Below are 190,766 nucleotides of genomic sequence, written 5' to 3' on the forward strand. Positions count from 1 at the left end.
ACGAGGCGGTCGACGCTGCAAGTGGACAGCAACTGAGCGAGCACGTCGGCGGTGATCGCGTTCTTGCTCTTTCGTTGCCGTGTCCGCCCCGTGGCGCGAACGGCCAGCCGCAAGGCGCTTTTCAGAGACGGGGCGGTGAAGGCGCCGGCATGGCCGCGCCAGCGGGTGAGGATTGACCAGGAGGTCAGCCGCCGCCGCACCGTCGCCGGGGCATGCGGCCCGTGGGCGCGCAGGAGGTGCTGCGAGCGCAAGCCAGCTTCCACTTCGAACGGCATGCCATGGCTCGGATCTTCCGTGCGCTTGACCGGGTCCCACAGATGATGGGCGACGAACTTCAACAGCAGGCTCTCCGGCGCTGGCCAGGGGAGGAGGCTGCCCGTAGCGAGCTGGCACCAGGCCTTCAGATAACCGAGGTCGGACGCCAGCGCTCGCAGCGTGTTGTCGCCCATGCCCTCACTGGCGAGATGCTTGAGGGTGGCGACGTCGTCGTCGGTCAGCAGGGCGGCGAGCTGATCGCGCCGATCGAAGGGCAGGATTGCGTCGAGCGCGTCGAGTTCTTCGGCGCGGCCGGCAATGGATGGCGATGACACGACAGTCATCGCGGCAGCTCGCCTGTGGCGGTTAGCCCCGCATCAGTTAGTGTCTCTGCGAATTCGCTTGAGGGGGTATCATCGTTCACCCCCGAGAAGGAGGCGAGCTGAGCTACGGGCCGTTCGCCCCGGCACACATAGATTTCGACCTGCTGGGACGCCAAATCGATCAGCTCCTCCAGCCGTTCTGCCGCTTCCTCGACCTCGACCAATATCTTCATCGGCTTGCCTACCAAACCCGCTCATGCAGCACTGCATCGAAAGCGCCGTCGAGCGAAACAAACGTGCTATGTTCCAGCCGCGTCTGGGCGGCAAGAAGTCGGTCCCACGGGTCACGGTGGTCCCAGTCGAAGCTTGCGGCCAGCTCGGCATGCAGATCAGTGATGGCTAGGGTCTGCAAACCGCTGGCTGTGACTGCGGCGCGCAACTCCTGTGGCTTCAGATCAAGCTTTTTCAGCCGCATCTTGTTGTCGAGTTCGTAGAAGGAGACGGCGCTGACGAGGATGATGTTGGCCTTGTCCTCGATCAGCGATCGCGCTCTCAGGGAGAGGCGGTCGCTGCCGATCGTCCACCAGTAGACGGCGTGGCTATCGAGTAGAACCTTCATTTGGAGGTGTCGCGGTTGCTGGATTTGCCCTGCCAGATGCCGACATCGTCGTTCCACTCACCGGCGTCGATCGCGGCTTGTTCAGCGTCGACGTCGTCAAAAAGGTCGTCAGGCAGGCTACGCTGGCGTAAGAGGCCGAACGGGCGCTTGCCGCCGTCGGCCGGGCCGATACGGGCGTAGACTTCGTTGCCGCGCATGATGATGATTTCTTCGCCGTGGTTGGCGCGTTCGAGTACCTCGGCGAAATGCTTGCGGGCTTCGCTGATCTTGTACAGGGTCTGCGGCATCGCGATCTCCGGCTGATTTGAGCGCTGAGGGAGAATATCATTGAGACCGAATGCGTACAAGTTCATTGTACACATCTCTATCGATACTTGAAACCTATCGATAGTGATTGGGCGCGAAAATTAACGTCTGCGTGACGGAAGCATTCTGTTGATTAATTTCCGTTGGCGGAATTTAAAACGTTAATACAGATGGTCAATGACTGCCTACGATGCCGAGGAGCCGCGCCAAGGAGGGTAACCGGGGCAGATTTGGGGACAGACGGGTTGAGTCGCGGAAGCACGGTGGTTTTCGGTCATCGAGATCGGAGCAGTCTTGCGGCGTTGTGCACACATGTCCGTGGCATCGACGCTGACCCAAGGTAGTTCTCCTTGCCGGGGCTGTTTGCAAAGTGGAGAGCCGTGTTCAAGCCTTAGCCGCGACCAGAGTGGCCAGCGGCGGGATGGGCGGACCGTCGAGTTGCAGGCGGTCGCCGAGATAGTGCCAGAACGACAGCCCGAGCTTGCGGCAGGTTTTCATCAGCCCGAGCATGGTGTCGCGCGCCACACGACCATCGCGCTCATCGTGCCGCCGGAGATCTTGCGCTTGACGAGGCTGCGCAGGTCGTTCTCCGACGCATTGGTGTGGAGCGGCGTTCCCGGACAAGAATGGCTGGCCAAAGTCCACCCGCCACCAGGAGGCACGGCCATTTTCCGGTCCCGTCAGTCCGAATTGTGCGATTGTTTCAATCTTTGCCGATAGACCTCAGGAACCCTCCGACAGGTCTCCCAGCCTGCCTAAAAAAGTGGCCCTGTCGCTATTGGCCGGACTCGACCAGAGGCGTCGCGCAGAAGAAACAGCACGTCGAGGCCAAGGTGCTGGGCAAGCTCGATCCCGGACGTCGGACCTAGAACCATCAACGCGGTCGCCCAGGCGTCGGCTTCAGCGCAGGTTCGTGCGACGACTGTGACCGAAGCGGGCGACGACAGCAGCGGCGCACCGCGGCGCGGATCCATGGTGTGTGAGAGACGGCGACCGTTCACGACAGTCCAATGCCGGTAATCGCCAGAGGTAGCGACCGCAGCATCCTGCAAGGCGAGGATGGAATGCCGCGCTCGACGGGCCGTGTCGGGACTTTCAATGGCGATATTCCAAGGCTCACCGTCGGGACGCAAACCGATTGCCCTCATCTCGCCGTCAATTCCCACGAGGCCGGAAGTTATGCCGAAGCGCGCGAGGATCGCGGCCAGCCGGTCGACGCCATATCCCTTGGCAATGCCGTTGAGGTCGATGGTGATCGGCGCGCGCTTTCGCACCGTCGCGCGAACAGGATCGAGTTCGAGCGCGGCATGGGTGGGTTGGCGCGGTGTCGCGAGTGCCTTCTGGATCAGGGTCCGGTCGGCCGCGTGCGGGCCAAAACCCCAGGCGCCAACCGCATCGCCCACGCCGATATCGAAGGCCCCGCCGGACGCGCGGCCGATTTCGAGCGCAAGATGCAGCACGTCAGCCAGACGAGCCGGGACCTCGATCCAGTCGCCGACTGGGTCAGCGTTCAACCTCATCAGAGCGCTGTCGGGCTTCCAGGTGGACATCTGCTCGTCCACCTCGTCCATTTCCGCTTGAAGAGCGTGCCGAACCGGCTCTGGATCGAACCCTGCCGCGGTGTAGAACAGCGCCGACCAGCGCGTTCCCATGGTCGGTCCGTTAAGCGTGTGCCTCATCGGATCAGTAGACGTCTTCGACATAGCGTCCCTCCGCCTTGAGCAGTGCCGGCGTCAATCCGGCTGGCGCTAGAAGCTCGGCAAGCGCCGCCGAAACGCCGACAGCCATATCGCGCCCACCACAGACCATGACTCTCGCGCCCCCACGGATCAGGGTCGTCATCTGGGCGGCTTCCTCAAGGAGGGCGTGCTGGACATAGCGCGGCATCCGCCCGCGCGAGCACGCCCCGACGAGCCGGTGAAGGCGCCCTTCGCGGCGCCAGCACGTCAGTTCGTCCTTGTAGAGGAAATCGCTGGCAGGATGACGCATTCCGAAGAACAGGTGGATCGGACGGCGGCGCGCATTGGCACGCACGAAGCCCGCCAGCGGCCCTATCCCTGTTCCAGCTCCGATCAGGATCAGCGGTGTCCTGCTCCTGCCGGCATGGAAGCCCGGATTGCTGCGGATGAATGCGCGAACGGCACATCCTGGCTCCAGATTGAAGAGCTGCCCGGAACAAAGCCCCGCCGGATGCTTCTTCACGACGATCTCGATGAAGCCGTCGCACCGTCCCGAAGCCAGCGAGTAGAACCGGGGAACGGACGAGCCCTCGGGCAGCACGCCGAGAAGATCGCCTGCCGAAAACCGACCGAAGCCACGCCCGGCCAACCGATGCCAGAACGGGACTTTGGGTAGCGCGAACCGCAGGATCACGGTCGGAGCTTGCACCTCTGCGCCGTATTCGCGTCGCGAAACGAGGGTCAACGGGGAGGCCGCCGGCAAGGCTGGCCGATGGACAAGCTCCAACCCGATCCCCATCGCTTCACCCAGCGATCGTCCCCAACGGGCAAATTCCTGCGGTGACTGCCGGTCGACGGTGTCATATGGGATCAGCGTGCTCCACCCTCGCGCCTCGGCGGTCCTCGCGACGACCTGGGCAAAAGCGCAGTAGGCCGGGAAGCTGCGGTCACCGAAGCCGAGCACGGCCACTGGAATGGCTGGCTCTGCCGGCAGGGCTTGCAGGCGATCGAGGAACCCCCGCGCCGAAGTGGGCGCATCGCCATCGCCATAGGTTGCCGCAAGGATGAGAATGCGCCGGGCATGCCGGTAACGCTCAGGATCGAAAGACGACATCGGCGCGGTGTGAACCGCCTGCCCGAGCTTCGTCAGTGCGGCGTGCAGCGTCGCAGCGAAGCTCCATGTGTTTCCGCTCTCGCTGCCGACAAGCAGCATCGTTTCTGCACGTCCAGCCGTTACATTGCCGTGAATTCGGGGGCGCCCGCGCCGACCCGCCAGCCACAGGATGAGGCCGGTGCCCGCCATCGCCGGCAAGCCGAGCGCCATCATGCCGAGCACGAGGCCCAAGGCGGCCGCGCCTCGACCGGTATGCAGCATATAGATGGTCTCCGAGAGGCGCTGCCATCCGGTCAGGTCGCTCCAGGCCAGCAGCACGCCGGTGCCCTGATCCAGATAGCCCGTGCCGCGATCGGTCTTCAGCGTGAAGACATCCGTCGCATCGGCCGGGTCGGGAAACGCCAGGCTGCGCAGTTCGGTGACCGGTGTCCGTTTCAGCAGATTCATGTGCGATGCGGCCATGCCGGCCCGGCCGCTCGCCTCGATGTGGGCGACGGGAGATGTGGCCGTGTCGGGCAGGAGATCGAATGTCGACGCCGTCATCCACAATGCGGTGACCGAGGACAAGACGAGGCCCGCGACGGTCAAGCGCGCGATCTCGACATGCAATCGTCCAGCGAGCGGCCCGCGCATCGGCGCGAACCATCGCCGCCAGCCGCCGGCCCTGCGTGCGACGAGCATGGCGCCGGACACAGCCAGGACCAGCATGGCGGCAGCGCCCACTGCCCCTGCGATGCGCCCGCCGTCACCGAGAAAGAGCGACCGGTGCAGGCCGGTAAGCCACTGCAAGACAGCATTCGGATCGCTGGAGGCGACACCCAGCCCTGTTGCGGGATCGATGAGGGCGGCCTGAGGCACCCCATCCTCGAACCAGTAGGCGGTGATCTTGCCGGAGGGCGCGCGACGTATCTGTTCTATCTGAGGGTGGACGGTGAGGATGCGCCCGGCCAGCGTCGCGACGGAAAGCCCTGCCTCGGCTTGCGGGGCGGACAACCGTTCGGCGGCGGGAAACAGCGAGAGTGCTGCACCGCTAAGGCTCAAGACCAGCAGAAAAAGAGCGGCCAGAAGGCCTGGCCAGCGATGGATGACACGAATCATGTCCTTCACCGCCTAGAAGGAGTAGGCAACGGTCGAAACGTAGCGTCGACCGCGAACGGGCGTCTTCGCGCTCGCAACCGTCAGGGGAACGGCGACCTCGTTGGGGCTGTCACGCATGTCCTCCACGGCTGCGTCGACATGCAGCGTGTAACCTGCGTCGAAAAGCGCATCGGCAAGGTCGAGCGAGATCTCCAGGGTGCGCCCCGCACCGACGCTGGCCCCGGTAATGCCGTCGATACCGGCGCGGCCGCCAGTGGCGCGATACCAACCCGAAAGATGCTCGTAATATTTGGACTTTCCGCCAGCGACCCAGAGCGTGCCGGCATATTTGCCCTGGGGATCGGTGACATAGAGCGCGAGATACGCGCCGTCGCCGCCATAGTTGGTCAGCGTTGTGGTCAATGTCACCGGCCGGGCCATGGCGAGGCCGGGCAGCGTGAGGGCGGTTGTCATGGCGAGAACTGAGAGAAGCGATTTCATGTCGGCTTGCCTTTTGCGAGGAAACGGTGTCCGGGTCGTCACAGAGCGCCGACCCGTCCTCGTCACTGTGGCGAAGACGCCTGAGGGCTGCCTGACGGTCATCGGGATTTTCCGTCAGCACTTCGTCAGGAAGCATCGGAAACGGTCAGGTCCGCAGATGCAGGAGCGGCCGGCCTGTCGGCAGGCCAGCCGCGAAAGCTCCGGGGACTGAACAAGACGGCAGCCAGCCACGCTCCGTTCGGGCGCGTGTTTCTGCCACTGCGTCAGCGTGGGGACATCCGCTGCAGCGTCCCGTCGCGCAGGACGTACTGGTGCCAGACCGCCATCGCGGCATGCAGTCCGGCGAGGTAGAGGATGATCGTGCCGGCATTCTCATGAATGTCCGCGATCAGGCCCGGTGCGCCCTGCACCCGCTCGGTGATCGCCGGAAGCTGGAAGCCGAAGAAGGAAACGGGAACACCGAGGCGCGAGGCAGCGCACCAACCGCTCAACGGCAGGGCAATCAGGAAGAGATACAGCAGCGCATGTCCGGCTTTGGCGGCAAGGGCGAGACGGCCATTGGACTGGGGCGCGTCCGGGTTTCCGCCCACAAGGCGCAGGATCAAGCGCGGAAGCACCAGGACGAGCACGGCCAACCCGAACGAGAAATGCAGCAAGGGCGGGTTTTCGGCCATATGACGGCCTCCCGTCGAGGTCAGCCAGGCCCCGAGGATCAGCAGGGCCGTCAGCCAGTGGATGACGATCATGCTTCTGGAATAACGGGCCGGATCATGAGGCATGGCGGAATCTCCTTGCGACGGTCGCAGTGCTTGAGCGACAGCGAGATGGGACTGCTACTTGATGGTGGTTTTGGGCCGCACGGTCGCCCCGAGCAGGGTGTTGGAGGATGTCCCACCTACGGCGTCGTTCTCCGAGGCTGGCGGCCGCTGACGCCTCGATCCGTGACGGTCGTCATCGCGATCCCTGTGCCGGAACTTGACGATTTCGAGGGTTTCCGGATCGACCTTGGCCTTGAAAGCCAGGCCGTTCCGGTCTGTTCCCCGGATTTCGTAACAGCCGTCGTCGATCTTGATCCTGGCAACGGCCCAGCCTTGACCGGCGGCCATTGTCTCGACCGCTTCCCGCGGCTTCCATCGATCCATCGAGACATGGCAATCGTCGTCGTCAGCCTTAGCGATACCGGGACCGGAGAACGCCAGAACGAGAATCGCGGCCAGCAAATGTTTCATCGTTTCATTGTTCCTGATCAACGCGCTTTCGGGGGAACCATGGCACGCTTTCCTGACGAACGCCTGAAGCGGCGTTGGGCCGGTCTTCAACAAACCGACAGCATCGGACGCTAGGTAGGAGGATGGCGAGTCGGGGTGACCTTGGGATGAGAGTTCTACTGATCGAAGATGATGCAATCCTCGGAAAGGCCGTGCGCGAGCAGGTCGCGACCCTCCACTCGGTGGACTGGGTGACACGGCTCGATGCGGCGCGCGAACATCTCCAAAGCGCGGCATACGATCTCATCCTGCTCGACCTGATGCTCCCGGACGGATTGGGCATCGTCTTTCTCAAAAAGCTTCGAGCCGAGGGCAGCGTGACGCCGGTCATCATCCTGACGGCGCTCGACCAGATCTCCGACCGCATCGCGGGCCTCGATGCCGGCGCCGATGACTACATGATCAAGCCGTTCGATCTGTCGGAACTCTCTTCGCGGCTGAATGCCGTGGCGCGGCGATACAGCGGCAACCCGAATCCTCTCATCGAGATCGGCGATCTGCGCGTCGATCTCGCCGCCCGGACCGTGATGCACGGCGCGCGCCCTGTCGAGCTTACCGGTCGCGAATGGGCGCTGTTCGAAGCATTTCTGCAGCGGCCCGGCATCGCGATGACCAAGGCGCAGCTCGAAGACCGGCTCTATGCGTTCGGCGCAGAGGTCGAGAGCAATACGATCGAGGTTCACGTCAGCAGACTGCGAAAGAAGCTCGGCCACGGCGCGATCGATACGGTGCGGGGCATCGGGTATCGTCTTGGAACGGCAAGATGATGCGGCCCAGAAGCCTGCAATGGCGGCTGTCGCTATGGCTGGGGCTGGGGCTGACGGTGTTGTGGGCACTTGCCGCGGTCGTGACCGCGCAGATGCTGCGCCATGAAATGGACAAGGTGTTCGACAGCGCCCTCGAAGAGACGGCGCAACGCATCCTGCCGCTTGCGGCGATCGAGATCATCGGCCGCGATACCGACGACACCGAACAGCGCGTTGCCACGCTCCGACAGCACGACGAGTATTTCACCTACGTCGTGCGCGATGCGGCGGGCAAGGTTCTGCTGCGATCGCACAGCGCCGACCTCGCTGCATTCCCGCCGTTTTCCGGGATGGGCTTTGCCACGACGCCGACGCACCGCCTCTACTCCGACGCGACCCTCCAGCAGAACCTGACCATCACCATCGCTGAGCCCCTGTCGCATCGCCGGACGACCGCCGGACGATTGTTGCTCGGGCTGAGCCTGCCGCTCGCCGTCATTGTCCCGCTCGGCTTGATAGGCATCTGGGTCATTGTCCGGCTGTCCATGACCCCGGTTCGGACCTTCCGCTCGCAGATCGAAGCGCGCGGCAGCGGTGATCTGACACCCATCGACGCGGAGGACCTGCCTTCGGAGATCGGCCCCGTCGCCAAAGCGGTCAACCACCTCCTGGACCGATTGACGCGTACCTTGCAGGCCGAGCGCAGTCTCGCGGCCAAATCGGCCCATGAACTGCGGACACCGGTGGCTGCGGCACTGGCGCAGGCGCAGCGCATGATCGCGCAAGCGCCGGACGACGCCACGCGTGAGCGCGCCGAGGATATGCAGATCGCCTTGCGGCGCCTTTCCCGCCTCACCGAGAAACTCATGCAACTGGCGAGAGCCGAGGGCGGACGCCTTCTCGCCGAGGCGCCGGTCGCGATCGGCGCCATCCTGCGGATGGTTGTGAGCGAATTCGACGGGCAGGCCGAGACGGCAGGGCGCATCGACTTGGCACTGCCAGACGCGCCGGTGTTCGCAAGCATCGACGCCGACGCCTTCGCCATCCTGGCCCGGAACCTGATCGAAAACGCCCTCAAGCATGGCGTGCGGGACGAGCCAGTCGCCGTCACCTTGTCGGCAGACGGCTGTCTGCGCGTCACGAACGCCGGCCCGGTCGTGCCTTCCGCAGTGCTTGCGCGGCTGAGCGAGCCCTTCGAGCGCGGTCAGGCTCTGGTGCGAGGGGCCGGCCTCGGGCTCGCCATCGCCCGGACCATCGCTGCCGGAACAAATGGGCGGATAGAACTCCAATCCCCCGCGAGCGGCAGAATTGACGGGTTTGAGGCAAGGTTCTTCATAGACAAATGATCATCGACATCGACGCCAGATGCTGAAAGGCAACTCGGGAGACTATGGACACTGACGCCCTGCTCAGCCGCCTTGCGATATCGCTTTCGATCGGTCTGCTGATCGGCCTGGAGCATGGATGGCGTACCCGCAACGAGGAAGACCATCAGCGAGCGGCAGGTCTACGAACGTTCGCGCTGACCGGTCTCACCGGCGGCATTACCGGCGCCCTGGCCCGGCAGTTCGACTCAGGCCTCGTGATCGGTCTTGTCTTCCTGGGATTCACCGCGGCATTCACCTCCTATCACTGGCTCGAAGCGCGGGCCGAACGAAATTACAGCGCGACATCCGTCGTCGCCGGCATAGCCACGTTCCTGCTGGGAACGCTTGCCGTCGTCGGCGACCTTGCAGCCGGCATCGCGGGGGCTGTTGCCACGGCTGTGCTGCTTGCCCTGCGCGAGCCGTTGCATCGTTGGGTCGCATCGCTGAGCTGGAATGAGATCCGGTCGGGCCTGACGCTTCTGGCAATGACCTTTCTCATGCTGCCGATCCTGCCGAACAGGCCGGTCGATCCCTGGGGCACCGTGAATCCATATGAGATCTGGTTGCTGACCATCCTGATTGCCGCAGTCTCCTTCGCCGGCTACGTCGCTGTCCGCGTTATCGGGGACCGGCTTGGGGTCCTGATGACGGCGATTGCGGGCGGGCTCGCCTCTTCGACAGCGACGACCTTGACGCTGGCAAGGCTTGCCCGCCGACACCCCGAGTCCAGCACGCTGCTTTCCTGCGGCGTGCTTCTTTCCGGCTTGACCATGATCATCCGCGTCGCAGTCGTGGCGACGGCCTTGAACCAAAGCTTGCTTCCGCACCTCAAATGGCCGTTCCTCATCGGCGGTGGCGTGCTCGCCATCGGCGCCGGGCTCCTGCTGTTGCAGAGTCGCGGCTCCTCCGAACAGCCGGAACTTACGATCACCAACCCCCTGGAATTGGCGCCCGCCCTGAAAATGGGGACGCTCATCACCATGGTCATGGTGGTGTCGCATCTGCTTCAGCAGTCATTCGGGAATGCGGGCGTCCTGGTGACAGCCGCCGCTTCGGGGATCGCCGATGTGGATGCGATTTCGATCTCCATGGCCCGCCTGGCGTCGCATTCGATCGAGCCCGGTCTTGCGGCGGATGCGATCCTGATCGCCGTGGCCATGAATACACTTGTCAAAGCCGTGATGGCGGCATGGGTCGGAGGCTCAAGGATCGGCGGGCGCGTCGGCGCCCTTAGTGTGCTCGGCCTTGCGACCGGCACGGCAGCGTCTCTGTATATTGGCCGTCTGTGAACTGAGGCCCAGCAACCAACAACTTTGCCAGGGCCTGAACGCACTTCGGCGCATCACCCCGCAGACCACGGAACACTTTTCAACGATCAGGGAAACTGAATGAAAATTCTCGTCTTGAACGCCGGCAGCTCCAGTCTCAAATTCGGTGTATTCGATATCGCCTCGATGCGAAGGCGCATCTGCGACGGCCTTGCGTTCATGGGGGTGCAACTCGACTTCGACCGCAATGACGCGCCGGATCTATCCGACCATGCCGCTCCGCAAACTCAGTCCTACGGCTCGCGTGTTCGTGTCATCGTGACGGAAACGGCAGAGCAATTGATGATCGCTCGCGAGACGGCGCATGCGCTTGCCCGTAAAGCGCCGGCCACTGAAACGATCCCGGTGGCCGTTTCCGGTCGTCACGTCCATTTTCGGCCGCAGCCGTCGAAACTTTGTTCGGCAAGGACTACCTTGAGGCGGACAAAGCCGCTCCGCCAACCGGGGCATTGGGCAGCGCAAGAGCGGGTAACACTGGAAGGTCCGAAAGAAAGACTGGAGCGGGTTGCTATTCTCGGACCGTTGTGGGAGCGTCGGCAAGTGGAGGTCTCACGTACCGACAGCTTCGTGCTCGGCATCGACGTGCCGTTGCGCGAAAGCGGCCAGCTTGACGGTACACCTTCTGTGACATTGATCGGCCCGGCCGGCAAGCTCTTGAGTGACGGGCTGATCGTGGCGGCGCGCCACATCCATGCCACCCCGCAGGACGCGGCCAGGCTTGGCCTCGCGGACCGGGAATTGATCGATGTGCGCGTCGGTGCACGGCGCCCGCGGACTGACCTTTACGCAAGTTCTGGCACTCGTCGGCGAGAAGGCATTCACCGAAATGCACATCGAAACCGACGAGGCAAACGCTGCCGGTATCGCCGCCTTCGGTGAGGGGGAGATTGCGGCCGGGCATGCAGCCACACTCGGGCCTTGATGGTCGGTCTGGTCGGCTGTAGGCGATGGTTTCGGGGAAAGTGGTGTCACTGATCTCCCCGAAACCGGGTAATGCAAGCGGGGCAGCAAAACGCGGCCTCGCTGTCCCGTCACGCGTTGCGGAGCGATGCCACGATCTTGTCTTTTAGCATCAGCCGCTGGCGGCGCAGATCGGCCTCGGCTGCTTCAGAAATGGCGTCGAGACGTGTCTCGGACCGATGAATCTTGTCGTTCACCGCGTCATATTCCGTCAAAACATGCGCAAACTCGGGGCTTTTCGCCTTCAGGGCATGAATGGCGTCCATCTGGTCCGGGAATTCGTCGCCAAGAGTGTGAGGTGTATTCGACAAGGTTCTTTCTCCTTTTCTGCAATTTCGCCCCGGCGTCAGGGCTTTTCGACGCGCGCGACCTGATAGGTGACAAACGCGCCTTCCCGCCCGACCGAGATGTATTCGCCAAGTCGGAAGCATTCCTCGCCCAGGCGGAAACCGATCTCGTCGTCCCGATCACCCGGCTCGTAATCGAAATACCACTGCCCGCCGGGCTTGCGCCGCAACAGCCCGATGCGGGCCGTCTTACCGTCCCGGAAATATCGGACGCGACAGGCGTCGCGAGATTTCTTCCATTCGAGCGGATCAAGGAACCCTTCGTGGTTGAGCGGAACCAGAAGATCATAGCCTACTGCCCGATCTCCCTCCGGATGATCTTTGCCGCGAGTGAGAACCAACCGCACGTGGCGGAAACTTGAGGGTAGTTCTTCTGCCTTGACCACAATCCGATCCTTCATTTTCCCCCTGATACGCCATTGGCAAAGGACCTTTCTTGATCTGGCGCAAGTGAGACGAGGCATGTGTTATCCGATGCCGGCGACTATCCGGAATGGTCGAGATGAGCATGCGTCAGGATGACCGCGTCGATCGCCCCCGGATGAACCGGAAGCTTCTCCCAGTTCAGCTCGCGCAGGTTCTTGGGTCCCTCGAACAGTCCGTCGATAAGGATGCGGTGACCGTCGTGTGTAAGGAGATGTTTCGACCCGGTTACGGTTCCGGCCGCGCCGAGCCATGTCAAAGTCAGCATTTGTGTACCTTTGCGGTTTTTTAGGACAGGGAAGGTCTGGCTGCCGACCTATCAGCACTGGGGCCGATCATGGTGTGGTGGGCGAGGTCGCCCGCGATCCGGACGTGCTGCCTGCTCGATCCTGGAGCTCAGATTGACGAGAACGGTGGAAGTTCCCGTCGCCGGTGCGGATTCCGTCCGACAGGAGGCGTAGACCATTCAGCACGACCAGAACGGTACCGCCTTCGTGTCCGATCACCGCGAGCGGAAGCGGCAGGTCGAAGAACAGGCCGCCGGTCACGAGCAGCAGCATCGCGCCGATCGCGACGACGAGATTCTGTCGGATGATGACGCCGTCCGCCGTGCCAGCCGGTGCGCATCGGCCAGCTTCTTCATGTCTTCCGACAACAGGGCGACGTCGGCGGCCTGCAGTGCGACGTCCGACCCCGCCGCTCCCATCGCGATGCCGACATCGGCACGAGCCAATGCGGCGGCATCGTTGACGCCATCGCCAACGAAAGCGACCTTGCCACCACGCGCGAGGTCGCCGACCTGGAGCACCTTGTCCTGCGGCAGCATCTCGGCATGAACTCGTCGGGCGCAAGGCCAAGTTCCGCACCGATGCGCAAGGCCACCGGCCTGCGGTCGCCGGTCATCATGACGATGCGGTTGATACCACCGGCGCGAAGCGCGGCCAGCGCCGGGGCTGAGCTGGCTCTTGCTTCGTCCGCAACACTGACCGCCCCCAGAACGGTCGCACCGCGCCCGAGATAGACCACGGTTTGAGCGCTGTCGGCGAGTTCCCGGAACGCGACATGATCCACCGAGGCACCCATCTCTCCGACGAGGTGGGCATTGCCGGCCCATATCGGGCCGAAGGTATCGTAGCCGACGATACCGGCGCTCGGATGGGAGGTCACGTCCACGACCGCTGCCGGCTCAACGCCATGAACCAGAGCCTCACGACGGATGGCGGCAGCGATATGATGCTCGGAATGCGCTTCCAGCCCGGCAAAGAGCGAAAGGAAACGGCGATCCTCACCATCCAGGGCGACAATGCGCGTGACCTCCGCACGTCCATTGGTCAGGGTCCCGGTCTTGTCAAAGGCGAAGGTATCGACAGCGGCGAGCGTTTCAAGCGCACCGCCCCCCTTGAACAGCACGCCGCCTCGCGCCGCGGCGGAGAGCGCCGACAGGATCGCTGCCGGGACCGATATCACGATCGCGCAGGGACTGGCGGCGACCAGCAGGGTCGCGGCCTTGTAGAGGGGCTGCTCCCAGTCGCGGCCAAGCCAATAGAAGACCGCAAGGGCCAGAGCGGAGCCCAGCAGGACACCGACGGTATAACGCTGGCCGAACCACGCGCTGAAGCGCTCGGATGGCGCCTTCGCTTCCTGCGCCTCGGTGACGAGCTGGATCATGCGCGCGATCGTGCTGTCGCCGACCGTCCTGGTGACGGTCACGTCAAGGACCCCGTCAAGATTGACGGTCGCCTCGAAGACCTGGTCGCCGGTTCCTTGGAGACCGGCATCGACTCACCGGTGATATTGGCCTCGTCGATCCCGCCGTGGCCATACAGGATCACACCGTCTGTCGGCACGCGTCCGCCCGGACGCAGCACCACCACATCGCCGACGGCAAGCTCCGCAGCGGGAACCTCCACGACGGTGCCATCCTCCCTTTTGCGGAAAGCCGTCTCCGGCCGGAGCGCCATGAGCGCCTCAACAGCCCGGCGTGCGCGTCCCAAAGCCTGATGTTCGAGCGTGGTCGACACGCTGAAGAGCGTCAGCAGCACCGCGCCTTCGAACGGCGCCCCGACGATCGCCGCCGCCACGGCCGCGACGACCATCAGCAGATCGATGTCGAGGATATGATCGCGCCACAACGCCGTCAGGGCGCTCCAGGTGGCGGGAAGCCCGCCGGCTAAATAGACCATCGCCAGACCGGGCGACCTTAGAATGGAAAGCCCTTCCGCCGCCGGCCAGGTCCCGATGACGGCCAGCATCATCCCGAGGACCGCAATTGCCGACATGACGGTCTGGAAATCGAACGACACGCGTTTCATCGTCACACCGCCCGGCCGATCAGGGAGCCGATCAATGCGGTCGAGGCCATCGCGACGGCGCCCCAGAACACCACCCGGATGGTCGGTTTCGAGATGCTGGCGCCGCCCGCCCGTGCCCCGATTGCGCCGAGGATGGCAAGACCGATGAGGCAAGCAAGGGATACGGTCCATGCAGCCGTTCCGGCCGGCGCAAGCAGGGCGACGATCAACGGCAAAGCGGCGCCCGCCGCAAACGTGACCGCCGAGGTCAGCGCGGCTTGAACCGGTCTTGCCATCACATGGCTCGCCAATCCGAGTTCGTCCCGCCCATGGGCTTCGAAGGCATCCTTCGCCATCATCTGTTCGGCGACCTGCCGGGCCAGATCCGGGGCCACGCCGCGCTGCTCGTAGATCGCGGCTAGCTCGGCCAGTTCGGCCTCCGGCTGCGTCCCCAGTTCGTGACGCTCCCGCGCCATGTCGGCCTCCTCGGTATCGGCCTGCGAGCTGACGGACACATATTCGCCCGCGGCCATCGACATCGCCCCGGCCACCAGACCGGCCACGCCGGCAACAAGGATCTCATGTGAGGCGTTGGTCGCCGTCGCGACACCGACGATCAGGCTCGACGTCGAGATCAACCCGTCATTGGCGCCCAGTCCAGCCGCCCGAAGCCAGCCTATGCTTGTGAAGGGCGCGCATCATTGGTGCTCCGGGCAGTGATGTCTGTGCAGCGGGATGATGCTGCATCGACGCAACCTCATTCCGTGATGGAAAACGCAGCGAGATATTCAGTTTAGAATTATTCTAATTAAAGGATCGTTTCAAGATACATCCGGCCTTTGGAACCTCACTCGCCAACTACGCGGTCTACGGCCATTGAGCGATCACCAGATCCCGGCAGGTCTGCGATCAAGACCAAGATCGCTCGCCCGCCGGGCGGCCCGGTGTCACCCACAGATAGACAGCTTCGAGGCCAAGCCCACTCGCAACGCAACCATCGCTAGTCCAATTCCGTCTCCGGCGACGTACCGATGGTGCTGCCATCGCCGAAGCGCTTGACGCTGCCATCGACGACCTCGAGCGTTGCGGGATCGATCTTCACCTTGAGGACGTTTCCGCTGGTGTCAGTGACACGAAGTTCGTAGCAGCCATCGTCGATCTTCATCTTGTCGATGGTCCATCCGAAGTCGCCCGCAAGCTTCCCGAGCGCTTCGAAGGATTGCCTCTTCTGAGGCGGAACGTCGCACACTTCTCCAGCAAACGCGGACGTTGCCGGAAGCGCCGCGAGCAGTGCAAGCACTGCCAATGTCTTTCTCATGATTTATTCTCCTGGGCTGTGTGTTGTTGATGGAGGAAATCATGCACAGAGGGACTGACGGGCTACTGACGATCGGCAGGAATTGTCGTCAGCTTCCGGTCAGCAAACACCGCCACAGTTGCAGCGGCAAGATAATCGTTCTCACGGGCCTGTGTCGAAGCCGCGCCCTTCGCCTGCTTCTTCGTGGGTGAACCGTCGCGGATGTGGTAGATGCGCCTGAGGGTGGGGATGATCTTTTCGTCGTGCGTGACGACGATGATCGCCGTTCCGAATTTGATAGCCATGTCGTTGTGGATCCGGATCACGGCCGGCAAGCATGGGAAGCAGGGCGACATTGTCGGTCACGTCCAAAAAGGGAATGAGGTAAGGCGCCTGGAAGACAAAGCCGATTTTGTCGCGCCTCAACGCGCGCAGATCGCGGATCTTCCATCAATCGTCATAGATCAGCTCGTCGCCGAGAGTCATGCGTCCACCGCTCGGGTCGACAACCGGGGAAGGAGAACTGCCGGAACAGCGCCTTCAGCCCCGCCTCGTCCTCGCCGATCTCGGGATAGACCTGCGAATAGGTACCTTCCAGATAGGTATTGGCCACAATGCCCGGCCCGCCGTGGCCGGGGCCGCCGATATAGAGGACATCGGCATCGCGCATCCGGATGATGCGGTTGAGATGGGCATAGATGAAGTTGAGGCTCGGCGTCGTACCCCAGTGGCCGATAAGGCGCGGCTTCACATGCTCCGCCTTCAAAGGCTCGCGGAGCAACGGATGTCGTTTGGCATTTAACTGGGGTCTGCCTCACTTTGTGTGGAGATCGGCCGATTTGATTGGCATCATTCGCGCTCTTAGAAGTTCTGAACCCGCTCGGCCATACATTGCGCACTTGATCGTCTTCAGTCGGTTAATCTGACCCCCGCCTGACCATTGCTCCAGGAGATGGCGTTACAGACGGCGTCTATATCGCCGCGAGGAACCCGGGCAAAACGGGCCGGGAGAATGAGGCCAGAATGAATGGCATCATCGATCCATTCTTCGAGTTTCGCCGAAGTCCGGCCATGAAATATTCCGCGAAATCGCATGGAGAAGCTGCGCAAAACAGCAAACGTCTGTGATCCGTGTTTGAGGGCATCCACTTTCCGTGCTTGATTGGATGGTAAGCGCGCCGCGCGGCTTGATGCAAAGAGTAGCGGTGACAACCGGTGCGATCAAATGACCGCTTTGCGGATCACGCACAGGCGCATTGTCAAGTGTTCTGGCGGCGAGCCCAATCCGAGCCGGCGCCGCATCACCATTATCCACTTCCGGCCTCTCGACGCTGCGCCAGGTCGCCAGGAGGCGTTCAAGATTGGAAAAGCTGCCGGTGTATCCGCGGCTCTTGATGTCATGAAGCGGTGATGTCACGTTATTTGCGGCTTAACGGTTGATGGCTATCGGTCGGTGATGAATTCATCGATCGTCAGCTACAAGAACCACCGTTTCCCGCCGCAGATCATCGCCCGCGCGGTGTGGCTGTATTTCCGGTTCCCGTTGAGCCTGCGGCTGGTCGAGGAAATGCTGCTGGAGCGTGGCATTATCGTGTCCTATGAAACGATCCGGCGATGGGGCCGCAAGTTCGGGCCGGCCTATGCCAAACAACTGCGCAGAAAGAAGCCGTCACGAAAAGATGTCTGACATCTGGACGAAGTGGTCATCTCCATCGCGGGTCGAAAGCATTGGCTATGGCGAGCGGTCGACCAAGACGGGTACGTTCTCGACGAAATCGTTCAGGCTCGTCGTGATACGAAGGCGGCCAAGCGATTGCTGGTGAGGCTGCTGAAGAAGCAATGCCTCACGCCGGAGCGGATCATCACCGACAAACTGCGCTCGTATGGAGCGGCCAAGGGGAGGCGATGCCGAGCGTCGAACACCGATCGCACGAGGGCCTGAACAATCGGGCGGAAAATTCACACCTGCCGCTGCGAAAACGAGAGCGGGTGATACAGGGTTTCCGATCCGCGGGCGGCTTGCAGCGATTCATATCAGTGTTTTCGGCGGTCAGAAATCTTTTCGTCCCGCAATCACAGAAGCGTTCTGCCCTGTGCACCCAAATTCACCGGATGCGGGCAATGGCCCAGTGGAAGGCCATAACCGGCATCGCCGCCTGACTCGATGGAAAGTGTTTCATCAGGCTTCAGTCAAACAACGTGACATTACCGGCAGATGCCATCGCAAGTCTTAACTGTTACGTACTTCCCTTCCGCACGTAATAAGCAATGATGTTTGCCGGACGTCGCGCCACGCCATCGCGAGCAGTTGCGGGGCGCGATGGACGAACGCATCTGTGAGCTTTTCGAGGCCTACGCATTGGCATCGACGACACTCGACAAGCTCGAGCGAGAGATGACGAGGCGTGAGCACTTGATAGATGAGTATCGTCAGATCTGCCTGGATTTGCAGGCGGACGTGATGACGATGCTCGCGCTGAGAAAGGGTAAGTCGTATCGTCGCTGATGAGCGGTCGTTTGTGTAAGCGACAACTTCGTCGAGAGAGAAACCGAGGAACCGGACGAGCCCGTAAAGGGCTAACAGACGAATCCCTCATCTTCCAGCCTCGTGAGGTGGCGGGTGTAGCCATCTAAGCCGTCCATCCTGTGCAGAGAATCGTCGGATTGGACGGCGACGGCAACCAGCGCCGCGGCTCTTATGCGGTAGCGAGGTCCAAGGATAATGCGGGCGTCACGACCTTGCTAGGCTTGCTACCCAATCGGGGCCCATCGTCGCGGCGATGCGTCATCTTGTCTATTCGCCCATGCGACGGAGCGCCGTGAGGTTCAAGACTTTTACGCAACGCGTGCTCTCGAGCCGGATGATTCCCATAGCGCGCAGCTTCGAAAAGCTCCGTGAAACCGTTTCGATTGTCATACCGAGATAGTCGCCGATATCTGTTCGGGTCATTGGCAGGTCGATCGTGCCGTTTGCGCCTTGACGTTCGAAAAGGTCAACGAGGAAGACGGCCACTTTTTCAAGCGCGTTCTGTTTTCCGACGACCAGAAGATGTTCCTGCGCCCGCACCATGCTCTCCAGCGCCAGCGCCATCAATTCGGGAGTACCATGGCCTGTTTCTTCGATGGCGACGGTGGTCAAACCCGTGGGCACGATGCTTTCAGCAAAGAAGCTACGCATGGCCCTCGCTTCGAAGCCGAAGGTTTCTCCGGCAACGTGAAACGCCACGACCTGCCGGCGTCCGTCGGCGAGGAGACGGAAAATCCGAACCGCGCCGTACTCGATCCGATAGAGCGCACCCGCCAGTTCGCCTTGGGCATAGATTTCGGTTTCTGCGTCGTAGAATGCGACCGGGCGCGGCCGAGCAAACGACCGACCAACAAGGCTGGCAGCGGCATTAAAGCCGAAGGAGGAGGCGATGGAAGCGGTAGAAGCGTGCATGGAACCGACCCTTTGTTGATGGTCAGATCATGACGAAGCATGGCCGCGTGCGAAATTCGTTCGTTCCACTACGCATTACTACGTAGTGCGGCCAAGGCCGCGATGACATCGGGGCCGGAAAGAGGTTTGTGAAGGACAAGAATGTTCTGAGGCCTCGCCCGGTCGATGTCTTCATCTGCAAGCAACAGGACTCTCTTGCCGGCCGCCAGCGCCAAGCATGCTTCGATGTCCGTCACCGGAAGAGATCCGTCAAGCACGAGGATCTCGGCCGCAGAGCTTCGCTCTTTTGCTGCAAGCCATGACTGGAACTGCTCGACCTGGTATCCATGCGCCTGCATTGCGAAGACCAATGAGCGGAGCAAGGCTTCGTCTTTCGCAATGGTGACGACAGGTGGCGGGCTGGACACTGCAGTTCCGTGGGTTCGAGCGATAATTCCTCAAACTTCGCACAGACTGAAAGTCCAGGCTTTGTCCCAGATCAAGATGATGGCGCGATTAGTCTGCGGTTTCCGCTGCGAGAGACATTCTGACAAGTTCCGGGAGACTGCGGGCCTGCATCTTCGCCATGACGTTCGCCCGGTGAACTTCAACGGTGCGCGGGCTGATGTCGAGCGTAAAGGCGATCGCCTTGTTCGGTTGTCCAGCAACGACCGCGGTTAGAACCTGACGCTCGCGGTCGCTGAGGGTGCTGATGCGCGCCCGAATGTCTTCAGCACTCTCGATTGGCGACGATGCATCGCTCAAACGCTCAGAGGCGCGTCGGATCGCTTCAACAATGGTGTGGTCGTCAAAGGGCTTTTCAATGAAGTCTACGGCTCCCGCTTTCATCGCTTCGACCGCCATCGGCACATCCCCATGGCCAGTTATCATGATCGACGGGATGGTTGTCTTGAGGGCGACCAGTCGGCGAATGAGGTCCAATCCGCTAAGGTCCGGCATGCGCATGTCGGTAATGAGCACGGCTTGCCGCAGATTTGGAGCAACGGAGAGGAACGCAGTGGCGGACTCGTGCACTCGAACACCCAGTCCGTTCATCGTCAACAAAAATGCGAGCGATTTCCTGACCGCCTCTTCGTCATCGACAATATGCACGGTGAAATCGTCAATCGGCATTTTCTTCCTCGTTGTATTGCGGCAAGGTAAAGCTGAAGCGCGCGCCGACCAAACTCCCGCTGAAGACGGTTAGATCGCCACCATGCGCCTCGACGATGCGCTTGGAGATCGACAACCCAATGCCCATGCCACCAGCCTTGGTCGTTGTGAACGGCTTAAACAAGTTGGCGGCAATTTCCTCAGGTATGCCAGCGCCGGAGTCTTCGACCGCAATCATGACCTCTGTAGTGCCCAAGCGCCGAATGGTGACCAAAAGTTCCTTCTTGGGCGTATTTTTCATCGCCTCTACGGCGTTGCGCATAAGGTTTGTCAGCACCTGCTGTATCTGGATTCGGTCGACCAGGACCTGGTCTGCGCCTGATTCGAAATCGAAGACCGTTCGCACGCCTTTCTCACGCGACCCGACCAAAGCAAGCGCGCCGGCTTCTTCGACCAGTTGCCGCAGGTTGTGGGGAGACTTATCCGTCTCTCCCTTGGTGACGAATTCCCGCAAGTGTTTGATGATTTGTCCCGCACGCAGGCTCTGTTCGCCGGCTTCCTTCAGCGCATCCCGTATCTGGATGTCGCGCGGACTTTCGGCTTGCTGAAGCAGCCGCCCGCAACCGTGGACATAATTGGCTATAGCGGAGAGTGGCTGGTTCAATTCGTGGGCGAGCGTCGAGGCCATTTCGCCCATTTCGTTGAGACGGGCGAGGCGAGCCAACTCCGTCTGAACCTCTTGCAGACGAGCGGCCGATTCTTCGCGCTCAGTCAGGTCGCGTATAAAACCTGTGAAAAACCTTCGACCACCGGATCTCATCTCCCCGACGGCAAGTTTCATGGGAAAGGTCGACCCGTCCTTTCGTTGACCGACGACCACACGGTCGGTTCCGATAATACGTTTTTCACCGGTCGAGAGGTACCGCTCGAGATAGCCGTCGTGTTCCTTGCGATAGGGTTGCGGCATCAGCATCCGCAGATTTTGGCCGATCACCTCATCTTCGCGGTAGCCAAACTGTCTGATGGCCGCAGCGTTGAACGATACGATCGTGCCGTCCTGCTCGCTGACGATGGTGGCGTCGAGAACAGTGTCCAGGATCGACCGGAGATGCGCCTCTCTAGTACGCAAGGCTTCGTCAGCGGTTGTTAACTCATGTTGAGCGCGTCGGAGCATTTCTCCCAAGAAGGAAATTGCGACCCCCACGGTGGTGAACACGACCAATTCCGGTATCTGTACCCCGCCAGGAGTAAGTGACCGAAGATAGGCTGCCGAACCGATGGAAGCGATGACAGCAAGGATCCCGGGACCGATGCCCCCGATTGCGGCTGCAAGGAGGACGGGGGGCACGAAAAGAATGTAGATTGCCCGATCATCTAGAACACCCATTAGGAAATAGCGAAGGACAAAGGCAATCAAGACCGCGGTGGCGGCAAATCCGTACGCTTTGACGGGTGACGAATTTCTGTGGAGCACGCAATCCGAAATGGTGCGCATGAAGCCGGCCCGACCAGTGAGCATTATGTCTTCTTCCGCGATTCCCAGTTGCACTCGAACTGACGTTTATCATCCAGACAATGCTGCTGTCACATGGAAAGCCGAACCTCTGCCTTGCCGAAACGGCGATTGGAATGTTGTTTCAGTCCGGATGATGGACCTGATGACGGTCGGGTTGGGGAACCAGTCTTGCGCTTTCGTGACTCAAGTGCCGGTCGGCCAGGGTGTCAAGGTCGGCGGCGCCACGCCCTTAATAGGCGCGAGTAAAACCGCCATCGTGCAGGATGTTCAAGCCTGTCATGTGATCCGAAAACTGCGAAAGCAATCCCTCGACCACGATCGCAACCTCGGCTGGCTCGCCATATTTGCGGAGTGGAACATTGTCCGTCTCGATGGCGAGCTGCGCCTCAAAGGAAATGCCGTTCTTCTGCGCCTTCGTTTCGAGTTTGTCTCGGTACCACGGCGAAAGTGTACCGCCGAGGGACAGGGTGTTGACGTGAATACCTCGGCTTCCAAGCGCGAAGGCGAGCGTTTTGGCTTCGCCGATCCAAGCGGTTCTGATGACGTTGGCCGTTGCGTAGTGGCCCAGGACTTGCGCTGACGAGATGCCGGAGATGATGACGATCTTGGCTCGCCGGCCCCGGGCGGGGTCCGGGTTCATGCGTGCGATCGCGGCTTTCAGCAACCCCAGCGGGCCGATGAAGCTTACCTGAAACAAGTGTCGCCAGACGTCAGGGGCGGGCATTGGATCGTCATCAGCATGCGGTTGCGGTGGCATGAGTACCACCCCATCCAGATTGACATGCTCGCTTTCCATTCTCGCTGCGAAATCATCGATGGCGCGATCCTCACCTATGTCGGTCGCCCATGCCCGGTGCGTTCCACCAAGATCCCCAGCTAAGGCATCGAGTTTGGCCTGATTGCGCGCCACCAGCATCAAAGAATGATGCGGGGCCATTCGTCGGCAGATTGCTTCACCGATGCCACCGGTTGCTCCGGTTATCAGATAGGTTCCCATTTATCGCTCCCCGGACCGCGCGGAAGTCCCACCATATTGCGACCGGCGCTATGAAGCCGTAGCCTCTGTCGTGATTAACTCGACCCTCGTCGCGCAGCTTTGCGGCCACAGAAATTATTCCGCGCCGTGGTGTCGGGCAATCATGCAAACGGGTGAACACGCGGTCGCGGATGTTGCGGGTCCAGTCCCGGCGCTAGTGGAGAGTTTTGGGCCAGGTCACATCCACGAACCGTCCAATCGACCGAAGGTAAGTGATAATCTCAGACTTGAGGGATGCGCGGTTGCCGTACCGTTGGGCGATCCGTCTCAATTCCTCTTTGGCTTCTTGCTGCTCGTCGACGTCGCCAAGCACATACATGTCGTTGCCCACGGCGTTGATGTCGCAACCCGCCGCAATCACCTCGGCGACAAAACTCGGGATCTCATGGACATTCATGATACGCTTGCTGTCGGTCATGCAGCCTCGCTTGCTGAACGACAAACGAAGGCGAGGGCATCGGGTTCCGCGCCTCCGCGAGATTGATCTTTCCGAGCAAGGCGAGGTTACGTGTTTGATGTCATTTTAGCGCGCTCTCAATAACAACTGAATTGCCTACCGGAGATAGCCCACTGCGGGTTTCGCAGGTGTTTTCGCCATCCTGACTAGGCCTTCGTCCAGTGGCGGGAGTGTGGATTTCCACACCTTACCTTCTTCCGCACCTTCTTCCGCGTTGGCGAAAAGCTAAACCAATGCAGAAAGCACGAATTTCTAAAGGTTGCCGGATGCCTGCGCACGATGTTCCTTACGCAACCGAAGGAAAGGACTCAGCCGGGAAAACGCAGGCGCCCTTCATGCTCGGCAAGGTACTTTAAATCATCGCATCGCGAGCATCACTGTCGGCATCCTGCTTCTCGCGCTCGCCGTTGTCGCGTTGCGTGTTTGCCTAACCGTTGGACGTTGGGTAGCGTTTCCACAAGTCGTGATGAGTGGTGAAGAATTCCGATAGATTAGCGATCCTTGACCTTCATGTCTTCTTATCGTGTCTGAACGCTTCGGCAAATCGGGACATCAGCCGCACCAGATCTTCAACATCCTTCTCCTCCCATGTAGCGAAGATCGCTCGGCACATCCGCTCGCGCGCTGCATCGAGTTTGTCGGTCATATGCTTTCCCTCCTTCGTTATGTCCGCTTCTCGAATTCGTCGGTCGGCAACGCTTCCCTTGCGAGCGACGAGACCCAGGCTATCGAGCTTACCGACTTGCCGACTAACCGTCGTGTAATCCAACCCTATGCGCTCAGCCAGCTCAACAACGCCGATCGGCCCGAAACGCTCGATGGCTATCAGGAGGCGAAACAGCGCGCGATCCAGCGTAATCCCTGCTTCACGCACGAGTTCGTCGTCGCGCTGGGGGCGGTTCATCGCGCTGACGATCTCGATCAAGGCACCGTGAAGATCGCGCATCATCGCGGAGGTGCGTGTATTTTGCACATTGTTTGTTGACATCGGTCCCATCTCCATTTATGTGCATAATACACATATGGAGGCAGAGATGACAAATGATTTCGCTGCAGATGTACTCATCTGCGGAGCGGGTGCGGCTGGCCTGACGCTCGCCATTGAATTTGCGCGGCGCGGGGTTTCCTTCCGATTGATCGATCGGCTGAACGCGCCATTTCACGGGTCGCGCGGCAAGGGAATACAGCCCAGAACCCAGGAAATATTCGAAGACCTCGGCATTCTCGACAAGGCTGTGGCAGCAGGCGGACTTTATCCACGCCAACGGACCTATCGGGACGATGGAAGCTACAGCGATGCTGACATGGGCGAGATCATTCAGCCAACGCCGGCGGAGCCCTACCATTTGGCGCTCATGGTTCCTCAGTTCATAACCGAACAGATTCTACGCTCGCGCCTGGCCGAACTTGGTGGCCGGGTTGAATTCGGTCTGGAGTTGAAGGGGTTCGAGCAAGATGAGGACGGAGTTACTGCCTTTGTTGCGCATAATGAGCGCGAAGAAATCATTCGGGCACGCTGGCTGATCGGCGCTGACGGCGGCAAGAGCTTCGTGCGACGATCTCTTGGGATCGGTTTTCCCGGGAGCACGCTTGATGCGCGTGCTGTCGTTGCCGACGTCGAGCTTTCCGGGCTTTCCCGTGAGGTCGCTCACCGCTTCGCCAGGGGCGGCGACATGAGTTTGCAGATTTGGATCGGTCCGCTTGCCGGCACAGATCTGTTCCAGATCCAGGGACCTGTCGCGCAAGAAGCGCACGTGGATCTCACTCCCGCAGGGCTGACGAAGTTTGTCTCAGAGCGCACAGGTCAAAGCGACGTCGTCGTGCGCGCTGTCTACTGGGCCTCAGACTACGAAATGAACGCTCGCCTGGCTGACAGTTATCGGAGCGGCCGCGCATTCCTGGTCGGCGATGCTGCCCATGTCCATCCGCCGACTGGTGGCCAGGGCCTGAACACCAGTGTGCAGGACGCCTACAATCTGGGCTGGAAACTTTCTGCCGTGTTGCGCGGCGCGCCAGTTCGCTTGCTGGACAGCTACGAGGCAGAGAGGAGACCGGTCGCAGCCACCATGCTCGGCCTGGCAAGCCGCCTGCTTGACGCCCAGAAGCAAGGAGAGATGCGACGCGGCAGGGACGTCCGTCAGCTCGATATCGACTATCCGGTTTCCGGACTGTCGCTGAATTGCACGGCAACGCAGCCTTCTGTTCCTGCCGGCACGCGTGCTCCAGATGCACCCCTTCGCGGAGCCGGAGGACAGATCACCCGCGTCTTCGATCTGCTGAAGGGACCTCATTGGACCTTGCTGGCATACGAGTTCCCAAAGCAGACGGTCAAGTCACGTGCGGGATTGCACGTTCACCGGATCGGCTCCGATGGCGAGTTTTTCGACGCGTGGCAGCATTTCAAGGACGCCTACTCACTGATGCCGGGAGAGTGCGTCCTGGTCCGTCCGGACGGATACGTTGGCGCCGTCTTCGATGCCGAACGAGACGAGGACATAGAAAGCTATTTGGCTGGAGTGAACCTCACCTCTTTGCAGGAGGAACGCCGATGAAGGCGGCAATCGTCGCGGCGATGGGAAGGGAACCCGTTTTGGGTGAAGTCTCCCCGCCTGCCCCTCTCTTTGGAGAGAACTGGATCAAAGTCACCGCAGCCGCGATCAGCCATGTCGCCAAGGCGCGTGTTTCGGGTGCCCACTACAGCGCGAACGAGGTGTTTCCCTTCGTCGTCGGAATCGACGGCGTTGGCAAGCTCGATGACGGGCGTCGTGTCTACTTTGGTCTTCCCCGACCGCCGTTTGGAAGCATGGCTGAGTACGTGGTCGCAGCACCTCGCTTTTGTGTTCCCCTTCCAGACGACCTCGACGATTTTACTGCCGCTGCCGTTGCCAATCCGGGAGCTTCATCTTGGGCGGCGCTGACAGAACGGGCCCGTTTGCAGCCGGGTGAAACGGTATTGATCAACGGAGCGACCGGAACAGCCGGACGCCTTGCAGTGCGGATCGCGAAATGGCTTGGCGCCGGCAAGATTGTGGCAACCGGTAGAAATCCGATTGCGCTTGGCGAACTCAAGCAGAGTGGCGCCGTCACGACCATCCAGCTCGCGGCAGAACCGGAAGCCCTCGAACGCCGATTGGTGGACGAATTTGAACAAGGCATCGATATCGTTATCGACTATCTCTGGGGAAAGAGCGCGGTGTGCCTTTTGACCGCCGCTGCAAAGGCTGGCCGCGACCGGCCGCCGGTGCGTTTTGTGCAGGTGGGGTCCGCCGCTAGTTCTGAGATCTCTTTGCCGGGTGCTTTGTTAAGAGCGTCAGCGCTCGAGTTGATGGGCTGCGGAATTGGCAGCGTATCCGTGCAAAGGCTCGTTGAAATCACCGGCGAGGTGCTGCGTGCCACGATCCCCGGCAATCTGGACATCAATTTTAGAAAGGTCCCGTTCGCGGATTTCGACAAGGCATGGCCTAAGGACGACAGTACATCGCGTACTGTTTTCGACCTTACTCAGGGGGCGACGTGGGGATGAGCGACACCATGTATCCGAAAACCGCTTCCAAGATGCGCCGGAACTGGCAAACCTTGGCGCCACTCTTTCTGATCGTTTGCATCTATGCTGCTGGAATGGCGTCGGTCCTGCCTGTCTTGCCGTTCTACCTGCGGGACTTGGGGGCAGGCCCGTTCATCTTCGGCCTTGTCCTTGCGACGGAAGCATTCATCCAGTTTGTTGCCGCACCCACCCTCGGTCAGCTGTCAGACAGGTTCGGGAGGAAACGCATTCTGCTTGCGAGCCAACTTATGGCAGCCGCGAGTCTTCTTCTCCTCGCGATTGCGCCAAATGTGTTCGTCGTAATTGTAGCGCGCGCTCTCTTTGGACTGACAGGCGGCAATTTCTCCGCCGCCGCAGGTTACGTCGCTGACCACACGACACCTGAGGATCGGAGGCAGGCCCTTAGTATCCTGACCGGTGGCGTAGGTTTGGGCGGTATTAGCGGCGCCGGCTTGTCAGGGTTTCTCTCTAACACTTCGCTGACAATGCCAATCTTTGCAGCCCTTTTCCTCTCGATCGGCGCTGTTGGGCTGACAGTGTTTGCGCTCAAGCGAGATCAAGGAGCATCTCCTCAGACCACAAGATATCAACGCGAGAAAATCTCGTTTCGTGCCATCTTTTCCTCGCCGGTCGTTCGCATCCTGGTTCTTGTGATGTTATGCCATTTTCTTGCCTACGGCATCTATAGCTCGCAAATGCCAGTCTTCCTCGCGGAGACGTTCATCTGGAATGGGGAGCCTTTCGGCCCCCAGCACCTCAGCATCATCGTCGCGGCTGACGGAGTGATCAACATCTTGGTCCAGCTCGTTGTATTGGGTTGGCTCAGCCGGGGGCTCTCCGAACGCCACCTGATCCTTTTGATGTTCGGCCTGGTCTGCACAGGATTTTTGGTGGCCGGCCTGGCGACCACGGTGCCTTTTCTGGCATTGGCGGTCCTTTGCGTGAGCACAGGCGATGCCATGGCCAAGCCAACATATCTTGCGGCCTTGTCCGTTCATGTGCCGGGAAACCGTCAAGGGGTCGTCATGGGTTCCGCCCAATCGCTCGGAGCGTTCACGGACATTGCATCGCCTCTGATCGGCGGTCTGATTCTCGGTCAAAAACTCTACGGCGTGTGGATCGGTCTGGCGATGGGTGTGGCGGCCATAGGCGCCATGTTGGCGGCTGTAAAACTTCCCGCAACAGATCCGGAAACACCGAAGTCGTAGGCTGAGCTTGATCTGCCTCAGAAGATCCTTCCTCCGCGCCGCCGGCAAACGGTGGCTGCCCTCTCCGACGGAGTGACTGGATGAAGCTCTCAATTCGAGAGAATTATAGAATGCCCTTTCACGCCGCACTCGTCAGCGTGTCGATCCTCTTAACGGTTTTAAGCGGATGCACGACACCGGAACGTCCGATGTATAGTTCGTCCGAGGCGATTTGAGAACATCAGGGCTCACGTTGATGATCCGCGGCCAACGGCTTTAGAACATGACCCCTGGAGGCCGGTCGTCGTGAATGGAAGGCCTACTATGCTTGCCATCTCAGGCGGCGGTTCCGGGGGAGCCTTTGCAGTTGGAATCCTGTCCGCATGGAGCGAACTTGGAACCCGTCCAAATTTCGCAGTAATGACGGGCGTGAGCACCGGAGCCTTGATTGCGCCTCTTGCGTTCCTTGGACCTGAGTATGACGAGCAGCTCAGGCGCCTCTATCTGTCGGACAAAACGAGAGGTATCCTTGATATCGAATGGAAAGGCGTTGGTGTGTTCTCTCCCTGTCGTTTGGCATTTAACCGTAAGAATGCGCCCGTTCCGGCAGGTGATCGCACTTAATTTGAGATTTTTCCGTGCGAGTTTTGGCACTTGACGCCTTGCGGCCCGGCCATACCGTTTGTGATATTTGGCATTTTCTGATGAAGCTTGGCCGCAGGCAGCCATGTTTTCCTCGGCGGCCAATCTCACGTTAAGTGCCAACATCGAAGCCAGAATCTCAAATTAAATGCCCAATCTCAATTTAAGTGCCGCGCTATCTTGTTGAAATTATTGCATGCGGTGTCTCACGATTAAATGCAAAACGACAGCGTCTGAAAGAGTTGTCCGCGGAGATCGACGAGCGATTTCGTCAGTGTAACCTGGTAACTTATCGCCAGATCGCACTGGAAAAGGGATCCGTCTGGGATCTAATCGCCGAGCGCAACCTTCCTGAAATGATGTCAGCTTGGACCCTCTCTCCGGCAATTGCCAAAACATTCAAAGGTGGCGTGCCACCTGAAGGATGGCAGGGCGTCATCGTTGCGCTCAAACCGCCCGCCGGCAGCATCATCCTAAACCTCGACACCTTGTATCGGTCCGACGATTTTTTAATCGCCTTAGATCGCGAGAGGGGCTTCATCACGGGGTGTGCCGATGGAGCCGGGCGCTACGGCGGAACACAATCCGAGGTTGTATTGGAGATCGATAGTCTCAACAGCAGCGATATATACGCGCTTGGTGGCTACTCCGCTGACCGCGACACACTCATCCGTATCATGTTTCATTCGAACCCGACACCCGAGTTGATCGCGTGGTTTGACCATCACAGTAAGACAGCGGGCGTTGCTCCTGGACCTATGTGGCTTGAAGGCGATCCGTTGGTACGGGTCATGAAGCGAATGCAGCCGCATATCGAACGACTGAAGCCGATTAAGGCCGCCGAGATGGCGGCAGGCGGCATTGTCCCGATCAGGACGTAGGAATTTGCGCATCTTGGTTTTTGACTGCATCAGAAAATTATATAGCTACTACAATGCTGTATCTGCTCCCAATTTCATCCTGTTCGGTGCGCCAGTTTTATACAGGAATAACAAGCACTTGCATTTAACCATCTGCCAACGCTAGTGTTAGCGTCATCTGTTGTTTGCCGGCCGCGGAAGAGTAAAAAAGTCGGCCAACCGGAGAGTACAATGATCGGGGACTTTGGAGACCGCAACTCCAGTCCGTGACCTCTTTACACTCTGGCAGCAACTTTGCCGCGGGTGTCGGGAAAATCCAAACTCGCCGAAGCTCTCTGGTATGCCATATCGCGTCGCGACATATTCGAGCGCTTCCTGACCGACGGCCGTGTCGAGCTCGACTCCAACATTGTCGAGCGAGCTATCAGACCCCAGGCCATCACCTACGCCGCCTGAACGGCCCCGGCTTGTCGCTTACACTGCTCCTCATTTGGCGGGAAGAGATCAATCGGGCACTCCGACAATCCCGCACGTTGCAATATATGTCGTAATGCGACATAAATAAAGCGTCGGTTTACTCCCGCTTCTCCGGGTGACGAAGGCGGAATAGTTCAAAGCAGGAACTGGGCCGGGATGAGCAATTGCGCGCACGCAGTTGATAAAGGCTCTCAGAGTGGGCCTTTAATCTGGAGATCGTTAAGCAGCTCTATCAAGCGCGGGGCCATCTCCCGGATCTCGGTCAGATGAATGGCGCTCAATCGCGTAAGGATGTCTTCCGCCTTCGCAGTAAGCGCAAGCGTCTGGCGGCGCCTGTCATGCGGATCGAGCTCACGCGTGACATAGCCGGCCCCCACGAGCCGCTCGACGAGTTCGGAAGCGGTGTGCCGGGCAACGACCAGGCGCTCGGACAAGTCTCCGACCGTCATGGGAGCTTCGCCGCGATGGCCTTTGATGGCCAGCAGGGCCTGATGTTGCTGACTTGGGAGCCCCTCGTGCTGTGCTGCCGACGTCGAAAAATCCGTAAAACGCCGCAGGGCGTAGCGCAGGTTGGCAAGCGCCTCGTAGTCGGCATCGGTGAGTGCGTCTTGTTTCTTGGTCACAGACTTTGGCACCAGGAGTGTTTCACGGGCTATGTGCATAGCGCTCGCGGGACGAGCTGCCAACACCGACTTGATTTATATCGTATTGCGATATATGTGCGCTGCGGGCGATCGCACCCTCTGTTCAGCCGCCACACAGGTTTCCCGATGTCGTCAAAACCTTCCCGTCCGCACCAGCACGATTTCATGGGCGGCCTTGCTCGCCGCGAAGCTGGTGATTTCACCACCGACCGGCGCGTGCTCCTGTTGATCGGAATGGCGATAATCGTCGCAACCGGTGGCGCGTTCGCGGCCTGGTTCCTCGTCAATCCGATTGCTCTCGTCACCAACATCGTCTGGTTTGGTCGGGTGAGCATCGGGGAAGCGCGGATAGCCGACGTGATCTTCTCGCCCTGGATGGCCTTGATCCCGGTGGTTGGAGGGCTCGTCATTGGCCTGATGGCGCGTTTCGGATCGGAGAAGATCCGCGGGCATGGTATCCCCGAAGCGATAGAAGCCATCGTTATCGGCGGCAGTCGCATGTCAGCGAAGGTTGCCGTGTTGAAACCGCTGTCGTCGGCGCTTTCGATCGGCACGGGAGGCCCGTTCGGGGCCGAGGGGCCGATCATCATGACCGGTGGCGCGATTGGTTCGCTTTTTGCCCAGTTTTTCCATTTGAGTGCGGCAGAGCGAAAGACCTTGTTGGTCGCAGGGGCGGCGGCCGGCATGACGACAATCTTCGGCTCACCTGTCGCAGCCGTCATGCTTGCGGTCGAACTCCTCCTGTTTGAATGGAAGCCCCGCAGCTTCATTCCCGTGGCAGTCTCAGCCTGCGTTGCCATCTCCTGGCGACCGCTGCTGTTCGGCACGGGACCGCTTTTTCCAACGCACTTCCGGGCCGACCTTCCCTGGTGGGGGATTCTGCTTTGCGCCGGAGTGGGGATTGTTGCCGGCCTTCAATCGGGTCTGCTGACGACACTGCTCTACAAGATCGAGGATCTGTTCGAGCGCCTGCCGATCCACTGGATGTGGTGGCCGGCGCTCGGAGGTCTTGCCGTTGGGCTCGGTGGCCTAGTCGAGCCACATGCTCTCGGTGTCGGTTACGACGTGATCGAGGGGCTGCTCGAAAACAGCTGGCCAACATCGACGGTCATCGCCATTCTCTTGGTCAAGGCCACGATCTGGCTCATCGCTCTCTCGTCGGGCACATCGGGCGGTGTGCTGGCGCCGTTGCTGATCCTCGGAGGCGCACTAGGATGGCTGACGGGCTTGATGCTTCCCGGAGATCCGGGATTCTGGGCGCTTCTCGGCATGGCGGCGATGATGGGTGGCACGATGCGCGCGCCGTTGACCGGAACGTTTTTCGCGATCGAGATCACCGGCGATCTCAGCACGCTCATACCCTTGCTGGCCGCCACGATTGCCGCCTACGCCGTGACTGTGCTCCTGCTGAGGCGCTCGATCCTGACGGAGAAGATTGCGCGGAGAGGACAGCACATCAGCCGTGAATACGGTGTCGACCCTTTTGAGTTCGCCCGGGCTCGCGACATTATGGTCAGCACAGTCGACACCTTGCCGGCGACGATGTCGGTGGCGGAGGTGTGTGCGCATTTCGCCGCGGCGGATGAGGCACACCGGACCTATCCGGTCGTTGACGGGGCCGGCGCGCTTGTCGGTATGGTTTCGCGTTCAGATGCGCTTCGGTGGCAGCGAGGTCCGGACATTGGGGCCGACATGCTGGCAGACAAGGTATCGGACACCTCGATCCCGATCGGGCATCCCGACGACACTGTTGGTCACATCGCGGACATCATGATTGCGACCGATGCTGCGAGGATACCCATCACGGATCCGCTATCCGGCACCTTGGTCGGCCTTGTCACCCGCAAGGACCTTCTCCGACTCAGGCAATCCCAGAAATCCGCTGAATTGGAACGGCGGCCCTATCTTGGAAGGATGCGATAGAGGCGTTGATTAGAGTGGTCTGACGGGGCTATTGCACCCTGGTTGCTTGTGGCCAGTGGAAAGCCAGGAGGGCGCGGCGGCCACAGACAGACTCGGCAAACTGAACGGCCGGTGGCAGCCGAACGTGAGGCACCCCATCGAGTTCTGAAATAGTCGATACGCCGGTCGTCATTGTTCAGGTCTCGCGGCGGCAGGCAATGGAGGAAACTCGGCGACTGTTGATCGCCGGGCTTCAAAAGCAAGAGCGAGCCGGTGGGGCGGCGAAGCCAAGACGCCAATGCGGCCGATCGTGCGGGAGAAGCCGGCGAGCTTTGTGATCTCGTCGCCCGCCGGTTTTCTCTTGGAGCAAGCCTAGAGTTGCGAAAGCGCCTTGTCGACCCGTTCGCGGGCCTTCTTCGGGAGTTTCGCAGACTTGATCGAATCGAGGTTCGCCGGAGAGTCCCCAACCACGACGACGGCAACCATGCCCATCGAAAAATGCGGCGTGCACTTGATCACATAGGCTCCTGGCACCGTGAACGCCTGTTTCAAAGTGTCGTTGATCTTGCTCTTGAAGGCTTCGGCTCCTTCCGGGATCAAACCCTTCATCGTTTCAGCGTTGTGACCCTTGTCGGTGGGAAGGAAGGTGATCGTGTCACCTGGCTGCACCTTCGTCAGCGCAGGCTCGAATACCATCACCCCGTCAGGGCCCTTGTTCATCATATGAACCTCGAAGTCCGCAGCTGCGGCCGGAACTGCGATCATTGTGAGCAAAGTTGCCGCAGCCAGATTTTTCAGAAGGTGCATGGTCAAGTACTCCGTTGAGATTGGTGTGATTGCGCTATGGAAAATGCGAGCATCCGCGTTGTGCGTCCTCAGGCTCGTGTTTCGAAACGGCGATGGCCGCCGTCCGCCCGGACAAGATCAACCAGTACGCCTGATCTGCGGTCTAACGTGGATCGGATAATGGTCTCATCCATCAAGCTGAATGCCGTCGACAGAGCATCGGCGGTGGTCGCATCATCGGCGATGACGGTCACACGCCTGTACAATGCAGCTGCTCCTCCGGTGCGCGGATCAAGGATATGGCTGAAACGCTGGGCCTTGTCGAAGTGGAAACCCATGCCACTGGAGGTCGCGACAGCCTTGTCGATCACGTCGAGAACGACGTCGGGAAACGCGTCGTCCTGTCGCTCTGCTAGGCCGATCCGCCAGGGCGTTCCATCCAACCTCGAGCCTACAGCGCGATTTTCCCCCATGTTCACGAGACTGCTAGTTACCCCGGCGTCTCGCAGCAAGTCCACGATCCTGTCCGTGACGTAGCCTTGGGCGATGCCATTCAAGGTCAGTGCCATCTTCGGTCGAGTCAGGACGATGCGATCCCGATCGAACCTGATCCCTTCGAAGCCAACGGCGTCGAGCGTGTCCCTGATCTTTTCGGCTGAAGGGCCGGATGGGTCCGCCTCGGGCCGCGTGAAGTGGTCTCGGTATAGCGACCACAGCGGCTGTATAGTGGGATCGAACCCGCCGTCACTCATGTTCCAAAATTCTTGGCAGGAGCCAAGCAGCGCCACAAGGTCTTGCGGGGGAGCGACCAGAGCGCCGACGCGGTTCAACTCGGAAAGCGCGGTATCGTCACGATAGAGGCTGAACGCGCGTTCCAGTCTTGTGACCTCGGCGACGACTGTGTCGATCAATCGTTCGGCTCGCGCGCGGTCTTCATGATTGAGGATCAGTGTCGCTGGCGCGCCGAGAGCCTGTCCCTTCCAGGTGACGGTGCTTGATGCTGCCTTTGCGGCAGTCAGGAGGGGCAAACCGGCAGCTGCGGCGAAAATCGCGATTGCGCGGCGTCGAGTATATCCTTTAGCCATGGTTGTGCCCTTCCACACTTTCCTCGGCGTCGGGGCTGGTTGTCGTGGCGTCGACACCGCCTGCACCCAGCACGTAGTCCTGCGGGACCTCGCCGAACGGGACGACGCGCCCGCCGTTCTTGACGGAAAATTGTTGCGCCGCTTCCTCTGTGCCGAACGGCACAGCCTCTTCCGCGCCCATGCCGCCCCGCAAAGAGCTGCCGATGACGTAGAAAGCCTTGCGGGCGTCAATCCAGTTGTTTTCTCCGGGCTTCTCCCAGCTTGGCGCCTTGCTCATGTCGGAGACGTAGATCGCCGCGATGTCCTTCGGCTCCTCCGGCAGCATGGTGAACGCCAAGGCGTCGCGAGCGGACGAAAACCAGATGGGTTCGGGAACTTGCGCATCCAAAATGATCTGCCCCTTGGGTCCTGGGTGTTCGAGCACGTTCATTCCGCAGTATCTGCCTGTCGCTTCGGACGTCAGCGCGTACGGTGCGGGCGGAGGAGCCTTTTGCTCTTCCTTGCAGCTTGCGAGCAGAAAGGCCGACAGGAGTGCCGCGGCCACCAAAGCGCGTCTCATAGCTCCCTCCTCGAAAATACTGCCGCGGCGAGCGCTAGCGGCACGATGGTCCACGCAGCCAGTGCGCCGACCATCATCGCGGCATTAAGCCCGGAATGCTCGGCGACACCGCCCAGACCCGAAAAGGCGCTCGCCTCTCCCGAACCGAGGTTGAGCATCCGGTAAGCGTCGGTTGGATTGAATAGCAAAACCGCATCCAGCAGGCCTGACGGGATAGCATGCCCTCCCGCCGCGACCAGTGCGCCGAGCAACGCCATGTCGTAAATCAGGACAAAAAGCAGCCAGATGCCGATAGCTATCCCGCCCGCCGTGCTCCGCTCGCTGACGATCGCACTGGCGAGGTATCCGATCGCGACGAATACCGCCCCTAGGAGCACCGACGATCCGAGCATGTTGAGGAAGGCCCACCAACTGCCCGTGTCGATGTTGCCTCCCGTGATAGCGAGCGCCAGGGCGGCGGCACCATAGCCGCAGAGCGTCGCAAACGAGAGGATGGCAATGTGGCCGAGGAACTTGCCGAGAATGACCTGATTGCGTCCAATCGGATAGCTTAGAAGCAGCAGCATGGTGCCGCGCTCCATCTCGCCTACGATCGCGTCGTGCGAGAGCAGGAGCGCGATCAACGGCACGAGAAAGATGGTCAGGCTGGAAAGACTGACGATGACAACGTCGAGTTGGTTGACCCCGACATTCCCGGTCGGCGCGCTCCCCAGTGCGGTGAGGGTGAGCGCCAATGCTGCAAGGAGAAGGGTAGCTCCGAGCACCCATCGATTGCGCAAGCCTTCCCGGATCTCCTTGCGGGCCATAATAAGAATGTTCTTCATTCGGCCGCCTTCCGCCCGCCAAGAAAATGGGCATAGAGGTCGTCCAATGTCGGCTCGACGAGTTGCAGCCCGGCAACCTCCGCAGGGTTGGCTGTGACCTCCCGAAGGAGTGCGACTTTTTCGTCCATTGCCACCTCGGTCTCGACGGTATCGACGCCCGTGATCCTCCATCCACCTCCTGCATTCCAGTCAGCGGTCGATTTGCCGTTGGCAAGCCTGACACTCACGCGCGTGGGTAGCTGAGCCAAACCGCGCAATGTGTCCAGCGATCCATCAGCGACCTTGACGCCTTCGTTGACGATCACCACGCGATCGGCACGGCCTTCGAGTTCGGTCAATGCGTGTGACGAAAGAAGGATTGTGGTTCCAGCGGAGCGCAATCCGTCCAGGATGTCGTAGAATCGCCGACGAAGAGCCGGATCGAGACCGCTCGTAGGTTCGTCCAGAAGCAGGACCCGCGGGTGGCCAAGCAGTGCCTGCGCCAGTCCCAGTCTCTGCCGCATCCCCTTTGAATAGGTCCGAACCGGACGGTCGGCGGCAACCGGAGCCAGACCAACCTGCTCCAGAAGCTCAGGCACCGAGGAGACCTCGACGCGCTTGAGGCGGGCGTAGAAGGCCAGCGTTTCGCGCCCCGTCAGGGCCATGTGGAAGGAAACGCTTTCCGGCAGGTAGCCAAGCCGCCTGCGGACCTCGAAGTCGCCCTTGGCCGGATCCTCGCCGAGAACGAGCACGCTGCCCGTCGAGGGGCGAATGAGCCCAAGCATGAGTTTGATCAGTGTCGTCTTGCCAGCCCCGTTGTGGCCGACAAGCGCGACCGTTTCCCCTTCTGTGAGCTCGAACGTAACATCCCTGACGGCTTCGACGCTGCCATAGCGCTTGGCGACCCCGGATACTGCCACCGTCGTGACATTCATTGCGCCGGCCTCCCTTGGGTGGGGGGTGCCATCAGGGGATGGCTGTCTACGACGCCGCCCGGTAGAAGGGCCGGGAATTGAGCCTGAGCCCAGCGGATGACCTGGACTGCGGGGCTGGTGGCCAGCACCTTGGCCTGGGGAGCGGTCCACATCACCTTGTCCATGACATCGTTTGGACGATAGGCGTTGTCACCGAGCCCGTCGCCATCGAGATCAAACGCCGGATTGTCGCTCCAGTAATTGCCGTGGCCGTCCACCGACCAATCGAGATACCGAGTTCCCACGTATTTGACCTGATTGCGGTTGTTGATGAAGGCGTTTCCGCTTATCGAATTACCCTCCGAGCCGGCCGTAAAGTGAATGCCGATCGAACAGCCGTCAAACCTGTTGCCCTTCAGCCGGTTCTTGTTGGCGTTGTAGATGAAAACGCACTTCTCGGGACCCAAGCGCTCGCCCGAAAGGTTGGCGTTGGGGCTCGTTGGGCTGTCATCGGAAGGCATTTTGTCAGCGGGGTCGTGATTTCCGGCGGTTGTCCATCGGCTCTGGGGCTGCATCCGCCCAATGACGGTGTTCCCCTCTATTTGCGATCCGTTGGCGAAATTCAGCACGAGGCCATGATCGCGGTCGCCGTCAGACACGTTGCCGACGACTTTCAGCTTGTTGGAGAACATCAGCGCGTAGCCGACGGCGTTTCCTATAGACGTGTTGCCGCGGATCTCGCTGTTGTTGGTGTACATGTAATGGATCGCGAAACGCACGTCGTGGAATTTATTGCCACTGAACACATTGCGTTTGCTTGCGATCGTGAAGATGCCGTCGCGGCCGAAGCTGACGTCGTTATCGATGATCTTGGCGCCCGGCGCGTTCCAAACCGCGATCCCGTTGCCCAACTCGCTCATGTGGCCCTTCTTCAGGCCGATGACCGTGTTTTTACGGACCAAGGAATCGGCGGCCCCGTGGACGTAGATCCCGTAGAGGTTCCCGGTAACGCTGTTGCGTTCGATAAGCGCGCCTGTTGCGTTCTCGGTGGCAAACACGCCTGAGTCCATGCCTTCGAGGTTCGTGCCCGAACCGCTGATTTCAAGACCACGGAGTGTTACGCCGGCCGCGTCGATGGTGACGACGGTGCCTTTTCCGTCGCCCATGATCGCAGCGCCGGGTTCGCCTTCCAGCGTCACGGACTTGGTGATTTTCACGGGACCCTTGTACTTGCCCGGACGCAATATGATGCGGTCCCCCGGTGATGCCGCCTCGATGATCGATGCCAGGTCATCGACGGGCGTGACCGTCCGCTCCGCGGCCTCGGCGGGGGTGGCGATGGCGACCCAGAAGGCCACCATCGCTGTGATCATCACGCGCCTCATCATACCGACTTCGGTTCGACCATCATGCGTCCCTTCATTTCCATGTGCATCGCATGGCAGAACCATGTGCAATAGTACCAGTAGACCCCGGGCTTGGAGGCCTTGAAAGTCACTGACGCCGTCGCCTGCGGCCCGATCTCCATGTTGATACCGTAATTGACGATGCAGAAGCCGTGAGTCAGGTCCTCGACCTCGTCGATGTTGGTGACGTAAACGGTCACCTCGTCGCCCTCCTTGACGGTGAAGGACTCAAGCCCGAACGCGGGAGCCGCCGACGTCATATAGACGCGCACCTTGTCGCCATCGCGCTTCACCTCGGAGTCCACCATGAGGTCGATATTGTCTTTTTTGGCTTGAGCGACGGCGTCTGCGAAGAAGGGGTCCTCACGGTTCCACACGTGAACCGGGTTGATCTTGGACGCGTGCACGATTGTTGCGTCGTGGGGCTCGGCGAAGGTCGGGTTGTCGTGGACGAGCACCATTTCATCCCCTGAGATGTCGATCAGCTGATCGCTCTCCGGCTTCAGCGGGCCGGCGTTGAGGTAGCGATCTTTCGAGAACTTGTTAAGCGAGATGAGCCACTTGCCGTCGGCCTCCTTGGTCTGGCCCATCGAGGAGTGGTTGTGCCCGGGCTGATAATGGACATCCAGCTTCTGGCGGATCGGATTGACCTTCTCGCCCTTAAACGCCCGTATGGCATCCTCGATGTTCCACTTGCACACCTGGCTGTCGAGGAAGAGCGTCGTATAGGCGTTTCCCCTCCCGTCGTAGGCCGTGTGCAACGGACCAAGCCCAAGTTCTGTTTCGGCGACGACGGTGTCGCGCGGCTGGATCTTGTCGTCGAAGAGGTCGTCGAACTTGCGCACGTCGAATACCGTGACCGTCGGTGACAGCTTGCCATTGGCGACGAAGTGGATGCCATCCGGGGCCGTATTTATACCGTGAGGACTGTTGGGCACCGGAATGTAGCGGGTGTACTTCGAGCCGTGGGAGCCATCGATGACGGGAACGCCGCCGATCTCCTTGTAGTCGCCCTTGGTGACCGCTTCTTCGATGCGTTTGAGATTGAACACGACGACCCAGTCCATGTCCTTGCTCATCATCTCTTCGAGAGTTACTCCCTCCTCCGAGTTGTAGCAGGTCGAATAGCAGTACTTGCCCTGGTAGTCCGCGTCGACGTTGTCGAGGTTGCCGTCGACCATGACCTGCCATGCGACTTTCATTGTCTCGCCGTCGACCGCGGTGAAAATGGATTGGTACTGCTTTGGATCGTCCAGGACCTTGCCGTCATTGGGGATCGGCACACCGTCTTCGCCGTTGCAGAACACGTAGCCTGTCTTGGGGAACTTCTGGACGCGCAGCCCGTGCACGGTATGTTGGTTTGGAAGCTCGATGATCTTGTCGCACTTCATGACGTCGAGACGGATACGGCAGACGCGTGTGTTGGATTTGTCGTTGGCAAAGAGGTAACGGCCGTCGTAGGTGCCGTCCGTGAACGACGGGTGTGGGTGGTGAAGGTCGCCGTTCTGGTAGACGCCGCCGCGATCTTTGAGAAACTCGACCGTCTCCGGTCGCATGTTTTCCGTGAGGACCTTCAGGCTCTCATTCGTTTGCCCCCATCCCGTCGCGCTGCAGCGGTTGAACACCGGAATGCGCATGATTTCTCGCATCGAGGGAACGCCGACGATGCGGACTTCACCCGACTGGCCACTTGAGAAGAAGGTGTAGTATTCGTCGAGCTCGCCGGGGCGGACCTCCCACTTCGCCGGCTCCTGGGCCATGGCCGGAGACGCCCCGCCTGCAAGGCCCAGCGCACCGGTGGCCGTAGCCGCTCCTGCGGCCGCGGCCACGGCGGTGGTACCCAGTAGTTGGCGTCGGTTGAAAAGGGGCAGGTTTTTATCTTCATTCGACATGGTATTGCCTCCTGAGATGCGGCTCACATTTGCCGCGTGCCTATTTCGAGTTGGTGACGGGCTCTCCGTTATGCGTGACAAGCGTCTTCGGCGGTGTCTTTTCGCCTCTCGATCCGGGCGTTGACAGCGCCATGAATTTTTCGCGCTTGAGCCGCACCTGGATCATGTGCGGACAGCGCTGGTCGTCATGGTAGAGTTCCTGGCAGTGCATGCAGTAGATGCACTCGTTGACGTTGATCGGGCCTTCCGGATGAATTGCCTGTACCGGGCACTCTTTCGCGCAACGCTGGCAGGGAGAGCCGCATTCTGGCCATCGCTTCAACCACTCGAAGGTGCGGATGCGCCCAGGGATGGCAAGTGCCGCCCCCAGCGGGCAGAGGTAACGGCAGTAAAATCGCTCGATGAAGAGGCTAGCCGCAAGAAGCGCCAAGGCGAAGACCACGAACGGCCAGTCACGGATGAATTTGAGGATAATCGCGGTCTTGAACGGCTCGACCTCGGAGAGCATTTCCGCATAGGCCATCGAATAGAACGACATGCCGAAAAGCCCGAGGAAGACGATGTATTTGATAGGCCAAAGGCGCTCGTGCAGTCCCCAGGGGATGGTGACCTGCGGCACCTTCAGGCGCTTGGCGACGATGCTCAGCAGTTCCTGCAAAGCGCCGAACGGGCAGAGCCAGCCACAGAACGGGCCGCGCCCCCAAAACAGGAGGCCGGCTGCGACGGCGGCCCAAAGAATGAAAATCAACGGTGCAGCCAGGAAGAACTCCCAGCTGAAATTGGTGACCAGCGCGTTCGTGAACGTGAGGACGTTGACGACCGACAGCTGCGCATTGGCATACCAACCGAGCCAGACGAGCGTAAATACCAGATATCCGGTACGAAGCCAGCCGAAAAATTTCGGCCTTTTGACGAGCCAGTCTTGGAAGAAGAAGATGGCGGTCAGGACAAGGAGAGCTGCGACTGTGACTGCGATTGAGATGCTGTTCATCTCCCACATGCGTTGCCACAACGGTATTTCGTCAGGCGTCAACTTCGGATCGCTAGCCTGGGAGGGCGCCACCTGCGGTGTCTGGGCCGGCGTCGTCGGTACCTCGGCCTTGGTGACGGTGTAGTAACTGGGGGGAAGCGAGTATCCGATCGTAAACGGGATAACCGATTTGTCCCGAGCACCCGTGCTGCTACGCTGCACGAGCAGTTCCAGTTCCCACGGCTCAGTCGCGTCAAAGGCGAATTCCAGCGGCACTTCGAACAAAGCGATCTCCCGCAGGCGGGGAGCGTCCGACGGCACGAGCGCTGCGATCCTGGTATGGTCTCGATCGCGAAACCGCAGCCCTTGTCCGTCCTGCAGCAACTCGATGCGGTCGAAAATGCCGCCTCGGACGTAGCCGGAACCTTTGAAGGAGTATGCTCCGTCTCCCGCCACAAGGATTGCGGACTGTCCCGGCTTGAGTTTGCCGGCGAGGCGCTGATATGCGACGTCGCCCAGGAGCGTCTTGCCAATCGCGGGCACGCTCACCGGCGCGATGTACAGATCGATGAAACGGTTTTCGGGGTTTGCGGACTCCGGATGGGAAGCCGCTTCCGCATGCCCGGCCTCTTGAAAGGCCTTCGAAACCTCCCCAATCGTCAACCGAAGGCTCCGGACGGAGCCGTCGCCAAGGAGGGTTTGCCAGTCGCTCGCCTGATCCTTGGAAAGGTCGAGTTTTTTGACGGCAGTTGCCTGTTGAACGCCGACCGAGTGGCCGCCAGCCAAGCGGTTGCTCCTAATGAGGCTGACGGCCGAGCGGACGATACTGTCGCCCATGACGAGAACCGTCACGGTCGCTCCACTGACGATATCCACCTCCGGTGGGCGCTCAGCCCCGGCCGCGACCCGTCCAAGATCTTTGCCGATGATCGAATTCAACGCGGCGACGACTTTGGCTTCAGGGATCCCGATCAGGACGATCGGCTCGTGGTGTTCGAGGAGTTTGAAGCCCTTGATAATGCCGGATTGATCGATGCCAACCGCGATGCGGATAGGCTTGCCGGAATAGCCGACCGAACTGGTAAAATCGGAATTGAGATAAACGTACCCGAGCAGGTCATCACCCCGATAGACCGGCGCGATGGGTGGTTCACCCACGGTGTCTCCGAAGCGGTCGGCCCCTTCAAAAAGCTCACCCGGCTGGACTCTTTCAAGAAAAGTGGGAAGCTGTCCTGCCAATGCTGCGGTTCCGAACAAAAGTCCGACGAACGCCACTGCAAGCACGAGCATGTTTGCAAACAATGACAACCGAACTCTTTGTGAAAAGTTCATTGCGCTGACCGTAGGATTTCTTTGCGTCCCAAGATCAGAATGTATCCTAACCTTGATCAAAGACAACTCCTCGTTGGAAAAACTTACGATTCTCTGACAGTGGATATTCGGGCAAGGGGAAGACCTGACAGGAGTGAGCTGGTATGTCGTCAAACACCTCTGATCCTTGGAAACTGGCCTCATTGGACGAGCTGTTGGCGCTTGCTGGTGCGATGGAACAGGAAGCGATAGACGGATACGTCGCCCTCGGTCTCAGGATGAAGGCCATGGGACGTCCCGAGCTTGCGGCAGTGTTCGACGCGCTGGTCGCCGAGGAGCGGGCGCACTTGAGAAAAGTGGGCGAATGGGAGAACGCGCTTCGACACAAAACGCGCTCGGTCTCCACACATCCTCCCGAGCATTTGTTCGACGACGAGGGAGCGGGGAACGTGGCTCCCGAGATGCTGAGCGCCTACCGCGCGTTCTCGATTGCCGTTCGCAACGAGGAACGCGCGTTCGTGTTCTGGTCTTACGTCTCGGCCCATGCCCGGTCGCAAGACATTAGAGACGCGGCCGAACGAATGGCCCGGGAGGAACTCGGTCACGTTGCCACGTTGAGACGCGAGCGGCGGCGTGCATTTCATCAGGAACGAAGCCAGGTACTCTCGGTCGACAAAGGCGATTTGCCGCTCCTCGAGCGGAAGTTGTCGAACCTCCTTAAATCGATGGCAGAACTATCGACGGTGGGCGGGCGCGACGACCTACTGGCTCGTTCAAATGAAGCCGACCTGAGGTCAAAAACGATGCTGGAACACCCGTTTTTGACCACTTCGCGTCCGGAGAGGGCGACACAAAAGGCAGTCGAAAGTGCGCTGCCGCTCTGTGAATTCCTGGCAGAGTGCTACCTCGACATCGGAGATCGCGCGGCCAATGAGGAGGATGCTGATAGGGCCCGCGAGTTCGCCTCCCAGGTCATTCACTGTCTTCGGGCGCTTCGCCGCCTACCCTCGACATGATCGCAAGCCACCGTCCTAGTCCATCTCAGCATCTAGTCATGGCGGAGACGACGCGGTCAATTCCTTCGGGGCGCCGAGCTGCATCAGAATGAACGTCGAGCCGATCGTGCCCCAGATTACCGCATACGGTTTCGTGTTTGTTTCCGATTTGTGCGCCCAGGATCGCATAATGTATCATCTGGAACGCAAGTCGTCCCGGTCAGTCTTCGGTGAAATCCTGAAGGACAGCCGACGATGGAGGATCTGCATGCCGCGGCTGACACGCTTGCGTTGCTCTGCCTTAACAGAATTCCAGGCCTCGAAATCACGGCGCAGCATTTCCGGCGTCTCGTGTGCGCGACACGCTGGAGTTCCTGTATTTTGATTTTGCGCGCCCGGGCATCGACGACAGTCTCAAGCGAACCATTTGGGGCGAGAGCATAGACGAGCTTGCAGTCCAGTGCCTCTGCGGCAAGGCGCAGGGTATTGAGCTGGATTGTTCCAACTGCTTCCGATTTCTCGATTGATTCAATTGTCTGCGGCCGAACTCCAATACGCGCGCCGAGTTGTGCGCCTGTCATGCTGAGCGCATCGCGTAGCGCTCAGCAGCTTTGGATCAGTTACAGTCTAACAGAATGTCCTGAAATCAGGTTATGGTCTGATGATCAATGTCAGCCATGGCCTGATTCTGGCGTGGACATCGAATGTAGTTCCACAAGTGGGACTTCACTGGACACCTGCTTTGCGTTCCCTCTTTGGACACGCAACCGACGACGTTCAGTCTCGTAGACTCAGCGTGCTAATTCCCTTCGCCGAAGTCTCTGCGGGTCGTGCCTATTGCTGCCTGTGCGTCAGCCAGGCCACGGATCATTGCACGGAATACGCCCGGCAGAGGAACGTGACGGAGACGGGGCACCCGGTCCCAGGCGGGGTTCTTTGCCATCCAAGCCGCCATATTGCGCTCTGCCTCAAATTTTGAACAAGAGAGGATGGAACGCGACGAGGTAGGTGCCGCCCGTTGACCTGACAGAAGGATAAACCAGCCCGGACTGTCCTTTTGCTTGCGGAGCCACTTTGCAAGGGTCTGTCCTGCCAAGTAGGCCACTGCATGGTCTGCGCTCAGGAGCGGGGCAGCCACAAATTCCTCGCCTCGCAGATCATGGAATTCTCGGAGAGCGTGCTCAGCTTGGGTCGCCCTGCGTAGGAAGACAGCTCGACATCCGTCCGACGGTGCTGTTCCATCTGATATCGCGCTCGACCCGGTCTCTGTGCCCAGTCGAGCACAACGTGCATTGTTGGATCAGGTGAGATGGTGACCGAGGCGGCGAGAGGGATGACGGCCCCAGGCGGCGGCGCTGATCATGCCGATGAAAAGAACCGATCATCCGCGCCGTTCTCGGCTGGCGGTGCGAAGCCCCGATACGGCCTCTCTTTGGAGCTGGTCTGGCACCGGACCGGCCCTGGCCTGCAACGGCTCAGCCGACCTTCTTCCCCTGACCGCAAGCGGTCCTTCCTCGCGCGCCAACAAGCTCGGCTGCCGCCGTCCTCCGCTCACGCTGCGGTCCTTCAGATGCATTCCGTCCGATCCATTGCCTGTCGACCACCATCGAGGCCGCATCGGGCGGCTTCGAACAAACCTCAGGAGATACGACAATGGCTCAGATCGGCACCTTCACCCGCGAAGAAAACGGCGCCTACGCAGGCGCCATCAAGACCCTCACTCTCAGCGTCAAGGCGACCATCAAGCCCTGCGACCGCGACAATGACCGGGCCCCCGACTTCCGCGTCACCGCAGGGGGTGTCGAGTTTGGAGCAGGCTGGACTCGCACCGCCCGCGAAACGGGCGCCGAATACCTCTCGCTCAAGCTCGATGACCCATCCTTCACAGCTCCGGTGTACGCCTCTCTCATCCAGGGCGACAACGGCGAGCACAAGCTTATCTGGTCCCGCTGACCAGCCCGGGCGCTCCGCTCACAGCGGGGCGCCGCATTCCACTCCCTCGGGGGCATGCGGAGCAGAGCCCGCAACCATCGACAAATCCGGCGTTCAGCAAACGGCGCTCCGCAAAAGTCGAGCCTCGCGCCGCCTGCCAGAAGGCCTCCGAGCGGGACCGCGGTTACCTCTCGGTCAATGGCGACGACGGCCTCCAGCTGAAATGGACCCGCCGAACCGGGGTTAAGGCGCATCGGCCAAGGCGGCTAACCCTTTCCTGGAAGCCGGAAACAGGCATCGAGCCGGATTCTGGCCGTCTGTCGCCAAACGAGACGTAGAGGTCTGCTGCGCCCGAGTTATCTTCCGCGATAAAAGGGCAGCCGTCAGGGGCGGGCGATTGCCCATGTGTGGACGGCTGTGGAATGCGGCACATAAGTGTTGTCGGCGACATCATGTTCAGTCATGTTTCCGGCCTATGATCGCGGCTTCCGCGGATGGATCCGCGGCGCCGTGACGACGGCCTTGGGCCCAACATCTTTCGTACTTTTTTCGAGACTTCATCGAGCGTCGCCATCATCCGGGTAGGCTGTGAAAGCGACGAGGTGAGTGCCGGTACATATCTGATGACTTGATATTCTCTGCTGGAGGAGAGGGCTCTCAAGTGAGCCGCCGTACGTTTGCGCAGGACGAGCCCCGCACACATCGCTATCCGGGACTGCTCGCCAAGATCATGGTGCAGGCTGCGAACCGTCTGGTGATCGAGGCCTTTGGCAAGCAGGAGCGCATTCAGGAAAAGTTCGATTGAATGGAGCGCCAGAAGGCGCAGCGGAAGATGAACGGACTTTGGTGCGGCCTCACCAAGTTTGACGGCCGCGTCTTCATACTGCGCTGCCAGCGCCAGGGTTCCCCGAACGCTTGCGTTTTCACCTGGACAAATAGGCTCCATCGAGATGGCCCCCACGGCCGGCAAGAGTCCGGTCATGACGTGTTGCTGATTGTCGGCGGAAGCGGCTTGACGCTCAGCGCTCCGAGCTGTGTGCGCCGATCCGAATAAGATCCTTCAGCAGCCTCCGTAGCTCCGGCCACGGTGAACGTTCGAGCCTCAGCCCCGGATCTTCCATGATGATCAGGCAATGGAGCTTTGCTGTGACTTCGGTCAGGGAGGAGGGGGCCGTGATCTGCATGACGCGACCGGCTATCCCCGCCTGAAGCGCGAGCTGATGTTCCAGGGTGACGGCCGCAGTGTACCCCAGACGCTGGTCGGCTTCTTTCCATTGTTTCCGACGCCGGCGGAGTTCGGCCCTCGCCTGGGAAAGTTGGTCCAGGTTCAACAGAGGACGCAATCGATTGATGTCTGAGAACGAGCGGGCCGAGACCGGATGGTCTGTCCCGGCGATCCGCAATTCGACCATCGCAGCGCCGCCGGTCTCCTCCAGCAAGTCCGTCTCAAGCTGTTGTCTGAGGCGGGTCGCTCGCATTCGACGCTGATGAAACGCGTACCATCTTGGCCACATCTCTCTGACAGGCGTTGGCCCCTCAGCTCTGCGCTGGTCCCGTGTTTCTTCGACCCGCGCGCTCAGCCAGCGTGCCGTGACGGAAAGAAGATTTCGGCGGTCGATCAGCCGCGGCAGGATAACGGGGACGCCGTCCTGGGGATTGTCTTTTCCACGCGTGATTGCAGGCAAAGTTCTGCTAGTCTCAGAATCAGCCATGATCCGAGCTTTCTAAGGCTTGCGTTTGGTTAGCGCGGCTTTCGTGATTCTACGAATGCGGCGTCACTTCTAATTCGTAACAGGGATACGATATCCGCTAATGCTCATTTCTTCAAGAGTAAATCGTATCGGTGTTACGATATGAAGCCCATCCAATGTAAGATGGCTCGTGTGGCGCTCGGTTGGGGTATAAGAGATTTGGCAAAGCATGCCGACGTATCTCCCGATACCATCGCCAGACTGGAACGAGGCGAGCGGCTTCGGGATGCAACCATAAGAGACATCCAAAACGCCTTTGAAAAGGCTGGCTTAGAGTTCATCCCGGAAAATGGTGGTGGCGTCGGCGTGCGCTTTTCCAAACCGAAAGAGTTTGATTACCCGGGCAGTTGAGATGGTAGTCCGCTCGAAGCGGACGTGCGGGTCAGGCTTACCGTTCAATGCGAAGCTCCGTCCAACCGTCGGACTGCCGTCGGCTGAAACGCGCCCTGATTTTGACCGTTGGGTTTGCCGGAACCTGAGTAGAATGGCCTGCATTGCAGGCCTCCGCACTGTCACGCATGACAGGAGAAACCGCCAATATCCCGGTGCCGCTGGATGACCAGCTCTGTTACGCAATTTACACCGCGGGCATCGCTATCCAGCAGCTCTACAAGCCGCTTCTCGACGAACTGGGCCTGACCTATCCCCAGTATCTCGCGCTCAACGTCCTACGGCACGAGGATGGGTGCACGGTTGGCGCCATCGCCGAACGATTGTCGCTGGAGTCCAGCACGCTGACGCCGTTGCTCAAGCGGCTTGAAACGTCTGGCTTGGTACGCCGCACACGAAATCCGGAAAGCGAACGGCAGGTGGTGGTCTCCCTGACCGATCAGGGCAGGGCTCTTCGGCTCCGCGCCGGTTGCCTCGGAGATGCCCTCCTGGACGCATCCGGAAGCAACGCCGGCGATCTCGCGACACTGAACAAGGGGGTCAGAGCGCTGCGCACTCAGATCTACAAGCGCACCGGCGGCCGAGACACGTCAATGTAACTTCGAGTCCCGAGCGCCGTTCGGCAAAGCCTTTTCTTTCCGCCGGTTTGCGTCGTTCGCTCGATCTCCATCAAAACGAGAGCCGGGCGTTCTCCTTGACTTCCTTCATCACAAAGAAGGTCCGCGTCTGTCGCACGCCGGGCAATGCAATCAGCTTCTGGCCGTGCAACTTGTTGAAATCCGCCATGTCGCGGACCCTGATCTTCAGGAGATAGTCGAAGTCGCCGGCGACCAGATTGCAGTCTAGCACTTCCTTCATCGCCATAACCGCGCCCTCGAAGGCGGCGAAGCTCTCAGGCGTCGACCGGTCGAGCACGACGCCGACCATCACCAGGGCCCCGAGTCCGACGGCCGCGGGGGCGATTTCCGCCCTAACGCCAATGATGAAACCCTCCTCGAACAACCTTTGCGTCCGCCGGTGGCAGGTGGCGGCGCTGACATTGACGCGCTCGGCAAGGTCCGCGTTGGACAGCCGGCCCTCGGATTGCAGGGCCCGCAGGATCTTGAGGTCGATCTTGTCCAGATCCTGATCGGAAGAATCTTGCATTTTTGTGCCAATCTTTTTGAGGATAGTGAAGGAAAGCTCAGATTTTTAGATCATCGCCATCATTTTAGCTATCGCATTCGAGAGCACCTTTCGAGCGAGTTCATCTATCCTTCGCCTGCTGTTTTCACATGGAGACCTGGACGATGTCGCTGCTCGAAAAGTTTGAACGCTACCCGCTCACCTTCGGCCCCACGCCGATCGAGCATCTGCCGCGACTGACGGCAGCACTTGGCGGCAAGGTGGAGATCTATGCTAAGCGCGAGGACTGCAACTCCGGTCTGGCCATGGGCGGCAATAAGCTTCGCAAGCTTGAATACATCGTGCCGGATGCGATTGCGTCGGGCGCCGATACGCTGGTCTCGATCGGCGGCGTTCAGTCCAACCATACGCGCATGGTGGCGGCTACGGCTGCCAAGATCGGCATGAAATGCGTGGTCATCCAGGAGAAATGGGTGCCCCACAACGACGCCGTCTACGATCGCGTCGGCAACATCTTGATGACGCGGTTGATGGGCGCCGACAGCCGGTTGGTCGACGACGGATTCGACATTGGAATCCGCAAGAGCTGGGAGGATGCGATCCAGTCGGTGAAGGATGCCGGTGGCAAGCCCTACCCGATCCCGGCCGGGGCTTCGGTACACAAATACGGTGCACTCGGTTATGTCGGCTTTGCCGAGGAAGTGGCCGCACAGGAAAAGGAACTCGGCTTCACCTTCGACTACATCGTCGTCTGCGTCGTCACCGGTTCGACACAGGGTGGCATGATCGTCGGTTTTGCAGCGCAGGACCGCGCCGATCGGGTGATCGGCATCGATGCCTCAGGCACACTCGAACAGACCCGCTCTCAGGTTCGAAAGATCGTCGATTCCACCGCTGAACTGGTCCGCCTCGGCAGGTCGATCCGCGAAGACGAGATCGTCGTCAATCCCGACTACGCCTATCCCGCCTATGGCGTACCGTCGGAAGAGACCAACGCGGCAATCCGGCTGGCGGCCCGCACCGAGGCCATGATCATCGACCCGGTCTATGAGGGCAAATCGATGCAGGGGATGATCGATCTCGCCCGCAAGGGCTTCTTCCCCGAAGGCTCGCGCGTACTCTACGCCCATCTCGGCGGCGCACCAGCGCTGAACGGCTACAGCTACTACTACAAGGAAGGCTGAGCCGCTGCCCCTGTCAGCTCTCGTCCTTCAACTGGAATCTGGCGATGACCGAGACAATTCATCTCAAGACCATCGAAAAGCGGCTGCTGTGGCTCTCCCACTGGATGATCCATCACGCCAACCACATCCGACCCAAGGTCGACGGCATCAAGATCGGTGGGCACCAGGCGAGTTCGGCCTCCGTGGTATCGATCACGGCCGCGCTCTATTTCTCGGCGCTCCGGCCGGAGGACCGCGTCGCCGTCAAGCCGCATGCGGCACCGGTCTTCCACGCCGTGCAATATCTGATGGGGCGGCAGACCCGCGAGAAGCTCATGAACTTTCGCGGCTTCGGCGGGGTGCAGAGCTATCCGAGCCGGACAAAGGATGTCGACGACGTGGACTTCTCCACCGGCTCCGTCGGCCTCGGCGTCGGTATCACCGCGCTCGCCTCGACGGTCCAGGACTTCGTCCGCGCCAAGGAATGGGGCCAAGGCAAGCTCGGTCGCATGGTGGCACTCGTCGGCGATGCCGAGCTCGACGAGGGCAATGTCTACGAGACCTTGCAGGAAGGCTGGAAGAACGGTCTTCGGAACTGCTGGTGGATCATCGACTACAACAGGCAGTCGCTGGACGGAATTGTACGCGAGGGCCTGTTCGAACGCGTCGAGAAGATCTTCGACGCCTTCGGCTGGGACGTGGTGCGGGTGAAATATGGCGCCTTGCAGCGTACCGCCTTCGCCGAACCAGGTGGCGAAAAGCTTCGTGACTGGATCGACCGCTGTTCCAACCAGGAATACGCGGCGCTGACCTTCATGGGCGGCGCCGTCTGGCGCAAACGGCTCGCCGACGATCTCGGTGACCAGGGCGACGTTTCGGCGCTGATCGACCGGCGCAGCGACGCCGAGCTTTCGGCGCTGATGGAAAACCTTGGCGGCAACTGCGTCGAGACCATGGCCGAGACTTTCGCAGCGATCGACCACGACCGGCCGACCTGCTTCCTCGCCTATACGATCAAGGGCTGGAGTACGCCGATCGCCGGCCACAAGGACAATCACGGTGGCCTGATGACCACACAGCAGTTCGCCGACTGGCAGGCGCATATGGGAGTTGCGCCCGGCGAGGAATGGGAGCCGTTTGCGGGCGTGCCGGACGTCGCCGCACTCAAGGCATTTCTCGCCAAGGTCCCCTTCTTTGCCGAAGGCCCGCGTCGCTATTCCGACCATCGCCTGGCCGTGCCAGCCATCGCTCCCGACAGCCAGCGGGAAGTCTCGACGCAGATGGCGTTCGGCAAGATCCTCGACGAGCTCGCCAAAGGCGGCTCGGAGCTCGCCGCCCGTATCTTGACGACCTCGCCCGACGTCACCGGCACGACCAGCCTCGGCCCCTGGGTGAACCGTCGGAAGCTCTTCGCCCGCCAGAGCCAGACGGATGCCTTCATCGAACACCGCATCGCCTCGACAGCGAAATGGGAATTCACGCCCGAGGGCCAGCACGTCGAGCTCGGCATTGCCGAAATGAACCTCTTCCTGTTGCTCGGCGCCGCCGGCCTCAGCCATTCGCTGTTCGGCAAGCGGCTGATCCCGATCGGCACTGTCTATGATCCCTTTGTCTGCCGAGGCCTCGATGCGCTGAACTATGCCTGCTATCAGGATGCACGCTTCATGATCGTCGGCACGCCGTCGGGAGTGACGCTGGCGCCCGAGGGCGGTGCGCACCAGTCGATCGGCACACCGCTGATCGGCATGAGCCAGGATGGTCTGGCAGCCTTCGAACCAGCCTTTGCCGATGAGCTGGCCGTCATCATGGAGTGGGCCTTCGACTACCTGCAGCGCGACGGCGAGAATGATCCGGACGAACGCACCTGGCTTCGCGACGAAACCGGCGGTTCAGTCTATCTGCGGCTGACCACCAAGCCGCTCGAACAACCGCTGAAGCGGGTCGACGACGATTTTCGTCAGGGGGCGATCGACGGCGCCTATTGGCTGAGGAAACCGGGGCCCAACTGTGCAGTCGTCATTGCCTATCAGGGCGCTGTCGCCGACGAAGCAATTGCAGCAGCCGGCATGATCGGCGAAGTCCGCCGCGATATCGGCGTACTCGCCGTTACCTCGGCAGATCGCCTGAACGCCGGCTGGACGGCGGCGCAGCGCGAACGTGCCCGCGGCAATCCACGAGCCACGAGCCATATCGAACGGCTGCTCGATCCTCTGCCGGGCCATTGCGCCATCATCACCGTCATCGACGGTCATCCGGCTACGCTCTCGTGGCTCGGCGCCGTCGCCGGTCACCGGACGATTCCGCATGGCGTCGAGCATTTCGGACAGACTGGCACGATCGGCGATCTCTACCGGCATTTCCGGCTCGATCGCGATGCGCTTGTGGCGTCTGCCATGGCGTTGACGGCGGGCCGCAAGACAGCCGCGGGCCAGGAAGCGCTGCTCTTCCCGTAGCGACACGCGCCGGGCAGGCGCACACCTTGGGGAACGCGATGAAAAGGCAGATCGGTCAATCGGGACGTGACGGTCGAAGACGCGGCCTGCTGGTCAATGTCGCGCATGGTTGTCAATCGCGAAGGGAACCTTGGATGCCGCCTTCAGGATCACGGAATGCTCAGTCCCGGTTCCTGCCGTTCACCTCGGACCCGGTCGGACCCAGGATGTCTTCGAACAGCCTCCTGTCTCCGTCGCGCACGAGAAAACCGGGCAGCTCTCGCTGCACCCAATCTCTCAGCCGACGGGTAAGGTCCGGGTCGTCACAGTGCTCCAGGCGATGAAGCACCAGCGCGCCAAGCAGGATCTTGCGGCGTGTGTCTTGGGCGCGCTCCTGTTTTCCGAGCCGGGCCTTAAGCGCCTTCTTGCGCTCTTCGAGCTCAGCGAGGCGCTGTGAGATCGATTTGCGTGCCATGAGGTTCTCCAGATGCTTGTGGTCAGCAAGAGACTTCGCGACTGGGTGTTGCATGAGGAGAGTATTCGGCGTCGCGGAATGCACAACCCTAAACAGGCATGGGAATGTTGCATCCTGCATGATCCCGAACGGAGGGAGCGTAGCGAACGAAGTACCAAGGGCGCACTTACGAGTTGCGTTGCAACTCGCTGCCTGATATGGTTGTGCAGCTTCGAGGGTGTCGCTTGGCCATCTACCATTGCAGCATGAAGCCGATCGCCCGAAGCGGAGGCCGTAGCGCGGTCGCTGCGATCGCCTATCGCACCGCGACCAGGATGGTGAACGAGCGCGACGGCATCGTGCATGACTTCACAAACAAGCAAGGTGTCGAGCATTCCGAGATCGTTCTGCCGGATGCCGTCGATGCAACCTGGGCGTTGGATCGTTCGAGGTTGTGGAACGCGGTGGAGAAGGCCGAGAACCGCAAGGATGCGCGGATCGCGCGTGAGTTCGAAGTGGCGCTTCCGCATGAGATGAGTGCGAATGACCGTCTGACACTGACGCGCGACTTTGCGCGGGAGCTGGCGAACCGCTATGGCGCTGCGGTCGACTTCTCCGTTCACCGGCCGCAGGGCGAAACGGACATCCGGAACTTCCACGCACATGTGGTGATGACAACGCGTGTCGTGACGGAGCAGGGACTCGGCGACAAAACCTTGATCGAGCGCGAGAACAAATGGCTGCTGAACAATGATCACCCGACCTCACAGATGCAGTTGCGCGAGATCAGAGAGCTCTGGGAGCATCACGCCAACCGCCATCTGGCGCGACTGGGTCTGGATGTTCGGGTCGACCATCGCTCGCATCTGGAACGTGGTCTCGAGATCGAACCGACTGGGCATATGGGTGTGCACGCCTCGCAGATGGAGCGGCGGGGCCTCGGTGTGTCCCGAGGCCGGATCGATGACAAGGCGGCGCGGTCGAATGCTGAATTGATCCGCAGGAAACCCGATCAGGTGCTCTCGATCATCACCGGTGAGAAGAGCGTATTCGATCGTCATGACGTGGCGCGAGCACTGCACCGATACATCGACGACCCGCAGGGTTTTCGCAACGCCTTTGCAGCGGTCATGGCATCACCAGCGCTCGTAGAACTGAAACCGGAAACCGAAACCGAGCTTGCCCGCTATTCGACCCGCGAGATGGTCGAGATCGAGCATGCCATGGCGGCATGCGCGCAGCGTATGAGCCAATCGGCCAGGCACCTGGTCCAGCGCCGTCATGTCGAGCGCGCGCTGGCTGTACAAGACGCGGCCATCCGCACAAACGCCACTTCGCCCCGTCCCTCGGAGCCTGCGCAGCAGCGCAGAGCGGCAGATCGCGCCGGGGCGACAGTGCATATGGGGCTCAGCGATGAGCAGCGTCTTGCGGTGCATCACATCACCGGGTCGGAGCAGATTGCGGCTGTGATCGGCTTTGCCGGAGCGGGCAAGTCGACGATGCTCGCTGCCGCGCGCGAGGCCTGGGCCGCTCAGGGTTACCGGGTGCATGGTGCTGCCCTTGCCGGCAAGGCGGCCGAAGGACTGGAAGAATCGTCCGGCATTGTGGCACGCACGCTCGCCTCCTGGGAGTACGGCTGGCAGAACGGCAGGGGTCTTTTTACAAGCAACGATGTGCTCGTCATCGATGAGGCCGGCATGATCGGAAGCCGTCAGCTTGCGCGCTTTATCAGGCAGGCAGAGGTTTCGGGTGCAAAGCTTGTGCTTGTCGGCGACCACGAGCAGTTGCAGGCGATCGGCGCCGGGTCACCCTTCCGGGCCATCGTCGAGCAGATCGGCGCAGTCGAACTCTCCGAAATCCGTCGTCAGGGCACAGCCTGGCAGCGTGAAGCGTCTGTTGCCTTTGCCACGCATCGTACCGCCGAGGGACTGGCGATCTATGCTGAACGTGGCGCGGTTCAGTTTCTTGACAATCGTGACGAGGCTCGAGCCGCTTTGGTTCGCGACTATCTTACGGACATCGAGAACCGACCGGACGGCTCGCGCATCGCACTTGCACACCGTCGGGTCGATGTGAGAGCCATCAATGCCGACATCCGCCCATGCCTCCAGGAAAAGAAGCTCCTGGCGAGAGGTGATGGAAATGATGCGGCGCTCGGGTGTGAACGCGTCTATCTCACAAACGACGGCAAGCGGTCCTTCGCCCGCGGCGACCGCATCGTGCTGCTCGAAAACAACCGCGATCTCGGATTGAAAAATGGCATGCTTGGCACCGTTGAGACCGTCGAGCCCGATACACTTCAGATCCGACTCGATGGTGGTGCAAAGGGAAGCAGCCGCTCGGTCTCCATACCGGTCGACCGTTACCGCTCCTTCGACCATGGATACGCCACCACAATTCACAAGTCACAAGGGGCGACGGTCGACTGCGCCTTTGTCATGGCATCCGCCACGATGGACCGACATCTTGCCTATGTCGCGATGACGCGTCATCGCGACGAGGTGCGGCTTTATGCCGGCCGGGACGAGTTGAAGGATATCAAGGTCCTCGGCGCCAGCATGGGACGATCGGGGGCGAAGGAAACGACACTCGACTACACCGGCGCGTTTGCCGAGAGGAGGGGGCTGGCGGAGCGGTTCGGGATTGGCAGCGAGATAAAGATCGCGCCTTCCCGGGATCTTGTGTCGCATGTTGGTTCGCAAAAGACGACTGACGATCGCGAGCCTGCGCGTTCGATCCTTTCGACGCCGCCGGAAAGGTCAGGCGTCGATCACCAGACTGTCGCGCCGCTTGTCCCGGCCATTACCTCCTACGCGCGCAGCGTCGACGACATTGCCTACGAAAGAGCCTGGTCGGATTTCGACTGGCGCATGGCATTGCTGCGATCGTTTGGACAAGAGGTCTTTCTTGATCCGGATGTTGTCGCTGCCAAGATTGCCTCGGCCATCGTCGACAAGGGCGTGGACGGTCAGACGCTTGCGAAATCGGTTGCCGAGCGTCCGGAGCAATTCGGTGAATTGCGGGGCAGAGCAGGGGTGTTCGGCGAAAACAAGGAGCGCAGGGCCGCCCGCAGGTCTGCACACGCCCTTAGCAATCATGTTGCGGCCGCAGCCAGAACCTGGTCTCGGCGACTGAAGGCCGAGCGCGACGCCGAGATCTGGCAGCGGGAGAAGAGAGACATAGTGGAAGTTCCCGGGATCACACAAGACAGTGAGCGTATTCTGAAGCAGTTCGATGGGCTGTCCCACGCGCAGAAGCCACAGTTCCTGGAGGCGCTCGCCCGAGACCCGGAAGGAAGAAGGGCGCTGGACGAGGCAGGGCGGATCGCCCAAGCGCTTCAGCAGCGCTTCGGCAGTTCCGATCCGCGTTCGTTCAAGGAAAAGCTCGACCGGCTCGGTTTGGCCGACGTGGCCCAGATTGAACGGATCAACGACATCGCCCGCCTCGTCGATCGCGCCCAACATGTTGAACTGAGCCGGAGGTATGAGCTCACGCGCGCATTGACCAAGAGGGCGGGATTGAGGATGTAGCTCGCTCGCTGGGCCTGCCTGCGCTTTTACTCGCTGGAATTCCTGGGGCCACGAAGAAGCCGCCATACGCGCCCTGGTGGAGTTTTCTGAGGTATTGTGTTTGCCTGGTGGGGCAGAAGCCCCAGCGCCAGTGCCCCTTGCAGTGGGGAGTGAAACAGCGGCTGAGCGTCGCGTCTCGCTGCGATTTTCTCGGGGCGGGGAAGCCTCGCTTAAGCTTTGCCCGGCCGCTCCGGGCTCCATTGCCGGGAAGGGAACTCCATCCTGGTACCCTGCCGCGACGATAGTTCGCACCTATCGGAAATGGTGGTTTTATCTATTTCAATTATCGGGACAACATGTCTATGTTGCGCCGCGGAAGCGATCTATCGCTTTGCAGCAATTTCTGACAGGAGTTCCCATGGCCCTCATCAACACCCCCATCAAGCCGTTCAAGGCGCAGGCCTTCAAGCAAGGCAAATTCATCGAAGTGACCGAAGCCGACATTCAGGGCAAGTGGGCCGTCTTTTTCTTCTACCCCGCCGATTTCACCTTCGTCTGCCCCACCGAACTTGGTGACGTTGCCGACCACTATGCCGAGCTGCAGCGTCTGGGCGTGGAAGTCTTTTCGGTCTCCACCGATACGCACTTTACCCACAAGGCCTGGCACGACAGCTCCGAGACCATCGGCAAGATCCAGTATGCGATGATCGGGGACCCGACCGGCACCATCACCCGCAATTTCGACGTCATGCGCGAAGGCGAAGGCCTGGCCGATCGCGGCACGTTCATCGTCGATCCGGATGGCATCATCCAGGCGATGGAGATCACCGCCGAAGGCATCGGGCGCAATGCTGCCGACCTGCTGCGCAAGATCAAGGCTGCGCAGTATGTCCGCGCCCATCCCGGCGAAGTCTGCCCGGCCAAGTGGGAGGAAGGCGAAAAGACGCTCGCTCCGTCGCTGCACCTCGTCGGCAAGATCTGATTTCGACAATGTCCCACCCCGCCGACCCGTCGGCGGGGTGGCATTCGCCCACCGCGTTCCGTGAGGACCGCGGCTGCAGTCTATGAATTTTGGTGGAGTGCCCAATGCTCGACGAAAACTTGAAATCCCAGCTTAAGGCCTATCTCGAAAAGGTCGTTCGCCCGATCGAAATCGTGGCATCCGTCGACGACAGCGCGAAGTCGAAGGAGATGATGGAGCTCCTGAACGCACTCGTCGGGCTCTGCGACAAGATCACCGTCGGCGAGCGCCGCGACGACGGTGAACGGGCGCCGTCCTTTTCGCTCGACAGCCCCGGCCACGATATCAAGCTGCGCTTCGCCGGCATTCCGATGGGCCACGAGTTCACTTCGCTGGTGCTGGCGCTGCTGCAGGTCGGCGGCCATCCGCCGCGCATTGAGCAGGCCATCATCGACCAGATCCGCGACCTCGACGGCGAACTGACGTTCGAGACCTATTTCTCGCTCTCCTGCCAGAACTGCCCCGACGTGGTGCAGGCGCTGAACCTGATGGCGGTGCTGAACCCGCGCATCAGACATGTGGCCATTGACGGCGGCGTGTTTCCGTCCGAGGTCGAGCGCCGGCAGGTCATGTCGGTGCCGACCGTCTATTTGAATGGCGAACTGTTCGGGCAGGGCCGCATGGAGATCGAGGCGATCGTCGCCCGGCTCGACACCAATTCGGTCGCCCGCGCCGCCGAGAAGCTCAACGCGCGCGATGCCTACGACGTCCTGGTGGTCGGCGGCGGTCCGGCCGGCGCTGCAGCGGCAATCTACGCGGCCCGCAAGGGCATCCGCACCGGCATTGCCGCCGAGCGGTTCGGCGGCCAGGTGCTGGATACGATGGCGATCGAGAACTTCATTTCCGTCCGCCACACCGAGGGCCCGCAACTCGCAGCCTCGCTCGAAGAGCACGTGCGGGAATACGACGTCGACATAATGAACCTGCAGCGGGCGGAAAAGCTCGTGCCCGGCGAGGACATGATCGCCGTCGAGCTTGCCAACGGCGCGACCCTCCGCTCCAGGACGGTGGTCCTTTCCACCGGCGCGCGCTGGCGGCAGATGGGGGTTCCGGGCGAGGATCACTATCGCAACAGGGGAGTAGCCTATTGCCCGCATTGCGACGGCCCGCTGTTCAAGGGCAAGCGCGTGGCCGTGATCGGCGGCGGCAACTCGGGCGTGGAGGCGGCAATCGATCTCGCCAACATCGTCAGTCATGTGACGCTGATCGAGTTCGACAACAAGCTGCGCGCCGACGACGTGCTTCAACGCAAGCTCCGCAGCCTTCCCAATGTCGACGTTCTGCTTTCGGCCAAGACGACCGAGGTTCTCGGTGACGGCCAGAAGGTCACCGGTCTGGTCTATGAGAACCGCGTCGCCGGCCAGCGCCACACGCTGGCGCTCGAAGGCATCTTCGTCCAGATCGGCCTTTTGCCGAACACGGAATGGCTGAAGGGCACGGTGGCGCTCTCGCCGCGCGGCGAAATCATCGTCGATCACCATGGTCAGACGTCTGTCCCCGGCATCTTTGCCGCTGGCGATTGCACGACCGTCCCCTACAAGCAGATCGTCATCGCGGTCGGCGAGGGGGCCAAGGCGTCGCTTTCCGCCTTCGACCATCTGATGCGGACGTCGGCACCCGAGACCGGTTCCGCTCAGGCTGCCTGATGCCGTCGCGCGCCGCGTCCGCAAGACGCGGCGCAGCTGTCAGATGAGATGCGGCAAGCGGCGGGGATCGATTGCGACCTCCGCAAACCGTACACGGATCGAAGACGAATGACGCTGCGCGAGCTGGAATACCTGATCGCCCTCGCCGACCACCGCCATTTCGGCCGGGCCGCGGCCACCTGCCACGTCAGCCAGCCGACGCTGTCCATGCAGATCCGCAAGCTCGAGGAGGATCTCGGCGCGCCGCTGGTCGAGCGGTCGCCGAAGACCGTGATGCTGACGCCGTTCGGCCGCGACGTCGTTGCGCGGGCGCGGCGCATCATGACCGAGGTAGGCGAGATGCGCCGGTCGGCGATGAGCTTCCGCAATCCGGAGACCGGTTCGCTGCGGCTCGGCGTCTTCCCCACGCTCGGCCCCTATCTGTTGCCACATGTCGTGCCCCGCATCCGGGCACACTATCCGAAGCTGGAACTGCTGCTGTTCGAGGAAAAGAGCGAAAGCCTGATGGTGCGGCTGCGGGAGGGCCGGCTCGATGCCACTCTGCTTGCGCTTCCCGTCGACGATGACCGGCTGCAGACGGAATTTCTGTTCGAGGAACGCTTCCTCCTCGCCGTCCCGGCAACGCACGCCCTGGCAAAACGCCGCTGCCTGGCGCTCGACGAGCTCTCTGGCTACGACCTGATGCTGTTGGAGGAGGGGCACTGCCTGCGCGACCAGGCCCTCGATGTCTGCCGCGCGTCGGGTGCTGCCGAGCGCGCCTCGTTTCGCGCCACAAGCCTCGAGACGCTCCGGCAGATGGTCGGCGCCGACGTCGGCATGACGCTCTTGCCGGAACTGTCGACGCGGTCTGCGGCTTCGGAACACGTCCGGCTCCTGCGCTTCAACAATGTGGCTCCGAGCCGCCAGATCGCACTGTGCTGGCGCAAGAGCTCGGCCATGGGCGGGTTCCTGGCGGATGTTGCCCTGCTGTTGCGTGATGTCGCGCAGGCCCTTCTTGCCGAGGAACAGCTGGACAAGGCGAGCTGAAGGCTGTGGTCGGCTGCACCGGCAGGTGGTGCCCCTTCTTCTTCAGCTATCGAAATCAGGAAGAATTAATCCTCCCGCTTTACGGCGCGTTCTCACTTTTCGCCTACAGATGTCCCGGACGAAATTCAGGCAGGGCGATATCGTGGCATATGGACTGAAGGCAATCGTGGACGCGGCACCCGACCGAACCACACTCCTGGAGCGGCTGTCGGTTGCCCATGCCCGCATCGAAGCCTCGTTTCTCGAAGGCGGGGCAACCCTCGTCTCCGTCATGGAAATGGTCAACGGCCTGATCGAGACGCTGGACCGCTTTACCCGCACACTGGACGGGGAGACGGCCAACGCGACGATCGAGGGGCTGCAGCGCACGATAGGCGATCTCGCCAACCTGCCGCAACTGGCCGGTGCCCGCCAGGCGTCGTTCGACCGTATCGCCGACCTGTGCACGGCCGCCTTCGGACATGTCGAGGAGATGCGCGAGACTTTCCGTTATCTGAAGGTGTTCGCAACGACCGTAAAGATCACCGGCGCGGGCCTGGCGGAGTTTGCGGAGTTCGCCGACGAAATCCGCGAACGTATCCTGTTCGGTGCGAACGAAATCGACCGTTTCGCCATAGAGCTCGAGCGCATGCGCGGGGAACTGTCGAATGCGCGCCTGATTTCGGCAGGCATCCTCGGCGATTTTGAAGCGACGATTCCGGCCGTGGTCGCCAATCTTGCCGAAAACACCAAGCGGATGAAACTCCAGCACGAGAACATGGCCAAGCTCGCCGCAGACGTCAGGACCGTCGCCGGGGCTGTCCAGCGCAAGATTGCCACCGCCCTTTCGGCGCTGCAGATCGGCGACATCACGCGCCAGCGCATCGAGCATGTGCAGTCGAGCTTCGACCTGCTTGAGGCATTCCTGTCCTCCGGCGAGGCGGCCGGCCTTGCGCCGGCGGATCATGCCCGCGTGGAGGGAGCGGTCCTGCGTCTGGCGCACGCGCAGCTCGACGAGACGATGGCCGATTTCAGCGAGAAATGCGCGAGCATCTTCTCGACCATCTCTTCCTTCAGCGCGGATGCCTCGCGCATCCTGGCCCTGCGTGACGACCTTGCCCGGCCGCACAACGGTACGGATGACAGCATCCTTGCGATCATGGCCGGCGATCTCGGCCAGGCCTGCGCGCTCGTGGCGGGCGTCGAGGGCCGCAGCCAGGATTCGACGGCGCTGGCCGCCTCGGTGACCGAGGCGGTGCATGCGCTGATCGCGATGATCGAGACGATCCGCCTGATCAAGACCGACATCCACCACATGGCCCTCAATTCGAACCTGCGCTGCTCGCGGCTCGGCGACGAGGGCCGGTCGGTCAACGTCGTCAGCGGGGAGCTGCGCAATTTCGCCGGCAAGCTGGAAGCACCCGCCGACGCGGTCGTGGACGAGATGCGGCGCGTGGAGACCGCCGCCGCAGCCCTCAGTGCCGCGCAGGAGGGCGACGTCGCCTCCCTCAGCGCCCCGCTCGCCGACGCCCGCCAGGCGATCGCCACCGTGTCTGCCGAGATGGACCAGAGCATCGGAGCCCTGGCGGAGGAGGGCAATGCCGTGTTCGGCCGTATCGCAGCTGCCGTGCAGGCGCTCGATTTCCAAAGCAACCTGGGTGACGTGCTGGAAGGTTGCGTGACGATCGCGGCCGACATGGCAGAAGGTGTCGATGCCTCGTCGGCCGGCGCCGAAGCGCTCGGGCGTCAGATCTATGCGATCTATACGATGGCACAGGAGCGCGACATCCACCTGGCCCACTTTCCCGCAAGTGCGACGGATGTGCCGGTTCGGCAGCCGGCTGCGGCGTCGCAGAGCGATGAGGCGCTCTTCGAGGACGCGCTATTCTAGGCCCTGCCGGGGCTCAGGCTGCGGCTGCGACGGCGGGCCGCCGAATGGCGAACCGGTTCGTCACCAGCGCCTCGACCTCGTCGGCATATTGCATCGCATTGTGGATCGCCTTGTCGAGGTTGCTGACCCTGTCAGGCATAAGCCGGTGCAGGAAGGTCCTGTATTCGAACATGTCGCGATAGGCGGAGCGCTCGATGATCGGCGTGTCGAGCATGCGCACCTGGCGTGACGCCAAGAGCTGCTTGACGGCTTGCAGGGCGCGGGTGGTCACGAGCGAATTGACCCGGGACAGCAGCACGGCATGGGGAATGCGGATGCCGGCCTTGTCGTCCAGGTACTTCAGGAGTTCCAGCACCTGGGCGCCGCCCTGGGCATCCATCGAACTGCCCTGGATGGGAATGACGACGAAATCGGAAAGTCCGAGTGTGGTAGCCAGAAGCGGCGACTGGGCGCCCGGAAGGTCGACGATCACGTAGTCGCTCTTCGGCCGATACTCGGAAATGGTGCGCGACAGCGAGGCGAGCGAGACATAGGTGGCGACCGTGAGGTTGGCGACGGGTTCCGCACCTTCGAACCAGCGCGAGATCCAGCGCTGCGGGTCGGTGTCGATGATCGATATGCGATGGCCGCGGCGGACGAGTTCGGTGGCAAGGAGAAGGACGGCCGTCGTCTTGCCGGCCCCGCCCTTGGTGTTGGCGAAAGTGATGACGGACATCGCGAACCTCGCATTTCGGCAGGCATTTGCGCCCGATCCGCACCGACTCGTGGTGCCCGGTCATCTTCCGAAATTATGGTTAACCGCCGGTGAATCCGGCGTGCCAACAGCGCGCATCTAACGCCGGCGATCCTCGGCGAGGATCTCGCGCGCAATCTGGGCAAGCGGTACGACGCGGTTGACGCCGCCGCGGGCGATGGCTTCCTTCGGCATGCCGAAGACGACCGAGGTCGCTTCGTCCTGTGCAATCGTGTGGGCCCCGGCCTGGCGCATTTCCAGCATGCCGCGCGCGCCGTCATCGCCCATGCCGGTCATGATCACGCCCATGGCGTTCGAGCCGGCCGAACGGGCGGCGGAGCGAAACAGGACATCGACCGAGGGGCGGTGGCGGGAGACGAGCGGCCCGGCGCGTACCGAGACCTGGTAGCGCGCGCCATGCCGCTCGAGAAGCATGTGGTGGTCGCCAGGAGCGATCAGCACATGCCCGCGCAGAACCGGATCGCCATCCGCCGCTTCCTTGACCTCGACCTCGCACAGGCTGTTGAGGCGCCTGGCGAACGCGGCGGTGAATTTCTCCGGCATATGCTGGACGATGACCATGCCCGGAGCGTTCGCGGGCAGCATTTCCAGCATCTCGCGCAGCGCCTCCGTGCCGCCGGTGGAGGCGCCCACGCAGACGACCATTTCCGTCGTCCGCGCCATCGGCCTGCCGGACGGTGGCGGCAGCATGACGTCGGCAGTCAGCTTCTTCTGCGTCCCAGACTGTGAGGCCGAGCGGGCCGCCGTTGCAGGACGCTGGCGCAGACGCGCCTGGGCGGCACTCTTCACCGCTTCGCAGATGCGTGTCGCCTGCTCGGCCAGATGGTCGGCCGCACCGATGCGCGGCTTCAGGATCACGTCCACGGCTCCGGCCTCCAGGGCCTGCATCAGCGTCTCGGTGCCTTCCTCCGTCAGCGACGAGCACATGACCACGGGAATAGGGTGCTGCGACATCAGCTTGCGCAGGAAGGTAATCCCATCCATGCGCGGCATTTCGACATCCAGCGTGATGACGTCGGGAACCTCTTCCTGGATGCGCTTGGCGGCGATGAACGGGTCGGAGGCCGTTCCGACCACCTCGATATCGGGATCGGACTGCAGCACGGAAGCGAGCGTCTGGCGAACGCTGGCGGAGTCGTCGATGATCAGGACGCGGATCTTGCGGACGGCCAAGCGCTCACTCCTTGATGAAGACTGTGTTGGCGAGCTGGCGGACGGGGAGGTTCATCGCTGTAATGGACTCCGAATGCCCGATGAAGAGGTAGCCGCCGGGCCTGAGGCATTCGCAGAGCCGGGTCATCACGTGCAACTGCGTCTTCTTGTCGAAATAGATCAGTACGTTCCGGCAGAAGATCATGTGCATCGGCTCGCCGACGCGATAGGTGGCGTCCATCAGGTTCAGGCGCATGAACCCGACCTTGGCGCGCAGCTGCGGGGCAATGCGGACGACGCGGCGGGTCGAATCCTTGGCCTGCATGACGAAGCGCCGCGACATGTCCTCTGGCACCGGATCGACCATCTCGGCCGGATAGATGCCGCGCCGTGCCTTTTCCAGCACCTCGGTCGAAAGATCGGTCGCAAGGATCGAGTAGTCGGGGCCGCCGGCCTCCTTGCGGAAATCTTCCAGCACCATGGCCATGGTGTAGGGCTCTGCGCCGATGGAGCAGGCCGAGCTCCATGCCCGGATGCGGCGGACACCCTTCTCCTGAAGGGTCGGAAGCGCCACCTCGCGCATGTAGTCGAAATGGTTCGGCTCGCGGAAGAAATCCGTCTTGTTGGTGGTGACGACGTCGATCAGATAGATCGATTCGCGTGCCAGCCCGTCCTGGTCGAACAAGAAGTTGCAGTAGTCATCGAACGTCGGAAGTCCGGTGGCGCGCAAGCGCCGGCGCAGACGCCCCTCCAGCATGGTCAGCTTGGTCGGGGGCATCTTTATGCCGCTATAGTCGAAGATGTAGGCAGACAGCCGCTTGAAGTTACGAGAACTCAGACGGTCGCCGTGGGAGAGGGATGCAGCGACGGGCATCGGCTGTGCCTCTCAGGCAACCGCGGCGGCGGCCGCCGATGCGATCGCCGCCCCGCCATCGGAGAAGAGCCGGGCGAGATTGATGATGACGACGAAGTCACCCTCGCGGCGGACCACCCCCTCGATGTAGTCGGAGCGCCAGCGCACGCCGATATCCGGTGCGTTGTCGATCGCATCCCGGCGGAAGGGCGTGACCTCGAACACCTTGTCGGCCACGAGTCCCAGGGTGAGCGTGCGTTCGCCGATCGGAATGTCGAGCACGAGCACGCGCGTGTGTGGTGTTCTTGCCGTGGCCGACATTCCAAGCCGGAGCCGCAGATCGATGACCGGGACGCCCTGGCCGCGCACGTCGCGCAGCCCGAGCAGGTAGTCTGGCCCATGCGGGATCTTGAAGGCCTCCTCGTGATCCAGGATCTCCCGGACTACGGTGACCGGCACCGCAAAGACCTCGTCTCCGAGCGCGAAGGTGACGAACTGCAGTTCGGCGGCGTTGCTGGTCATGATCATGCACTCTTCTGGAAGTCGGCGTCCTCGTCGTCGGGGCCGCCCATGGACATGTCGAGGGCGAATCCCTTCACGCGGGCCTGCTGGGCCCCAACCGAGTGCTGTGCGGGCTTGACCGCTGGCGCGGGGGCTGCGGGACGGGCGGGGATTACAGGGCGCGCGGCCGGCCTTGCCGGGGCGGCCGCAACCTGCGCCCCAGTCTGGCGGGCCTGCGCAGTGTCGATCCGGAAGAAGGCGATCGATGCCTGTAGTTCCTCGGCCTGCGCGGCGAGCTCCTCGGAGGTCGCCGACATCTCTTCCGAGGCGCCTGCGTTCTGTTGCGTCACCTTGTCGAGCTGCTGGATCGCCTCGTTGATCTGGGAGGCGCCGATGTCCTGCTCACGGCAGGCGGCCGAGATCTCGGCCACCAGCTCCGCCGTCTTGCGGATGTCGGGCACCAGCCGGTTCAGCATGTCGCCGGCCTCGGTCGCAACCTGCACCGTCTCGCCGGACAGCGCGCTGATCTCGGCTGCGGCCGCCTGGGAGCGCTCGGCGAGCTTGCGTACCTCGGAAGCAACGACGGCAAAGCCCTTGCCGTGCTCGCCGGCACGCGCGGCCTCGACGGCCGCGTTGAGCGCCAGAAGGTCGGTCTGGCGGGCGATCTCCTGGACGATCGAGATCTTCTCGGCGATCGTGCGCATGGCGCCGACGGCCCGGCCCACGGCCTCGCCACTGGTCTCGGCGTCCTTGGCCGACTGGCGGGCGATCTTTTCGGTCTGGGCGGCGTTGTCGGCGTTCTGCTTGATGTTGGCTGCCATTTCCTCCATCGAGGCGGAGGCCTCCTCGGCGGACGAAGCCTGTTCAGTGGCGCCCTGGGAAAGCTGCTCGGAGCTCGACGACAGCTCCTGGCTGCCCGACGAGACGTTGTCGGAGGCGGCGAGCGCATCGGCAACCACACCGCGAAGCCGCTCGACCATGCTCTGGAGGGAGATGCCAAGCGTGTCCTTTTCCGACAGCGGCCTGGGCGTCACGGTCAGGTCGCCGTTGGCGATCTGGTCTGCGATGTTCGCCGTATTTCGCAGGTTGCCGGTCATGATGTTGATGGTATCGACGACATCCTTGATCTCGTCGTTGGTGCGGATCTGCACGGTCTGGTCGAGGTCACCGATTGCAACTGCCTGCGCGACCACCTTGATCTTGTTGAGACCCTGGTTGACACCGAGCGCTATCCACAAGGCGGCGGCGGCGGAAAGCACAAGCGCGACGATGGCGAGCGTGACAAGCACGTAGAATGCCGCGTTGTAGCTCGCATCCGCAACCGTATCGGACTCCTGGATCGCTGTTTCGGTCAGCGCTGCAAGGCCTTCCGTCAGCGCGTCGAGCTTGTCGGCCGCGATCGCGCCTTCCGTCTGGTTTAGTTCCAGAGCCAGGTCACGCTGGCCGGAGGTGACGAGAGAGAGAACCCTGTCGTTGATGGCAAGGTAGTCGTCCCAGAAGTCGCGGATTTCCTGCCAACTCGCCTTGAATTCGCCGGTCGCATCGTTCTGGCCGTCGTTCAGCGCCTTTTCAAATGCCTGCCGCTCATTCGCAATCGTAGCCCTGGCCTTGCTGTTGCGCTCGGCCGTGGTGGCCATCAAGAGGTCGCCTTCGGCAAGACCGAGCCCATCGAAGGCCGCAGCGATGTCGTTGGCGTAGTCATCCTGCTGGATCGGCCCTTCGATGAGCTCGTTGCGCATCGTGTTCATGTCGCCGAGGCTGCGAATACCGATGCCCGCCGACAGGCAGAGGAGGGCGATCAGGAAGCCGAACGCGAGGGCCAGCTTGAGTTTTATGGTGAGGCGCATGCGGTGCTCCTTGGTGCAGCCTTGTTCTGAATCGGGCGGCCCTTCAGCGGCGCCCACTATGCGAGAAGACCGAAACACTCACCCTTCCGCGGGCCGCCCAAACGGCCGATTTTGCCGGCGTGTACACCCGCCGGAGCGATGGGCGGGGCAGGTGCGCGCCCCGCGACCATCTTTCGGATCAGGCGCTCTGCCTGAAGTCGGCGTCCTCGTCGTCGGGACCACCCATGGACATGTCGAGGGCAAAGCCCTTCACGCGGGCCTGCTGGGCGGCAACCGACTGACCGGCGGGGGTGCGGGCGGGCGTTGCCGGGCGGCTGGGCGCCGCTGGTCGGCCGGCCGGCCGGGCCGGTGCGGGCCGCGGCTGTGCCTGGCGGGCCTGCGCGGCGTTGTCGACGCGGAAGAAGGCGATCGATGCCTGCAGTTCCTCGGCCTGAGCGGCGAGCTCCTCGGAGGTCGCCGACATCTCTTCCGAGGCACCGGCGTTCTGCTGCGTCACCTTGTCGAGCTGCTGGATCGCCTCGTTGATCTGGGAGGCGCCTATGTCCTGCTCACGGCAGGCGGCCGAGATCTCGGCTACCAGCTCCGCCGTCTTGCGGATGTCGGGCACCAGCCGGTTCAGCATGTCGCCGGCCTCGGTCGCAACCTGCACCGTCTCGCCGGACAGCGCGCTGATCTCGGCTGCGGCCGCCTGGGAGCGCTCGGCGAGCTTGCGTACCTCGGAAGCAACGACGGCAAAGCCCTTGCCGTGCTCGCCGGCACGCGCGGCCTCGACGGCCGCGTTGAGCGCCAGAAGGTCGGTCTGGCGGGCGATCTCCTGGACGATCGAGATCTTCTCGGCGATCGTGCGCATGGCGCCGACGGCCCGGCCCACGGCCTCGCCACTGGTCTCGGCGTCCTTGGCCGACTGGCGGGCGATCTTTTCGGTCTGGGCGGCGTTGTCGGCGTTCTGCTTGATGTTGGCTGCCATTTCCTCCATCGAGGCGGAGGCCTCCTCGGCGGACGAAGCCTGTTCAGTGGCGCCCTGGGAAAGCTGCTCGGAGCTCGACGACAGCTCCTGGCTGCCCGACGAGACGTTGTCGGAGGCGGCGAGCGCATCGGCAACCACACCGCGAAGCCGCTCGACCATTGCATTGACGTGGCCGAGCAGCTCGCCGATCTCGTCCTTCTGGGTGATCTCGGCGGTGCTGGTCAGGTCGCCTTCTGCAACGGTGCGCACGGCGGTCGTGGCGCGGAGTAGGCCGCGGCTGATCGTCAGCGAGATCCAGATGGCTGCGATAAGGGCGATTAAAGCTGCAACGGCCGAAACGGTCAGCATCACGTTGCGGGTGTTCTCGTAGGAGGCCTGTGCATGATTGGTCACGTCGACCAGTTGCTGCTTGGAAAGCGTGACCAGTTCCTCGACGGCGTCGTCGAGTGCGTTGGCAGCCTGGCGTCCCTCGGTGACCGACACGCGTTCGGCCTGGTCGAGCGCGCCGCTCTGCATCAGCGCGCGCACCCGATCGTCGGCGGCATTCGCGTCATCGGCGAGCGCCTGGATCTTCAGCCAGCGCGGACGTCCCTCCTCGGTGGAAATGACGAGCGCGGCGTCGAGCGCCTCTTTCAGCGCGGTGCGGGCTTCATCACCCTTGGCGCGGGCGGTCTGAAGGTCCGCCGGCGTGTCGGCCCCGAGCATGTTCTTCTGCTGGCGGATGCTCTGCAGCTGGGCGATGTTGATGTTCTGCACCAGTTCCAGGCGCGTTACCGGCCCCCTGGTCATGGCGACGACGGCGTTGTTGAGCTCCGCCAGACTGATGACCGCGTAGCCCGCGGTGCCCAGGAGGAGAGTGATGAGCAAGGCAAAGGCGATGCCCAGCTTGAGCTTGATCGTGAATTTCATGCTAGCCCCCAAAATCTAATTGTTCCCGGACGCAGATCCGGACCGTTCGCCCTGGGAAGCGAAGATGGCCCGCAGGTTCGGGAGGATAATGAATTCGCCACCCCGCTTGACGAGGCAGTCGATGTAGTCTGCACGCCAGCGCATCCCGACGCTGGGGGGCGGTTCGCTGGCGGCCTGCGGCAGCGTCGTCACCTCGTAGACGCGGTCCGTGCGGATGCCGACGAGTGTCGGTTCGTCGTCGAGATGGAGTTCGATGACGACGATGCGGCTGTCGATGGTCGGCTCCGTGGCCTCCATGCCGAAGGCGAGCCTGATGTCCGCGAGCGGGATGACCTTGCCGCGGAAGTTGATCACGCTGCCAACGAAGGCCTTGGACCCTGGCACCTGCGTTTCCGGCAGGAGGTCGAGGATCTCCTGCACCACGGTCGCCTCGATCGCGAAGGTCTCTCCGTTGAGATTGAAGGTCAGGACGGAGAGCTCTTCTGCGCCGTTCCACAACCCGTCGAATTCGTTCCTTGCCACCGCTATGGTCATCCTGCCGCCCGCAACTGCGCCTCCTGCTGTTGTCCGGCGCTGACGAGGTGGGCGACGTCGAGGATGAGCGCCACGCTGCCGTCGCCGAGGATCGTCGCGCCCGAGAAGGTGGCGACGTCATGGTGAAGCTTGGACATGGATTTGATCACGGTCTGGTGGTCGCCGATGATCTGGTCGACCACCAGCCCCACGCGCTCGTCGCCCGTGGAGATGACCACCACCTTCTGGAAGGGATCCGGCGAGGTACCGGTCCTAAACAGGTCGCGCAGCCTGAGGAACGGCACGAGGCTGTCCCGGAGCGAGATGAAGCTGCGCCCGCGCGAGCGCAGGTCGTCCTCCAACGACAGCTCCAGGCATTCCTCGACCGCCGAGAGCGGAATGACGTAGCGGCCGGTACCAACTCGGACCAGAAGCCCGTCAATGATTGCAAGCGTCAGCGGAATGCGCAGGGACACTTCCGAACCCTTGCCGGCCTCGCTGCGGATGTCGATGACGCCGCGCAACGCCTCTACGGTCTTCTTGACCACGTCCATGCCGACGCCGCGACCGGACAGATTGGTAACCTGGGCGGCGGTCGAAAAGCCCGGCTGGAAGATCAGCTGCAGCAGTTCCTGGTCCATCAGCTGCTGGCCCGGCTGGATGAGCCCCGAGGCCTCGGCCTTCGCCCGCACCCGATCCCGGTCGATGCCGCGGCCGTCATCCTTGATGGTGATGATGACCTCGCCGCCGGATTGCCGCGCCGACAGCAGGACCCGGCCGGCGCGCTCCTTGCCCGCGGCTGCGCGTTCGTCGGGAAGTTCCAGGCCGTGGTCGACCGAATTGCGCACGAGATGGACCAGCGGGTCGGCAAGCCGCTCCATCACCGTCTTGTCGACTTCGGTGGATTCGCCCTCGAATTCGAGTTCGATCATCTTGCCTGTCTCCCGCGCAAGATCGTGCACGAGGCGGCGGAAACGGCTGAACAGCTGGGTGACCGGCACCATGCGCAGGACCATCATCGTGTCGCGCAGCTCGCCCGACAGTCGCTCGACATCTTCGGAGACCGAGCGCAGCTGAATATCGGCGCTGGAGCTCGCCAACTGTGAAAGACGGGACTGGGCGATGACGAGTTCGCCGACCCTGTCCATCAGTTCGTCGAGTCGCTCGGCCGGCACGCGCAGGTTCTCCGCTGCCTTGGCGTGCCTGGCGTCGGAAGCGCCGGCCGGGTGCGCCTGGTCGGGGTGAGGGGGCTGCGCGGGCGGCGCGGCCGTGGGCGTTATGGCGGCCGGGGAGGGGGCCGCAGCCGGCTCGGGGACGGACGGCAGGGCGGCCGCCGCGGCGGCTTCCTCGATCGTAAGCTCCATGTCGTCCATGACGAAAATGAAGACGTCGTCTATCGCAGAGCGCGGCCGGTCGGTCGTGAGCGTCACGTTCCAGCCGACATGGAGCTCGGAGGGTACGATCGCGTCGAGGGCGGGGACGGTCGAAAGGTCCGCCGTGACGCGGCAATCGCCAAGCTCGCGCAACTCGTCAAGCAGGCCGAGCGGATTGGTGCCGTTGGCCATCGCGTTGGCCGGAAGGCGGAAACGGAGCCTGAAGGTGGCCAGATGGCCCGCGGCGACCGAAGACGCGGCTGCTGCGAGCGGCGGAGCCACGACCGTGCCGCCCCCGTGGCCGCCAACGGCTGCTTGCAGCTTGGCCAGCAGGCGGTCACCCGCCTCCTCGTGGCCGCCGTGCGGCTGGTCGACCAGAACCTTCATGTGGTCCTGCGCCTCGAGCACGCACGCCACCAGCTCGTCGGTGGCGGGAACCTCGCCCTTTCGCACCCGGTCGAAGGCCGTCTCGCAATGATGGGTGAAGGCCGCAAGCGCGTCGAAGCCGAACATGGCGCCCGAACCCTTGAGCGTATGCAGCCCGCGGAAGACGGCGTCGATCTGGTCCTGGTTGGACAGATTGTGCAGGAGATCGAGAAGCCCGGCTTCGATCTGCTCGAAGAGTTCGGCAGCTTCCGTCCTGAATACCTGGATCGGGTCCAGCGTGGTCATTTTCCGAGAACCTTCCGCGCGATCTTGACCAGCTGTTCGGGATCGAAGGGCTTGGTGATCCAGCCCGTCGCACCTGCTTCCTTGGCGCGGTTCTTCATCTCGGCATCGGACTCCGTGGTGAGAAAGATGATCGGAATGCCGGTATGGGCCGGCGAGCTGCGCAGGGCTTCGATCATGGCAAGTCCGTTCATGTTCGGCATGTTGAGATCGGTCACAATCATGTCGAAGCTGCCGGCCTTCGCCTTGTTGAGCCCGTCCAGCCCGTCGACCGCCTCCGTCACCTGGTAGCCGGCGCCGGTCAGCGCGATCTTGGTGGTAAGGCGGATGCTCGCCGAATCGTCGACGGTCAGGATATGCGCGGTCATTGAAGTTCCTTCCGATGAAGCCAGAATTCGCGGTCGCGCGGATCCGCATCGGTCAGGAAACCTGCGCGCTCGAGAGTGGAGAGAAGATTGCCGTCGGCCGGGCGGTCGAGGGCGAGGGTTCGCCCGTCCACCGCCGCCTGCAGCCGCGCCGCCTGGACGAGCTGGAGGAAGCTCAAATCCACCTCGGCGTCCTCGGCGATGCTCAAAAGCACGGCGTCTTTCCCGCCGAGTGCAGAGCGGATCGCCTCGTGCACGGCAGCAACCTGCCGGATTGTCAGCGGTCCCGAAAGATCCACTTTGCCGCTGGACAGAGCGGGCGCTGGAGACATGAGACACCTCTTCGGAAGTCGTGGATTGGCGCCTGCGCAACCGCATCCTCGGCCGAGACAGAGCCTTGAGCCGCGCGCCTTGGAGGCCCGGCAGACACAGTGCGTCACAGGCGGGCGAGCACTCTGGGCGGCCGGATATGGATGGGGGAATTTGCAGAGGAGCCCGATGGAATGCTCGCATCATGCGGGCGGGCACATTTCCTTCAAGCACACCTCATGCCGCTTGAATGGTCGAATTAACTATGCAGCTTAACAAGTTAAGCTTGTCTTAATTGCAAGCGATCTGACACGGCAGTTTTCGCTGTTGCCAACATTTCCGTGCGGTCACGACCCAACCATTTGATCCAGGCCGGAATCGTTTGATCCGGGCTTCCAGGGGCATCCGGAAGGCAATCGGAAGGACACGTCCGGAACCGCTAGCGTGCGGGCAGGACAGCTTCGACCGCATAGGGGGCAAGGACTATACTGCCCGTACTCCCCGCAAGTTCCAGCCCGCGCAAATCGACCACCTTGGGCGTTGGCGTCAGGTTGACGAGGTGCAGGGCCGCGTCGCCCGCACCGCCGGTCACGAAGGCCAGGACCTGCGACGGGTCGGAGGAGACGCAGGCCTGCCAGGACGCGCCGGCCAGGCCGGCCAAGGCGCTGACTGTCCGGAACAGTGGCCGCCTGCCGCCTTCCGGGGTCGGCTCGCCGCTGCCGGCGACAAGGCCGAAGGGTCCGGTGAGTGCTGCGAGCGTCAGGCATTCGAGATCCGCGTCGAGCACACGTATGGCATAGCCGATCGCGAAGGCCTCGGCGAAGCGGCCGTTGTGGCGGGGATCGCGGTTCGCCATCGGGATGCGGGCGAGCCCGGGATTGTCCATCGTCCGGCTGCCATAGGGGTTCTGCCGCATAGCGATGGTGGACGGGCCGATGCGGTAGGGCATGTCGCCATAGATCGCCCGCACGGAGCGGGTGATGAAGGGCAGCGCCTCCAGCGTCTGCATGACGCTGAGGTCGTCGGAGGCATGGACGATCGGGTTCGTGCAATGCGAGATGAGCGAAAGCTGTTCGGGCGGGACGCGCTTGCGGTTCAGTTCGGTGAAGTAGCTGAGCATGCCGCCGCCGATCCGGATGCCCGGGAAGGCCGCATGCGCCGCCGCATAGACCTCCGTAAGAGGGGGGCACTCCGGCCATTGACTGCCGGGCGGCGTCGACTGGCGATCGACGGACGGGGAGATGACGATCGTATCGGGCGCAAGGCCGGCGGAATGCAGCTGCCGAGCGATCTCCAGGGTCTCGTCCTGCGGCGCGGCGCGGCAGGGCAGGGCGATTTCCAGCGTCGTGCGGCCGGGATGTCGCGCCGCGATCTCCGCAAAATCCTTCAGGGCATCCAGGCCGTGGCCGGCAGCCGGATCGAAATGGAACAGGAGTTCCTGGGGAGCGATCTCGGCCATAAGCGCGTGCGCGGCAATCGAAGGCCTTGCCTCCTCCGGGGTGATGACGAGGCCGATTGCGGGCATCCGGCCCTGGCGCTGTCCCGGCTGGATCGTGATGGCTTCGCGGCTGTTCGCCGTCCCGGTCGACCTGCCGGCGCGGTCGTCGCGCACTGCGAGGACGATCTCTTGCCGGACGGGTTCGCCGGCGGGGATCCGGTAGGGCCAGGGCAGCGCCAGCGGACGCACATAGGTCTTGTAGGAGGCGTCGGACCAGTTGCGCTGGTCCTCCATCTCGAAGGTGTCGCCTTCCATCCGGCATTCGGCGGTGACACCGGCGACGACGGTGTGGGTGATCGCCCGCATGTCCTTGAACGGCTGCCACGGCTCGATCAGGTCGGGAAACAGGGTCTCGTGGCGTTGCCCGTCCACGTGCTCGACCATGACCGGCATGCCGGCGACGCCGACGATCGGATGAAGGATGCAGAAGCCGCAGCGGTTGGTTTCGAACCCGGTCGCCGACTGCGCCTTCGCTTCGAAGGTCAGGCGCCCTTCGGAGGCGGCGATGCGCACGTCGATCGAAAGCGCGGTTCCGGCGAGGCCGTCGCAATGGGCGCGATAGCTGACAATGAAGGCCTCGTCGAGCTGCTGTACCTTCAGGTTTTCGATCCTGGGGCTGTAGGTGCCCCAGTCGCGATCGCGAACGAGATAGGAGATGGCGCGCAGGACCTCGACGCCGTCATAGGTGATGGTCCTCAGATTGCCGTCCGCGAGATCCGCCGACAGCCGACCCGCCACCAGCCGCACCGGTGCTTCCTCGGCTTCGTGCGTGCCATAGAGCAGAAACGGCTCCGTACTCATTTCAACAGCGCCCCGATCTCGACCGGGTTGGCGGATGCCGCGCTCTCATAGGCGGCCTCGACCAGGGCGAAGGTCTTCAGGTTGTCCGCGCCCGAGGTCGAGGTTTCGCCGCCGTCCCTCAGCCGGTCCGCCCAGTGCTGCTGGATGGCGAAGACGCTTTCCTGGATGTTGTGCCAGGGGCGCGAGGCCCAGGAGAGGAGCTGCGGGGCGACGTCGGTGACGGACGTGCCGGACGCATTGGTGATCTCGAGGCGATAGCCCTGCGACAAGCGGATCGTGCCCTCCGTGCCGTCGAGCTCGATCAGGGTCTCCGGAAAGGGCTCGGTGCCGAGCTTCGTCGCGTAGCTCACGTCGACGATCGAGGTGGCGCCACCTTCGTGATCGAGCAGGATCGTCGCCACGTCCTCGCCCCTGATCTTCGGGTTGACCCGCCCGGTGCGCGCCGTGAGCTTCGTCACGTCGCCGAGAATGAAGCGGGCGATGTCGAGGGTATGGATGCCAAGGTCCTCGATGATGAAACGCTCGCCCTCGGCGAGATAGGGCTGGCCGGAGAAGACGTCGAAGCCGGAGCGGAAGGAGAAGCGGCCCCAGAAGGGTTCGCCGATCGCCCCTGCATCCAGCGCCTTGCGCACCGCCTGGATCGGCGTCTGCCAGCGGAAGTTCTCGTGCACCATCAGAGGAATGCCGGCCGCGCGGCAGGCCGCCACCATGGCCTTTGCGTCCGACAGCGTCCTGGCGAACGGCTTCTGGCAGATCGCCGGCACCTTGTGGGCCGCCGCCATCTCGACCAGCGCCCGGTGGCTCTGCACCGTGGTGGCGATGTCGACGAAGTCGAAGCCGCCATCGGCAAACATCTGCGCCGCATCGCTGTATCGGCGCGCGATGGCGAACTGGTCGCCGACGATCCTCAGCCGCTCGGCATCACGGTCGCAGATGGCGACGATCTCGGCGCCCTCGACATCGTTCCAGGCGTGCATCTGGTTCACGGCGAAGAAGCCGCATCCGATCAGGGCGCCACGAAGCTTCTGCATGCGGTCAGTCCTTTTTGGCGAGCTGCATCAGGGCGACCCGCTGCTGCAGGCGGCGCTGGGCCTGGTCCACCACCACGGCCACGATGATCACGATACCCTTGATGACCATCTGCCAGAAGGAGGAAACGCCCATCATGACGAGGCCGTCCGACAGGATGCCGATGACGAAGGCGCCGATGATGGTGCCGCCGATCGTGCCGCGGCCGCCCGACATCGAGGTGCCGCCGAGGACGGCCGCCGCAATCGCGTTGAGCTCGAAGGAGTTGCCGGTGGCCGGGTGCGAGGCCATCAGCTCGGAGGAGATGACGATGCCGACGATGGCGGCGCAGAAGCCGGAGAACATGTAGACGAACATCTTCACCCGGTCGACCTTGATGCCCGACATGCGGGCGGCGCGCTCGTTGCCGCCGACGGCGAAGATCTGGCGGCCGATCGGCGTGTATTTCGCGATATAGGCCGCAGCGAGCGCCACGATCACCAGGATCCAGACAGAGACGGGCAGGCCGAGGATGCGGCCGGAGCCGAGGAAGGCGAAGCCGGTCGTGCCGAGGTCGGGGTTGCCCTGCAGGTTCGGGAAGGTCTGGCCGTCGGAGGACAGGAGCGCCAGCCCCCGGGCGACATAGAGCGTTCCGAGCGTGGCGATGAACGGCGCCACGTTGAGCTTGGTGATCAGCAGGCCGTTGATCGCCCCGATCGCAATGCCGACCAGCAGCGTGATGACGGCGACCTCGACGACGTTGAAGTACACCGTGTAGCCGATCTGCAGGTCGATGCCGTACAGGATGAGGCCGCCGGCGACCATGCCGCAGAGGCCGACGATCGAGCCGACGGACAGGTCGATGCCGCCGGTGATGATGACGAAGGTCATGCCCATGGCGAGAAACGCGTTCAGCGCCACGTGCTTCGACATCAGGATGATGTTGGCGGTCGACAGGAAGTTCGGCGCGAACACCGAGAAGAAGGCGATCACGGCGAAGAGCGCGATGAACGTCCGAAGCTTCATCAGGGTCAGAAGCAGCGAGCCGCCGTCGCCTGCCTGAGCGTTCTCAGTCGAAGTTACCGTGGTCATCACGCGATTTCCCTTGTCGATTTGTGCCCCTCGGAGGCGGCCTGGACGATGAGTTCCTCGGTCGCTTCCGCCCGGTCGAAAATTCTGGTGATCCTGCCGTTGCTCATGACCGCGATCCGGTCGGACAGCGCCATGACCTCTTCGAGGTCGGAGGTCGAAAACAGGATGGCGAGGCCCTCGCCGGCGAGCCGGCGCATGGTGCGGAACACGTCGGCCTTGGCGCCGACGTCGATGCCGCGGCTCGGCTCGTCCATGAGCAGCACCTTCGGATTGGTCATCAGCGCCTTGCCGATCACCACCTTCTGCTGGTTGCCGCCCGACATCGACGTGACGTCGAAATCCGGGTTCGGCGCCTTGATCGAGAGGTCCCGGATCGCGTCCTTGATCGCGCCCTGCTCGCGCTCGCCGCGGATATGGAAGCCGAAGCGCGTCAGCTTCTCGAGGCTCGCAAGGGTCAGGTTGGCGGCGATCGACAGCACCTGGACGAGGCCCTCGCGCTGCCGGTCCTCCGGGATCAGCGCCAGTCCGCGCTTGATGCGCGTCGGCGTGTCGCGTTCGACGATCTCCTTGCCGGCGACGAAGACCTTGCCGGTCGAGTGCGGGTGCTGGCCGATGACGCATTCGAAGAACTCGCTACGGCCGGCGCCCATCAGCCCGTAGATGCCGAGCACCTCGCCGGCGCGGACGGAGATCGACAGGTGGTCGACCGCGAGCCCGCCGGTCTTGCGCGGCAGGCTGATCTCCTCGGCGCGGAAGGCCTCGGCGCCGAGCTTGTGGTCAACCGACTTGGCGAAGTCCTTGGCGTCGGAGCCGATCATCGAACGGACGATCCAGCGGGTGTCGATGTCCTTCACCATCGCCTGGCCGGTGATCTGGCCGTCGCGCAGCACGGTGATGTAGTCGCCGATGCGCATCAGCTCTTCCAGGCGATGCGAAATGTAGACGATCGCCACGCCTTGCGCCTTCAATTCGCCGATCACCTTGAACAGGATGTCGACCTCGGCTGCCGAAAGCGCCGAGGTCGGCTCGTCCAGGATCAGGATGCGGGTGTCGAGCGAGATCGCCTTGGCGATCTCGACCAGCTGCTGCTGGCCGATCGGCAGGTCCTCGACCATGGTCTCGGCACTGATGCCGGCGTCCAGCTTGTCGAGGAAATGGTTGGCCTTCTCTACCTGCGCCTTGTGGTCGATGCCGCGAATGCCGCGGATGATCTCGCGGGTGGCGAAGATGTTCTCGGCGACCGAGAGGTTGCCGAACAGGTTCAGCTCCTGGAACACCATGCCGATGCCGTGCTTCTGCGCGTCGGCCGGCGAGTTGAACTCGACTTCCCGGCCTTCGAGCAGGATGCGGCCGAGCGAGGGCTTCTCGACGCCCGCGATCATGCGCATCAGCGTCGATTTGCCGGCGCCGTTCTCGCCGACCAGCACGTTGACCGCGCCGCGCCGCAGCGCCAGGTTCGCATGCTTGACGGCGACGATGCCCGAATAGACCTTCGTCACGTCGTCCAGCTTGAGGATGATGTCGCCTTCGTCGATTGCGGCCATCTCAGCCACCGATCACGATCGTTGCGGGGGTCAACAGCGGCAGCTGGCCCTTGGAGGGAAGCGGATAGGCGCCGACGGCCTCGACCTTCTTGCCTTCCAGCGCCTCGCGCGGCAGCTTTTCCAGCGTCGCGGCGACGAGGTGGTTGTTGAAGGCCTTGCCGAATTCGGCCCACTGGATCTGGTTCTTGAATTCGTTGAAATTGACGAAGTCGAGGCTGTCGCGGATCGCCGTGCCCTTGATCACCGGGCCGATCTGGATGCGCACGTCCGCCTTGCCGTCGCCGTCGATGTCGGTGTCGAGATAGGCGGCGCGCGACTTGGTCTCGGCCTTCACGACGGTGCCGGAGACCTTGGCCGCAAAGGTCCAGGGGGCGCTGCCCTGTTCTTCCTTGTGGCCGTACTTGGCGCCCGCGGCATCGACGTCGCTGCCGGCGAGGGCTGCGACCTCCTGGATCGGTCCTGCGCGCTGGTCGAGATAGGGGATCACCTTCTCGCTCCAGAGCTCGGCCGCCTGCCGCTCCGGATTGAAGCCGCCGCTCGCCGCCTCGGCCGCCTCTTCCGCGGTCGGCGTCTCGATGATCTTGCAGCCGGACAAACCCAGCGAAAGCGCGAGCGCCGTCAGCGTCGCAATCCGGACAAATGCCATGGATACGCACTCCGTCATGAAGATATGCGACTTGCGAGGCGGATCGCTCCGCCTCGCAAGCCTGTCCTGGGAGGATTTAGTCCTTCAGCGCGAAGGTCTCGAGCTGGTCGGCATTGTCGGCATTGATCAGCACGCAGTCCATCAGCTGCTTTTCTTCGGCCGGACCCTTGCCGGTCTTGATGTAGGCGTCGGCCTGGTCGACGGCCATCTGCGCCTGCGCGTAGGCCGGCTGCAGCACCGTTGCCTTGATGCCGCCCGCCTTGATCGAGTCGCGGACGTCGTTGGAGCCGTCGAAGCCGACGACGATGACGTCCTTGCGGCCGGCGGCCTGGAGCGCGGCGATCGCGCCCATCGCCATCGTGTCGTTGCCGGCGATCACGCCCTGGATGTCCGGATTGGCCTGCAGGATGGTCTCCATCTTGGAGTAGCCTTCCGTCTGGCTCCAGTTGGCCGACTGCTGGGCGACCATCTTCATGTCCGGATATTCGTCGATGATGTCGTGGTAGCCCTTGGAGCGGATGCCGGCGTTGAGGTCGGCTTCGCGGCCGAGCAGTTCGACGTAGTTGCCCTTCTCGCCCATCAGGCGGACGAATTCTTCGGCGCCGAGCTGCGCGCCCTGGTAGTTGTTCGAGACGATCTGCGAGACGGCAATGCCGGTGGCGTTGATCTCGCGGTCGATCAGGAACGAGGGGACGCCCGCATCCTTGGCCTTCTGGACCGCGGCGATCGAGGCTTCGGAACCGGCGTTGTCGAGGATGATCGCCTTGGCGCCGCGGCCGATGGCGGTGTCGACCAGCTGCGACTGCTTGTTGGCGTCGTCGTCGTGGACGAGGATCAGCGTCTCGTAGCCGAGTTCCTTCGCACGCGCTTCGGCGCCGACGGCCTCGGCCTTGAAGAACGGGTTGTCGTGCGACGGGGTGATGATCGCGATCAGGTCGGCTGCAAAGGCCGGCATCGCGGTGCCGAGTGCTAGGGCGCCGGCGAAGGCCGCAAGCGTAAGTCTGCGTGTGAGTTTCATGTTTCTCCTCCCAAAGTGAAACGAAAGGCCCCGTCCTCAGCGGGGCGAAAAGGGAGGGGCTTCAGCCCCTCCCGAGGGCATCAGGTGATGCGCCGGATGCTTTCGGCGATCTCCTGAGGTTCGAAAACCTTCTTCCAGTCGTCGCGCATCAGCGCGGGAATTCCGAACTCGATCGCCTTGTTGCAGGCATCCGAGAACACGCCGGGCGTCTCCTCGAAGATGACCGCGCCGAGGACGTTCATGTGGCCGAGCAGGAAGTCGCGGGCCGCTTCCTTGTCGACGCCGCGGCGGACGCATTCGTCCATGGCCTGGCGCATGACCACCAGCAGCGAGGCGCACAGCGTCTCCGACAGGCCGGGCTCCAGCATCGCCATCTGCTCGACGGTGACGCGGTGCGAGCGCATGACCGGGGCCCAGATGACCTTGGCGATCTCTTCGCCGAGCGCATAGGCCTCTTCGGGACCCTGCATCAGCGCGGAGACGATGTGCTGCTTGGCGGCGATGCCGCCGAAGAAGTCGCGCTTGGCGGCCGGATCCGTCTCGTCGTTGAAGATCGGCGGATGGCAGGGGTGCGTGACGAAATAGGTGAGGTCCGGACGCTCGGGCAGATGGCCGGCAAACGGGGCCGCGGCGTCGAGGGCGACGACCATCGTGCCCGGCTTGAGCTTGTCGACGATGCCGGCTGCGACCTTGCCGATCGCGGTGTCCGGAACGGCGAGGATGACGACGTCGGCGCCGTTCAGGCCGTCATCGGCGGAAACGCAGGCGATGCCGAGATCGTCCTTCAGGCGCGCCTTGCCGACATCGCTGACTTCGATATGGCGCACGTCGAAGCGCGAGCCCTTCAGGTTCTTGGCGAGCCGGTAGCCCATTTTGCCACCGGCGCCGAAGAGAGCAATTGCTGTCATGTTTCCTCACCTCAGGGTTGGATTGGTATAATAACTGGTATGATGAGTCAATCACAATCCCATCATTATTGTGTCGGCGTTCAGGCTTTCTTGCCGGCGTCCAGCCGGTCGATCGCCTGGACGTTTCCAGCCGACGGACCGTCGGGATCGAAGCTGGAGGCCAGCCACTTGTCGACGACGGCCTTGGCGAGCTCCGGGCCGATGACCCGGGCGCCCATGGTGATGATCTGTGCGTTGTTCGACTTGGCGGCGCGCTCGGCCGAATAGGTGTCGTGCGTCAGCGCGGCGCGGATGCCGGGCACCTTGTTGGCCGAGATGCAGACGCCGATGCCGGTGCCGCAGAACAGGATGCCGCGCTCGTATTCGCCGTCGACGATCGCCTGGCCGAGCTTCTGCGACAGGTCGGCGTAGAAGCCGGACTGGCTGAGGTCGACAACCTCGAGACCGGCGTTTCCGGCAAGGTGGGCGGCAATGACGTCGAGCAGCGGCTTGCCGGCGCTGTCTGCTCCGATGGCAATCTTCATGATGCTTCCTTTCGATCGCTCTGATGGCGTGAACTGTGGTCCGGTCAGCAGCCCGTCAGGCTCGCCTGCCGTCGCGGATCTGCGCGAAATAGCCGTCGGTACCGATCTGGCCACCCTTCAGCGCGATCTGCAGGCCGTCGGTCGGGGCGTAGTTGCCGTGGGCGGTGCAAAGCGGGGAACCGGGCGTCTGCGGCAGCGGCAGAAGCGTGGTCAATGCGTCGACGCGCAGCTCCTTCAGGGCGTGGCTGGAGGTGTCGCCGCCGGCGATGACGGCGCGGCCCAACCCCTCGCTCTCGACGAGGCGGCGCAGGATCGTTCCGAGCGCCCGGCCGAGCCGGTGGCGGGCGCCGGGGACACGGTCGATCTCCGAGCCGCGGTCGGCGGAGGGGCCGAGGGCGGTGTGCAGGAGCACGCTGCTGCCTTCCTTCAGCGCGGCGATCCCGGAGGCGACGGCGGCCTCGATCGCCCGGTCGCCGCTTTCGCCTATGAGCGACAGCGGGTCGAGGTCGATGCCCTTGAAACCGTCTGCGAGGGCCGTGCGGATCTGCCGCTCGGTGGTGGGCGAGACGCTGCCGGAGACGACCGCGAGGCGGTCGACCTTGCCGGGCTCGGCGAAGTCGACGGTGCCGCCGACCAGGCCCTCGGCGCGCCATGCCGCCAGCAGCGCGTATTCCACGCCCGAGGAGCCGGCGACGAAGAGGCCGCCGTCCCGCCTGAGGCGCCAAAGCTGGCGTCCGGCCGCAGCCTGGCTCTCGGGCGAATCGACGTCCAGAAGCAGGATGCCGGCCTCGCCGCCTGCGATCGCATCGAGACGCGCATCCGCATCCGCTGCGGCAAGCGTGACGATATCCGCCAGCGCGACGGGAAGATCGGTCTGCCGGCCGAGATGGACGGCGAGGTCCGCCTCGGCCATCGGGGTCACCGGGTGGCGGCTCATCACCGGGTGGCGGTCGATGCGGTAGACCTGCCCCTGATAGGCGGCGAAGAGGTGGCCGAAGGCGGTATAGCGCTTCAGCTGCGGCGCGCCGACGATCACCGGCACCTGGCGCTGGCCGAACAGGTCCCTGCCGATCTCGATCGCCTTGCCGATGCTGCCGACCCCGGGCGCGGAATCGAAGGTTGAGCAGACCTTGTAGTGGCAGATCGCGGCGCCCAGATCCTGCAGCCAGCGGAGGGCCGGGGCGAGGTTCTGCTGCATCCATTCGGGCGTCTCGCTGCGGCTGGTGCCGGCGATGCCGACGGCGCGGCAATCGGCAAAGCGTTGCAGCATGTCCGGTTGCGGCACGCCGAGAAACAGCACGGTCGGGATGCCGCTGGAGGTGAGCGATTCCATGACGTCGGTCGAGCCGGTGAAATCGTCGCCGTAGTAGCTGACGAGAAGATCGGACATGAAGGCTTACTCCTTGCCGTCACCGAATTTCGCGAGCGAGGCCGCGAGTTCGGGATGGTCCTTGGCGTAGTCGCCAAGCGGGATGTCGGCGACCGCCGCCTGCCAGGCCTGCTGGACGGCGCGGACGCCGGCGGCCGGGCCGCCCGGATGGCTGACGATGCCGCCGCCACAGAGATAGAGGAGGTCGGTGGTGCGGCCCGTGCGCTGGTAGGTCTCCGGCGCCTGCCCGCCCCACTGGCCGGACCCGGCCACCGGCAGCGGCCGGTCGGAAGGGTCGAACATAGGCGTGCTGACGGCCTTGAAGGATTCGACGAAGCTGTCGTCCGGCTCCCAGTACTTGATCCGGATGCCGTTGATCTGGAACTGGTCGACGCCGAGCAGCCGCCAGAACTGCTGGTAGACCTTGAAGTCCATGCCGGCGCCGGGATCGCGGGTCAGGACGTCCCAGCCGTTGCGATGGGCATGCAGGACGAGGCCGGAGCGCTTGCGCAGGAAGCTCATGCCGCCGAAGCCGATGGAATTGATGTTGACGACGGCGCAGTTGCCGCCGGCCTCGAGCACGAGGTCGTGGTTGCGCATCATCTCGTCCGGGTCGGCATGCGAGATGCCGAAGGCGTACATCACCTTCTTGCCGGTCTTCTGCTCGTGATCGAGGATGCGCGGCATGATCGCCGCGACGCGGTCCTTCAGCGGCGAGTAGGCCGGGCTCATCAGCTTCTCGTCGTCCTTGATGAAGTCGACGCCGGATTCGATCAGTTCGCCCACGAGTTCCGCCGTCTCGTGCGGACGCAGGCCGAGCGCCGGCTTGACGATCGTGCCGATGATCGGCCGGCCCTCGACGCCGGTCAGGCGGCGGCTGCCGTCGATGCCGAACTGCGGGCCGGGGTGAGCGGCCCTGAAGGCCTCCGGCAGCTTCATGTCGACGATGCGGATGCCGGTCATGCCCTTGATGGAAAAGACGCCGCCGATCGCGATCGTCATCAGGGCGGCAAGGTCGGTGCCGATGGCGTCGAGCGGAAAGGCGATGTCGACGTCGGCCCGGTTCAGCCGCTTGCCGGGTTCGGCTTCCGGCCAGGTCGGGGAGAAGGAGGCTTCGAGCGGACGGATGGCGAGCACGCGCGCTGCGACCCGGGCCTTCAGCTCTTCGGTTTCGCCGGGGACCGCGACGAAGGTGCCGGTGGACTGGTCGCTGGCGATCTTGTTCGCCATCGCTTCGACGCTGCCGGGCGTCTCGATGCGGTAGGTCAGGGTAATCAGCAAGCCGTTGCTCCTCCTCGCCACTTCAGTTTGTCGTGGCGTCAACTCGTGATCTGGTATAATAAGTATTCCAATTTGTGCAACGGAAAAATTTCAGCAAAGGGATTCCCAGCGTCCCGCCTTGTCGCAAAATGCAGAAATGTTAAGGGAGGGAGAATGAGCCAGAGAGACGCCATGACCCAAACCATCGAGCCGATCGTCAGGCGCAAGCTGTCCGACGAAGTCTTCGACCGGCTGGAGCGGATGATCACGTCGGGGGAACTGAAGCCGGGCGACGAGATGCCGTCGGAACGCGTGCTGATGGAGCGCTTCGGCGTCGGCCGCCCCGCCATCCGCGAGGCGATGCAGTCGCTCGCCAACAAGGGATTGCTCAGCATTTCCCACGGCGAGCGGGCGAAGGTCCTCCAGCTCACCGCGCAGTCGATCTTCCGCCAGGTCGACCTGACCGCGAAGATCATGCTGTCGCAGTCGGAGGATTCCCTCGAGCATCTGAAGAGCGCGCGCATATTCTTCGAGCGCGGTATGGCGCGCGAGGCGGCGCAACGCGCCCGCGCCGGCGACATCGACGACCTCGGCGCCATCATCGAGCGCCAGCGTCGCTCGCTCGGCGATGCGGAGGCCTTCATCGCCGCCGACATGCAGTTCCATACCCGCATCGCCCAGGTTTCCGGCAATCCGATCTACGTCGCCGTCAGCGAGGCCATGCTGGCCTGGCTGAAGGAGTACCATACGGAAATGCTGATCTGGACCGGCAAGGAGAAGTTCACGCTGGTGGAGCACGAGGAAATCCTCGACCGGCTGAGGAACCAGGATGCCGAGGGCGCGGAAGCGGCGATGCTGAAGCATCTCGAACGGTCGCGATCGCTCTACAACAGGTGACCCCACCACGTCCGCCTCGTGCACTCGACCGGCGCGGGGCCTCTCTTCCAATCGGATCTTCGACAGTTGCGAATGCGACGGTCGCGCGGTGAACCGCGTTTCCGCGAGGGCGATCCTGCGGTCGTCCCGGGTCGACGCCGATCACTGCCTGGATATGTCATGTTATAAAATAACTTTCCGGTTGACGGATGTAATACTATTACACTAAGCAGGTCGGGTCAGCCTTCGGAAGGAAGATCGATGACCTGCTCCCCCCATTCCGGGCCAGCCCGGACACCGGCCGTGCGTACCGGTCCTCTGCCGCCGCTGGCGGTCGCAACCGCAGCGGCGAGAGCACGATATCGATCGCGTGCAGAACGTGCAGGCGCCGATCTCTCGCGCTTGACGATAGGGCCGGCAAGCGTCTATCTGGAGGACGACGGTTCCCCGCCCACGAAGCGGAGGGGATTAATAGGGAACACGGTGCGGACGACCCAAGTCGGGACCAAAACCGTGGCTGCCCCCGCAACTGTAAGCGGATTGCCGTTCATCCTCGTGGCGCCACGGCGCCATGCCACTGCGCGCGGCGCGGGAAGGCAGATGAACGTCACAGATCCGCGAGCCAGGAGACCTGCCGTCAAGCATCGATCCAACGTCACGGGCGGGGAAGCCCGGAACAGGAGCATTTCATGACGACCATTGGCGCCCTGCTGAGCGTCTTCACGCTGCCTTTCCCGAGACCTGCCGATCTTCGAGCAACCGGACGAATTGAAGACCTTTCGGTTCTTCACCGCCGTCATTTCTAACCTTTTCGGGAAAAATCCATGACGATTTCATTCAAGCAACCGCTTTACGCGGGCATTGTCGCTTTGTGGCTGGCCGCATCGTTCTTCCATGGCGAGGCCCGCGCGGCGGAGACGACATATCCGTTGACGCTGCAGAACTGCGGACGTCCCGTCACCTTCGAAAGAGCACCGTCGCGTACCGTCTCGATCGGCCAGAGCAGCACCGAGATCCTCTACCTGCTGGGCCTTGCCGACAAGGTGGCGGGCACCGCGCTCTGGGTCGGCCCGGTGCTGAAGGGCTACGAGGACGTCAACGCCCGGATCGACAGGCTGGCAGACAATGATCCGAGTTTCGAGAGCGTGCTGGCCAGGAAACCGGACATCGTCACCGTGCAGTTCCAGTGGCAGATCGGCCCCGAGGGCGTGGTCGCCCGGCCGGAGCAGTTCGAAGAGCTCGGCATTGCCGTCTACACCTCGCCGTCCGATTGCGTCGGCAAGGAAAACTCCGCCGCCAGCGACGGCGTCCGCCACCAGGTCTTCACCATGGACCTGGTCTACCAGGAGATCCGCGAGCTCGCGCAGATCTACAATGTCCAGGACAGGGGCGAGGCCGTCGTCGCCGATCTGAAGCGGCGCGAAGCAGCCGCGCGCGCCAAGGTGAAGCCGGCCGAAGGCAAGCTCAAGGCCGTCTTCTGGTTTTCCAGCGCGGCCGATGCCGATCCCTATGTTGCCGGAAAGAACGGCGCGCCCGGCTACATCATGTCGGCGCTCGGCATCGAGAACATCATCAAGACCGACGACGAATGGCCGACCGTCGGTTGGGAGACGATTGCCAAGGCCGATCCCACGATCGTCGTCGCCGGTTCGATGGAGCGCCGCCGCTATCCGCTCGACAGTCTCGAGGCCAAGCTCGACTTCCTGAAGACTGATCCGGTCGCGAGCCTGATGCCGGCGGTCAAGAGCGGCCACGTCTTCGCCATGGACGCGCAGGCGATGAACCCGACGATCCGGACGATCGAGGGCATCGAGGCCCTGGCGGACGCCATCGCCGCTGCCGGCCTCGCCCAGTGAGCCGGGCGCTGACATCGGGCACGCGGATGGGCGCGGCGTTTGCCGCGCTCGCCGTCCTGCTGCTGGCGCTCTGGATGGGGGCGGCGATCGGCGAGACGGCGATCCCGTTTCGGACGGTCGCCCATACGGTGGCGAACCGGCTGTGGAGTGCCGGCTATCCGCTGGCGCCGATCGACGAGGGCATCATCTGGAGCTACCGGCTGAGCCGGGCGGTCGTGGCGGCGTCCTGCGGGGCAGCACTGGCGCTCTCCGGCGCGGTGCTGCAGTCGCTGCTGCGCAATCCGCTCGCCGATCCCTACATCCTCGGCATTTCCGCCGGTGCCTCGACGGGCGCGGTCGGCGTGGCGATCCTGGGCGTCGGCGCGGGCATGCTGACCCTGTCGCTCGGCGCCTTCCTCGGCGCGATCATCGCCTTTGCGCTCGTCAGCGTACTGGCGGTCAAGGCGGGACGCGGCACGGCGGCGATCATCCTTGCCGGCGTCGCGGGCTCGCAGCTCTTCAACGCGCTCACCTCCTTCATCGTCACCAAGGCGGCGACGGCGGAGCAGGCGCGCGGCATCATGTTCTGGCTGCTCGGAAACCTGTCGGGCGTGCGCTGGCCGGATGCCTGGCTGGCCGTGCCGGCCGCGCTCGCCGGCCTCGTCGTGTGCCTCTGGCATGCGCGCGCGCTGGACGCCTTCACCTTCGGCTCGGAATCGGCCGCCTCGCTCGGCATTTCCGTGCGGCGCACCTATCTCGCGCTCGTCGGAGTCTCGGCGATGATGACCGCGGTGATGGTCTCGATCGTCGGTTCGATCGGCTTCGTCGGCCTCGTCATCCCGCATGCGGCGCGACTGCTGGTCGGCGTCCGGCACGGCGTGCTGCTGCCGGCGGCGGCGCTCGCCGGTGCCGTCTTCATGATCGTCGCCGACATCCTGTCGCGCACCATCATTGCCGGCCAGGTGCTGCCGATCGGCGTGATCACGGCGCTGATCGGGGCGCCGGCCTTCGCGGTGATCCTTGCAAGAGGGAGGGGCAGGGCATGAGGCTTTCCGCCAGGTGCGTTTCGTGGTCGGCCGGCAGCGCCGATATTTTGAAGGATGTCTCGCTGGCGGTCGAGACGGGCGAGTTCCTCGGCATCATCGGGCCGAACGGCTCGGGCAAGACGAGCCTGATGTCGGTGCTGTCCGGCATCCGGAAGCCGAAATCGGGCGACGTGCTGCTGGACGACGTTCCGATCGGCGCGCTGGGGCGGCGCAAGCTGGCGCAGCGGCTGGCGCTGGTCGAACAGCAGGCCGAGACCGGCGAGCGCATCACCGCGCGCCAGGCGGTCGAGCTCGGCCGCACTCCCTATCTCGGCCCGTTGTCGCCGTGGTCGGCCGAAGATGACCGCATCGTCGACGCGGCGCTGGCGAGCGTCGACATGGGCCATCTTGCGGGCAGGCTCTGGCATACGCTGTCGGGCGGCGAGCGGCAGCGGCTGCACATTGCCCGCGCACTCGCCCAGCAGCCGCGGATCCTGCTCCTGGACGAGCCGACCAACCACCTCGATATCGGTCACCAGATCGGCCTTCTCGACCTGGTCCGGCGCCAGGGGCTGACGGTGGTGGCGGCCCTGCACGACCTCAACCATGCCGCCATGTTCTGCGACCGGATCGCGGTGATGCAGGGCGGAAGGCTTATCGCCCTGGGACGGCCGCGGGAGGTGCTGACGGTCGGGCGCATCCGCGAGGTCTTCGGCGTCGAGGTCGAGATCGGGCACGATCCCGACGGGAGCTGCCACATTCGCTTCCGCGCGAAAGGGACGCCGGCGCGGCCGCGCCCCGCTCCCACAGCAAGCCTCTCGGTCCTGGGGGCCTGACGCCGATGGATGTTCGAAACCACCACCTGAAGGAAGACATCCGCGAATACTGGTCGAAGCGGTCGGAGACGTTCGACCTGGCCTTCGGCCATCGCATTCCGCCGGGAGCGGAGTTCGAGGCCTGGGCGGCCGCGATCCGCGACGCGTTGGGGGCGGCGCCGCGCAGGGTCCTGGAACTGGCCTGCGGCACCGGCGAGGTCACCAATGTCCTGCTCTCGCTCGGTCATCAGGTGGTGGCCCTCGATTTCTCCGAGGCGATGCTGCAGGTCGCGCAGCGCAAGCACGCGGGAAACGACAGGGTGCGCTTCATCCTGGCCGACGCCGAAAACACGATGGAGCCGGATGCGGGCTACGATGCCGTCGTCTGCCGGCATCTCGTCTGGACCCTGACCGCGCCGGAGCAGGCGCTCGCCGACTGGTTCCGGCTGTTGAAGCCGGGCGGCAGGCTGCTCGCCTTCGACGGCAACTGGGCGCGACCGACGGCGATCGGGCGGCTGGCGCAGCGCGCGGTCGGAGCCCTCGAGCGCATCATCGGCCACGATCCCCACTACGACGGGGCGATGAGCGAGCGCCACCAGGCCATCATGAGGCGCCTGCCGTTCGGCGACGGGCTGACGGCCGAACGGCTCGTGCCGCTGGTGGCGGCCGCGGGCTTCGGCGATATCCGCGTGCTGTCGCATCGGCCGATCGCGTCCGCCCAGCGCCGGACGGCCGATCTCCGCAACAGGCTGCGGACGCTGTTCTACCGCCGCTTCGTCCTGACCGCCGCGCGGCCGACCGTACCGGACGCGAGGAAGCAGAGAGTGGGCGGCGCAGGCGCGGATCCCGTTTCCGACACAGGGAACGAAAGACGACCTTGAGCATTTCCTTCCCAGCTTCGGGAGGGAATGACAATCCAGATGCAAGACGATGCCACGCGTGCCGACGAACTGAGCGCGGATTCTCTGTGGACGACGCAGGGCGGCGGCGCATCGCCGGTCGTCGGCACGGCCATTCATGACGGCCATGCGGTGCGCCCGGACCTCCTTCACCGGATGCGGATTTCCGAGGACGGCCGGCTGCGCGAGGAGGATCCCTTCACGGGCACGATGATCCGCGACCTGCAGAACCGCATCGTCTTTCACCGCTCCCGCTTCGAGATCGACCTGAACAGGGCGCGCGACGGCGCCGTCTACCTCAGGCCGGAGCAGGCCTGGGGGATCGAGGTCTGGCGCGAGCAGCCGTCACCGGCGATGGTGGCCGAAAGCCTTGCGATCCACGATGCCTACTATGCGATGCTCGAGACCTACCTGCGCGAGATCGAGGAGCGGCACGGGCGTTTCGTCGTGCTCGACATCCACAGCTACAACCACCGCCGCGCCGGTCCCGACAAGGATCCGACGGATCCCGAGGCGGCCCCCGACATCAATATCGGCACCCATTCGATGGATCGGGAGCGCTGGGCGCCCGTCGTCGACGCCTTCCTCGACGTCGCCCGCAATTTCGATTTTCCGGGCAGGCGGCTGGACGTGCGCGAGAACGTGGCGTTCGAGGGGCGCGGCGAGCAGACGCGCTTCATCCATGAACGGTTCGCCGAGAACGGCTGCGCGCTGGCGGTGGAGTTCAAGAAGGTCTTCATGGACGAGTGGACCGGAATGCCCGACCCGCGCGCGATCGCAGCCCTGCGGGCGCTGGTCAAGGCGTCGGTGCCGGCGCTGGAAAGGGCGCTTCGGGAGGTCTCATGAACGCAGCGAGGACGGACACCGGGAAACGGCCGCCAAAGCAGGCCCCTGCGGTCGAGGACGCGCTGGCTGCGCTTGCGGCGGGCAGGTCCGTGCGCCAGGAGTTTCCGGGCGGGCGACTGCACATCGACCGGCCCCTGCCGTTCCTGTGCGTCCATGTGGGCGATCCCGACCATCATGCGGTGGCCCGCGAGATTGCGGCGGCGCACGCATCCTATCTGCTTGTCGCCAAGGTCGAGGATGCCGTGGCGATCATTCCGCCACTTGCCGATGCGTTGCGGGAGCGCTTCGGTACCTTCGTCCTGCTCGATGTCGACGAGCTGCAGCGGGATCGGCTGCTGTCGGAGGATGCCCCGTTCCTGCAACCCTTCGAGGTCAAGCTGTCAGCGACGGACGGCACATCTGCCACCGCCGCGATGATGGCCTTTGCCGGCGCCGTAGAGGCCTTCAAGGCGCGGTTTCGCACGCCGCGGGTCGAATGCCGCAAGGCGGCGGACGATCCTTGCGTCCGCGCGCCGTTGCTGGCGCTGCAGCTGCCGCTCCTCACCCTGCGCTTCGCCCCCATCCATCGCTCTCCGGGGTCGGACGCGATCTATCCGGAATTGCGCGACCGCATCGTCGACAACTTCCTCGATGCCGGCCTGCAGGCCTTCACGACGTTCCTCGCAGAAGAGGGCTTGCCGAAGCCCGCCACCCATCGGGCCCTGGGGCGCAAGGCCTTCATCGATGCCGTGGAACGCGCCGACCGCGGCATGGACGAGGTCGCCTCCAGCTTCGACTTCCTGCTCGCCGTCACCCCCATCAATGCGAGTGCGGCGTGGCAGGAGTTCAAGGCCGACCGCTACGACCGCCCGCCGCGGTTTCTCTACCGGCCGCTGGCGCTCCTGGTGGAGCGCGAGAAGCGGCGGCTCTATTCGATCGCGCTCGACCGGCTGGAGGATCCCGTCCTGCACCAGCTGTACCGCGAGAAGCAGCAGGAACTCGACCTGCAACTGACCCTGATCGGGCACCGCGAGAAGACCCGGTTCGTCGAGTTCGGCCGCGCCCTCTATGGTCCGGTTGAGCCGTCGCTGCGTGCCGTCGCGCTCGACGTGCTCGATCGCACCCGCGGCGCACGGCGCATGCCCTCGCTGGCGCAGGACGACCGGGAAACGGTGGACTGCGCCTTCGTCGAGGATCGCGCCCGCGCGATGATGTCGGCCTATCACCGGCGCTATGACGGGTTCGACGCGAAGATCGAGCTGCGCGACGACGTGCCGGCCGGCCTGATGGTGTCGGGCAGGCGGCTTCTCATCTCGCGCCGCACGCGCATGATGCGCCACCGGGTCGATGCGCTTCTCAGCCATGAGGTGGGCGTCCATCTGCTCACCTATTTCAACGGCTCCGCGCAGGGCCTGCGCGTCTTCCGCACCGGACTTGCCGGATATGAGGGCATGCAGGAGGGGCTTGCCGTCTTTGCCGAGTTCCTGGCCGGAGGCTTCACCTCGGAGCGGCTGCGCCTGCTCGCCGCCCGGGTGATCGGCTGCGAGCTGATGCTTTCGGGCGCCTCCTTCGTCGAGGCGTTCCGGGCGATGACGGACGAGCACGGGCTCGACGCCGAAACGGCCTTCGGGCTCTTGCTGCGCGTCTACCGCGGCGGCGGGCTTGCGAAGGATGCGATCTATCTTCGCGGGCTGCTGACGCTTCTGAGCCACCTGAAGGCCGGGGCGGCGCTCGATCCGTTCTGGATGGGCAAGATCTCGGCGGCCCACTTCGGCGTCATGGAGGAACTGGGCGCGCGCGGGCTTCTGAAGCCGCCGATCCTGCGGCCGCTCTGCCTCGACACCGACCGCGGTCGCGAGCGCCTGGCCAGGGCGCGCGCCGGCCTTTCCCCCCTTGCCATGCTCGAACCTTGAGGAGAGCACCATGCGGATTGCCTTTTTCGTCAATTCCATCGAGGGCGAGTCCCCGAACTACACCACGACGGGGCTCGCGCTCGCCGCCCTCGGCCGCGGCCACGACATCTGCTACCTGACGCCCGACGACTTCGTGCTGCGCGCCGATGACAGCCTCTGCGTGCGCGGTCGCACCCTGCCGTCCCGCCGCTACAAGAAGGTCGAAAGCCTCCATGCGGCGCTGCAGGGGGACGAGGCGACCGTCGAGACGTTGGACATCCGCGACATCGACGTGCTGTTCCTGCGCAACGATCCCTCGCTCGATGCGGACGCCCGGCCCTGGGCGGCGCATGTGGGGGCCATGTTCGGCCGGCTCGCGGCAGCGCGCGGCGTCGTCGTCGTCAACGACCCCGACGGTCTGTCGCTCGCGCAGAACAAGCTCTATTTCCAGGGCTTTCCGCAGGCCGTCCGGCCGGAGACGCTGATATCGAAGAGCATCGACGAGATCCGGGGCTTCCTCGACGCCCATCCCAAAGGCGCGATCATGAAGCCGCTGCAGGGCTCCGGCGGCAAGAACGTGTTCAAGATCGGTTCGCCCGACGAGACCAACCTCAACCAGATCTTCGAGGCGGTGAGCGGCGAAGGATACCTGATCGCGCAGAACTATCTGCCCGCGGCCACGGAGGGCGATATCCGCCTGTTCCTGATGAACGGCCGGCCGCTGGAACGGGACGGCAAGTATGCGGCGATCCGCAGGGTGCCGGCGAAGGGCGAGGTGCGCTCCAACATCCATGCGAGCGGCAAGGCCGTGGCCGTCGAGATCACGCCGGAGATCCTCGCCATCGCGGAGATGGTGCGGCCCAAGCTCGTCGAGGACGGCATGTTCCTGGTGGGCCTCGACATCGTCGGCGACAAGATCCTCGAGATCAACGTGTTCACGCCGGGCGGGCTGAACATCATGCATGATCTCTACGAGGTCGACTTCGCCGAAACGGTCATCCAGGCGCTGGAAGGAAAGGTCGCCCAGCGCGACGCCTATGCCGGCGCGATCGCCAACCGGACGCTCGCCACGCTCTAGGGACGGGCCGTTGCGACCCGAACCCTTCGGAGCAGGCGAGGGGGCGCGCCTTGTCGCGGCATAGCCTGACCGCCGCGGCCATCCACCCGATGCGATACCCATGGATCACCACGCGCCGTTGACGTAAGATTCGGCGGAGCGGGCTTGCGCGCCTCGCGGCACGGGACGAAGTGCCTGCACGGGGGCAGGGGGCCAGGCATGGACGTCGCATGGCGCAGCCGGCCGGCGGCGGCCGCCCGGTTGGGGCGGAGGCAGGCGAGCGGACCTATGCCGCGACCACAGGGAGCATGGATGAGCAACAGCTTTGGCCTGCCCATCTTCAGGGGACTGTCGGGATACAGGGCGGCCTGGGTGCGTGGCGACATCTCGGCGGGGCTCTCGATTGCGGCCGTCGGCCTGCCGAGCGCCATCGCCTATCCCGCCATCGCCGGGCTGCCGCCGGAGACGGGCATCTATGCGAGCATCGCCGCACCTTTGGCCTATGCCGTCTTCGGTGATTCCAGGCGCCTGATCGTCGGCCCCGATGCAGCCACGATGACGGTCCTTGCGGCAGCAATCGTGGCGATTGCCGCAGGCGTGCCCGCCTCCGCGGGGATCGACCCGGCGGGGATCGCGGCTGCCCTTTCCATCGGCGTCGGCGTCCTCTGCCTCATCGCCAGGGTGATGCGGCTCGGCGTGCTTGCGACCTTTCTCTCCCGCCCGATTCTCGCCGGCTTCTTCGCCGGCATCTCGGTGTCGATCCTGATCGGCCAGATCGGCCGCTTTACCGGCGTCAGGATCGAGGCAGACGGGTTGCTCGCGCCGCTGGTCGAACTCCTGCAGAAGCGGGACCTGATCCATTGGCCGACGGTGGCGCTGGCGCTTGCCATGTTCGCGCTCCTGCAGGTGGTCAAGGCCCTGCGCTTCCCGGTGCCCGGCCCGGTCGTCGTCGTCGCGGCCGCCGTGGCGCTGTCGGCCCTGTTCGATTTCAAGGGAATGGGCATTGCCGTCGTCGGCGACATTCCCACCGGCTTTCCCACCCTCGCCCTGCCGCCGCTCGCCAGCCTGCCGATCGACGGCTTCCTTCTCGGGGCCGCCTCGGTGTTCCTCGTCAGCTTCGGATCGGGCATCGTCGCAGCGCGCAGCTTCGGCGCCCGGATCGGCGAGGACGTGGATGCCAATGGGGAGCTGTCCGGCCTCGGCAGCGCCAATATCGCGAGCGGGCTCTTCGGGGCCTTTCCCGTCAGCTTTTCGGATTCCAGGACGGCGATCAATCTCTCCGTCGGCGGCCGGTCGCAACTCGCCGGCGTGGTGTCGGCGCTGGCGCTGATCGCGACGCTGCTGTTTCTCAACGATGCCCTGCGCATCCTGCCGGTGGCAGCGCTCGCGGCGATCCTGGCCGCGGCCGCGATCGGCCTCATCGACATCGCCGAACTGAAGCAGGTCTGGCGGATCAGCCGCATGGAATTCGTCTTCGCGCTGATCACCATGTGGGGGGCCATCAGCCTCGGCGTCCTCAACGGCGTCGTCATCGCGATTGCCGCGACCCTCGTCTACCTGCTCAGAAACATGATGTACCCGCGCGATGCCTTCCTCGGGCGCATTCCCGGCCGGGACGGTTTCTACAAGTTGCATCGCCGCGCCGACGCGCAGCCGGTGCCGGGCCTCGTCCTCTGGATGCTGGAGGGCAGCCTGCTGTTCTTCAACACGGATTACGTGCACGATCGCCTGCGCGCCATCATCGCGGAACTTCCCAAGGACACGCGCTGGTTCATCCTGGACGCAAGCGCCATCACCCAGATGGACAGCACCGCGACTGCGATGATGGACGAAATCCGGGAGGAGATGGCGGCCTGCGGCATCGAGCTCGGCCTCGTGGAGGTTCACGCGGAGGCGCGGGTGCTTCTCGAGCGGGCCGGCGTGATCGACAGGATCGGCGCCGGTCGGGTGTTCGACGATCTCGATGATGCGCTGCAGGCATTCGGGGACCAGGACATCAAGGACGGCGCCGCCGGACGCTGACAGGGCCTGCCCGGAGCGGAGTGGGGGTGGTCGCTGTCCGTCAGGGTGCGGCGTGCGGTCCGCCGGGGCTCGCCCCGGGATCTTCGACCGGCGGCTGCGGCCCGTCCGCCTGTCGGACCCAGGCGACCAGCAGGTCATAGAACACGCTGAGCACGATCGGCCCGAGGAACAGGCCGATCAGGCCGTAGGCGATCGTGCCGCCGATCACGCCGGTGAGGATCACCAGCATCGGTGTCGACAGGCCGCGCGAGACGAGGATCGGCTTCAGGATGTTGTCGATCACCGCGATCGGCACGAGCAGCAGGGTCAGGACCAGCGCCGTCCCGGCCGGCATGGACAGCCAGCCCCAGATGACGACGGGCAGCAGCACGAGGCCGGGGCCGAGCTGGATGATGCAGAGAATGAGGATGACGAAGGTCAGGATGGCGGTGGCGGGCACCTGAAAGGCATAGAGCACCATCCCGGCGAGGAGTGTCTGCAGCAGGGCGACGCCGATGACGCCGCTTGCGACGTTGCGGATCGTCGAGGTGGCAAGCCGGATGAAGCCGACGCCGCGATCGCCGGCGATCCGGTAGGCGAAGCGATCGGTGTTCTCCGCCAGCCGCGGGCCGGGCACCAAGAGAAAGCCCGAGACGATCACCGAGGCCATGAAGGCCAGGAGACCCATGCCGATGCTGGCGATCTTGCCGAGCACCGCGCCGCCGGCCTTGATCAGCGTCGGCTGGAAGCGATCGATGGTGTCCGTGAGGTTGGTGGTCGCGAGCGACCAGGCCCGATGCAGCTCCTCGCCGAAGACGGGCCATTCGCGGAGGCTGGCGGGCGGGGTCGGAAGATGCAGCGTGCCCGCCTCGAGGTCGCGCGCCAGGCGTTCCGAAGCCTCGAGAAAGCCGAGGCTCAGCGCCGCGAGCGGTCCCAGGATGATGGCGATGTTGAGCGCCGTCAGCATGATGGCGGCGAGCCGCTTGCTGCCGCCGAGCGCGACCGTGAGAGCCCGGTATGCCGGATAGAGCGCCACCGCCAGGATCGCCGCCCAGATGACGATGACGAGGAACGGCGCCACCAGCTTCAGCGACCAGTAGGCGAAGAGGCCGACGATGCCGAACCGGACGACGTTGGTGACCGTCGCTTCCATTCCCGCGTTGTCTTTCCGTGCAGCGGGAGCTTGGGACACGTGTTCGTCCATGCGCCTCCTCCAGGTCTCTGCATGCTGTCGAAAAACGTGCTCGCCGTGTGTCTTGCGCAGAAGCGGCGATCTTCGGGCCGCGGCCGGTCGGTCGGGGGGTGGTGATGACCTTCGAGGGAAATCCGCTTGCGTGTGCGCCCTGCCGCCAACCCTGAAAAAAATGATACCAACTATCCCTGTCCGGAGCGAGCGGATTGAACGAAGGGCTTGCTGCCTGGTTCCGACCGCCCGTATCCTGCACGGGCCATGGGGGCGATGCCGGATGCAGGAACAGGATGCCGATGCGGCGGAAAACCACGAAAGGGCACGCGACTGGGTCGTCGCGGTGCCGGTCACAGCCGCCCTTGCCGTGCTCGGCGACCGGGATCTGCTCGACCGGGCGGAGCGCCGGCAGGCCGCGACCTTCGTCCGGCAGGAGGACCGGGATCGCTACAGGGCCGCACACCTTGTGATGCGCCAGGCGCTCGGCGCATCCATGGGCCGCCACCCCGCGGGGCTGGCGTTCCGGCGGGAGCCGAACGGCAAGCCGGTGCTCGTCGATGCGCCGGGCGTCGACGTCAATCTCTCCCACAGCGGCGCCTGGATCGCCGTCGGGCTGTCCCGGTCCGGCCGGCTCGGCGTCGATGTGGAAGAGGACAGGCCGGAGGCGTTCTGGCGCGAGATGGCCGCGTCCTTCCTGTCTCCTGGCGAGATTGCCGCCACGACGCCGCCCGGCAGCGTGCAGTTCCTGAAATTGTGGACGGCGAAAGAGGCGGCCTTGAAGGCGGAAGGCAGCGGCCTGTCGATCGCGCCCGACCGGATCACGGTGGTCCACCGGCCGGACGGCTTCCGCGTTTGTCTACCCGCGGGCACCTATGACGGCGGCTGGCTGCGCCTCGACGACGCCCACATGCTGGCCGCGGCAACGGACGGCGCGCCCTTGCGGCTCCTGCTGTGCAGCGATCAGGCGGCGTTGCGGCAGGCCCTGCAGGACATCGCCGATGGCGCCATCGGCTGACGGCCGATGTTCCCGCCGGGTGCCCGCCGGGAAGGGGTGATCAGGCGGCTTCGACGTCCTGCTGCCGCAGGGCGTCCGGCTTGCCGTAGAGCCCGATATTCGCGTCCCCCCAGGCCTTCAGGGCCAGCAGGACCGGCTCCATGCTTCGCCCCAGCGCCGAGAGACTGTATTCCACCTTCGGCGGCACCTGGGCATAGACCTTGCGATCGACCAGCCCGTCCTGCTCGAGTTCGCGCAGTTGATTGGTCAGCATGCGCTGGGTCACGCCGGGAACCTGCCGGCGGATCTCGTTGAAGCGGAGCGTGCCGCCCAAGAGGTGAAACAGGATCACCGACTTCCACTTGCCGTCGATCAGCGCGATCGCCGCCTCGACGGAACAGCCGGGACTGCAATCGAAGCGCGTGTGACGGACCTTGGCCATAACAGTATCCTTTTGTGCACTATAGGCTTTGTTTGTGCGTATTGCGCTTGAAGAAGCATAGACCCATCCTTATGCCATATCAACTCATGCAAGGAGAACGTCATGAAAGCCGTCGCCTACAAGGTCGCAGGAGAGCTCGATCGGCAGGATGCGCTGGTGGATGTGGAACTGGAGAGGCCGGCCGCGACGGGCCGGGACATCCTGGTGGAGGTTTCCGCCGTGTCCGTCAATCCGGTCGACTACAAGGTCCGCAAGGGGGTCTCCGCCGAACCCGGCCAGTGGAAGGTTCTCGGCTGGGATGCGGTCGGCCGTGTGGTCGAGGCCGGCGAGAACGTCCGCTCGTTCAAGCCCGGCGATCGCGTCTTCTATGCCGGCTCGCTCATCCGCCAGGGCGCCAACAGCCAGTATCACCTGGTCGACGAGCGGCTCGTCGGGCACGCGCCGAAATCGCTGTCCGATGCCGAGGCGGCCGCGCTGCCGCTGACGGCGATCACGGCCTGGGAAATGCTGTTCGATCGTCTCGACATCCGCAAGCCCGTTGCCGGCGGCGCCCGGTCGATCCTCATCATCGGCGGCGCCGGCGGTGTTGGCTCGATCGCGATCCAGCTGGTGCGTGCCCTGACGGACCTGACCGTGATCGCCACGGCGTCCCGGCCGGAGACGCAGGCCTGGGTGCGGGAGCTCGGCGCCCACCATGTGGTCGACCACGGCAGGCCGCTGGCCGAGCAGGTCGAGGCGCTCGGCATCGGCGCGCCGTCCTACGTGTTCTCCACGACCGAGACGCATCGCCACCTCGCCGAGATCATCAAGCTGATCGCGCCGCAGGGGCGCTTCGGCCTGATCGACGATCCGCAGAGCCTCGACGTCACCGGCTTCAAGCGCAAGGCGGTGTCCATCCACTGGGAACTGATGTTCACCCGCTCGCTCTTCGAGACCGCCGACATGGACGAGCAGGGCAAGCTCTTGAACGAGGTCGCGCGCCTCGTCGATGGCGGGCAGATCAGGACGACCGTGACCGAGGTGCTGAGGCCGATCAACGCGGCGAACCTCAGGCAGGCGCATGCCGTCCTGGAAAGCGGCAAGGCCCGGGGCAAGATCGTCCTGGAAAGGTTCTGACCCTTAAGGAGGAGGGGCGGCCCGGTTGCACCGGCGTCCGCCCCTCCGGCTATCCCGGCGCCGATGGGCCGCACAGATCTGTCGGGCGTTTCCCCGTCTGACGCTCGGCGAGTGACGATCGCGCCTACTAAGCGTCCGGGATATATGAATAACTTCGTATGTCTTACAGTTGAAACGAGCTGAATTAGCGGCTAGGCTTGGTACATAGTCGGAGCAAATGCACGTCCCGGATCTGTCGCGACCTTCGCGGCAAGAGTATTAGGCCAGCCGAACGGCTCTCCACGAGAAGAACGATCGGCATCAATATTGCATCGCAAAAGTCCACTCGAATGGGTGATTCTTCAGCCGCGGAGTGTCGATCTTGTCAGAAGCGAACAGCAGCCATTTCGATCTTGCAGCCCTCGAACGCGGTTTGGACAAGCGTTAACTGAGGCGGGGAGGCCCGTCGTTCCGACGGCGCCGCATCAACAATCGTTCTCAGGAGGAAACACACTCTCCACCCTGGCGGCTGGTGCCGCTCAAATCACCACCGAGCCCTCCGCGAACCATCGTTCCAGGATGAAGTTGGACGTCATGCGAATGGGAGTTCTGTCATGCGTGCAGACAATCGAGTGAGCATATCGTCAGCCTCTGAGACCGTCTTCAATCCCGCCCTCCTGCGTTCGCGCCGGCCGGAAGCCAGGGCCGTGCCGGTGCCGGAGCATGTCGCCGGCGGAGCGGCGTCCCCCGCGCTTTCCGCCTACACCTTCTCCACCGAGGAGGTTCCGGTCGCCGACCGCTTCGATGCCTGGCGCCGCAGCTTTGCGCCGATGGTCGACCTGACGCGGGATGCGAAGGGGGACTTCCGCGGCAGCCAGGTCCTCTGGGACCTCGGCGGGATCGGCTTTTCCCGCATCAGGACGCAAGCGCTGCGGTTCTCCAGCCGCCCCGCCCATCTCCAGTGCCATCCGCTCGACCACTGGGTGATGACGTTGCTGCTCAGCGGCCAGTGCACCACGACGACGGCGCGCACCACGTTCCAGGCGCGTCCGGGCATCGTGCAGATCCATGCGCTGGGCCGGCCGTTTCACGGCACGCTTTCGGACAGCGAGATGCTGATGCTCTGGGTGCCGCGGGATTTCTGCCGCGACCTGGCGCGCACGCTGGATGCCGCGGAGTTCACGACGCTGGACACCGCCATGGGGCGCATGTTCACGAGCTTCATGATCGGTCTCGCCCATCAGCTCGCCTGCATGCGGGTCGATGAGCTGCCGAGACTGATGTCGGCCACCCGCGACATGATCCTGGCCTGCGTGCCCCCGCCGCGCGATCGCGCCGAGGAGAGAGGCGATGCGATCTCGGGCGGCCTGCAGGAGCGGGCACGGCAGTTCGTCCAGATGAACCTGTTCAACCCACGCCTGAGCGCGAAACTTCTGATGCGCGAGCTGGCCGTTTCGCGCACCCGGCTCTACCGGCTGTTCGAACCGGTGGGCGGCGTCAACCGCTACATCCAGCACCGGCGCCTGCTCGACGCCCATTCCGCCTTGGCGAACCCGAACGAGCAGCGCCGCATCCTGGAGATCGCCGAACAGCGCTGCTTCGACAGCGCCGATTTCAGCCGGGCCTTCAAGCGCGAATTCGGCTACAGCCCCAGCGAGGTCCGCAAGGGCATGCGGATCGGCTCGCCGCGCTATGCCGAGACAGACCTGTCCAGCCTGCCGCCGGAAGACCGGCTCGGCGCGCTCCTGTGGAGGCTGCAGACCGGGGCGAAGCCCGATGTTGCCCCCTGCAGCATGACCTGAGAGGGCGGCCGCCGCCGGCTTTCCGCGCGCGGTCCGGATGGCGCCTGCGACCGGCGTGACAGGGGCGCCGGTCCATTCCAAGACGGCTGGATCGCCGAGGCGCCCGTCATGCCGGTGACGGCGCAGGCTCCTTTTCGCCGGCGGCGGCCGGTTGCGTCTTCGCCTCCGGAGGGACGCGGAACCAGACCACGTAGAGCGCCGGAAGGAAGATCAGCGTCAGCACGGCCGCCACGATCAGGCCGCCGATCACGGTGAAGGCGAGCGGCTTCCAGAAGGGATCGCGCACGATCGGCAGCATGCCGAGGATGGTTGAGCCGGCGGTCAGGAAGATCGGGCGGACGCGGTTTGCGGTCGCATCGATGACGCTCTCCCAGTTCTTGCCCTTCTCCGCGATCCGCTTGTCGATCTGGTCGATGAGCACGACCGAGTTGCGGATGATCATGCCGATCAGCGCGATCATGCCGAGGACGGCGATGAAGCCGACCGGCGTATTGGTGATCAGCATGATCGCCACCACGCCGATCAGCCCGAGCGGCACGACGCTGAGCACCAGCAGCAGGCGATTGACGCTCTGGAGCTGGAACATCAGGATGACGACCATGATGATCGCCATGATCGGCAGCATGGCGGTCACCGAGGCCATGCCGGTCTCCGCTCCCTCCACCGATCCGCCGATCTCGATCTTGTAGCTCGGATTGTCCAGGCGCAGCTGCGCGATCCGCGGTTCGGCCTCCTCGACCACCGAGGCTGCGAGCACGCCTTCGGTCATGTCGGCCTGGACGGTGATGGTGGTGACGCGATCGCGCCGCCAGATCAGCGGCTGGGTCGTGCGGTATTCGATCGTGGCGATGCTTGCCAGCGGCACGGTGCGGTTGGGGCCGATCGGGATCTGCAGCGACCGCAGCGTCTCGATGTTGGCGCGCTCCTCCGGCGCCGAGCGCGCCACGACGTTGACGAGGTAGATGGAGTCCCGCACCTGGGTGATCGGCAGGCCGGAGGTGGTGGCGAAGAGCGATTGCCCGATGGCAGCCGAGTTCAGCCCGACGAGACGGGCGCGATCCTGGTCGACATCGATCACGACCTTGCGGATCGGCTCGTTCCAGTCGAGGTTCGGGGTGATGACGCCGCGGACGTCGCCGATCACGTCGGCCACCTTCCAGGCGAGATCGCGCACGCCTGCGACATCGGGCCCGCTGATGCGATACTGTACCGGCCAGCCGACCGGCGGCCCCATCTCCAGCGGCGAGAGCCGCGCGACGACGTTGGGGAATTTCTCGTCCAGCTCCGTCTGCAGGCGGGCCTGCAGGGCATCGCGGCCCTCGACGCTGCTGGCGATGATGACGGCCTGCGCCCGGAACGGCGCCGGCGGCTGGATATCCATCGGCAGGTAGAAGCGGATCGCATCCGAGCCGACATAGAAGCTCCAGTCGACCACGTCCTCATCCGCGGCGAGGATCTCCTCGACCTCGCGCGCCGTCGCTTCGGTCGCATGGATGGAGGCGTTCTGCGGAAGCACCAGCTGCAGCATGAGTTCAGGGCGGTCGGACGGCGGGAAGAACTGCCGTTTCATCAGCCCGGAGGCCAGTAGCGAAACCACGAACAGGCCGACGGTCGCGGCGATCACGACGAAGCGCATCTGCACGCAAGTGTGCAACAGGCGGCGGAAGGTTGCGATCAGCGCGCTTTCCGGCTTGCGGTCCGCGGGCGTGCCCGACTTCAGGACTGCAAGCCCGATGATCGGCATCAGGAGCACCGCGATCAGCCACGAGATGATCAGCGCATAGGCGATGACGAGGAACAGCGAACGGGCATATTCGCCGGAGACGCTCTGGGCGAAGCCGACCGGAATGAAGCCGGCGATGGTCACGAGCGTGCCGGCGAGCATCGGAAAGGCCGTCGAGGTATAGGCGAAGGAGGCGGCCTGGACCCGTTCCATCCCTTCCTCGAGCTTGGCCAGCATGATCTCGACGGCGACCATGGCATCGTCGATCATCAGCGTCAGTGCGATGATCAGCGCGCCGAGCGAGACGCGCTGCAGGGCGATCCCGGTCATCTCCATCATCAGGAAGGTCATGGCCATCACCAGCGGGATGGAGACGGCGACCACGAGGCCGGCGCGCAGGCCGAGCGCGACGAGGCTGCAGCCGAGCACGATCAGGATCGCCTGCATCAAGGAGACGGTGAAGCCGCGGATCGCATTGGTGACGACCGCCGGCTGGCTTGCGACCTGCACCATCTCGATGCCGATCGGCAGGTCGTGCTGGAAACGCGCCATCACGGTGTCGATGTTGCGGCCGAGCGCGAGGATGTCGCCCCCGCTGGCCATCGACACGGCGATGCCGATCGCCGGCTTGCCCTTGACGCGGAACATCGGCTGCGGCGGGTCGACGGTGCCGCGCACCACGGTGGCGATGTCGCCGAGGCGGACGAAGCCGGACGAGGTCGGAATGTTCAGGTTGCGGATGTCGTTCTCGTCCTTCAGGTCGCCTGTGACCTCGAGCACCGTGCGGTCGGCATCCGTCGTCACCATGCCGGCGGGCAGGACGGCGTTCTGCGCCTGTATCGTCGCAATGATCGTGCTGCCGCTCAAGCCCAGGCTGGCCAGCCGTTGCGTCGAGAATTCGATGAAGATCGTCTCGTCCTGGGTGCCGAGCATCTCGACCTTGCCGATGTTTTCCACCTGCAGCAGGCGATTGCGCGCCTCGTAGGCCCAGTCGCGCAGCTCCCGGTCGCTGAAATCCTCCGACGTCAGCCCGTAGATGATGCCGAAGGTGTCGCCGAACTCGTCGTTGAAGAACGGGCCGACGACGCCGGCAGGCAGCGTATGGCGGATATCGCCGACCGTCTTGCGGACCTGGTACCAGACATCGGCGACCTCGGCCGGCGGGGTGGAATCCTCCAGCACCACATAGATGACCGACTGGCCGGCCGTCGTCAGGCTGCGCAAGGAATCGAAGAACGGCACCTGCTGCAGCGCGCGCTCCAGCCGGTCGGTCACCTGGTCGCTCTGCTGCTCGATCGTCGCCCCCGGCCAGGCCGCGGTGACGAGCATGGTCTTGACCGTGAAATCCGGATCCTCGCTGCGGCCGAGGTTCCAGAAGGACAGCGCGCCGGCGATCGCGCCGAGCAGCATCAGGAAGATGATCAGGCCCTGGCGCCGGATCGCCCATTCGGAGAGGTTGAAGCCGCCGCTCATTCGAGGCTTCCTTCGAGCAGGCGTACCGGCATGCCCGGCCGCAACTGCTGGGCGCCGGCGACGACGACGTGATCGCCGTCGGCGACGCCGGTCGTGACCAGGAAGTCCTGCGTCTCGAAACGAAGGACCGTCACCGGCACGAGCTTGGTCGTGCTGCTGCCCGGATCGACGATCCAGACCGCCGAGCCGCTGCCCTGGTTGAACAGCGCCGTCATCGGCAGGCGGGCCACGGGATCGCCCGCCTGGCGGACGCTGCCGCGCACGGCGCTGCCGAACCTGAAGTCCTCCGGCGGATTGTCGAGCGCGACGCGGATGGTGAAATTGCGGGTGATCGGATCGGCCACCGGCGAGATCTCGCGCACCCGCCCGCCCGCCGTGCTCTGCGGATTGCTGAGCAGGCGGACCTCGATCCGCATGTCGCGGCTCGCCGACTGGATCGCGCTCTCCGGCACCTGGAAGACGGCGTCCTTCTCCTCCATCCGTGCGACCCGCACCACCATCTGGCCGGCGCCGACGTTCTGGCCCGTCTCGGCGCCGACGGCGGTGACGACGCCGTCGGCGTTCGCCTTCACCGTGCGGTTGTCCAGGTTGTTGTTGGCGACGCGGAGCGCGGCATTGGCCGCGTCCACGCTCGCCTGCGCGGTCGTCGCCTGGGCGATCGCGGCGTCGAGCGCCTGCCGGGTTGCCGTTCGCGGGTAGAGCGATTGCAGCCGGTCGCGGTTCATGACCGCGTTGTCCAGGTTCGCCCGGGCGGCGAAGACGTTGGCCTCGGCCTTGCGGACGGCGTCCTGCTGGTCCTCGGAATCGAGCTGGGCCAGCACGTCGCCGGCCTTGACGAGATCGCCGACGTCGACGGTCCGCTCGCGCACCTCGCCGCCCTGGCGGAAGCTGAAGTTGGTCTCGAACCGCGGCTGGACCTCGCCGACGAGGGAGCCGAACGTATCATCCGGGTTGAAGGACACTGTGACCGTCTTGACGGGGCGCGGCGGCAGCTCCGCCTGCTCGTCCTCGCCCTGGCAGGCAGAGAGCAACAGCAGCGCTGCGGCGAGCGACAGGCCGCGCAGCAGGGCACTTCTCGATGCGGAAAGCTTCGGCGTCATCGGGGCCTCATCTGGACGGGAGGGGCTGCGCGCGGCGGCTGTCCGCGCGCAGGCTTGCGGGCGTCGTCAGTAGTCGACCGCGTCGCGGATGATCGGGCAGGTCATGCAGTGGCCGCCGCCGCGGCCGCGGCCCAGCTCGGCGCCGGTGATCGTGATCACCTCGATGCCTTCCTTGCGCAGCAGCGTGTTGGTGTAGGTGTTGCGGTCATAGGCATAGACGACGCCCGGCGCGGCGCAGACGAGGTTGGCGCCGCTGTCCCACTGGGTGCGCTCGCGCATGTAGTCGTTGCCGCCGGTCTCGACCACCCGCATCTTCTTCAGGCCGAGGGCGTCGCGCACCGTCTCGACGAAGGTGCCCTTGTCCTTGTGCAGCTCGACCCCGCCCTTGCCGTTCGGGCGGTAGGAGAAGGCCTCGATGCCGTTGACGATGTCGGGATAGAGCAGCACGCAGTCGCGGTCGGCGAAGGTGAAGACGGTGTCGAGATGCATGGCCGCGCGCAGCTTCGGCATGGCGGCGACGATGACGCGCTCGGCCGCACCCTTCTCGAACAGGGCGGCTGCGACCTGGCTGATCGCCTGGCGCGAGGTGCGCTCGCTCATGCCGATCAGGACGTTGCCCTTGCCGATCGGCATGACGTCGCCGCCCTCGAACGTCGCAAGGCCCCAGTCCTTCGTCGGGTCGCCCCACCAGACGTTGACCTTGCCGGCGAAGTCGGGATGGAACTTGTAGATCGAGGAGGTGAGGATCGTCTCCTCGTGCCGCGCCGGCCAGTAGAGCGAGTTCAGCGTCACCCCGCCATAGATCCAGCAGGTGGTGTCGCGCGTGTAGAGCGTGTTCGGCAGCGGCGGCAGCAGGTACTCGTTGACGCCCGCCGCATCGCGGATCAGCGCCAGCTGCTCGCCGCCGATCGCCTCGGGGAACTCGAAGGTCGACAGCCCGCCGATCAGCGTCTCGGCGAGCTCGCGGTTCGACAGGCCCTCCAGATAGGAGCGGACCTCGTCGAGAAGGCCGAGGCCGATCTGGTTGGGGGCGACCTGGTTGTCGAGGATCCATTTCTTGGCTTCGGGGATCGCCACCGTTTCGGCCAGCAGATTGTGCATCTCCACGACCTCGACGCCGCGGTCGCGCATCTTGGTCATGAAGTCGAAATGGTCGCGCTTGGCATTGTCGACCCAGAGCACGTCGTCGAACAGCAGCGCGTCGCAATTGCTGGGCGTGAGGCGCTGGTGCGCGCGCCCCGGGGCGCAGACCATGACCTTGCGCAACTGGCCGACTTCGGAATGGACGCCGAATGGAGTGTCTTGTGTCATGACGCTTCCGCCTTTCCGTTCAAGGTGTGATGGTGCCGGTGACCAGGCCGTAGAAGCCGATCAGGCCGGCGACGACCGTGACTGCGAACACGATGAGTTCTATCGGGGTGAACAGCTGCAGCTTCTGCTCGCGGCGCGCCCAGACGTAGAGAATGGTGCCGGGCACGAACAGCACCGCGACGAGCAGCACGTATTTGAGGCCCGCGGCAATGAACATGAAGATCGTGTAGACGACCGCGATCCAGGCGAAGACCTGGTCCCGGCCGCGCTCGTCGGGCGTGGTCTCGTAGCCGACGCCGCTGCGGGCGAGCAGCACACCGTAGCCGGCGACGAGCAGATAGGGCAGCAGCGAGGTGACGCTGGTCATGTCGAGCATGAAGTTGAACGCGTCCCGCGACCAGTAGGTGGAGATCACGAACAGCGACACGACGATGTTGGTCAGCCAGAGCGCGTTGGCCGGCACCCGGTTGTTGTTCTGTGCGGCGAAGAGCTTCGGCATGTCCTCGGACTTGGCCGCGGCAAAGAGGACTTCGGCGCAGATCAGCGACCAGGCGAGATAGGCGCCCAGGACCGACACCAGGACGCCGATGGAGATGAAGACGGCGCCCCAATGGCCGACCACCGCCTCGAGTACGGTGGCGAGCGACGGCTGCTGGACGGCCGCGATCGTCGACTGGGGCAGCGCCGCATAGGGCAGGAGCGTGACCGCGACCATCAGCCCGGTGACGCCGACGAAGCCCAGGATCGTCGCCGTGCCGACATCGGAACGCTTCTGGGCGAACCGCGAATAGACGCTCGCGCCTTCGATGCCGATGAACACGAACACGGTGATCAGCATGGTGTCGCGCACCTGCGCGATCAGCGGTTTTGCGGGCATGTCCGGGCCGCCGAAGAAGTTTTCGGCGAATTGCGCATAGTTGAAGACGAAGGCCAGTGCCAGGATGAACACGATGATCGGCACGATCTTGGCGATCGTGACGATCGTGTTGATGAACGCCGCCTGCTCGACGCCGCGCAGGATCATGAAGTGGAACGCCCAGATGCCGATCAGCGATACGATGATCGCAATGGTGCTGCTGCCGTCGCCGAAGATCTCGGGAAAGAACCGCCCGAGCGTCGAGCCGATCAGCACCCAGTAGAAGACGTTGCCGAGGCAGCTGCCGAGCCAGTATCCGAAGGCCGACAGAAAGCCCATGTAGTTGCCGAAGCCGGCCTTGGCGTAGGCGAACACGCCCGAATCGATGTCAGGCCGCTTTTCCGCAAGCGCCTGGAAGACGCGCGCCAGCATGTACATGCCGGTGCCGGCGATGGCCCAGGCGATCAGGGCGCCGAACGGGCCGGTGGCCGCCCCGAACCGCCCGGGCAGGTTGAAGATGCCGGCGCCGACCATGGAGCCCACGACCATGGCCGTGAGCGCGAAAAGCGAGAGTTTCTGCGTCGATTGCGATGCCATGATTCCCCCGATAAGTGCCTCAATTGTCCCGATGTTTCTGCTCAGGACCGGTGCGCTCGCTGAAATTAATAGGCGGAATAGCAATTCCTGTGATCAGCACAGAATCCCAAAACTATGCTGTGCGTTCAGAATTGGTGTTTCGCGCGAAGAAGCATCGGACAGTATGCAGACAAACAATGCATGTATCGCGTCGCGATCTACTGCCGCAGATTGTCATCTATGGATGCACCGACTGGCGTCGATGCTTCAGACGGCGGCGGCGCCCGTTGCGATCATGTAGATCCCTGCGCAGGCACCGAGCACGGCCAGGCTGAACAGGACGAGTTCGGCAAGGGTGAAGACGCGCGCACCCTGTTCGCGGCGCGCAAGGATGTAGAGGATCGTGCCGGGGCCGTAGATGACGGTGGTCAGCAGCAGGTGCTGGGCGCCGGCGGCGTAGATCAGGCCCGCGGTATAGATCGTGGCGATGCCCGCCTGCACCAGATTGGCGCGACGGTCCGACGGATCCCGGTCATAGGTCTCGCCGCGATAGGCGAGCTTGAGGCCGTAGGCGGCGACGAGGAAATAGGGGATCAGGATCATCGAGCTCGTCAGTTCGAGCGCCAGGCGGAAGGCGTATTGCGTGAACAGCGTCAGGATCAGGAAGAGCTGGACGACGATGTTCGTCAGCCAGAGCGCGTTGGAAGGGACGCCGCGCGCGTTCTCATGGCTGAGGAAGCGGGGCATCGTTTCGAACTTCGAGGCCGAGTAGAGGATCTCGGCTGCGAGCAGCACCCAGGAGATGTAGGCGCCGGCCACCGAGATCAGCAGGCCGATGCTGACGAAGACGGCACCCCACGGGCCGACGACCGCCTCCAGGACGCCCGCCATCGACGGATTGCGCAGGGCGGTGAGTTCCGGCCGCAAGAGGACGCCGTAGGACAGAAGCGTCACCAGGACCATGAGGCAGAGCACGCCCAGGAAGCCCATGAGTGTTGCAAGCCCGACGTCCGAGCGGCGCCGGGCATAGCGCGAATAGACGCTCGCACCCTCGATGCCGACGAAGACGAAGACGGTCACGAGCATCGTGGCCCGGACCTGGCCGGCGATGCCGGCGAGGCTGACGTCGTCGTCGCCCCAGAAGCTCTCCGCGAACGTGTCGGTATCGAGGTTCAGGCCGACGAGGATGATGAAGAGAACGATCGGGATGATCTTCGCCAGCGTGACGACGTTGTTCAGGGCGGCTGCTTCCTTGATGCCGCGCAGGATCAGCGCATGCATGAGCCAGAGGAGCGCAGACGAGACGACAACGGCGGTCACCGTGTTGCCGTCGCCGAACACGGGGAAGAACAGCCCGAGCGTGGAGTTGATCAGCACGAAGTAGGAGACGTTGCCGAGAAGGGCCGCGGACCAGTATCCGAGCGCGGAGAGGAAGCCGGGGTAGTTGCCGAACCCGGTCTTGGCGTAGGCGTAGATGCCGGCGTCGAGATCGGGCTTGCGGCGCGACAGCGTCTGGAAGACCAGCGCCAGCATCAGCATGCCGATGCCGGCGATCGCCCAGGCGACGAGGGCGCCGAACGGCCCGGTCGCCCGCCCGAACGCCTGCGGCAGGGAAAAGATACCGGCGCCGACCATCGAGCCGACCACCATCGCCGTCAGCGTCCACAACGAGAATTTCTGCGGCGTATCCTGCGCCATGCTCGTCCATCCTCGTTGCGCGCAAGCGGTTTTTCGAAACCGGCCACCGGCGATCCTGCAACATCGTTGCCGCGGTGTAATTGGCGCACCGTCCCGGGATTTGGCCTGCAGTCTCACAATGGGAATTATTTCCACTCTATCGAGGTCGATGATCATCCGGCTTCTGCGGTTGCCGAGCGGGCGGCGGGATGCTCTAAATCTCCGTCATGTGACTCGAACCCCGGCGCCGGATGATGCCAGCGAAGCGCGTGCTTGCATTCGTGATGATGGTTACAGCGCTCGTCGGCTGCGGCGGACCGCGCGCGGTGACCGGTCTTCCGGCCGACAGCACCGGTCCCGGCTCGAAGGCGGTGGTCCCGATCTTCCTTGCGACCTCGCGGGAGCGTTCGGACGATCCGGCCAAGCCCTATTCCGCCGGACGTTCGCAGGAGCTGAATTTCGCCGCGTTCGACATCGGCATCCCGGCCGGGCACCGGCCGGGCCGCGTCGAGACGAGCGGCCGCGCTCCGGATCCCGAGCGCCATTTCACGGCACTCTCCTACGCCCCGATTGCCGACCGCCGCGCCTTCGTCGCCGCGCTCGATGCCGCGCTGGAGCAGCGCAGGCCGGAGAGCCGCGAGATCTTCATCTTCGTCCACGGCTACAACAACAACATCGCCGAGAGCCTGTTCCGCAACGCGCAACTCACCCACGACTACGCCATGGGGTCGGTTTCCCTGCACTATGCCTGGCCGTCGGGCGCCTCCATCCCGCTCTATGTCTTCGATCGCGACAGCGCCATCGTCGGCCGCGGCGGGCTTGCCGAGACGATCGCGATCGCCGCCGAGACGAAGGCTGCGAGGATCGTGCTTCTCGGTCATTCCATGGGCGCCTATGTGGTGATGGAAGCCCTCCGGGACCTCGCGATGAGCGGCAGGGAACGCGTCCTGAAAAGGCTCGGCGGCGTGGTGCTGGCTGCACCCGACATCGACATCGACGCCTTCCAGAGCCAGGCCGACGACATCGGCACGCTGCCCCAGCCCTTCACCATCGTCGTATCGCGCCGCGATCGCGCGCTCGGCTTCTCCCGACGGATCGCGGGCGGTCATCCGCGCGTCGGCAGCGGCGCCGACATCGCCTTCCTGCAGTCGCGCGGCATCACCGTGCTGGACGTCTCGGATGTCGACGGCGGCAGCCACAGCGTCTTTGCAAGCTCGGAGACGCTGATGAAGCTGATCGACAACAGCCGCCTGATGCGGGCGACGCTGGAGGACGAGCAGGCGGCGACGTCGCCCACCGCCCTTGCGGCCGGTGCCGCGGCCGTCGGAGAGGCGACGTCGCTGACGGTCTTCCTGCCGGCGCGGCTGATCGGCCGGCTCGCCACCGTACCGCCGGCACAATAGGCGGACGCCCTCTTGGGGTGCTGCGGCCGGCGTCGAATGGGACGCTGTGCCATGTACAACCCTGTTGCCGCGTGCATCATGACCGCATCGTCGCAATCCGTGCGCCCTTTTCGGAGTGGATGGCCCGTGTCACCGGTGGAGGAAGAGAGCCAGCGTGCACCGAACGCCCTGCCGGGGGGACTTGCGGCCCTGTGGCTGCTGCTCCTGGTGCTCTGGATCGTCTTCAACGCCTCGGCGGCGCCCGCCATCCTTCTCGTCGGGGTCCTGGCGGCCGGCGTCATCGCATGGATCTTCACCACGCGAAGTGCGGTCTGGAGCGACGTGCGCCTGACGCCGCTGAGGCTCTACCATTTCCTTTGCTACGCGGGCGTCTTCCTGGTCGAAATGGTCAAGGCGAACCTCGGCATGCTGCGCTACGTCTACGCGCCGCGCATCGACATCCACCCCGGGATCGTCCGGATCGACCTGCGGCTCAGCTCGCCGATCGGGCGCCTGGCGCTCGCCAATTCGATCGCGCTGACGCCCGGATCGCTGGTGATGGACATCGACGACGATGCGCTCTTCATCCACTGGCTGGACGTCAGGACGACGGATGCCGAGCTGGCGACCGAAATGATCGCCGGCGCATTCGACAAGCATCTGGGGAAGGTCTTTGGCTGACGCGATCCTCATGCTGGCCGGACTCCTGATCTTCTTCAGCATCGTGTTTTCCGTGCTGCGGCTGATCCTCGGCCGGACGGTCGTGGACCGCGTCGTCGCGATCGATACGCTGACCGTGATCTCGCTGTCGCTCCTGGCGCTCTACGCCCATCTCTCCGGGCGCTTCGTCTACCTCGACGTGGCGCTGGTCTACGGGCTCCTGAGCTTCCTGGCCGTGCTCGCCCTGGCGCGCTTCCTGGAAAGGGGGCGGTAGCCATGCTGCAGGAATTGCTCGTCATCCTGATCTGCATCAGCATCATCGTCAGCGGGCTACTGGCCGTGACCCTGCGCGGGCTGACGGCGGCGATGGTCAGTTCGGGCCTGGCAAGCCTGTTTGCGGCCGTGTCCTATGTCCTGCTCGCCGCGCCCGACGTCGCGATGGCGGAAGCGGCGATCGGGGCGGGGCTTTCGACGCTGGTCTTCCTCCATGCGATCCGCCGGACGAGCGCGGGAAAGGAGGAGTAGGAGGTGACGGAAACGATCGGCAGCATCATCATCCTCGCCGGCGCATTCTTCCTCTTCTCCGCAGGCGTCGGCCTGCTGCGCATGCCCGACACCTATACGCGCATCCAGGCGGGCACCAAGGCCTCCACCCTCGGCAACATCCTGGTCCTGGCCGGCCTCGGTTTCCATCATCCCGACTGGGCGCTGAAGCTGCTGGTGATCGCGGCCTTCGTCCTCTTGACCAACCCGCTCTCGTCGCATGCCCTGTCCCGCGCCGCCCATGCCATCGGTGTTCCATTGGCTCCGTCGACCGTCGTGGATGCGCTGGCGGAGCGCAACCGCGCGCGCGCCGAAGAGAAGCGATCGTCATGAAGAGGATCCGGGCTGCAATCGTCGTCCTCCTCTTTGGCGCGGCCTTCGCCGGGCTCGCCGTCGGCTACAGCGAACGCACCGTGCCGTCCGCGCTGGCGATGCGGTATCTGCAGGAGGTTCCGGCAGAACTCGGCGCCGCCAATGTCGTCACCGGCATCCTCATCACCTATCGCGGCTTCGACACGCTGGGCGAGGTCGCCGTGCTGTTCATGGTCGCCGCCAGCGTCGGCATGCTGCTTTCCGCCGGGGCCGGCCGGCGTGCCGTTCCGGCAGGCGCCAGTGCCCCTCCGGCCCGGCCGCCGAGCGAGTTGGTGGTCAACGGTGCGGAAGTCGTCCTGCCCGTGGCCTTCCTGTTCGGCGCCTATGTCATCGTCAACGGCCATCTTTCGGCAGGCGGCGGTTTCCAGGGCGGGGCAGTCGTCGCCTCCGGGGTCGTCCTGCTCGTTCTCGCGCGGCCGTCGGTCGCGCTGCACCACGGTTTCCTGAGCGTGACGGAGTCGCTCGCCGGCGTCTTCTACGTCGCGCTCGGCATTCTCGGGCTGATCTTCGCCGGCGGCTTCCTCGACAGCCACATCCTGCCGCGCGGCGAATTCGGCGCGTTTATCAGCGCCGGCGCCATTCCGCTGATTTCGGCGCTCCTCGGCATCAAGGTCGCAGCCGAGCTCAGCGTCATCATCGATCGCTTCCGCAGTTGAGCGGGGCAGGAGGGGCGATGGGGCTGCCGATTTCACATCTGCTTCTGGTGACCGGCCTCGTGCTGATGCTGATCGGGATGTGGGGCGTCTTGGTGCATCGGAACATCCTGCGCATCATCATCGGCTTCTCGCTGTTCGGCACCGGCACGCATATCGTCATCGTCGCGACAGGTTATGTCACCGGCGGGACGGCGCCGATCATCGACGCCGCGCTTCCGGCAGGTGCTGCGGGTGCCCGGGCCGTGGATCCCATCCCCTCCGCCCTCGTGGTGACGGCGATCGTCATCGGCTTTTCGGTGACGGCGGTGATGCTGTCCTACGCGATCCGGCTCTACGCGGCGCGCAAGACACTCTCCATCGACGCGTTCACGGAGCAGAAATGGTAGAGGGGCTTCTCCAGCCTTTGAACATCTTCCTGCTCGGACTGGGCGGCGGCTTCCTGATCCCGCTGCTCCATCGGCTGTCGAAGCGTCTGCCCGCCACGGCGTTCTGGGTGAGCCTCGCCGGCATGACGCTCGTGTCCGGCGTTTGCCTCTGGCGCCTTCTCGGCGGCGCGGACGCCTTCGAAATCCGGACTGCCGGAACCGCGCCGCCGCTGGCGATCAGCCTGCGGCTGGGCCTGGCGGAGGGGTTCTTCGCCTTCTGCGTCAACCTCGCGGCCCTGCTCGGCGCCTGGCAGCTTTGGCCCCGCCTGCGCGACAGCTACACCTTCCTGCTGCTGTTTCTGATCCTCGTCATGGGCATCAACGGCATGATCATGACGCGCGACCTCTTCAACCTGTTCGTCTTTCTCGAGATCGTATCGATCGGCACCTATGGCCTGTTCGGCCTCGGGCAGACGCCGGCGGCCGTGGCGGGCGCGTTCAAGTACATCATGGCGACCGTGCTCGCCTCGTCGTTCTTCCTGCTCGGGGCGGCCTTGCTCTATCATGTGACGGGAACGCTCAGCATCGACGAGATGGTCATGCGGCGCGACCTGATCGCGGGCCCCGTCGGTTTGACCGCGCTCGTCCTGGTGCTTTCCTGCCTCATCGTCGAGCTGAAGCCTTTCCCGGCGAACGGCTGGGGGCTCGACGTCTACGAGACGGCGCCTGCCGGCGTGGCGGCGCTCGTCTCCGTGGGCGTCTCGGCCGGCGTGTTCTTCGCGCTCTTCAAGCTGATGCCGCTCTTTGCCGCGCATCTGACGCTGATCGCGTTCTCGGCCGCCGTGACCTTCCTCCTCTCCAATCTGGTGGGCCTCAGGCAGACGAACGTCCAGCGCATGCTCGGCTGTTCCTCGATCGCGCAGATGGCGCTGCTGGTGCTGGCGCTGGCACTGCTGTTGCGGCAGGGCGCCGACGACGCGCTGGCGCTCGTGGTCGGCGGGCTCTTCTTCAGCCACCTGTTCGCCAAGGCGGGGTTGTTCTGGCTTGCGGGCGCCGTGCGGCGTGAAAGGATCCGGGACTGGAACGTCCTGGCGGCGGGGCCTTCCTTCCTTCTGGTCTTCTGCTGCCTGCTCGTGGCGATCGCGGGCCTGCCGCCCTTTCCCGGCTTCTGGGCGAAGTGGGAACTGGTGCTGAGGCTTGCGCGGGAGGGCGGTTACGCGTGGATCGCGGTGGTCCTCATGGGCTCCCTGCTGGAGGCCGCCTACCTGTTCCGGTGGTTCGGCCGCGCCATCAAGGCCGGCCGCAGGGACACCGGCGGCCCGCTCTCACACGGGCGGCTGTTTCCGGCCGCAGCCTGCGTCGCGCTTCTGGTCATGGGCGGCGGCGTCGCCGCCTCGGCAGCCGGGATCACCTCCCTCTGGGTCTACACACCGTTAGCGGCAGGGGGGCTCCTGGTTGCGGCCGAGGGCCTGCCGGGACGGGCAAAATGCGGATTGATGCTGCTGGCGGTCGCCGTCCTCGGGGTCTGGATGGCGCAGGGCACCGGCGGCATCAACGGCCTGTTCGCGACGCTTCTGCTTTCCGGCGGGCTGGTGATCGCCGCGGCCGGTCTCTACCGCCGCGACGCACGGCCCGGTTACTATCCGCTGATGGCGGTGCTTCTGCTGTCGATCGTCGCGCTGCTGCGGGCCTCGACGAGCCTGGAGTTCTTCTTCGCCTGGGAACTGGTGACGCTGGCGTCGTTCTTCATGCTTGCGCTCGCGCCTGCCGCGCGCGGGGTCGTGCTGCAGTACCTGCTGTTCTCGCTGGCGTCCGCCTTCGTGCTTCTCGTGGGGCTTGCGGTCGCGGCGTCTGCGACGGGCACCACCAGCCTCTCTTCGTTCCTCGCCGCCGGTCCGGTCGCCGCGCCGGCATTCGTGCTGATCGCGCTCGGGTGCATGGTCAAGATCGGCGTCATCGGCGTTCATGTCTGGTTACCCGCAGCTTACGCAAGGGCGGACGACGATTTCTCCGCCATGCTGTCCGCCGTCGTCGGAAAGGTGGCCGTCTTCGGCCTGTTCATGGCCGCCTATCTGGCGACGCGCGCGGAAGCAGGGCTCGAGCTTGCGCGCATTGTCGGCTGGATCGGCATGCTGACGACGGTGGTTGCCGCCCTTCTCGCGCTCCAGCAGGCCGACATGAAACGGATGCTCGCCTATTCCAGCCTCAGCCAGACCGGCTACATCGTCACCGCCGTGGCGTTGATCAGCCATCTCGGCTGGGTGACGGCGCTCTACCTCGTCGCCAACCATCTGATGGTCAAGGGCATCCTGTTCCTCGCGGCGGCCGCGGTGATCGAGCGCACCGGCCTCAGGCGGCTGGAGGCGTGCGGCGGGCTGGCGAGGCGGATGCCGCTGACCTTTTCGGTGGCGGTCATTGCGCTGGTCTCCATGTCGGGCCTGCCGCCGCTCGCCGGCTTCGGCGGGAAGTGGCTGCTCCTGAGCGCGATGATGGAGCGGGGCTGGTACGGGCCGCTGGCTCTCGGGATCCTCGCGACCCTGGTCGGTCTGCTCTACATGGTTCGTTTCGGCCACGCGGTCTTTCTCGGCCCGCTGAAGCCGGAGCGTGGAGCGGTGCGCGAGGCGCCGGCAGCGCTGCTGGTCCCGCAGTTCGTGCTGGTTGCCGGCATCCTGCTGCTGTCGTTCTTCCCCAAGCTGTTCATGGATCCGGTTTCGGCCGCGATCGACCCGCAGTTCGCCTCGACCCTCGTCTGGCAGGGCATGTCGCTGGAGCTGATCTATGCCTACTGGAACCCGGCGAGGGCGATGGCGGGCGCCGTCGGCCTGGCACTGGTCGGCGCGGTGGTGCTGTGGCTCTCCTACAGGATCGGGCGCCGGCCGTCGCAGTCTGGCGGCCTTGCGCGGTTCTTCCGCTACTACCGGCCGCTGCTCGCGCCGGTGCTGGCATCGCATGCCGAGCGCTTCTGGGACGCGGTGTCGGTCGTATTCGGTGCGGCCGCCGGGGCGGCGCGACGGGTCTATGGCGGCAACGGCCAGACCTATGCGATCCAGGTGCTGGCCTATGTGCTGGTGCTCTATTTCTTCGTCGTGGCCTATCCGCTGCTGCAGTCCCGGTAGGGGGCGGGAAAGACCCCCTCGATTTTACAGGACCGCCTTTGCGGGCTAACGTTGGGGATCGTGGGCCGAAGATGAAGCATTCAACGAGCAGGAAAGGAAGAGAAATGCGCAAGTTATCCCTTTTACTCGTTCTGGCCGCGATTGCTGCCACCGGCTGCACGCCGACCGAAAGAGGCGCCGGCATCGGTGCGGCAACCGGTGCGGTCATCGGCGGTGCCGTCACCGGCAATGTCCGGGGCGCCGCAGTCGGCGCTGCCATCGGCGGCGTCTCGGGTGCGGTGATCGGCAATGTCGCCGGCCGGCCGGGCCAGTGCTACTACCGCGACCGATACGGCCGCCGCTACATCGCGGCCTGCCCGGGCTAGCCGCCCGAAGGGGTTCGCCTGTCGCCGGCGGCGCGTCATGCCGCCGGGGACAGGGCGGCCCCGCGCGGGTACCCTCGACCGAAAACGGGGACCTCGCGCCGATAGCCTCGGTCCGGCCAGTCGCCGATCGCAGATGCATCCGTCACGCAAGTCCGAGCTTCCAGGAGGCCGCATTGAGCCGGTTCATCGTCTCGTCACTCTTCGTCGCCCTTCTCGCCATGCCGCCGGTGTTGGCGCCTGCCCCCGCCGAGGCGGTGACGATCAACATCCATATCGGCAGCAATGTCAGCGGCGGGCGCTCCATCAGCTGCCGCGAGGGCCAGAGGCGGTTGCGAAACCGCGGATTCCGCGATGTGCGGAAGGTCGATTGCCGTGGCCGCTTCTTCGTCTACAGGGCCTGGCGGGGCGCGAGCCGCTACGAGATCGCCGTCAACCGCCACAACGGTCGCGTCGTTGACGTGCGCCGCCTGCGGCGGCGGTAGCAGGGGGTCGCCGCGCCAGTCCCGACAGGCCGGTTCCGGGCCGGGCGCCCTGCGTCATGGGTCGGCCGGCGCCGGGACGTCGGTTTTCGGCGGCTCGCCGGACAGCAGCGTGGCGATCCATCGGGTCGTCTCGATCCGCGAACCGTACTCGATCAGGCCGATCAGGATGGGCACGCCGATGAACGCACCGGGCAGCCCCCACATGAAGCTCCAGAAGAACACGGCGAAGATCACCGCAAAGGGCGAGATCGCCAGCGAGGCGCCGGTCAGGCGCGGCTCGAAATAGCTGCCGATCACGAACTGGATCACGTTCAGGCCGGCGAACACCACGACGGCTGATTGCCAGGTGTCGAACTGGGCGATGGCGAAGAGGGTGGGGAAGGCGGTTGCGATGAAGGGGCCGAGGAAGGGGATGTAGTTCAGGGCGAAGGCGATCGCCCCCCAGGCGGCGGCCAGTTCCAGCCCGACGACGCTGGCGAAGATCCAGACGACCAGCCCGGTCAGAACGCTTGCGAAGGTACGCACGGCCATGAAGCGCCTGAGCTTGGCGGCGATCCGCAGGTTGGCTTCCAGGATCGTCGCCCCGAGCGGCTGGATGCTCGGCAGCATCAGCCGGCGCTTGAAATCCTCGACTTCGAGCAGCCCCAGCAGAACCGAGATGAAGATCACGAGCGTGAAGCCGGCGAAGCTGTTCATCCGCCCTGCCACCCCCTGGAGCATGCCGACAAGCCAGCCGACGTTGAACCGCTCGGACAGCGGGCCGGCAATGGCGATGCCGTGTTCCTCTAGCCATTGCGACCAGTCGAGGTAGATCGCCTGGAACCGGCCGGCGTTGATGAACAGCCAATGTCCCAGCACGCTCAGCCCCCAGGCGATCGCCGAGCCGACCGCGACGACGGCGATGATGGTGACGGTGAGCGTGATCAGGAGCGCCAGCAGGCGCGGCATCACGCGCTGCAGTGCGGCCTGCATCGGCCAGATCAGCGCGATGGCGAGGATCGAGAAGGCCAGCGGTACGAAGACCGATTGCGCCACGTAGAGAAGCGCCAGGGTGAGCACGCCGGCCGTCACCAGCGCCGTGATGCGTCCTTCATCCAGTTTCATCATGCCGCGTCCCCTCCCGTGCCGGTGATCGGCAGCACCCGAAGGAGATTACGCAGCGTTCGGGGAGAACTGCAACGTGCCCGGGAAGCATTTCGTCGACCCGGTGTGGACCGCCGCAATATCCGGTCGTCTCTCATCCGCTCGACGCCCCGGTCCTGGCGCTGTTTGTCAACCGCGCGCGCCTTCCTTGGTCTGCAGCCAGGTACGGATGAGGTGGCGGTAGCGCTGCCCGTCGAAGCTCGGGAAATGGCCGCCGTGGACGATGCGCACCGGGTAGTCCAGCAGGCGCTTCATCGAGGCGAGGTAGTCGGCAGCATCGGAGTGGTAGGTGTCCTCGATCAACGGGCCGTCATAGAGGATGTCGCCGGAAAAGAGGATGCCGGTCGCCTTCTCGAACAGGGCGATCCCGCCGGGCGAGTGGCCGGGCGTGTGGATCACCTCGAAATGCCGGTCGCCGAGATCGATCACGTCGCCGTCCGCAAGGATCCGCGTCGCCGGTGCCGCCTTCACCGCATAGCATTTCGAGCAGTAGGGTTCCGGCGGAAGCGCGTCGAAGATCTCGTCGGTGACGTAGGGATCGGCGAGCGTGTTGGCGCGGGTGGGATGCGCGAGCAGATCGGCCTCGGCTGTGTGGACGGCGCGGCAGTCGAATTCGTGGTGGCAGCCGATGTGGTCGAAATGGGTGTGGCTGGCGACGGCGGTCAGCGGCCGCTCCGTCACCAGCGGCACCCATTGCCTGAGCGAGACGACGCCCATGCCGCTATCCACCAGCATGTCGGCATCGCGGCCGCGCACGTGCCAGATGTTGCAGCGGTAGAACTCCTTGATGTGCGGCTCGCAGATGAAGGTGACGTCGCCATCGAGACGCCGGACCGCATACCAGTCTTCGGGGGCCATGCGCTGCATGCTCACGCCTCCCTGGTCTCGGGCAGGGCGGTGACGCCCGCAGGGTCGAAGGAAAGCGCGATCCGATCGCACGGCGCGATCGTTGCGGTCGGCGGCAGGTGCGCCACGAACCTCTTCTCCGGCGAGGCGACCGGCACGAGATGGCAGCGGTAGTGGGTGCCGAAGAAGGAGACGTCGCTGACGACCGCCTCGCTGAGGCCGGCGACGGCGCGCTGGTCGACGGCGCGGAAATGTTCGGGACGGATGCAGATCGTCACCCGCGCGCCGGCCTGCGGCCGGGCAATCGTGAAGTTGGCGATCGGCAGCACGATCGGGCCGATCCCGGTCTCCACCTCGGCGGTATCGCAGTCGACGCGACCGACCCGGCCGTCCAGAAAATTGACCTCGCCCATGAAGCCGGCGGCGAAGATCGACTTCGGCCGCATGTAGATGTCCGACGGGGGACCGAAATCCTCCACCCGGCCACGGTTCATCACGACGATGCGGTCGGCGATCGCCATCGCCTCCTCCTGGTCGTGGGTGACGTGGACGAAGGTGGTGCCGACGCGCTTCTGCAGCGCCTTCAACTCATCCTGCATCTGCCGCCGAAGTTTGAGATCGAGCGCGCCGAGCGGTTCGTCGAGCAGCAGCACGTCCGGGTCGACCGCCAGCGCGCGGGCCAGCGCCACGCGCTGGCGCTGGCCGCCGGACAGCTCGTGCGGCTTCTTGCGGGCGGACGATTTCAGGCCGACCAAGTCGAGGAAACCGGCCGCCTTCGCCTCCCGGCTGGCCCTGTCCATCCCGCGCATGCGCAGGCCGAAGCCGACATTGTCGATCAGCCGCATGTGCGGAAAGAGGGCGTAGTCCTGGAACATCGTCGTCGTCGGCCGCCGTGCCGGCGGAACGCCCGCCATGTCGCGGTCGCCGATCTTCACCGTGCCGCTTGTCGGCGTGAGAAACCCGCCGAGGATGGACAGCAGCGTCGTCTTTCCGCAGCCGGACGGGCCGAGCAGTACGATGAACTCGCCGGCGGCGATATCGAGCCAGACGTCGTCGAGCGCCTTGAAGGTGGCGAAGGTCCGCGTGAGGTTCCTGATCGATACGGATGCGGTCATGTCTTGCGGCTCCTGCCGAAGAGAGCGAGTTCGAGGACGACCAGCACGACGATCGAGGCGAGGAACACGAGAGATCCGATGGCATTGGTCTTCGGGTTCAGGCCCGAGCGCAGCATGCTCCAGATCTCCACCGGCAGCGTCACCTCGAAGCGTGACAGCAGGAAGGCAATGATGAACTCGTCCCAGCTGAAGGTGATGGAGAGGAAGAAGGCGGCCATGATCGAGGGCATCAGCATCGGGGCCGTCACCAGCGCCATGACCTTGATGTCGCTGGCGCCGAGGTCGCGCGCGGCGCGCTCGATATTGACATGATGGTCGCCCATCGAGGCATAGATGATGGCAAAGCAGAGCGGCAGGTTGATCACGACATGGCCGATGCCGACCGTCCAGAGCGACAGCGGCACCTGCAGCGCGTTCAGCACCACCAGCAGCCCGAGCGCGATGATCAGGTAGCTCACCGTCATCGGGGCAATGAGCAGCCCGCGCATCAGCGCCGAGCCGGGCAACCGGTAGCGCGCCAGCGCATAGGCGGCGAGGAAGCCGAGCAGGCAGGCGACGAGCGAGGAGAGGATTGCGACCAGCAGCGAATTGCCGAGCGCGGCCATCAGCTTGCCGTCGGCGAAGACGGCCTCGTACCATTGCAGCGAGAAGCCGTTGAACGGCGGCACCGGCAGGCGGCCGTCCTGGAAGGAGAACAGCACCAGGACCGCGACCGGCAGGAAGATGAAGACGTAGAGGGCGGCGAGATAGAGCCAGCTTGCGAGCGATGCGAGCAGTCGCCGCACGCCGCCGGCGGGGAATGTGATATCGCTCGATCGTGTTTCGCCGGGCCGTGCCATGGTCTCAGGCCCTCTCGATCTTCAGCCAGCGGGCGCAGGCGATGTAGGCCACCGTCACCGCCAGCATCAGGATGATGGAGAGGGCTGCCGCCATCGGGAAGTCGGCGCGGCGGCCGATCTGCAGCATGATGATCTGCGGCAGCACCAGTTCGTTGTTGCCGCCGAGGATCTGCGGGGTGATGTAGTCGCCGATGCAGAGCACGAAGGTGAGGAAGGCGCCGGTCATGATGCCCGGCAGCGTCAGCGGCAGGATCACGTGCCGGAAGGTCTGGAAGCCGTTGGCGCCGAGATCGGCCGCCGCGCGGCGATAGTTCGGCGAGAGCTGGATCAGGTTGGAATAGATCGTCAGCGTCAGGAGCATGACGAAGAAATGCACGAAGCCGATGACGGTCGCCGTGCGGTTGCTGGCGAGTTCCAGCGGCTCGGAGATCAGCCCGATGCCGAGCAGAGCCTGGTTGATGACGCCGCCCTTGGAGAGCACCAGCAGCCAGGAATAGGAGCGCACCACGTAGCTCGTCCAGAACGGCAGGATCGCCAGGATCAGCGCCATGCGCTGCCAGCGTTTCGGCACGCGCTCGGCGATGATCCAAGCGAGCGGATAGGCGAGCAGGACGGAGAGCGCCGTCACCGTCAGCGTGATCTCCAGCGAATTCGTCAGGCCCTTCAGCAGCGCGCCTTCGGTGAGGAACCGGGCGTAGTTGTCGAGGTTCCAGGCCCGGACGATGTCGCGGCCCTGCCGCGACCACAGGCTCATCGCCACCATGTAGACGAACGGCACGACGAAGAACGCAAGGGTCCAGATGAAGGCCGGGGCGACGAAGCCCCAGGCCTTGCGGCGTTCCCTGTCTTCAAGCGTGGCGGTGGTCATGGCCGAGGGTATCACTGTTTGCAAGGCGCCGGCGCAACTCTTCCTCCGTTCAACGGTGCAAGGGTCGCGGCCCGGATTTGGCGATCAGGGGCGGGCAACGCCCCCGATCGGGCCGTTCGGTCCGGTTCGCGCCCCGCGGATGCGGCAGGCGTCACTGCTGCATCATGTTGGTCCAGGCGTCCTGCATCTTCTGGTCCAGTTCGGCGCTCGGAACCGGATAGAGCTGGGTGTTCTGCAGATAGCCCGCCTGGTCGTCCCATCGCAGCGCCTGCTTCTGCTCGGGCGCCAGATGCTCGCCGGCCTTCTGGTTGGTCGGCATGCCCCAGTAGCAGGACGAGGTGGCGAGCCGCGCCTGGCCCTCCGGGCTCATGATGTACTGGACGAATTTCAGGGCGAGGTCCGGCTTGGCCGAATCCTTCATGACGGCGATCGACTGCGCCCAGCGGACGGCTCCCTGCTTCGGCACGATCCAGTCGAGGTTGGGCTTGTCCTTGGCGAGCGAGGCGGTGATCCATTCGCCGCCGCCGACGAGGATGTCGACCTCGCCGGTCGCAAGTGCCGTCTGGGACGAGATGACGTCGCTGACCTGCTTGGAGACCGCCTTCATCGCCGACAGCTTCTCCTCGATCGCCGGCATGTCAGCCTCGGAGAGCTCGGCGGTCTTCTTGCCGAGGCCCAGCTGCACCAGGCCGATCATCGGCAGGTAGTAGTCGTAGAGCGCGATGCGGCCCTTGTACTTGTCCGACCAGATGACGGAAAGGTCCTCCATGTCCTTCGGGTCGACCTTCGTCTTGTCGTAGGAAATGGTGTTGTAGCCGAACTTTTCGGTCACGGCATAGGTCTTGCCGTCCTTGGTGTTGTTGGCCTCCATCCGCAGTTCGGGGAACAGGTCGGCGGACGGCAGGGCGTCGGCCGGCATTTCACCGAGGAGACCCATGTCTATGACGCGGTGAACGTCGACGGCGTCGATCACCATCACGTCCCAGTCCCCGGGGCGCGACTGCTCGAGGATCGAGATGCCGGCGCCGGTGCCCTCGTATTCCTTCAGGTTGACCTTGACGTCGTTGGCCTTCTCGAACGGCTCGATCAGGGCCGGATCGGTGTGGTCGCACCAGACAAGCGCGTTGAGTTCTTCCGCCGCAGCCGCCTGCCCGGCAAGAAGTGCAACGAAAGCAACGGCTGCAGTGGTGCTGAAAAGTCGGTGTGCGGTGGAGCCCGCGCTAGATCTGGTCATCTTCGTCCCTCTGGTTTTGGCGCTCGTTTTGGCGCCTTTACAAAAAGACTGAATGAATTCATTTTTTAAGTCAATCTGAAAACCGAGGCGGTTCAAGAAGGGGCGAGGCGTTTGACGGGACTGCGCGCAAGACAGAAGGCGGACAAGAACCGGCGGATCCTCGAGGCTGCCACGGGCCTCTTTCGCGAGGTGGGCTACGATGCCGCGCGCATCGAGGACATCGCGGAACGCGCCGCCGTTTCGGTCGGGACGTTCTACAACTACTACCAGAGCAAGGGCGACATGCTGCTCGCCACCGTCGCCATGGAGGTCGAGGAAGTGATCGATGCCGGCCGCTCGATCGTCAGTGATCCGCCGCGGGACGTGCTGTCGGCGGTGAGCCGGCTCATCGACCAGTACTACGACCATTCGCTGGTCTATCTCAGCAAGGAGATGTGGCGCACGGCGATGGCGATCTCGATCCAGCAGCCGGAGACACCGTTTTCCAGACGTTATACCGATCTCGACAGGGCCCTCTGTGCCCAGGTCTCGACGCTGGTGCGCAATCTGCAGGCCAGGGGCGCCGTTCGCGAGGGGATCGATACGGCCGCCGTCGGCGCGATGTTCTTCAACAATCTCAACATGATGTTCACCGACTTCGTGCGCGACGAAGCCATGACGCTCGAACGGCTGAAGCACGAGGTGGCCCGCCAGAACCGGCCGCTGGCGACGCTGATCAGCGTCGGGGCAGACTAGGGGCGTCGCGCTCGGGACATCTGCGACAGCCATCCTGCGAGCGCAGCCCTACCGGGCGAGCGCGCCGATGACCCGCGCTCCCCGATGGGGAGCCGGCCCTACTCGGTATAATACTTGGCGTAGTGCTTGCGGTATTTCTCCGAGCCGCCGCTGTCGCCATAGGTCGGCAGCTGCTCCATGTCGGTCTTGTTCAGCACCACGCCGAGGATCTTGGCGTTGATGTCGATCTCCGCCTCGAGGAGATCGCGAACGAGGCGCGCCGGCGTCTTTCCCCATTCCAGCACGAGGATGAAGCCGTCGGCATGCTGGGCGAAGGCCTTCGCGTCGACGACCGGGCCGAGCGGCGCAAGGTCGACGACGGTGTAGTCGAAGGTCTTGCGCGCATTCTCCATCAGCGTCCCCATCCCCGCCGAGGCAAAGATCTCGTTCGTGTAGTGGAACTGCTCGATGCCGCTATGGGGCACGTTCGGCAGGACGGCGAGCCTGGTCTGCTGGTCGACCTTGATCGCCGAAGCCCAGGGAGCGTCCCCGAGCACGGCCTCGACGAGGCCCGCCTTCGGCGCGGGCTTCAGCATCCGGCTGAGGCTCGGGTTGCGGATATCGGCATCGACCAGCAGCGTGCGCTTGCCGGCAGAGGCGAGCAGCAGCGCGAAGTTGGTGGCAAAGGTCGTCTTCCCCTCGCCGGGAACGGCGGAGATGATGCCGATCACCTTGTTCGGGCGGCGCTGCAGGAGCATCTCGCAGGAGAGCTTGGCATGGCGCAGCGTCTCGGCGAAGGTCGACTGCGGCGCGTCGCGGACGATCCGCGTCATCTGCTCCAGCGGCATCGGCGCTACCTCGACGTCCTCCTGCTCCTCCTCTTCGGGCTTCCTGCGGCCCTGCAGCGGCAGCCAGCCGAACCGGGAAGGCTTCTTTCGTCCGCCGCCGATCAGGGGGAGGTAGCCGAGGGAGCGCAGGCGCAGCTGGGTGCGAACGTCGCTTTCGAGCCGCAGGCCCCGTTCCTGCATTTCCTGCAGGAAGGCGAAGGCGCCGCCCGCCATCAGGCCGAGAACGGCCGAAAGCGCGAGCACCATCGTCTTCTTCGGGCTGGACGGGGAGACCGGCACGCCGGCTTCCGAGATCACCCGCGCCTTGGCGATCGGGAACGAGCGCTGCTGCGACGCCTCCTCGTAGCGGTTGAGGTAGGATTCGTAGACGGCCTTGAGGGCGGTGGCCTTCTGTTCCAGCTCGCGCAGCTTCACCTGCGCCTCGTTGGCGTCGGAGTTGCGGCCGGCGACCCGGTCGATGTTGTCGCGCAGCGACTGCTCGCGCGACTGGGCGACCTCGTATTCGTTCCGGTAGGTGGCCGTCATCTGCTGCAGTTCCTGGAAGATCTGCTGTGCGAGGTCGCCCTTTTCCGCGCGCAGCGCCACCGCCTGGGGATGATCGGCGCCGAAGTTCTTGGTGATGTCCTGCTCGCGCTTGGTGACGGCCGAGTAGCGCGTCCTCAGCTCCTGGATGACGGAATTGTCGATTTCCTTCGAGGCCACCGCCGCATTCTCGACGGCGCTCTCCGCACCCGATTTGACGATCGCGGCGAGCTGATTGTAGCGGGCGGACGCGCTGGCCGCATCGGCCTGGGCGATGATCAGCTGGCTGTTGAGATCGGCAAGCTGCTGATCCGACATCAGTGCGCCGCGGGTGGAGATCAGGTTGTTCTCGCGCTTGTAGGTCTCGACCTCCATGGCAGCGGCCTGGGCGCGCTGGCCGAGATCGCCCAGACGCTCCTGCAGCCAGCCGGAGGCGCGTTCGGAGGCTTCGAAATTCGCGCTCAGCTGGTCGGACAGGAAGGCGTCGGCATAGGTCTTGGCGACGAGCGCCGAGAGCTGCGGATCGGCGGAGGTGAACGCGATCGAGACAACCGAGCTGCGCGAGACGCGCTCGACGCGGAGCGACTGCTGCAGCATGGCCGCCGCCTTCTGGCGCCGGGCGTTCGCCAGGGCCTCGTCGGAGACGCGCCCCTGCTTGCCGAACATGCCGCCGAGCGACTTGAACCAGCCCTTGATCATTGCGACCGGCGATTGCGGCGGGTCCACCAGCAGCGGATTGGTCGAAAGGTCCGCCTGGTCGACCACGCGCAGCGCCAGCTTGCCCGATTTCAGGATCTCGACGGTGCTCGCAATTCGCGTGTCGAGCTGCTGGCCGTTCTGCGCGGTGTTCTGTTCCTCTTCCGCGTAGCGCGAAAGGCTGTCGTCGATGAGCACCTGCGTCATCGACGTATAGAGAGGTGTTGCCGTGGCCAGATAGGCTGCACCGCCGATGACGAAGACGACCGCGCAGATCGCCAGCGTCTTCCAGCGCCGCAACACTGCCGAGACAAGGCGATCGAGATCGATGAAGGCGTCGGAACTGTCCGCGGTGTGCGGCAGCGGCCTGTTCAGCGGTAGAGTTCTCTGGTTCATGAAAACCTCTCTGTTCCCGAAGAGGGAAACCTGTCCTGGCGTCTTGCCGGGACAGGTCGAAGATGGGATGCGCCCCGGGCGGGCCGGGCGCATGCTATGCAGCCTGAATGCGGCTCTCATGGGTCAGGACCATGTCCCTGACCGATTCGAACACCATTCCGCCGATGTCGGAACGCGACAGCGCCAGAGCGACGTTGGCCTCGATGAAGCCCTGCTTCGAGCCGCAGTCGAAGGTGCGGCCGTCATAGGGATGGGCATGGAAGCGCTGGGACTTCGACAGATGCAGCATGCTGTCGGTCAGCTGGATCTCGTTGCCGGCGCCGCGCTCCTGCCTGGCGAGAAGATCGAAGATCTCCGGCTGCAGGATATAGCGACCATTGAGGAAATAGTTCGACGGCGCCTCGCCGGCCTTCGGCTTCTCGACCATCGCGGTGACGACAAAACCGTGCGGCACGCTCTCGCCCTTGCCGACGATGCCGTATTTGTAGGCCTCTTCCGGCGGGCACTGTTCGACGCCAACGACATTGCCGCCGGCGAAGCGGTAGAGGTCCATCAGGCCGGCCATGCAGCCGCGCTCGCCGTGGCAGATCATGTCCGGCAGAAGCAGCGCGAACGGCTCGTCGCCGATCAGGTCGCGCGCGCACCACACGGCATGGCCGAGCCCGAGCGGCGCCTGCTGGCGGGTGAAGCTGACGGTGCCGGCGGCCGGCAGCATCGCCTCCAGTTCGCTGACCTGCGCGTCCTTGCCGGCGCGCGACAGCGAGGAGATCAGTTCGGGCGCATCGTCGAAATGATCCTGGATCGCCTGCTTGTTGCGGCCGGTGACGAACACGATGTGCTCGATGCCGGCCTCCCGCGCCTCGTCGAGCGCATATTGCACGACCGGTCGGTCGACGACGGTCAGCATCTCCTTGGGCATGGCCTTGGTGGCGGGCAGGAAGCGGGTTCCGTTGCCGGCGACAGGAATGACTGCCTTGCGTACGCGTCTGATAGTGTCCATCGCGCTATCCTTTGCTGGTGTGGGGGCCGCGGCCCGGGGAACTGTGGCCGGCCGCATTGCGGCCGGATCGTTTGTCTTTGCCTGCGAGCCGGCGAAGCCGCGCGGCGATCGGCATGCGAAGGTGCCGCACGGCGGCAGGGTCGCCGAAGGCGGTGCGCAGCGCCTGCACGAACGCGCGGTTCTTCAGGTGCTCGACGAGATCGAGGAAGGAGCGGGCCTCGGTCAGGCTGCGGGTGCGCAGCCGCTGGGCCCTGCGAGCGTCCGGATCCAGCTTGTGCCCGCCGACGAAGCGGTCGTCGGCCAGTAGCATCGCCTCCACGTGGTGCTTCTTCAGCACCCGCGAGATCGACCCTTCCCGGATGTGGTAGACATAGCCGGCGGTCGGCTCGACGACGCAGCGTCCGCCTCGAGCCAGCGCCGAGGCGAGCAGGATGTAGTCCTCGCCGATGCGCAGGCTCTCGTCGAAGCGCAACCCGTTGTCGTTCAGGAACCGGCGCAGGAACACCGGCTTCATGTAGCCGTAGTTGTGGGTCGAGCGGAAAAGGGCATTGGAGGTGATGAAGGCCGGCAGCGTCAGCTGGGTCTGCCGCGCCAGTTCCGCCTCGGGGAACATGCGCTCGCGCGAACCGTCCTGCGCGACCATGTCGAGATTGTCGACGGCGATCTGCGCGCCCGCCTTCTCGGCGCGCGCGAGCATGCGGGCGAGCCGGTCCGGCTCGACGGCGTCGTCGGAATCGAGGATCGCGATCCAGCGCCCGGATGCCGCATCGAGGCCGGCATTGCGCGCGCCGCCGGGGCCGCGGTTCTTTTCGAGCGCGATCAGCTTGACCCGCGGGTCGGCAATGCCGCGGACGACCTCGCAGGTGTCGTCCGAGGACGCATCGTCCACGACCAGCACTTCGAGCGTGACGCCGCTCTGGGCGAGCGCGCTGTCGATCGCACGCCCGATCGATGCGGACGTGTTGTAGGCGGCGATGACGAAGGAGACGTCGGGCGCTTCGCTCATGGGGTTCGGGTCTCCGGCATGCCGTATTGCTGGATCTCGCGCACGCCCGAAAGCCCGCTGACGACGCCGGCGTGGAGCACGGCCCTGAGGCCGTAGGCGTAGCGGCGGGCGGGCGAGAAGGCGGTCGCGACGCTGGCTGCGGCGCAGAACAGCATCTTGGCGCCGGCAAGGCCGAGCTGCGAAAGCCGGCGTGCGGGGCCATCGGCGCGTTCGGCCAGAAGACGGCCGTGCGTCTGGCCCATCCGGTAGCGGCGCCTGGCCAGCCAGCCGAGCGTGGCGCGGTTCTGCGTCACCGGCTCGTGCACCCAGGCCTCCGGTGCGAAATCGATCCGGGCGCCGGCGGCGGTGGCAAGGGTGAAGAACTCCGTGTCCTCGCCGCCGGTCTTGCCGAGCGCCAGGCTGAAGCGCCGGCCGGAAAGGGCAGGCGAGGTCAGCCGCATCAGCACGTTGCAGGTATAGCCGGTGCGGATCTTGCCGCCGACCCAGACGGGACGGGTCGAATGGAGATCGGCGCGGCGCATCCATTTCGGCGTCGGCGTGCCGTAGATGGCCTTGACCGGCCCGAGCACGACGTCGGCGCCGCTCTCGTCCATCTTCGCCACCAGGCTTGCCAGCCACTGCGGCGTCGCCGTCTCGTCGTCGTCGATGAAGACCAGAAGCTCGCCGCGGCTGTGTTCGAGGCAGGCGTTGCGCGCGATCGAGATGTTGGCGGCCGGGCAATGGACGTATTCGATCGGGAAGGGGATCTGCGAGCGCAGCCCGTCGACGAGACCGGCCGCACTGGGGATGGCGTCGTTGTCGGCGACGATGATGCGGACGGCATGGCCGTCCGGCACCGACAGCGATGCCAGCGAGCGCAGCGTCCGCTCCAGCTCCGGGCGCCGGTAGGTGCAGATCGCGATATCGACCAGCCTGAACGGCAAGGGTGCGAGGGAGGTGCCGTTCATGACGTCACCTGTGCCCGGGTGAAGGACGAGGCCTGCCGCCGGCGGGGTGCCAGCAGTTCGCGCCAGAAGCCGGCGGACCAGGCGAAATGCATGATCATCGCCGAGACGGCGGCGAGCGGTCCGTAGGGGTTGCGCTGGCCGATCGCCATCCAGACGCCGTAGCCGAGGCAGGCGGCCGCCCAGAAGCCGAACGGCAGCACCGCCGCCCAGTTGACGACGGCGAGCAGCGCGCCGGCCGCCACCGGCGCCACGCTGAGCGGGATCATCTGGCGCAGGCTCGGCATGGCGCGGTGCTTCAGGAGATTGCGGGCCCGGCCGCGGCCATAGGCGAAGTATTGCCGGAACAGCGGCCCGGCGCTCGAACGCGGATAGTAGATCATGTTCGTCCGGTCGGTCATCCAGATGCGGTAGCCGGCCTTGTTCAGGCGGAAGTCCAGCTCGGCATCCTCGTTGTGGCTGAATTCCTCATCGTATCCGCCGACGGCGCGGAAGGCGGCGATGCGCATCAGCGCGTGGTGGCCATGGTCGGCCCAGTGGCTCTTGGCGCCGACGCGGTGGCGGGCGCCGCCGTTGCCGAGCTTGGAGTTCTGCGCATAGGCCGTCGCCTTCTGGAAGGCGCCCACGCCGACGGTGTCCATGGCGACGACGACCGAATCCGCGCCCGTCGCCGTGGCCTCGTCGACGAGCACCTGGCAGTAGTCCTCGGGATAGTCGCCGTGGGCGTCGATGCGGATCAGGTAGTCGTACTGGTCGCCGAAGGTGGCGACGGCGAGGTTCACCGCCGCACTCTGGATGCGCTTCGGATTGTCGAGCAGGGCGATGTCGTCGCGCAGGGCGGCGATGTCGCGCACGATCTCGCGCGTGCCGTCGGTGCTGCCGCCGTCGGCCACGACCATCATCGCATCGAGCTCCTCGAGCGCGCCGCCCAGCCTCTGGATCAACGGCCCGATATGGCGGGCCTCGTTGAGGCAGGGGATGACGATCAGGCAGCGAACGGATTTGAGCGGTTCACCGGTCATGTTGCTTCATCTCCTAGATTGCGGCCGACCCCGGTCGGGTCTGTGCGCGGCCACGGAAAGCGGTTTCCCCTGAATGTGCGATCGCCGAGAGGCGCTGGACGAGGTCGAGGCAGTCGTCGCGGCGGAAGGTCCATTGCCGTGCACCCTGCGCGACGATGCTGCCGGCCGCCTCGACGTAGCGCTGGCGGTCGATCTGCGAGAACAGCGCGACCAACCCCTCCACCGAGGCATCCTTCAGCACGAAGCCGATGTCCCTGCCTGCAATGAAGCGGGCGGTCTCGGTGCCTTCGATGGCGATCGGCACGGTGCCGTAGCGGCATCCCTCGTAGATGCGGTTCGGCAGCAGCCAGGCGGAATTCTGGCCCTCCTCGAAGAAGTCGATCGCCCAGGTGAACTGGACCTCGCCGTAGATCTCCGACAGGTCCTCCGGGTTGCTATAGGCGCCGCGGAAGCTCATGAACGGCTCGGCCCGCATGAAGCTGTCGAAATCCTTCAGTTCGGCATAGGTCGGACGGCCGCGGACGACGATCTCGACCTTGCCTTCCATCGCCCGCGAGAAGCGCGAAAGCAGGTCCAGCGACTTGCGGCAGCGGAGCGCGCCGAACCAGCCAATCCGCCAGGGCTCGTCGTCGGCCGGCGGCCGCGGGTCGGGCACCAGCGCAATGTCGTCGTCGAGCTCGAGGACCTTGTTTTCCAAGAGCATCACCGGCGCTTCGATGCCCGATAGCGGCTGGAAATAGTTCTCGACGAAGGCCAGCGAACTCGTCACCAGCAGGCTGACGTCGCGGCCGAGCCTGGCCTCGGCGGCGCGCAGCATCCGCCCGCTGAAATCCTGGCGCAGCAGCAGCCGGTGGATGTCGAGGCATTCGTAGACGATGGGAACGTCGCCGCCGAACAGCGAGACCGCCCGCCGCGCGACGGCGAGCATCTCCAGATTGCGGGCGATCACGATGTCCGGCTTCACGACGCCCCGAAGGGCCGTGCCGAGGTTCAGGCAGGCGCGGGCGACGGCGCCGGCTCGCTGGATGAAGCGCGCATCCTCGGTGGTGCCGAGCTCGATCGTCGTCAGGCTGCCGATGGCAGCGCCGGCGCTCTCGCCCCGGCGGAAGCCGGCGAGCGTCACCTCGGCATTGCCGGTCTGAAGCGCAAGGACCCTGCGGCGGATCGCAGGGTCGGAGAGGTCATGCGCCAGATAGAGGATACGCAGCATGGGATGATCCCGTTTTCAGACCCGGCAACATCCCGGGCGTTGGCGAAGGCAATGGTGGAGGGGCATTCGCCCGCTCCTTCAGTTCAGGACGCAGGCGACGGATTCGGCGAACTGGCAGTCCTCGCCGGGGGCCGTGTAGGCGATCCGGTCGATCTGCATGGACGTCGGTTGGGTATAGTTGAAGGCGCCCATCCAGCCGCTGAGCGTGTCGGTGCCCCAGAGGCTGACGAAGATCTTCTGCGCATGCGTCGGCAGCTTCGCCGGGTCCGTCACCTCGTGCACCATCTGGCCGTTGACGTAGTAGCGCAGGCGGGACTGCTCCCAGACGAAGGCATAGTCGTTGAAGCCGTTGTTGGCGCCGCCCGGCACGTCGACCAGCTTCTCGTTGCCGCCCTTGGCGGCGATGTACTGGTTGAGCTGGACCTTGGCGGGGTTCTTGCCGAGCACCTCGAAGTCGATCTCGTCATGCGGCTTCTTGTCGGCCGGTCCGATATAGGTGAAGAAGGCCGAGTTCAGCCCGGAGCCATCGGCCGTCTTCATCCGCACCTCGTAGGTGCCGTAGCCGAAGCGCTTGCGCGTCTGGACCTCGCCGCAGGCGAATTCGCGCTCGCCGAGCTTGCGCTGCTCGAAGGTGAGGTTGAGCACGCCTTCTGCGATCTTCACCTGATCCTTCGACCAGGTGCAGTTCTGGTGCTTGCCGTTGTTCCAGCCGTCGGAGACGTACCAGACCTTCCGGTCCAGCGTGTCGAAATTCTCCACGAAGGAGGTGCCGGTGGCGCCTTCCTGGGCGCGGGCAGGGACGGCCGTGGCGGCTGCGGCAAGGGCTGCGGCCAGCGTGGCGAGGGCGGTTTTCTTCATCGTTTGTGTCGTCATGGGCGATCGCATCCTTTCACCGTTGCGGGGTCGAGTAGCGGACATCATGGGCGGCGTTGGCGAGGGGCTTCCGGCCGCCCGAACGGCTGCCGGTCAAGAGGGCGTGCAGGCCGGGGAGGCTCTTCTGGACGAGCGCGTGGGTGGCCACGAGGATGGCGATCGTCAAAAGCGGCGCTGCGAAATAGAAGGCGACGTAGCCGTCGATGCCTGCGCGGTTCCACACCATCCACAGGGCGATGAGCAGCGGATAGTGGGCGCAGAAGATCCAGAAGCTGAGGCCGCCGCCCTTCGAAAGCCGCGCGCCGAGGCGGGTGCGCAGCAGGAGGTCGGACAGCGCCCAGGCGCCGACGATGCCCGAGAGGGCGGTGACGGCGCGCAGCATGTCCAGCCAGACCGGGAATTCCGGGCCTATGGAAAAGAGCGCGACCGACAGGAGCAGGGCTGCGGCGATGACGGCGGCCGAAATCTGGCTCGCATAGCGGTCGATCGCGCCGACATCGACGCGGTGGAGGGCCACGGCAATGCCGGTGCTGAAGCCGAACAGGATCGATTTCTTCAGGAAGATCCCGTTCGGCACCGGCAGCACCGCATAGGCGAAGAACAGGAGCAGCGTCGCTCGCGGATAGCGCATCACGAGGACGGCCAGGACCGGCGAGAGCACCAGGCAGAGCAGGAGGTCGCGCAGGAAATAGAGCGGCAGGTTGATCGGCCAGCCTTCCAGCGCGAAGGCAAACGTCGCCATTTCGCGCGGTGTGGCGTGCAACACGTCCGGCAGGTAGCCGAGGCCGACGCCGACCTTCTGCGCCAGGAAGACGAAGGCCAGGAACGACAGGTTCCAGAGCAGGAAGGGCACCAGCACCGTCGTCGCCTTGGTGCGCAGCGTCTTGCCGTAGCTGAAACCGTCGAGGCCGCGACGGAACAGAAGGTAGCCGGAGATCGCGCTGAGGCAGGGGACGCCGATCCTGAACAGGCTGTCGCCCAAAAACACGCGCAGCCAGTCGACCAGGCCGTTGACGCCCAGGAACGGGCTGTTGGCCTGGTCATAGGGAACGTGCACGAAAACGATGCCCGAAATGAGCACGATGCGCATCAGGTTGATCCGCGAAGAAACGCCCGCGTTCATATCCACGATATCAGCTTCTCCTAATGGGCCCCATTTCCGGCAGCCGTTTCGGACAGAGCAGACTTGCGCCCGCGGTCAAAATGGTAGGGTGGTTCGGGCGGAAAAATATGGCGGTGCAGCAAATTTCTGCGGCGGTTTTGGTTGCGCTGCACAATAACCGCCGCGCCGGCGGCCGGCGAAACGTGTTCGAAAGGCTGCGGCCACCGCCGAAAAGGCCCGATAGCACCGGAAATTGCAGAAAGTGCTAATAGACTCAAATAGATGCACGTTCTGGCTGTGGCCGGGCCGCGGAATTTTCGGGATTTTTGCGTTTCGCCGCGGTTTCAGGTTCCAAAACTGGCGCCTGGGATGATCAAATATGGCGAAAAGGCGGCAAAACGATTCAAGCCTCCGTCACGGAAGGCCTGTCGTGCCGTGTCACTCGGCTGGGCTCGGCGCGGCCGCGGGCGAGCGCTTCCGGGCCAGATCGATCAGCTTTTTCAACAGCGGCCGCTCGGTCAGGACGACGAGAACGGCATAGATCACGCCACCGATCACGGCACCGAGCGCGACCTGCAGCGCTGCGTTCGGTACGAGATGACCGAACTGCTCCAGGAGAAGGCGGAGTGCGATCGCCATCGCCGCAGCGGTGAACATCGGACGGCAGCAGGTCAGGAAACCGCGCAGGAAGGGCGTGCCGTCGGCCCGGAAGACGACGAGCGAATAGCCGACGAGGACGAAGGCGTTGACGGCGCAGAGCCAGACCATCGCCGCGACCAGCGTGCCGTCATAGGCGCCGTAGGCGACGGCGGCGGTGGTGATCACTGCCCGCAGGATCGCCCACCAGAACAGCGTGCCGCCGTGGCCGGCGCCCTTCAGGTAGGGGATGAACGTGCTGCAGGGGGTGAGGATGCCCTTCGACAGCGCCAAGAGGCCGAGCACCGGCCAGGCATAGGCCCACTGGTGGCCGAACAGCGTCAGCATCGCCGGCTCCGCGAGCGCCCAGAGGCCGAACATCATCGGCGCCAGCAGCACGGTGGTGACCTGGGTGCTGAGCATCAGCGCGTTCGAGCGGCGGGCGCTGTCCTGCATCATGCTGCTGAAGGCGGGAAAGAGGACGCCCATGACGGCCGAGAGAACGACCTGGTTCGGGATGCTGGAGAACCGGTTGGCCGCCGAATAGGCGCCGGCGTCGGCGAGGCCGAGGAACCGCGAAATCACCACCATCGGCGACTGGAAGCTCACGAAATTGGCGATCTCCGAGCCCATCATGCTGAGGCTGAAGCGGGTCAGGCCGATGACGCGGCCGATCGACATCTGCAGCGCCGGGACGTAGCGCGAGACGGCGAAGAGCCCCACGAGCCGGATCGCCGCCGACAGGAACAGCTGGGCCATCAGGGCCCAGACGCCGAAGCCGGCAAGGGCGAGGAGGACCGCGGCGATCGCGCCGGCGGATTCCGACACCATGCTCCAGAAGGCGTCCTTGCCGAACTGCATCCGCCGCGCCAGCAGCGCATAGGCGACGTCGCCGGCCAGCTGCAGCGGGATCAGAAAGCTCATCAGCCGGACGAGATAGGCGGCCTCGGTCGCCCCCAGCAGCCCGGCGATCGGTTCGGCCCAGACGTAGAGGCCGAGCGCCATCAGGCAGGCGATCGCCAGATTGGCCCAGAAGACCGAGTGGATCGTGCGCATGTCCTCGTCGCGCTGGATGATCAGCGCCGAGGCCAGACCGGCGCCGCCGATCATCGCCAGGAACTGCACGACGGTGAGCGCGACGGCCACCGCGCCGAACTCTTCGGGGGTAAGGATTCTTGCCAAAATCGGTACGGTGACAAATTTCAGCCCGAATGTGCTTGTCTTGGATAAGACGCTCCAGCCGACGTTTCGCGTGATCGATTTCGCGTTGATGGCAGTGGGCATAGCCGCGTCCCGAATGCTGGAGGAGAGGGAAGTCGCTTATTTGTCAAGACTTTAGCGTATGCCTAGATCTTGGGAGGGAGCCGGGCACAGCTCTTTAGTAGGAAAACCGAGAAGGCGAAAAGATGGCGAAGCTGACAGTCGCGATTCCTTACTACCAGAAGGAACCAGGCATTTTGAGGCGAGCGCTCGCCTCCGTTTTCGAACAGACCTACAAGGATTTCCACATCCTCGTCGTGGACGATCAGTCGCCCTATTCGATCGACGAGGAACTGGCGCCGCTGAGCGACAACTGGCGGGCGCGCATCACCGTGATCCGCCAGCAGAACGCCGGGCCGGGCGGCGCCCGCAACACGGCGCTGGACAATGTGCCGGCCGATTGCGAGTTCGTCGCCTTCCTTGATTCCGACGACGTCTGGACTCCCGATCACCTGAAGAACGCCCATGAGGCGATGACGCGCTTCGGCGCCGATTGCTACTGGGCCTCGATCACCGGCGGCGACGCCTTCTACTACCATTTCGGCATTGCCGACCTGGAGGAGACCGAGCGGGTCGACCGGCTGCAGGAGAGCCCGCTCGTGGTTGAAATTCCGGAACTTTCCAGCGTCATGCTGAAGAACTGGAGCTTCCTCCATCTGTCCTGCATGGTGATCGGCCGCAGGCTGTTCGAGACGGTCCGCTTCGATGCCAGGCTGCGCCTTGCCGCCGAGGACGTGCTGTTCTTCTGCGACTGCGTCAAGGCTTCGACGCGGGTGGTCCTGTGCGACGCGCCGGGCGCGGTGCGCGGCGAGGGCATCAACATCTTCCACAGCATCGACAACGACTCGCCGAAGTTCCTCAAGCAGCAGTTCAACACCTGGGTGGCGCTCGACCTCCTGGAAGGACGGTTCGCGCAGCGCTCGAGCGAGGCCCGCTCGATTCGCTCCTACAAGACCACCGCGCGCCGGCAGGCGCTGTGGAGCCAGGCGCGGCGCGTCCGCCGCCGCAAGCTGCCGCAGTTCGACCTTCTGGCAAAGTGGGTCTGGCGCGATCCGGTGCTGCTGCGCAGCGTCTTCGAGCTGGCCGCAGGCAAGCTGGCGCGCTGACCTGCCGGCCCCATCCGGCACCCCTTATATTTTCTCTCAGGAGACCTCGATGAAGCCCTACTACTGGGAATCCGACCACGGCAATTTCGGCGACGACCTCAACCTCTGGCTCTGGGACTTCCTGCTGCCGGGCTTCCGCGACGTCCACCCGGACGTCCTGCTCGTCGGCGTCGGCACGGTGCTGAACGAGGTGCTGCTGCCGAAGACCGGCCGCAAGCTGGTGCTCGGCAGCGGCTTCGGCTATGGCGCGCTGCCGGACATGCGCGACCGCACGCTCTGGGACATCCGCTGCGTGCGCGGGCCGCTGACGGCGCAGAAGGTGGGGGTCGACGAGAGCCTCGGCATCATCGATCCGGCCGTCATGGTCGCGGACATGCCCGAGTTCGCCGGGCTGTCGAAGACGCACCGCAGGAGCTTCGTGCCGCACTGGGAATCGGCGATCGCCGGGCTCTGGCCCGAGGTCTGCGCCACGGTCGGCGTCAACTACATCGACCCGCGCGGCGAGGCCAAGGCGGTGATCGCCGAGATCGCGCGCTCCGAGCTGATCATTGCCGAATCGATGCACGGCGCGATCCTTGCCGACGCGTTCCGCGTTCCGTGGGTGGCGGTATCGACCTCGCGCAACATCAACAGCTTCAAGTGGAACGACTGGGCCGGAACGCTCGGGGTTTCCTACAGGCCGCGCCATGTCCCCGTCTCCAGCCGGGCGGAGGCGATCATCAAGGGCGCGCGCTTCTGGGGCGTGGATTTCGAGGCGCCGCGGCACAGCCCGGCCGAGCCCGCCGCCGGTCATGCCGGCGATGGCGAGGTCCTGGTGCGCGAGAAGGAGCCGCGGAGCACCGGCTTCCGGTCGGCGGCCAAGCAGGTCCTGGCCGCGCCCTCGGCACTGGCGCTCTGGCAGGCAAGCCGCGCCGAGCCGCAACTCAGCACCGATGCGGCCCTGTCCGCGCGCAAGGAACGTTTTCTGTCGGTATTGGAAGGGGTCCGGCGCGACTATTTCTAGCGCGCCGGCAGGTCCGGATCGCGGCGCGGCCGACGATACGGCATGGGGGTGTGGCGCGCCTACCGCAGCGAACCGGTCGGGGATGCCAGCAGGTAGCGGACCGCGCCCGTGCCACCGAGGGCTGCGGGGGCTGCGGCCGGGCGGCGGAAACGGTCGGTCTTGTCGAGCAGGATGCCGCCGACGATCGCGGGCAGGGCGCCCGGATGCGTCAGCGCATAGACGAGGGCGCGCCCCTTGCCGTCGTGGTTCTTCAGGTCGAGGAAGTGGCGCAGTTCGTAGCGGGCGCGGATGTGGCGCTCGTGCTTCTCGATCAGGGCGCGTTCTTCCGGCGACAGGCCCGGCCGGGCCAGGATCGCCCTGTCGGCCTCGTAGAGACGCCGCAGATCCTCGGTGCGGTGGCTGCTGCTCAAGGAATTGCCGCGGACGACGGCGCCATAGCCGCAGCTATGGATGATCTTGTATCGCGCACCGTGCGCGAGCGCCCTCGCATAGAGATCGTAGTCCTCGCCGAGCCGCAGCTGCTCGTGATAGCGCAGCCCGTGGCTGTCGAGGAACGTCCGCCGGATCAAGGGCTTGAGGAAGCCGACTTCGCCGCGCTGCACGCCGCGGCGGGAAATGTTGCCCTCGATGAAGCCCTTCAGGTCGAGAAGCCTGGGCTGCGGTGCGATATCGGCAATCTCGAGCTGCGCCTGCCCGGCGCGGGCCTCGTCGACGAAGACGATGTTGTCGGCGATGAAGTCCCAGTCGCTTTCGGCCAGCATGCGCGCGAACCGTCCCGGCAGCAGGAAGTCGTCGGCGTCGAGAACGCCCACGATCGGCGAACGAGAGGCCTCGATCGCCGCGTTGCGCGCGGCTGCGGGGCCACGGTTCTGGTCGAAGCGCAGGATGTGCAGGCGGCCGGTGACATCGTCGGCGGCGCGCGCCGCGCCGGCGGTGTCGTCGGACGAGCCGTCGTCGACGACGATCACCTCGTTCGCCTCCGGTTGCAGCAGCGCCGAGGAAACGGCACGCCCGATGGTCTGGGCGGCATTCTTGGCGGCGATGATGACGCAAACTTCCCTGCTCATCGTCCGATCGACCTCCATCTTTGGATTGCGTCCGACATGCGGATCATGGGCCCGCTTCGCGGCCCGGTTCATGCTGCGACGCAGCATGCGGCACCATGGAAGACGATCGTGTCCCAATCGGGGCGAAGCGCGCGGACGGCATGGCCAGCAGCGCGCCACAGTCAGCGCGCGCGTTTGCGGGGAGGGATGCGGAGACAGGCGCTGGCGCCGGATGCGCTCAGTAGTTCGAATGGCCCGGCTTGTTCAGAGGGGTGACCCGCAGGCCCGCGGCTGCGTTCTCGGCAAGCGAAGCGGCACGCATCGCGGCCTCCGTCTCGCGCCTTCGCTCGCGGGCTTCCTTCCACACCAGGAAGAGCACGCCGACGAAATAGCCGGCCTGCAGGAGGACGGCGCAGATCAGGGTCTGGATGAGCGTATCGGAGAGCGATCCGGTCAGGCCGTAGGTTGCGAGACCGAAGACCAGCAGGGCTCCGATCATGCTTATGAAGACGCGTGGACCATACATCGGGCTAGCCCGGATTCATGTGAAGGTTAAACGACATGGGCGACTTCCTCCCCGGTGCCCGGTTTGCCGGGCCTTGCGATTATATGCGGGCAATGCCGCGGGTTCAATCGCCGGCCGCGACGCCTCTTACCGATAGGGTTAAGCGCGCGGCAACTCAATTGGTTGTGGTCGGTGGTACTGCAACGTGGCGTGGGCAGGCCTCGATTCGACGCCGCCACCGTTCCGCCGCAATTCGGCCGCGATGCAGCGCAGACGCGAACATCGAAGCCACCGACGCAGCTTGAGGTAAGCTGCCCGGCTCCGCTCCGATCAACTTTTATTACATCGCAATCGCTTTGGTCACGCTTTTCCGTGTGCAGTGCAGCAGCATGCTGCGATGCGGAATTTCATTGTGAGACAAATCAAGTTTGCCGATTCGCGTGGCTTTCAGCGGCCGCTTGCGACGATTCCAAATCTATCTGAAGTACAGAATTGAGTCTGTCGACTTTTGAAATTGAAAAATATCGTGATTTCGGAGCAATATGGGAGAAAATAACAGAAAAGATACTATGAAATACATTGTCTCACCACGAGGGATTGTCTATTTCATATATTATAAGATCCTTAAATAGCCCTCTGATCCATTCGCGAAAAAAGATTCTGCTTCCAAGATCAAATTCTGACCATACCCTGCGTCTTGGATGTCCCGCGTCCCATACGGACGAGACCTATCGCCAAACCGGAACGGAGCCCACTCTATGAAGTCCGCGACACGATCGGCCAGTTCGACGTTCTTGAGCGCCGCAGCCACGGGCGCGCCTCCCCTCGGAGGGATCACCAAGCGCGGCTTCGACATTGCCGCCACATCGCTTGCGCTGTTGTTTCTGAGCCCGATCTTCCTGCTCATCGCCGCGCTCGTCAAAGCCTCGGATGGCGGCAACGTCTTCTACGGCCACCGCCGAATCGGCCACAACGGCCGCAGTTTCCATTGCCTGAAGTTCCGCACGATGCGGATGGACGGCGATCGCGTGCTGCAGGCCTACCTCAAGGCCAATCCCGAGGCCTACGAGGAATGGCGTACGACCCGCAAGCTGAAGGACGACCCGCGCGTCACCACCGTCGGCGCGGTGCTGCGCAAGCTGAGCCTCGACGAGTTGCCGCAGCTGGTGAACATCCTGCGCGGCGAAATGAGCATCGTCGGCCCGCGGCCGGTGGTCGAGGATGAGCTCGAGCTCTACGAGAGCGCCGCCAGCTACTACCTCCAGACCCGTCCCGGGCTCACCGGCCTGTGGCAGGTGAGCGGCCGCAACGATGTCTCCTATTCCGCGCGCGTCGCCTTCGACACCGAGTATGTCCGCACCTGGTCGCTGATCAGGGACATGCTCATCGTGGTCAAGACGATCCCCGCAGTCTGCGCTTCGCGCGGCAGCTATTGAGACCTGTCGACCGGCTCGCCTTCTTGCTTGTGCAATCGCGGGCCGCGACGGAGAAACGGATAGATCCATGAAAACCATGACGACGGCTTCCAGGCCGCGACGTCCCCGCTTTCGGAACCTCTGCACGGGCCTGGCTCTGACGGCAGGCCTGTTGCTGGTGCAGGGGACTTCCGTCCTTGCCGACGAATACCGGCTCGACGTGCTCGACAAGCTTCGCATCCGCGTCGTCGAATGGCAGACGGCCGAAGGTGCGGTGCGCGACTGGTCGGCGATCAGCGGCGACTATGCGGTCGGTGCCGCCGGGCAGATCTCGCTGCCGCTCGTCGGCGAGCTTCCCGTCTCCGGCAAGACCACGGCGGAAGTCGCCCAGGAAATCGGTGTCAGGATGCAGAAGCTCTTCGCCCTGCGCGACCTGCCGTCTGCCTCCGTCGAACTGGCGCAGTACCGGCCGATCTTCGTCGCCGGAGAGGTGCAGACCCCGGGCGAATATCCCTTCGCCCCGAACATGACGGTGCTGAAGGCGATCAGCCTCGGCGGCGGCCTTCGCCGCGGCGATACCGGGCAGCGCTTCGCGCGGGACTTCATCCGCGCCGACGGCGACGCTTCGGTGCTGATCGCCGAGCGCAACCGCCTTCTGGCGCGGCGGGCACGGCTGCAGGCGGAAATCGCCGGCCAGGACAGCATCACCATGCCGAAGGAACTGAACGAGGCACCGGAGGCGGCGATCCTGCTGGACAGCGAAACGCAGCTGATGAAGTCGCGCGACCGGCGGCAGAAGGTGCAGCTCAAGGCGTTGGCGGACCTCAAGACGCTGCTGCAGACCGAAATCGCCTCGCTCGACAAGAAGTCGGAGACACAGACCCGCCAGCTCGGGCTGGTGGCGGACGACCTCAAGAAGGTCGACAGCCTCGCCGAGCGCGGCCTGACGATCAGCTCGCGCAAGCTGACGCTCGAACAGCGCACTGCCGACCTGCAGGCGGCGCTGCTCGACATCGACACCGCCGCCCTCAAGGCCAAGCAGGACGCCACCAAGGCAGCCCAGGACGAGACCAACCTGATCAACGACTGGGACGCGACGCTGGCGCAGGAGATGCAGAACACCGAAAGCGAGCTCGAAGCGGTCACGCTGAAGCTCGAGACGAGCCAGAAGCTGATGTCGGAGGCGCTCATGCAGTCGGCGGACGCCGGTGCGATGAAGCGCGACGCCTCCGGGGCCGACGTCACCTACGTGATCCTGCGTGAGAAGGACGGCCGGCCCACGGAGATTCCGGCGACGGAAACGACGCAGATCCTGCCGGGAGACGTGATCAAGGTCGGCTACAACGTCGCCATGCGGTGAGCGGCCGATGCGGATCGCCAAGGCCAGCCTGGTGACGCCCGGCGACAACCAGCTCTACGGCATGGCCGCCGTGGCGCTGTCGCTGTTCGTGTTCGCCTATTCCGCCCGCTTCGGGCAGGTCTCCATCCTGGCCTACTACGGCCTGTGGCTGCCGCTCGTGCTGGTGGACTATCGCCACGTCCTCGGCAACTACACGCGGTATTTGTGGATCTTCGGTTTTGCCGTCTTCGCCTGCCTGACGATGTTCTGGTCGGCGGCGCCGGCGCAATCGGCGCGGACCGGGATCCAGTACTTCACCCACGTCGTCTGCGCGCTGATCGCCATGCGGGTGCTCGACATCCGCACGCTGTCCCGCGGGGCGATGCTGGGGGTCGGGCTCGTGCTCGCCTATTCCTTCGCCTTCGGCGTCTATCATGCCGACCCGCTCGACGGCACCGTCAGCTTCGTCGGCGCGTTCGCCTCGAAGAACCAGCTCGGCTTCTATGCCTCGCTCGGCGTCTATTTCGCCGTCACCGCCATCATCATCCTGCGCGAGCGCGGGCTGTGGTTCGCAGTCGGCGGCGGCGTCTTCCTGCTGTCGGCCTATGCGCTGGCCGCCTCGCAGTCGGCAACCTCGGTGCTGACGACGGCCGCGGCCGTCGGGTGCTGCCTGGGCTTGCGCGTGCTTCTGTGGCTGTCGCCGAAGAACCGGCGGACGCTGTTCATCGCCGGCCTCATCCTTCTCGTCATCGGCGGCGCCGGGTTCATTTCGGCCGGAGGCTACGGCATGGTGCTCGGCGCCTTCGGCAAGGACACCACGCTGACGGGGCGGACCTATCTCTGGCAGCAGGGGATCGAGGCGGCCAAGGCGACGCCATGGGTCGGCGTCGGCTACCAGGCCTACTGGGTGCAGGGTTTCTCCGAGGCCGAACGGCTGTGGGAGGAGTTCTATATCGGCAGCCGGGCCGGCTTCCACTTCCACAACACCCCGATCGAAGCGATGGTGGAGACCGGCTTCATCGGCCTGGTGCTGCTGTTCGGGGTGCTGATCGCCGCGATCGTCGGGCACCTGCGCCGCTTCCTCGCGGGCAGCGACAGTGCCGAGGCAGCCCTGCTGCTCGGCATCTGCATACTCCTGGCGATGCGCGCCTTCTTCGAGATCGACATCATGAACCCCTATCATGTGGGCTCGTTCCTGCTCTATTTCGCCGCCGGCAAGCTGACGCTGCGCGTGCCCCAACGGCATGCGGCGCCGGTGCCGGGGCGGGTGCTGCATCGCCTGCCGGTCATGTCGCTTGCGCGGGCGACGGGCCGATGAGGACGCTCTACGGGATCCAGTATCTGCGGGCGGCCGCGGCGATCGCGGTCGTGCTGTTCCACGCCGCGGAAAAGACGGGCGGACATTTCGCCATCGGTGCGGCCGGCGTCGACGTGTTCTTCGTCATCAGCGGCTTCATCATGTGGGTGATCACGGCGCGCCGGCCGGTCGCGCCGCTCCAGTTCCTGTCCGACCGGATCGTGCGGATCGTGCCCGTCTACTGGCTGGCGACGATGGTCATGGTCGCAGGCGCGCTGGCCGGCCTGTTTCCCAACCTGCAATTGTCCGTGGCCCATGTGGCGGCATCGCTGCTGTTCGTTCCGATGCACTCGCCGAGCAGCGGCGAGATCTGGCCGGTGCTGGTCCAGGGATGGACGCTCAATTTCGAGATGTTCTTCTACGGCATCTTCGCGCTGGCGCTGCTGATTCCGCGCGCACGGCAGCTGGCGGCAGTGGCCTTGGCGCTGGCAGCGCTTGCGGTCGCCGGCGCATATCTGCAGAGCGACAACGCGCTGCTTCTCACCTATACCCGCCCGATCATCCTCGAATTTGCGGTCGGCATGGCGCTGGGCCAGCTCTGGCTGGCCGGGCGCGTGCCGGGTGCTGCGGCCGGTCTCGTGCTGGTGCTGGCGGCGCTCGCCGGCTTCGCGCTGATCGGCATCTTCCGGCTGCCCTTCGACGAATGGACCTGCGGACCGCTTGCGGCGGCGCTGGTGCTCGGCGTGCTGGCGCTGGAAGCCGGCGGCCGTGTCCGGCGGTTCGCCCTGCCGACGGCGCTCGGCGACGCCTCCTATTCCATCTACCTCTGGCACACCTTTGCCATTTCGGTCGTGGCCAAGGTCGGGGAGCGCCTGCACATCGCCCCGTCGGCGACGCTGTTTGCTGCCGCCATCTGCGGCATCGCGGCCGGGCTGGTCGCCTACCGGCTGATCGAGCGGCCCCTGCTTTCTTTCCGGCGCGGCACGGCGCGCCCGCCGGTCGCCGCCACGGGCGCCGTGACCGAGGCGGGCCGCAGCGGCTGAAGCCACGGTCCGGATCGGCTTTCCCGTTTTCCTCCTTAAAGGTTCCAGTCGCCTCAGTCCGTCCGGCCGATCTCGTGCCGGCGGGCCCCGGTCCGCGCACCTGCCATCACCGCCGCAATAGTCCGGTCGTCATATGAGTTGATGACGCCGGCCGGAAATTTGTTATAAGATCAAGCGAACGATAAACTTGTCTGATGAGTTGATGCGCCGCCGGGTGGCCGGTGGTCGGTGTGCGAAGCGGGAGATGAGCATGACTTTCCAGGCAAGGACGGGGGCGAAAATCACCGGAGCGCCCGGCACGCTGACCACGCGCCTTGCGGACGATCTCAGGAAGGCGATCGCGAGCGGGCAGTATCCACCCGGAAGCCGGCTGCCGAGCGAAGCCCAGCTCACCGAGGCGCATGGCGTGAGCCGCACCGTGGTGCGCGAGGCGATCGCCGCACTGCGCGCGGACCGGCTGGTGGAGGCCCGCCAGGGGGCGGGCGTGTTCGTGCTCGAGGCGGACGCACCGGGGCCGACGCCGCTGTTTCTGAAAAGCATCGATCACGATCGCGTCTCCTCGATGATCGAGCTTCTGGAGCTGCGGACCGCCGTGGAAGTCGAGGCTGCCGGGCTCGCGGCGCTGCGGCGCTCGCCCGCGCAGGAGGAGGTGATCTTCGAGCGTCACTATGCGGTGCGCGCCTGCCTCGAAGCCTCCCTGCCGACCAGCGAGGCGGACTTTGCCCTTCATCTCGCCATTGCCGAGGCCACCAACAATCCGCGCTTTCGCGAGTTTCTGGCGATGATCGGCAAGAACGTCATTCCGCGCGCGGCCCTTCGCAACGACGACCCGGAGACGGACCAGGCCGCCTATATCAAGCTGCTGCTGCAGGAGCATCAGGACATCGTCACCGCCATTTCCAACGGCGACGAGGAGGGCGCGCGGGCGGCGATGCGGCGGCATCTGCGCGGCAGCCAGGGACGCTATCGCGCGTTGCTGCGCGAACAGCGGAAACCTGTATGATGACTTATTGACAGGAGTTCCTGTAAGACGTAATACAAATCGGCCGGAGGAGGCCGACAGAGGAACTTCACATGACGCCGCAAGAGATCAAGGCCGCGCTGGGCGCCGGCCTGCTTTCGTTTCCCGTGACGCATTTCGACGGCGAGGGTCGATTCCAGCCGGAGAGCTACCGCCGGCATATCGACTGGCTGTCCGGGTTCGATGCGCCGGTGCTATTTGCCGCCGGCGGCACCGGGGAGTTCTTCTCGCTCGCCCCGTCGGAGATCCCCGGCATCGTGCGCGCCGCCAAGGAGGCGGCCGGCAGGACGTCGATCGTCTCGGGCTGCGGCTTCGGCACCCATGTCGGGGTGGAGCTGGCGCGCGAGGTCGAGAAGGCCGGCGCGGACGGGATCCTGCTTCTGCCGCACTACCTGATCGATGCGCCGCAGGAAGGGCTCTACCAGCACGTCAAGCGCATCTGCCAGTCGGTCGGCATCGGCGTGATGGTCTACAACCGCGACAATTCGGTGCTTGCCGTCGATACGCTGAAGCGGCTCTGCGACGAATGCCCGAACCTCGTCGGCTTCAAGGACGGCACGGGCGACATCGGCCTTGTGCGCCAGGTGACGGCGACCATGGGCGACCGGCTCACCTATCTCGGCGGCATGCCGACGGCGGAACTCTTCGCCGAGGCCTATCTCGGTGCCGGCTTCACCACCTATTCCTCGGCGGTCTTCAATTTCGTGCCCCAGCTCGCCGTCGATTTCTACAAGGCGCTGCGCGGCGGCGACCGGGCGCGGTGCGAGAGGATCCTGAACGAATTCTTCTATCCGTTCATGGCGATCCGCAACCGGCGCAAGGGCTATGCGGTGGCCGCCATCAAGGCCGGCGTGCGCCTGCAGGGCTTCGATGCAGGCAAGGTCCGCCCACCGCTCGACGACCTCACCCGCGAGGAAGAGGGCATGCTCGAAGCCCTGATCGCCCCCTGGAAGCGCTGAGATGAAGATCGTCGCCGTCCGCACCCATCTGCTCGAACACCGGCTCGCCGTGCCGTTCGAGAGCGCGTCGATGCGCTTCGACCGGCGTGCGCACGTGCTGGTGGAGATCGAGTGCGACAACGGCCTGACCGGCTGGGGCGAATGCCTGGGCCCGGCGCGGGCGAATGCCGCCGTCGTCGCGGCCTATCGGCCGTGGCTCGTCGGCGCGGATCCGCTGGAGACGGAGAAGATCTGGGCGCGGCTCTACAACGCCCTGCGCGACCAGGGGCAGCGCGGCCTGTCCATCACGGCCCTGTCCGGCATCGACATCGCGCTCTGGGACATCAAGGGCAAGCATTTCGGCGTGCCGGTCTCGACGCTGCTCGGCGGACGGTTCCGCGACGAGGTCCGCGCCTATGCGACCGGCAGCTTCAAGCGCGAGGGCGTCGACAGGGTGGCGGACAATGCCGAGGACGCCGCGCGCTATCGCGCCGAGGGTTTCCACGCGACCAAGATCAAGATCGGCTTCGGCGTCGAGCAGGATCTCGCCGTCATCCGCGCCGTGCGCGAGGCGATCGGGCCGGACATGCGCCTGATGGTGGACGCCAACCATGGCTACGACGTGCTCGAGGCGGTCGAGCTCGGCCGTCGCGCAGCCGAGTACGGCATCGACTGGTTCGAGGAGCCGGTGGTGCCGGAACAGCTCGACGCCTACCGCGCGGTCCGCGCCGGCCAGCCGATCCCGGTTGCCGGGGGCGAGACCTGGCACACGCGCTGGGGCATGCGCGAGCCGGTGGAAACGCGCGCGGTCGACATCCTCCAGCCGGACCTCTGCGGCGTCGGCGGCTTCACCGAGGCCCGCCGGGTCGCCGATCTCGCAGCGCTTCACGGCGTGCGGGTCGTGCCGCATGTCTGGGGCACGGCCGTGCAGATCGCGGCCGCCCTGCAGTTCATGGCGGCGATGATCCCCAACCCGGTGCGCGTCAACCCGATCGAGCCGATCCTCGAGTTCGACCGCACCGAGAACCCGTTCCGCCAGGCCGTCGTGAAGACGCCGATCGAGCACGTGCGCGGGGTGGTCAAAATTCCGGACGGTCCCGGGCTCGGCATCGACATCGATCGCGATGCGCTGGCCGAGTTCCGGATGGGAGACGACTGAGATGATCGAAAGGCCGCTTTCCGGACGAGCGCCGGCAATACGGCTCCCCAAGGGAGCGGTCGATACGCAGATGCACATGTATCTGCCGGGATTTGCAGCCCAGCCGGGCGGCCCGCCGCTGCCGGGCGGGGCGCTTCCCGACGCCGGGCAATATCGCAGGGTCATGGCCTGGCTCGGGATCGACCGGGTCATCATCACCCAGGGCAATGCGCACCAGCGCGACAATTCCAATCTGCTCGCCTGCCTTGCGGAAATGGGGCCGATCGCCCGCGGTGTCGCAGCCGTCGGGCCGGAGGAGCCGGACAGCGCGCTCGACCAACTGGCGGAGGGCGGCGTCGTCGGCGCCCGCATCATGGACCTGCCGGGCGGCGCCGTCGGCCTCGACGCGCTCGAGGCGGTGGACGACCGCGCCGCCGCGAGGGGCTGGATGCTGGCCGTCCAGTTCGACGGCAGCCATATTCTCGAACACGAGGCGCGCCTGCGGAAACTCAAGTCGCGCTGGGTGCTGGATCACCACGGCAAGTTCTTCGCCGGCGCAACACCGGACAGTCCCCAGGTCGCGGCGGTCAAGCGCCTGATCGATCGCGGCAACTGCTGGTTCAAGTTCGCCGGCGTCTATGAATCGTCCAGGAGCGGCGGGCCGGACTACGAGGACGTCGCCGCCGTCGCCCGCGCGATCGCCGCGCATGCGCCCGACCGGATCGTGTGGGGAACCAACTGGCCGCACAACCTCGCCAGGACGACCGCGGACTATCCCGACGATGCGGCGCTGACCGACACGGTGCTCGGCTGGCTGCCGGACGAGGGGGCCCGTCGGCTGGCCCTGGTCGACAATCCCGAACGGCTCTTCGGCTTGCAGCCGTTCGCACGGGGGAACTGAAGCCGGCGGCCCGGAACAGGGAGGTTCCGGGACCATGTTCATCTTGAGGAGGAGAAAGACATGAATATTGCCAAATCGCTTTGCCTGGCGCTGGGGATCGCCCTTGCCGCAGGAACCGTGCATGCGCAGGAAATCACTTTAAGGTCGGCCGACATCCATCCGGACGGCTATCCGACCGTCGAGGCCGTGAAGTACATGGGCCAGCTGGTGTCGGAACGCACCAACGGCCGCATCAAGATCGAAGTGACCAACAACGCCGCGCTCGGATCCGAAAAGGATACGATCGAACAGACCCGTTTCGGCGTCATCGACATGAACCGCGTCAACGCCGCGCCGTTCAACAATCTTGTGCCGCAGACCGTCGTGCTCGGCCTGCCGTTCCTGTTCCGCTCGACCGAGCACATGCACAAGACGGTGGACGGTCCGATCGGCGACGAGATCCTCGCCGCTTTCGAGCCGCACGGCCTCGTCGGCCTGGCCTTCTACGATTCCGGCGCCCGGTCGTTCTATACGACGAAGAAGCCGATCGAGAAGCTGGAAGACCTGAAGGGCATGAAGATCCGCGTCCAGCAGTCCGATCTCTGGATCGCGATGATGGAAGCCTTCGGCGCGAACGCGACGCCGATGCCGTTCGGCGAGGTCTACTCGTCGCTCGAGACCGGTGTCGTCGACGGAGCTGAGAACAACTGGCCTTCCTACGAATCCTCGCGGCACTTCGAGGTCTCCAAGAACTACACGCTCACCGAGCATTCGCTGAACCCGGAAATCCTGGTCATGTCGAAGGTCACCTGGGACAAGCTCTCGCCGGATGATCAGAAGGTGGTCCGGCAGGCGGCAAAGGACTCCGTCGGCAAGATGCGCGAGCTGTGGCAGGCCCGCGAGAAGGCATCGGAAGAGAAGGTCCGCGCGGCCGGCGTGAACGTCATCACCGTCGACAAGGCGGAGTTCGCCGATGCCATGAAGCCGGTCTACGACAAGTTCGTCACCGACCCGCAGATGCAGGATCTGCTCGAGCGGATCCGCGCGATCAACTGATGGGAGAAGGCACGGCCGCGCCGTATCGTTACGGCGCGGCCCGCAGTTTCCGGTCGGGCGGAGAGGCGCCTGGCCGGAACCTTTGGAGGAAAAGGTCATGTCGCGTTTCATGCAGGCCAGCCGGCCTGTCCTAGGGTGGATCAGCCGCGTCTCACTCTATCTTTCCGGACTGGGGATCGTCGCCATGACGGCGATCGTCGGCTGGCAGGTCTTCGCCCGCTACGTGCTGAACGACACGCCGAGCTGGTCCGAGCCGCTGTCGCTGCACCTGATGTCCTGGTTCATCATGCTCGGTGCCGCCGTCGGCGTGCGCGAGAGCGTGCATCTCGGCCTCGACTTCGTCCGGCACGGCGCCTCGCCGGCGTCGCGGCGGACCATGGATCTGGTCAGCCTCGGGCTGATGGTCGTCTTCGGCCTCGCCATGACCTGGTATTCGACGCTTCTCGCCGCCGGCACCTGGGCGGCCAGCATCCCCGTGCTCGGCTGGCCGGGCGGGGTGGACTTCTTTCCGATGATCGTGGGCGGGGTGCTGATCGCGATCTTCTCCGCCGAGCGCTTCGTCGACGTCGCCGCCGGCGAACAGACGGCGGCCGACATCATCGCGCAGGAGGTGGCGTGATGGCCTATGGCGTGCTCTTCGGTGTCTTCACCGTGCTCATGATGATCGGCATGCCGATCGCCTTCTGCCTCGGGATCGCGTCGCTTGCGACCGTGCTCTATATCGGCCTGCCGCCGATCGTGATCTTCCAGCAGATGAACTCCGGGATGAACGTGTTTGCCATGATGGCCATTCCGTTCTTCATCTTCGCCGGCGACCTGATGGTGCGCGGCGGCATCGCCGACCGGCTGATCCGCTTCGCCGCCGGCATCGTCGGCCATCTGCGCGGCGGCCTGGGCCAGGTCAACATCGTCGCCTCGACCCTGTTCGGGGGGATTTCGGGCTCGGCGGTGGCCGACGCCTCGGCCGTCGGCGGGCTGATGATCCCGCAGATGGCGGCGCGGGGCTATGACCGCAGCTACGCGGTCAACGTCACCGTCAATGCGGCGATCATCGCGCTGATGATCCCGCCCTCGCACAACATGATCCTCTATTCCATCGCCGCGGGCGGCAACGTGTCGGTCGCCGACCTCTTCACGGCCGGGATCCTGCCGGGGCTGCTCTTGGCGGGCGCGCTGATGGTCACGGCCTACATCGTCGCGCGTCGCCGCGGCTATCCGGCCGAGCCGTTCCCGGGCTTCCGCAAGCTCGCCTACTATCTGCTCGCCTCTATCCCGGGCCTGCTTCTGATCGGCATCATCTTCGGCGGCGTTCGCTCCGGCGTCTTCACCGCGACCGAGAGCTCATGCATCGCCGTGTTCTATGCCCTGCTGGTCGCGCTGCTCGTCTATCGCGAGCTCGACTGGAACGGGTTCGTCGAGGCGGTCCTGCAGGCGGTGCGGACCACGGCCATGGTGCTGCTGGTGATCGGCACGGCTGCGTCCTTCGGCTGGCTGATGGCCTTCCTGCAGGTGCAGCAGCAGATGATCGCCGTCATCGGATCGATCTCCGAAAACCCGATCGTGGTGCTGCTGCTCATCAATCTGGCGCTGCTGGTGCTCGGCACCTTCATGGACATGGCGCCGCTGGTCATCATCACCACGCCGGTGCTGCTGCCGGTGGCCAAGGCCTTCGGCATCGATCCCGTGCATTTCGGCGTCGTGATGATCCTCAATGCCGGGATCGGGCTGAATACGCCGCCGGTCGGCACGGTGCTGTTCGTCGGCTGCGCCGTCGGCGGCATCTCGATCCGCGAAGCGATGCGGACGATCTGGCCGTTCTTCGGCGCGAGCATCGCCGTCCTCATGCTGGTCACCTACATTCCGGCATTGTCGCTCTGGCTGCCCAGCCTGTTCCGCTGACGCCAGGGCTTCATGACGACAACCACGACAGGTCCAGTGCTGGACAGGAAGGCATCCGAGGAGGTCCCATGCTGAAGACGCTATTGATGACGGGAGCCGCAGGCGGCGTGGGAACCGCGCTGCGCCCCATGCTGAACGAACTGGCCGAGACGGTGATCCTGTCGGACCTCGAGGAGATCGGCGACCTCAAGCCGCACGAGCGCTCCCGTCGCTGCGACCTCGCGGATGCCGGTGCCGTCGACGAGCTGGTGCGCGGCGTCGACGGGATCATCCATCTCGGCGGCGTCTCGATCGAGAAGCCGTTCGACCTCATCCTGCAGGGCAACATCGTCGGGCTCTACAATCTCTACGAGGCAGCCCGCAACAACGGCAGGCCGCGGATCGTCTTCGCAAGCTCGAACCACGTCGTCGGCTACTACCGGCGCGACCAGCGCATCGACAGCACGGCCGTGCCGCGGCCGGATTCGCTCTATGGCGTCTCCAAGGTCTTCGGCGAGGCGGTGGCGAGCCTCTATCACGACAAGTTCGGCGTCGAGACGCTGTCGGTGCGCATCGGGTCCTGCTTCGAGAAGCCGCGGAATCCGCGGATGCTGGCAAGCTGGCTGAGCAAGCGCGACCTTCTGTCGCTCTGCGCGCGCGCCTTCGCGGCCCCCCGCATCGGCCACACGGTGGTCTATGGCGCTTCCGACAACGACGAGCAATGGTGGGACAACCGCAACGCGGCCTTCCTCGGCTGGAGGCCGAAGGACAATGCCGAGGTGTGGCGGGCGGAGGTTCTGGCGCAGACGGGCCCGGAGGATCCGGCCGATCCGGCGACGCACTACCAGGGCGGCGCCTTCGTCACGGCCGGTCATCCGGCGGACTCCTGAGCCCGGTGGAGCATCGGCCGGTCGTCGCCGCAGGCGCGAAGAGGCGAGCACCATTGGTGGGCAGGCGCGTCGTTCGAGCTATTCGTTTCATGCATGGCTGGCGTGTGAAATCCTGCCTATGATTTAGGCGAGAGTGAGCTATAGTCGGATCTGTCGAAGCGATGTACCTCCTCCCACAGAGCTTCGAAATCGCGAAGGTTCCACTCCTCCTCCCAGGAACTTTCGCGGAGAACAACAGCACTCCTCCTCCCAGCTGTTGTTCGGTTCTTTTGGAAAGCCTGCCGCACCTCCTCCCGCGGCAGGCTTTTCGCTTTTGAGGGGGCTTTCACCGTTTCATGCCGGCTTCCGGCAGTCTTCCCGACATGGCTGGTTTCGTGCGCGGCGTTTGCCGCCGTCGCAACATGTCGCGCCGCCATGATTCCTGTCCGGACCGGATGCTGCGCAGACGCGGTCGTGGTCCGGCGCGCAGGGGTTTCGCCTATGATTTGCGGGGAAGTGGGGGCTTGGCGGGCGGGTCGCGGGGCGTGCGGCGTCGTCGGTCAGCGCGGCCGCCGTCATGAGGCGGCCTCTCTATGCCTGTCGTTGCAGGCAGGAAGGGCATGTCCATGGTGGCCAGGCGCGTCGTGCCTGCGTCGCGGCAGGTCAGATCGGCGCTAGCGGACGATCGTGAATTTCAGCGTCGGTGGGAGGCGTTCGGGTCCGGGCTTGCGGCCGGCCCTCGCGTTCCTGGCGTTCCAGGCGGCACTGCCGGCGCTTGCGGCGTGCCTTGATCGGCTGACCGGCAGGGGCCGGTCGCCGATGGCAGCTCGATGGCGCTTAGCGGCCGGCAACCGCGGAGCGGATCTGCGAGCGCGAAATGCCGATGTCGGCCAGGGTGTGGTCGTCGAGCATGTTGAGTTCGCGGATGGCCTTGCGACGAGCGGCAAAGTCCTTGATCTTCTGACGAATGTTCATCTCTTTTCTCCTTTCTTCGATGCCACTCATATGGGCAATTCGGCGCACACAATGAAGGCATAAGCCTGCAGAAGAGGCATGCAAATTTGTCTACCCTTGCTCACGGCCTCGGCAAGGATGATGCGTTGCACAAAAATGCTGCAGCGCCGTTCATCGGAAGGCGCAAAAAAGGGAGAGGCAGGGCCTCTCCCTTCAGGTGGCGGATGACGGGTGGCTGGAGGCCGCTTCAGCTCACCATTTCTTGCTGAGCTTGAAGGTGATCGTGCGGGCATCCCCGTATCCGCAAGTGAGCAGGCCGCCGCAACCGCTGACATATTCCTTGTCGAACAGGTTGGCGACGTTGAGCGCGGCGCCCCAGTCGTTCTTCTCGTAGCGGATGCCGGCATCGAAGACGGTGGCCGAGGGGACCTTCGCGGTGTTCTCGTTGTCGGCCCAGCTTTCGCCCTGGTAGCGCACGCCGGCGCCGACGCTCATGCCCTCGAGCGCGCCGTCCTGGACGGTGTAGTCCAGCCACAGCGAGGCCTGGGTGTCGGGGATGAGGTAGGGGGTGTTGCCGATCAGCGCCGTATTGGCATCCTCGGTGATCTCGAGGTCGATGAAGTCGAGGCCGGCGATCAGCTTCCAGCTTTCGTTGATGTTGACCTTGCCCTCGAGCTCGATGCCGCGCGAGCGCACCTCGCCCATCTGGCTGGAGACCATGGTCAGCGGATCGGTGACGACGACGTTCTGCTTGGTGAGCTGGTAGACGGAGGCGGTGAACACGCCGTCGAGGAAGGTCGGCTCGTACTTGATGCCCGCCTCGAACTGGTCGCCTTCCTCCGGCTTGGTGTTGCCGGTCATCGTGACCGCGACGATCGGATTGAAGAAGGTCGAGGCGCTGATGTAGGGCGTGATGCCGTTGGCGAATTCGTAGCCGAGGCCGGCCCGGCCGCTGAGGGCGCTCTCGTTGTAGTCGAACGTCGAGTTCTGTGCCGGATCCCAATAGGTCGGGCCGTTCTCGGTCTTGGTGTCGACGTAGTCGTAGCGGCCGTTCAGGGTCACGATCCAGCCGTCGCCGAAGCGGATCTGGTCCTGGGCGTAGACGCCGAGCTGCTGCTGGGTGATCTCCTGGTTGATGTAGATCCGGTTCGGCGGCTGCGGCACGCCGTAGATCGGGTCGGTGGCGCTGATCGGCGTCGCCGCGGAGGAGGCCTGCTCCTGGTCGAGCCGGTAGAACTTGTAATCCAGGCCGACGAGCAGCGTGTGGCTCAGCGCGCCGGTGTCGAACTCGCCCTCGACGCGGTTGTCGACCGCGAAGGTGTCGACCTTCGAGGTATGTTCGAAACCGAGGCGGTAGAGCAGGTTGTCGGGCGTGACCGGGGCGTTCACGTAGGAGGGCGCGGGGAACACGGCGTCCGGGTCGTAGTAGCCGTAGGTGTAGGGCGCGTCCTCGTGCTTGTAGAGGTGGCCGTAGCGCAGGTTCTGGGTGAAGCTCCAGCCGCTTTCGAACTCGTGCTTGAATTCGTAGCCGAGCATCTGCTGGACGTAGGTGCCGGTGTCGATGTCCGGCTCACCGAAGAAGGCCTTGCGGTCGATCTTGCCGAAGGAGGCGGCCTCGACGGTGCCGACATTGGGCAGGAAGCTGCCGCCGACATGGCGCTGGTCGAGACCCTGCAGCAGGCCGTAGACCGTCAGGCTGGTGGCGTCGTCGCGCTCGATGGTGACCTGCGGCAGGATGAAGCCGCGCAGGTCGTTGGAGAAGTCGGTGTAGTTCTCGCCGCCGGAGACCTTGCCGGTGACGCGATAGTTCACGCCCTCGTTGAGAATGCCGTTGACGTCGAAGCCGAGGAAGGCATTGGCGTTGCTGTTGATGCCGGTCTCGGCATAGGCGGAGGTCTCGCCGGTCGGGCGCTTGCTCACCATGTTGACGATGCCGCCGGGATTGGCGCCGCCATAGAGCACCGATGCCGGGCCCTTCAGCACCTCGACGCGCTCGAGCATGAAGGGGTCGATCTGGAAGCCGCCGAAGCCGTAGCTGAACAGGTTCAGCCCGTCGAGGAAGACGCCGGTCTGGGTGGCGTCGAAGCCGCGGATGTAGAACCAGTCGGTGTCGGCATCGACGCCGAAGGGTTCGGTCGTGACGCCGGGCGTGTAGCGCAGGACCTCGTCCACCTTGTTGACGACGCCGCGATCCTCGATCTCGTCGCGGCCGATGACGGAGACGGACTGCGGGATTTCGGAGATCGGCGTGCCCGTCTTGGAGCCGGTGGTCGTCTCCTTGGCGACGTAGCCGTCGACGGGGCCGGTGGCCGCATTGGCGGCTCCCTCGCCGCCTTCGACGATGATCGGCGCAAGCCGCGTCGCATCCTGTTGCTGTTGTTCCTGCGCCGCCGCCGCCATGGCCGTCAGGATCGTCGCCAGCGCGACGCTGCCGCGCAAGATCCGCTTGAGACCTGTTCCCGCCGAATAGACGCTCTGCTTCGCCATTGCCCGTGTGTCCCCACTTTCCGAAAACGGCCGCCGAGAGGCGAACCTGTTAACATGAGCAACTATATCAACTTAATCCCGGGTGCTTGTTCCGTTAGGCGAAAATTGAACGTTCTTGGCACTTTTTCGCGCTGCACACAGCTTTGCCGCAATCCTGTGGGCGGTGCGCAACGCCTCCCCGCGTCATGGCGGACGCGGGGCGGGGCCATCGGTTGAGGTCGCGCCTTCTGCTTCAGTCGAGCTTCATCTTGCGCCAGTGCGCCGGCGTGATCCCGACGGTCTTGCGGAAGACGCGGGTGAAATGGGCCTGGTCGGCAAATCCGGTTTCCGCGGCGATGGTGGTCAGCGTCGTTTCCGGCTGCAGGAGCAGGAGCTTGGCCCGCTCCAGCCGCGCGTTCATCTGCCACTGGTGCGGGGCAATCCCGGTGGAGGCCTTGAAGGCATGGCTGAAATGGGACTGCGACAGGCCCGTCAGCGCGGCGAGTTCCTCCAGGCGAATGCTGCGCAGGCAGTTCTCCTCGACGTAGTCGATGGCGCGCCGCAGCTGCCAGGTGGCAAGCTGACTGCGCTTTCGCGGCTCGGTCCGGTTGACCTTCATCAGGTCGATGATCAGCCCGAGCGACAGGCCGTCGCCATAGAGGTCGTGCAGCGGCTGCGGGTTGGCGCATTCGGCGGCGATCAGCTCCGCCAGCGCCATGATTCGCGGATCGTTGAACATCAGCCGCGGCGTTTCGATCGGCCGCGCATCGAAATCCTCCATCAGCCGGCGCTGCAGGACGTCGACGTCGAAATGCAGGTCGAGATGACGCACGAAGCTGAGGTCGATCACCTCCGCCCACAGTTCCATGCCGGCCGGCACATAGGAAATCGCCTGGTTGTGGTAGTTCTGGACGATGCCGCGGGCATGCGGCGCGACCTTGAGGTTGCAATTGCCGCCGCCGCGGGCCTCGAGCATGATGAAGACGCGGGGATCCTCGCCGACGTAGAAGCCGCCCGCATCCGGGGCGCACTCGACCTCCCAGAGATCCGCGACGATCCCGTTCCAGTTGCGTCTCTGCAACCCGCCGACGACGTTGAACCCGCTGATCCTGTTGTGCATGCGCGGCTGAAAGGTCATGGCGCCGTCCGGTCGATCAGGCGTGCATCCCTGCAGGCCCAAATATAAAACTTGTGTCTTTTTCTCATGTTTTGATAGCGCAGTGCATGGGATTTTGCAACCGCCTGCACGCGCGAGCTAGGACTGCGCGCGTAGCAGGTCCGAATAGACCCCGCCGCTCGCCTGCAGTTCCTGCGGGCCGCCCTGCTCGACGATGCCGCCCTCGTCGATGACGACGATGCGGTCGGCATTGCGGATGGTGGCAAGCCGATGGGCGATGATGAGCGTGGTGCGGCCTTGCGACAGCTCCGCCAGCGACCGCTGGATCGCCTGTTCCGTCACCGTGTCGAGCGCAGAGGTCGCCTCGTCGAGGATCAGGATCGGCGGGTTCTTCAGGAAGATCCGGGCGATTGCCAGCCGCTGCTTCTGCCCGCCGGAGAGTTTTACGCCGCGCTCGCCCACCAGCGTGTCGAGCCCGTCCGGCAGGGTGGCGACGAACGCCTCGAGCCTGGCGCGACGAACCGCGTCCATGACCTCCTCGTCGGAGGCATCGAGCTTGCCATAGGCGATGTTCTCGCGGATCGAGCCGCCGAACAGGAAGACGTCCTGCTGGACGATGCCGATCCGGGCGCGCAGCGACGCCTGCGTCATCTTTCGGATGTCGAGGCCGCCTATGGTGATGCTGCCTTCCTCGACCTCGTAGAAGCGCGGCAGCAGCGAACAGATCGTCGTCTTGCCCGCACCCGAGGCGCCGACGAAGGCAACGGATTCGCCCTGGCGGATGGTGAGGTTCAGCCCTTCCAGCACGCGCCGGCCGTCGCGATAGGCGAAGCTGACGTTACGGTAGGCGATATCGCCGGAGAGGTCGTCGACGGGGACCGCATCGGGACTGTCGGCAATGTCGGGCGCGGTGTCGATCAGGCCGGTGAAGCGGCGGAAACCGGCGATGCCCTTCGGATAGCTCTCCAGCACGGAGGTGATCTTGTCGATCGGGCGGAAGAAGACGTCGATCAGCAGGATGAAGCTCACGAGCCCGCCATAGCTGAGGCTTCCCTGCATGACGTACCAGGTGCCCGCCACCATGACGATCAGCTGCACCAGGCGGGTGCTGAGATAGCTCATCGCCACGCTCGCCGTCATGTAGGCATAGGCGTTGAGCTTGGTCCTGCGGTAGTTCTCGTTGTTCTTCGAGAACAGCATGCGCTCGTGGTCCTCGTTGGCGAAGGCCTTGACGACGCGGATGCCGCCGACGCTTTCGGCGACGCGGGTGTTGAAATCGCCGATCTGCCCGAACAGGCGCTGCCAGTTGCGCGTCATCCGCGAGCCGTAGCGGCTGACCAGCCAGGCCATGAAGGGGACGATCACGAGCGTCAGCATCGCCAGCGGCGGGTGCACCATGAACATCAGCGCAAAGGCGCCGACGAAGGTCATGATCGCGATGAACAGGTCCTCCGGCCCGTGGTGGGCCACCTCGCCGACCTCCTCGAGGTCCTTGGTCACGTGGGTGATGATGTGACCGGTCTGGTGCTCGTCGTAGTAGGAGAAGGACAACTTCTGCAGGTGGTCGAAGGCCGTCCGGCGCATGTCGGTCTCGATGCTGATGCCGAGCGCGTGGCCCCAGTAGGTGACGACCGCCATAAGACAGGCATTGGTGACGTAGATCCCGAGCAGGATCGCCGCGGCGCCGAGGATCAGCCCCCAGTTCTGGCTGGGCAGCAGGTCGTCGATGAAGAATTTGATCGCCAGCGGAAAGCCGAGTTCGAGCAATCCGGCGAGGACCGCGCAGCCGAAGTCCAGCACGAACAGCTTCTTGTAGGGACGATAGTAGGAAAAGAAACGCGCGAGCATGGGGCCGTCGGTCCTGACGAAAAAATCGGAGTTTTGCCGTCAACTATAGGCTGACGCCGGTTTTTGGAAGGCCGTTGTGCAATGGCGATGTCACACTAAGGTGAAGGCGGACCCGGCGGGCAGGAGGGCCGAGGCGGCGCATATCCCCGTCGCTGCTTGCGCGCTGCCTGCCGGTCGAGTGCCGCGCGGGCGGCCTCCATCGACCCGAGAAAGCAGGATTTGCTGCGGCCGCGGGTGCCGATCCGTCCCCAGTGGCGCATGACCGCGACCTCGCCGAACAGGGTCGGCTCGAGCGTGAGGGCGTAGTAGCGGGCCATGTTGCGGGCCGGATCGACGCGGCGCAGGAGAAGGGTGTCGTTCACTGGCGAGGTCGCTTCGTTCATGCGCGGAGTCTCGCGGACTGCGAATCGCAGGTCCAATGAAAGGTTTGAATCGATCGGGCGCCATCGATTCATCGCTGTGATGCCTGCGGCTGGCCTTGTCGACTGAGCCTTGATGCCATATATTCCGCATTGAAAAGATGGCAATAGATGTGGCAGGTTTCGGACATGGCTCAGGCAATGAAGATCCGGCAGGACAACGCGCCGCTGGTGCTCGCCTATATGGGGCCGGGCGGAAAGATTGCCGCCGACGAGGTGGCCGACGGCTTCGGCATGTCGAAGAGCCAGCTGGCGGAGACGGCGGGCCTTGCCCGCGAGACGCTCTACCGTGCCGAACGCAGCCGCGGTGCCAAGACGCAAGGGCGGCTGCGCGAGATGCTGGAGATCATCAGCCGGGTGAGCGAATGGGCGGGCGGCAAGGAACAGGCCATGGCCTGGTACCGCGCCCAGCCGATCGCCGCCTTTGGCGGACGGACCGCCGAGTCCCTGGTGAAGGACGGCAAGGCCGCAGCCGTGCGCGACTACCTCGATCATGTTGCGCTCGGTGGATTTGCGTGAGGTTTGTCGGCACCGCCTATCGGGCGCATGATCCGCGCTGGTCGTTCAAGCCGATATCGGGGGCGGGGGCGGCGATCCGCGGCGCCCGCTTCAATCCGCGCGGCGTGCCGGCGCTCTATCTCGGCCTCGGCATCATGACGGCGATCAAGGAGGCCAACCAGGGCTTTGCGCACCGCATAGACCCCTGCGTTCTCTGCTCCTACGACATCGACTGCGACGACATTGCCGACCTTTCGACGCCGGAGGGCCGCCGCGCGGCCGGCGTCCTGCTGGATGATCTCGCCTGCGCCTGGGCGCTGGCGCTTGCCGAGGGCCGCAGGCCGGCGTCGTGGGACATCCATGATCGTCTCACCGCGCGGGGCATCGCCGGCATCGTCGTGCCGAGCTTCGCGCCCGGCGCCGACGAGAGCGACCGGAACCTCGTCCTCTGGGACTGGGGGCTGGAGCTGCCGCATCGCGTCACGGTCTTCGATCCCAGCGGGCGCCTGCCGAAGGACCAGCTTTCCTGGCAATAGGCGAAGGCGCGGGCAGACCGCAATCTCTGCGGCGGCCGCGCCATTGCGCCGCGACCCTGGTCCCGTGTTTCACGACAGTTTCGCCTTTCGCACCGGCGTGGCCGGCGGGTCCGGGCGCAGACATGGCTTGATAGTTACATATTCGACAGTTACGTCTGTAACCAATACTGGATTGGCCGTTTGCAGAGGAGGTGAACGCCATGCTGGACAAGCCCCGTGAAGCGATCGCCGAAGGCACGACGACGTCGGATACCCCCGTGTACATGCCCGGCTTCGGCAATGATTTCGAGACGGAATCCCTGCCGGGCGCCCTGCCGCAGGGGCAGAACAGCCCGCAGCGCTGCAACTACGGCCTCTATGCCGAGCAGCTTTCCGGCTCGCCCTTCACCGCCCCGCGCGGCACCAACGAGCGGTCCTGGCTCTACCGCATCCGCCCGTCCGTCCGCCACACGCGCCGCTTCTCCAATTTCGGCTACCCGTTCTGGAAGACGGCGCCGTGCCTGGACGATCATTCGCTGCCGCTCGGGCAGCTGCGCTGGGACCCGCTGCCGGCGCCGACGGAACCGCTGAACTTCCTGGAAGGCATCCGCACGATGACCGCGGCGGGCGACGCCCTCACCCAGACGGGCATGGCCGCGCACGCCTATGTCTTCAACGCGGACATGGTCGACGACTATTTCTTCAACGCCGACGGCGAACTGCTGATCGTTCCGCAACTGGGTGCCATCCGGGTGTTCACCGAAATGGGCATCATCGACGTCGAGCCGCTGGAGATCTGCCTGGTCCCGCGCGGGATGATGTTCAAGGTCTCCCGTCTCGGCGAGGGTGACTGCTGGCGCGGCTACATCTGCGAGAACTACGGCGCGAAGTTCACCCTTCCCGACCGCGGGCCGATCGGCGCCAACTGCCTGGCCAATCCGCGCGACTTCAAGACGCCGGTCGCCGCCTTCGAGGACAAGGAGACGCCCTGCCGGGTACAGGTGAAGTGGTGCGGCAGGTTCTACGTGACCGAGATCGGCCACTCGCCGCTCGATGTCGTCGCCTGGCACGGCAACTACACGCCGTTCAAATACGATCTCCGGACCTATTCGCCGGTGGGCGCCATTCTCTTCGACCACCCCGACCCGTCGATCTTCACGGTGCTGACGGCGCCGTCGGGCGAGGAGGGAACGGCGAACATCGACTTCGTCATCTTCCCGCCCCGCTGGCTGGTCGCCGAGCATACCTTCCGCCCGCCCTGGTACCACCGCAACATCATGAGCGAATTCATGGGGCTGATCCACGGGCAGTACGACGCCAAGGAGCAGGGCTTCGTTCCCGGCGGCATGAGCCTGCACAACATGATGCTGCCGCACGGCCCGGACGCCACCGGTTTTGAGAAGGCCTCGAGCGTCGAGCTGAAGCCGGTCAAGCTCGACCACACCATGGCCTTCATGTTCGAGACGCGGTTTCCCCAGCAACTCACCCGGTTCGCCGCGGAACTGGAGACGCTGCAGGACAACTACATCGAATGCTGGGACGGCCTGGAGCGCCGCTTCGACGGCACGCCGGGCATCAAGTGATGACGGTGCTTCGCATGGACCATTGAGGAGCGTCAGCCGCCGGCCTGCCAGGTCTTGACCGCCTCGAGCGGCCAGACGAGCATCAGGATGTTGAGGGCGAGCCCGTCCCGGATGAGGTAGGTCGTCAGCGCCTCGAAGAAGACGATGATCGCGATGCTGGCCCAGACCGGCAGGCGGGCCGCCAGGAAGAAGCCGATCACCATGGCGACGATGTCGGCCGCCGAATTGATGATGCTGTCGCCGAAATAATCGAGCGAGATGGTCGCTTCCCGGTAGCGGTTGATGATGAAGTTGGTGTTTTCGAAGATCTCCCAGGCGCATTCGACGACAAGCGCGAAGGTCAGCCGCGTGACGATGCTCGCCCGCGGCATGAGCCAGGTGAACAGCGCGTAGAACAGGATGCCATGGATGATGTGGCTCGGCGTGTACCAGTCGGAAAGGTGCTGGGAATTCTCGGAGGAAACGACGACGCCGTGCCAGAGCTTTACATAGCCGCATTTACAGATCCAGATTCGTCCCATCAAATGCAGGGTCACGGCGGTGGCTGCAATGGCTGCCGCGGCGACGGCGATCGACTTGGGGAGGGTCCGGTTCAAGCGAGTGGCTTTCCTGGCGGGCTGGGAGGGCGGTGAAGGACAGGGATTCGCGTCGGCGCGACGATGCCACGACGGCGGCGGCAAAGACAAGATCAAGGGAGGAAGCATGAAACTTGCAACACTGAAGGACAGCACGCGCGACGGCCGGCTGGTGGTCGTTTCCAGGGACCTGACGCGCTGCTCGGAGGTGGGCCACATCGCCCGCACCCTGCAGGCGGCACTCGACGACTGGGCCCATGCCGGCCCGCGGCTTGCCCGCGTGGCGGAGGGGATCGAGACCGGATCGCAGCCCACCATGCGGTTTCATGAGCACGAGGCGGCCTCGCCGTTGCCGCGCGCCTATCAGTGGGCGGACGGCTCGGCCTACGTCAACCATGTCGAGCTGGTGCGCAAGGCGCGCAACGCCGAGATGCCGGCCAGCTTCTGGACCGATCCGCTGATGTACCAGGGCGGCTCGGACAGCTTCCTCGGCCCCCGCGATCCGATCGTGGTGGCAGACGAGGCCTACGGCATCGACATGGAAGGCGAGATTGCCGTCATCGTCGACGACGTGGCGATGGGCGCGAGCGTCGAGGACGCCCGCGCGGCGATCCGGCTCGTCATGCTCGTCAACGACGTCTCGCTGCGGGGGCTCATTCCGGCCGAGCTCGCCAAGGGCTTCGGCTTCTTCCAGTCCAAGCCGTCGTCGGCCTTTTCGCCGGTGGCGGTGTCGCCCGACGAGCTGGGCGAGGCCTGGAAGGACGGCAAGCTGCACCTGCCGCTCCTGGTGTCGCTGAACGGCAAGCCGTTCGGCCGCGCCGACGCCGGGGTCGACATGACCTTCGACTTCGGCCAGCTCGTGGCCCATGCGGCGCGCACGCGCCCCCTCGTCGCCGGCTCCATCATCGGTTCGGGAACCGTCTCCAACAAGCTCGACGGCGGACCGGGCAAGCCCGTCTCCGAAGGGGGCAGGGGATATTCCTGCATTGCCGAGCTGCGCATGATCGAGACGATCGCAACCGGCACGGCCAGGACCCCGTTCATGAAGTTCGGCGACACGGTCCGGATCGAGATGAAGGACCAGACCGGGCATTCCATCTTCGGCGCCATCGAGCAGACCGTGAAGCGTTCCGAACCGGCATGACACTCGACCCGAGGATCATTTCCGGCGCGGCAGAAGCAGGGCCGAGCAGTTCGTGGCTGCACGGGCGGAGGGACACGGATGGATGAGATCGTCCTCTACGACTACTGGCGCTCGTCGGCGAGCTATCGCGTCCGCATCGCGCTGAACAGCCTTGGCGTGGCCCACCGCAGGGTGCCCGTCAACCTGCTGGAAGGCGCGCACAAGGCGCCCGAGCACCTGGACCGCAATCCGCAAGGGCTCGTGCCGGCGCTTCGGATCGACGGCCTGATGATGACCCAGTCGCTGTCGATCATCGAGTATCTCGACGAGACCCGCGGCCCGGCGGGCTTCCTGCCGGCGGACCCGCCCGGTCGCCAGCGGGTGCGGGCGCTCGCCCAGGCGATTGCGATGGATATCCACCCGGTCTGCAATCTCGGCGTGGTCGGCCATGTCATGGAACTGACGGGACGAGGGGAGGCGGCGCGGGCCGAATGGATGGTCAAGTTCATCGGCGAGGGCCTCTCGGCCGTCGAGCGCATGCTGGAGGATCCCCGCACGGGGACCTTCTGCCATGGCGAGGGTCCGTCGATCGCTGATTTCTGCCTCGTCCCGCAGGTCTACAACGCCGACCGCTGGGGCGTCGACATGGCCCGCTTCTCCCGGATCCGCAGCATCGCAGCCGTGTGCGAAGCGCTGCCAGCCTTCCAGGCGGCGCATCCCGAACGGGTGAAGCCGCAATAGTCCCGCAAGAAGGGTGTTTTCCGCGCGGCCGGCCAGGCGGAAGACCGGCCGCCTGGCCGCTACGAAGCCGGAAATGAATGTGTTCACAAAAATGTCAACTGGCGCGAATAGAGCCGCTCCGAGGCCCGTCTTCTTTGTGTTGGGGCAGAGCGCGTAGGTTCCGCGCAATCGTGCAAATTTCGCGAACGGTGCGATCGTCGGTTCGGCGTCGCTTTCTCCCCACGTGTACTGGGCGTCTGTCGTTCATCGCTTCTTCGAAGCAGCCATCAGCCGAGAAGCGAGACGCGACCCTGGCGGCCCGCTCGACAGCGCGCCGGACGCCATTGCGTGCCGCAAGTCGTGCTTCGAGGCGAAGAGATTGCCCTTTGGCGCAGAATCCTGGATAGACGACCCATGAGCGAAACGAACCAGGCCTACACCTATCCCGTTGCCGACGATCATCTTTTGCCGCGCAACACCCGTCGTTCGTTGCCGATCGCGCTGCTCAGGGCGCGCGAGGCGGTGATGAGCCATTTCCGGCCGATGCTGGTGAAGTACGACGTGACCGAGCAGCAGTGGCGCGTCATCCGCGTCCTTGCCGAAGCGGACATGCTCGACGCGTCGGAAGTGGCCGAAAAGACCTTCATCCTCGCCCCCAGCCTGACGCGGATGATCAAGTCGCTGGAGGAGCGTGGCTTCATCACCCGCCACAAGGACCAGGAGGACGGCCGGCGCGTCCTGTTGAAGATCGCGCCCGCCGGGCTTGCGATCATCAATACGGTGACGCCGGACAGCTGTGCGATCTACGACCATATCGAGGCCCGCTACGGCAAGGAGCGCGTCGAGCATCTGATCGATCTCCTGAACGATCTCGCGCTCCTGAAGAGCGACGAGCCGTTCATCGCCGAGGAATAGCGCGGGCGGGGTTCGCCGTCTGCCGGGATCCGGCAGAAGCGAAAGCGCCCGGATCCACCGACCCGGGCGCTCGCAGACGGTCGCAGACCTGGCCTTGCCTCAGGCGAGGTTGCCCATGCAGAGATATTTCATCTCGAGATAGTCGTCGGCGCCGTGGCTCGAGCCCTCGCGCCCGAGGCCGGACTGCTTGATCCCGCCGAAGGGAGCGGCCTCCGAGGAGATCAGGCCGGTATTGATGCCGACCATGCCGTATTCCAGCGCTTCCGCCACCTTCCACACCTTCTTCAGGTCGGCGGCGAAGAAATAGGCGGCCAGTCCGAACTCGGTATCGTTGGCCTGCGCGATCACGTCGTCGACGGTGTCGAAGCGGAACAGCGGCGCAACCGGGCCGAAGGTCTCCTCGCGCGCCACCCTCATGGTGCGGTCGACGCCGGTGAGGATCGTCGGCTGGAAGAACGTGCCTTCGCCGGCAAAACGCTTGCCGCCGGCAACCACCTTCGCGCCCTTGGACACCGCGTCGGCGACATGCGCCTCGACCTTCTCGATCGCGGCCTCCTCGATCAGCGGACCGATCGCCACGCCCGCCTCGAAGCCGTTGCCGACGGAAAGCTGCTTCACTCTTGCCGCAAGCTTCTCGGCAAAGGCGTCGTAGACGTTCGCCTGGACGTAGATGCGGTTGGCGCAGACGCAGGTCTGGCCGGCATTGCGGTATTTCGAGGTGAGCGCGCCCTCGACGGCGGCGTCGATGTCGGCGTCGTCGAAGACGATGAACGGCGCGTTGCCGCCGAGCTCCAGGCTGACCTTCTTGATCTGGTCGGCGCACTGGCGCATCAGGATGCGGCCCACCTCGGTGGAGCCAGTGAACGAGATCTTGCGCACCTTCGGGTTGAAGCAGAGCTCCTTGCCGATCGCCGGTCCGTCCGTGCCGACGACGACGTTGAACACGCCGGCGGGAACGCCCGCCTTTTCCGCCAGAACTGCCAGCGCGATCGCCGACAGCGGCGTCTGCTCGGCCGGCTTGGAGACGACGGTGCAGCCGACCGCGAGCGCCGGCGCGATCTTGCGGGCGATCATGGCGGCGGGGAAGTTCCACGGGGTGATCGTGCCGACGACGCCGACCGGCTGCTTGATGACGAGCATGCGCTTGTCCACCGAGGGCGCGGGGATCGTCTCGCCGTTGATGCGCTTGGCCTCTTCCGCGTACCACTCGACATAGGATGCGGCATAGAGGATCTCGCCCTTCGCGTCCGCCAGCGGCTTGCCCATCTCCGCCGTCAGGATCGCGGCGAGTTCGTCGGCATTGGCAATCATCAGGTCATGCCACTTGCGCAGGATGGCGCTCCGCTCCTTGGCCGGGCGTGCCGCCCATGCCGGCTGGGCCCTGTGGGCGGCGTCGATCGCGGCCGACGTCTCTGCGGCGCCCATCTCCGGCAGCGTTGCCAGCGTCTCGCCGGTGGCCGGGTTGATGACGTCGAACGTCGCGGTGCCGTTGCCGCTGGTCCAGCTGCCGGCGATGAAGCCGCGGTCACGCAGGAAATCGGTCGAGGTGAGGTGCCGGGTGAGGGCGTCGTAGAAGGCCATGTGAGCATTCCTTCGAACAAGAGAGCGGCGTCGCCCGGACGTGCGCCCGGGCGTCGTGGCGGTTTCGGGATGGGAGCGCGTCGCCTCAGGCGGCGCGGGCTTCGAGCATTGCCGCTTCGAGAATGTCGAGCGCCTCGGCGAAGACCTCGTCCTGCACGGTCAGCGGTGCCAGGAAGCGGATGACGTTGCCGTGCACGCCGCAGGTGAGCAGGATCAGCCCCTTCTCCAGCGCTTTCAGTCGCACCTTGTTGGCGAAGTCGGCGCTCGGCAGCCTGGTCTTGGCGTCGTTGAACTCCACCGCGTTCATGAAGCCGGGGCCGCGGATGTCGACGATCTCCGGCACCTTCTCGCGCAGCGATTCCAGGCGCTGCTTGAGGCGGTTGCCGAGGCTCGTGGCGCGGTTGCACAGGTCCTCGTCCTTGATGACGTCGAGGACCGCATGGGCGGCGGCGACGGCGATCGGGTTGCCGGCATAGGTGCCGCCGAGGCCGCCCGGGCCCGGCGCATCCATGATTTCGGCGCGGCCGGTGACGGCGGCGATCGGGAAGCCGCCGCCGAGGCCCTTGGCCATCGTCGTCAGGTCCGCCACCACGCCGTGGTGCTCCATGGCAAACAGCTTGCCGGTCCGGGCGAAGCCGGTCTGGACCTCGTCGGCAATCAGCAGGATGCCGTGCTGGTCGCAGATCTCGCGGATCTGCTTCAGGAAGGACGTCTGCGCCGGATAGAAACCGCCTTCGCCCTGCACCGGCTCGATGATGATCGCTGCGACCCGGTTCGGATCGACGTCGGCGGCAAACAGCTTCTTCAGCGCGGCAATCGACTGCTCGGCGGAGGTGCCGTGCAGTTCGACCGGGAAGGGCACGTGGAAGACGTCGGCCGGCATCGCGCCGAAGCCGACCTTGTAGGGGACGACCTTGCCGGTGAGCGCCATGCCCATGAAGGTGCGGCCATGGAAGCCGCCGCCGAAGGCTACGACGGCCTGGCGGCCGGTCGCCGCGCGGGCGATCTTGACGGCGTTCTCGACGGCTTCGGCGCCGGTCGTGACGAAGATCGTCTTCTTGGCGAAGTCGCCGGGGACGAGCTGGTTCAGCCGCTCGGCGAGCTCGACGTAATTCTCGTAGGGAACGACCTGGTGGCAGGTATGGGTGAAGCGGTCGAGCTGCTTCTTCACCGCCTCGATGACGCGCGGATGGCGGTGGCCGGTGTTGACGACGGCGATGCCGGCGGCGAAGTCGATGTAGCGATTGCCTTCCTTGTCCCAGATCTCGGCGTTTTCGGCGCGATCGGCATAGATCTGCGTGGTCATGCCGACCCCGCGGGAGATGGCTGCGTTCTTGCGGTCGGTGAGGGATGTCGCGGTCATCTGGCAGATCCTGACGTTGGAGGAATTCAGATCTTGCATTTTTTCTGCAAGATTTTGTGCAATTCCTACATTTTTTCTGTAAGATTGCAACGGGTATTTTGAGCGTGCAAGGCCGCCCCCGGGCGATAGGAGCGGACGGGGCGCGCCGGGAGCCCGCAAGCTGCTATAAGCATCAAGAATAACACAAGAATCAGGGATCATTGGCATGAGCGATCCGCAGACGGTGCATTACAAGGTGGCGGAGGCCGCCCGGCTCGCCGGCGTATCGGCGTCGACGCTGCGTCTGTGGGAGAGCCAGGGCCTGGTGGTCCCGGGCCGCTCGGCGACCGGCCACAGGCAGTACAGCGCCGACGACGTGGCGCGGTTGAAGAAGATCTCCTGGTATCGCGCCGAGCGCGGGCTCAATCCGGCGGCGATCCGCGAGGCGCTGGAGGCGGAGGGTGCGGCATCGGATGCGATCCCGGCACCGTCCGGCGAGGGCGATGCGGCGCAAGGGGTGGGGCGCAAGTTCCGCGCGCTCCGGCATGCCGCAGGCAAGACGCTGGAACAGGTCGCCGGCGATATCGGCATCGCCACGTCGGTCCTGTCCACGTTCGAGCGCACCTCGCAGGGGGTGAGCTTCCGCGCGATGCACGACCTGGCCGAATATTACGGCACCACCGTCTCGAAGCTCTCGGGCGAGGACGATATGGAGCGGCGCAGCGTCGTGCGCGCCGACGAATGGAACCTGTGGCCGGAGACCTCGCCGGGCGTGGTCGTGCAGGTTTTGGCCGACGGCCGCAACATGATGGATTGCCATCGATTCGTGCTGTCTCCGGGCGCCTCGAGCGACGGCGCCTATCGCCACGAGGGCGAGGAGTTCATCCACGTGATCTCCGGCCGGTTCGAGATGGTGCTCGACGGCGACGAGTTCCATGACCTCGGACCGGGCGATTCCATCTATTTCGACAGCCGTCGCCATCATTCCTGGCGCAATCGCCACGACGGCGAGACGGTGCTCTTGTGGATCAATACGCCGCCGACGTTCTGATCCCGCTCCCCCACTCGAATTTGCAGCGTCGGACCCTAGTTCACACTCTGGGTTTGCCGCGGCATCACAAGCGCAACTGGTCAGGGGGACGCGCAATGACGCAGATGTTGAGAGCATTCGCATTGTCCATGGCCCTCGGCGCCGGCTGTCTTTCGGCCGCGGTGCAGGCCGCCGAGCCCACCCCGGTGACTCCGGACAACTTCGACCGGGCGGAAACGGACATGTATTTTGCCGCCCAGACGGCCGACGGCGGATTCGGCATGCTGCAGCACCGCCGCGAGATGATGCCGATCGACCGGCAGACCGTGATCCGCAGCAACCGCGACACGCTCTATTCCTCCGGCGTCTTCGACCTCGAGGCCGGTCCGGTGACGATATCCATGCCCGATCCGGGTGGGCGGTTCATGTCGCTGATGATCATCGACGAGGACCACTACGTGCCGTTCATCGCCCACGGCAAGGGCAGCCACACCTTCACCAAGGAGCAGATCGGTACGCGCTACATGATGGTCGCGATCCGCACGCTCGTCGATCCCAAGGATCCTGCGGACTTGCGGGCGGCGCATGCGCTGCAGGACGGGATTGCGGTCAGGCAGGACAAGCCCGGCGAACTCGTGGTGCCCGATTGGGACAAGGCGAGCCAGAAGAAGATCCGCGACGCGCTGCTGGTGCTGAACACAACGCTGCCGGACCTGCGCCACGCCTTCGGCAGCCGGAGCGAGGTCGACCCGATAAGGCATCTGATCGGGACGGCGGCCGCCTGGGGCGGCAATCCGGACAGGGAGGCCATCTACGTGAACGTCACGCCCAACGAGAACGACGGCCGCACCGTCTACCGGCTGAGCGTCAAGGACGTGCCGGTCGACGGCTTCTGGTCCATCAGCGTCTACAACGCACAGGGCTTCTTCGTGCCGAATGCGCTCAATGCCTATTCGCTCAACAACCTGACGGCGGAAAAGGACGGCGACGGCAGCATCAAGGTCCAGTTCGGCGGCTGCAACGGCCAGATCGCCAACTGCCTGCCGACGCCTGCGGGTTGGAACTACCTGGTCCGCCTCTATCAGCCGAAGGCGGCGATCCTGGACGGCAGCTGGCAGTTCCCCGAGGCGCAACCGGTTCGTTGACGGCCGTCCTCGGCCGGTTGCCGCGGCCGGACGGGTTTGGAAGGGTCGTCACTGGACCGAAGAGACCCCCGGGCATTGCGGCGCGCGCGCTGCGAGCTGCCCGGCCGTTCTTTCTTGCGAGATCGGGCCGGGATCGGGCTGTTCCGCCGGCTGGCATTCGATCGGGACGCCGACGATGCTGTCCCAGCCCTTGATGATGATATCCCTGGCGCGCTCTTGTTCCTCGAGCGTTGGGAAGACGGGCTCGACCCGCTTCCCGCTGTCGTCGTCGAGGTGCGGCAGGTCCTGCTGCAGGCTCGCGGGCACCTTTCCCGCCCGCAGGAGGGCATCGAGCCGGATCGGCTGGCACCGGGCCTGGAGCATGATCAGTTGGGCCTCGTCGGAGTAGACATGTTCCATCCACAGCCGGGCGGCGTTCGGATGGCGTGCAAAGGCGCTGATGGCCTGGGCATAGACGCCGGCGACGGCGCCGGTGCGCGGCCGGACGACCTCGATGCGGGCCCGGCCCTTCAGCGCATCGCGATCGCCGAACGCGAGATAGTCCCAATGGACGAGAACGGGTGTGCGGCCATTTGCGAGGCTCTCGGTGGTACCCATCCTCGGCACGAAGTTGCCCGTTCTCTGCAGGCCGGCGAAGAAGTCGAGGCCCTGTTGCGCCGCGTCCTCCATGTTGCCCTTCGTGACGGACAGTCCGGCGGCCAGCACGGTCAGGATCGCCTGGTTGGAGCCGGTGTCGCCGGCGATCCCGATGGCGTCTCTGTACTCGGCCGATGCCAGGTCCGCCCAGTCCTTCGGCAGCCGGGACACGCGGTCGGCGTTGACGGCGAAGACGAGCACCCCGTAGTAGCCGCCGTACCAGTATCCGTCGGGATCCCGGGCCCGGTCGGGGATCGTCTCCCAGGCGGAGACCTTGTAGGGCTGCAGCAGGCCCTCGTCCTTCGCCGATGCGGCGAAGGGCAGGCCGACGTCGACGACGTCGGGCGCCTGCGCGTCAATCTTGTCCCGGCCCGCCCGGATCGCATCCAGCTCCTCGGCCGACGCGGCCTGCGGATCGCGTTCGTCCACCGAAAGGCCATATTCCGCCTTGAAGCCGTCGATGATGCGGCCGTAGCCGCACCAGTCGCGCGGCAGGGCCATGACCACCAGCCTGCCTTCCTTGCGAGCGGCGGCGACCAGATCGTCCGGCGGCGATGCCGCGGCAACGTTCAAGGATGCAAAGAGAGCTGCTGCAGTGGCCGGCGCCCAACGTCCAAGCACGCATTCCATGGTCGCCCCTCCATCTCGCAATGGATACGCACCGGTAAATTCTACCACCCGGGCGGCGCGCCGGCCATCAAAGAAGCATGGCCGGGCGGTTAGGCTGTCACGCCCTGAGGGTCCGCGTCCCGGTCGGTCCTGCCGGCGGCAGCAGCAGCCGCATGGCGTTGAGGGTGACCAGCACCGTCGCACCGGTATCGGCGAAGACGGCGATCCACAGGCCGGTGACGCCGAGAACCGTGGTGACGAGGAACACCGCCTTCAGGCCGAGCGCGATGGTGACGTTCTGGCGGATGTTGGCCATGGTCGCCCGCCCGAACGATATCGCCCGGGCGACGTCGGCGACGCGGTTGCCCATCAGCGCCACGCCGGCCGTCTCGCGGGCGAGTCCAGTGCCCGACCCCATCGCCATGCCGACGCTCGCGGCCGCAAGGGCGGCGGCGTCGTTGATCCCGTCGCCGACCATGACCGTGGTGCGACCCTCGGAGAGCTTTCTGATCGCCTCGACCTTGTCGGCCGGCAGCAGCCCGCCGCGGGCATCGTCGATCGCAAGCGCGCGGCCGATGGCGGAAGCCGTGGCCGGGTTGTCGCCGGAGAGCATCAGCGTCTTGACCCCGAGCGCCTTCAGCGCGGCGATGCCGGGGGCCGCGTCCTCGCGCGGCTCGTCGCGAAGGGCGATCGCGCCGATGCCGACCCGGTCGGCGATCACCACGGCGACGGTGTTGCCGGCCTGCTCGAAGGCCGAAATCGCCTCCGCAAGGGCCGTGCCGATCGTGCCTTCCTCGGCGGCGAAGCGGGGCGCGCCGATGAAGATTGCCCGGCTGGCCACGGTGCCGCTGACGCCGCGGCCGGCGAGCGCCTTGACGTTCGAAGCGGTGGCCGGGGCGAGCTTGCGGGCCTGCGCTTCGGCGACGATCGCCTCCGCCAGCGGGTGGCTGGAGCCCGCCTCGATCGCGGCGGCCAGCGACAGGAGGCTCTCTGCCGCGCCGTCCGCGGCATGGACGTCTGTGACCGCCGGCCGGCCGCGGGTCAGCGTGCCGGTCTTGTCGAAGGCGACGACCTCGGCCTTGGCCAGCGTCTCCAGGATCACCCCGCCCTTGGCGAGGATGCCGGCGCGGGCGGTCGAGGACAGCGCCGAGGCGACCGCTGCCGGAACGGAGATGACGAGCGCGCAGGGGCAACCGATCAGAAGCAGCGCCAGGCCGCGATAGATCCAGGTGTGCCAGTCGCCGTCGAACAGGAGCGGCGGCACGACCGCGACCATGAGGCCGAGGGCTGCGATCAGCGGCGTGTAGATGCGCGAGAAGCTGTCGATGAAGCGCTGCGCCGGGGCCCTGGCGTCCTGCGCCTCCTCGACGAGGGTGACGATGCGGGCAATGGTGTTGTCGGCCGCGGTCTTGTCGGCGCGGATCTTCAGCGCAGCGTCGATCGCGACCGAGCCGGCGAAGACCTTCTCGCCGGGGCCGCGCGAAACCGGAATGCTCTCGCCGGTGATCGCCGCCTCGTCCAGATGCGCGCGGCCCTCGACGACGGTGCCGTCGGCGGCGACGTGGTCGCCCGGCCGCGCCAGCACGATGTGGCCGGGACGGATGGCTGCGGCCGGAACCTCGCGGACCACGCCGTCCTCCTCGATGAAGGCGCGGTCGGGGACGAGCGAGGCGAGCGCCTCGATGCCCGCCCGCGCCCGGCCGGCGGCATAGCCCTCCAGCACCTCGCCGGTGGCGAACAGGAAGACGACCACCGTCGCCTCCGCCGGTTCGCCGATGATCACGGCGCCGATGACGGCGACCGTCATCAGCATCTCGATGGTGAATGGGGCGCCGGCGCGGGCCGCGGCGATCGCGCGCCGCGCGATCGGCAATGCCAGCAACACGGCGGCAGCGATGAACAGGTAGTGTCCGGCGATCGGCCAGAAATGGTCGACGACGAAGGCGATCGCCGTCACGAGGCCGCCCGCGATCGCATGGATCCCCTTGGGTGTCCGCCACCATTCCACCTTGGTCGGCCGCGGGGCGGGCGCGTCGGTTGCGACGAGGTCCGCACCGTAGCCGAGGCTCCTGACGCGCTCGCCCACGGCGGTAAGCGGTGTCTTTGCCTCGTCGAGGGCGATGAACATCATCTCGCGCGGGACGGAGACGCGGACGTCGGTGACGCCGGGCATGCCGCCGACGGCCGTCGTGATGGTGTTGGCGCAGCTCGCGCAATCCATGCCGGAAATGCGGAAGCGACGGTAGCGGTCGTCCAGTCCCGCCTCGGCCGCCGCGTCCGCGGCGCTTGCGGCATTTGCCTCCGTGGCGGCACAGCAGGCGTCCGTGTGCGTGTGATCATGACCCGCGTGCGCATGGCCTGTGTGAGCATGGTCGGCATGATCGTGGCCGGCGTGCGCGTGGTCATGGTCGTGCTCGTGACCGGCATGGTCATGTCCTGCCTCGCAGTTCGCCGCAGGCGGGGTTGCGCCCTCGGGCTGCCTCTTTGCGGAACCGTCGTCGGCATGCGGCGGAAGGCGCTTGTCCATTGCAAATCTCCCTGATTTGCACCACCTATAATTCCTGTAGTCACTATAGGTTCAAGCGGAAATTTGCATGGAACGCGTCTTTTCGATCGGCAAGCTCGCCGAGGCCAGCGGCTCGAAGGTCGAGACCATCCGCTACTACGAGCAGATCGGCCTTCTGCCGGAGCCGGAACGCAACGCCGGCAACCAGCGCCGCTACACCGCCCGCCACTACGAACGGCTCGTCTTCGTCCTGCACGCGCGCGATCTCGGCCTGTCCATCGACGCCATCCGCCAACTGATCGACCTGTCGCAGCATCCCGACCTGCCATGCCGGGATGCCGACGACATCGCCCAGCGCCGGCTGGAGGACGTGCGCCAGAGGATCGCCCGGCTAAAGCTGCTCGAGGCGGAGCTGGAGCGCACGCTCTCGAGCTGCAGCCACGGCACGATCGCCGAATGCAAGGTGATCGAGGCGCTGGCGCAATGCGGCGCCTGCGAGCGCCACCACCGGCCGCCGCGCTGAGCGGGCATCCTGCCTTGGTGATGCCGCCGAAGGGCGCTACATAGGCGACATGACGAAGCGATCCGGAACTTTGCCGGTGCGGCTTGTGCTCGCGAGCGCGATTGCGGGCTGCGTCCCCTTGACGGCCCAGGGCCAGACCCAGACCCCGGCTGCCGCCGCGGAGAAGACAGGCGGGGGAATGGCGCCCGCGCGCGACCCCGATATTGCGGTGCAGGAGGAGTTCGATGCCGCCCGCCAGCGGGGAACCGTCGAGGCCTGGGAACTCTTCATCGCCCGCCATCCCGATCATCCGCTGGCAACGACCGCGCGGCAGGAGCTGCAACGGCTGACCGGGCCTTAGCGACAACGAAGGCCGCCGGGACGGGAGCAACGGCAGGAGGAGCGGAACATGACGGAGCATGCGGTCCATGGCCTCGACCGGTTCCACGAGGCGCAGGCCAGGGTCTATCCGGATGCGCTCGCGGAACTGAGGCGCGGTCGGAAGGAGACGCACTGGATGTGGTTCGTCTTTCCGCAGGTTGAGGGTCTCGGCGCGTCGGCGATGTCGCAGCGCTATGCGATCGGGTCTGCGGCCGAGGCGCGGGCCTATCTCGACGACCCGGTGCTCGGCGCCCGCCTGCGCGAATGCGTCGAAGCCCTGCTTTCCGTCCGCAACCGCAGCGCGCGCGAGATCATGGGAACCCCTGACGACGTGAAGCTGCAGTCGTCGCTGACCCTGTTTGCCGCGGTCGCCGACGATCCCGCGCTGTTCGAGCGGGCAATCGCCCGCTTCTTCGACGGCCAACGCGACAGCCGCACGGTGGCGTTCCTGGCGCCCTGATGGCGAAAGCCGGCGGCAAGCGCGGCGCCGGCGCTGAATTCCGGCCGGAGCGCCCTATCTCTGCCCGCAACCGGCAGGCAAGTGCGCAAATTTTGACCACAAAGGAAAAATTTTTTGCAAATGCCGCCTCCGGCCACCGGTTTCGACGCTCCGCGGGGCGACGAATTCTGCGATCTATGGCGCATCGATTTCATGACCAGATACGGAGACAAAGATGTCCTGGTTCAAGACCCTCGCCACCGCCACCCTCGTCCAGGCGGTCCTGCTGCTTCCGGCCGCCGCCGGCGAAAACCTCGCCGCGATCCAGTCGGCCGGCGTGCTGAAGATCGGCACCGAGGGGACCTATGCCCCCTTCACCTATCACGATACGAGCGGCAAGCTCGTCGGCTTCGACGTCGAGATCGGCGAGGCGGTCGCAGCCAAGCTCGGCGTGAAGGCGGAATTTCTGGAAGGCAAGTGGGACGGGCTGATCGCCGGCCTCGACGCCAACCGCTATGACGCCGTCATCAACCAGGTCGGCATCACCGATGCGCGCAAGCAGAAATACGACTTCTCCGAGCCGTACATCGCCTCCAAGGCGGTGCTGATCGTGCGCGCCGACGACGACGGCATCAAGGGCTTCGAGGACCTGAAGGGCAAGAAGGCGGCCCAGTCGCTGACCTCCAACTTCGGCAAGCTCGCCGAGGCGAACGGCGCCGAGCTCGTGGGCACCGACGGCTTCGACCAGTCGATCCAGCTGGTGCTGACCGGCCGCGCCGACGCCACCATCAACGACAGCCTGTCCTTCCTCGACTTCAAGAAGCAGAAGCCCGACGCCAACGTGAAGATCGCCGCCGAGCAGGCCGATGCCGACTACTCGGGCATCATCGTGCGCAAGGGCGAGCCGGAACTGGTCGAGGCGCTGAACAAGGCGCTGGCCGAGATCAAGGCCGACGGCACCTACCAGAAGATCTCCGACAAGTATTTCGGCCAGGACGTCTCGAAGTAAGCCTGCCGGACCCCCTCCCGACCAGGGAGGGGTTTCGTGTGCCCCTTCGCATTGCCGGCCATGGCGGACAGGCCGCGGGCCGGTCTTGGCCGGATCGACAGCGATGCCGCCGCGACCCCCTTGTGGGGAGGGGGCGTGGAAGGGTATTTCCAGAAGCACCCGGCCACATCGCGAAGAGTAGGAACGCCCTTGCCGCACTGGCTCCAACTGATGCTCGATTCGCTCGGCCCGCTGCTTCTGGCCGGGCTGAAGTTCACCGTGCCGCTGACGCTTCTGTCCTTTGCCCTCGGGCTCGGGCTCGGACTGCTGGTGGCGATCGTCCGGCTGTTTGCGCCGGCGCCGCTCGTCGCCATCGCCCGCTTCTACGTCTGGATCTTCCGCGGCACGCCGCTGCTCGTCCAGCTGTTCGTGATCTTCTACGGCCTCCCGAGCCTCGGCATCCTGCTCGACGCCTTCCCCGCAGCGCTGATCGGCTTCACCCTCAACATCGGCGCCTACACCTCGGAGATCATCCGCGCGGTGATCGCCTCGGTGCCGCGGGGGCAGTGGGAGGCGTCCTACTCGATCGGCATGAGCTGGGGCCAGGCGATGCGGCGCACCATCCTGCCGCAGGCGGGACGCACCGCGGTGCCGCCCTTGTCCAACACCTTCATCTCGCTGGTCAAGGACACGTCGCTCGCCGCCGCGATCACCGTGCCCGAGCTGTTCCAGACGGCGCAGCGGATCGTCGCCACCACCTACGAGCCGCTGATTCTCTATATCCTCGCCGCGCTGATCTACCTCGCCATGAGCTCGGTCTTGTCGGCGCTGCAGGTGCGGCTGGAAAAGCGTTTCGCCCGCTATGGCGGCTTCCTGGAGGCACGGGCATGATCGAGCTGTCGCATATCGAGAAGCGCTTCGGCGACAACCTCGTCCTGAAGGACGTCAGCGTCGAGATGGGGGAGGGTTCGGTCACCGCCCTCGTCGGTCCCTCGGGGGGCGGCAAGAGCACGCTGCTGCGCAGCGTCAATCTGCTCGAGATCCCGACCAGCGGGTCGGTGCGCATCGGCGAGGAAGCGCTGTCCTTCTCGCCGGGCGGCCGGGTCGGCTGGGGCGACATCCAGCGGCTGCGCCGGCAGACCGGCATGGTGTTCCAGAACTTCCAGCTCTTTCCGCATCGCACCGCGATCGAGAACGTCATGGAGGGGCTGGTGACGGTGCTGAAATGGCCCTCGGAGCGCGCCCGCGCCCGGGCCATGGAACTGCTGGAAAAAGTGGGCATGGCGCACAAGGCCGATGCCTGGCCGGCGACGCTGTCGGGCGGCCAGCAGCAGCGCGTGGCGATTGCGCGGGCGCTTGCCCCGTCCCCGCGCGTCTTGCTGTGCGACGAGCCGACATCGGCGCTGGATCCGGAGCTCGCCGAGGAAGTGGTGGATGTGCTCGGGCGGCTTGCCCGCGAGGGCACCACGATGATGATGGCGACGCACGACCTGCGCCTCGCTTCGCGCGTCGCCGACAAGGTCGTCTTCCTCGACGGCGGGACGATCGTGGAAAGCGGCGCGCCTGCGAAGATCTTCTCCCGGCCGGAGCGCGAGCGCACCAAGCGCTTCATCGCCTCGCTGAACGTGGCCGCCGACTACGAGATCTGAACCGGACACGGTTGCGCCCTTGGCCGCGGCCGGCGCAGGCCGATCTGAATGAAAGTCAAGGGCGGATTTGCTTTCGCTGCGCGAGTCGGACATCGTTTGCCGATGCGCTACGACATCGGCAAGCTCGATCTTCCGGCCCTGCTTCTGCCCTGCTGCCGGGCGGGGGAGGCGCTGGCGCGGCTGGACGAGCGGGTGCTGCGCTCGACGATCCGCGACGGTTTCCTGGGCCGCCAGGATTTTCACGACGCCGTGGCCTCGCTCTGGGTCGATGGCGAACTCGTCCATGTCGAGGATCTGGTGCTGCATGACGCCCGCATGGACGTGCGCACGCCGACGCACGAACTGACGATCGCCCATTCGGTCCTGCGCGTCCGCCGGCAGATTTTCGAACAGCCGCCGCCCTGGGCGCTGAGTGCCGCCGGGCTGGCACGCCTTCGCGGACGCGCCCCCGAGACCAAGATGCTGCCGGTCGGTGCGGAGGATGCCGCAGAACCGGTCTCGGCAGACGAGGAAGCGGCCGAGCCCGGCGAGACCGCGGGCATGGATTTCACCGAGATCGACGCGCTGATCGCCCGCAGCAGCGCGGTCCTCGACGGCGTCGCGACGGCACCGGTGCGCCAGCGCACAACCGAGCGCGATCCGCTCGTCTACGATGCCGACTGGGACGAGGACGAGCGGCTGGCGGAGTGGCGGCTCGTCTTGAAGGACACCGAGGGGCTGCCGCCCGTCCTGCGGGCGGCCCTGCTGCTCGACGCCTGGAACACGCTGCAGGTCCTGCAGCATGTCCCCTGGCTCGGCCGCCAGCTCGTCGCCTCATTCCTCAGGCAGGAGGGGCCGGCAGGCGCCCATCTTGCCGCCGTCAATTCCGGCCTGCGGGCCGTGCCGCGGGAGCGTCGCCATGCGCGCGACCGCCTCTCGCGGCTGATCGCCGTTCTCGAGGCGTTCGAGCTCGGCGCGACGCAGGGGCTGAAGACGCACGACCGCCTGGTCCTGGCGAGGCTGCAGCTGGAGCGGCGGCTGGTGAAGAAGCGCGCCAATTCCAGGCTTCCCCAGCTGCTGGACCTCGTCATCGCCCGGCCGGTGGTGTCCGCGGGCATCATCGCCCGGGAACTCGGCGTCACGATCCAGGGCGCGCTCGGCCTCGCCTCCGAGCTGCAATTGCGGGAGATCACCGGGCGCGAGCGATTCAGGGCCTGGAGCATTCTCTAGTCTAGGGGTGCTCGGAGTCCTGCGTCCACCAGGTGACGACGACCAGCCAGATCATCCATACCAGGCTCAGGACCCAGCCCAACACGATGGCGGCCGACTGCGCCGGCGAGAAGCCCTCCGAGCCGGCGATCCAGCCCTGCACCAGGTAAGTGAAACCGGAGAGTCCCATCAGATAGGCCATCGGCCGCGGAACCCAAGTTATCCGCACGAAGGCGGCCGCGAACAGGAGCAAAGCAAGGCCCAGCGCAAAATCGTGATAGCTCCTCACCCCCCACTCGAGCCAACGGATTGCCTCGGCGCTGGCGAAGCGCGCCGCTTTCTCGGTATCCGGCGCGGTGGACCACGCGTTCACGGCCTGCTTGAGGGCGATTCCATCGACGGCCTGGAGGACCCCGTACAGCGCCAATGCGGCAACCGCCGAAGCGACACCAAAGCGCCCCGCCCATTTGGCGCTTTCAGACTCAATGTCCAGAACAAAGAACAGGGCGAGCAGGCCCGCGAGCAGGATCGCCATGCTCGCGAATTGGCCAAGGTGCACCGCCGCCCAGATTTCGTTGCCAGCGTACGCAGCGAAGATGGCGCGATGGTTGTTGGCGTCGCCTCCGGCGTGAAATTGAGTCACCCCGATGTAGAGGAGTTGCCCGACGAGCAGCAGCCCGGCCGAAAGACGTAGTGATGCGCGATCAATCATGGTACCTCCGCTCAAAATCGGCTGGCCTCCCCGTTGCCGAGTAACGCCCTGTTGTTCATCACATCGACCGGCATTGTAAACTTGGCGGCGAGCGGCACAGAGTTGTCGGCTGGTTCTACGATCAGGTGGCCTAAAGACGGACGCGCACCGGCCTTGCGCCATGTTGCCTCGACGGTGCGCGGCTGTTCTCCAGCGCCGCCGCGATCGATCGTATCGTTTCGCCGGCATTCAAGCGCGCCATCGCCCGTTGGCGAAGATCTTCAGAATAGGGCTTCGTCATCCCTGCAGGCCGTCCTTTTTCCGGTACGGACAGAGAATCACATCTCTGCTGATTTGCGAATCCGAGATTCCAGAAAATCGAAGCGTGCTCTAGGGTCAGGAACAAGGTCGCCTGCAGATTTCCACACCCGGCGGGCCGTCCGGGCTCGACCTTGCGGCAAGGCGAACATAGGATCGCTCCGGCGCGACGGACGCGCAGGACAATCGCAGGGAAGGACGGACCCATGACAACGCAGAAGGTGGCGCTCATCACGGCGGGCGGCAGCGGCATGGGGGCTGCGGCCGCGCGGCGCCTGGCATCGGACGGCTACCGCGTCGCGATCCTCTCGTCCTCGGGCAAGGGCGAGGCACTGGCCGGGGAACTGGGCGGCCTCGGCGTCACCGGCTCCAACCAGTCGAACGACGACCTCAAGCGGCTCGTCGACGGTGCCATGCAGGCCTGGGGTCGTATCGATGCGCTCGTCAACAGCGCCGGCCACGGGCCGCGGGCGCCGATCACCGAGATCACCGACGAGGACTGGCACAAGGGGCTCGACGTCTATCTGATGAACGTTATCCGTTCCGTCCGGCTCGTAACCCCGATCATGCAGGCGCAGAAGTCCGGCGCGATCGTCAACATCTCCACCGCCTGGGCCTTCGAGCCGGCGGCGATGTTCCCGACGTCGGCCGTCTTCCGTGCCGGGCTTGCCGCCTACACCAAGATCTTCGCCGACACCCATGCCGCCGACAACATCCGCATGAACAACGTTCTGCCCGGCTGGATCGACAGCCTGCCCGGCACCGAGGAACGGCGCACCAGCGTGCCGATGCAGCGCTACGGCAGCAGCGAGGAGATCGCCGCGACGATCGCCTTCCTGGTCTCCGAGGGCGCCGGCTACATCACCGGGCAGAACATCCGCGTCGACGGCGGCCTGACGCGGTCGGTGTAAGTTGCGGCGCTTCACGGAGATTTGCCCGAAGGCGTTGCCGGGACTTTTCCTGGCGATGGCGATGGCGATGGCGCTGTCGGCGCCGGCCGAGGCCGAGACGGCGTGGCAGCCGGTCGAGCAGGTGAAATCCTATGCGATCAGCGGCAGCACCGGCATCGAGCTCTACCGCTCCATCGGCGAAAATGGCCCGAAGGTCGGTGTCGGGCGGGCGATCGCGTTCACCGATTTCGAGCTGACCTGGACCCGCCGCTACGAGCCGCGCGACGGTGGCTGCGTCATCACCACCAACAGGCCGAAGCTGATCATCACCACCATGCTGCCCAAGCCGTCGGGCAAGCTTTCGCCGGCGCTCGGCGCGCGCTGGGAAACCTTCATCGCCGGGGTGCGCGCCCATGAGCAGGTCCATGCCGAAATCATCGTCGACATGGTGCGGCAGATCGAGGACTACTCGGTCGGGCTGACGGTGGCCGACGATGCCGGTTGCCAGAAGATCCGCAAGGTGCTGACCCAGCGGCTGGGCGAGCTGTCGCAGGAGCAGCGCCGGCGCAGCCGCGATTTCGACCGGACGGAGCTCAGCGAGGGCGGCAATGTCCACCAGTTGATCCTGGACTTCGTCGACGGAAGCTGACGGCCCGCCGATCGCGCCCGAAATACGATTCCGCAAAATTCCGTTGATGCGATAGCATCGGCCATGTCGGGGGCGCACGCCGCTGGCATGCGGTGGCGATGTGTCAGGGGGAGCGACACGATGGCCGGGGAAACTGCCAAGGACGTCGAGATCGCCGACTATCGGGCCTATCAGGGCGGGCCGTTCTTCGAACTGCAGAAGCGCATGGGGCTGTTGCGCCGCGACGCCCTGAACGCCCGGCGACGCGCCCTTCTGTACGTCGCGATCGCCTGGCTGGTCCCCCTCGTGCTGGCGCTGCCGGAGAGCCTGAGGCTGCGGCCCTTCGGCATGACCTACATCGCCGACGTCGGCCTGTGGGGGCGCTTCGTGCTGGCGATCGGCGCCGTCGTGCTCGCCGAGGAGCAGGTGGAGGAACGGCTGCGGGTGAAGCTGCGGCACTTCGCGGCCGCTCCCCTGATCGCCCCGGATTCGATGCCGGCGGCTGCCCGCGCGGTCAACCGGGCGCTGCGGTTGCGCAACTCGCGTGGCGCCGAGGTCCTCTGCCTGCTTGTCGCCTATGCCCTGTCCGCCTGGGCGCTTCGATACGAGCTGAAGGGCGACGCCTATTTCTGGGCGGCATCGGTCACCGAGACGGGCCGGCACATCACGCTTGCCGGCTGGTGGGCGCTTCTGGTGAGCCTGCCGCTGTTCTGGTTCCTGGTCCTGCGCGGCTTCTGGCGGCATTTCGTCTGGTCTCAGTTGCTGCGGGCCATTGCTAGGCTCGAGCTCCGTCTGGTGGCGAGCCATCCGGACGGCAAGGGCGGCCTCGCCTTTCTGGCAGACTACCCGAACGCCTACATGACCTTCATGTTCGGGCTCAGTTGCGCGCTGGCGGCAGGCTTCGCCCAGCATATCAGCGCCGAGACCCTGTCGGTGAAGATGCTGACCACCGTCATGGGGGTCTGGCTCGCCGTCGTGCTCGGCTTCTTCGTCTGGCCGCTCTCGGCCTTCGCCCGGCCGCTGCGGCGGCTGAGGGAGGGTACGATGCTGGCGGCGGCGGCGCTCGCGACCCGGCGCCAGCGTCAGGACGAGCGCAAGGTGCTGTCGCGCAACATCGCCGCCGAAGGCACAGACGAGCCCGCGGCCGATGCGGAGATCCCCGATCCGGCAAAGCTCTTCGAAGCGGCCAGGAAGCTCAAGGGCGGGCTTCTCTCACGCAGCGCCGTCCTGCCGCTTTCGGCGATGGCGCTGCTCCCCTTCGCCATCGTCGGCCTCACCCAGATATCCTTCGAGGACGTGCTGTCGCTGGTGAAGAAGCTGCTGCTGCTCTGAGCCCCGGGGAGCCGCGGCGGCGGCCGTGGCCTGCAAGACGGCGTGCCATGTCGTCGGCCGGCTGCGGATAAAATCCGGATCCATCTATACAATTGATAAGATTGACGTTTGTGGCGTGTCCATTGATTTTTTCCGCGTTCCGAACCGGCCGGGCGGGGGATGCCGGAAAGGGGCTGTTAACCTTTATTTTCTATTCCCGACGCAGGGGTTTTCACGGCTTCCGCCAGTTCCAGCGTTGCAGGTTTCCATGCGTCTTTCCCGAACGATTTCGCCGAATGTCAACGATCAGTCCGCACGCGGCGAGGAGGGCGGTGACGGGCCGCGGCCGACGCCGCATGTGACGCTGCCGGGCATGACGGTCACCGGCGAAGTCAAGGCGGATGCCGACCTGCCTGCCTGGCAGAGCGCCTTCATCCTCGGCCCGAACGTGCGCTTCACCCGCACCCCGGAAAGCGCCTATGCCCGCAAGCATCCCGAAGCGCCGGCGCCGAAGCAGGAGGCGACGGCCCCTGCCGCCGTGCCGCCGGAGCCCGCACCCGTCGCGGACGTCGTGCCGCCCGCACCCGCAGACGATCCGTCGCGCGCCGATCTCGACGGCGCCGCCATGCGCAGGATCGAAGGCACCGCCCGCGTCCGTCCGGCCGCTTCCGCTGCGCCGGCTGAAACCGGCAAGCCGGTCCAGCCGCCGGAAAACGTTGCCGCGGCGGAAGACAATCACGGCGCCCTGGCGCTCTATCTGCGGCTGAAGCGGGAAATGGCCGAGGCGAACCGCCAGCAGGAACGGGAAATGCGCAATGCTGCGGCCGCAAGGGCTGCCGCCGCCGCCAGGCAGGGAACGGCCGCAAGTGCGGCGACCGCCGCTGCCGGTCCGGCTGCACGCCCGCAGCAAGGCGCCTTCGGCCTTCCCATCTCCGACCATGCCCTGTTCGACACGATGTGCCTCGATGTCGATCTGACAGGCTTCACGCCGGCGCCCCGCCTCGCGCTCCCGACCTTCCGCGCCGGGCCGGAAACGGCGGCTTGCCTCTATCGCGAGGTGAGCCTGCGCGGCCGCAGCGCCGCACCGGTCGTCGCAACCACGCCTGCCCGCACGATGCCCGCCGCGACGCCGGCCGCGCCGACGGTTCGGACTGTGCCGGAGCGGGCAGCGCGTCCCGCCGCGCCCCAGCCTGCCGTGCCGCAATCTGTCGCATCGAAGCCGGTCGCGGCCGCCCCCGGCAGGCCTGCCGTACACGTGCCGGCTACGACCGTGACGGCAGGGGGCGCATCTGCCCGCCTCCAGACCCCGGCTGCGCCTGCGGCGGTCCCGCAGGAGACGGCTGCGATGCCCGGCTACACGCCGCTGTCGTCGCTCGCCGCATTCCAGTTCGGCCCGGTCTGGCCCGCATCCTCGAATACGACTATATCGCTGGGCCCGTTGCTTTCGCCATCGGCCGCGGAGGCCGCCGAGGCCCCGCACGTTCCGGAGGAAGGTGTAATCGTCGCCGCGGCCGCCGGCCCCGATCACCAGGCGATCCTCACCGAACCGGCCGCTTTGGTGCCCGCCGTCGCCCGGACGCCGTCGCGCTCGCTGCCCCGCTCCGGCCTGTTCGCCGCCGCCGACGCCAACCCCGACTACGAGTTCCCGCCGGTCGACCTGCTGCAGCAGCCGACGGGCGAACAGGCGCACACCATGACCCAGGAGGCGCTGGAACAGAGCGCCGGCCTGCTGGAAAGCATCCTCGAGGACTTCGGCGTCAAGGGCGAGATCATCGACGTCCGCCCGGGCCCGGTCGTCACCCTCTATGAGTTCGAGCCGGCGCCGGGGGTGAAGTCGTCTCGCGTCATCGGCCTTGCCGACGACATCGCCCGCTCGATGTCGGCGCTGTCGGCGCGTGTCGCCGTCGTTCCCGGCCGCAACGTCATCGGCATCGAACTGCCGAACGCCGTGCGCGAGACCGTCTATTTCCGCGAACTGATCGAGTGCGAGAGCTACTGGGAGACGAAGTTCAAGCTGGCGCTCTGCCTCGGCAAGACGATCGGCGGCGAGCCGGTCGTGGCCGAACTCGCCAAGATGCCGCACCTGCTCGTCGCCGGTACCACCGGCTCGGGCAAGTCGGTGGCGATCAACACGATGATCCTGTCGCTGCTCTACCGGCTAAAGCCGGAGGAATGCCGCCTGATCATGGTCGACCCGAAGATGCTGGAACTGTCGGTCTATGACGGCATCCCGCACCTGCTCACCCCGGTCGTCACCGATCCGAAGAAGGCGGTGATGGCGCTGAAATGGGCCGTGCGCGAGATGGAGGACCGCTATCGCAAGATGTCGCGGCTCGGCGTGCGCAACATCGACGGCTTCAACGCCCGCGCCGCCACCGCCCGCGCCAACGGCGAGACGGTGATGTGCGACGTGCCGAAGGGCTTCGACCGCTCGACCGGCGAGCCGACCTACGAGCAGGAAGAGATGGACCTCACGCCGATGCCCTACATCGTCGTCATCGTCGACGAGATGGCCGACCTGATGATGGTCGCCGGCAAGGAGATCGAAGGGGCGATCCAGCGCCTGGCCCAGATGGCGCGCGCGGCCGGCATCCACCTGATCATGGCCACCCAGCGTCCCTCCGTCGACGTCATCACCGGCACGATCAAGGCGAATTTCCCGACCCGCATCTCCTTCCAGGTGACCTCCAAGATCGACAGCCGCACGATTCTCGGCGAACAGGGCGCGGAGCACCTCCTGGGGCAGGGCGACATGCTGCACATGGTCGGCGGCGGCCGCATCGCCCGCGTCCACGGGCCGTTCGTCTCGGATGCCGAGGTCGAGCAGGTCGTGGCCCACCTGAAGGCGCAGGGGCGTCCGGAATATCTCGGCACCGTCACCGAGGATGCCGAGGAGGAGGAGGCGGGCGAGCCGGAAGAGGTCGCCGTCTTCGACAAGTCGGCGATGGGCGAAGAGGACGGCAACGACCTCTACGAAAAGGCGATCAAGGTGGTCATGCGCGACCGCAAGTGCTCGACCTCCTATATCCAGCGCCGCCTTTCGGTGGGCTACAACCGCGCGGCATCGCTGGTCGAGCGGATGGAGCGCGACGGCCTCGTCGGCCCGGCCAACCACGTCGGCAAGCGCGAGATCCTGAGCGGAGCAAGCCGCGACAGCGTGGCCACGATCGACACGGGCGAAGACGACGACTGAGGCGTGACGGCCGGAGGCTGACGCCGTCCGGCCGTCCCTCGCCCGCATACGCCAGCGTGCCGGGCGGGTGACTGCGGCCGCCGGCTCACTTGGCCGGAAAGATCGCCTTCCAGTCGGCCTTCATGTCGACCACGGTCCATCCGTTGATCGGGGCGATGTCGAGAGCCTCGTCCAGCCGGCCGAACTCGGTCTGGCGGTCATAGGCATATTCGCGCTCGGCGTCGGTGTGATGGACGATCAGGCCGAAGCGGGGCGAGGTGCCGCCCAGGGTGGTCCATTGCAGCATCTGCAGGTCGCCGTCCGAATTGCCGAAGGCGGCGATCGGACGCCGGCCGATGGCGGCATTGATGCCGACGGGCTTGCCGGCCTTGTCGTCGATGAAGTTCACCTCCGGCAGCCGGTGCAGGGTCGGGATTCCGTCGCGCATGATGAACTCGGTCTTGATGGACGAGCCCACCACCTGCTCGGGCGGGACGCCATAGACCTCTTCCGTCCAGGGCCGCATGAACTCGACGCCGCCGCCCGAAACGATGAAGGTCTTGAAGCCGTTCGCCCGCAGATAGGCGAGCAGTTCCAGCATCGGCTGGTAGACGAGTTCGGTATAGGGACGGCCGAAGCGCGGGTGGCGGGCCTTCTCCAGCCAGTCGGTGACGATCGTCTGGAACTCGTCGACGGTCATGCCGGCGTGCGTCGTCGTGATGATGTCGACCAGGCCTTTCTCTCCCGCGGCGGCGAGCGCCTGCATGTCGCCCTCGAGCACGGCCTTGAAGGGTTGCTGGTCCTTCCACTCCGGGTTCTCCGGGGCCAGCGTCTTCACCCGGTCGAGCGCAAAGGTGAGCTGGGTGTACATCGGATGCTCGACCCAGAGCGTGCCGTCATTGTCGAAGACGGCGATGCGTTCGCTTTCCGGCACGAAGTCCGGCGTGTTCTCCGCCGTCACCTTGTCGACGAAGGCGACGATCGCCTTCTTCGGCGCGGTGTCGTTCCACGACGGCAGCGGATCGGTCTGCGCCAGCGCCGAGGCCATGCAGGCAAGGATGCCCGCGATCGCCGGTATGAGATATCGGGATATGGAAGCCCGTACGCCCATCCTCAGATCCTCCCTTATCAAGGCAGTCGCAGGCCGCGGACCCTGCCGCGGCCTGCGGCGTCTGCTGTTCAGTTTCCGGTCGGCAGGGGAATGCTGACGCCCTCCTTGGCCAGCGTATCCCGCACCCACTGGAACCTCTCGTATTCCGACAGGGTGATGGGCCCGTCATAGGTCAGGCTCTGGGCCTTCCGCGGCGGGTACTGGACGTAGGTCGCCATGATCTTCTTGAGTTCCTCGCCCATCACGACGCCCATCCAGGTGCGCTCGGTGAAGTTGTTCATGAAGATATCATAGCGCTCCTGCGGGTCCTGCCAGAGATCGAAGACCTGCGGAACCGTGGCCACGTAGCTTTCGGCACCCTTCCAGCCGAGGTTGGAATCGACCGCAAGCCCGCCCGTCCGCGCGCCGTCATCGCCGCGCAGGTTGAAGACGAACTTGTAGTTGTTGACGCGGATGGCACCGGGCGAGAGCTCGTTCTCGGTGAAGTAGAACCAGGACTTCCGCGGCGACGGGCCGGAGCCGGTCAAGACGGGCGTCATGTCGAAGCTGTCGAAGATGATCGGCTTGTCCTCGCGATCCTTGTCGGGCAGCGGCACACCGCCGATGGAGGCGAAGGTGGCCATCAGGTCGAGACCGCCGAGGATCTCGTGGTTCTTCGTGCGGGGCTTGATCTTGCCGGGCCAGACGGCGATCGCCGGGACCCGGTTGCCGCCCTCGCGCACGGTGCCCTTGGTGCCGCGGAAGGGGGTGTAGCCGGCATCCGGATAGACGTCCTGCCAGGCGCCGTTGTCGGTGGTGTAGAAGACCAGCGTATTGCGGTCCATCCCGGTCTCGCGCAGCTTGTCCAGGATACGGCCGATGCGGGTGTCGAGCTCGACGACCGAATCCGCATATTTCGACTTCGACAGCGATTTGTGCTGGAACTCCGGCGCGGGCATGTTCGGCTGGTGGACCTTCATGAAGTTCACATGGATGAAGAACGGCTCGCTCGGCGTCTGCGCCGCCGTATCCAGGAACTCGAGGGCGGCCTTCTCGACATAGCCGTCGAAGAAGGGGATGCCGACGACGCCCTCCTTGCCATCGATGACGGGCGTGTCGACGTACTGCCCGTTGATCTTGAAGTCTTCGGTGACCGGACCGCCGGCCTTGCCGGAGAGCGAGCCCTTGGTGATCCTCTGGAACATCGCCCGAAGGGCCGGATCCATGTCCGGGAACCAGGTCGGATCCCCGTAGGTATAGGCATTGAGATGGTATAGCCCGACATATTTCATCTCGTCGTAGCCCTGCGCGTTCGGCAGCGCGTAGTCCGCCTCGCCCAGATGCCATTTGCCGGTGAAGTAGGTGTGATAGCCGCCGCGCTTCAGCACCGAGCCGAGCGTCCATTCGGCGGCAGGCAGGCCGCCGCCCTGGCCCTGGAAGGCGACCGTCGTCATGCCGCTGCGGTTGGGGATCCGGCCGGTCACCATGGCGGCTCTTCCGGGTGTGCAACTCGGCTGGGCATAGAACGAGAAGAAGGTCATGCCCTCGTCCGCCAGCCTGTCGATGTTCGGCGTGGGCATGCCGCGGCCCTCGCCGCCGCCATAGGGGCCGAGGTCGCCGTATCCGGTATCGTCGGACACGATCAGCAGGATGTTCGGTTTCTGCGGCTGCTGGGCGCGGACGTCGCAAACGCCGGCCCAGAGCGATGAGGCGATGGTCAATGAGACGAGGCTGCAAATGCCATGAGTGCGATTCATCTGCTTTCTCCTATCGTGCCACGAAGGGATATTCAGGGCCGCGGGTTGATCCGCCGAGGCTCGCTCATGCTTTTTTGCCGATGTGTGTGGGCCCGCATCGAAAGGGGCCCATTCCTCCCTGCTTTTTCCGTCATGCAAATGAAAGGGCCAGGTGCAATGGGCGCCTGGCGGGGGCTGCATACGACAACGCTGAGAATTGTCTGCGCGACCACCTGGCGCCTCACCTTCGAGGCGGTGGTCCTGTCCCGGCATGCATTGCATTAGACTTATCTCATGAAAGCGATTTCGCTTCCAGATTGAAAACGCCAACCACCCCAAGGCGCCACCGCAGGGCGCCGCCGCGGGGCGTCGCGGCCCCGCGGCGTCACGCAAGCGCGTGGGCTGCTCAGTCGCGGGCGCGATGGGCGTCGGGGATGACGAAGACCTCGTCGGCGCGGGCATAGCCGCCATCCTTCACCTCCTCGATGAGCACCATCGTGTGCGGGCGTGCCGCCTCCGAGAAGTATTCGACGAGCATGTCGGTCGCGCGGTGGACGATCTCCGCCTTCTGCGCTCTGGTAAGGGCGGCTTCCGGCACCTTGATGTTGACGAAGGGCATGGGGGTTCCTTTCATTTTGGGGGTCGGGCTCAGACGACGCCGCCATTGGCGCGGATTGTCTGACCGTTGATCCAGCCGCTGTCCGGGCTGGCCAGGAAGGCGACGACAGAGGCGATGTCGTCCGGCTGGCCGAGGCGGCCCAGCGGGTTCATCTTCGTGATCGCCTCGACCTGGGCATCGCTCTTGCCGGTCATGAACAGGTCGGTCTGCACCGGACCGGGGGCGACCGCGTTGACGGTGATGCCGCGCGGGCCGAGCTCCTTGGCGACGATATGGGTCATGGCCTCGACCGCCGCCTTGGTCGCCGCATAGACGCCATAGGTCGGCTGGTACAGGCCGACGACGCTGGAGGAGAAGCTGATGATCCGCCCGCCCTGGCGAAGCCGCTTTCCGGCCTCCCGCATACCGCGGAAGACGCCGCCGAGATTGGTCCGGACCTGCTCTTCGAAGCTGTCGTCGTCGACGTCGACGAGCGGCGAGAGCTTCATCATCCCGGCATTGTTGACCAGGATGTCGACCGGGCCGAAGGCCTGCTCGGCCCTGTCGAACAGGCTTGCGATGCCGGTGCGGCTGCCGATGTCGGCCCCTGCCGCGATCGCCCGTCCGCCGTCGGCGGCGATGCTTGCGACCACGGCGTCCGCCGCATCGCTGCTCGTGGCATAGTTGACGACAACGGCGATGCCGTCCTTGGCGAGCCGCCGGGCGATGGCCGCGCCGATGCCCTTCGAGGCGCCGGTGACGATGGCCGTTCGTTGCTGCGTGTGGGTCATGACTTTCTCCTTTTGATGCAAAAGAAGTAAGGCAGTTGCCCGCGACGAACAATTTCCTGTTAAATGACATTACAATTCGAGAAGGACGAACAATTCGCCATGGATCGCCTGGACCGCATGCAGCTCTTCGTCCGCGTCGTCGAGCGACGCAGTTTCGCCGCGGCGGCTGCGGACTTCAATCTCGCCCGGTCGACCGCGACCGAGGCCATCAAGCTTCTGGAGAAGAGCCTCGGGGTCCGGCTGCTCGAGCGCACGACGCGCCATGTCGGCCCGACGCTGGACGGCCAGGCGTTCTACGAGCGCTGCCTGGCGATCCTGTCGGAGGTGGAGGAGGCGGAAAGCCTGTTTCACGAGGCCGAACCGCGCGGGCTCTTGCGGATCGATGCTCACCCGCTCCTGACGCAGACCTTCATCCTGCCGCATCTGAACGCGTTTCTGTCGCGCTATCCGCTCCTCGACCTGCAGCTTGGACAGGGGGACCGGCTGGTGGATCTCGTCCGCGAGGGTGTCGATTGCGTCATCCGCGCCGGCGAACTGGACGACAGCAACATGATCGCGCGGCGGCTCGGCACGATCACGGAAATCACCTGTGCGAGCCCGGACTACCTCGGCCGGCACGGGGTTCCGCAAACCCCCGCGGATCTCGAGGGCCATCTGGCCGTGGGCTTCGTGTCCTCGCGCACCGGGCAGGTGCTGCCGCTGGAATTCCAGCAGGGCGCCGAGATCAGCCATGTCAGGTTGCCGTCCCGTATCACGGTCAACAATTCCGACACCATGGCCGACCTGGCGCGCCTGGGCTACGGGCTCATTCAGGCGCCGCTCTACCGGCTGAAGCCGGATCTCGAGCGGGGCAGCCTCGTCGAGGTCCTGCCGGACCACCGGCCGTCGCCGACGCCGCTGTCGGCGCTCTATCCGCAGAACCGCCACGCGGCGCCGCGGCTGCGGGTCTTCCTCGATTGGGCGATCGAGCTCTTCCGCAAGGCTGA

The 190,766-nt window shown here is 64.7% G+C and carries 170 protein-coding genes, 11 pseudogenes and 1 riboswitch (1 of these 182 cut by a window edge); of the genes and pseudogenes, 83 read left to right on the plus strand and 98 right to left on the minus strand.

Features of this window, described 5'->3' with window-relative positions; all coding sequences use genetic code 11:
* The 10 genes and pseudogenes from P0086_RS09815 to P0086_RS09860 all read right to left on the minus strand — a co-directional run.
* Positions 1-599 carry the 5' portion of a site-specific integrase gene (locus P0086_RS09815; RefSeq protein ID WP_275785010.1) on the minus strand. 559 nt of this gene lie to the left of the window's left edge, so only the first 599 of its 1,158 coding nucleotides appear in the window; it begins with the start codon at positions 597-599; the stop codon falls past the left edge of the window.
* 32 nt (positions 600-631) lie between these two features.
* Positions 632-811, minus strand: a pseudogene (locus P0086_RS09820) (hypothetical protein); the annotation flags it as partial.
* Between the two features lie 8 nt (positions 812-819).
* Positions 820-1,197: a type II toxin-antitoxin system VapC family toxin gene (locus tag P0086_RS09825; protein WP_112597206.1), complete on the minus strand. Its 378-nt coding sequence runs from the start codon at positions 1,195-1,197 to the stop codon at positions 820-822.
* Positions 1,194-1,484, minus strand: a complete 291-nt coding sequence (locus tag P0086_RS09830; protein WP_112597208.1) for a type II toxin-antitoxin system prevent-host-death family antitoxin — start codon at positions 1,482-1,484, stop codon at positions 1,194-1,196. The genes P0086_RS09825 and P0086_RS09830 overlap by 4 nt, the downstream gene beginning before the upstream one ends.
* A gap of 403 nt (positions 1,485-1,887) precedes the next feature.
* On the minus strand, positions 1,888-2,028 hold the full coding sequence (locus P0086_RS09835) for a hypothetical protein (protein ID WP_246802821.1): 141 nt from the start codon (positions 2,026-2,028) through the stop codon (positions 1,888-1,890).
* 230 nt (positions 2,029-2,258) lie between these two features.
* Positions 2,259-3,206 carry an FAD:protein FMN transferase gene (locus P0086_RS09840; RefSeq protein WP_060581931.1) on the minus strand — a complete coding sequence of 316 codons (948 nt, stop codon included), beginning with the start codon at positions 3,204-3,206 and terminating at the stop codon, positions 2,259-2,261.
* On the minus strand, positions 3,187-5,394 hold the full coding sequence (locus P0086_RS09845) for a PepSY domain-containing protein (protein WP_060581930.1): 2,208 nt from the start codon (positions 5,392-5,394) through the stop codon (positions 3,187-3,189). Before P0086_RS09845 ends, P0086_RS09840 begins: the two co-directional genes overlap by 20 nt.
* Before the next feature lie 12 nt (positions 5,395-5,406).
* Entirely contained in the window at positions 5,407-5,874 is a 468-nt protein-coding gene (locus tag P0086_RS09850; protein ID WP_060581929.1) for a DUF2271 domain-containing protein, read from the minus strand.
* 263 nt (positions 5,875-6,137) lie between these two features.
* Positions 6,138-6,653 (minus strand): cytochrome b, encoded by a 516-nt coding sequence (locus P0086_RS09855; RefSeq protein WP_060581928.1) that lies wholly within the window; start codon positions 6,651-6,653, stop codon positions 6,138-6,140.
* A gap of 54 nt (positions 6,654-6,707) precedes the next feature.
* On the minus strand, positions 6,708-7,103 hold the full coding sequence (locus tag P0086_RS09860) for a PepSY domain-containing protein (RefSeq protein ID WP_112597211.1): 396 nt from the start codon (positions 7,101-7,103) through the stop codon (positions 6,708-6,710).
* 146 nt (positions 7,104-7,249) lie between these two features.
* Here P0086_RS09860 and P0086_RS09865 point away from each other — a divergent pair, with 146 nt between their 5' ends.
* The 5 genes and pseudogenes from P0086_RS09865 (at position 7,250) to P0086_RS09885 (ending at position 11,505) form a co-directional block, all read left to right on the plus strand.
* A complete protein-coding gene (locus P0086_RS09865; protein WP_060581926.1) occupies positions 7,250-7,909 on the plus strand; it encodes a response regulator transcription factor in 660 nt (219 codons plus the stop codon).
* Entirely contained in the window at positions 7,906-9,234 is a 1,329-nt protein-coding gene (locus P0086_RS09870) for an ATP-binding protein (protein WP_060581925.1), read from the plus strand. The genes P0086_RS09865 and P0086_RS09870 overlap by 4 nt, the downstream gene beginning before the upstream one ends.
* Before the next feature lie 44 nt (positions 9,235-9,278).
* Positions 9,279-10,544, plus strand: a complete 1,266-nt coding sequence (locus P0086_RS09875) for an MgtC/SapB family protein (protein WP_275785018.1) — start codon at positions 9,279-9,281, stop codon at positions 10,542-10,544.
* A 321-nt stretch (positions 10,545-10,865) separates the two neighbouring features.
* Positions 10,866-11,290 (plus strand): annotated as a pseudogene (locus P0086_RS09880) (PduL/EutD family phosphate acyltransferase); the annotation flags it as partial.
* Positions 11,291-11,328: 38 nt separating this feature from the next.
* Positions 11,329-11,505, plus strand: coding sequence for a PduL/EutD family phosphate acyltransferase (locus tag P0086_RS09885; RefSeq protein WP_246812644.1), 177 nt, complete (start codon positions 11,329-11,331; stop codon positions 11,503-11,505).
* Between the two features lie 109 nt (positions 11,506-11,614).
* Here P0086_RS09885 and P0086_RS09890 read toward each other — a convergent pair whose 3' ends face one another.
* The 9 genes and pseudogenes from P0086_RS09890 to P0086_RS09930 form a co-directional block, all read right to left on the minus strand.
* Positions 11,615-11,854: a DUF465 domain-containing protein gene (locus P0086_RS09890; protein ID WP_023513018.1), complete on the minus strand. Its 240-nt coding sequence runs from the start codon at positions 11,852-11,854 to the stop codon at positions 11,615-11,617.
* A 35-nt stretch (positions 11,855-11,889) separates the two neighbouring features.
* Positions 11,890-12,291: a hypothetical protein gene (locus tag P0086_RS09895; protein WP_060581922.1), complete on the minus strand. Its 402-nt coding sequence runs from the start codon at positions 12,289-12,291 to the stop codon at positions 11,890-11,892.
* An 86-nt stretch (positions 12,292-12,377) separates the two neighbouring features.
* Positions 12,378-12,581, minus strand: a pseudogene (locus tag P0086_RS09900) (MBL fold metallo-hydrolase); the annotation flags it as partial.
* 67 nt (positions 12,582-12,648) lie between these two features.
* Positions 12,649-14,565: pseudogene (locus P0086_RS09905) on the minus strand (cation-translocating P-type ATPase).
* 62 nt (positions 14,566-14,627) lie between these two features.
* Positions 14,628-15,242 (minus strand): VIT family protein, encoded by a 615-nt coding sequence (locus tag P0086_RS09910; protein WP_246802822.1) that lies wholly within the window; start codon positions 15,240-15,242, stop codon positions 14,628-14,630.
* 362 nt (positions 15,243-15,604) lie between these two features.
* A complete protein-coding gene (locus tag P0086_RS09915; protein WP_060581920.1) occupies positions 15,605-15,922 on the minus strand; it encodes a PepSY domain-containing protein in 318 nt (105 codons plus the stop codon).
* Positions 15,923-16,063: 141 nt separating this feature from the next.
* A pseudogene (locus tag P0086_RS25305) lies at positions 16,064-16,411 on the minus strand (ABC transporter ATP-binding protein); the annotation flags it as partial.
* A pseudogene (locus P0086_RS09925) lies at positions 16,410-16,691 on the minus strand (phosphoketolase); the annotation flags it as partial. The pseudogenes P0086_RS09925 and P0086_RS25305, both read right to left, overlap by 2 nt.
* A gap of 24 nt (positions 16,692-16,715) precedes the next feature.
* A pseudogene (locus P0086_RS09930) lies at positions 16,716-17,303 on the minus strand (transposase); the annotation flags it as partial.
* 62 nt (positions 17,304-17,365) lie between these two features.
* On the opposite strand from P0086_RS09930, the pseudogene P0086_RS09935 reads away from it, so the two are divergent.
* Together P0086_RS09935 and P0086_RS09940 are read left to right on the plus strand one after the other, a co-directional pair.
* Positions 17,366-18,061, plus strand: a pseudogene (locus P0086_RS09935) (IS6 family transposase).
* A 160-nt stretch (positions 18,062-18,221) separates the two neighbouring features.
* The gene (locus P0086_RS09940; RefSeq protein ID WP_275785037.1) at positions 18,222-18,407 is read left to right on the plus strand and encodes a hypothetical protein; all 186 of its coding nucleotides are present in this window, start codon (positions 18,222-18,224) and stop codon (positions 18,405-18,407) included.
* A gap of 288 nt (positions 18,408-18,695) precedes the next feature.
* On the opposite strand, the gene P0086_RS09945 is transcribed toward P0086_RS09940, so the two are convergent.
* The 7 genes from P0086_RS09945 to P0086_RS09975 all read right to left on the minus strand — a co-directional run bounded on the left by P0086_RS09945 (position 18,696) and on the right by P0086_RS09975 (position 24,429).
* Positions 18,696-19,340, minus strand: coding sequence for a helix-turn-helix domain-containing protein (locus P0086_RS09945; RefSeq protein ID WP_060581916.1), 645 nt, complete (start codon positions 19,338-19,340; stop codon positions 18,696-18,698).
* 68 nt (positions 19,341-19,408) lie between these two features.
* The gene (locus P0086_RS09950; protein ID WP_029742522.1) at positions 19,409-19,747 is read right to left on the minus strand and encodes a hypothetical protein; all 339 of its coding nucleotides are present in this window, start codon (positions 19,745-19,747) and stop codon (positions 19,409-19,411) included.
* A gap of 88 nt (positions 19,748-19,835) precedes the next feature.
* Positions 19,836-20,447, minus strand: coding sequence for a response regulator FixJ (fixJ, locus tag P0086_RS09955; RefSeq protein ID WP_029742523.1), 612 nt, complete (start codon positions 20,445-20,447; stop codon positions 19,836-19,838).
* Positions 20,443-21,951, minus strand: a complete 1,509-nt coding sequence (locus tag P0086_RS09960) for a PAS domain-containing sensor histidine kinase (RefSeq protein ID WP_275785042.1) — start codon at positions 21,949-21,951, stop codon at positions 20,443-20,445. The genes fixJ and P0086_RS09960 overlap by 5 nt, the downstream gene beginning before the upstream one ends.
* A 226-nt stretch (positions 21,952-22,177) precedes the next feature.
* Positions 22,178-22,945 (minus strand): SDR family oxidoreductase, encoded by a 768-nt coding sequence (locus P0086_RS09965; RefSeq protein ID WP_275785045.1) that lies wholly within the window; start codon positions 22,943-22,945, stop codon positions 22,178-22,180.
* Between the two features lie 193 nt (positions 22,946-23,138).
* The gene (locus P0086_RS09970; protein ID WP_049810946.1) at positions 23,139-23,402 is read right to left on the minus strand and encodes a hypothetical protein; all 264 of its coding nucleotides are present in this window, start codon (positions 23,400-23,402) and stop codon (positions 23,139-23,141) included.
* Positions 23,403-23,949: 547 nt separating this feature from the next.
* Complete coding sequence (locus tag P0086_RS09975; RefSeq protein WP_029742527.1) at positions 23,950-24,429, minus strand: MarR family winged helix-turn-helix transcriptional regulator; 480 nt, start codon at positions 24,427-24,429, stop codon at positions 23,950-23,952.
* A gap of 46 nt (positions 24,430-24,475) precedes the next feature.
* Between P0086_RS09975 and P0086_RS09980 the strand changes: the two genes are divergently transcribed.
* From P0086_RS09980 to P0086_RS10005, 6 genes and pseudogenes are all read left to right on the plus strand, one after another.
* Positions 24,476-25,993, plus strand: a complete 1,518-nt coding sequence (locus tag P0086_RS09980; protein ID WP_060581913.1) for an FAD-dependent oxidoreductase — start codon at positions 24,476-24,478, stop codon at positions 25,991-25,993.
* Entirely contained in the window at positions 25,990-26,964 is a 975-nt protein-coding gene (locus tag P0086_RS09985) for a zinc-binding alcohol dehydrogenase family protein (RefSeq protein ID WP_060520149.1), read from the plus strand. Before P0086_RS09980 ends, P0086_RS09985 begins: the two co-directional genes overlap by 4 nt.
* Positions 26,961-28,193, plus strand: coding sequence for an MFS transporter (locus tag P0086_RS09990; RefSeq protein WP_060581912.1), 1,233 nt, complete (start codon positions 26,961-26,963; stop codon positions 28,191-28,193). Before P0086_RS09985 ends, P0086_RS09990 begins: the two co-directional genes overlap by 4 nt.
* A 303-nt stretch (positions 28,194-28,496) precedes the next feature.
* A complete protein-coding gene (locus P0086_RS09995) occupies positions 28,497-28,796 on the plus strand; it encodes a patatin-like phospholipase family protein (RefSeq protein WP_112597219.1) in 300 nt (99 codons plus the stop codon).
* A 185-nt stretch (positions 28,797-28,981) separates the two neighbouring features.
* Positions 28,982-29,695 (plus strand): hypothetical protein, encoded by a 714-nt coding sequence (locus P0086_RS10000; RefSeq protein WP_162702334.1) that lies wholly within the window; start codon positions 28,982-28,984, stop codon positions 29,693-29,695.
* A gap of 247 nt (positions 29,696-29,942) precedes the next feature.
* Positions 29,943-30,130 (plus strand): annotated as a pseudogene (locus P0086_RS10005) (transposase); the annotation flags it as partial.
* 212 nt (positions 30,131-30,342) lie between these two features.
* Here P0086_RS10005 and P0086_RS10010 read toward each other — a convergent pair.
* Positions 30,343-30,774: a helix-turn-helix domain-containing protein gene (locus tag P0086_RS10010; RefSeq protein ID WP_060582017.1), complete on the minus strand. Its 432-nt coding sequence runs from the start codon at positions 30,772-30,774 to the stop codon at positions 30,343-30,345.
* 147 nt (positions 30,775-30,921) lie between these two features.
* Between P0086_RS10010 and P0086_RS10015 the strand changes: the two genes are divergently transcribed.
* Positions 30,922-32,718, plus strand: a complete 1,797-nt coding sequence (locus P0086_RS10015; RefSeq protein ID WP_275785058.1) for a chloride channel protein — start codon at positions 30,922-30,924, stop codon at positions 32,716-32,718.
* A 351-nt stretch (positions 32,719-33,069) separates the two neighbouring features.
* On the opposite strand, the gene P0086_RS10020 is transcribed toward P0086_RS10015, so the two are convergent.
* From P0086_RS10020 to P0086_RS10055, 8 genes are all read right to left on the minus strand, one after another.
* Positions 33,070-33,504: a pseudoazurin gene (locus P0086_RS10020; protein WP_060586050.1), complete on the minus strand. Its 435-nt coding sequence runs from the start codon at positions 33,502-33,504 to the stop codon at positions 33,070-33,072.
* Between the two features lie 68 nt (positions 33,505-33,572).
* Positions 33,573-34,568: an FAD:protein FMN transferase gene (locus tag P0086_RS10025; protein WP_112597224.1), complete on the minus strand. Its 996-nt coding sequence runs from the start codon at positions 34,566-34,568 to the stop codon at positions 33,573-33,575.
* Positions 34,561-35,127, minus strand: coding sequence for a nitrous oxide reductase accessory protein NosL (locus P0086_RS10030; RefSeq protein ID WP_060586046.1), 567 nt, complete (start codon positions 35,125-35,127; stop codon positions 34,561-34,563). Before P0086_RS10030 ends, P0086_RS10025 begins: the two co-directional genes overlap by 8 nt.
* Positions 35,124-35,951: an ABC transporter permease gene (locus P0086_RS10035; RefSeq protein ID WP_060586044.1), complete on the minus strand. Its 828-nt coding sequence runs from the start codon at positions 35,949-35,951 to the stop codon at positions 35,124-35,126. The genes P0086_RS10030 and P0086_RS10035 overlap by 4 nt, the downstream gene beginning before the upstream one ends.
* The gene (locus tag P0086_RS10040; protein ID WP_060586042.1) at positions 35,948-36,865 is read right to left on the minus strand and encodes an ABC transporter ATP-binding protein; all 918 of its coding nucleotides are present in this window, start codon (positions 36,863-36,865) and stop codon (positions 35,948-35,950) included. Before P0086_RS10040 ends, P0086_RS10035 begins: the two co-directional genes overlap by 4 nt.
* Positions 36,862-38,217 (minus strand): nitrous oxide reductase family maturation protein NosD, encoded by a 1,356-nt coding sequence (locus tag P0086_RS10045; protein ID WP_162702335.1) that lies wholly within the window; start codon positions 38,215-38,217, stop codon positions 36,862-36,864. Before P0086_RS10045 ends, P0086_RS10040 begins: the two co-directional genes overlap by 4 nt.
* Before the next feature lie 11 nt (positions 38,218-38,228).
* Positions 38,229-40,142 carry a TAT-dependent nitrous-oxide reductase gene (nosZ, locus tag P0086_RS10050; protein WP_112597229.1) on the minus strand — a complete coding sequence of 638 codons (1,914 nt, stop codon included), beginning with the start codon at positions 40,140-40,142 and terminating at the stop codon, positions 38,229-38,231.
* A 40-nt stretch (positions 40,143-40,182) separates the two neighbouring features.
* Positions 40,183-42,444: a NosR/NirI family protein gene (locus P0086_RS10055; RefSeq protein ID WP_112597230.1), complete on the minus strand. Its 2,262-nt coding sequence runs from the start codon at positions 42,442-42,444 to the stop codon at positions 40,183-40,185.
* 143 nt (positions 42,445-42,587) lie between these two features.
* On the opposite strand from P0086_RS10055, the gene P0086_RS10060 reads away from it, so the two are divergent.
* Positions 42,588-43,439 carry a ferritin family protein gene (locus P0086_RS10060; protein WP_112597232.1) on the plus strand — a complete coding sequence of 284 codons (852 nt, stop codon included), beginning with the start codon at positions 42,588-42,590 and terminating at the stop codon, positions 43,437-43,439.
* A gap of 323 nt (positions 43,440-43,762) precedes the next feature.
* Here P0086_RS10060 and P0086_RS10065 read toward each other — a convergent pair.
* Positions 43,763-44,020, minus strand: a pseudogene (locus tag P0086_RS10065) (helix-turn-helix domain-containing protein); the annotation flags it as partial.
* A 1,051-nt stretch (positions 44,021-45,071) separates the two neighbouring features.
* On the opposite strand from P0086_RS10065, the gene P0086_RS10070 reads away from it, so the two are divergent.
* Together P0086_RS10070 and P0086_RS10075 are read left to right on the plus strand one after the other, a co-directional pair.
* Positions 45,072-45,371, plus strand: coding sequence for a DUF736 domain-containing protein (locus tag P0086_RS10070; protein ID WP_112597233.1), 300 nt, complete (start codon positions 45,072-45,074; stop codon positions 45,369-45,371).
* A gap of 640 nt (positions 45,372-46,011) precedes the next feature.
* Complete coding sequence (locus tag P0086_RS10075; protein ID WP_162702336.1) at positions 46,012-46,155, plus strand: hypothetical protein; 144 nt, start codon at positions 46,012-46,014, stop codon at positions 46,153-46,155.
* Positions 46,156-46,369: 214 nt separating this feature from the next.
* Here the strand turns inward: P0086_RS10075 and P0086_RS10080 are convergent, their stop codons facing one another.
* Positions 46,370-46,789: a hypothetical protein gene (locus P0086_RS10080; protein WP_112597235.1), complete on the minus strand. Its 420-nt coding sequence runs from the start codon at positions 46,787-46,789 to the stop codon at positions 46,370-46,372.
* 414 nt (positions 46,790-47,203) lie between these two features.
* Here P0086_RS10080 and P0086_RS10085 point away from each other — a divergent pair, with 414 nt between their 5' ends.
* Together P0086_RS10085 and P0086_RS10090 are read left to right on the plus strand one after the other, a co-directional pair.
* A complete protein-coding gene (locus P0086_RS10085) occupies positions 47,204-47,452 on the plus strand; it encodes a helix-turn-helix transcriptional regulator (RefSeq protein ID WP_275785072.1) in 249 nt (82 codons plus the stop codon).
* A 167-nt stretch (positions 47,453-47,619) separates the two neighbouring features.
* On the plus strand, positions 47,620-48,090 hold the full coding sequence (locus tag P0086_RS10090; protein ID WP_112597239.1) for a MarR family transcriptional regulator: 471 nt from the start codon (positions 47,620-47,622) through the stop codon (positions 48,088-48,090).
* Positions 48,091-48,160: 70 nt separating this feature from the next.
* On the opposite strand, the gene P0086_RS10095 is transcribed toward P0086_RS10090, so the two are convergent.
* A complete protein-coding gene (locus P0086_RS10095; protein ID WP_112597240.1) occupies positions 48,161-48,637 on the minus strand; it encodes an Lrp/AsnC ligand binding domain-containing protein in 477 nt (158 codons plus the stop codon).
* Between the two features lie 143 nt (positions 48,638-48,780).
* On the opposite strand from P0086_RS10095, the gene P0086_RS10100 reads away from it, so the two are divergent.
* Positions 48,781-49,800, plus strand: a complete 1,020-nt coding sequence (locus P0086_RS10100) for a 1-aminocyclopropane-1-carboxylate deaminase (protein ID WP_275785075.1) — start codon at positions 48,781-48,783, stop codon at positions 49,798-49,800.
* 44 nt (positions 49,801-49,844) lie between these two features.
* A complete protein-coding gene (locus P0086_RS10105; RefSeq protein ID WP_112597242.1) occupies positions 49,845-52,232 on the plus strand; it encodes a 1-deoxy-D-xylulose-5-phosphate synthase N-terminal domain-containing protein in 2,388 nt (795 codons plus the stop codon).
* A gap of 160 nt (positions 52,233-52,392) precedes the next feature.
* Here the strand turns inward: P0086_RS10105 and P0086_RS10110 are convergent, their stop codons facing one another.
* Entirely contained in the window at positions 52,393-52,686 is a 294-nt protein-coding gene (locus P0086_RS10110; RefSeq protein WP_112597244.1) for a mobilization protein, read from the minus strand.
* Positions 52,687-52,910: 224 nt separating this feature from the next.
* Here P0086_RS10110 and traA point away from each other — a divergent pair, with 224 nt between their 5' ends.
* The 5 genes from traA to P0086_RS10135 all read left to right on the plus strand — a co-directional run bounded on the left by traA (position 52,911) and on the right by P0086_RS10135 (position 61,737).
* Positions 52,911-56,195: a Ti-type conjugative transfer relaxase TraA gene (gene traA / locus P0086_RS10115; protein WP_275785081.1), complete on the plus strand. Its 3,285-nt coding sequence runs from the start codon at positions 52,911-52,913 to the stop codon at positions 56,193-56,195.
* A gap of 397 nt (positions 56,196-56,592) precedes the next feature.
* A complete protein-coding gene (gene ahpC, locus P0086_RS10120; RefSeq protein ID WP_112597245.1) occupies positions 56,593-57,156 on the plus strand; it encodes an alkyl hydroperoxide reductase subunit C in 564 nt (187 codons plus the stop codon).
* A gap of 104 nt (positions 57,157-57,260) precedes the next feature.
* Positions 57,261-58,841 carry an alkyl hydroperoxide reductase subunit F gene (ahpF, locus tag P0086_RS10125; RefSeq protein ID WP_112597247.1) on the plus strand — a complete coding sequence of 527 codons (1,581 nt, stop codon included), beginning with the start codon at positions 57,261-57,263 and terminating at the stop codon, positions 58,839-58,841.
* 108 nt (positions 58,842-58,949) lie between these two features.
* Positions 58,950-59,867 carry a LysR substrate-binding domain-containing protein gene (locus P0086_RS10130; protein WP_112597249.1) on the plus strand — a complete coding sequence of 306 codons (918 nt, stop codon included), beginning with the start codon at positions 58,950-58,952 and terminating at the stop codon, positions 59,865-59,867.
* A gap of 166 nt (positions 59,868-60,033) precedes the next feature.
* The gene (locus tag P0086_RS10135; RefSeq protein ID WP_148188042.1) at positions 60,034-61,737 is read left to right on the plus strand and encodes a chemotaxis protein; all 1,704 of its coding nucleotides are present in this window, start codon (positions 60,034-60,036) and stop codon (positions 61,735-61,737) included.
* 13 nt (positions 61,738-61,750) lie between these two features.
* On the opposite strand, the gene P0086_RS10140 is transcribed toward P0086_RS10135, so the two are convergent.
* From P0086_RS10140 to oiaX, 20 genes are all read right to left on the minus strand, one after another.
* The gene (locus P0086_RS10140) at positions 61,751-62,452 is read right to left on the minus strand and encodes a ParA family protein (protein ID WP_112597252.1); all 702 of its coding nucleotides are present in this window, start codon (positions 62,450-62,452) and stop codon (positions 61,751-61,753) included.
* A 117-nt stretch (positions 62,453-62,569) separates the two neighbouring features.
* Positions 62,570-63,664 (minus strand): chemotaxis response regulator protein-glutamate methylesterase, encoded by a 1,095-nt coding sequence (locus P0086_RS10145; protein ID WP_112597254.1) that lies wholly within the window; start codon positions 63,662-63,664, stop codon positions 62,570-62,572.
* Positions 63,665-63,668: 4 nt separating this feature from the next.
* A complete protein-coding gene (locus tag P0086_RS10150) occupies positions 63,669-64,517 on the minus strand; it encodes a protein-glutamate O-methyltransferase CheR (RefSeq protein WP_112597256.1) in 849 nt (282 codons plus the stop codon).
* 12 nt (positions 64,518-64,529) lie between these two features.
* A complete protein-coding gene (locus P0086_RS10155; protein WP_275785086.1) occupies positions 64,530-65,024 on the minus strand; it encodes a chemotaxis protein CheW in 495 nt (164 codons plus the stop codon).
* Complete coding sequence (locus P0086_RS10160; RefSeq protein ID WP_275785088.1) at positions 65,021-66,844, minus strand: methyl-accepting chemotaxis protein; 1,824 nt, start codon at positions 66,842-66,844, stop codon at positions 65,021-65,023. Before P0086_RS10160 ends, P0086_RS10155 begins: the two co-directional genes overlap by 4 nt.
* A gap of 178 nt (positions 66,845-67,022) precedes the next feature.
* Positions 67,023-68,720 (minus strand): methyl-accepting chemotaxis protein, encoded by a 1,698-nt coding sequence (locus P0086_RS10165; protein ID WP_275785091.1) that lies wholly within the window; start codon positions 68,718-68,720, stop codon positions 67,023-67,025.
* A gap of 15 nt (positions 68,721-68,735) precedes the next feature.
* Complete coding sequence (locus P0086_RS10170) at positions 68,736-69,242, minus strand: chemotaxis protein CheW (RefSeq protein WP_275785093.1); 507 nt, start codon at positions 69,240-69,242, stop codon at positions 68,736-68,738.
* An 8-nt stretch (positions 69,243-69,250) separates the two neighbouring features.
* On the minus strand, positions 69,251-71,278 hold the full coding sequence (locus P0086_RS10175) for a chemotaxis protein CheA (protein WP_112594091.1): 2,028 nt from the start codon (positions 71,276-71,278) through the stop codon (positions 69,251-69,253).
* Positions 71,275-71,643 (minus strand): response regulator, encoded by a 369-nt coding sequence (locus P0086_RS10180; protein ID WP_112594092.1) that lies wholly within the window; start codon positions 71,641-71,643, stop codon positions 71,275-71,277. The genes P0086_RS10175 and P0086_RS10180 overlap by 4 nt, the downstream gene beginning before the upstream one ends.
* Positions 71,640-71,972, minus strand: a complete 333-nt coding sequence (locus P0086_RS10185; protein WP_112594093.1) for an STAS domain-containing protein — start codon at positions 71,970-71,972, stop codon at positions 71,640-71,642. The genes P0086_RS10180 and P0086_RS10185 overlap by 4 nt, the downstream gene beginning before the upstream one ends.
* Positions 71,973-72,388: 416 nt before the next feature.
* The gene (locus P0086_RS10190; RefSeq protein WP_275785100.1) at positions 72,389-74,248 is read right to left on the minus strand and encodes a hypothetical protein; all 1,860 of its coding nucleotides are present in this window, start codon (positions 74,246-74,248) and stop codon (positions 72,389-72,391) included.
* Complete coding sequence (locus tag P0086_RS10195) at positions 74,245-75,279, minus strand: Gfo/Idh/MocA family oxidoreductase (protein ID WP_275785104.1); 1,035 nt, start codon at positions 75,277-75,279, stop codon at positions 74,245-74,247. The genes P0086_RS10190 and P0086_RS10195 overlap by 4 nt, the downstream gene beginning before the upstream one ends.
* A 4-nt stretch (positions 75,280-75,283) precedes the next feature.
* Positions 75,284-76,348: an ABC transporter permease gene (locus P0086_RS10200; protein ID WP_112594096.1), complete on the minus strand. Its 1,065-nt coding sequence runs from the start codon at positions 76,346-76,348 to the stop codon at positions 75,284-75,286.
* Positions 76,348-77,892 (minus strand): sugar ABC transporter ATP-binding protein, encoded by a 1,545-nt coding sequence (locus P0086_RS10205; RefSeq protein WP_112613343.1) that lies wholly within the window; start codon positions 77,890-77,892, stop codon positions 76,348-76,350. The genes P0086_RS10200 and P0086_RS10205 overlap by 1 nt, the downstream gene beginning before the upstream one ends.
* A gap of 1 nt (position 77,893) precedes the next feature.
* The gene (locus P0086_RS10210; protein WP_148150698.1) at positions 77,894-78,538 is read right to left on the minus strand and encodes a DUF2291 family protein; all 645 of its coding nucleotides are present in this window, start codon (positions 78,536-78,538) and stop codon (positions 77,894-77,896) included.
* Positions 78,539-78,614: 76 nt separating this feature from the next.
* Positions 78,615-79,556, minus strand: a complete 942-nt coding sequence (locus tag P0086_RS10215) for a D-ribose ABC transporter substrate-binding protein (protein ID WP_112607474.1) — start codon at positions 79,554-79,556, stop codon at positions 78,615-78,617.
* Positions 79,557-79,636: 80 nt separating this feature from the next.
* A complete protein-coding gene (locus tag P0086_RS10220; RefSeq protein ID WP_112594100.1) occupies positions 79,637-80,464 on the minus strand; it encodes a phosphogluconate dehydrogenase C-terminal domain-containing protein in 828 nt (275 codons plus the stop codon).
* Between the two features lie 80 nt (positions 80,465-80,544).
* On the minus strand, positions 80,545-80,988 hold the full coding sequence (locus P0086_RS10225; RefSeq protein ID WP_112594101.1) for an RpiB/LacA/LacB family sugar-phosphate isomerase: 444 nt from the start codon (positions 80,986-80,988) through the stop codon (positions 80,545-80,547).
* A gap of 55 nt (positions 80,989-81,043) precedes the next feature.
* Entirely contained in the window at positions 81,044-82,378 is a 1,335-nt protein-coding gene (locus tag P0086_RS10230; RefSeq protein WP_275785113.1) for a four-carbon acid sugar kinase family protein, read from the minus strand.
* A 6-nt stretch (positions 82,379-82,384) separates the two neighbouring features.
* The gene (gene oiaX / locus P0086_RS10235; protein WP_275785116.1) at positions 82,385-83,638 is read right to left on the minus strand and encodes a 3-oxo-isoapionate-4-phosphate decarboxylase OiaX; all 1,254 of its coding nucleotides are present in this window, start codon (positions 83,636-83,638) and stop codon (positions 82,385-82,387) included.
* A 171-nt stretch (positions 83,639-83,809) separates the two neighbouring features.
* Here oiaX and P0086_RS10240 point away from each other — a divergent pair, with 171 nt between their 5' ends.
* The 9 genes and pseudogenes from P0086_RS10240 to P0086_RS10280 all read left to right on the plus strand — a co-directional run bounded on the left by P0086_RS10240 (position 83,810) and on the right by P0086_RS10280 (position 94,863).
* The gene (locus tag P0086_RS10240) at positions 83,810-84,514 is read left to right on the plus strand and encodes a transcriptional regulator NanR (protein WP_275785277.1); all 705 of its coding nucleotides are present in this window, start codon (positions 83,810-83,812) and stop codon (positions 84,512-84,514) included.
* A 402-nt stretch (positions 84,515-84,916) separates the two neighbouring features.
* A riboswitch (cobalamin riboswitch) is annotated at positions 84,917-85,147 on the plus strand.
* Between the two features lie 170 nt (positions 85,148-85,317).
* Complete coding sequence (locus P0086_RS10245) at positions 85,318-86,349, plus strand: ABC transporter substrate-binding protein (RefSeq protein WP_275785119.1); 1,032 nt, start codon at positions 85,318-85,320, stop codon at positions 86,347-86,349.
* 26 nt (positions 86,350-86,375) lie between these two features.
* A complete protein-coding gene (locus P0086_RS10250; protein WP_275785279.1) occupies positions 86,376-87,374 on the plus strand; it encodes an iron ABC transporter permease in 999 nt (332 codons plus the stop codon).
* Complete coding sequence (locus P0086_RS10255) at positions 87,371-88,189, plus strand: ABC transporter ATP-binding protein (protein WP_275785121.1); 819 nt, start codon at positions 87,371-87,373, stop codon at positions 88,187-88,189. Before P0086_RS10250 ends, P0086_RS10255 begins: the two co-directional genes overlap by 4 nt.
* 5 nt (positions 88,190-88,194) lie before the next feature.
* A pseudogene (locus P0086_RS10260) lies at positions 88,195-88,968 on the plus strand (class I SAM-dependent methyltransferase); the annotation flags it as partial.
* Positions 88,969-89,088: 120 nt separating this feature from the next.
* Complete coding sequence (locus P0086_RS10265; protein ID WP_275785124.1) at positions 89,089-89,913, plus strand: N-formylglutamate amidohydrolase; 825 nt, start codon at positions 89,089-89,091, stop codon at positions 89,911-89,913.
* Positions 89,910-91,805 (plus strand): flavohemoglobin expression-modulating QEGLA motif protein, encoded by a 1,896-nt coding sequence (locus tag P0086_RS10270; protein WP_275785127.1) that lies wholly within the window; start codon positions 89,910-89,912, stop codon positions 91,803-91,805. Before P0086_RS10265 ends, P0086_RS10270 begins: the two co-directional genes overlap by 4 nt.
* A gap of 10 nt (positions 91,806-91,815) precedes the next feature.
* Positions 91,816-92,862 (plus strand): glutathione synthase, encoded by a 1,047-nt coding sequence (locus P0086_RS10275; protein ID WP_275785128.1) that lies wholly within the window; start codon positions 91,816-91,818, stop codon positions 92,860-92,862.
* Between the two features lie 291 nt (positions 92,863-93,153).
* Positions 93,154-94,863 carry a SulP family inorganic anion transporter gene (locus P0086_RS10280; protein WP_275785130.1) on the plus strand — a complete coding sequence of 570 codons (1,710 nt, stop codon included), beginning with the start codon at positions 93,154-93,156 and terminating at the stop codon, positions 94,861-94,863.
* Between the two features lie 40 nt (positions 94,864-94,903).
* On the opposite strand, the gene P0086_RS10285 is transcribed toward P0086_RS10280, so the two are convergent.
* Positions 94,904-95,995 (minus strand): AI-2E family transporter, encoded by a 1,092-nt coding sequence (locus P0086_RS10285; RefSeq protein ID WP_275785133.1) that lies wholly within the window; start codon positions 95,993-95,995, stop codon positions 94,904-94,906.
* 313 nt (positions 95,996-96,308) lie between these two features.
* Here P0086_RS10285 and P0086_RS10290 point away from each other — a divergent pair, with 313 nt between their 5' ends.
* On the plus strand, positions 96,309-97,043 hold the full coding sequence (locus tag P0086_RS10290) for a 4'-phosphopantetheinyl transferase superfamily protein (RefSeq protein ID WP_275785136.1): 735 nt from the start codon (positions 96,309-96,311) through the stop codon (positions 97,041-97,043).
* Positions 97,044-97,083: 40 nt separating this feature from the next.
* Here P0086_RS10290 and P0086_RS10295 read toward each other — a convergent pair whose 3' ends face one another.
* A complete protein-coding gene (locus P0086_RS10295; protein ID WP_112607497.1) occupies positions 97,084-97,464 on the minus strand; it encodes a helix-turn-helix domain-containing protein in 381 nt (126 codons plus the stop codon).
* Between the two features lie 102 nt (positions 97,465-97,566).
* Here P0086_RS10295 and P0086_RS10300 point away from each other — a divergent pair, with 102 nt between their 5' ends.
* Positions 97,567-98,580, plus strand: coding sequence for a zinc-binding alcohol dehydrogenase family protein (locus P0086_RS10300; protein WP_275785138.1), 1,014 nt, complete (start codon positions 97,567-97,569; stop codon positions 98,578-98,580).
* Positions 98,581-99,191: 611 nt separating this feature from the next.
* A complete protein-coding gene (locus P0086_RS10305) occupies positions 99,192-100,361 on the plus strand; it encodes a helix-turn-helix domain-containing protein (protein WP_275785140.1) in 1,170 nt (389 codons plus the stop codon).
* 106 nt (positions 100,362-100,467) lie between these two features.
* Here the strand turns inward: P0086_RS10305 and P0086_RS10310 are convergent, their stop codons facing one another.
* From P0086_RS10310 to P0086_RS10330, 5 genes are all read right to left on the minus strand, one after another.
* Positions 100,468-103,557: an efflux RND transporter permease subunit gene (locus P0086_RS10310; protein ID WP_275785142.1), complete on the minus strand. Its 3,090-nt coding sequence runs from the start codon at positions 103,555-103,557 to the stop codon at positions 100,468-100,470.
* Positions 103,554-104,657, minus strand: coding sequence for an efflux RND transporter periplasmic adaptor subunit (locus P0086_RS10315; RefSeq protein ID WP_148150733.1), 1,104 nt, complete (start codon positions 104,655-104,657; stop codon positions 103,554-103,556). The genes P0086_RS10310 and P0086_RS10315 overlap by 4 nt, the downstream gene beginning before the upstream one ends.
* 66 nt (positions 104,658-104,723) lie before the next feature.
* Complete coding sequence (locus P0086_RS10320) at positions 104,724-105,968, minus strand: arginine deiminase (RefSeq protein WP_275785146.1); 1,245 nt, start codon at positions 105,966-105,968, stop codon at positions 104,724-104,726.
* A gap of 19 nt (positions 105,969-105,987) precedes the next feature.
* The gene (locus P0086_RS10325; RefSeq protein ID WP_148190907.1) at positions 105,988-107,421 is read right to left on the minus strand and encodes a basic amino acid/polyamine antiporter; all 1,434 of its coding nucleotides are present in this window, start codon (positions 107,419-107,421) and stop codon (positions 105,988-105,990) included.
* Between the two features lie 246 nt (positions 107,422-107,667).
* Positions 107,668-109,098, minus strand: coding sequence for a basic amino acid/polyamine antiporter (locus P0086_RS10330; RefSeq protein WP_148190909.1), 1,431 nt, complete (start codon positions 109,096-109,098; stop codon positions 107,668-107,670).
* A gap of 233 nt (positions 109,099-109,331) precedes the next feature.
* On the opposite strand from P0086_RS10330, the gene P0086_RS10335 reads away from it, so the two are divergent.
* From P0086_RS10335 to P0086_RS10380, 10 genes are all read left to right on the plus strand, one after another.
* Entirely contained in the window at positions 109,332-110,480 is a 1,149-nt protein-coding gene (locus P0086_RS10335) for an alpha/beta hydrolase (protein ID WP_148190911.1), read from the plus strand.
* Between the two features lie 126 nt (positions 110,481-110,606).
* The gene (locus tag P0086_RS10340) at positions 110,607-111,140 is read left to right on the plus strand and encodes a Na+/H+ antiporter subunit E (RefSeq protein ID WP_275785153.1); all 534 of its coding nucleotides are present in this window, start codon (positions 110,607-110,609) and stop codon (positions 111,138-111,140) included.
* The gene (locus tag P0086_RS10345; RefSeq protein ID WP_112594123.1) at positions 111,133-111,393 is read left to right on the plus strand and encodes a monovalent cation/H+ antiporter complex subunit F; all 261 of its coding nucleotides are present in this window, start codon (positions 111,133-111,135) and stop codon (positions 111,391-111,393) included. Before P0086_RS10340 ends, P0086_RS10345 begins: the two co-directional genes overlap by 8 nt.
* Before the next feature lie 2 nt (positions 111,394-111,395).
* The gene (locus P0086_RS10350; protein ID WP_275785156.1) at positions 111,396-111,644 is read left to right on the plus strand and encodes a hydrogenase subunit MbhD domain-containing protein; all 249 of its coding nucleotides are present in this window, start codon (positions 111,396-111,398) and stop codon (positions 111,642-111,644) included.
* A 3-nt stretch (positions 111,645-111,647) separates the two neighbouring features.
* Entirely contained in the window at positions 111,648-111,995 is a 348-nt protein-coding gene (gene mnhG, locus P0086_RS10355; protein WP_148190913.1) for a monovalent cation/H(+) antiporter subunit G, read from the plus strand.
* Positions 111,992-112,690 carry a hydrogen gas-evolving membrane-bound hydrogenase subunit E gene (gene mbhE / locus P0086_RS10360; RefSeq protein WP_148190915.1) on the plus strand — a complete coding sequence of 233 codons (699 nt, stop codon included), beginning with the start codon at positions 111,992-111,994 and terminating at the stop codon, positions 112,688-112,690. The genes mnhG and mbhE overlap by 4 nt, the downstream gene beginning before the upstream one ends.
* A 17-nt stretch (positions 112,691-112,707) precedes the next feature.
* A complete protein-coding gene (locus P0086_RS10365) occupies positions 112,708-113,076 on the plus strand; it encodes a cation:proton antiporter subunit C (protein ID WP_112594126.1) in 369 nt (122 codons plus the stop codon).
* On the plus strand, positions 113,070-116,171 hold the full coding sequence (locus P0086_RS10370; RefSeq protein WP_275785164.1) for a proton-conducting transporter membrane subunit: 3,102 nt from the start codon (positions 113,070-113,072) through the stop codon (positions 116,169-116,171). The genes P0086_RS10365 and P0086_RS10370 overlap by 7 nt, the downstream gene beginning before the upstream one ends.
* A 104-nt stretch (positions 116,172-116,275) precedes the next feature.
* On the plus strand, positions 116,276-116,536 hold the full coding sequence (locus tag P0086_RS10375; RefSeq protein ID WP_112607521.1) for a YMGG-like glycine zipper-containing protein: 261 nt from the start codon (positions 116,276-116,278) through the stop codon (positions 116,534-116,536).
* Between the two features lie 173 nt (positions 116,537-116,709).
* A complete protein-coding gene (locus tag P0086_RS10380; protein ID WP_275785169.1) occupies positions 116,710-117,018 on the plus strand; it encodes a hypothetical protein in 309 nt (102 codons plus the stop codon).
* A gap of 54 nt (positions 117,019-117,072) precedes the next feature.
* On the opposite strand, the gene P0086_RS10385 is transcribed toward P0086_RS10380, so the two are convergent.
* From P0086_RS10385 to P0086_RS10410, 6 genes are all read right to left on the minus strand, one after another.
* Complete coding sequence (locus P0086_RS10385; RefSeq protein WP_148190919.1) at positions 117,073-118,125, minus strand: AI-2E family transporter; 1,053 nt, start codon at positions 118,123-118,125, stop codon at positions 117,073-117,075.
* A 165-nt stretch (positions 118,126-118,290) separates the two neighbouring features.
* Complete coding sequence (locus P0086_RS10390; RefSeq protein WP_148190921.1) at positions 118,291-119,028, minus strand: MBL fold metallo-hydrolase; 738 nt, start codon at positions 119,026-119,028, stop codon at positions 118,291-118,293.
* A gap of 2 nt (positions 119,029-119,030) precedes the next feature.
* Positions 119,031-120,122, minus strand: a complete 1,092-nt coding sequence (locus tag P0086_RS10395; protein ID WP_148190922.1) for an ABC transporter ATP-binding protein — start codon at positions 120,120-120,122, stop codon at positions 119,031-119,033.
* Positions 120,119-120,961: an ABC transporter permease gene (locus P0086_RS10400; RefSeq protein ID WP_148190924.1), complete on the minus strand. Its 843-nt coding sequence runs from the start codon at positions 120,959-120,961 to the stop codon at positions 120,119-120,121. The genes P0086_RS10395 and P0086_RS10400 overlap by 4 nt, the downstream gene beginning before the upstream one ends.
* A gap of 4 nt (positions 120,962-120,965) precedes the next feature.
* Positions 120,966-121,829 (minus strand): ABC transporter permease, encoded by an 864-nt coding sequence (locus tag P0086_RS10405; protein WP_112594133.1) that lies wholly within the window; start codon positions 121,827-121,829, stop codon positions 120,966-120,968.
* A gap of 151 nt (positions 121,830-121,980) precedes the next feature.
* Complete coding sequence (locus tag P0086_RS10410; RefSeq protein ID WP_112607533.1) at positions 121,981-123,063, minus strand: spermidine/putrescine ABC transporter substrate-binding protein; 1,083 nt, start codon at positions 123,061-123,063, stop codon at positions 121,981-121,983.
* Between the two features lie 111 nt (positions 123,064-123,174).
* Between P0086_RS10410 and P0086_RS10415 the strand changes: the two genes are divergently transcribed.
* Positions 123,175-123,798, plus strand: a complete 624-nt coding sequence (locus tag P0086_RS10415; RefSeq protein ID WP_148190926.1) for a TetR/AcrR family transcriptional regulator — start codon at positions 123,175-123,177, stop codon at positions 123,796-123,798.
* 98 nt (positions 123,799-123,896) lie between these two features.
* Here P0086_RS10415 and P0086_RS10420 read toward each other — a convergent pair whose 3' ends face one another.
* The 9 genes from P0086_RS10420 to P0086_RS10460 all read right to left on the minus strand — a co-directional run bounded on the left by P0086_RS10420 (position 123,897) and on the right by P0086_RS10460 (position 135,316).
* Complete coding sequence (locus P0086_RS10420) at positions 123,897-126,239, minus strand: polysaccharide biosynthesis tyrosine autokinase (RefSeq protein ID WP_148190928.1); 2,343 nt, start codon at positions 126,237-126,239, stop codon at positions 123,897-123,899.
* Positions 126,240-126,333: 94 nt separating this feature from the next.
* The gene (locus P0086_RS10425; protein WP_148190930.1) at positions 126,334-127,239 is read right to left on the minus strand and encodes a UTP--glucose-1-phosphate uridylyltransferase; all 906 of its coding nucleotides are present in this window, start codon (positions 127,237-127,239) and stop codon (positions 126,334-126,336) included.
* 4 nt (positions 127,240-127,243) lie between these two features.
* Positions 127,244-128,245 (minus strand): glycosyltransferase family 2 protein, encoded by a 1,002-nt coding sequence (locus P0086_RS10430; RefSeq protein WP_148190932.1) that lies wholly within the window; start codon positions 128,243-128,245, stop codon positions 127,244-127,246.
* Positions 128,242-129,192, minus strand: a complete 951-nt coding sequence (locus P0086_RS10435; RefSeq protein ID WP_148190934.1) for a glycosyltransferase family 2 protein — start codon at positions 129,190-129,192, stop codon at positions 128,242-128,244. The genes P0086_RS10430 and P0086_RS10435 overlap by 4 nt, the downstream gene beginning before the upstream one ends.
* Positions 129,189-130,211: a glycosyltransferase family 2 protein gene (locus tag P0086_RS10440; protein ID WP_112607543.1), complete on the minus strand. Its 1,023-nt coding sequence runs from the start codon at positions 130,209-130,211 to the stop codon at positions 129,189-129,191. Before P0086_RS10440 ends, P0086_RS10435 begins: the two co-directional genes overlap by 4 nt.
* 13 nt (positions 130,212-130,224) lie before the next feature.
* Positions 130,225-131,421, minus strand: a complete 1,197-nt coding sequence (locus P0086_RS10445) for a glycosyl transferase family 1 (protein WP_275785182.1) — start codon at positions 131,419-131,421, stop codon at positions 130,225-130,227.
* 78 nt (positions 131,422-131,499) lie between these two features.
* A complete protein-coding gene (locus P0086_RS10450; RefSeq protein WP_148190938.1) occupies positions 131,500-132,294 on the minus strand; it encodes a glycoside hydrolase family 16 protein in 795 nt (264 codons plus the stop codon).
* Between the two features lie 16 nt (positions 132,295-132,310).
* A complete protein-coding gene (locus P0086_RS10455) occupies positions 132,311-133,417 on the minus strand; it encodes an acyltransferase (protein WP_148191235.1) in 1,107 nt (368 codons plus the stop codon).
* Between the two features lie 417 nt (positions 133,418-133,834).
* Positions 133,835-135,316: a lipopolysaccharide biosynthesis protein gene (locus P0086_RS10460; RefSeq protein WP_148190940.1), complete on the minus strand. Its 1,482-nt coding sequence runs from the start codon at positions 135,314-135,316 to the stop codon at positions 133,835-133,837.
* Between the two features lie 122 nt (positions 135,317-135,438).
* Here P0086_RS10460 and P0086_RS10465 point away from each other — a divergent pair, with 122 nt between their 5' ends.
* Together P0086_RS10465 and P0086_RS10470 are read left to right on the plus strand one after the other, a co-directional pair.
* On the plus strand, positions 135,439-136,398 hold the full coding sequence (locus tag P0086_RS10465; RefSeq protein ID WP_275785186.1) for a glycosyltransferase family 2 protein: 960 nt from the start codon (positions 135,439-135,441) through the stop codon (positions 136,396-136,398).
* A gap of 49 nt (positions 136,399-136,447) precedes the next feature.
* A complete protein-coding gene (locus P0086_RS10470; RefSeq protein ID WP_148190944.1) occupies positions 136,448-137,401 on the plus strand; it encodes a polysaccharide pyruvyl transferase family protein in 954 nt (317 codons plus the stop codon).
* Positions 137,402-137,460: 59 nt separating this feature from the next.
* On the opposite strand, the gene P0086_RS10475 is transcribed toward P0086_RS10470, so the two are convergent.
* Together P0086_RS10475 and P0086_RS10480 are read right to left on the minus strand one after the other, a co-directional pair.
* Entirely contained in the window at positions 137,461-138,468 is a 1,008-nt protein-coding gene (locus P0086_RS10475) for a glycosyltransferase family 2 protein (protein ID WP_148190946.1), read from the minus strand.
* A 217-nt stretch (positions 138,469-138,685) separates the two neighbouring features.
* A complete protein-coding gene (locus P0086_RS10480; protein ID WP_112613072.1) occupies positions 138,686-138,973 on the minus strand; it encodes an exopolysaccharide production repressor protein in 288 nt (95 codons plus the stop codon).
* Between the two features lie 737 nt (positions 138,974-139,710).
* On the opposite strand from P0086_RS10480, the gene P0086_RS10485 reads away from it, so the two are divergent.
* The 12 genes from P0086_RS10485 to P0086_RS10540 all read left to right on the plus strand — a co-directional run bounded on the left by P0086_RS10485 (position 139,711) and on the right by P0086_RS10540 (position 151,847).
* Positions 139,711-140,388: a sugar transferase gene (locus P0086_RS10485; protein WP_112607559.1), complete on the plus strand. Its 678-nt coding sequence runs from the start codon at positions 139,711-139,713 to the stop codon at positions 140,386-140,388.
* 67 nt (positions 140,389-140,455) lie between these two features.
* Positions 140,456-141,727, plus strand: coding sequence for a polysaccharide biosynthesis/export family protein (locus P0086_RS10490; protein ID WP_148190947.1), 1,272 nt, complete (start codon positions 140,456-140,458; stop codon positions 141,725-141,727).
* A 7-nt stretch (positions 141,728-141,734) separates the two neighbouring features.
* Positions 141,735-143,024 (plus strand): O-antigen ligase, encoded by a 1,290-nt coding sequence (locus P0086_RS10495; protein WP_112613074.1) that lies wholly within the window; start codon positions 141,735-141,737, stop codon positions 143,022-143,024.
* Entirely contained in the window at positions 143,021-144,046 is a 1,026-nt protein-coding gene (locus P0086_RS10500; protein ID WP_275785193.1) for an acyltransferase, read from the plus strand. The genes P0086_RS10495 and P0086_RS10500 overlap by 4 nt, the downstream gene beginning before the upstream one ends.
* A gap of 250 nt (positions 144,047-144,296) precedes the next feature.
* Positions 144,297-145,049, plus strand: coding sequence for a FadR/GntR family transcriptional regulator (locus P0086_RS10505; RefSeq protein WP_112594152.1), 753 nt, complete (start codon positions 144,297-144,299; stop codon positions 145,047-145,049).
* Positions 145,050-145,120: 71 nt separating this feature from the next.
* On the plus strand, positions 145,121-146,026 hold the full coding sequence (kdgD, locus tag P0086_RS10510; RefSeq protein ID WP_112594153.1) for a 5-dehydro-4-deoxyglucarate dehydratase: 906 nt from the start codon (positions 145,121-145,123) through the stop codon (positions 146,024-146,026).
* A 1-nt stretch (position 146,027) separates the two neighbouring features.
* Positions 146,028-147,164, plus strand: a complete 1,137-nt coding sequence (locus P0086_RS10515) for a mandelate racemase/muconate lactonizing enzyme family protein (RefSeq protein WP_112606851.1) — start codon at positions 146,028-146,030, stop codon at positions 147,162-147,164.
* A gap of 1 nt (position 147,165) precedes the next feature.
* The gene (locus tag P0086_RS10520) at positions 147,166-148,044 is read left to right on the plus strand and encodes an amidohydrolase family protein (RefSeq protein WP_148190951.1); all 879 of its coding nucleotides are present in this window, start codon (positions 147,166-147,168) and stop codon (positions 148,042-148,044) included.
* A gap of 60 nt (positions 148,045-148,104) precedes the next feature.
* The gene (locus tag P0086_RS10525; protein WP_112594156.1) at positions 148,105-149,079 is read left to right on the plus strand and encodes a TRAP transporter substrate-binding protein; all 975 of its coding nucleotides are present in this window, start codon (positions 148,105-148,107) and stop codon (positions 149,077-149,079) included.
* 97 nt (positions 149,080-149,176) lie between these two features.
* Entirely contained in the window at positions 149,177-149,698 is a 522-nt protein-coding gene (locus P0086_RS10530; RefSeq protein ID WP_112594157.1) for a TRAP transporter small permease, read from the plus strand.
* Positions 149,698-150,978 (plus strand): TRAP transporter large permease, encoded by a 1,281-nt coding sequence (locus P0086_RS10535; RefSeq protein WP_112594158.1) that lies wholly within the window; start codon positions 149,698-149,700, stop codon positions 150,976-150,978. The genes P0086_RS10530 and P0086_RS10535 overlap by 1 nt, the downstream gene beginning before the upstream one ends.
* 68 nt (positions 150,979-151,046) lie before the next feature.
* Entirely contained in the window at positions 151,047-151,847 is an 801-nt protein-coding gene (locus P0086_RS10540; protein WP_148190953.1) for an NAD(P)-dependent oxidoreductase, read from the plus strand.
* An 816-nt stretch (positions 151,848-152,663) separates the two neighbouring features.
* On the opposite strand, the gene P0086_RS10545 is transcribed toward P0086_RS10540, so the two are convergent.
* The 5 genes from P0086_RS10545 to P0086_RS10565 form a co-directional block, all read right to left on the minus strand.
* Entirely contained in the window at positions 152,664-152,801 is a 138-nt protein-coding gene (locus P0086_RS10545) for a DUF1127 domain-containing protein (RefSeq protein ID WP_112594160.1), read from the minus strand.
* 231 nt (positions 152,802-153,032) lie between these two features.
* On the minus strand, positions 153,033-155,267 hold the full coding sequence (locus P0086_RS10550; protein ID WP_275785202.1) for a TonB-dependent siderophore receptor: 2,235 nt from the start codon (positions 155,265-155,267) through the stop codon (positions 153,033-153,035).
* 232 nt (positions 155,268-155,499) lie between these two features.
* The gene (locus tag P0086_RS10555; RefSeq protein WP_275785205.1) at positions 155,500-156,384 is read right to left on the minus strand and encodes an AraC family transcriptional regulator; all 885 of its coding nucleotides are present in this window, start codon (positions 156,382-156,384) and stop codon (positions 155,500-155,502) included.
* Between the two features lie 117 nt (positions 156,385-156,501).
* Positions 156,502-158,211: an ABC transporter ATP-binding protein gene (locus P0086_RS10560; protein WP_148190957.1), complete on the minus strand. Its 1,710-nt coding sequence runs from the start codon at positions 158,209-158,211 to the stop codon at positions 156,502-156,504.
* Between the two features lie 95 nt (positions 158,212-158,306).
* Complete coding sequence (locus P0086_RS10565; RefSeq protein ID WP_148190959.1) at positions 158,307-158,594, minus strand: WGR domain-containing protein; 288 nt, start codon at positions 158,592-158,594, stop codon at positions 158,307-158,309.
* 165 nt (positions 158,595-158,759) lie between these two features.
* Here P0086_RS10565 and P0086_RS10570 point away from each other — a divergent pair, with 165 nt between their 5' ends.
* From P0086_RS10570 to hmgA, 3 genes are all read left to right on the plus strand, one after another.
* Positions 158,760-159,149, plus strand: coding sequence for an antitoxin Xre/MbcA/ParS toxin-binding domain-containing protein (locus P0086_RS10570; RefSeq protein ID WP_112607563.1), 390 nt, complete (start codon positions 158,760-158,762; stop codon positions 159,147-159,149).
* Entirely contained in the window at positions 159,146-159,664 is a 519-nt protein-coding gene (locus P0086_RS10575; protein ID WP_148190961.1) for an RES family NAD+ phosphorylase, read from the plus strand. Before P0086_RS10570 ends, P0086_RS10575 begins: the two co-directional genes overlap by 4 nt.
* 200 nt (positions 159,665-159,864) lie before the next feature.
* The gene (hmgA, locus tag P0086_RS10580; protein ID WP_148190963.1) at positions 159,865-161,226 is read left to right on the plus strand and encodes a homogentisate 1,2-dioxygenase; all 1,362 of its coding nucleotides are present in this window, start codon (positions 159,865-159,867) and stop codon (positions 161,224-161,226) included.
* Positions 161,227-161,258: 32 nt separating this feature from the next.
* On the opposite strand, the gene P0086_RS10585 is transcribed toward hmgA, so the two are convergent.
* The gene (locus tag P0086_RS10585) at positions 161,259-161,798 is read right to left on the minus strand and encodes a DUF2585 domain-containing protein (RefSeq protein ID WP_275785283.1); all 540 of its coding nucleotides are present in this window, start codon (positions 161,796-161,798) and stop codon (positions 161,259-161,261) included.
* Positions 161,799-161,928: 130 nt separating this feature from the next.
* Between P0086_RS10585 and P0086_RS10590 the strand changes: the two genes are divergently transcribed.
* From P0086_RS10590 to hpaR, 3 genes are all read left to right on the plus strand, one after another.
* On the plus strand, positions 161,929-162,945 hold the full coding sequence (locus tag P0086_RS10590) for a fumarylacetoacetate hydrolase family protein (protein ID WP_112606871.1): 1,017 nt from the start codon (positions 161,929-161,931) through the stop codon (positions 162,943-162,945).
* Between the two features lie 78 nt (positions 162,946-163,023).
* Positions 163,024-163,665, plus strand: coding sequence for a maleylacetoacetate isomerase (maiA, locus tag P0086_RS10595; RefSeq protein ID WP_148190969.1), 642 nt, complete (start codon positions 163,024-163,026; stop codon positions 163,663-163,665).
* Between the two features lie 393 nt (positions 163,666-164,058).
* Positions 164,059-164,559, plus strand: a complete 501-nt coding sequence (hpaR, locus tag P0086_RS10600; protein ID WP_112594168.1) for a homoprotocatechuate degradation operon regulator HpaR — start codon at positions 164,059-164,061, stop codon at positions 164,557-164,559.
* Between the two features lie 99 nt (positions 164,560-164,658).
* Here hpaR and P0086_RS10605 read toward each other — a convergent pair whose 3' ends face one another.
* Entirely contained in the window at positions 164,659-166,140 is a 1,482-nt protein-coding gene (locus P0086_RS10605; protein WP_275785213.1) for an NAD-dependent succinate-semialdehyde dehydrogenase, read from the minus strand.
* An 85-nt stretch (positions 166,141-166,225) separates the two neighbouring features.
* The gene (locus tag P0086_RS10610; RefSeq protein WP_275785216.1) at positions 166,226-167,503 is read right to left on the minus strand and encodes a 4-aminobutyrate--2-oxoglutarate transaminase; all 1,278 of its coding nucleotides are present in this window, start codon (positions 167,501-167,503) and stop codon (positions 166,226-166,228) included.
* Between the two features lie 205 nt (positions 167,504-167,708).
* Between P0086_RS10610 and P0086_RS10615 the strand changes: the two genes are divergently transcribed.
* Both P0086_RS10615 and P0086_RS10620 read left to right on the plus strand, forming a co-directional pair.
* A complete protein-coding gene (locus tag P0086_RS10615) occupies positions 167,709-168,533 on the plus strand; it encodes a MerR family transcriptional regulator (RefSeq protein WP_148179727.1) in 825 nt (274 codons plus the stop codon).
* 104 nt (positions 168,534-168,637) lie between these two features.
* Entirely contained in the window at positions 168,638-169,657 is a 1,020-nt protein-coding gene (locus P0086_RS10620; protein WP_275785285.1) for a DUF1254 domain-containing protein, read from the plus strand.
* A gap of 48 nt (positions 169,658-169,705) precedes the next feature.
* On the opposite strand, the gene P0086_RS10625 is transcribed toward P0086_RS10620, so the two are convergent.
* Positions 169,706-170,866, minus strand: coding sequence for an ABC transporter substrate-binding protein (locus P0086_RS10625; protein ID WP_275785220.1), 1,161 nt, complete (start codon positions 170,864-170,866; stop codon positions 169,706-169,708).
* Positions 170,867-171,020: 154 nt separating this feature from the next.
* Entirely contained in the window at positions 171,021-173,429 is a 2,409-nt protein-coding gene (locus P0086_RS10630; RefSeq protein ID WP_148190977.1) for a heavy metal translocating P-type ATPase, read from the minus strand.
* A 67-nt stretch (positions 173,430-173,496) separates the two neighbouring features.
* Between P0086_RS10630 and P0086_RS10635 the strand changes: the two genes are divergently transcribed.
* The 7 genes from P0086_RS10635 (at position 173,497) to P0086_RS10665 (ending at position 178,576) form a co-directional block, all read left to right on the plus strand.
* Entirely contained in the window at positions 173,497-173,931 is a 435-nt protein-coding gene (locus P0086_RS10635) for a helix-turn-helix domain-containing protein (RefSeq protein WP_112594174.1), read from the plus strand.
* Positions 173,932-173,980: 49 nt separating this feature from the next.
* Positions 173,981-174,271, plus strand: a complete 291-nt coding sequence (locus tag P0086_RS10640) for a hypothetical protein (protein WP_148190979.1) — start codon at positions 173,981-173,983, stop codon at positions 174,269-174,271.
* 48 nt (positions 174,272-174,319) lie between these two features.
* A complete protein-coding gene (locus P0086_RS10645) occupies positions 174,320-174,751 on the plus strand; it encodes a DUF1810 domain-containing protein (protein ID WP_148150807.1) in 432 nt (143 codons plus the stop codon).
* Positions 174,752-174,965: 214 nt separating this feature from the next.
* Positions 174,966-175,739: an amino acid ABC transporter substrate-binding protein gene (locus P0086_RS10650; RefSeq protein WP_148150810.1), complete on the plus strand. Its 774-nt coding sequence runs from the start codon at positions 174,966-174,968 to the stop codon at positions 175,737-175,739.
* A gap of 189 nt (positions 175,740-175,928) precedes the next feature.
* Positions 175,929-176,609 (plus strand): ABC transporter permease subunit, encoded by a 681-nt coding sequence (locus tag P0086_RS10655; protein WP_148190981.1) that lies wholly within the window; start codon positions 175,929-175,931, stop codon positions 176,607-176,609.
* Positions 176,606-177,367, plus strand: a complete 762-nt coding sequence (locus P0086_RS10660; protein WP_275785225.1) for an amino acid ABC transporter ATP-binding protein — start codon at positions 176,606-176,608, stop codon at positions 177,365-177,367. Before P0086_RS10655 ends, P0086_RS10660 begins: the two co-directional genes overlap by 4 nt.
* A 102-nt stretch (positions 177,368-177,469) precedes the next feature.
* Positions 177,470-178,576: an RHE_PE00001 family protein gene (locus P0086_RS10665; protein WP_148190983.1), complete on the plus strand. Its 1,107-nt coding sequence runs from the start codon at positions 177,470-177,472 to the stop codon at positions 178,574-178,576.
* 1 nt (position 178,577) lies between these two features.
* Here P0086_RS10665 and P0086_RS10670 read toward each other — a convergent pair whose 3' ends face one another.
* A complete protein-coding gene (locus P0086_RS10670; RefSeq protein ID WP_148190985.1) occupies positions 178,578-179,267 on the minus strand; it encodes a DUF4386 family protein in 690 nt (229 codons plus the stop codon).
* A gap of 503 nt (positions 179,268-179,770) precedes the next feature.
* On the opposite strand from P0086_RS10670, the gene P0086_RS10675 reads away from it, so the two are divergent.
* The 4 genes from P0086_RS10675 to P0086_RS10690 all read left to right on the plus strand — a co-directional run bounded on the left by P0086_RS10675 (position 179,771) and on the right by P0086_RS10690 (position 185,586).
* The gene (locus P0086_RS10675) at positions 179,771-180,475 is read left to right on the plus strand and encodes an SDR family oxidoreductase (RefSeq protein ID WP_148179718.1); all 705 of its coding nucleotides are present in this window, start codon (positions 179,771-179,773) and stop codon (positions 180,473-180,475) included.
* A gap of 55 nt (positions 180,476-180,530) precedes the next feature.
* Entirely contained in the window at positions 180,531-181,103 is a 573-nt protein-coding gene (locus P0086_RS10680) for a DUF922 domain-containing protein (protein ID WP_148191239.1), read from the plus strand.
* 120 nt (positions 181,104-181,223) lie between these two features.
* Positions 181,224-182,414: a hypothetical protein gene (locus tag P0086_RS10685; RefSeq protein ID WP_275785229.1), complete on the plus strand. Its 1,191-nt coding sequence runs from the start codon at positions 181,224-181,226 to the stop codon at positions 182,412-182,414.
* A gap of 352 nt (positions 182,415-182,766) precedes the next feature.
* A complete protein-coding gene (locus tag P0086_RS10690; RefSeq protein WP_275785290.1) occupies positions 182,767-185,586 on the plus strand; it encodes a DNA translocase FtsK in 2,820 nt (939 codons plus the stop codon).
* 85 nt (positions 185,587-185,671) lie between these two features.
* Here the strand turns inward: P0086_RS10690 and P0086_RS10695 are convergent, their stop codons facing one another.
* From P0086_RS10695 to P0086_RS10710, 4 genes are all read right to left on the minus strand, one after another.
* Complete coding sequence (locus P0086_RS10695) at positions 185,672-186,676, minus strand: HAD family hydrolase (RefSeq protein ID WP_148190991.1); 1,005 nt, start codon at positions 186,674-186,676, stop codon at positions 185,672-185,674.
* Positions 186,677-186,744: 68 nt separating this feature from the next.
* Entirely contained in the window at positions 186,745-188,412 is a 1,668-nt protein-coding gene (locus P0086_RS10700; RefSeq protein ID WP_112594191.1) for an arylsulfatase, read from the minus strand.
* 385 nt (positions 188,413-188,797) lie between these two features.
* Positions 188,798-189,010, minus strand: coding sequence for a 4-oxalocrotonate tautomerase family protein (locus P0086_RS10705; RefSeq protein ID WP_148190993.1), 213 nt, complete (start codon positions 189,008-189,010; stop codon positions 188,798-188,800).
* 29 nt (positions 189,011-189,039) lie between these two features.
* A complete protein-coding gene (locus tag P0086_RS10710) occupies positions 189,040-189,780 on the minus strand; it encodes an SDR family oxidoreductase (protein WP_148190995.1) in 741 nt (246 codons plus the stop codon).
* A 99-nt stretch (positions 189,781-189,879) separates the two neighbouring features.
* Between P0086_RS10710 and P0086_RS10715 the strand changes: the two genes are divergently transcribed.
* Positions 189,880-190,766: LysR family transcriptional regulator (locus P0086_RS10715; protein ID WP_275785292.1), on the plus strand; the 887-nt coding region annotated here is incomplete at its 3' end.

It is taken from the genome of Mycoplana sp. MJR14 (assembly GCF_029210525.1).
Classification (GTDB): domain Bacteria; phylum Pseudomonadota; class Alphaproteobacteria; order Rhizobiales; family Rhizobiaceae; genus Mycoplana.

Bases quoted from the DNA above. Each gene is read 5' to 3' on its own strand.
- P0086_RS10370 (WP_275785164.1), top strand. From the start codon at position 113,070: ATGGTAGAGGGGCTTCTCCAGCCTTTGAACATCTTCCTGCTCGGACTG.
- P0086_RS10165 (WP_275785091.1), bottom strand. From the start codon at position 68,720: ATGAAATTCACGATCAAGCTCAAGCTGGGCATCGCCTTTGCCTTGCTC.
- P0086_RS10505 (WP_112594152.1), top strand. From the start codon at position 144,297: ATGACTTTCCAGGCAAGGACGGGGGCGAAAATCACCGGAGCGCCCGGC.
- P0086_RS10435 (WP_148190934.1), bottom strand. From the start codon at position 129,192: ATGAACGGCACCTCCCTCGCACCCTTGCCGTTCAGGCTGGTCGATATC.
- P0086_RS09850 (WP_060581929.1), bottom strand. From the start codon at position 5,874: ATGAAATCGCTTCTCTCAGTTCTCGCCATGACAACCGCCCTCACGCTG.
- P0086_RS10425 (WP_148190930.1), bottom strand. From the start codon at position 127,239: ATGGACACTATCAGACGCGTACGCAAGGCAGTCATTCCTGTCGCCGGC.
- P0086_RS10620 (WP_275785285.1), top strand. From the start codon at position 168,638: ATGTTGAGAGCATTCGCATTGTCCATGGCCCTCGGCGCCGGCTGTCTT.
- P0086_RS10485 (WP_112607559.1), top strand. From the start codon at position 139,711: ATGAAGTCCGCGACACGATCGGCCAGTTCGACGTTCTTGAGCGCCGCA.
- P0086_RS10710 (WP_148190995.1), bottom strand. From the start codon at position 189,780: ATGACCCACACGCAGCAACGAACGGCCATCGTCACCGGCGCCTCGAAG.
- ahpC (WP_112597245.1), top strand. From the start codon at position 56,593: ATGGCCCTCATCAACACCCCCATCAAGCCGTTCAAGGCGCAGGCCTTC.
- P0086_RS10640 (WP_148190979.1), top strand. From the start codon at position 173,981: ATGACGAAGCGATCCGGAACTTTGCCGGTGCGGCTTGTGCTCGCGAGC.
- P0086_RS10420 (WP_148190928.1), bottom strand. From the start codon at position 126,239: ATGAACCAGAGAACTCTACCGCTGAACAGGCCGCTGCCGCACACCGCG.
- P0086_RS09945 (WP_060581916.1), bottom strand. From the start codon at position 19,340: ATGCACGCTTCTACCGCTTCCATCGCCTCCTCCTTCGGCTTTAATGCC.
- P0086_RS09865 (WP_060581926.1), top strand. From the start codon at position 7,250: ATGAGAGTTCTACTGATCGAAGATGATGCAATCCTCGGAAAGGCCGTG.
- P0086_RS10060 (WP_112597232.1), top strand. From the start codon at position 42,588: ATGTCGTCAAACACCTCTGATCCTTGGAAACTGGCCTCATTGGACGAG.
- P0086_RS10545 (WP_112594160.1), bottom strand. From the start codon at position 152,801: ATGAACATTCGTCAGAAGATCAAGGACTTTGCCGCTCGTCGCAAGGCC.
- P0086_RS09845 (WP_060581930.1), bottom strand. From the start codon at position 5,394: ATGATTCGTGTCATCCATCGCTGGCCAGGCCTTCTGGCCGCTCTTTTT.
- P0086_RS10220 (WP_112594100.1), bottom strand. From the start codon at position 80,464: ATGACAGCAATTGCTCTCTTCGGCGCCGGTGGCAAAATGGGCTACCGG.
- P0086_RS10200 (WP_112594096.1), bottom strand. From the start codon at position 76,348: ATGACCACGGTAACTTCGACTGAGAACGCTCAGGCAGGCGACGGCGGC.
- P0086_RS10455 (WP_148191235.1), bottom strand. From the start codon at position 133,417: ATGAACGCGGGCGTTTCTTCGCGGATCAACCTGATGCGCATCGTGCTC.
- P0086_RS10570 (WP_112607563.1), top strand. From the start codon at position 158,760: ATGGCTCAGGCAATGAAGATCCGGCAGGACAACGCGCCGCTGGTGCTC.
- P0086_RS10190 (WP_275785100.1), bottom strand. From the start codon at position 74,248: ATGAGTACGGAGCCGTTTCTGCTCTATGGCACGCACGAAGCCGAGGAA.
- P0086_RS10070 (WP_112597233.1), top strand. From the start codon at position 45,072: ATGGCTCAGATCGGCACCTTCACCCGCGAAGAAAACGGCGCCTACGCA.
- P0086_RS10475 (WP_148190946.1), bottom strand. From the start codon at position 138,468: ATGAGCAGGGAAGTTTGCGTCATCATCGCCGCCAAGAATGCCGCCCAG.
- P0086_RS10540 (WP_148190953.1), top strand. From the start codon at position 151,047: ATGCTGAAGACGCTATTGATGACGGGAGCCGCAGGCGGCGTGGGAACC.
- P0086_RS10325 (WP_148190907.1), bottom strand. From the start codon at position 107,421: ATGGCATCGCAATCGACGCAGAAACTCTCGCTTTTCGCGCTCACGGCC.
- P0086_RS10525 (WP_112594156.1), top strand. From the start codon at position 148,105: ATGAATATTGCCAAATCGCTTTGCCTGGCGCTGGGGATCGCCCTTGCC.
- P0086_RS10015 (WP_275785058.1), top strand. From the start codon at position 30,922: ATGTCGTCAAAACCTTCCCGTCCGCACCAGCACGATTTCATGGGCGGC.
- P0086_RS10555 (WP_275785205.1), bottom strand. From the start codon at position 156,384: ATGACCTTTCAGCCGCGCATGCACAACAGGATCAGCGGGTTCAACGTC.
- P0086_RS10150 (WP_112597256.1), bottom strand. From the start codon at position 64,517: ATGCCCGTCGCTGCATCCCTCTCCCACGGCGACCGTCTGAGTTCTCGT.
- P0086_RS09970 (WP_049810946.1), bottom strand. From the start codon at position 23,402: ATGACCGACAGCAAGCGTATCATGAATGTCCATGAGATCCCGAGTTTT.
- P0086_RS10680 (WP_148191239.1), top strand. From the start codon at position 180,531: ATGGCGATGGCGATGGCGCTGTCGGCGCCGGCCGAGGCCGAGACGGCG.
- P0086_RS10285 (WP_275785133.1), bottom strand. From the start codon at position 95,995: ATGGAAGCGACGGTCACCAACGTCGTCCGGTTCGGCATCGTCGGCCTC.
- P0086_RS10280 (WP_275785130.1), top strand. From the start codon at position 93,154: ATGAGCAACAGCTTTGGCCTGCCCATCTTCAGGGGACTGTCGGGATAC.
- P0086_RS09885 (WP_246812644.1), top strand. From the start codon at position 11,329: ATGTGCGCGTCGGTGCACGGCGCCCGCGGACTGACCTTTACGCAAGTT.
- P0086_RS10205 (WP_112613343.1), bottom strand. From the start codon at position 77,892: ATGGCCGCAATCGACGAAGGCGACATCATCCTCAAGCTGGACGACGTG.
- P0086_RS10695 (WP_148190991.1), bottom strand. From the start codon at position 186,676: ATGGGCGTACGGGCTTCCATATCCCGATATCTCATACCGGCGATCGCG.
- P0086_RS09980 (WP_060581913.1), top strand. From the start codon at position 24,476: ATGACAAATGATTTCGCTGCAGATGTACTCATCTGCGGAGCGGGTGCG.
- P0086_RS10530 (WP_112594157.1), top strand. From the start codon at position 149,177: ATGTCGCGTTTCATGCAGGCCAGCCGGCCTGTCCTAGGGTGGATCAGC.
- P0086_RS10395 (WP_148190922.1), bottom strand. From the start codon at position 120,122: ATGACCGCATCCGTATCGATCAGGAACCTCACGCGGACCTTCGCCACC.
- P0086_RS09985 (WP_060520149.1), top strand. From the start codon at position 25,990: ATGAAGGCGGCAATCGTCGCGGCGATGGGAAGGGAACCCGTTTTGGGT.
- P0086_RS10225 (WP_112594101.1), bottom strand. From the start codon at position 80,988: ATGAAGATTGCCATCGGAGCAGACAGCGCCGGCAAGCCGCTGCTCGAC.
- P0086_RS10040 (WP_060586042.1), bottom strand. From the start codon at position 36,865: ATGAATGTCACGACGGTGGCAGTATCCGGGGTCGCCAAGCGCTATGGC.
- P0086_RS10245 (WP_275785119.1), top strand. From the start codon at position 85,318: ATGACGATTTCATTCAAGCAACCGCTTTACGCGGGCATTGTCGCTTTG.
- P0086_RS10255 (WP_275785121.1), top strand. From the start codon at position 87,371: ATGAGGCTTTCCGCCAGGTGCGTTTCGTGGTCGGCCGGCAGCGCCGAT.
- kdgD (WP_112594153.1), top strand. From the start codon at position 145,121: ATGACGCCGCAAGAGATCAAGGCCGCGCTGGGCGCCGGCCTGCTTTCG.
- P0086_RS10045 (WP_162702335.1), bottom strand. From the start codon at position 38,217: ATGATCACAGCGATGGTGGCCTTCTGGGTCGCCATCGCCACCCCCGCC.
- P0086_RS09895 (WP_060581922.1), bottom strand. From the start codon at position 12,291: ATGAAGGATCGGATTGTGGTCAAGGCAGAAGAACTACCCTCAAGTTTC.
- P0086_RS10635 (WP_112594174.1), top strand. From the start codon at position 173,497: ATGGAACGCGTCTTTTCGATCGGCAAGCTCGCCGAGGCCAGCGGCTCG.
- P0086_RS10515 (WP_112606851.1), top strand. From the start codon at position 146,028: ATGAAGATCGTCGCCGTCCGCACCCATCTGCTCGAACACCGGCTCGCC.
- P0086_RS10675 (WP_148179718.1), top strand. From the start codon at position 179,771: ATGACAACGCAGAAGGTGGCGCTCATCACGGCGGGCGGCAGCGGCATG.
- P0086_RS10180 (WP_112594092.1), bottom strand. From the start codon at position 71,643: ATGACCGCGCATATCCTGACCGTCGACGATTCGGCGAGCATCCGCCTT.
- P0086_RS09965 (WP_275785045.1), bottom strand. From the start codon at position 22,945: ATGGGAACCTATCTGATAACCGGAGCAACCGGTGGCATCGGTGAAGCA.
- P0086_RS10685 (WP_275785229.1), top strand. From the start codon at position 181,224: ATGGCCGGGGAAACTGCCAAGGACGTCGAGATCGCCGACTATCGGGCC.
- P0086_RS10385 (WP_148190919.1), bottom strand. From the start codon at position 118,125: ATGATGAAACTGGATGAAGGACGCATCACGGCGCTGGTGACGGCCGGC.
- P0086_RS10470 (WP_148190944.1), top strand. From the start codon at position 136,448: ATGAAGCCCTACTACTGGGAATCCGACCACGGCAATTTCGGCGACGAC.
- P0086_RS10100 (WP_275785075.1), top strand. From the start codon at position 48,781: ATGTCGCTGCTCGAAAAGTTTGAACGCTACCCGCTCACCTTCGGCCCC.
- P0086_RS10270 (WP_275785127.1), top strand. From the start codon at position 89,910: ATGAACGCAGCGAGGACGGACACCGGGAAACGGCCGCCAAAGCAGGCC.
- P0086_RS10500 (WP_275785193.1), top strand. From the start codon at position 143,021: ATGAGGACGCTCTACGGGATCCAGTATCTGCGGGCGGCCGCGGCGATC.
- P0086_RS10185 (WP_112594093.1), bottom strand. From the start codon at position 71,972: ATGTCTCCAGCGCCCGCTCTGTCCAGCGGCAAAGTGGATCTTTCGGGA.
- P0086_RS10335 (WP_148190911.1), top strand. From the start codon at position 109,332: ATGCCAGCGAAGCGCGTGCTTGCATTCGTGATGATGGTTACAGCGCTC.
- P0086_RS10365 (WP_112594126.1), top strand. From the start codon at position 112,708: ATGGGGCTGCCGATTTCACATCTGCTTCTGGTGACCGGCCTCGTGCTG.
- P0086_RS09990 (WP_060581912.1), top strand. From the start codon at position 26,961: ATGAGCGACACCATGTATCCGAAAACCGCTTCCAAGATGCGCCGGAAC.
- P0086_RS09975 (WP_029742527.1), bottom strand. From the start codon at position 24,429: ATGTCAACAAACAATGTGCAAAATACACGCACCTCCGCGATGATGCGC.
- P0086_RS10265 (WP_275785124.1), top strand. From the start codon at position 89,089: ATGCAAGACGATGCCACGCGTGCCGACGAACTGAGCGCGGATTCTCTG.
- P0086_RS10030 (WP_060586046.1), bottom strand. From the start codon at position 35,127: ATGAGACGCGCTTTGGTGGCCGCGGCACTCCTGTCGGCCTTTCTGCTC.
- P0086_RS09995 (WP_112597219.1), top strand. From the start codon at position 28,497: ATGCTTGCCATCTCAGGCGGCGGTTCCGGGGGAGCCTTTGCAGTTGGA.
- P0086_RS10405 (WP_112594133.1), bottom strand. From the start codon at position 121,829: ATGACCACCGCCACGCTTGAAGACAGGGAACGCCGCAAGGCCTGGGGC.
- P0086_RS10480 (WP_112613072.1), bottom strand. From the start codon at position 138,973: ATGTATGGTCCACGCGTCTTCATAAGCATGATCGGAGCCCTGCTGGTC.
- P0086_RS10490 (WP_148190947.1), top strand. From the start codon at position 140,456: ATGAAAACCATGACGACGGCTTCCAGGCCGCGACGTCCCCGCTTTCGG.
- P0086_RS10240 (WP_275785277.1), top strand. From the start codon at position 83,810: ATGACCCAAACCATCGAGCCGATCGTCAGGCGCAAGCTGTCCGACGAA.
- P0086_RS10055 (WP_112597230.1), bottom strand. From the start codon at position 42,444: ATGAACTTTTCACAAAGAGTTCGGTTGTCATTGTTTGCAAACATGCTC.
- hmgA (WP_148190963.1), top strand. From the start codon at position 159,865: ATGCTGGACAAGCCCCGTGAAGCGATCGCCGAAGGCACGACGACGTCG.
- P0086_RS10660 (WP_275785225.1), top strand. From the start codon at position 176,606: ATGATCGAGCTGTCGCATATCGAGAAGCGCTTCGGCGACAACCTCGTC.
- P0086_RS10210 (WP_148150698.1), bottom strand. From the start codon at position 78,538: ATGGCATTTGTCCGGATTGCGACGCTGACGGCGCTCGCGCTTTCGCTG.
- P0086_RS10590 (WP_112606871.1), top strand. From the start codon at position 161,929: ATGAAACTTGCAACACTGAAGGACAGCACGCGCGACGGCCGGCTGGTG.
- P0086_RS10610 (WP_275785216.1), bottom strand. From the start codon at position 167,503: ATGACCGCGACATCCCTCACCGACCGCAAGAACGCAGCCATCTCCCGC.
- P0086_RS10105 (WP_112597242.1), top strand. From the start codon at position 49,845: ATGACCGAGACAATTCATCTCAAGACCATCGAAAAGCGGCTGCTGTGG.
- P0086_RS10155 (WP_275785086.1), bottom strand. From the start codon at position 65,024: ATGATCATGACCAGCAACGCCGCCGAACTGCAGTTCGTCACCTTCGCG.
- P0086_RS09960 (WP_275785042.1), bottom strand. From the start codon at position 21,951: ATGCTCACTGGTCGGGCCGGCTTCATGCGCACCATTTCGGATTGCGTG.
- P0086_RS10310 (WP_275785142.1), bottom strand. From the start codon at position 103,557: ATGAGCGGCGGCTTCAACCTCTCCGAATGGGCGATCCGGCGCCAGGGC.
- P0086_RS10215 (WP_112607474.1), bottom strand. From the start codon at position 79,556: ATGAAACTCACACGCAGACTTACGCTTGCGGCCTTCGCCGGCGCCCTA.
- P0086_RS10230 (WP_275785113.1), bottom strand. From the start codon at position 82,378: ATGTCCGATCTTCTCGTCAGCTACTACGGCGACGATTTCACCGGCTCG.
- maiA (WP_148190969.1), top strand. From the start codon at position 163,024: ATGGATGAGATCGTCCTCTACGACTACTGGCGCTCGTCGGCGAGCTAT.
- P0086_RS10650 (WP_148150810.1), top strand. From the start codon at position 174,966: ATGTCCTGGTTCAAGACCCTCGCCACCGCCACCCTCGTCCAGGCGGTC.
- P0086_RS10565 (WP_148190959.1), bottom strand. From the start codon at position 158,594: ATGAACGAAGCGACCTCGCCAGTGAACGACACCCTTCTCCTGCGCCGC.
- P0086_RS10560 (WP_148190957.1), bottom strand. From the start codon at position 158,211: ATGCTCGCGCGTTTCTTTTCCTACTATCGTCCCTACAAGAAGCTGTTC.
- P0086_RS10300 (WP_275785138.1), top strand. From the start codon at position 97,567: ATGAAAGCCGTCGCCTACAAGGTCGCAGGAGAGCTCGATCGGCAGGAT.
- P0086_RS09830 (WP_112597208.1), bottom strand. From the start codon at position 1,484: ATGCCGCAGACCCTGTACAAGATCAGCGAAGCCCGCAAGCATTTCGCC.
- P0086_RS10390 (WP_148190921.1), bottom strand. From the start codon at position 119,028: ATGCAGCGCATGGCCCCCGAAGACTGGTATGCGGTCCGGCGTCTCGAT.
- P0086_RS10095 (WP_112597240.1), bottom strand. From the start codon at position 48,637: ATGCAAGATTCTTCCGATCAGGATCTGGACAAGATCGACCTCAAGATC.
- P0086_RS10320 (WP_275785146.1), bottom strand. From the start codon at position 105,968: ATGACACAAGACACTCCATTCGGCGTCCATTCCGAAGTCGGCCAGTTG.
- hpaR (WP_112594168.1), top strand. From the start codon at position 164,059: ATGAGCGAAACGAACCAGGCCTACACCTATCCCGTTGCCGACGATCAT.
- P0086_RS10520 (WP_148190951.1), top strand. From the start codon at position 147,166: ATGATCGAAAGGCCGCTTTCCGGACGAGCGCCGGCAATACGGCTCCCC.
- P0086_RS10440 (WP_112607543.1), bottom strand. From the start codon at position 130,211: ATGACCGGTGAACCGCTCAAATCCGTTCGCTGCCTGATCGTCATCCCC.
- P0086_RS10035 (WP_060586044.1), bottom strand. From the start codon at position 35,951: ATGAAGAACATTCTTATTATGGCCCGCAAGGAGATCCGGGAAGGCTTG.
- ahpF (WP_112597247.1), top strand. From the start codon at position 57,261: ATGCTCGACGAAAACTTGAAATCCCAGCTTAAGGCCTATCTCGAAAAG.
- P0086_RS09875 (WP_275785018.1), top strand. From the start codon at position 9,279: ATGGACACTGACGCCCTGCTCAGCCGCCTTGCGATATCGCTTTCGATC.
- P0086_RS10130 (WP_112597249.1), top strand. From the start codon at position 58,950: ATGACGCTGCGCGAGCTGGAATACCTGATCGCCCTCGCCGACCACCGC.
- P0086_RS10195 (WP_275785104.1), bottom strand. From the start codon at position 75,279: ATGCAGAAGCTTCGTGGCGCCCTGATCGGATGCGGCTTCTTCGCCGTG.
- P0086_RS10315 (WP_148150733.1), bottom strand. From the start codon at position 104,657: ATGACGCCGAAGCTTTCCGCATCGAGAAGTGCCCTGCTGCGCGGCCTG.
- P0086_RS10535 (WP_112594158.1), top strand. From the start codon at position 149,698: ATGGCCTATGGCGTGCTCTTCGGTGTCTTCACCGTGCTCATGATGATC.
- P0086_RS09870 (WP_060581925.1), top strand. From the start codon at position 7,906: ATGATGCGGCCCAGAAGCCTGCAATGGCGGCTGTCGCTATGGCTGGGG.
- P0086_RS10085 (WP_275785072.1), top strand. From the start codon at position 47,204: ATGAAGCCCATCCAATGTAAGATGGCTCGTGTGGCGCTCGGTTGGGGT.
- P0086_RS10550 (WP_275785202.1), bottom strand. From the start codon at position 155,267: ATGGCGAAGCAGAGCGTCTATTCGGCGGGAACAGGTCTCAAGCGGATC.
- P0086_RS10430 (WP_148190932.1), bottom strand. From the start codon at position 128,245: ATGAGCGAAGCGCCCGACGTCTCCTTCGTCATCGCCGCCTACAACACG.
- P0086_RS10605 (WP_275785213.1), bottom strand. From the start codon at position 166,140: ATGGCCTTCTACGACGCCCTCACCCGGCACCTCACCTCGACCGATTTC.
- P0086_RS10665 (WP_148190983.1), top strand. From the start codon at position 177,470: ATGCGCTACGACATCGGCAAGCTCGATCTTCCGGCCCTGCTTCTGCCC.
- P0086_RS10465 (WP_275785186.1), top strand. From the start codon at position 135,439: ATGGCGAAGCTGACAGTCGCGATTCCTTACTACCAGAAGGAACCAGGC.
- P0086_RS09840 (WP_060581931.1), bottom strand. From the start codon at position 3,206: ATGTCGAAGACGTCTACTGATCCGATGAGGCACACGCTTAACGGACCG.
- P0086_RS10020 (WP_060586050.1), bottom strand. From the start codon at position 33,504: ATGCACCTTCTGAAAAATCTGGCTGCGGCAACTTTGCTCACAATGATC.
- P0086_RS10250 (WP_275785279.1), top strand. From the start codon at position 86,376: ATGGGCGCGGCGTTTGCCGCGCTCGCCGTCCTGCTGCTGGCGCTCTGG.
- P0086_RS10630 (WP_148190977.1), bottom strand. From the start codon at position 173,429: ATGGACAAGCGCCTTCCGCCGCATGCCGACGACGGTTCCGCAAAGAGG.
- P0086_RS10670 (WP_148190985.1), bottom strand. From the start codon at position 179,267: ATGATTGATCGCGCATCACTACGTCTTTCGGCCGGGCTGCTGCTCGTC.
- P0086_RS10160 (WP_275785088.1), bottom strand. From the start codon at position 66,844: ATGCGCCTCACCATAAAACTCAAGCTGGCCCTCGCGTTCGGCTTCCTG.
- P0086_RS10615 (WP_148179727.1), top strand. From the start codon at position 167,709: ATGAGCGATCCGCAGACGGTGCATTACAAGGTGGCGGAGGCCGCCCGG.
- P0086_RS10175 (WP_112594091.1), bottom strand. From the start codon at position 71,278: ATGACCACGCTGGACCCGATCCAGGTATTCAGGACGGAAGCTGCCGAA.
- P0086_RS10495 (WP_112613074.1), top strand. From the start codon at position 141,735: ATGCGGATCGCCAAGGCCAGCCTGGTGACGCCCGGCGACAACCAGCTC.
- P0086_RS10090 (WP_112597239.1), top strand. From the start codon at position 47,620: ATGACAGGAGAAACCGCCAATATCCCGGTGCCGCTGGATGACCAGCTC.
- P0086_RS09860 (WP_112597211.1), bottom strand. From the start codon at position 7,103: ATGAAACATTTGCTGGCCGCGATTCTCGTTCTGGCGTTCTCCGGTCCC.
- P0086_RS10110 (WP_112597244.1), bottom strand. From the start codon at position 52,686: ATGGCACGCAAATCGATCTCACAGCGCCTCGCTGAGCTCGAAGAGCGC.
- P0086_RS09825 (WP_112597206.1), bottom strand. From the start codon at position 1,197: ATGAAGGTTCTACTCGATAGCCACGCCGTCTACTGGTGGACGATCGGC.
- P0086_RS10445 (WP_275785182.1), bottom strand. From the start codon at position 131,421: ATGCTGCGTATCCTCTATCTGGCGCATGACCTCTCCGACCCTGCGATC.
- P0086_RS10025 (WP_112597224.1), bottom strand. From the start codon at position 34,568: ATGGCTAAAGGATATACTCGACGCCGCGCAATCGCGATTTTCGCCGCA.
- P0086_RS10410 (WP_112607533.1), bottom strand. From the start codon at position 123,063: ATGACCAGATCTAGCGCGGGCTCCACCGCACACCGACTTTTCAGCACC.
- P0086_RS10705 (WP_148190993.1), bottom strand. From the start codon at position 189,010: ATGCCCTTCGTCAACATCAAGGTGCCGGAAGCCGCCCTTACCAGAGCG.
- P0086_RS10400 (WP_148190924.1), bottom strand. From the start codon at position 120,961: ATGGCACGGCCCGGCGAAACACGATCGAGCGATATCACATTCCCCGCC.
- P0086_RS10460 (WP_148190940.1), bottom strand. From the start codon at position 135,316: ATGCCCACTGCCATCAACGCGAAATCGATCACGCGAAACGTCGGCTGG.
- P0086_RS10700 (WP_112594191.1), bottom strand. From the start codon at position 188,412: ATGAATCGCACTCATGGCATTTGCAGCCTCGTCTCATTGACCATCGCC.
- P0086_RS10140 (WP_112597252.1), bottom strand. From the start codon at position 62,452: ATGTCCGTCATCACTTTCGCCAACACCAAGGGCGGGGCCGGCAAGACG.
- P0086_RS10275 (WP_275785128.1), top strand. From the start codon at position 91,816: ATGCGGATTGCCTTTTTCGTCAATTCCATCGAGGGCGAGTCCCCGAAC.
- P0086_RS10375 (WP_112607521.1), top strand. From the start codon at position 116,276: ATGCGCAAGTTATCCCTTTTACTCGTTCTGGCCGCGATTGCTGCCACC.
- P0086_RS09855 (WP_060581928.1), bottom strand. From the start codon at position 6,653: ATGCCTCATGATCCGGCCCGTTATTCCAGAAGCATGATCGTCATCCAC.
- P0086_RS10290 (WP_275785136.1), top strand. From the start codon at position 96,309: ATGCAGGAACAGGATGCCGATGCGGCGGAAAACCACGAAAGGGCACGC.
- P0086_RS10295 (WP_112607497.1), bottom strand. From the start codon at position 97,464: ATGGCCAAGGTCCGTCACACGCGCTTCGATTGCAGTCCCGGCTGTTCC.
- P0086_RS10690 (WP_275785290.1), top strand. From the start codon at position 182,767: ATGACGGTCACCGGCGAAGTCAAGGCGGATGCCGACCTGCCTGCCTGG.
- P0086_RS10645 (WP_148150807.1), top strand. From the start codon at position 174,320: ATGACGGAGCATGCGGTCCATGGCCTCGACCGGTTCCACGAGGCGCAG.
- P0086_RS09940 (WP_275785037.1), top strand. From the start codon at position 18,222: ATGGACGAACGCATCTGTGAGCTTTTCGAGGCCTACGCATTGGCATCG.
- P0086_RS10330 (WP_148190909.1), bottom strand. From the start codon at position 109,098: ATGGCGCAGGATACGCCGCAGAAATTCTCGTTGTGGACGCTGACGGCG.
- P0086_RS09915 (WP_060581920.1), bottom strand. From the start codon at position 15,922: ATGAGAAAGACATTGGCAGTGCTTGCACTGCTCGCGGCGCTTCCGGCA.
- mbhE (WP_148190915.1), top strand. From the start codon at position 111,992: ATGAAGAGGATCCGGGCTGCAATCGTCGTCCTCCTCTTTGGCGCGGCC.
- P0086_RS10450 (WP_148190938.1), bottom strand. From the start codon at position 132,294: ATGACGACACAAACGATGAAGAAAACCGCCCTCGCCACGCTGGCCGCA.
- P0086_RS10350 (WP_275785156.1), top strand. From the start codon at position 111,396: ATGCTGCAGGAATTGCTCGTCATCCTGATCTGCATCAGCATCATCGTC.
- nosZ (WP_112597229.1), bottom strand. From the start codon at position 40,142: ATGTCGAATGAAGATAAAAACCTGCCCCTTTTCAACCGACGCCAACTA.